The 230686-nt window shown below is 56.5% G+C and carries 222 protein-coding genes and 1 pseudogene (2 of these 223 only partly in view); 104 read left to right on the top strand and 119 right to left on the bottom strand.

The window, feature by feature from the left end; genetic code table 11:
- The 47 genes from N909_RS0111285 to N909_RS0111050 all read right to left on the bottom strand — a co-directional run.
- A protein-coding gene (locus tag N909_RS0111285; RefSeq protein ID WP_051689705.1) for a DarG family dialkylresorcinol biosynthesis protein crosses the window boundary here: on the bottom strand, positions 1–359 show its 5' portion. It extends 82 nt beyond the left edge of the window; 359 of the gene's 441 nt are visible here — the first part of the coding sequence; the start codon lies at positions 357–359; the stop codon falls past the left edge of the window.
- Positions 360–362: 3 nt separating this feature from the next.
- Positions 363–932, bottom strand: a complete 570-nt coding sequence (locus N909_RS0111280; RefSeq protein ID WP_155005922.1) for an acyloxyacyl hydrolase — start codon at positions 930–932, stop codon at positions 363–365.
- 7 nt (positions 933–939) lie between these two features.
- The gene (locus tag N909_RS0111275) at positions 940–2022 is read right to left on the bottom strand and encodes a beta-ketoacyl synthase N-terminal-like domain-containing protein (protein WP_051689703.1); all 1083 of its coding nucleotides are present in this window, start codon (positions 2020–2022) and stop codon (positions 940–942) included.
- A 1-nt stretch (position 2023) separates the two neighbouring features.
- Positions 2024–3211, bottom strand: coding sequence for a beta-ketoacyl-[acyl-carrier-protein] synthase family protein (locus N909_RS0111270; RefSeq protein WP_029915103.1), 1188 nt, complete (start codon positions 3209–3211; stop codon positions 2024–2026).
- A complete protein-coding gene (locus N909_RS0111265) occupies positions 3208–3462 on the bottom strand; it encodes a phosphopantetheine-binding protein (RefSeq protein WP_029915101.1) in 255 nt (84 codons plus the stop codon). The genes N909_RS0111270 and N909_RS0111265 overlap by 4 nt, the downstream gene beginning before the upstream one ends.
- Positions 3462–4412 (bottom strand): lysophospholipid acyltransferase family protein, encoded by a 951-nt coding sequence (locus N909_RS0111260; protein WP_029915099.1) that lies wholly within the window; start codon positions 4410–4412, stop codon positions 3462–3464. The genes N909_RS0111265 and N909_RS0111260 overlap by 1 nt, the downstream gene beginning before the upstream one ends.
- Positions 4413–4419: 7 nt before the next feature.
- Positions 4420–5622, bottom strand: a complete 1203-nt coding sequence (locus N909_RS0111255) for a DUF2062 domain-containing protein (RefSeq protein WP_029915097.1) — start codon at positions 5620–5622, stop codon at positions 4420–4422.
- Positions 5612–7060 (bottom strand): B12-binding domain-containing radical SAM protein, encoded by a 1449-nt coding sequence (locus N909_RS0111250; RefSeq protein WP_029915095.1) that lies wholly within the window; start codon positions 7058–7060, stop codon positions 5612–5614. Before N909_RS0111250 ends, N909_RS0111255 begins: the two co-directional genes overlap by 11 nt.
- A 15-nt stretch (positions 7061–7075) precedes the next feature.
- Positions 7076–8431: a lipid biosynthesis B12-binding/radical SAM protein gene (locus N909_RS0111245; RefSeq protein ID WP_029915093.1), complete on the bottom strand. Its 1356-nt coding sequence runs from the start codon at positions 8429–8431 to the stop codon at positions 7076–7078.
- Complete coding sequence (locus N909_RS0111240; protein WP_029915092.1) at positions 8428–9687, bottom strand: B12-binding domain-containing radical SAM protein; 1260 nt, start codon at positions 9685–9687, stop codon at positions 8428–8430. The genes N909_RS0111245 and N909_RS0111240 overlap by 4 nt, the downstream gene beginning before the upstream one ends.
- A gap of 50 nt (positions 9688–9737) precedes the next feature.
- On the bottom strand, positions 9738–10439 hold the full coding sequence (locus tag N909_RS0111235) for a beta-ketoacyl synthase N-terminal-like domain-containing protein (RefSeq protein WP_029915090.1): 702 nt from the start codon (positions 10437–10439) through the stop codon (positions 9738–9740).
- Positions 10436–11557, bottom strand: a complete 1122-nt coding sequence (locus tag N909_RS0111230) for a beta-ketoacyl synthase N-terminal-like domain-containing protein (protein ID WP_029915088.1) — start codon at positions 11555–11557, stop codon at positions 10436–10438. Before N909_RS0111230 ends, N909_RS0111235 begins: the two co-directional genes overlap by 4 nt.
- A complete protein-coding gene (locus tag N909_RS0111225) occupies positions 11554–12015 on the bottom strand; it encodes an acyl-CoA thioesterase (RefSeq protein ID WP_029915086.1) in 462 nt (153 codons plus the stop codon). Before N909_RS0111225 ends, N909_RS0111230 begins: the two co-directional genes overlap by 4 nt.
- Positions 12016–12018: 3 nt before the next feature.
- Positions 12019–12384 (bottom strand): ApeI family dehydratase, encoded by a 366-nt coding sequence (locus N909_RS0111220; RefSeq protein ID WP_155005921.1) that lies wholly within the window; start codon positions 12382–12384, stop codon positions 12019–12021.
- Positions 12385–12389: 5 nt separating this feature from the next.
- A complete protein-coding gene (locus N909_RS0111215) occupies positions 12390–13055 on the bottom strand; it encodes a DUF3261 domain-containing protein (protein ID WP_029915082.1) in 666 nt (221 codons plus the stop codon).
- A gap of 2 nt (positions 13056–13057) precedes the next feature.
- A complete protein-coding gene (locus N909_RS0111210; protein WP_029915080.1) occupies positions 13058–15427 on the bottom strand; it encodes an MMPL family transporter in 2370 nt (789 codons plus the stop codon).
- Positions 15427–16068 (bottom strand): LolA family protein, encoded by a 642-nt coding sequence (locus N909_RS0111205; protein WP_051689700.1) that lies wholly within the window; start codon positions 16066–16068, stop codon positions 15427–15429. The genes N909_RS0111210 and N909_RS0111205 overlap by 1 nt, the downstream gene beginning before the upstream one ends.
- A gap of 2 nt (positions 16069–16070) precedes the next feature.
- Positions 16071–16496 carry a hotdog family protein gene (locus tag N909_RS0111200; RefSeq protein WP_029915076.1) on the bottom strand — a complete coding sequence of 142 codons (426 nt, stop codon included), beginning with the start codon at positions 16494–16496 and terminating at the stop codon, positions 16071–16073.
- Positions 16496–18088: an HAL/PAL/TAL family ammonia-lyase gene (locus tag N909_RS0111195; RefSeq protein ID WP_029915075.1), complete on the bottom strand. Its 1593-nt coding sequence runs from the start codon at positions 18086–18088 to the stop codon at positions 16496–16498. Before N909_RS0111195 ends, N909_RS0111200 begins: the two co-directional genes overlap by 1 nt.
- The gene (locus N909_RS0111190) at positions 18085–19386 is read right to left on the bottom strand and encodes a phenylacetate--CoA ligase family protein (RefSeq protein WP_036683100.1); all 1302 of its coding nucleotides are present in this window, start codon (positions 19384–19386) and stop codon (positions 18085–18087) included. The genes N909_RS0111195 and N909_RS0111190 overlap by 4 nt, the downstream gene beginning before the upstream one ends.
- Positions 19387–19392: 6 nt before the next feature.
- Positions 19393–20181 (bottom strand): lysophospholipid acyltransferase family protein, encoded by a 789-nt coding sequence (locus N909_RS0111185; RefSeq protein WP_029915070.1) that lies wholly within the window; start codon positions 20179–20181, stop codon positions 19393–19395.
- 35 nt (positions 20182–20216) lie between these two features.
- Entirely contained in the window at positions 20217–20471 is a 255-nt protein-coding gene (locus N909_RS0111180) for a phosphopantetheine-binding protein (RefSeq protein ID WP_029915068.1), read from the bottom strand.
- Entirely contained in the window at positions 20464–21699 is a 1236-nt protein-coding gene (locus N909_RS0111175; protein ID WP_029915066.1) for a beta-ketoacyl-[acyl-carrier-protein] synthase family protein, read from the bottom strand. Before N909_RS0111175 ends, N909_RS0111180 begins: the two co-directional genes overlap by 8 nt.
- Positions 21690–23162, bottom strand: a complete 1473-nt coding sequence (locus N909_RS0111170) for a phytoene desaturase family protein (protein ID WP_029915064.1) — start codon at positions 23160–23162, stop codon at positions 21690–21692. The genes N909_RS0111175 and N909_RS0111170 overlap by 10 nt, the downstream gene beginning before the upstream one ends.
- Positions 23163–23167: 5 nt before the next feature.
- On the bottom strand, positions 23168–24382 hold the full coding sequence (locus N909_RS0111165) for a beta-ketoacyl-[acyl-carrier-protein] synthase family protein (RefSeq protein WP_029915062.1): 1215 nt from the start codon (positions 24380–24382) through the stop codon (positions 23168–23170).
- A 192-nt stretch (positions 24383–24574) separates the two neighbouring features.
- The gene (fabG, locus tag N909_RS0111160; RefSeq protein ID WP_029915060.1) at positions 24575–25303 is read right to left on the bottom strand and encodes a 3-oxoacyl-ACP reductase FabG; all 729 of its coding nucleotides are present in this window, start codon (positions 25301–25303) and stop codon (positions 24575–24577) included.
- Between the two features lie 39 nt (positions 25304–25342).
- Positions 25343–25879 carry a hypothetical protein gene (locus N909_RS24620; RefSeq protein ID WP_155005920.1) on the bottom strand — a complete coding sequence of 179 codons (537 nt, stop codon included), beginning with the start codon at positions 25877–25879 and terminating at the stop codon, positions 25343–25345.
- A gap of 260 nt (positions 25880–26139) precedes the next feature.
- A complete protein-coding gene (xthA, locus tag N909_RS0111150) occupies positions 26140–26955 on the bottom strand; it encodes an exodeoxyribonuclease III (RefSeq protein WP_029915056.1) in 816 nt (271 codons plus the stop codon).
- Between the two features lie 225 nt (positions 26956–27180).
- Entirely contained in the window at positions 27181–29007 is a 1827-nt protein-coding gene (gene recQ / locus N909_RS0111145) for a DNA helicase RecQ (protein WP_051689698.1), read from the bottom strand.
- 5 nt (positions 29008–29012) lie between these two features.
- Positions 29013–30350, bottom strand: coding sequence for a UbiD family decarboxylase (locus tag N909_RS0111140; RefSeq protein WP_029915053.1), 1338 nt, complete (start codon positions 30348–30350; stop codon positions 29013–29015).
- 195 nt (positions 30351–30545) lie between these two features.
- Positions 30546–32006 carry an NADH-quinone oxidoreductase subunit N gene (locus N909_RS0111135; protein ID WP_029915051.1) on the bottom strand — a complete coding sequence of 487 codons (1461 nt, stop codon included), beginning with the start codon at positions 32004–32006 and terminating at the stop codon, positions 30546–30548.
- Between the two features lie 40 nt (positions 32007–32046).
- Positions 32047–33606, bottom strand: coding sequence for an NADH-quinone oxidoreductase subunit M (locus N909_RS0111130; protein ID WP_029915049.1), 1560 nt, complete (start codon positions 33604–33606; stop codon positions 32047–32049).
- A 48-nt stretch (positions 33607–33654) separates the two neighbouring features.
- A complete protein-coding gene (gene nuoL / locus N909_RS0111125) occupies positions 33655–35619 on the bottom strand; it encodes an NADH-quinone oxidoreductase subunit L (protein ID WP_029915046.1) in 1965 nt (654 codons plus the stop codon).
- A gap of 43 nt (positions 35620–35662) precedes the next feature.
- Positions 35663–35965, bottom strand: coding sequence for an NADH-quinone oxidoreductase subunit NuoK (nuoK, locus tag N909_RS0111120; RefSeq protein WP_029915044.1), 303 nt, complete (start codon positions 35963–35965; stop codon positions 35663–35665).
- A 25-nt stretch (positions 35966–35990) separates the two neighbouring features.
- The gene (locus N909_RS0111115) at positions 35991–36494 is read right to left on the bottom strand and encodes an NADH-quinone oxidoreductase subunit J (protein ID WP_029915042.1); all 504 of its coding nucleotides are present in this window, start codon (positions 36492–36494) and stop codon (positions 35991–35993) included.
- Between the two features lie 17 nt (positions 36495–36511).
- Complete coding sequence (nuoI, locus tag N909_RS0111110) at positions 36512–36910, bottom strand: NADH-quinone oxidoreductase subunit NuoI (protein WP_029915034.1); 399 nt, start codon at positions 36908–36910, stop codon at positions 36512–36514.
- A 24-nt stretch (positions 36911–36934) separates the two neighbouring features.
- Positions 36935–37996: an NADH-quinone oxidoreductase subunit NuoH gene (nuoH, locus tag N909_RS0111105; protein WP_029915027.1), complete on the bottom strand. Its 1062-nt coding sequence runs from the start codon at positions 37994–37996 to the stop codon at positions 36935–36937.
- 82 nt (positions 37997–38078) lie between these two features.
- Positions 38079–40550 carry an NADH-quinone oxidoreductase subunit NuoG gene (gene nuoG, locus N909_RS0111100; protein WP_029915024.1) on the bottom strand — a complete coding sequence of 824 codons (2472 nt, stop codon included), beginning with the start codon at positions 40548–40550 and terminating at the stop codon, positions 38079–38081.
- Between the two features lie 33 nt (positions 40551–40583).
- Positions 40584–42365: an NADH-quinone oxidoreductase subunit NuoF gene (nuoF, locus tag N909_RS0111095; protein WP_029915022.1), complete on the bottom strand. Its 1782-nt coding sequence runs from the start codon at positions 42363–42365 to the stop codon at positions 40584–40586.
- Between the two features lie 39 nt (positions 42366–42404).
- Positions 42405–42914 (bottom strand): NADH-quinone oxidoreductase subunit NuoE, encoded by a 510-nt coding sequence (nuoE, locus tag N909_RS0111090; RefSeq protein ID WP_029915020.1) that lies wholly within the window; start codon positions 42912–42914, stop codon positions 42405–42407.
- 25 nt (positions 42915–42939) lie between these two features.
- Positions 42940–44124 carry an NADH dehydrogenase (quinone) subunit D gene (gene nuoD / locus N909_RS0111085; RefSeq protein WP_029915019.1) on the bottom strand — a complete coding sequence of 395 codons (1185 nt, stop codon included), beginning with the start codon at positions 44122–44124 and terminating at the stop codon, positions 42940–42942.
- A gap of 40 nt (positions 44125–44164) precedes the next feature.
- Positions 44165–44647: an NADH-quinone oxidoreductase subunit C gene (locus N909_RS0111080; protein ID WP_029915010.1), complete on the bottom strand. Its 483-nt coding sequence runs from the start codon at positions 44645–44647 to the stop codon at positions 44165–44167.
- A 29-nt stretch (positions 44648–44676) separates the two neighbouring features.
- Positions 44677–45192: an NADH-quinone oxidoreductase subunit B gene (locus tag N909_RS0111075; protein ID WP_029915008.1), complete on the bottom strand. Its 516-nt coding sequence runs from the start codon at positions 45190–45192 to the stop codon at positions 44677–44679.
- Complete coding sequence (locus tag N909_RS0111070) at positions 45183–45539, bottom strand: NADH-quinone oxidoreductase subunit A (RefSeq protein WP_029915006.1); 357 nt, start codon at positions 45537–45539, stop codon at positions 45183–45185. Before N909_RS0111070 ends, N909_RS0111075 begins: the two co-directional genes overlap by 10 nt.
- 552 nt (positions 45540–46091) lie before the next feature.
- Positions 46092–46967: an Hsp33 family molecular chaperone HslO gene (gene hslO / locus N909_RS0111060; RefSeq protein WP_029915004.1), complete on the bottom strand. Its 876-nt coding sequence runs from the start codon at positions 46965–46967 to the stop codon at positions 46092–46094.
- Between the two features lie 81 nt (positions 46968–47048).
- Positions 47049–47837 (bottom strand): ABC transporter permease, encoded by a 789-nt coding sequence (locus N909_RS0111055; RefSeq protein WP_029915002.1) that lies wholly within the window; start codon positions 47835–47837, stop codon positions 47049–47051.
- Complete coding sequence (locus N909_RS0111050; protein WP_029915000.1) at positions 47818–48753, bottom strand: ABC transporter ATP-binding protein; 936 nt, start codon at positions 48751–48753, stop codon at positions 47818–47820. Before N909_RS0111050 ends, N909_RS0111055 begins: the two co-directional genes overlap by 20 nt.
- 181 nt (positions 48754–48934) lie before the next feature.
- On the opposite strand from N909_RS0111050, the gene N909_RS0111045 reads away from it, so the two are divergent.
- Positions 48935–49576, top strand: a complete 642-nt coding sequence (locus N909_RS0111045) for a class I SAM-dependent methyltransferase (RefSeq protein ID WP_029914999.1) — start codon at positions 48935–48937, stop codon at positions 49574–49576.
- 24 nt (positions 49577–49600) lie between these two features.
- The gene (locus N909_RS0111040; protein WP_029914997.1) at positions 49601–50005 is read left to right on the top strand and encodes a DUF2721 domain-containing protein; all 405 of its coding nucleotides are present in this window, start codon (positions 49601–49603) and stop codon (positions 50003–50005) included.
- A gap of 114 nt (positions 50006–50119) precedes the next feature.
- On the opposite strand, the gene N909_RS0111035 is transcribed toward N909_RS0111040, so the two are convergent.
- From N909_RS0111035 to N909_RS25940, 6 genes are all read right to left on the bottom strand, one after another.
- Complete coding sequence (locus N909_RS0111035) at positions 50120–50635, bottom strand: hypothetical protein (RefSeq protein ID WP_029914995.1); 516 nt, start codon at positions 50633–50635, stop codon at positions 50120–50122.
- Entirely contained in the window at positions 50544–51455 is a 912-nt protein-coding gene (locus tag N909_RS23830) for a hypothetical protein (protein WP_051689697.1), read from the bottom strand. Before N909_RS23830 ends, N909_RS0111035 begins: the two co-directional genes overlap by 92 nt.
- 57 nt (positions 51456–51512) lie before the next feature.
- Positions 51513–52826, bottom strand: a complete 1314-nt coding sequence (locus N909_RS0111025) for a polysulfide reductase NrfD family protein (RefSeq protein ID WP_029914991.1) — start codon at positions 52824–52826, stop codon at positions 51513–51515.
- A gap of 2 nt (positions 52827–52828) precedes the next feature.
- Positions 52829–53770, bottom strand: a complete 942-nt coding sequence (locus tag N909_RS0111020; protein WP_029914989.1) for a 4Fe-4S dicluster domain-containing protein — start codon at positions 53768–53770, stop codon at positions 52829–52831.
- Positions 53771–53815: 45 nt separating this feature from the next.
- Complete coding sequence (locus N909_RS0111015; protein ID WP_029914987.1) at positions 53816–54343, bottom strand: cytochrome c3 family protein; 528 nt, start codon at positions 54341–54343, stop codon at positions 53816–53818.
- 84 nt (positions 54344–54427) lie between these two features.
- Positions 54428–54586, bottom strand: a complete 159-nt coding sequence (locus N909_RS25940; protein WP_169739561.1) for a hypothetical protein — start codon at positions 54584–54586, stop codon at positions 54428–54430.
- 1170 nt (positions 54587–55756) lie between these two features.
- Here N909_RS25940 and N909_RS0111005 point away from each other — a divergent pair.
- A complete protein-coding gene (locus tag N909_RS0111005) occupies positions 55757–57178 on the top strand; it encodes a sigma-54-dependent transcriptional regulator (protein ID WP_029914986.1) in 1422 nt (473 codons plus the stop codon).
- Here N909_RS0111005 and N909_RS0111000 read toward each other — a convergent pair.
- A complete protein-coding gene (locus N909_RS0111000) occupies positions 57166–58785 on the bottom strand; it encodes a sensor histidine kinase (RefSeq protein WP_051689696.1) in 1620 nt (539 codons plus the stop codon). The genes N909_RS0111005 and N909_RS0111000 overlap by 13 nt on opposite strands.
- Before the next feature lie 199 nt (positions 58786–58984).
- On the opposite strand from N909_RS0111000, the gene N909_RS0110995 reads away from it, so the two are divergent.
- The 3 genes from N909_RS0110995 to N909_RS0110985 all read left to right on the top strand — a co-directional run bounded on the left by N909_RS0110995 (position 58985) and on the right by N909_RS0110985 (position 62189).
- Positions 58985–60826: a UbiD family decarboxylase gene (locus N909_RS0110995; protein ID WP_029914984.1), complete on the top strand. Its 1842-nt coding sequence runs from the start codon at positions 58985–58987 to the stop codon at positions 60824–60826.
- 77 nt (positions 60827–60903) lie between these two features.
- Positions 60904–61848 carry a PLP-dependent cysteine synthase family protein gene (locus tag N909_RS0110990; protein WP_245613598.1) on the top strand — a complete coding sequence of 315 codons (945 nt, stop codon included), beginning with the start codon at positions 60904–60906 and terminating at the stop codon, positions 61846–61848.
- Positions 61845–62189 (top strand): DUF3024 domain-containing protein, encoded by a 345-nt coding sequence (locus N909_RS0110985; RefSeq protein WP_029914982.1) that lies wholly within the window; start codon positions 61845–61847, stop codon positions 62187–62189. Before N909_RS0110990 ends, N909_RS0110985 begins: the two co-directional genes overlap by 4 nt.
- Before the next feature lie 65 nt (positions 62190–62254).
- Here N909_RS0110985 and N909_RS0110980 read toward each other — a convergent pair whose 3' ends face one another.
- The 11 genes from N909_RS0110980 to hemL form a co-directional block, all read right to left on the bottom strand.
- The gene (locus N909_RS0110980) at positions 62255–62692 is read right to left on the bottom strand and encodes a DMT family transporter (RefSeq protein ID WP_029914981.1); all 438 of its coding nucleotides are present in this window, start codon (positions 62690–62692) and stop codon (positions 62255–62257) included.
- 182 nt (positions 62693–62874) lie between these two features.
- Positions 62875–63450 (bottom strand): isochorismatase family protein, encoded by a 576-nt coding sequence (locus tag N909_RS0110975; RefSeq protein ID WP_029914980.1) that lies wholly within the window; start codon positions 63448–63450, stop codon positions 62875–62877.
- Positions 63451–63655: 205 nt separating this feature from the next.
- Positions 63656–64132, bottom strand: coding sequence for a cache domain-containing protein (locus tag N909_RS0110970; protein ID WP_029914978.1), 477 nt, complete (start codon positions 64130–64132; stop codon positions 63656–63658).
- 361 nt (positions 64133–64493) lie between these two features.
- The gene (locus N909_RS0110965) at positions 64494–65945 is read right to left on the bottom strand and encodes a NapC/NirT family cytochrome c (protein WP_051689695.1); all 1452 of its coding nucleotides are present in this window, start codon (positions 65943–65945) and stop codon (positions 64494–64496) included.
- A gap of 173 nt (positions 65946–66118) precedes the next feature.
- The gene (locus N909_RS0110960; RefSeq protein ID WP_029914974.1) at positions 66119–66343 is read right to left on the bottom strand and encodes a hypothetical protein; all 225 of its coding nucleotides are present in this window, start codon (positions 66341–66343) and stop codon (positions 66119–66121) included.
- A gap of 74 nt (positions 66344–66417) precedes the next feature.
- A complete protein-coding gene (locus N909_RS0110955) occupies positions 66418–68268 on the bottom strand; it encodes a cytochrome c3 family protein (RefSeq protein WP_029914972.1) in 1851 nt (616 codons plus the stop codon).
- 348 nt (positions 68269–68616) lie between these two features.
- Positions 68617–68883 carry an ATP synthase F0 subunit C gene (gene atpE, locus N909_RS0110950; RefSeq protein ID WP_029914969.1) on the bottom strand — a complete coding sequence of 89 codons (267 nt, stop codon included), beginning with the start codon at positions 68881–68883 and terminating at the stop codon, positions 68617–68619.
- Between the two features lie 89 nt (positions 68884–68972).
- Complete coding sequence (gene atpB, locus N909_RS0110945) at positions 68973–69647, bottom strand: F0F1 ATP synthase subunit A (protein WP_029914967.1); 675 nt, start codon at positions 69645–69647, stop codon at positions 68973–68975.
- Positions 69648–69682: 35 nt separating this feature from the next.
- Positions 69683–70048: an ATP synthase subunit I gene (locus tag N909_RS0110940; RefSeq protein ID WP_051689694.1), complete on the bottom strand. Its 366-nt coding sequence runs from the start codon at positions 70046–70048 to the stop codon at positions 69683–69685.
- Positions 70032–70298, bottom strand: a complete 267-nt coding sequence (locus N909_RS0110935) for an AtpZ/AtpI family protein (protein ID WP_029914963.1) — start codon at positions 70296–70298, stop codon at positions 70032–70034. Before N909_RS0110935 ends, N909_RS0110940 begins: the two co-directional genes overlap by 17 nt.
- 123 nt (positions 70299–70421) lie before the next feature.
- Positions 70422–71705: a glutamate-1-semialdehyde 2,1-aminomutase gene (gene hemL / locus N909_RS0110930; RefSeq protein ID WP_029914961.1), complete on the bottom strand. Its 1284-nt coding sequence runs from the start codon at positions 71703–71705 to the stop codon at positions 70422–70424.
- Positions 71706–71980: 275 nt separating this feature from the next.
- On the opposite strand from hemL, the gene N909_RS0110925 reads away from it, so the two are divergent.
- The 4 genes from N909_RS0110925 (at position 71981) to N909_RS0110910 (ending at position 76735) form a co-directional block, all read left to right on the top strand.
- Positions 71981–73318 (top strand): OmpP1/FadL family transporter, encoded by a 1338-nt coding sequence (locus tag N909_RS0110925; RefSeq protein WP_036683094.1) that lies wholly within the window; start codon positions 71981–71983, stop codon positions 73316–73318.
- A 107-nt stretch (positions 73319–73425) separates the two neighbouring features.
- Positions 73426–74406 (top strand): MBL fold metallo-hydrolase, encoded by a 981-nt coding sequence (locus N909_RS0110920; RefSeq protein ID WP_051689693.1) that lies wholly within the window; start codon positions 73426–73428, stop codon positions 74404–74406.
- Positions 74407–74509: 103 nt separating this feature from the next.
- On the top strand, positions 74510–75733 hold the full coding sequence (locus tag N909_RS0110915; protein ID WP_051689692.1) for an MFS transporter: 1224 nt from the start codon (positions 74510–74512) through the stop codon (positions 75731–75733).
- Between the two features lie 36 nt (positions 75734–75769).
- The gene (locus tag N909_RS0110910; protein WP_029914945.1) at positions 75770–76735 is read left to right on the top strand and encodes an MBL fold metallo-hydrolase; all 966 of its coding nucleotides are present in this window, start codon (positions 75770–75772) and stop codon (positions 76733–76735) included.
- Positions 76736–76826: 91 nt separating this feature from the next.
- Here the strand turns inward: N909_RS0110910 and N909_RS0110905 are convergent, their stop codons facing one another.
- Positions 76827–78182 (bottom strand): multiheme c-type cytochrome, encoded by a 1356-nt coding sequence (locus tag N909_RS0110905; RefSeq protein WP_029914943.1) that lies wholly within the window; start codon positions 78180–78182, stop codon positions 76827–76829.
- A gap of 34 nt (positions 78183–78216) precedes the next feature.
- Positions 78217–78786, bottom strand: coding sequence for a cytochrome c3 family protein (locus N909_RS0110900; protein WP_036683091.1), 570 nt, complete (start codon positions 78784–78786; stop codon positions 78217–78219).
- A gap of 330 nt (positions 78787–79116) precedes the next feature.
- On the opposite strand from N909_RS0110900, the gene N909_RS0110895 reads away from it, so the two are divergent.
- From N909_RS0110895 to N909_RS0110880, 4 genes are read left to right on the top strand one after another with little or no spacing between them, the layout of a single operon-like run.
- Positions 79117–80667, top strand: a complete 1551-nt coding sequence (locus N909_RS0110895) for a sensor histidine kinase (RefSeq protein ID WP_029914939.1) — start codon at positions 79117–79119, stop codon at positions 80665–80667.
- On the top strand, positions 80668–82005 hold the full coding sequence (locus N909_RS0110890) for a sigma-54-dependent transcriptional regulator (RefSeq protein ID WP_029914937.1): 1338 nt from the start codon (positions 80668–80670) through the stop codon (positions 82003–82005).
- 40 nt (positions 82006–82045) lie between these two features.
- The gene (locus tag N909_RS0110885) at positions 82046–82957 is read left to right on the top strand and encodes an ABC transporter ATP-binding protein (RefSeq protein WP_029914936.1); all 912 of its coding nucleotides are present in this window, start codon (positions 82046–82048) and stop codon (positions 82955–82957) included.
- Positions 82954–83745: an ABC transporter permease gene (locus tag N909_RS0110880; RefSeq protein ID WP_029914934.1), complete on the top strand. Its 792-nt coding sequence runs from the start codon at positions 82954–82956 to the stop codon at positions 83743–83745. The genes N909_RS0110885 and N909_RS0110880 overlap by 4 nt, the downstream gene beginning before the upstream one ends.
- 33 nt (positions 83746–83778) lie before the next feature.
- On the opposite strand, the gene poxB is transcribed toward N909_RS0110880, so the two are convergent.
- From poxB to N909_RS0110825, 11 genes are all read right to left on the bottom strand, one after another.
- On the bottom strand, positions 83779–85503 hold the full coding sequence (gene poxB, locus N909_RS0110875; protein ID WP_029914932.1) for a ubiquinone-dependent pyruvate dehydrogenase: 1725 nt from the start codon (positions 85501–85503) through the stop codon (positions 83779–83781).
- 584 nt (positions 85504–86087) lie between these two features.
- Entirely contained in the window at positions 86088–87815 is a 1728-nt protein-coding gene (locus N909_RS0110870; RefSeq protein ID WP_029914930.1) for a BatD family protein, read from the bottom strand.
- Positions 87809–89644: a VWA domain-containing protein gene (locus tag N909_RS0110865; protein WP_029914929.1), complete on the bottom strand. Its 1836-nt coding sequence runs from the start codon at positions 89642–89644 to the stop codon at positions 87809–87811. Before N909_RS0110865 ends, N909_RS0110870 begins: the two co-directional genes overlap by 7 nt.
- Positions 89641–90639, bottom strand: coding sequence for a vWA domain-containing protein (locus N909_RS0110860; protein WP_029914926.1), 999 nt, complete (start codon positions 90637–90639; stop codon positions 89641–89643). The genes N909_RS0110865 and N909_RS0110860 overlap by 4 nt, the downstream gene beginning before the upstream one ends.
- Positions 90636–91142 carry a DUF4381 domain-containing protein gene (locus N909_RS0110855; RefSeq protein ID WP_051689691.1) on the bottom strand — a complete coding sequence of 169 codons (507 nt, stop codon included), beginning with the start codon at positions 91140–91142 and terminating at the stop codon, positions 90636–90638. The genes N909_RS0110860 and N909_RS0110855 overlap by 4 nt, the downstream gene beginning before the upstream one ends.
- The gene (locus N909_RS0110850; RefSeq protein WP_029914922.1) at positions 91129–92067 is read right to left on the bottom strand and encodes a DUF58 domain-containing protein; all 939 of its coding nucleotides are present in this window, start codon (positions 92065–92067) and stop codon (positions 91129–91131) included. The genes N909_RS0110855 and N909_RS0110850 overlap by 14 nt, the downstream gene beginning before the upstream one ends.
- Before the next feature lie 41 nt (positions 92068–92108).
- Positions 92109–93095 (bottom strand): AAA family ATPase, encoded by a 987-nt coding sequence (locus N909_RS0110845; protein WP_029914920.1) that lies wholly within the window; start codon positions 93093–93095, stop codon positions 92109–92111.
- Positions 93096–93491: 396 nt separating this feature from the next.
- On the bottom strand, positions 93492–94463 hold the full coding sequence (locus N909_RS24615) for a DUF4340 domain-containing protein (RefSeq protein ID WP_051689690.1): 972 nt from the start codon (positions 94461–94463) through the stop codon (positions 93492–93494).
- 3 nt (positions 94464–94466) lie between these two features.
- Positions 94467–97364 (bottom strand): Gldg family protein, encoded by a 2898-nt coding sequence (locus N909_RS0110835; RefSeq protein ID WP_029914916.1) that lies wholly within the window; start codon positions 97362–97364, stop codon positions 94467–94469.
- Positions 97354–98298: an ABC transporter ATP-binding protein gene (locus N909_RS0110830; RefSeq protein ID WP_029914913.1), complete on the bottom strand. Its 945-nt coding sequence runs from the start codon at positions 98296–98298 to the stop codon at positions 97354–97356. The genes N909_RS0110835 and N909_RS0110830 overlap by 11 nt, the downstream gene beginning before the upstream one ends.
- 182 nt (positions 98299–98480) lie before the next feature.
- Complete coding sequence (locus N909_RS0110825; RefSeq protein WP_155005919.1) at positions 98481–98828, bottom strand: hypothetical protein; 348 nt, start codon at positions 98826–98828, stop codon at positions 98481–98483.
- Positions 98829–99015: 187 nt separating this feature from the next.
- On the opposite strand from N909_RS0110825, the gene N909_RS0110820 reads away from it, so the two are divergent.
- From N909_RS0110820 to N909_RS0110810, 3 genes are all read left to right on the top strand, one after another.
- The gene (locus tag N909_RS0110820; protein ID WP_029914910.1) at positions 99016–99978 is read left to right on the top strand and encodes a lytic murein transglycosylase; all 963 of its coding nucleotides are present in this window, start codon (positions 99016–99018) and stop codon (positions 99976–99978) included.
- A 183-nt stretch (positions 99979–100161) separates the two neighbouring features.
- Positions 100162–101139 carry a phosphatase PAP2 family protein gene (locus N909_RS0110815; RefSeq protein WP_029914907.1) on the top strand — a complete coding sequence of 326 codons (978 nt, stop codon included), beginning with the start codon at positions 100162–100164 and terminating at the stop codon, positions 101137–101139.
- Between the two features lie 21 nt (positions 101140–101160).
- A complete protein-coding gene (locus N909_RS0110810) occupies positions 101161–102822 on the top strand; it encodes an ArnT family glycosyltransferase (protein WP_036683088.1) in 1662 nt (553 codons plus the stop codon).
- Between the two features lie 24 nt (positions 102823–102846).
- Here the strand turns inward: N909_RS0110810 and N909_RS0110805 are convergent, their stop codons facing one another.
- Positions 102847–103140, bottom strand: a complete 294-nt coding sequence (locus N909_RS0110805; RefSeq protein ID WP_029914903.1) for a lipid-A-disaccharide synthase N-terminal domain-containing protein — start codon at positions 103138–103140, stop codon at positions 102847–102849.
- A gap of 681 nt (positions 103141–103821) precedes the next feature.
- Here N909_RS0110805 and N909_RS0110800 point away from each other — a divergent pair.
- The 3 genes from N909_RS0110800 to N909_RS0110785 all read left to right on the top strand — a co-directional run bounded on the left by N909_RS0110800 (position 103822) and on the right by N909_RS0110785 (position 105845).
- Positions 103822–105030, top strand: a complete 1209-nt coding sequence (locus tag N909_RS0110800) for a phosphatase PAP2 family protein (RefSeq protein ID WP_029914900.1) — start codon at positions 103822–103824, stop codon at positions 105028–105030.
- Positions 105002–105196: a hypothetical protein gene (locus N909_RS0110795; RefSeq protein ID WP_029914898.1), complete on the top strand. Its 195-nt coding sequence runs from the start codon at positions 105002–105004 to the stop codon at positions 105194–105196. The genes N909_RS0110800 and N909_RS0110795 overlap by 29 nt, the downstream gene beginning before the upstream one ends.
- Positions 105197–105410: 214 nt before the next feature.
- On the top strand, positions 105411–105845 hold the full coding sequence (locus N909_RS0110785; RefSeq protein ID WP_029914895.1) for a hypothetical protein: 435 nt from the start codon (positions 105411–105413) through the stop codon (positions 105843–105845).
- On the opposite strand, the gene N909_RS0110780 is transcribed toward N909_RS0110785, so the two are convergent.
- The 4 genes from N909_RS0110780 to N909_RS0110765 are packed head-to-tail and all read right to left on the bottom strand — an operon-like array spanning position 105840 to position 111273.
- Positions 105840–106436, bottom strand: coding sequence for a molecular chaperone TorD family protein (locus N909_RS0110780; RefSeq protein ID WP_029914893.1), 597 nt, complete (start codon positions 106434–106436; stop codon positions 105840–105842). The two genes, N909_RS0110785 and N909_RS0110780, sit on opposite strands and share 6 nt — an antisense overlap.
- Positions 106436–109501: a molybdopterin dinucleotide binding domain-containing protein gene (locus tag N909_RS0110775; RefSeq protein WP_029914891.1), complete on the bottom strand. Its 3066-nt coding sequence runs from the start codon at positions 109499–109501 to the stop codon at positions 106436–106438. Before N909_RS0110775 ends, N909_RS0110780 begins: the two co-directional genes overlap by 1 nt.
- A 6-nt stretch (positions 109502–109507) precedes the next feature.
- On the bottom strand, positions 109508–110572 hold the full coding sequence (gene nrfD, locus N909_RS0110770; RefSeq protein ID WP_029914889.1) for an NrfD/PsrC family molybdoenzyme membrane anchor subunit: 1065 nt from the start codon (positions 110570–110572) through the stop codon (positions 109508–109510).
- A gap of 2 nt (positions 110573–110574) precedes the next feature.
- Positions 110575–111273: a 4Fe-4S dicluster domain-containing protein gene (locus N909_RS0110765; RefSeq protein ID WP_051689689.1), complete on the bottom strand. Its 699-nt coding sequence runs from the start codon at positions 111271–111273 to the stop codon at positions 110575–110577.
- Between the two features lie 318 nt (positions 111274–111591).
- Between N909_RS0110765 and N909_RS0110760 the strand changes: the two genes are divergently transcribed.
- From N909_RS0110760 to N909_RS0110720, 9 genes are all read left to right on the top strand, one after another.
- Positions 111592–113520 (top strand): sensor histidine kinase, encoded by a 1929-nt coding sequence (locus N909_RS0110760; RefSeq protein WP_051689688.1) that lies wholly within the window; start codon positions 111592–111594, stop codon positions 113518–113520.
- Positions 113517–114866: a sigma-54-dependent transcriptional regulator gene (locus tag N909_RS0110755; protein WP_029914884.1), complete on the top strand. Its 1350-nt coding sequence runs from the start codon at positions 113517–113519 to the stop codon at positions 114864–114866. Before N909_RS0110760 ends, N909_RS0110755 begins: the two co-directional genes overlap by 4 nt.
- A gap of 277 nt (positions 114867–115143) precedes the next feature.
- Positions 115144–115512 carry a hypothetical protein gene (locus N909_RS0110750; protein ID WP_029914882.1) on the top strand — a complete coding sequence of 123 codons (369 nt, stop codon included), beginning with the start codon at positions 115144–115146 and terminating at the stop codon, positions 115510–115512.
- 15 nt (positions 115513–115527) lie between these two features.
- The gene (locus N909_RS0110745; protein WP_029914880.1) at positions 115528–117915 is read left to right on the top strand and encodes a molybdopterin-dependent oxidoreductase; all 2388 of its coding nucleotides are present in this window, start codon (positions 115528–115530) and stop codon (positions 117913–117915) included.
- 76 nt (positions 117916–117991) lie between these two features.
- Entirely contained in the window at positions 117992–118303 is a 312-nt protein-coding gene (locus tag N909_RS0110740; protein WP_029914877.1) for a chaperone NapD, read from the top strand.
- Positions 118278–118886: a 4Fe-4S dicluster domain-containing protein gene (locus tag N909_RS0110735; protein ID WP_051689687.1), complete on the top strand. Its 609-nt coding sequence runs from the start codon at positions 118278–118280 to the stop codon at positions 118884–118886. Before N909_RS0110740 ends, N909_RS0110735 begins: the two co-directional genes overlap by 26 nt.
- The gene (locus N909_RS0110730) at positions 118883–119680 is read left to right on the top strand and encodes a 4Fe-4S binding protein (RefSeq protein ID WP_029914873.1); all 798 of its coding nucleotides are present in this window, start codon (positions 118883–118885) and stop codon (positions 119678–119680) included. Before N909_RS0110735 ends, N909_RS0110730 begins: the two co-directional genes overlap by 4 nt.
- A gap of 15 nt (positions 119681–119695) precedes the next feature.
- Positions 119696–120340: a molybdenum cofactor guanylyltransferase gene (mobA, locus tag N909_RS0110725; protein WP_051689686.1), complete on the top strand. Its 645-nt coding sequence runs from the start codon at positions 119696–119698 to the stop codon at positions 120338–120340.
- Positions 120341–120405: 65 nt separating this feature from the next.
- A complete protein-coding gene (locus N909_RS0110720) occupies positions 120406–121632 on the top strand; it encodes a molybdopterin molybdotransferase MoeA (RefSeq protein WP_051689685.1) in 1227 nt (408 codons plus the stop codon).
- A gap of 136 nt (positions 121633–121768) precedes the next feature.
- Here N909_RS0110720 and N909_RS0110715 read toward each other — a convergent pair whose 3' ends face one another.
- The 4 genes from N909_RS0110715 to N909_RS0110700 form a co-directional block, all read right to left on the bottom strand.
- The gene (locus tag N909_RS0110715) at positions 121769–122548 is read right to left on the bottom strand and encodes a 4Fe-4S binding protein (protein ID WP_029914860.1); all 780 of its coding nucleotides are present in this window, start codon (positions 122546–122548) and stop codon (positions 121769–121771) included.
- Positions 122549–122594: 46 nt separating this feature from the next.
- Positions 122595–123608 carry an alpha/beta hydrolase gene (locus N909_RS0110710; protein WP_051689684.1) on the bottom strand — a complete coding sequence of 338 codons (1014 nt, stop codon included), beginning with the start codon at positions 123606–123608 and terminating at the stop codon, positions 122595–122597.
- 100 nt (positions 123609–123708) lie between these two features.
- Positions 123709–124041, bottom strand: coding sequence for a DUF1904 family protein (locus tag N909_RS0110705; protein WP_029914850.1), 333 nt, complete (start codon positions 124039–124041; stop codon positions 123709–123711).
- A 78-nt stretch (positions 124042–124119) separates the two neighbouring features.
- A complete protein-coding gene (locus tag N909_RS0110700; protein WP_029914848.1) occupies positions 124120–124578 on the bottom strand; it encodes a MarR family winged helix-turn-helix transcriptional regulator in 459 nt (152 codons plus the stop codon).
- 579 nt (positions 124579–125157) lie between these two features.
- Between N909_RS0110700 and N909_RS23825 the strand changes: the two genes are divergently transcribed.
- Both N909_RS23825 and N909_RS0110690 read left to right on the top strand, forming a co-directional pair.
- A complete protein-coding gene (locus N909_RS23825) occupies positions 125158–126573 on the top strand; it encodes a radical SAM protein (protein ID WP_051689683.1) in 1416 nt (471 codons plus the stop codon).
- Between the two features lie 172 nt (positions 126574–126745).
- Positions 126746–127021, top strand: coding sequence for a YciI family protein (locus tag N909_RS0110690; protein WP_029914844.1), 276 nt, complete (start codon positions 126746–126748; stop codon positions 127019–127021).
- Between the two features lie 206 nt (positions 127022–127227).
- On the opposite strand, the gene N909_RS0110685 is transcribed toward N909_RS0110690, so the two are convergent.
- Together N909_RS0110685 and N909_RS0110680 are read right to left on the bottom strand one after the other, a co-directional pair.
- Positions 127228–130092 carry an alkaline phosphatase gene (locus N909_RS0110685; RefSeq protein WP_162179119.1) on the bottom strand — a complete coding sequence of 955 codons (2865 nt, stop codon included), beginning with the start codon at positions 130090–130092 and terminating at the stop codon, positions 127228–127230.
- A 577-nt stretch (positions 130093–130669) separates the two neighbouring features.
- Positions 130670–131068: a gamma-glutamylcyclotransferase family protein gene (locus tag N909_RS0110680; protein WP_051689682.1), complete on the bottom strand. Its 399-nt coding sequence runs from the start codon at positions 131066–131068 to the stop codon at positions 130670–130672.
- A 402-nt stretch (positions 131069–131470) separates the two neighbouring features.
- Between N909_RS0110680 and N909_RS25935 the strand changes: the two genes are divergently transcribed.
- From N909_RS25935 to N909_RS0110640, 7 genes are all read left to right on the top strand, one after another.
- On the top strand, positions 131471–135049 hold the full coding sequence (locus tag N909_RS25935) for an alkaline phosphatase PhoX (RefSeq protein ID WP_169739560.1): 3579 nt from the start codon (positions 131471–131473) through the stop codon (positions 135047–135049).
- An 89-nt stretch (positions 135050–135138) separates the two neighbouring features.
- The gene (locus N909_RS25055; RefSeq protein WP_063336393.1) at positions 135139–138192 is read left to right on the top strand and encodes a TolB-like translocation protein; all 3054 of its coding nucleotides are present in this window, start codon (positions 135139–135141) and stop codon (positions 138190–138192) included.
- A 165-nt stretch (positions 138193–138357) separates the two neighbouring features.
- Positions 138358–139236 carry a phosphate/phosphite/phosphonate ABC transporter substrate-binding protein gene (phnD, locus tag N909_RS0110660; protein WP_051689681.1) on the top strand — a complete coding sequence of 293 codons (879 nt, stop codon included), beginning with the start codon at positions 138358–138360 and terminating at the stop codon, positions 139234–139236.
- Positions 139229–141385: a hybrid sensor histidine kinase/response regulator gene (locus N909_RS24610; protein ID WP_051689680.1), complete on the top strand. Its 2157-nt coding sequence runs from the start codon at positions 139229–139231 to the stop codon at positions 141383–141385. Before phnD ends, N909_RS24610 begins: the two co-directional genes overlap by 8 nt.
- Positions 141386–141933: 548 nt before the next feature.
- Complete coding sequence (locus N909_RS0110650) at positions 141934–143706, top strand: N-acetylglutaminylglutamine amidotransferase (RefSeq protein WP_029914830.1); 1773 nt, start codon at positions 141934–141936, stop codon at positions 143704–143706.
- A gap of 15 nt (positions 143707–143721) precedes the next feature.
- Positions 143722–145479, top strand: a complete 1758-nt coding sequence (gene ngg / locus N909_RS0110645) for an N-acetylglutaminylglutamine synthetase (protein ID WP_029914829.1) — start codon at positions 143722–143724, stop codon at positions 145477–145479.
- 129 nt (positions 145480–145608) lie between these two features.
- Positions 145609–146763, top strand: a complete 1155-nt coding sequence (locus N909_RS0110640; RefSeq protein WP_029914827.1) for an osmoprotectant NAGGN system M42 family peptidase — start codon at positions 145609–145611, stop codon at positions 146761–146763.
- Between the two features lie 31 nt (positions 146764–146794).
- Here N909_RS0110640 and N909_RS0110635 read toward each other — a convergent pair whose 3' ends face one another.
- The gene (locus N909_RS0110635; RefSeq protein ID WP_029914826.1) at positions 146795–147298 is read right to left on the bottom strand and encodes a PaaI family thioesterase; all 504 of its coding nucleotides are present in this window, start codon (positions 147296–147298) and stop codon (positions 146795–146797) included.
- A gap of 31 nt (positions 147299–147329) precedes the next feature.
- On the bottom strand, positions 147330–147947 hold the full coding sequence (locus N909_RS0110630) for a LysE family transporter (protein ID WP_029914817.1): 618 nt from the start codon (positions 147945–147947) through the stop codon (positions 147330–147332).
- Between the two features lie 689 nt (positions 147948–148636).
- Between N909_RS0110630 and rsxA the strand changes: the two genes are divergently transcribed.
- The 6 genes from rsxA (at position 148637) to rsxE (ending at position 153673) form a co-directional block, all read left to right on the top strand.
- A complete protein-coding gene (gene rsxA / locus N909_RS0110620; RefSeq protein WP_029914815.1) occupies positions 148637–149218 on the top strand; it encodes an electron transport complex subunit RsxA in 582 nt (193 codons plus the stop codon).
- 78 nt (positions 149219–149296) lie between these two features.
- Positions 149297–150145, top strand: a complete 849-nt coding sequence (locus N909_RS0110615; RefSeq protein WP_029914813.1) for an RnfABCDGE type electron transport complex subunit B — start codon at positions 149297–149299, stop codon at positions 150143–150145.
- Between the two features lie 17 nt (positions 150146–150162).
- Positions 150163–151479: an electron transport complex subunit RsxC gene (gene rsxC / locus N909_RS0110610; protein WP_029914811.1), complete on the top strand. Its 1317-nt coding sequence runs from the start codon at positions 150163–150165 to the stop codon at positions 151477–151479.
- 1 nt (position 151480) lies between these two features.
- The gene (locus N909_RS0110605) at positions 151481–152470 is read left to right on the top strand and encodes an RnfABCDGE type electron transport complex subunit D (RefSeq protein WP_029914809.1); all 990 of its coding nucleotides are present in this window, start codon (positions 151481–151483) and stop codon (positions 152468–152470) included.
- Positions 152471–152486: 16 nt separating this feature from the next.
- Positions 152487–153089 (top strand): RnfABCDGE type electron transport complex subunit G, encoded by a 603-nt coding sequence (locus N909_RS0110600; protein ID WP_029914805.1) that lies wholly within the window; start codon positions 152487–152489, stop codon positions 153087–153089.
- Positions 153086–153673 carry an electron transport complex subunit RsxE gene (rsxE, locus tag N909_RS0110595; RefSeq protein WP_029914803.1) on the top strand — a complete coding sequence of 196 codons (588 nt, stop codon included), beginning with the start codon at positions 153086–153088 and terminating at the stop codon, positions 153671–153673. Before N909_RS0110600 ends, rsxE begins: the two co-directional genes overlap by 4 nt.
- 70 nt (positions 153674–153743) lie before the next feature.
- Here the strand turns inward: rsxE and N909_RS0110590 are convergent, their stop codons facing one another.
- From N909_RS0110590 to thiM, 4 genes are all read right to left on the bottom strand, one after another.
- Positions 153744–154484 carry a transporter substrate-binding domain-containing protein gene (locus N909_RS0110590; protein WP_029914801.1) on the bottom strand — a complete coding sequence of 247 codons (741 nt, stop codon included), beginning with the start codon at positions 154482–154484 and terminating at the stop codon, positions 153744–153746.
- 143 nt (positions 154485–154627) lie between these two features.
- The gene (locus N909_RS0110585; protein ID WP_029914798.1) at positions 154628–154945 is read right to left on the bottom strand and encodes a hypothetical protein; all 318 of its coding nucleotides are present in this window, start codon (positions 154943–154945) and stop codon (positions 154628–154630) included.
- A gap of 407 nt (positions 154946–155352) precedes the next feature.
- Positions 155353–155979 carry a thiamine phosphate synthase gene (gene thiE, locus N909_RS0110580; RefSeq protein ID WP_029914796.1) on the bottom strand — a complete coding sequence of 209 codons (627 nt, stop codon included), beginning with the start codon at positions 155977–155979 and terminating at the stop codon, positions 155353–155355.
- Complete coding sequence (gene thiM, locus N909_RS0110575) at positions 155979–156785, bottom strand: hydroxyethylthiazole kinase (protein WP_029914795.1); 807 nt, start codon at positions 156783–156785, stop codon at positions 155979–155981. Before thiM ends, thiE begins: the two co-directional genes overlap by 1 nt.
- Positions 156786–156974: 189 nt before the next feature.
- Here thiM and N909_RS0110570 point away from each other — a divergent pair, with 189 nt between their 5' ends.
- Positions 156975–157427, top strand: coding sequence for an SRPBCC family protein (locus N909_RS0110570; protein ID WP_029914793.1), 453 nt, complete (start codon positions 156975–156977; stop codon positions 157425–157427).
- Positions 157428–157440: 13 nt separating this feature from the next.
- Here the strand turns inward: N909_RS0110570 and N909_RS0110565 are convergent, their stop codons facing one another.
- From N909_RS0110565 to N909_RS0110555, 3 genes are read right to left on the bottom strand one after another with little or no spacing between them, the layout of a single operon-like run.
- The gene (locus N909_RS0110565) at positions 157441–157689 is read right to left on the bottom strand and encodes a hypothetical protein (protein WP_029914792.1); all 249 of its coding nucleotides are present in this window, start codon (positions 157687–157689) and stop codon (positions 157441–157443) included.
- A gap of 1 nt (position 157690) precedes the next feature.
- Complete coding sequence (locus tag N909_RS0110560) at positions 157691–159265, bottom strand: ABC1 kinase family protein (RefSeq protein ID WP_245613596.1); 1575 nt, start codon at positions 159263–159265, stop codon at positions 157691–157693.
- 2 nt (positions 159266–159267) lie between these two features.
- Positions 159268–159552, bottom strand: coding sequence for a hypothetical protein (locus tag N909_RS0110555; RefSeq protein ID WP_029914788.1), 285 nt, complete (start codon positions 159550–159552; stop codon positions 159268–159270).
- Positions 159553–159987: 435 nt separating this feature from the next.
- Here N909_RS0110555 and N909_RS0110550 point away from each other — a divergent pair, with 435 nt between their 5' ends.
- On the top strand, positions 159988–160974 hold the full coding sequence (locus N909_RS0110550; protein WP_029914786.1) for a 2-dehydropantoate 2-reductase: 987 nt from the start codon (positions 159988–159990) through the stop codon (positions 160972–160974).
- A 258-nt stretch (positions 160975–161232) separates the two neighbouring features.
- A complete protein-coding gene (locus tag N909_RS0110545; protein ID WP_084167670.1) occupies positions 161233–163824 on the top strand; it encodes a S8 family serine peptidase in 2592 nt (863 codons plus the stop codon).
- 26 nt (positions 163825–163850) lie between these two features.
- Here N909_RS0110545 and N909_RS0110540 read toward each other — a convergent pair whose 3' ends face one another.
- From N909_RS0110540 to N909_RS23815, 3 genes are all read right to left on the bottom strand, one after another.
- Positions 163851–164237, bottom strand: a complete 387-nt coding sequence (locus N909_RS0110540; RefSeq protein WP_245613595.1) for a nitroreductase — start codon at positions 164235–164237, stop codon at positions 163851–163853.
- A gap of 17 nt (positions 164238–164254) precedes the next feature.
- Positions 164255–164713: an EVE domain-containing protein gene (locus N909_RS0110535; RefSeq protein ID WP_029914780.1), complete on the bottom strand. Its 459-nt coding sequence runs from the start codon at positions 164711–164713 to the stop codon at positions 164255–164257.
- Positions 164714–165049: 336 nt separating this feature from the next.
- Positions 165050–165388 (bottom strand): phage integrase N-terminal SAM-like domain-containing protein, encoded by a 339-nt coding sequence (locus N909_RS23815; RefSeq protein ID WP_051689678.1) that lies wholly within the window; start codon positions 165386–165388, stop codon positions 165050–165052.
- A gap of 207 nt (positions 165389–165595) precedes the next feature.
- On the opposite strand from N909_RS23815, the gene N909_RS24605 reads away from it, so the two are divergent.
- From N909_RS24605 to N909_RS24600, 6 genes are all read left to right on the top strand, one after another.
- Positions 165596–165949, top strand: coding sequence for a hypothetical protein (locus tag N909_RS24605; RefSeq protein WP_051689677.1), 354 nt, complete (start codon positions 165596–165598; stop codon positions 165947–165949).
- Positions 165950–166045: 96 nt separating this feature from the next.
- Complete coding sequence (locus N909_RS0110520; protein WP_029914776.1) at positions 166046–166951, top strand: toll/interleukin-1 receptor domain-containing protein; 906 nt, start codon at positions 166046–166048, stop codon at positions 166949–166951.
- Between the two features lie 133 nt (positions 166952–167084).
- Entirely contained in the window at positions 167085–168041 is a 957-nt protein-coding gene (locus N909_RS0110515) for an STM4504/CBY_0614 family protein (RefSeq protein ID WP_029914775.1), read from the top strand.
- A 118-nt stretch (positions 168042–168159) separates the two neighbouring features.
- Positions 168160–168768: a hypothetical protein gene (locus N909_RS0110510; RefSeq protein WP_029914773.1), complete on the top strand. Its 609-nt coding sequence runs from the start codon at positions 168160–168162 to the stop codon at positions 168766–168768.
- 73 nt (positions 168769–168841) lie between these two features.
- On the top strand, positions 168842–169312 hold the full coding sequence (locus N909_RS25695) for a hypothetical protein (protein WP_155005917.1): 471 nt from the start codon (positions 168842–168844) through the stop codon (positions 169310–169312).
- A 63-nt stretch (positions 169313–169375) separates the two neighbouring features.
- Entirely contained in the window at positions 169376–169810 is a 435-nt protein-coding gene (locus N909_RS24600) for a DUF2846 domain-containing protein (RefSeq protein ID WP_051689676.1), read from the top strand.
- Between the two features lie 534 nt (positions 169811–170344).
- Here N909_RS24600 and N909_RS0110495 read toward each other — a convergent pair.
- Positions 170345–171388, bottom strand: a complete 1044-nt coding sequence (locus N909_RS0110495) for an IS110 family RNA-guided transposase (protein ID WP_029914767.1) — start codon at positions 171386–171388, stop codon at positions 170345–170347.
- Positions 171389–171601: 213 nt separating this feature from the next.
- Here N909_RS0110495 and N909_RS0110490 point away from each other — a divergent pair, with 213 nt between their 5' ends.
- From N909_RS0110490 to N909_RS0110445, 10 genes are all read left to right on the top strand, one after another.
- Entirely contained in the window at positions 171602–172228 is a 627-nt protein-coding gene (locus tag N909_RS0110490) for a lactate utilization protein (RefSeq protein WP_029914759.1), read from the top strand.
- Between the two features lie 323 nt (positions 172229–172551).
- Complete coding sequence (locus tag N909_RS0110485) at positions 172552–172842, top strand: hypothetical protein (RefSeq protein ID WP_029914757.1); 291 nt, start codon at positions 172552–172554, stop codon at positions 172840–172842.
- Between the two features lie 246 nt (positions 172843–173088).
- Positions 173089–173727: an alpha/beta hydrolase gene (locus N909_RS0110480; protein WP_036683082.1), complete on the top strand. Its 639-nt coding sequence runs from the start codon at positions 173089–173091 to the stop codon at positions 173725–173727.
- A 302-nt stretch (positions 173728–174029) separates the two neighbouring features.
- The gene (locus tag N909_RS0110475; RefSeq protein WP_051689675.1) at positions 174030–175247 is read left to right on the top strand and encodes an MFS transporter; all 1218 of its coding nucleotides are present in this window, start codon (positions 174030–174032) and stop codon (positions 175245–175247) included.
- 346 nt (positions 175248–175593) lie between these two features.
- Complete coding sequence (locus N909_RS0110470) at positions 175594–176034, top strand: VOC family protein (RefSeq protein ID WP_051689674.1); 441 nt, start codon at positions 175594–175596, stop codon at positions 176032–176034.
- Positions 176035–176136: 102 nt separating this feature from the next.
- The gene (locus tag N909_RS0110465; protein WP_029914749.1) at positions 176137–176643 is read left to right on the top strand and encodes a hypothetical protein; all 507 of its coding nucleotides are present in this window, start codon (positions 176137–176139) and stop codon (positions 176641–176643) included.
- A 279-nt stretch (positions 176644–176922) separates the two neighbouring features.
- The gene (locus N909_RS0110460) at positions 176923–177258 is read left to right on the top strand and encodes a TfoX/Sxy family protein (protein ID WP_029914747.1); all 336 of its coding nucleotides are present in this window, start codon (positions 176923–176925) and stop codon (positions 177256–177258) included.
- A gap of 28 nt (positions 177259–177286) precedes the next feature.
- On the top strand, positions 177287–177841 hold the full coding sequence (locus N909_RS0110455; RefSeq protein ID WP_155005916.1) for a hypothetical protein: 555 nt from the start codon (positions 177287–177289) through the stop codon (positions 177839–177841).
- 64 nt (positions 177842–177905) lie between these two features.
- Positions 177906–178190, top strand: a complete 285-nt coding sequence (locus N909_RS0110450) for a YrhK family protein (protein ID WP_029914743.1) — start codon at positions 177906–177908, stop codon at positions 178188–178190.
- A gap of 27 nt (positions 178191–178217) precedes the next feature.
- Complete coding sequence (locus tag N909_RS0110445; RefSeq protein ID WP_029914741.1) at positions 178218–178760, top strand: HD domain-containing protein; 543 nt, start codon at positions 178218–178220, stop codon at positions 178758–178760.
- 98 nt (positions 178761–178858) lie between these two features.
- Here the strand turns inward: N909_RS0110445 and N909_RS0110440 are convergent, their stop codons facing one another.
- The 3 genes from N909_RS0110440 to N909_RS0110430 all read right to left on the bottom strand — a co-directional run bounded on the left by N909_RS0110440 (position 178859) and on the right by N909_RS0110430 (position 180111).
- A complete protein-coding gene (locus N909_RS0110440; RefSeq protein ID WP_029914739.1) occupies positions 178859–179191 on the bottom strand; it encodes a hypothetical protein in 333 nt (110 codons plus the stop codon).
- 24 nt (positions 179192–179215) lie between these two features.
- Complete coding sequence (locus tag N909_RS24595; protein WP_051689673.1) at positions 179216–179848, bottom strand: TetR/AcrR family transcriptional regulator; 633 nt, start codon at positions 179846–179848, stop codon at positions 179216–179218.
- 62 nt (positions 179849–179910) lie between these two features.
- Positions 179911–180111, bottom strand: coding sequence for a hypothetical protein (locus N909_RS0110430; protein WP_029914736.1), 201 nt, complete (start codon positions 180109–180111; stop codon positions 179911–179913).
- A 101-nt stretch (positions 180112–180212) separates the two neighbouring features.
- Between N909_RS0110430 and N909_RS0110425 the strand changes: the two genes are divergently transcribed.
- From N909_RS0110425 to N909_RS0110410, 4 genes are all read left to right on the top strand, one after another.
- A complete protein-coding gene (locus tag N909_RS0110425) occupies positions 180213–180740 on the top strand; it encodes a DUF4019 domain-containing protein (RefSeq protein WP_063336392.1) in 528 nt (175 codons plus the stop codon).
- Positions 180741–180936: 196 nt separating this feature from the next.
- Positions 180937–182895: an ABC transporter ATP-binding protein/permease gene (locus N909_RS0110420; RefSeq protein ID WP_029914726.1), complete on the top strand. Its 1959-nt coding sequence runs from the start codon at positions 180937–180939 to the stop codon at positions 182893–182895.
- Positions 182896–183056: 161 nt separating this feature from the next.
- Positions 183057–183857, top strand: a complete 801-nt coding sequence (locus tag N909_RS0110415) for a PhzF family phenazine biosynthesis protein (RefSeq protein ID WP_029914723.1) — start codon at positions 183057–183059, stop codon at positions 183855–183857.
- Positions 183858–183912: 55 nt separating this feature from the next.
- Positions 183913–184692 (top strand): class I SAM-dependent methyltransferase, encoded by a 780-nt coding sequence (locus tag N909_RS0110410; RefSeq protein ID WP_029914722.1) that lies wholly within the window; start codon positions 183913–183915, stop codon positions 184690–184692.
- 36 nt (positions 184693–184728) lie between these two features.
- On the opposite strand, the gene N909_RS0110405 is transcribed toward N909_RS0110410, so the two are convergent.
- A complete protein-coding gene (locus N909_RS0110405) occupies positions 184729–185667 on the bottom strand; it encodes a ketopantoate reductase family protein (protein WP_029914719.1) in 939 nt (312 codons plus the stop codon).
- A gap of 164 nt (positions 185668–185831) precedes the next feature.
- Between N909_RS0110405 and N909_RS0110400 the strand changes: the two genes are divergently transcribed.
- The 8 genes from N909_RS0110400 (at position 185832) to N909_RS0110365 (ending at position 189816) form a co-directional block, all read left to right on the top strand.
- Positions 185832–186374, top strand: coding sequence for a DUF2975 domain-containing protein (locus N909_RS0110400; RefSeq protein ID WP_029914716.1), 543 nt, complete (start codon positions 185832–185834; stop codon positions 186372–186374).
- A 193-nt stretch (positions 186375–186567) separates the two neighbouring features.
- Entirely contained in the window at positions 186568–186777 is a 210-nt protein-coding gene (locus N909_RS0110395) for a helix-turn-helix domain-containing protein (protein ID WP_029914715.1), read from the top strand.
- Positions 186778–186836: 59 nt separating this feature from the next.
- Positions 186837–187712: a signal peptidase I gene (gene lepB, locus N909_RS0110390; RefSeq protein WP_211253943.1), complete on the top strand. Its 876-nt coding sequence runs from the start codon at positions 186837–186839 to the stop codon at positions 187710–187712.
- Positions 187713–187759: 47 nt separating this feature from the next.
- Entirely contained in the window at positions 187760–188167 is a 408-nt protein-coding gene (locus tag N909_RS0110385) for a GFA family protein (protein WP_029914711.1), read from the top strand.
- Positions 188168–188234: 67 nt separating this feature from the next.
- Positions 188235–188594 (top strand): MerR family transcriptional regulator, encoded by a 360-nt coding sequence (locus N909_RS0110380; protein WP_029914709.1) that lies wholly within the window; start codon positions 188235–188237, stop codon positions 188592–188594.
- Between the two features lie 56 nt (positions 188595–188650).
- Positions 188651–189070, top strand: a complete 420-nt coding sequence (locus N909_RS0110375) for a carboxymuconolactone decarboxylase family protein (RefSeq protein ID WP_051689672.1) — start codon at positions 188651–188653, stop codon at positions 189068–189070.
- Between the two features lie 43 nt (positions 189071–189113).
- Entirely contained in the window at positions 189114–189419 is a 306-nt protein-coding gene (locus tag N909_RS0110370) for a YkgJ family cysteine cluster protein (RefSeq protein ID WP_029914705.1), read from the top strand.
- A gap of 49 nt (positions 189420–189468) precedes the next feature.
- Positions 189469–189816, top strand: a complete 348-nt coding sequence (locus tag N909_RS0110365) for a DUF3024 domain-containing protein (protein ID WP_029914703.1) — start codon at positions 189469–189471, stop codon at positions 189814–189816.
- Between the two features lie 141 nt (positions 189817–189957).
- Here the strand turns inward: N909_RS0110365 and N909_RS0110360 are convergent, their stop codons facing one another.
- A complete protein-coding gene (locus N909_RS0110360; protein ID WP_036683078.1) occupies positions 189958–191697 on the bottom strand; it encodes an SLC13 family permease in 1740 nt (579 codons plus the stop codon).
- Between the two features lie 414 nt (positions 191698–192111).
- On the opposite strand from N909_RS0110360, the gene N909_RS26490 reads away from it, so the two are divergent.
- Entirely contained in the window at positions 192112–192225 is a 114-nt protein-coding gene (locus N909_RS26490; RefSeq protein ID WP_342672679.1) for a DUF6653 family protein, read from the top strand.
- Between the two features lie 72 nt (positions 192226–192297).
- On the opposite strand, the gene N909_RS0110350 is transcribed toward N909_RS26490, so the two are convergent.
- Positions 192298–193191 (bottom strand): 1,4-dihydroxy-2-naphthoate polyprenyltransferase, encoded by an 894-nt coding sequence (locus N909_RS0110350; RefSeq protein WP_029914699.1) that lies wholly within the window; start codon positions 193189–193191, stop codon positions 192298–192300.
- Between the two features lie 287 nt (positions 193192–193478).
- Between N909_RS0110350 and N909_RS0110345 the strand changes: the two genes are divergently transcribed.
- The 5 genes from N909_RS0110345 (at position 193479) to N909_RS0110325 (ending at position 196342) form a co-directional block, all read left to right on the top strand.
- Positions 193479–194078 (top strand): MarC family protein, encoded by a 600-nt coding sequence (locus N909_RS0110345; protein ID WP_029914697.1) that lies wholly within the window; start codon positions 193479–193481, stop codon positions 194076–194078.
- A gap of 108 nt (positions 194079–194186) precedes the next feature.
- Positions 194187–194693 carry a DUF2059 domain-containing protein gene (locus tag N909_RS0110340; RefSeq protein WP_029914695.1) on the top strand — a complete coding sequence of 169 codons (507 nt, stop codon included), beginning with the start codon at positions 194187–194189 and terminating at the stop codon, positions 194691–194693.
- A gap of 85 nt (positions 194694–194778) precedes the next feature.
- Entirely contained in the window at positions 194779–195345 is a 567-nt protein-coding gene (locus N909_RS0110335) for a hypothetical protein (protein ID WP_029914694.1), read from the top strand.
- 36 nt (positions 195346–195381) lie between these two features.
- Positions 195382–195723 carry a carboxymuconolactone decarboxylase family protein gene (locus tag N909_RS0110330; RefSeq protein WP_051689671.1) on the top strand — a complete coding sequence of 114 codons (342 nt, stop codon included), beginning with the start codon at positions 195382–195384 and terminating at the stop codon, positions 195721–195723.
- Positions 195724–195787: 64 nt separating this feature from the next.
- Positions 195788–196342 carry a VOC family protein gene (locus N909_RS0110325; protein ID WP_029914690.1) on the top strand — a complete coding sequence of 185 codons (555 nt, stop codon included), beginning with the start codon at positions 195788–195790 and terminating at the stop codon, positions 196340–196342.
- A 120-nt stretch (positions 196343–196462) separates the two neighbouring features.
- On the opposite strand, the gene N909_RS0110320 is transcribed toward N909_RS0110325, so the two are convergent.
- The 6 genes from N909_RS0110320 to rpsA form a co-directional block, all read right to left on the bottom strand.
- Positions 196463–197176 (bottom strand): hypothetical protein, encoded by a 714-nt coding sequence (locus tag N909_RS0110320; protein WP_029914688.1) that lies wholly within the window; start codon positions 197174–197176, stop codon positions 196463–196465.
- A 41-nt stretch (positions 197177–197217) separates the two neighbouring features.
- Positions 197218–198369 (bottom strand): hypothetical protein, encoded by a 1152-nt coding sequence (locus N909_RS0110315; protein ID WP_029914685.1) that lies wholly within the window; start codon positions 198367–198369, stop codon positions 197218–197220.
- A gap of 4 nt (positions 198370–198373) precedes the next feature.
- Positions 198374–199597 carry a hypothetical protein gene (locus tag N909_RS0110310; RefSeq protein WP_029914683.1) on the bottom strand — a complete coding sequence of 408 codons (1224 nt, stop codon included), beginning with the start codon at positions 199595–199597 and terminating at the stop codon, positions 198374–198376.
- A gap of 11 nt (positions 199598–199608) precedes the next feature.
- Positions 199609–200949 carry a hypothetical protein gene (locus N909_RS0110305; RefSeq protein WP_029914681.1) on the bottom strand — a complete coding sequence of 447 codons (1341 nt, stop codon included), beginning with the start codon at positions 200947–200949 and terminating at the stop codon, positions 199609–199611.
- Between the two features lie 283 nt (positions 200950–201232).
- The gene (locus N909_RS0110300) at positions 201233–202636 is read right to left on the bottom strand and encodes an MFS transporter (protein ID WP_029914679.1); all 1404 of its coding nucleotides are present in this window, start codon (positions 202634–202636) and stop codon (positions 201233–201235) included.
- Complete coding sequence (gene rpsA, locus N909_RS0110295; protein WP_029914677.1) at positions 202633–203832, bottom strand: 30S ribosomal protein S1; 1200 nt, start codon at positions 203830–203832, stop codon at positions 202633–202635. Before rpsA ends, N909_RS0110300 begins: the two co-directional genes overlap by 4 nt.
- A gap of 142 nt (positions 203833–203974) precedes the next feature.
- Here rpsA and N909_RS0110290 point away from each other — a divergent pair, with 142 nt between their 5' ends.
- Entirely contained in the window at positions 203975–204673 is a 699-nt protein-coding gene (locus tag N909_RS0110290) for a diacylglycerol kinase (protein WP_029914675.1), read from the top strand.
- 35 nt (positions 204674–204708) lie between these two features.
- Here N909_RS0110290 and N909_RS0110285 read toward each other — a convergent pair whose 3' ends face one another.
- Together N909_RS0110285 and N909_RS0110280 are read right to left on the bottom strand one after the other, a co-directional pair.
- Positions 204709–206055 carry a putative glycoside hydrolase gene (locus N909_RS0110285; protein WP_063336391.1) on the bottom strand — a complete coding sequence of 449 codons (1347 nt, stop codon included), beginning with the start codon at positions 206053–206055 and terminating at the stop codon, positions 204709–204711.
- A gap of 87 nt (positions 206056–206142) precedes the next feature.
- A complete protein-coding gene (locus tag N909_RS0110280; RefSeq protein ID WP_029914671.1) occupies positions 206143–207051 on the bottom strand; it encodes a LysR family transcriptional regulator ArgP in 909 nt (302 codons plus the stop codon).
- 109 nt (positions 207052–207160) lie between these two features.
- Between N909_RS0110280 and N909_RS0110275 the strand changes: the two genes are divergently transcribed.
- Complete coding sequence (locus tag N909_RS0110275; RefSeq protein ID WP_029914669.1) at positions 207161–207781, top strand: LysE/ArgO family amino acid transporter; 621 nt, start codon at positions 207161–207163, stop codon at positions 207779–207781.
- A 59-nt stretch (positions 207782–207840) separates the two neighbouring features.
- Positions 207841–208824 (top strand): serine/threonine protein kinase, encoded by a 984-nt coding sequence (locus tag N909_RS0110270; RefSeq protein WP_029914667.1) that lies wholly within the window; start codon positions 207841–207843, stop codon positions 208822–208824.
- A gap of 309 nt (positions 208825–209133) precedes the next feature.
- Here the strand turns inward: N909_RS0110270 and N909_RS0110265 are convergent, their stop codons facing one another.
- On the bottom strand, positions 209134–209478 hold the full coding sequence (locus N909_RS0110265) for a 4a-hydroxytetrahydrobiopterin dehydratase (protein ID WP_029914665.1): 345 nt from the start codon (positions 209476–209478) through the stop codon (positions 209134–209136).
- A 225-nt stretch (positions 209479–209703) separates the two neighbouring features.
- Between N909_RS0110265 and N909_RS0110260 the strand changes: the two genes are divergently transcribed.
- Genes N909_RS0110260 through N909_RS0110250 form a run of 3 tightly spaced genes read left to right on the top strand, consistent with a single transcriptional unit; the run spans position 209704 to position 210932 of the window.
- On the top strand, positions 209704–209925 hold the full coding sequence (locus N909_RS0110260) for a hypothetical protein (protein ID WP_029914663.1): 222 nt from the start codon (positions 209704–209706) through the stop codon (positions 209923–209925).
- A 3-nt stretch (positions 209926–209928) separates the two neighbouring features.
- A complete protein-coding gene (locus N909_RS0110255; RefSeq protein WP_051689670.1) occupies positions 209929–210387 on the top strand; it encodes a hypothetical protein in 459 nt (152 codons plus the stop codon).
- A gap of 2 nt (positions 210388–210389) precedes the next feature.
- Entirely contained in the window at positions 210390–210932 is a 543-nt protein-coding gene (locus tag N909_RS0110250; RefSeq protein ID WP_029914659.1) for a hemerythrin domain-containing protein, read from the top strand.
- Positions 210933–211014: 82 nt separating this feature from the next.
- On the opposite strand, the gene N909_RS0110240 is transcribed toward N909_RS0110250, so the two are convergent.
- On the bottom strand, positions 211015–211449 hold the full coding sequence (locus N909_RS0110240) for a CBS domain-containing protein (RefSeq protein WP_029914657.1): 435 nt from the start codon (positions 211447–211449) through the stop codon (positions 211015–211017).
- Positions 211450–211822: 373 nt separating this feature from the next.
- On the opposite strand from N909_RS0110240, the gene N909_RS0110235 reads away from it, so the two are divergent.
- The 11 genes from N909_RS0110235 (at position 211823) to N909_RS0110185 (ending at position 223703) form a co-directional block, all read left to right on the top strand.
- The gene (locus N909_RS0110235) at positions 211823–213160 is read left to right on the top strand and encodes a Na(+)-translocating NADH-quinone reductase subunit A (RefSeq protein ID WP_029914656.1); all 1338 of its coding nucleotides are present in this window, start codon (positions 211823–211825) and stop codon (positions 213158–213160) included.
- On the top strand, positions 213160–214368 hold the full coding sequence (locus N909_RS0110230) for an NADH:ubiquinone reductase (Na(+)-transporting) subunit B (protein WP_029914654.1): 1209 nt from the start codon (positions 213160–213162) through the stop codon (positions 214366–214368). The genes N909_RS0110235 and N909_RS0110230 overlap by 1 nt, the downstream gene beginning before the upstream one ends.
- Complete coding sequence (locus N909_RS0110225) at positions 214355–215131, top strand: Na(+)-translocating NADH-quinone reductase subunit C (protein ID WP_029914652.1); 777 nt, start codon at positions 214355–214357, stop codon at positions 215129–215131. Before N909_RS0110230 ends, N909_RS0110225 begins: the two co-directional genes overlap by 14 nt.
- Positions 215128–215751, top strand: coding sequence for an NADH:ubiquinone reductase (Na(+)-transporting) subunit D (locus N909_RS0110220; RefSeq protein WP_029914650.1), 624 nt, complete (start codon positions 215128–215130; stop codon positions 215749–215751). Before N909_RS0110225 ends, N909_RS0110220 begins: the two co-directional genes overlap by 4 nt.
- Before the next feature lie 3 nt (positions 215752–215754).
- On the top strand, positions 215755–216363 hold the full coding sequence (nqrE, locus tag N909_RS0110215; protein ID WP_029914648.1) for an NADH:ubiquinone reductase (Na(+)-transporting) subunit E: 609 nt from the start codon (positions 215755–215757) through the stop codon (positions 216361–216363).
- Positions 216364–216372: 9 nt separating this feature from the next.
- Positions 216373–217599 carry an NADH:ubiquinone reductase (Na(+)-transporting) subunit F gene (nqrF, locus tag N909_RS0110210; protein WP_029914646.1) on the top strand — a complete coding sequence of 409 codons (1227 nt, stop codon included), beginning with the start codon at positions 216373–216375 and terminating at the stop codon, positions 217597–217599.
- 162 nt (positions 217600–217761) lie between these two features.
- The gene (locus tag N909_RS0110205) at positions 217762–218220 is read left to right on the top strand and encodes a hypothetical protein (RefSeq protein ID WP_029914644.1); all 459 of its coding nucleotides are present in this window, start codon (positions 217762–217764) and stop codon (positions 218218–218220) included.
- Between the two features lie 10 nt (positions 218221–218230).
- Positions 218231–219268, top strand: coding sequence for an FAD:protein FMN transferase (locus N909_RS0110200; RefSeq protein ID WP_029914642.1), 1038 nt, complete (start codon positions 218231–218233; stop codon positions 219266–219268).
- Positions 219261–219443: a hypothetical protein gene (locus N909_RS0110195; protein ID WP_029914640.1), complete on the top strand. Its 183-nt coding sequence runs from the start codon at positions 219261–219263 to the stop codon at positions 219441–219443. Before N909_RS0110200 ends, N909_RS0110195 begins: the two co-directional genes overlap by 8 nt.
- A 210-nt stretch (positions 219444–219653) precedes the next feature.
- Positions 219654–220355, top strand: a complete 702-nt coding sequence (locus N909_RS0110190) for a GntR family transcriptional regulator (RefSeq protein WP_029914638.1) — start codon at positions 219654–219656, stop codon at positions 220353–220355.
- Positions 220356–220958: 603 nt separating this feature from the next.
- Positions 220959–223703, top strand: coding sequence for a hybrid sensor histidine kinase/response regulator (locus tag N909_RS0110185; RefSeq protein WP_162179118.1), 2745 nt, complete (start codon positions 220959–220961; stop codon positions 223701–223703).
- A 90-nt stretch (positions 223704–223793) separates the two neighbouring features.
- On the opposite strand, the gene bioB is transcribed toward N909_RS0110185, so the two are convergent.
- Positions 223794–224777 (bottom strand): biotin synthase BioB, encoded by a 984-nt coding sequence (bioB, locus tag N909_RS0110180; RefSeq protein ID WP_029914634.1) that lies wholly within the window; start codon positions 224775–224777, stop codon positions 223794–223796.
- 126 nt (positions 224778–224903) lie between these two features.
- Here bioB and bioA point away from each other — a divergent pair.
- The 6 genes and pseudogenes from bioA to N909_RS0110150 form a co-directional block, all read left to right on the top strand.
- Positions 224904–226229 (top strand): annotated as a pseudogene (bioA, locus tag N909_RS0110175) (adenosylmethionine--8-amino-7-oxononanoate transaminase); the annotation flags it as partial.
- Positions 226226–226870: a dethiobiotin synthase gene (bioD, locus tag N909_RS0110170; RefSeq protein ID WP_029914630.1), complete on the top strand. Its 645-nt coding sequence runs from the start codon at positions 226226–226228 to the stop codon at positions 226868–226870. The pseudogene bioA and the gene bioD, both read left to right, overlap by 4 nt.
- A complete protein-coding gene (bioF, locus tag N909_RS0110165; RefSeq protein WP_211253942.1) occupies positions 226867–228030 on the top strand; it encodes an 8-amino-7-oxononanoate synthase in 1164 nt (387 codons plus the stop codon). The genes bioD and bioF overlap by 4 nt, the downstream gene beginning before the upstream one ends.
- Positions 228021–228644 carry a hypothetical protein gene (locus N909_RS0110160; protein WP_029914627.1) on the top strand — a complete coding sequence of 208 codons (624 nt, stop codon included), beginning with the start codon at positions 228021–228023 and terminating at the stop codon, positions 228642–228644. Before bioF ends, N909_RS0110160 begins: the two co-directional genes overlap by 10 nt.
- Positions 228619–229386 carry a methyltransferase domain-containing protein gene (locus N909_RS0110155; protein WP_029914625.1) on the top strand — a complete coding sequence of 256 codons (768 nt, stop codon included), beginning with the start codon at positions 228619–228621 and terminating at the stop codon, positions 229384–229386. The genes N909_RS0110160 and N909_RS0110155 overlap by 26 nt, the downstream gene beginning before the upstream one ends.
- A 254-nt stretch (positions 229387–229640) precedes the next feature.
- Positions 229641–230686 carry the 5' portion of an efflux RND transporter periplasmic adaptor subunit gene (locus N909_RS0110150; RefSeq protein WP_036683074.1) on the top strand. Its footprint extends 148 nt past the window's final position, so 1046 of the gene's 1194 nt are visible here — the first part of the coding sequence; the start codon lies at positions 229641–229643; its stop codon lies off the right edge, out of view.

The raw sequence follows: 230686 nt of genomic DNA, 5'->3' as shown, positions 1-230686 counted from the left end.
CCGAACAGCTCCGCGTAGCTGGTCAGCACCGCCCGGTCGAGCTTGGCAAAGACCGCCGGCTTCAGGTGGCGCTTGACCCGCCAGCGGGGGATGCCGGAATACTTGGCGAGCAGGGCCGGGTCCATCTGGTTTTTGACCATGTGATAGCTTAAGGGACTTTTCCGCCCTGCCCTGATTGCGGCCAGCTCCTGTTCCAGCTGCTCGATAATCGCCTCCCAGGCATGGCGCAGGGCGACATTCTTCGCCTCCCAGCCGGAACTTGGGGCCAGGGTATAGCTGCCGTCATCGTCGACCGCGTAATTAACTTCGCGGCAGCCGGCCATCAGGCCGCTCTGCTGGGGGACATCCGCTTTTTTCATCGTCTAAAAAAGATATCCGATACTGACCAGGGCGGCATTGATACCGCGGTTATCATGATGGAGGTTGCCGTTGGAAATATGGCTCAGCCGCACCCCCAGGGTCATGGCGGCCCCGTCCGCCAGCGCGTATTCCAGACCCGCTCCGCACTGCGGGTTGAAATTGACCCGCAACCCCTGCCCGGCGACCTGGAAATCGGTATAGATCAGCCCGATGCCCGCTTCGACATAGGGACGCCAGGCTTGTCCATCCGGCTGCAGGTAATAGAGGGCCAGGGCATTGGCCGCGACCAGTCCGCGCGGTTTGGAATCGGTCCGCAAGCCGAGATTAGCTTCCAGCTTGAGGCGTAACGCCTTGGGTGCCGGATGCCAGAAGACCCGTTCGTAATCGAGAAGCATCTGCCCCTGGACAATGACCAAACCAAAATGCCCAGGATCATAAGCCTGACCCCCAAGAACAGCTATGCCATAACGGGCTGGAGCAAGCTCCTTTCCAGTCTCTGCGGCTCGGACCGGGGCTGTACTCAGCAGCAACCCGCAGCCAACCAGCAGCAACCAGCTCAGCACCTCCCGCATCGCCACCTCACCGCGCCAGCTGGATCAGGCCGTAATCACCGCCCGGACCGAATTTGAGACAACTGAGCCGTTCCCCGGCGGCCAACGGACTGACCGGGGTTGCCTTCGGTGCAGCCGTCCCCAGCAGTGCTTCCTGATAGAAATTGCCGTCCCGAAGCGACAGCGCCGCAACCGCCAGGTCGAACCCGGCTGCGGCCGGAAAGCTGCCGTAGAGCGGGGCATAAGCCGCCACCCGCCGCCCGCTCAGCGTCTGCCGATACCAGTCGGCACAGGTCTTGTGGCCGTCCGCGCCGATGATCAGCCGGTCATCCTCCGGCAAGGTCAGCGGCCAGGCCGCATGATTGCCAAGGGTGACCGTATCGATGCAGGCGTAGGCGGCAGCCTGCTCGGTGGCTTTGCTCAACACGAAAAAGGCCGCGCCCTCACCGACCACAGCGCTCTGCCGGTCGAAATCAAGGGGCGCTACGGGTCCGGCTTCGCCCTCACCGAAGAACTGTTTACGGCAGTAACGCAGCACCTCGCAATACTCGTCAACCGCACCGAACAGAACCTGGTCCACCCGTCCTTCCACCAGCCAGAGCTGGGCGGTCAGCAAGGCCGAGGGAACCGACATTTCAAACTGGGTCACGGTCAGGCTGGGGGCCGTGGCCTGCAGCTGCATGGAGACATGGGCGGCCGCGGCATTATGCACCGAGTTGGAAAAGTGGGTCGGCGAACTGCAGGAATAGCCGAAATCGAGATAAGAATCGAGAAAATCGAAGGTGGTTTTCATGGCTCCGTAACCGGAGGCGATAACCACCCCGGTACGGGAGCGGTCGCTTTCGAGCAGACCGGCATCCTGCAGAGCCAGGCAGGCACTGTGCAGGGTCATTTTGGAAAAATGATCGATCCGCCGCAACGCCCGTTTCGGGAAAAACTCGTAGAGGCCTTCGATATCGCTCCGATAGGCCGGAAAGCTGTCCACGCCGGAACTGCGCTCGACAATGGTCGGCTGCGGCGCGACCGTGCCCTGCTGCAGGGCTTTCTGCAGAGCCTTGACGCCCTGACCGAAGCCACCGCTGAGACCGATGCCCTGGATCGCCATACGCATATCAGTGGTCTCCTTTCGCAAAAATCAGCACCGCGTTGTTGCCGCCAAAAGCCAGGGATTCCGAAAGGGCGTAATCTGCCTCGATTCTGGTGTTGGCCGTCACCGGGGTGCTCGGCAGCGCCGGGTCCGGCTCGGCAAAGCCGATATTGGCGGGGATCTCCCCGCGCGCCATGCAGGCCAGGGTGAACACCGCCTCGATCCCGCCGGCCGCGCCCAGGGTATGACCGGTATACCCCTTGGTGGAAATAAAGGGCACACCGCGCAGCACCTCGTGCAGAACCCGGCTTTCGATGCGGTCGTTGTCCGGGGTGCCGGTGCCGTGGGCGTTGACAAAGGCGATCTGTTCCGGACCAAGTCCGGCCATGTCGAGGGCTTCGGCCAGGGCCCGTTTCAGCCCCAGTCCGTCCGGGTGGGGCGCGGTCAGGTGGTGGGCGTCGCAGGCCGAGCCGTAGCCGATGACCCGGCCGCGCACGGCTTTCCCCGCTACGCTCGCCTCATTTTCCAAAATGACCAGCCCGGCCCCTTCGCCCAGGTTCAGCCCCTTGCGATTGACGTCAAAGGGCTTGCAGGGTTCGGTGGCGGTAATCATCAGCGAACTGAATCCGGCATAGGTCACCCGCGACAGTTCGTCGGCACCGCCGGCGATGACGATATCACAGGCACCGGCACGCAGCCAGGACGCGCCGATGCCGATGGCGTCGGTGCCGGAGGAACAGGCATTGACCACCACCTGGGTCGGCCCGTTTAACTGCAGCTGACGGGCGATGACCGCCGCCGGGTTGCTGCGCAGAAAGCGTTCGATCACCTGCAACTTGGGGTTGGCGCCAGATTTATAGGTCCGGTAGAAGTCGTCGCAGTTCAGGGCGCAACCAACCGTGGTGCCGATACAGACCCCGACCCGCTTGCCACGCAGACTCTCCGCATCCCAGCCGGCATCGGCCAGGGCTTCGAGGGCCGCGACCAGGGCCAGCTGGCTGGTCCGGGTGTAGACAGTCTCCTGATCGTCCAGGGGCAGTTGGAATTCGTCACGCAATTCCAGCACCGGGTAGCTAACCGGGTGGTCGGTGGAAAAACGCACCGGCGGATGGGGATAGCGCTGGTTGCGAAACATGCTGTCCAGGCATTCGGCAAGATTCATCCCGGCCCCGGACAAGCAGCCCAGGCCGGTCACGGCGACTCCGCGGCTCATGCCTGCTGCTTTTCCTCGATGTAGGCGGTCAGGCTGTTGATGGACTGCAACGCCGGCCGGCCTTCTTCCATATCTTTGATCTCGACCCCGAAATGCTTCTGCACCACGACCACCAGCTCGACCGCGTCCAGTGAATCGAGGCCCAGCCCTTCACCGAACAGGGGGGCATCGTCGTCGATCTCATCCGGGGTCAGATCTTCGAGGTTTAATTCATCAATGAGAACCTGCTTCAGTTTGGCTTTGATCTCCATCATGACTCCTTATATCCATCTTTGGTGGCAGGCTGCTGACGCAACCACATATTAAAAAAGTTGAAAAACTGGTACGGGTGTTCCTGACAGTATTCTTCGAGAGCCGCACCGAATTCAACAGCAAAGGGCCTAAACAGTTCCGCCTTACGACCGGAAATTTCCGGCACCCGGATCACCCGGGCCAGTTTGAGCCGATAACTGGCGGCTCCGTTCTTCCAGCTGTAAAACACCACAATCGGCGCACCCGTGGTCGCCGCCAGCTTGTAGGCACTGAACGGCACCGCAATGGGAGCGCCGAGGAAATCGATCTCCACCAGACTGCGTTCGCTCCCCATCGGTCGGTCCCCCATCACACAGAGGATTTCCCCCTGTTTGAGGACCCCGAGCATCTCCAGGGTACCGCCGAGGTAACCTTGTGGATCGATGATCTTATAGGGGCAATCGATCCCGGCATGCTCGTAATAATGGCGGTCGATATCCCCGTCCTCCCGCCGCATCAGCATGTTGACCGGGCGATCAAGAAAATCGAGGGCCGACATGGCGACCTGCCAGCAGCCGACATGGGCGGTCATCATGATCAGACCACGCCCTTCGTCGCGCAGCTTGAGCAGTTCCTCCCGCCCGTCCAGAGTGACCGCCATAGCCTGCGGGCCGAGAATCCCGACCACAGCCCGATCGATAAGCACCTTGCCGAGGGCCAGAATCAACTGATAACAGTGCCAGAGCCGTTTGGGCCCAGTGGCGGCCGGGAAGCGCCGCTGCAGGTAATGGGCGGCCCGCTGCCGAGCCAGGCGACTGAACAGCACGTAATAGGCGACCACAAAATAAAGCAGCAGATAGGCGGCTCGCCGCCCACCCAGGCGGATAGCCAGATAAAAAGCCTGGTGCTGCCAGTTGCTGCCGACACTGCGGCTGCTCCAGTTCTGCTGTTCCTGTGGGCCTGTCTTCATCTCTGCATCATTGGGCGGCATCCGAAGATTCCGTCTGGCGGCTGACCAGTTCAGCCAGGAAATAAGTCACAATAGCGATGGCCACGGCAAACAGCGGGGCCAGCAGCAACGAGCCGAGCAGCCATTCATAAACCCGCTGCAAGGCCTGGTAACCCAGGGTCTGCAGGGAAAATTCGGTCAGCCACTCCCCATTGCGCATGAAATAGCCGGCCTCGATACAGAGCGCCGGGACCAGGGGCGGCATGCAGAGCTGGCTGCTGGTGACCGCCGCAACCTTGTTGAGACGGAAAAAACTGCACACAAACAGGATCGCAATGGTATGGCAGAACAGCAGCGGCAAAGTCCCCAGCAAAACCCCGACCCCGGCCGAACAAGCCAGCTGGCGCGGCGAACTATGCTCACGCAGCAGCTGCTTGAGCGAGCGCAACGGATGAATCAGCGACAGGGTCTTGATCCGCCCTCCGTCTTCCTGCCCGCTTTCTGCCCCGGCGATCTTGCGGTGCGGCCAGGGCACGATGGAGCGCAGGGTCAAATGGGTATTGAGCAGGGTCAGCCGCCAGTTGTCGAGAAAACCGTGAAAATGGGAGATCCGCTCGTCTTGCGGCGGATAGTAAACCGAGATGTCGATGTCGCGCAACTCCACCCCGGCCCAGGCCGAACGCACCAGCACTTCGACCTCGAAATTATAGCGCCGGGTCCAGAAGCGCAGCTGCTCGAAAATCATCAGCGGATACGCCCGGAAACCGCTCTGGCTGTCCTTGAGCTGCCGGCCGGTCTGCAAGCGTAGCCAGAAATTGGAAAACTTCCGGCCGAAGCGCGACGCACCGGGAATACTCTGCTGCTCGAAATCGCGATGACCGACGATGAGCGCCCGCGGATGGGCCCGGACTTCCGCCAGGAAGGCCGGCAGATCGGCTGGATCGTGCTGACCGTCGGCATCCAGGCAGACCATATGACTGAAGCCGCGCTCCTTTGCCCAGTGCGCTGCGGAGAGCAGGGCCGCCCCCTTGCCCAGGTTGGTCGGATGGCTGAGCAGGTCGACCGCCAGACCACTCAGCAGTTCGGCGACCGGCGGGCTGCTGCCGTCATCCACCACCAGAACCCGGGCGTGCCGCTGCAGCACCCCGCTCACCACCTGACGCAGGGTAGCGCCATGGTTATAGACCGGCACTACGACCAGAATCCGCGGCTGGCGCTGCTCATCCACCATAGCGTTTATTACTCACGGCAAAACGGATAAACTGCCCGGCACTGGCCAGGAACCGTCGCCAGCTGTCCGGCGACTTCCAGAGCATGGTCAGATACCCCCAGAGCACCCGGTGCCGGCGGAAGTGATTCTTGTAAAACTCGATGAACAGCTGTTCCAGACGCTCCTTGTCCATGCCGTGGGGCACGAACTGAAAATGCATGCAGTCCATCTTTGGCCAGTCTTCGTCAAAGCTGCCGAGTTCGCGGATATTTTCGTAGATCGGCGAGCCCGGAAACGGGGTGAACTTGGCCAGGTTGAAGTCGTCGATGGGCAGGGAGTAGACATACTCCATGCTGCGCCGGATCGAGGCCTCGTTTTCACCGGGCAGCCCCATCATCAACAGTCCCTTGGTGCGGATGCCGCAGGACTTGATGGTCCGGATGGTCTCGGCGAGCAGATCCAGGTTAGCATTCTGGCGGTGCTGGCTGAGCAGCTCTTCGTCGCCGCTTTCGATTCCCAGACTGACCATCCAGCAGCCGGCCGCCTTCATCAGTTGGAGCAGTTCACGGTCGACATGTTCGGCGCGCACTGCGCAGTTGAAGGTCATGCCCAGCGGCCGCTCGATCATCAGCCGACAGAACTCTTCGACCCGGCCGCGATGAAAGGTGAACTGGTCATCGTAAAAATTGATATGCCGGATGCCGAAGCGGTCCTTTAGATAGGCCAGGTGCCGATACAGGTAGTCGGCCGAGTTATAGCGAAAGGTGCGCCGGAACACGCTGCGGTCGCAATAGCTGCAACTGTAGGGGCAGCCACGGCTGGAGATGCAGCTGCTGTTGGGCGCTTTCGGATAATTGAAGATCGGCAGCTTGTAGGCGTCCGGGTAGCCGGCCAGCTTCTCGTAGGCCGGGAACGGCAGCTCGTCAAGGACCAGCGCCGTGGTCCGGTAGCCGTTATTGGCAATGCTGCCGTCGCCCCGCCGCCAGACCACCCCTTCGACCCGTTCCGGCACGGCCCCGCCAAGCTGGGCGAGTTCGAGCAGGGTCTGCTCCCCTTCACCGATCACTGCATAATCGAGCAGCGCCGAGAACTCCAGCACCTTCTCCTTGAGGGCTGAGACATGGGGGCCGCCCACCGCCACCTTCAGCTCTGGCAGTTCGGCTTTGGCCAGACCGGCCATGCGCACCCCGTCATGGATGCTGGCCGTGGTGACGCTGATCCCGAGCAGCGCCGGGCGCAGTTCGCGCAACAGTTGCACAAAGCAGGCGTCGGCATCCGGATGGGCATAACAATCGAGAATACTGCTATTGAACCCGGCCTGATCAAGGTAGGCCGCGATACTGGCCAGCCCGAGCGGGGGCATGATATTCGCTTTGCGGGAGATATCGCGCTTGGCCGCTTCGACCTGGTAGCCGAGGGGGTGCAGCAGTAAAATGTTCTTTTCGTTCAGCCCGTCCATCACTGTTTCCTCTGCTCAGTTGCCGGTCTTGGGGAAACGGACCAAGTGATCCCACATCAGCCCGCGGTAACCGAAATTCTTCATCACCGTCAACCGCTTCAGCCCTTCCGAGGGCGGGAAAATCCGGTTCTTCTGCCCCGCGAAACTCGCGGTGATCCGCTCTTCCATCTGCCTGCGGTCGATTTGCGGGGAAAAGTAGTAGACCGGCTTGAGCAGGGACGTATCGGCACTGATCACCCCTTCGTCGATGGCCTGCTGGTGGAGGGGCGAATCCGGGAAGATGCGAATCCCGGAAAAAGCGAACACCACCGACGCCCCAAGCTGCTGCATATTGGCCAATCCCTCCGCCAGGGTGGCGTCGTCCTCGCCCGGACCACCGAACATCACATAGTGGGCGGCGGGCAGGCGTTCGGCCAGGCAGGCCTCATTGACCTCCAGCACTTCGGCGAAACTGAGCTTCTTGTCGATCCCGGCCAGGGTCCGGTCTGCCGCCGCATCGGTGCCGAGTTCGAGAGCGTAGAGACCGGCCCGCTTCATCAGCGCCAGCTCGGCGCGCGCAAGACGCTGCGGCCGGAAGAAGGCCGACCAGCGCAAGCCGAGATCTGCGCGCAGCAGCTCTTCGACCAGTTCCAGGTAATACCCCTTGGGGTCGTTGAACACCGAGTCGGTGAAAAAGAGGCTGTTGACCTGGAAATCACGCTGCAGCCGACGCAGCTCCTCCACCACCAGCCGGGGCTCACGGACCCGGAAATGATGCCCTTCCAGATGGGGATAAGAGCAATAGGTACAGTGGTAGGGGCAACCCCGTTTGGTCTGCAGGTTAACGACATCGCTCTCCTGCTGATAGTAACGGATCAGCTCGGCCTCATACAAAGGGGTGGCAAAATCGTTGCCGTTCAGCGGCGCCTGCCGGTGAATAAGCTTGGGCATGGTCTGGCCCGCGGCAAGGGCGGCGACCAGTTCGGGGACGGCCCGCTCCCCTTCGCCGATCACCGCATGGTCGACGCCGAGATAGTCGGCAATGACTTCCGGCATGATGGTCAGGGCCGGTCCGCCGACCAGGATGGGCGCCCGGCTCATGGTCCGCAGACTGGACACTAAGTCTCTGGTCTGCTGCAGATACCAGCCCTTCTCCCCGCAGAAAGAATCGACATTGTCAATGTTGCGCAGGGAGATGGCAATCACCTCGGGCGCGAATTCGGCAATGGCCTGGCGTAGTGGCTCCTCGCCTGCTCCGTGGACCAGGCAGTCATACTGCCGGACCTGGTGCCCGGCCGCAGTCAGCGCTCCGGCCACCACTGCCATGCCAAGGGGGTAGACCGCGTAGGGATCGGTCGCCGTATTGCAGGAGATGAAAAAGACCCGCCTCACACATCCGCCTTTTTGAAGAGTCTGCGTTTGCGGGGGTTGTAGCGATGGTAGGTGCCATCATCCATCTCCCGACGGATGACGTTTTTGAACAGTTCCCCCATCTTGAGCTGGTGACCACCGTCGGCATAAAAGGTGTCCCAGGCATAGTAGTACATCTCCTGCAGCTTGTCCGGGGACATCTGCTTGGGCTGGAACACCACCTTGTCGGCGGTGTATTTGAGCCAGTCGTTGGAGAGGATCCGCCCCTCCTTCTCCATCTGCGCACGGATCGGCGAATGGGGAAACGGCGTCATGATGGTGAACTCGGCGACATCCAGTTCGACCTCCATGAGGAAATCGACCAGCCGTTTGATGTAATCTTCATCCTGATCGTCGGTGCCGAGGATGATGGTCCCCTCGATGCCGATACCATGGTCCTTGAGCCGCTTGATCCGCCGCCGGATCACGTCCGAGGTGTCGAAGACCGCTTGGTAGACGTACCAGGCCCCGGCCTTGGCCGCCAGTTCGAGAATCTCGTCATCGTCCAGAATCGGATGGGAGACCCATTTCTTTTTCAGCGGAATCATCGCGGTAAACAGCTCCCGCAGCCACTCCTTATCCTGGGCCAGGGAGTTGTCGACGATGAACAGCCGGTTGTTCTGAATCGCCTCCATCTCGGCAATGACTTGTTCCACCGGGCGCGGCCGGAACTCCTTGCCACCTAGGTAGCCGGTACAACAGGGGAAACAGTTGAACTTGCAGCCGCGCGAGGCATGGACCAGATCGAGCATCTGCACCCCGCGGTAATTGTACAGCTCGCGATCGAGGATCTCGCGCCGCGCGGTTCCGACCAGGTTGATGTCGGGATGATTGTGCATGTAATCGTAAACCGGTTTCAGCTCGCCGCGCTGAAAATCTTCGATAACCTGCCCGAAGCGCCCTTCCGCCTCGCCCAGGAACACCGCGTCGGCATGCCGGGCCACTTCTTCGGCATGGAGCATGGTGGAGATCCCGCCGAAAATAACGGTTTTTCCCCGCTCCCGGAATTCGCGGGCGATTTCGAAGGCCCGCGGCAATTGCGAGGTCAGCATAGTCGAGATGGCAACCAGGTCGCAGCTGGCGTCAAAATCGATGGGCTGGAGGTTTTCATCGGTAAAGTTGATCTCCACCTCTTCCGGCACGGCGGCGGCAAACACCACCGGGCCGTGTGGCGGCAGGTGAAATTCGGTCTGGCGGTCAAGCTTGGGCCAGCGCGGATAGATCAATTCCATCTTCATAAGCAGCTATCTCCTTCTCCCGGCAGGTTGTGCTCCTGCGCACGGGACGTTCATGACTGTTGGATCAGGCAGCGTTCCAGTAACTGCGCCAGACTGCTGACGCGCTCTCCCGCCAGGCTCAGCCCACTGGCGGTGTTTTCCAGGCAGCCGTAGCATCTGCTTGCTCCCGGTTCCTTGGCCAGGAGCAGAAAGACCGCCCCCGGCAGGTCAGCTTGGTCGGCCGGGTCAGGTCCGGGCAGGTCGCAGATTCCGGCCAGCATGCCGCTTTGGGTGCTGGTGGCAAGCTCTTCCAGGGCAAAATGAATCGCCGCCAGCCGGCTGTTGTCCTGCTGGTTGATGACCAGGGAATTGCCGCCCAGGCCGAAGCGCAGGGCCACTTCCCCGAGGAAACTGTTGGCCAGGGTGTAGGCGAACAGATTCGGACTGGCCAGCTTGCCGCCATCGACCAGCATGGTTTCCAAATAGGCGATGTCAGTAGCCAGGCAGCCGTAGCGGCTGGCCGCAACAATGCCGATGGGCCGGGTCTCCTGATAGTCTTCGGCCCCGGCGTCACGCAGACAGAAGGCCGCAGCGGCCAGGCCGACCCGGGAAAAGTCGTCGAGCCGGCCGAAGCGCTTGTCGGCCGCGGCAAAAATCTGTTTCCGGGTCGGAATCTCCAGAGGGCCGCCGATCAGCGGTTGCACAATAGCGGCACCCTGCGGGCCGGGGCCGGCCGGAGTCTGCCAGCCGATACCGTTGAGCCAGGCTTTCATAGCGCCCCCCTGCCGAGGATCACCACCCCGTTGATCCCGCCGAAACCGGAGTTGCTGCAGAGCAGATAGTCACCGCTGATGGCACGGACGGCAGTGCTGATCGCATCACCGGCCAGCTCTTCCGGGGTTGCGCAGCCGACCGTGCCGGGAATGCGCTGTTCCAGCAATGACCGCGCAGCAATGGCGATCTCCACCCCGCCGGCAGCGCCCAGGCAATGGCCGATGCTCCCCTTGATGCCGTGCAACGGTGGAATCCGGCCGTCAAAAACAGCCGCAAAGGCGGTCAACTCCATGGCATCGTTATAGACCGTGGCGGTGCCGTGGGCATTGACCGCGGCAACCTGTTCGGGGTTAATCTCCGCCTGCTGCAACGCCTGCTGACAGGCGCGGATCAGGCCGCGGCCGTCCCGCGCCGGGGCGGTCACGTGAAAGGCGTCATTGGCCACTCCCCAGCCACGAACGGTCGCCAGCGGCGCCAAGCCCTCGCGCCGGGCACGGTCGGCACTGAGCAGTAGCAGGGCCACCCCCGCCTCCCCCAGGTTGAGCCCGTTGCGCTGTCGGTCAAACGGCCGACAGGGCTGTGCGGAGAGGGCCTGCAAGGCGGAAAATCCGGAAAATACGAACTCGCTCAAGACATCTGCGGCAAACACCAGCACCGCCTCGGCCTGACCGGCAGCGATCAACGCGGCCGCACGGGCGACGGCCACGGTCGACGAGGCACAGGCGGCATTGATATTCATCCCCCGATCACTCAGCCCCAGGCGCGCGGCAATGGTTGCCAGCAGGTTTTCGAACAGCAGTTCCGGGCGCAGGTCGCCGCGCTGTTGCTGCAACAGATCGACCTCTCCCTTGGTGGACGCTACCAGCAGGCGACAATCTTGGGGCAGCGGGCCGAGTTGCTCCGCCACCCGTTCAAGCAGAGCCTGAAACAGCGACCCCGGCGCGGCGGCCAGACCATCGATACAGCCTCCCAGGGCGGAGATATAGTTGGCGCAGGAAAAACGGTCCAGCGCGGCGATCCCGCGGCGGCCGTCCAGCAACCCCTGCCAAAGGCCATCGAGATCGTTGCCGAGGGCGGTCACGGCAATGCTTCTGGCCAGCACGACCGGGTTGTTCATGTCAGCTCTCCGGCCCGCCAGCGCTCCCGCACCGCTTCGTAAAAGGGCGGCGGCAGCATCAGCACGTTGAAATCACTGTCCAGCAGCAGTTGCACCGAATAACCGGTGGTGGTCACCTCGCCCGCCGCGTTGCGCAAAATAAATTCATGATTCAGCCGCGCCGCGTCACTCCAGTGCAGGATCGCTTCGATGCTGAACTCATCGCCAAAACGCAGCGGCAGATGATAATCGGCATGCATCTGTTTAATGGGCGCAACAATCCCCTGCTCATAAAAATCCAGGTAGCCGAGTCCGAACTGCTTGCCGAGCAGCACCCGCCCGTCTTCGAAATAGCTCGGGTAACGGCCGTGCCAGACAATGCCGAGGGGATCGACTTCTTCAAAGCGCACAATCCGTTGTGCCATGCAGCGTAACGGCGGCGGGGCATCGGCGGAAGTGCGAAAATAGGGTTTTCTCATTGTTCATTCACCATCTTTCAATAGCAGGACAAAACGCGCAGCGACCGTCTCGGCGCTCCGTAATTCCGTACTGCAACGCAGTTGGCCATGCTGCTCCGTCAAGGTCAGGCTGACCGTGATTATGTCACCCGGGCGCAGCTGTTGCATGAATTTGGCGCGGTCCAGAGTCACCAGCTGCAGCCGTTTGCCGAGCAGGGTTTCGGCCAGCAGCTGTCCAAGCAACACCTGGAGCATGGCCGGCAGAATCGGGTAACCCGGGAAATGTCCGCCAAAGCCGACAAAATTTTCCGCAAAACAGAACTCCTGCCGGCAGCTGTTTTCAGCCAGCAGGGCGGGCCCGGTGGCCGCCTGCAACAGTGCTTCACGCATCTGATTCATGGTTCCTGCCTCGCTTCACGCAACCAGAGGGACAGCTTCACGGCATGCTGCTGATCGAAAAAAACGATCTCGCTCGGCAGCCGGGTCGCCTCATAAAGCTGGTAGCTGTCGTATTGAACGCGCCATTCCTGCCCAGCCGAGTTCAGTCGGGTTTGGCGCAGATCACCCTGACAATCAAAAATAAATTGCACCTGCTCCGCGGCGGTCTGGCGCAGCAGCCGCTCGACCGAGCCCTCTTTGACCAACCGGTCCGCGGCTTGCGGCCGGGGTTGGAGAAAAATACTCCGGATACTCAGGGCGATCCCCTTGGCCAGCCCTTTTTGCTGCTGCAACTGCGGGATGGCCCGTTGCAGCTGCTCAGCGTCACTGCTGACCGTCAGGTCGAACAGCACCAGCCCCATCTCGTTCAGCGCCACCAGCCGGGCCTGCTGATGAACCAGGTCCAGGCGCAGGAACCCTTCCAGGGCGATTTTCTTCGGCCCGATTTCGAGCAGGGCCGCCTGGCGCAAACGCCAGATGACCGGCTGCTGCAGCCACTGCTGTGCCACCAGCTGCTCCGCGGGTGCTTCGGCCCGGCAATCGGTCGGCAGCCGCTGGCGGGACAGGGTCGGCCCACAGCCCCCCAGCAGCAGCACAAAAATAATCAGCAGCCGCATTATCATCCCTACCACCTTTTCGGCCGGAAGGCCGGAATCACCAGCACCGCGGTCGGCACGGCCGCGCAGATTCCGAGCAACACGGTGATGCCGATGGAGTACAGGGCCGGGTGACGCGCCACCACCAGCGCCCCGAAGCCGACCAGCGTGGTCAACCCGGAGACCAGAATCGCCTGCCCGGAACCCAGGTCCTGGGGCTGGCGGCTGTGGCAGGTCATGAAAATTCCGTAATCCACTCCCAGCCCGATGATCAGGATCGAGGCGACCACATTGAACAGGTTCATCTCCACCCCGAGCCAGCCCATCCAGCCGAACATGAACAGCAGGCCACTCAGCACCGGCAGCACCGCCAGCAGCACATCGGCAAGTTTCCGAAACAGTACAATCAGCAGGATCAGCACCACAATTCCGGCCGTGGCGATAAAGCTGCTGAAATCGCCGGCGATGGCCCGGCTGAGCTGACGGCCGAAGTGGCTTTGCGACACCAGGGTGACGCCCGACAGGTCGGCGAATTCACCATCCAGGACGGCGATCAGTTCGGGCCGGTCCGGCAGCAGGGTCAACACCTGGAACTCCGAACCATCCTGAAAAATAAAGTTGCCCAGCAAATCACCCAGCCCCCAGCTTTGCAAAACCGCCAGGTCGAGTGGACCAGGATCCGTGTTCAGGAACTGGTCAAACGGGGCAAAGGCATTGGCGGTAAAGCCGTATTTGGCCCCGGCCTGCACCAGCAGCTCATCGGCAACCGGCTGTTTTTCGGCCCAGAAGTTATGCCAGTGCAGTTGCCGCTGCTGCTGGAGAGCCAGGGGTGGATAAAGCGGCGCCAGGCTCACCACCTGATCCTGCAGCTGGTGCCGGCCAAGGCGCTGCCAAACCTCTTCATTGCGCTGCAGCGCCCTTTGCAGGTCCGCCCCGGCGGCAAAAATCATCGCCCGGCCGCGCATGTTCCCCCAGTGCGCAGCCAACTGCTGTTCCGCCTGGGCCAGTGCCGGCGGCACGTAACTCAGGCGACGCAGTTCGCCGTTGATGCGCAGCTGCTGCGCCCCCACCGCGCAGAAAATCATGCTTGCCAGCCACACCCCCAGCACGGTCCAACGCAGCTTGGGGTGGCGTTCAAACAGGGGGCGTCGATAGCCCTTGCGCAGTTCGGGCCGCGTGACGGCCGCACCGACCAGTTGGGGCAAAACAAACAGGGCGAGCAGCAAGGCGACCAGAATCCCGGTCACAGCAAAAACCGCCAGCTGACGCTGCCCCGGCAGTTCGGAGCGCAGCAACACGGCAAAGGCCACCAGCGTGGTCAACCCGCCAAACAGCAGCGGCCGGGCCACGGCCTGGAGTCGGGCGCCCCGCCCGTCATTGCTGCGGCACAGGGCGAAATAGACATGCAGACCGTAATCGATGGTGATCCCGAGCAGCACCGCGCCGAACCCGACGGTAATGCCGGACAGCTGCGGATACCACCAGGAGGTCACCACCAGCGCCAGCAGCATACTCGCAAAGGGGAGCAGAAAAACGCTCAGCGCCTGGCGCCGCCGCAAAAAAATCAGGAACAACGCCAGCAGGCCGATCCCGGAGACCAACAACACCCGCCCCATATCCGCCTTGATGATCTCGGTGTTGGCCAAAGTATAGGGGTGACCGCTCAACAAACTGGCCGAAATACCCGCCGGCAACTGGGCCGCGGCCTGCTGAAAAGCGTCCACCAGCCGCCGGGCGCCGGCGGCATCGGTCATCAGCACCGGGGTGTCGGCCAGGATCAAACTGCTGCGTCGGTCCGCGCTGATAAAGTGCCCCTGTTCAATCCGCACCCCGGGCAAAGGGTTGAGGTAAAGCAACTTCTGCAGCGCCAGAGGGGTCAGGTTCAGCGGGTCGCGGCGGATCTGTTCTTTCAGGGCCACCCCCTGCGGCTGCAGCAATTTGCCCAGATTCTCCGCCATCTGCCGGTCGACCTGCTCAGGCGTCAGCCGTTCGGCGATGGTCTGAAGATCCTGCTTCGTCGCCAACACCGCCAGGTATTTGCCGAGGTCGTTGAGCAGCGCCAGCTTGCCCATATCCCCCGGGCCGCTCTGCAGATGAGTAAACAGCTCGGCGGGCAACCGTTGTCCAAGCTGATCTGTTGCCGCGACCAGGTCAGCGGTCGATACCGTCTTGGCCGCCTGCAGCTGGATGACCAGCTTGCGGGAGAACGGGGTCTTCTGCAATAGCCCGAAATCGCGCGCCACCTGGCTGTTGCCGTCCGGCAGCATGGCCACGATGCTGTCGCCGATGCGCAACTGCGGTAGCCAGGCCAGGGCCAGGCCCAGGAGCAACAGCACCGGCAGGAGCAGCCGACCCCGGCGGCGGGCCAGCTTTTCATAGCACGTCTGGAACAGCTTCATCAGAAACCCGGCGCCGCAAAAATATCATCCGGCAAACTGCCGTTGACCTTAACATCGGTGAAGCGCAAGCGGGTGCTGTCCCCGGACTTTTCCACAAGCACCACCTGCTCGACATAGCGTCGGTCAGCAGCGAAGAAAATCTCCAGGTGATCGATGAAGCCGGCCTCGCCCGCATCACGCGGGGTCAGTTTCAGCTGCAGCGGTTGTTCACTGACCAGCTCCATGACATAGCGCTGCTGCAACCAATCGAGATCGACCCGCGCCCAGGCCAACAGTTGCTGGGCGATCATCCCCATAAGCGGATCACGATCCACTGAAAAACGCTCCAGCTCCCTGCTCAAGCCGTTCCAGCGCTCCCCTTGCTGACCACGCAGGACAAAACCGGAAGCGATGGGAGTCAACAATTCCCAGCGCAAATGGTCCGGTTTGCGATAGGCGAACAGCCCCTGGGAGAGCAATGTTTCCGCCATGATATCAAGATGCTTTTCCTGGGTGAAATGACTGTACAGGGTATCGGTCTGGCCAGCCACCGCCTTTACTTCCGTCAGCACCGTCGCCAGATCGGCAGCCCGAGTCACCGTTGCTGAACAGGTCAGCAGGGTTATCAACAAAGTTATCCACAACCGTTGTGCGATCTTCATGTTCATTGTATCCAGACTTTCACTTCACCCCGGCCGAGCAGGTCTCCGCCACGCCGGATGTCACCCTCGGCAACGGCAAAATCCTCCAGTTCGGCCAGGGTCCGAATCTCAATTTGCAACCGGTCTCCGGCATAGACGGGAGCAAGGCTGGTGAATTTTTTGACGCCGACCAGAAATCCCTGTCGCACCGGCTGGCCAGCACAGCGATCAAGGTAGCCCTTTAAAGCCGCATAACCCTGGGCAATCAGTTCAACCAGGGCGACCTCTTCCAGTTGGCCCTGCGCGTCAACCAACAGCCCGTCCGCGCTGACCAGGGCTTCGACCACCCCGTTTTTGCCCTCCACCGCCAGTAGCCGTTCCACCAGGCGCATCGGCAGACGGTGCGGAACCAGGCTCTCCGCCGCCATCGGTAATTGCAGTTCCGCCATTATTCCCTCCAGTAAACCGCCAGGTCGTCGAACAGCTGGCTGGAAAACAGCTGCCGGCGCAGCCGCACCAGTTCGTCATGAAAGATCGCACTGTTGTCGTAGACCTTGAACTCGGCCTTGAGCAGTTCATAGATCCGCCCCGTGCCCCGTCCCAGCTGACTGGCGGCCTGACCGAAGGAAAGGGCCTGCAGATCAGCCAGAACCTCCAGGGTGATGACATGCTTGGCGTTGCTCACTGACTTGAAGGCTTTGCGAGCGGCGACCGTTCCCATGCTGACCACATCCTGGTTGGACGCATTGCAGCTGATGGAGTTGGTACTGACCGGGCCGGCCAGCTGGCGGTTCTCTGCCGTGGTCGAGGTCGCCAGGTATTGCGCGCCCATGAACCCCATGGTCAGACCGAGGGTGCCGGGAATCAGGAATTCCGGCAGCCCTTCATTGAGATTCTTATCGAGATATTTGTTGGTCCGCCGCTCCGACAGGTTACAGAGGGTGGCCATGGCCATACACAGCATATCCATGGCGAAACCGATGCTCTGACCATGGAAATTGCCGCCATGAATGATCTTTTTCTGCTCGGCGATGATAATCGGGTTGTCATTGGAGGAGTTGGCTTCGATCTCGACCACCCGCACGGCTTCGGCCACGGCCTCGGCCACCGGGGCGAGGACCTGGGGAGTACAGCGGACTGAATAGACATCCTGCACGTTGATGGTGGTTTCGAAGACCGGCCCGTCTGTTTTCTGCTGCCGGATCAGTTCATGCATCTGCGAACGCAGGGTGATGTTGGCAGAACCCTGATAGAGTTTGCGGATGGTGTCGGCAATCTGAATCTGCCCGCGATGGGGTTTGACCAGATGGAGGTCTTCATCGAAGGCATCGTCGATGCCGCCGAATATCTCAATGGCGAACGCCCCGGTCACACAGCTGATATTGAGCAGCTTGCGCGCCCCGAAGATGGCGAAAGCGGCCAGCGCGGTCATAGCGCTGGTGCCGTTCATCAGCGCGATCCCCTCCTTAAAGCGCAGGGTCAGCGGCGCTCTGCCGAGTTGCTCGTAAACTGCTGCGGCTGGACGCAGTTCCCCTTCATAGTAGAGCTGTCCCTCGCCGATGACAGCCAGGGCCAGGTGGGCCAGATGAATCAGGTCGCCGGACGCGCCGACACTGCCGCATTCGGGGATATAGGCCGCGACCCGTTGATTGATCAGCCACTGCATATGCTCGAGCAACTCAACCCGGACCCCGCTAAAGCCCTTGACCAGGGTGTTCAGGCGCACCGCCATGACGGCGATGGCGATATAATCCTTGAGCGGCTCGCCGAGCCCGGCGGCATGGCTGCGAATCAGGTTGACCTGCAGTTCCTGAATCTGTTCATCATCGATGATCTTGTTGCACATCGGCCCAAAGGAAGTATTAACCCCATAGATCACCCGCTTGGCGGCGACTTCGTCTTCCAAAAAGGCGCGGCTGGCCCGACAGCGTTGCAGGGCCTGCGGGTCAAGGGCGACCTGCTTGTCCCCAACCCCGATGGCGACGATATCATCGATGCTCAGATCATTTCCATTCAGGATTACGGGTGCGGCTTGACTCATTGACAGGTGTCCTTTACTGGCTGCTGACGATAATCGAAAAAAGTAACCGGCTTGCGACGGTCCGGCCGGATGGTCTGGTGCTGAATCTGTTCCGGAGTACACAGCACCACCTCGGGCTTGACCCGGGTTTTGGCGGCGATCACCTCGCCGACCAGTTCCGGGCTCAGTTCGCTGCTGCGGGTCCCGACCACCACCCGCAAACGGTCGGAGAGGTCGAATTCACGATAAACTTCCAGATAATGCCCCTGGACCTCCGGCAAGGTCAGCAGCGCGCTGCCGATGGCCGCCGGAAACAGGGTGGTCCCCCGACACTTGAGCATGTGGGCGCGACGCCCCAGCACCGGTCCGATGCGCGGCGTCTGCCGGCCACAGGCACAGGGTTTATGATGGAGGCTGGCGATATCGCCGGTGCGGTAGCGTAACAGTGGGGTCCCTTCGATTCCCAGGGGAGTGGCAACCACCTCGCCTGCCTCGCCCGGTGCCACCGGCCGGCCCTGTTCATCGACGATCTCCACCACCATCAGCTCAGGCAGCAGGTGGCCGCCACAGCCGCAGGGGCAGTCGCTGAATGAGGTGGCCATCTCGGTACTGGCATAGGTGCCAAGGACCTGCGCCCTCCAGGTTTCGGCCAGGGCCTGGCCCAGCGGCGCCAAGGACAGGTCCGGGTTACGGACCGGCTCACCGATACAAATCAGCTTTTCCACCCCCTGCCGGGTCGGGTCGTCCCCGCCCTCCTGCAGTTTGCGGCCCAGGGCCAGAAACAAGCTCGGCACCCCGACCAGAACATTGGGGCGATAACGGCGGATAAATTCGGCCACCAGCATCAACTGCCCGGAGCCGCTGCGGATCACGGTCGCACCGATCTGCCGCAAACCGAGAAAATAGGCCAGCCCGGCCATAAAGGCCCGATCCAGGGCGGCGCCGATCAGAACCCGATCGTGGCGGGTGATGCCGGCGGTGGTAAAGGCGAGCTGTTCATTGGTGGTCAAGCGCTGCAGATCGGCCTCGGTCTGCCAGAAAGCAACCGGCTCGCCAGTGGTACCGGAGGTTTGGCAGATATCGACCACCTGTTCTTCGCCCACGGCCAGGAAATCCCGATTGTGCAGGGTCAGGTCACTCTTGTCGGTCAGGGGCAGCTGCGCCAACTGATCCAGGGAGGTCAACCCGGCCGGGTCAAAACCGCTGGCGGCAAACCGGGCCCGGTAAAACGGTGAAGCCTGGTTGAGGTAACCCAGATGCCGTTGCAGCAGGGCCAGCTGTCCTTTTCTTATCTCTTCAATTGAGGCTGTCATGTCCATGATCAATTATTCCGTTTCCGCCGGTTGCTGACTGCGCATATCGGCAAGGGCTGTCGCCATCCGCTGTTTGACCAGTTTGCGCAGGCGGATATGCCCGTCGTGGTCGGCAAAGTCCTCGGTGCCGATCGGTTCCAGCACGCGCATGGTCACCCGGCACGGCCGCAGCAGCTTGCGCCCGGGCGGCAGCAATGCATCGGTGCCGTCGATACAGAGCGGGACCACCGGCACCCCGGCGGCAATGGCGACCTTGAACCCACCGGAATAAAATCGCTGCAACTGCCCGTTCCGGCTGCGATGCCCTTCCGGAAAAAAAAGCACGGTGCCGCCGCTGGCAAAGGCCCTTTTACTGTTGATCAGGGTCTCTTCCCAAGCGTTCCCTTCCACATCCAGATAACCCGCCAGGCGCATGAAACCGCTGTACCAGAACATCCGAAACGGCCAGGAGCGCACGGCAAAAGTGATATCGTAGACCGGCAGCAGGGCCATGCAGTAAGTGTCGAAAAAGGACAGGTGATTGACCACCAGCAGGCAGGGCTGCCCGGTATGCAGGCGTTCCGGAAATTCCCGCCGAAAACGCACAAACGGGCTCATCAGCACCAGCCAACCCCGTCCATACAGCCAGATGAACCAGCGCGCCAGACGGTCCGCCGGCCAGCGCAGGGAAATCAGCCCGAGGCTGAAAGCGACTGGAAACACCAGAATCCCGAGCAGGGTCCAAACCAGCAGCAGGCTATAGCACCACAGGTTCATCAGGGGAATTCCGACGACCCTTAGCAGGGGGTGAATTTTCTGCATTCCGGCATCCTTGAGGGCTTCCATCGCGGTTCAGTTCAGCCCTGCTCGGCGATTTTACTCAATACGAAGCGGTGAATATCACCCAGGGTCCGAATCGCCCGAACCGATTCCTCTTCGCGGATCTTGAAATCAAAGGCCCCTTCCAGCACGATCACCATATCGACCGTATCCAGACTGTCCAGCCCGAGATCTTCGTAGATATTGGCGTCCGGGGTCATATCGGCCCGGTCCAGTTCAAATTCTTCGGCCAGGCTTGAGTCGATCAGTTCAATTGCTTCCTGTTCAGTCATTATCACAGCTCCTCAAAATCAGGGTGCAGTTGATGCCCCCCATCGCAAAATTGTTTTTCAGAATAATCTTCGGCTGCGCTTTGCGGTTGCTCTGCAGATGCGCGATCCCTTGGCAATTTTCATCAATCCGCTGCAGGTTGCGGGTCGCGACCAGTTCCCCGGCCTGGATCATGCCGATGGCGGCGGCAACCTCGATAGCACCGCTGGCGGCCATGGTATGCCCCAGGTGCCCCTTGAGACTGCTGACCGGAGTAGCGGCGCCGACCAGCCTGCGGATCGCTTCGGCCTCGGCTGCGTCCCCCTGCACGGTTCCGGTGGCATGGGCGTTGATATAATCGATCTCCGCCGGGTCGATACCGGCATCGGCCAGGGCCTGGCTCATACAGAGGTACATGGCCTCGACATCGGGATTAGCAATGCTCGAGGTGTCCGACGTGGTCGCAAAACCGATGATTTCCGCCAGAATCCGCGCCCCGCGCTGCTCGGCCAGGACCCGGTTTTCGAGAAGCAGGATGCCGCTCCCCTCGCCGCAGACAATCCCGTCGCGGTCCGCGTCAAAGGGGCGGGAGGCCTGTTCCGGATGTTCGTTGTAGGAGGTCGAGGCGGCGTGCATGACATCGAAGGTCGCGGTGGTCAACGGGTGCAGCTCGTCAGCCCCACCGCAGATCACCGCATCCTGACGACCGAAAGCGATCTGCTCATAGGCAAAACCGAGGGCCTGGCAGCTGGTGGCACAGGCCGCCGACGGCGCCATGACCCGGCCGGTCACGCCGAGGGACTGGGCGATATTGGCAGCGCAGGAATGCCCCATGATCTGGAAAAACAGGCCGGACTTCATGCGCTCCAGGCTGTAATCGCGAAAATAATCGGCAAAAAAGTTTTCCGTGGTCTCGGTGCTGCCGAGGGTTGAACCGACGATCACCCCGACCCGCCCGGAAGCCAGCCGCTCAACCGGAAAAGCGGCCATTTCCAGGGCCTGGCAGCTGGCCAGATAGGCATAAACGGACATTTTTGACATGGAGCGTCTGATTTTACGCGGAATCTGTTTGGGATCAACATCCGTGACCGTCGCAGCCAGCCGTGAGCGCAGCCCGCCGATTTTTTCGAGTTCCGGGACATAGCGAACCCCGGACCGGCCGGCCAGCAATGCCGCGGTCAATGCTTCGAGACTATGGCCGAGGGGGGAAATGATCCCCGCACCGGTGACAACAACAGATTCTAGCGACATGTTTTTATCTCTTTCCGCAAGTTATCATGGCCAAGGATGGTCCCGCAGGTCAGGTAGGCGGCCACCACCGCGCCGAGCAACCCAGGTGCGGCAATCGCCTGCCCGGACAGGAACAACCCCGGCAACCGGGTGACCGGATGGGGATTATACTGCCCGACAAACCGGCCAACCCCGTAAATCGCCCCATCCGGAGCCAGGGAATAATCGCGCAGGGTCAACGGGGTCGCCAGCTCCAAAACATCCAGGTCAACCAGGTCCGGGCAGCCGGCAAGAAACATCCGCCGCAGGCGCTCACTGAGGGAGTCCTTCAACGCCGCATAAGCCGTGCCCTGCCGTTGCGCGGCACTGGCAAATTCAACCACCTCGCTGAACCCCGCCGGGACAATACCGACGATGGCGCGGCCCCTGTCCGTCGCCTCCCCAGCGGTCGCGCTCAGGTAGAAGCTCCGCTCCTCCAGCGGCCGATCCGTTGCCGTTGAGAACAGTCCGGCCCGTTGCTGCACAAACAAGTTGCTGCTCTGCAGTTCAGCCGCCCCGCAACCGCGGGCAAACAGGATGTAAGCCGAGGTGGTCTGGCGCAGGTTGCTCAGCCGCTTGACATAGGCCGGCCGCAACGTCCGTTCCGGCAGCAGCTGGGGGAGCAGCGTCGGGTTGATGGTCGACAGCACTTCCCTGGCCGTAAGCTCTTCGCCATCGGCCAGGCGCACTCCGCAGATCCCTGCGCCATCCGTCACCAACTGTGTCACCCGGGCCGCGCAGCGGACCTCGCCACCGGCGGCGGCCAGCAACGCGAGCAGAGCGTCGATCAGAGCCTTTCCCCCACCGACGATGCCGTGGGCCGAATGATAATAGGAGCCTGCGACCTGCGCGTTCAATGTGGTCGACGCTTCGGTCGGATCGACCCCGTAGAGCAGCGAATGCATGGACAACAGGCTTTGCAGCTCGGGAAAGTCAGCAAACACCTGCAGGCGCTCGGACAGAGTCTGCCCATGAACCGATTCCATGGGGAAGTCGGCGATATCGATATCCAAATCCAGATAGGGAAAACGCTGCCAGCTGTTCTCGATGCCGTTGCAATACTCGTTCAGGGCCGTTCGGGCCGCAGGAAAGCGTTCCTGCAGCGCCTGCTTGATGGCCGCAAAACCGACCGGCAGGGAAAAGGTTTCCCCGGTTGCAGCGATGCGCAGGCGATCGAAACCGTTCGCGGCGAACGGAAACAATTGCAGCCTGTCCAATACCCCAAGATGGCTCAGTAATGGCCGGAAAGCGCCGCCCGGTCCCAAGCCGCCGACATAATGCAGACCGCTGTCGAAGTAGAGCCGGTCGCGCTTGAAACCGCGCACCACCGGTGCCGGCAACGAATGCTGCTCCAGCACCACCACCTTGCGCCCATTCCGGGCCAGGAGCAGAGCACTGCTCAACCCGGACAGGCCGGCGCCGATGACGATGGAATCATATCGCATAACAGCTAGGAAAAGGCGAGCACAAGCGACGAGTTGGTGCCACCAAACCCGGCTGAGTTGCACAGGACTTTCTTCGGTCCGCTGGGGATGGTTTCGCGGATGATGTTCAACCCCGCCGTGGCCTCGCTCGGCTGCCGGTAGTTGATGTTGGGCGCAATGAACCCCTGCTCCGCCATGATGGTGGAATAGACTACCTGGGAGGCTCCGGACATCCACAATTCATGCCCGGTCATCGACTTCAATGAGGACACCAGCGGCGTTTGGGCACCGAACAGCTTGCGGATATTGGCTGCTTCCGCCGCATCCCCGGCCGGCGTCGAGGTGGCATGGGCACAGAGATAATCAATCTCGCCAGCGCTCAGACCGCTCTGCTCAAGGGCGCTCTTCATAGCCCGGTACAGCCCATCATCACTCGGTACCGACAGCTGCGAACCATCGGAGGAGAAACCGTAACCGAGCAGTTCGCCATAAATCTTTGCGCCCCGCTGTTCGGCCAGGTCATAGCGCTCCAAGACCACCGTCGCCGCCCCGCCGCTCGGCACCAGCCCGTCACGATCAGCATCGAAGGGCCGACAGGCGGCAGCCGGCTCTTCCAGCCGCATGGAAAAAGCGCCGAGCCCGTCAAAGCTGCACATCGACTGCCAATTCACTTCCTGCGCCCCGCCACAGATCATCCGTTCCTGCCGCCCCAGGCGGATCAGGTCGGCAGACTGACCGATGGCATGCCCGCCGCTGGAACAGGCTGAACTCAGGCTCCAGCAGGCGCCTTTGGTTTGCAGCAGGGTATTGAGATTCATGGTGATGGACGAGGTCATGGAGCGGAAAATCTGCCCGCTGCCGATGGCTTTGGTTTCGCCTTTTTCGCGCAGGGTGTCGACCTGCTCAATAGCCGCCAGGCAACTTGAGTCGCAGCCGTAGATCAGCCCGGTCTGGTCATTATCAATCGCTGCCGCGGACAGGCCGGCCATGGCCAAGGCGTCACGTGCCGTGGCATAACTCCAGACCGCGAATTCCGGCATGCTTTTGCGTTGTTTGCGGGACAAAATGCTCGGGTCAAAATTGGCAATCCGGCCGGTTAGCGAACTGCGAAAACCCAGCTCCAGACGCTGCGGATCGGCAACGATTCCTGATTGGCCTTCCCGCAAAGCCTTGCCCACGGTCTGCAGGTCATTGCCCAGGCAGGAGACGATTCCGACTCCGGTAATAGCGACTCGATACAAAGTTCAATCCTTCTGTTGCAAGATGCCAACTGATTCCGGTCCGGGAAATAGCGTAGGCTCCAGAATGTCGGAATATGCCCTGCGGCGGAATAACCGGCATACTGCCCGCCCGCGTTGATAATTTATAACCACCCTCTGGCAGGTTGTGGAACAGTCTATCCATGGGCTCGATAGACTGTTTTCAAGAGCATGCTAAATGTGTGCCCCGCCATTTACGGAAAAGACCTGTCCGGTAATGTACCCGGCCCGGTCCGAGCACAGAAAAGCGACCAGCCCGGAGACCTCCTCCGGTTCACCGATGCGGCCCAACGGAATCATCGGCAGAATCTGCTCCCGGGGCAGCTCGGTGGTCATATCGGTGGCGATGAAGCCCGGCGAGACCGCATTGACCAGAATATTGCGGCGACCGACTTCCACGGCCAGCGAGCGGGTCGCACCGATCAGGCCGGCCTTGGCGGCCGAATAATTGACCTGCCCCGGCATCCCGGTCTCACCCGAGGTCGAGACGATATTAATGATCCGACCCCGTCTTTTTTTCAGCATCCGCGCCACCACCAGTCGGGTGACATTGAAAAAACCGCCCAGATGGACCGCGAGGACATCATCCCAGTCCCCCTGGCTCATCAGGGCCATGATCCCGTCACGGGCAAAGCCGGCATTATTGACCAGAACGTAGGGGGTCTGTTCTTCCAGCAGCGGCTCCAGGGCCGCGGCCGTGGCTGCTGGATCCGCCACATCGAAGGGGAGCAGCGTGCAACTGCCACCCTGCTCTTCCAGTTCCGCGGCCAGGCTCTGGGCAGCCTGATGATCACTGCGATAGTTCAACCACAGATGGTATCCGCTCCCGGCCAGTTCCCGGGCAATGGCGGCACCAATCCCCTTACTTGCGCCCGTCACCAGGGCGATCTTCTGTTCCTGCATCTAAAACGCTACCTGTCTTTAATGAATTGCATTCCTGCTTCAATCAATGATGTTGGCAACCTTGCCATGATCATCAAACTCAACAACCACGGTGCCGAACCGGTTGGTCCAATAAGTCCAGCTGGGTGCATCCAAAGATGCCGTCCGATGGGCGGCGGGATAGCCAAAGGCGGCCAACACACCGTCCTTGCTCATCCCTTTGTAAACCTTGCCCTCTGCCATCCCCTTTTTATCCAGTTCGGAGAGTTGCTCGAAGGAAACCGGATCGGGCGAGGTAATCAGGTCGATGTATGCTTGGGTATCCATGCCCATGCGCTTGCTATGGTATTCAAAGACAATCTTTTTACTGCGATCTCCAAAGGTGAACTCGAAGCTTTTCCGACCGATGTCGGTTATGAAAATTTTACTCCCGGCCGGGATAATGACATGGCCGGAGCCGGGATCGGTATAATTGGCATAGCTCGCTTTCAGCAAGCGCCCGTCTTTGGTCTGGGTATGAATATTGTACTTGCTGTAGCGAACCTCTTCGGCACTGGCCAGGCCGACCAACAGGGCCAGTAATATACCGATTGACACCAAAGGAATCCAGGAAGATCGTCGTGAAAACATTCGCATTTAGCTATCCTTTCTGAGAAAAGTTCAATCGGCAGGCCATAATATTAACAGGAAGCAATATTTTCAAGGACAAATTCCCGAGTTCCTGATGCTATATCGGTTGCTGCGCCTCCTGAAAAGCTCCTGAACTGGCCTGTCAGTCTGTGAAACGCTTATTTTAGCAGAAGTTCCCCGGTGATGGTAATCGCTCCGGACAATCTTTTTATCGGGGCCGGCGTCTGTCAGAGGCTGAATTCAGCCCAGATTGGACAGTGGTCCGAAGGTTTCTCCATACTGCGCAGGTCGTAATCGATGCCGGTCGCCGTACACAGACTCTGCAACGGGTGTGAGGCAAGAATCAGGTCGATGCGCAAGCCCCTTTTGGGCTCGCGCTCAAAACCTTTGGAACGGTAGTCAAACCAGCTGAACCGATCGGCGGTGTCCGGATGGGCCGCGCGAAAGGTATCAACCAATCCCCAGGCTTTGACCTGGTTGAGCCATTCCCGCTCCTCGGGCAGAAAACTGCATTTGCCCGTTTTCAACCAGCGCTTGCGGTTATCTTCGCCGATACCGATATCTGCATCTTCCGGGGAGATATTCATATCACCTAGAACCACCAGCAGCTCCCCGGGATCCGCCTCCTGCTCCAACCAGCCCTGCAGATTGGCATAAAAATTTCGTTTATTGGGAAACTTTTCCGGATGATCACGGCTCTCGCCCTGTGGAAAATAGCCGTTGACCACCCGCAGCTGTTGTCCATTCTCCAACCGGTAGCTGGTAATCAGCAGCCGCCGCTGATGCTTGGGATCCTCCCCCGGGTAGCCCTTGGCGACCTCAACCGGCGCTAATTTTGAAAAGGTCGCCACCCCGTAATGGCCTTTCTGGCCGTGGTGGACGATCTGATAGCCGAGGTCGGTTAATTGGTCATGGGGAAACTCGCTGTCATGGACCTTGGTCTCCTGCAGACCGATGATATCCGGATCGTGTTTGTCCACCAGGGCCTGCAACTGATGAAACCGCGCTCTTAAGCCATTGACATTGAAGGATATGATTTTCACACTCTTCTCCTTATTCAGGGGATCGACTAGTTAACGAGTTTTCATCTGGCAACGGCCCTTTTCCGCTGTGGCGGTGTCAATCTGCGGAGTTGCTTGTGCGGCGTAAAGTACTACGCCTCCGTACAAACCCTTGATTTCCTTGCCTCAACGAAAAATTGCTCATTTCCGATCTGAAGACTTAGCTGTTGCCCTCCGAAGTATCCGGATGACAACTAACTCATCTGCTCATCGGCACAAAAAACCGATGATCTCTTCCATGAATTCCTTACCGTAGCGGCGCAATTTGGTTTGGCCGACCCCGTTGATGCCGAGCATCGCCTCCTGGTCGGTCGGCAGGGTCGCTGCCATTTCGGCCAGGCTGGCGTCGCCGAAGACCACATAGGGCGGCACTCCTTCCCGGTCGGCAATCTCCTTGCGCAGCACCCGCAGTTGGTTGAACAGTTCCTGATTGTACTCCAAACCGATGATTTTGCGTTCCGGCTTCTTTTTCCGGGCGGGTTTGACCCGCGGCGCGGTCAGGGTCAGTTGCGTTTCCCCGCGCAACAGCGGCCGCGCCCCTTCGGTCAGCTTAAGGACGGAAAAGTTGGCGATATCCTGCTCCAGATAGCCGTAGTGGATCAGCTGCCGCAGCAAATGGCTCCAGTAATCGGCGCCCTGCTCCCGACCAATGCCGTAGGTGGACAGCCGATCATGGCGCAAGTCGAGTACCCGTTGGGTCTTGGCGCCGCGCAGGACCTCGATGACATGGCCGATCCCAAAGCGTTGTCCAACCCGGTAGACGCAGGAGAGAGCCTTGCGGGCATCCTCGGTTGCGTCGTAACGCTGCGGCGGATTCAGGCAGATATCGCAGTTACCGCAATCCTCTTCCAGGGTCTCACCAAAATAGCCGAGCAGCGCCCGCCGTCGGCAACTGCCGGCTTCGGCATAGGCAACCATGGCATTGAGCTTATGGATCTCGATGCGATTCTGTTCTGAGTTAGTGCCTTTTTCGATGAGCCCGCGACTGACCGCAATGTCGCCGTAGCCGAACAGCAGTAACGCTTCGGCCGGCAGCCCATCGCGACCGGCCCGGCCGGTCTCCTGATAGTAGCTTTCGATATTCTTCGGCAGGTCATAATGCACCACGAAGCGCACGTTCGGTTTATCGATTCCCATGCCGAAGGCCACCGTGGCTACCACGATCTCAAGGTTGTCGCGCAAAAAATCTTCCTGCACCTGATTGCGGCGCTCCGCCGTCAATCCTGCATGATACGCTGCGGCGCGGTAACCGTCGGCACAGAGTTTGTCCGCCACCTCTTCAACCCGCTTGCGGCTCAGGCAGTAGACGATCCCGGCTTCCTGCTGATGCTGACCGAGGAAAGACTGCAATTGCAGATAGGGCTTGGCCTTGTCCATAACCGTATAACGGATGTTGGGACGGTCGAAACCGGCCACGACCTGGTGGGCGTCCTGCAGGCAGAGATGACGGATGATATCGTTGCGGGTCTGCTTTTCCGCCGTCGCGGTCAGGGCGATCATCGGCACGTCGGGGAACTCCTCCCGCAAGCGGCCCAGTTCCACATATTCGGGGCGGAAATCATGCCCCCACTGAGATACGCAGTGAGCTTCATCAATGGCAAACAAAGCGATGTCCATGTTCTCCAGGCGGCTGAGGAAATCCCGGCTGACCAGCCGCTCCGGGGCCACATACAAGAGATCCAGGCGACCGCCATGAAGTGCGGCCAGCACCTGGCGGGCTTCCTCTGCGTTCAGCGAGGAATTGTAGCAGGCGGCACTGACCCCGTTGGAGAGCAGGGCATCGACCTGATCCTTCATCAGCGAGATCAGCGGTGAAACGACAATGGCCACGCCGCGCCGGTGCAGGGCGGGAATCTGGTAGCAGAGCGACTTTCCCCCGCCGGTCGGCATCAACACAAAGGCATCGCGCCCCTCGATAAGGTCGCGAATAACCTCTTCCTGAAAGGGGCGGAAAGATTGGTAGCCGAACACATCCCGCAGGGTGGTATGGATAGCCTCGGTGGAAACGGTGGGTAAGTCTGCCTGAATATACATCGATATTATTTCTGAACCGGATCGTCGCATGGGGGTTGATTAAAAAAATTACCGGGAGCCTTATCTTCCATGACCAGCAGGGCCGGGTCAACCCCGGTTGCATCGAAAGCCATTCGCCCGTCACTCTGATAGAGCCGCTTCGGGCTGAGCATGTTGATGGCCCGCCACCAACTTTTCTCGACCGTAGCGGCCGGAATATCTTCGTCAACCAGCAGCATGAAACGGGAATTGCGCAGGGGACTGTCCAGCCAGAGGCGGTCGATCAGCTCTTTTCCGGTGAGAGTTGCCCGATGTTTAACCGACAGCACAACAGCGCCATGAAAAATGGTGGCCCGTGGCATATGCATGGCGACAACCTGCGGATAATCGATACGCAACAGCTCGCGTATAAAAACCTCATTTGCCGCGGCCAGCTGAATGTTTTCACTCGGCGGCGGGCCGACCACAGTCAGCGGAATAATCGGCTGTTCCCGCCTGCGGATAGCCGTCACCTGCATGAGGGGACAATCGGCACGCCGCACATACTGGCCACTGTGATTCCCAAAGGGTCCTTCCTCGGCCCTGCATCCGGGGCGAATCTCCCCTTCAATGATCAGCTCGCTTCCTGCCGGCACCTGCAACGGCTGGGTCTGGCAATCTTCCCGACCGAGTCCCGGATTGAACAGGGTCTGGCACAAGGCCAACTCCTCACAGCCGCTCGGCAATGGCGCTGCTGCTGCCCAATAGAGGGAAGTATCCGCGCCAAAGACCAGAGCCACAGGCAAAGGCTGGCGCAACTGTTCGGCACTGACCAGATGCTGGGCCGCACCGCTGCCGGTCCCGAAATTAATCGCCAGTTGATCGTCGGCAATGACCTGGGCGCGGTACAAACCGATATTGGTTGTATCATTGTGCAGATCCCTGGTGATGACCAGAGGCAGGGTTAGATAAGGTCGCTGCTCACCCGGCCAGGAACGGACCGCTGGCAACTGAAGAAGGCCACCGCCGCTGTCCATAGGCTGCAATACCGAGCCCTGGGCAGACTGCTTTGATTGGACAATCTGCAGCCGCTCGGTGCTTGAGCCGCTGCGCTGGCCCAGAAATGTCCTGAGCCTGTACCCAAAATCGTCGAGGGTGTCCCCATGCAGCATCCGGCTGATCCGCGAACCCGAGCCGAACAAGTTGGCGGCGGCCGAAAACCGCCCGCCCTCCAGGTGTTCGAACAGTAGCGCCCGGCCGCCATTGCGCCGGCTGAATTCCCGGCGGCAGCAGCGCGCCAATTCAAGATCCGGCGATACCTGTGCGGTTATTGTATATAAATCACCGTCAGCAGCCAGGGCGGTAAGATAAGCTCTGAAATCCATGCGCCTATCCTAGCGCTTTTCCCGTCATTCTGAACAGGTTTTTGTCAACTGGCGAGCATTTCCGAATCGACCAGGGAGCCGCCAAACGCAACAGGCCGAAACAGTTGTGGTACAGCTCCCCTCTTCGTTCTGCCACAAACGAAAAAAGCCCCCCAGCAAGCTGGAGGGCTTTTCAAGATCTGGCAATAAAGGCGCTTACAAACCGGCCAGTTTGGCCAGTTGCATCAGGGAACCGGGCATGATTCCGAGATAAAGAACCCCAACAATCGAGATAATGATGGAAACCATGGTCGGCAAATTCAGCGAGACCCAGGCAAAATCCTCAACCGGATCCTTGAAGTACATCTGCACCATGATCCGCAGGTAATAGTAAAGAGAGACCGCAGAGTTGAGCATCCCGAGCACGGCCAGCCAGACATAACCGCCCTTGATAGCCCCGGCGAAGATATAGAACTTCCCGGTAAAGCCAGCGGTCGGCGGCAGTCCCATCAACGAAAAGAGGAAGATACAGAGGGCGATACCCAGAAACGGCTTCTTGTAGCCAAGACCGGTGATGCCGTCCAGAGTCAGGTTATCTTCACCTTTTTTGCCAATCAGCACCAGCACGGCAAAGGCACCGATATTCATGAAGGTATAAACCAGCATGTAGTACATGATGGCCGACAGGCCGACGGTATTCCAGGCCACCAGACCGACCAGAGCGTAACCGGCATGGGCGATGGAGGAATAAGCCAGCATCCGCTTGATGTCTTTCTGACTCAAAGCGATGAAGTTCCCCATGGTCATGGTCAGAACCGCCAGCAACCAGAAGAGTGAGGTCAATTCGCTCTGCATCCCTTCCAGGCCGACGATCGTCACCCGGATAAAAGCGGCAAACGCGGCAGCTTTCGGCCCGGCGCTCATAAAAGCGGTAATGGGAGTCGGTGCGCCCTGGTAAACATCCGGTGTCCACATATGGAAGGGAGCCGCGGCCACCTTGAACAGGAAGCCAACCAGCAGCAGCAGACCGCCGGCGATAAACATGGTATTGGTGGCCGCATCAGGATTGGCCTGAACATAGGCGGCGATCCCCTGAATCTTGGTGGTTCCGGTGACTCCGTAAAGGAGTGCGACCCCGTAGAGCAGGAACCCGGTGGAAAACGCACCGAGGAAGAAGTATTTCAGCCCGGCTTCGTTGGAACTCAGCTTGTCGCGGAAAAAACCGGCCAGAACATACAAGGAAACAGAGAGAACCTCCAGACCGAGGAAAATGGTCATCAGGTCGGTTCCCGAAGCCATCCACATTGCCCCGGCAGTGGTAAACAAAATCAGCGGGTAGTATTCACCCACCGGGAAATCTTCCCGTTTCAGGTAGTCATCCGACATCAGAATGGTCAACGTGGCCGCCACAATACAGATCATGCTGAAGAAAGTGGCAAAATTATCGAGCAGCACGCTGCCGGCAAATCCGGATTGCGGATGATTCCAGCCAGCCAGAGTAATCATGCCGGTAATGACCAATGCGGCGACACTGAGCCAGGCCACATGAGTCGTTCTGCCACGTTTTGAGAACACCGAAATCATCAGCAGAATCATGCCAAAGGCACTGAGTACCAGTGATGGCATTATCGCCTGCAAATTGACATTCTGGATGGCTTCTTGAACCAGATTTTCCATCTAACAGCTCCTCGGAACCAGTGTTTATGCGATCAATAAATTACTTGAGATCCTGAATCGTAGCCACAGTCGGCTGCGCGACCTCAACAACAGCAACCTGGCGGCTTTTCATCTGCTCCAGGGCCTGCTCCATAGCCGGATTCATCTTGTCAAAGAAGGTGCTCGGATAGACGCCAATCCAGAACACAAACAGCAGCAGCGGCAGCATAATGGCGATTTCCCGCCCGGAAAGATCCTGCAGTTTTTCGTTGGCAGGATTGGTCACCTTACCGAACATGACCCGCTGGTACATCCACAGCATGTAGACAGCAGCAAGAATAACGCCGGTGGTGGCGAAGACCGCATACCAGCGCAAGCCTCCCTGGAAGGCCCCCATCAGCGCCAGGAACTCGCCGACAAAACCGTTGGTGCCGGGCAGACCGACCGACGAGAAGGTGATAATCATGAAGATCGTCGCAAAGATCGGCATTTTATGGGCCAGACCGCCGAATTCGGTGATCAGACGGGTATGCCGCCGCTCATAGATAAAGCCGACGATAAGGAACAATGCGCCGGTGGAGATACCGTGATTGATCATCTGGATCATACCGCCGGCCAGCCCCTGCAGGTTCATGGCAAACACACCGAGCATGACAAAGCCGAGGTGGGCCACCGATGAGTAGGCGACCAGCTTCTTGACGTCTTCCTGCATCATGGCGACCAGGGAACCGTAGATGATCCCGACCACACAGAGGAAAGCCAGGTACGGGATGAAGGTCGGCAGTGCTTCAGGGAACAGCGGCATAGCAAAGCGCACATAACCGTAGGTCCCCATTTTCAGCAGGACTGCGGCCAGGATAACGGAACCGGCGGTCGGTGCTTCGGTGTGGGCATCGGGCAACCAGGTGTGTAACGGAAACATCGGCACCTTGATGGCGAAGCTGAAACCGAAAGCCAGAAACAACCAGAACTGGGCATGGTAAGGAAGGTGCAGCTTGTAGAATTCCTCAATGCCGAAGCCGTTCATCGGCGCGCCGCTCTGCACTGCGTAGTAGTAGACAAAGATAATGGCGACCAACATCAGCAGGGAACCGACCGCGGTATAGATAAAGAACTTGACCGCTGCGTAAATGCGGTTTTTGCCACCCCAGATCCCGATCAGGAAGTACATGGGGATCAGCATCAGTTCCCAGAAGACATAGAACAGAAACAGGTCAAGGGAGACAAAGGCGCCGAGCATGCCGGTTTCCAGCAGCAACAGCATGGCCATGAAACCTTTGACATTCTTTTCCACCGCATGCCAGGTCGACAACACGGTAATCGGCATGATGAAGGTGGTCAGCATGACCAGCCAGAGACTGATTCCATCGACCCCCAGGTTGTAGTTCATCTGGAAGTAGTTGCCGATATTGATCCACTCGGAAAATTCGCGATAATGCATCCCACCGGAAGTGGTGAAGACGTTATCAAACGCCAGGGGCAGGCTGATCGCAAAAGTGATCAATGAGACAGCCAGGGTAAACCCTTTGAGTAGCCCGTCATTCTCCCGTGGAATGAAGAGGAGAACCAACATCCCCAACAATGGGAAGAAAGTCATAATACTGAGAAGGTTATCAGCCATGTGGAATCGCTCCTTAAAGCTTTATCGTATTCGCTGGCGAACTTAAAATTAACCGAAGATGTAATAGCCGACGATCACGACTACGCCGACCACCATGGCCATCGCGTAGTTATACAGATATCCGGACTGGGTGTAGCGCAGTCCAGCACCAATCCCCTTGATCACCCAGGCGCAGCCGTTAACAATACCGTCGACCAACCGGGCATCGAAGCCGCGCCACAAAAAGGTCCCGAGCTTTTTGCAGGGATTGACGAACACGAAATCATAGAGCTCGTCGATGTACCATTTGTTGAAAATGACCCGGTACGCGGCGGTGAATTTGGCGGTAAACTTGCCCGGCAGTTCCGGGTTTTTGATGTACATGGTCCAGGCGAGAAAAATCCCGAACACCGCCACGGCCACCGAAATCGCCATTAACATGTATTCCGTAGCATGGGCGCCGTGGGCTTCTATTTCATGCAGGTGCTGGGCATGTTCGAAAACCGGGGCCAGGAAATGCTCGAAACGGTTGCTGCCACCGAGGATGGCCGGAACGCCGACATAACCGCCGACCACAGCCAGGAAGCCGAGGACCATGAGCGGAATAGTAATGGTGAGCGGCGATTCCGGAATATGATCCTTGGCCCGAGGGTCGGTTTTCTGCTCGCCGAAGAAAGTCATAAAGACCAGCCGGAACATATAGAATGCAGTCATGCCGGCAGCGGCAGCGCCGATCACCCAGAGCAACCAGTGACCACGGGTCGAGCCGAAAGCCCACCAGAGGATCTCATCTTTGGAGAAGAACCCTGAGAACAACGGAATCCCGGAAATAGCGATCGTTGAAGCCAGGAAGGTGATGTAAGTAATCGGCATCTTTTTACGCAACCCGCCCATGTTCCGCATATCCTGCGGGTCATCGTGGAGATGGGCATGATGATAGGCATGGTGCATACCGTGAATGACCGAACCGGAACCAAGGAACAAGCAGGCCTTGAAGAATGCGTGGGTCATCAGGTGAAAGATACCGGCCGAGAAAGCCCCGACGCCCATGGCCAGGAACATATATCCGAGCTGGGAAACCGTCGAATAGGCCAGAACCCGTTTGATGTCGTTTTGAGCCAGGCCGATGGAAGCTGCGAAAATAGCGGTGGCCGCACCGATAATGGCGATGGTCATCATAGTGGTCGGGGCCATGGCAAAAAGGATATTCATCCGGCCGATCATGTAAACGCCGGCGGTAACCATGGTTGCGGCATGGATCAGTGCGGAGACCGGGGTCGGGCCTTCCATGGCGTCAGGCAGCCAGGTATAGAGCGGAATCTGGGCCGATTTACCGGTCGCGCCGAGGAAGAAGGCCAGGGTCACTATGGTGACGATAATGCCGCCGTTTTGCAGCAGGTGGGCATTCTCGGTGATCTGCATGAAGTTAAGGGTCCAGACCCCTTTGCTGCCCAGGGTCCAGAACAGAATAAAGAGACCGCAGAGAAAACCGAAATCGCCGATCCTGTTAACCACGAAGGCCTTTTTGGCGGCATCACCGGCACTCTTCTTCTCGAAGTAGTAGCCGATCAGCAGGTAGGAGCAGAGCCCGACCCCTTCCCAGCCGATGAACATGACCAGGGCGTTACCACCCAGCACCAGCATCAGCATGGAGAAAGCAAACAGGTTCAGGTAGGAGAAAAATCTGTAGAAACCGACCTCTCCGTGCATGTAACCGATAGAGTACAGGTGGATCAGGGTGCCGACACCGGTGACCACCATGATCATGACGGCGGACAACGGATCGAGCAGAAATTCCCAGTTGACCTGCAGATCCCCGATCGATATCCAGGTTCCGACCACCAGTTCATGAACTTTGACCGAATCACCCAGCAGGGTGAAAAAGTTCATAGCCGCGACCAGAAATGAAAAGAACATCAGCACGGTGGCAATACTGCCGATAACCGTTTCATTTTTGATCTTCTTACCCAGCAAGCCATTGATGATGGAACCTACCAGTGGGAAGAATGGGATGAGCCACAGATTACTGTACATCAAACTCTCCTATTAGCTGAAACACCCGTAACAGTGGATTGCGCTACCACTTGAGGATATTGAAATCGTCGACTTCGATCGAATCTTTATTGCGGAAGAATGCGATCATTAAAGCCAGACCTACAGCCGCTTCAGCAGCAGCAACCGTCATAACAAAGAAGACAAAGATCTGACCATCCATATTACCGACGTGCCGTGACAGGGCAATAAAGGTCAGGTTTACCGAGTTAAGCATCACCTCAATACACATGAAGATGACAATGGCGTTTTTCCGGGTCAGCACACCGAAAGTTCCGATGGCGAACAGAATGGCGCTTAACAACAGGTAGTGATTTACGCTAATCATGATCTATCTCCCGAGGCAATCTCGATTAAACTTTGCGTTTTGAGAGAATAACAGCGCCGACTATTGCAACCAGCAGCAGTATCGATGCAATCTCAAAAGGAAGCAGGAAATCCACAAACATGGCCCTGCCGATCAACTCGGTATGGCCGTAGCTGGCAATGACCGCGCTGGTGATTTCGCCGCCGGTTGCCGAGGCATCGCCGGCCCGCAGGAAATAATTGGTCAAAAACAGCAACAGCACCGAGAGAACCCCGCCGCCCACCAGGGCATGGGTGTAGCGGGTCTTGACCGCCAGACCGAGGTTCAGCAACATGATGACGAACACAATCAGCACCATGATCGCCCCGGCATAGACCATAATCTGAATCGCCGCCATGAATGGTGCGTCGAGCATGACATAAAACACCGCCAGGCAGATAAAGGTGGTCACCAGGTTCAACGCACTGTTGACTGGGTTGCGGCACTTGGTCACAAAAAAGGCCGAAACAATCGCAACAATAGCAGTAAGGTAAAAAAGAAAGGCTTCCATGATAACGCAGCTCCTTGTTACGACTTGAGAAGACGTTCTTTATCGAATTTAAAATCTTCCCGCTTGAAGTTCGCCAGTTCATAGGCACTGGTCATTTCAATTGCCTCGACCGGACAGGCTTCGACACAGTAGCCGCAGAAAATGCACCGCAGCATATCGATTTCGTAGACCTTGGGATATTTTTCGCCCTTGTCGTTCTCCGCCGATTCGACAGTGATGCATTTGGCCGGGCAGACAGTCGGGCAAAGGTAGCAGGCCACGCACTTTTCGCGGTCAGCGGTCGGAACCAGGCGGTGCAGACCACGGAAGCGAGGCGACATCTCCAGCTTCTGCTTGGGGTACTCAACGGTGGTCGTGTTCCCCGGCAGCAGGTGCTTCAGTGTAATACTCAAGCCTTTGGCAAACTCTTTAAACATATCTATCCTCTACGCAACTTGTGGTTACTGCCAGAGCAGGACTGCAAAACCCGTGAATACGATATTGGCCAGGGCCAGGGGCAGCATAACTTTCCAACCCAGGTACATCAGCTGATCGTAACGCAGACGGGGGAAGGTCGCCCGGATCCAGATGAAGAAGAACATGAAAGCGAAGACCTTGATCAGGAAGTTGATCCAGCCGTAGAAGGGTCCGCCCCAACCGCCCCAGAACAGGGTCGCACCGATTGCCGAAACGGTAATCATATTGGCATATTCAGCCATGAAGAACAGGGCGTACTTCATGGAAGAATATTCGGTACAGAACCCGGAAACCAGTTCCGTTTCTGCTTCCGGCAGGTCAAACGGGGTCCGGTTGATCTCGGCCATGGAGCCGACGACAAACAGCAGGAAAGCCAGCGGCTGGGAAAACACAAACCAGTTCGGCAGCCAGCTCAGAGCAGCGATACCCCACAGGGGGCCTTGCTGGGCCAAGACGATGCCGCGCATGCTCAGGGTTTCGGAGAGCATGAAAATGGCCACGATGGACAGCCCTGCCGCCAGTTCGTAAGAGATCATCTGTGCGGTGGAGCGAATCCCACCGAGCAGCGAATACTTGCTGTTGGAGGCCAGCCCGGCGAGTACGATGCCGTAAACACCCAGTCCGGCCATGGCCAGGATGAAGAGAACGCCGATGTTAAGATCAGAAATCTGCATCGGTACGGTATACAGGACACCGTGATAGGTAAACTCGAGATCACCACCGAAGGGCACCACGCAGATCGCCACAAAGGCCGGGGCCAGGATCATCATCGGCGCCAGGATAAAAGCAAACCAGTGGGCCTGTGCCGGGATGATGTCCTCTTTGAAAAACAGCTTCAGACCATCGGCAATCGGTTGCAACAACCCCCGTGGACCGGTCATTGTCGGTCCCAGGCGGGTCTGCATGCTGCCAATAATCTTACGCTCGGCATAGGTAGCCCAAGCCACGATACAGAGCATCACGACAAATGCCACCGCGATCTTCAACAACATGGCCACGGTAAACAGCAGGGGTGTTTTCGAGAGTGTCAGAACTTCTGGCGTCATGACCATCCTCTTCCTTCGTCAGTCTATGGCATTTCTGCCGATTTCAGCCGGTTGCGACCACCGGCAATCCAAAAAAACCGAATTAACCTTTTTTCACATCAACCGCGATCACAGCCTGACCGGTATAAATTCTGTTCAGTCCAAGCGCCGGGAAGTGATAAGGAGCAAACAACACTCCTTTCGGCAACCGCCGGTCAATCTTCACCTTGGCCTGGATTTCACCGCCCTCGGCTTTGAGTTTGAGCATATCGCCTTCGGCAACCTTCAGTTCCACCGCATCATCACGGCAAAGCTCCACATAGGGTTCGGGAACCACGGCCAATGGCCCTTTGGCATGAACCGAAACGGTTCCGCTGTGGTACAGGGCGCTGCCGACCAGCAACTGATAAGGTGCCTCAAGCGCTTGTCCAGCGGCGACCGGGATCAGTTTTCTGCTCACCAGCGTCAAGGTTTCACCGCCCCAGACATGCCCCTGGGGACCGATCTGCTCGACGCTGATTCCTGCATAGCCCGGGACCTCGGCGCTGAGTGCTGCGAAAGTGGCAGCAGGAGTCGCGGGAACCGCACTGCCCAGAGCTTTGAGCAGGCTCTGCAGAATGGCAAAGTCGGTTTTCGCCTCCCCGGGAGACTTGATCCCGACCCGCAGGCGTTGAATCCGCCGCTCGGCATTGGTAAAGGTACCGTCTTTTTCCGCAAAGGAGGTCGCCGGCAGAACAACATCGGCGGTCTTGGCGGTCGCGCTCAGGAACAGGTCCTGGACCACGGTAAAGGTCTTGTCAAGAGCTTGCTCAACCAGGGCGCGATCCGGATAGGACACCAGCGGATCTTCACCGAGCAGATAAAGCGCTTTCAGCTCACCCGCGGCAGCGGCACGCAACATCGGTTTAACCCCCAGGCCTGTTTCCCCCGGCAGAATCCCCAGATCGATGGCACCTTGGCTGTTAGCCTTTTCACCGCAGACATAGAGTCCGGAGCCGGGACGTCCGGCGATACCGGTAAGCAGAGCCAGATTGGCAGCAGCAATCCCAAGTTCTTTGCTGTACGCCGTGTAAGGCAAGCCATAGGCCAGCAGAATTGCCGCATTTTCCGCCGCGGCCAGTTCCCGGGCGGTCTGCTGGATCGCTTCGGCGGCAACTCCGGTAACGGCGGCAACCTGTTCAGGACTGTAGTCTTTCAGAGCGATCGTCAGTTCGGCCAGCCCCTCCAGACCATCAGCCTTGACCAGGTCTTCGGCAATCAGGACATGACACAGGGCGTTCAGAACATTCAGCTCCAGACCGGGTTTGTGCAGCAGGGTCCGGGCATGGGGCAAACGGCCTAATTTACCAACTTTGTCGGCAACCACCGACAGCTGGGCTTCATTCCGCCGAATCGCCTGATTGACCACCATCCCGAACACCGGATGAGTCTCGTAAAAGTCGGAGCGGATCGCCAGAATAGCCTGGCAGTTTTCCACCTGCGGGAAGGTCGCAGTCGAAGCCTGAACGCCAAGAGTCTCTTTGAGCCCCTCGGTCAACCCCCGGTAGCATTCACCGCCGGAATGGTCGAGGTTGGCGGTACCGAGCGCCTTGGCCAGGTTTTTCACCAGGAACAGCTCTTCGTTGCTGAGACGTGCGCCGGAAATAATCCCGACCTGATCACCAGCTTCTTTCAGCCCGGCCACCACTGCAGCCAAAGCTTCGTCCCAGCTGGCTTCCTTAAGCTGGCCATCACGCCGCACCAGTGGCTTGGTCAGGCGCTCCTTGCTGTTGACATAGGAGTAGCCGAAGCGGCCACGGATACAGAGATTTCCGTCATTGACACCGGTTTGGTCATTGAAGCGGATGGTCTGCACTTCGTTGTCCTTGACCCCGAAAGTAACGGTACAACCGTTACCGCAATAACCGCAGACCGAATCAACCTCTTTGAGCTGCCAGGGACGAGCTTTGAACTTAAACGGTCGCGGCAAAATGGCTCCGACGGGGCACATGGAAACGCACTGTCCGCAGAACTCACAGTTCAGGCCGCGATCAAAAGCCGTGGCAATCTTGGTTTCAAAACCCCGATTGATAAATGAGTAGGATCCATAGCCAACGATTTCGTCACAGACCCGCACACATTTGCCACACAGCACACAGCGGTTCATGTTGCGCTCGATCAAAGGATTGATTTCATCCTTGGGCAGATCGAACTTTTCACCGCTGAAGCGGTTGGAAACGACCTGATACTCATAGGTCAGATCCTGCAGATCACATTCCCCACCCTTATCGCAGACCGGACAGTCGACAACGTGATTGACCAACAGAAACTCAAGCACCGTCTTACGCACTTTGCGAATTTCGTCGGACATGGTGGTGACAACCATCCCCTCGGTGACCGGGGTGGTACAGGACGGAATCAGACGGCCTTTCATCTGCTCAACTTCCACCAAACAGATGCGGCAGGCACCGTAAGGGAGAAGTTTTTTGGCGTAGCAAAGCACGGGAATATAAATCCCGTTCTCTTTGGCGGCCTGGTAGATCGTGGACGTCTTACTTGTTGTTATCTGTTTTCCGTCAATCGTTAGATTAACCATCTTGACCTCGTATTGCCCAAGCAGGGTATGCGTTTACTCGATAGCCATGAATCGGCAGGCGTCATAGCAGGATGTACAGCGGGTACATTTGTTCAGGTCGATGAAAGCAACCTGGCCTTTTTCCCAGGTAATCGCCTCAACCGGACAAACCCTGGGGCACATGCCGCATTTTTTACACTTGTCTTCAACCACCCGGAAGTGCAGCAACGGCTTACATGAGTGCGACGGGCATTCCTGCTCTTTGATATGGGCCTCATACTCATGACGGAAATAACGAATCGTTGAAAGAACCGGGTTCGGAGCCGTCTGCCCAAGTCCGCACAGCGAACTCTTCTTGATATCGTAGGCCATGTCCTGGAGCAGTTCGATATCGCCCTCACGCCCTTTGCCTTCGGTGATCCGCTCAAGGATTTCCAGCATGATTTTCAGACCGATACGGCAGGGGATACATTTCCCGCATGATTCGACCCGGGTAAAATTGAGAAAGAAGCGGGCGATGTCGACCATACAGGTCGTTTCGTCCATAACTACCAGGCCGCCTGAACCCATCATGGCGCCGGCCTTGATCAGTGAATCGTAATCGACTTCGGCATCCAGGGCCTCGGCCGGCAGACAGCCGCCGGATGGTCCACCTGCCTGAACCGCTTTAAATTTGCGGTTGTTGAGGATGCCGCCGCAGACATCGTAAATAACCTCTTTCATCGTGGTTCCGGCAGGAACCTCGACCAGACCGGTGTGCTTGACTTTGCCGGTCAGGGCGAAAATTTTGGTCCCCTTGGTCCCTTCGGTGCCGATGCTGGAATACCAGTCGGCGCCGTTATAAAAGATATAAGAGACGTTGGCATAGGTCTCGACGTTATTGATGTTGGTCGGCTTGCCCCACAGTCCCCGCACCGCCGGGAACGGCGGCCGCGGCCGTGACATGCCGCGATGCCCTTCGATGGACGCCATCAGGGCCGTCTCTTCACCGCAGACAAAGGCACCGGCACCGGCCTTGATGCGCATGTCCAGGTCAAAACCGAGCCCCATGCAGTTTTTCCCCAGGAAACCCTTTTCATAACAGGTATCGATGGCCATCTGCAGCCGCTTGATAGCCAGGGGATATTCAGCGCGGACATAAACATAGGCAAAGTTACAGCCGATGGCATAAGCGCCGATCATCATCCCTTCGATGAGCCCGTAGGGGTCGCCTTCCAGGATGGAGCGGTCCATAAACGCGCCCGGATCGCCTTCGTCAGCATTACAGATCAGGTACTTTTCAGTGCCCGGCGAGGCTTTGGCAAAGGTCCATTTCATGCCGGTCGGGAAACCACCGCCCCCCCGTCCCCGCAGGCCCGATTTCTTGACTTCGCTGATGACCTCATCCGGAGACATGGTGACCGCTTTTTTGATCCCCTGGAAGCCCCGGTGGGCAAGAAAATCATCCAGACTCTCGGCATCAATGGTTCCACACCGGGAAAAGATGATCCGTTGTTGTTTCTCAAGGAACTTGTGGTAATAGGGGCCGGCCACCTTTTTGGCGACGGGGCCCTCGCCCAGGATATGCTCCTCGACAATCTGCGGGACCAGCTCCGGGGTGACAAAATCATAGGTCACCGGCTCCTGACCGGGCATGCAGACGTCCACCAGCACATCATTGGCGCACAGTCCACGGCAACCGGTACCGTTGACATCACAGGCTTTGCCGATTTTTCCGGCGACACCCTGCTTTTCAAATTCCGCTTCGAAAGCGGCGACCACATCTGCTGCGCCGGAGGCCAGACCCCCGGTCCCAGTACAGATCAGAACTTTCATGTTTTCAGCAGTTTCGGACATAAAGCCTTCCTCAATACCGAGTACGGTGTATAACTTGAATCAGTCCATAGCCTGATATTTAGCGATAACTTCATCCATCTTCTGCACTGTCATACTGCCGTAAGTCGCATCATTGACCATGATGACCGGGGCCATCCCGCAGGCACCGATACAGGCCACATATTCGGCAGTAAATTTCAGGTCAGGAGTGGTTTCCGCATGGGCGACTCCAAGCCGGTCCTTGAGGGTCTCGCCGATCCGGCCGGCCCCCTTGACGTGGCAGGCTGTTCCCATACAGACCCGGATGATATATTTACCCCGCGGTTTGAGATGGAACTGCGCGTAAAAAGTCAGCACTCCGTAAATCTGGCTGGCATAGACATTCAGACGCTCGGCAGCAAGGTGAACAGTCTCTTCCGGAACATAACCATAGGCTTCCTGAATGCCCTGCAAAACTGGCATCAGGTTGCCATGCATGTCCAGATACTTGTCGATAACCTCATTTGCTGCGGTCAGATCGACTTCCTGCTCTTCGACCTGTTCTTGAACCTGCTCGGTGTTTTCTGTCATAACGTCCTCTTGCACACCTATTTAATTAACGATCGATTTCACCGAGAACGACATCAAGCGTCCCGATCACGGCGATAACGTCGGCCAGCATTTTTCCTTCAACCATCTGCGGCAAGGCCTGGAGATTGACAAAGGAAGGCGGGCGGATGCGCATCCGGTACGGATGGGCCGAGCCATCCGAAACCAGGTAATAACCCAATTCGCCTTTGGGGGCCTCAATACTCTGGAAGACTTCGCCAGGTTCCGGTTTGAAGCCTTCGGAGATAATCTTGAAGTGGTGGATCAACCCTTCGATGGTATTGACCACATCCTGCTTCGGCGGCAGCACGATTTGTGGGCAATCGGCGAGCACCGGGCCGGGCTTAAGCTTGTCCAGCGCCTGGAGAATAATCCGGCTGGCCTGACGCATTTCGTCGAGACGGACCTTGTAACGGGCAAAAGTGTCACCTTCGTCCCGGACCGGTACTTCGAAATCATATTCTTCATAGCCGCAATAGGGATTGTCGCGCCGCAGATCCCAATCGACCCCGGAACCGCGCAGGGCCGGACCGGTCAGGCCAACATCAATGGCTGCTTCGGCACTGATGTGTCCAACGCCGATAGTCCGTTTCTGCCAGATTTTATTGCCGGTCAGCAGTCCCTCATACTCTTCGATATGGGCGGGCATTGATTCGGTGAAGGTGCGGATCTCCTGCTCCAGGCCATCGGGCAGATCAGCGGACAAGCCACCGACCCGGAAATAGCTGGAGGTCATCCGCGCACCGGAAACCTTTTCGTAGATATCCATGATGCATTCGCGTTCACGGAAGCAATACAGAAAGACCGTCATTGCCCCGATATCCAGGGCGTGGGTGGCCAGCCAGACCAGGTGGCTTTTGAGCCGGGTCAGTTCCGCCATAATGACACGGACCCGCTGAGCCCGTTCTGGAATCTTGTCCGTTATTCCAAGTAACTTTTCAACGGCCAGAACATAGCCGAGATTGTTGCTCATCGGGGCCAGGTAATCCAACCGGTCGGTCAACGGAATCACCTGATGATAGGTCCGGTGCTCCGAAAGCTTTTCCACCCCGCGATGGAGAAACCCGATATGGGGAGTCGCCTTCTTGACAATCTCGCCATCGAGCTCAAGGATCAGCTGCAACACGCCGTGGGTCGACGGGTGCTGGGGCCCCATGTTGATGGTCATTGTTTCGGTGGTATTTGCTGCCATGTTATGCCTCGTCCTGTTAAGGAATATCTAAAATCATCAATTAGGAGAGTCGGCCTTGATAAGGCTCGCGATCAGGCCCCTGAACCGGATAGTCCTTGCGTAACGGGTGACCTTCCCAGTCGGCCGGCATGAGAATCCGCCGCGGATCCGGGTGATTGTTGAAAACGATCCCCATCAGATCCCAGACTTCCCGCTCCAGCCAGTTCGCTGTCGACCAGACACCACTGACCGTATCGATGGAAGCAGCCCGCTCTTCAACCGGAGCTTTCAGGCGAATCCGCCGTTTGGTCGTAATGTTATAAAGGTTGTAAACCACCATGAAACGGGGGGCCTGCCCAAGATAATCGACAGAGCAGAGATCGCAAAGCAGGTTATAACCGCAATCGTTCCGCATAAAGCTGCAGATATCCACAATCTGTTCTTTTTTAACGGTGACGGTTGTTTCACCACGATATTCAACAACGTCCAGAATCTCCGCGGAGAATCTACTCTTCAACTTTTCAACAATCGCTTGATCGCTCATTGACTTATCCCTGTTATTGGCAGAGGCGCTCAGGCCTCACGGATGACTTCACCGACGCCGATAGCTGCACCGAAGGTATTGCGTTCCGATCTGATTTTCTCTTGCAGCTTCATCAGGCCATAGAGCAACCCTTCCGGGCGCGGCGGGCAGCCGGGGATATAGACATCGACCGGCAATGCTTCGTCGATCCCCTGAACCGTACTGTAGGTATCGAAAATTCCGCCGGAGGAGGCACAGGCTCCCATGGCGATGACATAGCGCGGCTCCGGCATCTGCTCATAGACGGTCTGGATAACCGGCAGCATCTTCTTGGTCACGGTCCCGGCGATAATGATGACATCGGCCTGCCGTGGTGAGGCGCGGAACAGAATCCCCATCCGGTCAAGGTCAAAACGGGCAGCACCCGTTGCCATCATCTCGATCGCACAACAGGCCAGCCCGAAAGTCATCGGCCACATGGAACTGGCACGCGACCAGTTGACCAGTTTGTCCAGACTCGTTGTAATAAAGCCGCTGCCAAGCGTTTTGGGCTGCTCTACTCCCATTCCAGAGCTCCTTTTTTCCATACATAGATAAAGCCGACGAGAAGGATAATGATAAACACTCCCATCTCCACAAAGCCGAAAATCCCCAGGCGCTTAAACATAATGGCCCACGGATAAAGAAAAACGGCTTCAATATCGAAGAGAATGAAAAGCATGGCAATAATATAGAATTTGATGGAGAAACGCTCTTGAGCCGTACCGATCAAGGGCATTCCACATTCGTACGGTGCCAGCTTGACCGCACTGGGCTTTTTCACCCCGATAAGGCGGGACAGAACCACCGAGCCGATTGAAAAAGCGAAGGCGATGCCGATCACGACCAGAATCGGCAAGTAAATATCCAGCATAGAAACCGCTCCTTCCATTGAAGAAATTGGACCCCTTGCCGTGTCCATTGAAATTGATAGAACATGTCACAGCGTGTCGAAAATTAGGACACTTCACGGCGACATGTCAAGCAAAAAATACAGTATACAGTATGCAATTAACCCGACCGTTTTGATCTTCTTTTCGGCCGATATTACTGAAGTTTTGAATATTTATGATTTCTTTAAAGAGGGGAAATTGCAACGGTTGCGGAACGCGACCGCACCGACCATTAAATAAAACCCTGTTTGTTTGCGACGATCCGAAGCTCCATTTCCTGCTTTTTCAAGCCCAGCAGTCACGCGGGTAATTAAAGCACAGATCGGGAAAGCTTTCCAACTATAAAATAATACTATTCAAAAGGATAATAAATCTACAGATAAGGATAGTATTTCTAAAAATCGAAACCCTGCCAACCTTCCCTTCACCGGTCAGCCGGTCGGCCGCATCGCCTTTAGGCACTGCCGCTCCCTGGCAAGCTCAACAGCTTAAACCCAGCCGGACCGGATGAGCAGCAGTGGCCGCAGTGGAGCCTAACCAGCCGCAACAATCAATGCGGCCAGCTCGTCCCCGGCAAAGCTGTACTGCTGCTTACAATATTCGCAGGTCACCGTCACCTCCGGCTGCTCGGCCGCCAGCGTCTCCAGCTCCTGCCGGCCGAAACCGATCAACATCTGCTCAATCCGGCTGCGATTACAGGGACAGTGGAAACTCAACTCGGTGGTTTCCTGGACTCGGAAGGCCAGACTGGCAAAAAGCCGGGACGCTATCTCCGCCGGCGTCATACCTTCCCGCAGCATGGTGGTGGTCGGCGGCAGTCGCTTGATTCTGGCGATCATCTGCTCAACCTGCCCCTCATCCCCCGGCGGCAGGGCCTGCACCAGAAAACCACCAGCCACGGCAACCCGCCCCTGCTGGTCCAGCTCAACCCCCAGTCCAAGACTGGAGGGGACCTGCTCCGAACTGCTCAAGTACCAGGCAAGGTCCTCGGCAATCTCACTGCTTTGCAGCTGCACCATACTCTGATAAGGATTCTTCAGGCCGAGATCCTTCCAGACATGAAGAAATCCGGCCTTGCCAATGGCGCCGGCCACATCGAAGCGGCCGTCTCTGGGCGGCAGATTGGTCACCGGGTTGGCAACCGAACCACGCACTCGGCCAGCGGCATCCGCCTCCACCCGCAGCTTCCCAAGCGGTCCATTCCCTTCCACCAGCAGGGCCAGCCGTTGCTGCCCCTTGAGCAGGCAACCCAACAACGCGCCACCGGTCAACAGGCGCCCCAACGCCACCGAAGCCGTGACATCGGCCTGCTGGGCCGTGCAGACCGTGCGTACCAGGTCGCTCGTTACCGCCACGACCCCACGCAGCAACCCATCTTCACTGACGACTCGAATAAGATGATCCTTCATTTCTGTTTCAACCTCATAGCCTCTTCTAAATTTGTTTTTCGCCAGCTCTCTGTCGGACTGCCACCCGCCTCACCCGGAAGCTCAGTTTCTCAGTCGATAGCCCCTGCCAATCATCCAGGCCGCCCAGACGAACAGCCCGCCGGCCATGGCCAGGCTGACCCCGAAAGAGACCAGGAAACTGGTATCACCGACCCCGATAACGGCATGACGGAAGCCATCGATCAGATAAAAAAGCGGGTTCAGGTAAGACAGTCTGGCCCAGTGGGCCGGCAGTATGGAGATCGGATAAAACACTCCGCCCAGGTAAATCAATGGCAGGATCAGGAAATTGCTGAACATCGACAGAGTATCAAAATTGTGCGCGTAAATCGCCGCGATCAGCCCGAACTGGGCAAACAGGAAGCTGGCAATCATGGCCATCAGCACCGCCAACAGTGGAGAGGTCCAGGGCAGCTGAGCAAAAAAGGTCGAGATAATCAGCACCACGCCACCCACCAGCAGCCCCCGCAACATGGCTGCCAGAGTGTAGGCCAAAATGAATTGTGGCGGCGTGACCGGGGTCACCAGCAGATCGACAATCCCCCCCAGATAGCGGGACATGAACAGAGATGACGAAGTATTGGCAAAGGAGTTATTGATCACCCCCATGATAATCAGTCCCGGGATGACAAACTGGGCATAGCTGAATCCTTCGAGCACACTCAATCTATTGCCGAGCGTGGCTCCGAACACAAACAGGTACAGCGACGCGGTCACGATCGGGGTGAGCAGGGTCTGTTTGGCAACCCGCAGAAAACGCAGAACCTCTTTACTGAACAGGGTATAAAAAGGCAACCAGGGGTAAAACCGGTTATTTGAGTCGGTCACCATGGACACCTCCATTGACTCCGGTCAGTTGGATAAAGACCTCTTCCAGGCCGCTCTGATCGGTCTCGATATCGCGGATTTTAAACCCAAGCCGACACACCTGGCCGAGCAGATCGCCGGCACTCTCCCCGGCAGGAAGATTCAGCAGCAGTTCTTTGCCGTCCCCTTTGAGGCGTGGCGAATAGGCATCCAGACCGGTGGGCATCTCCGGCAAGGGTTGCTCCAGCCAGAAGCGGAGCTGCCGATTGGAAAGTCGCCGCACCAGTTCATGGGTCGCTTCCATGGCGATCAGGTCACCATGATTCATAATAGCAATACGATCACACATCTGCTCCGCCTCTTCCAGATAATGGGTGGTCAGCAGAATGGTGGTGCCATGCTCATTGATCTCGCGAACGAACTCCCACAGGCCATGACGCAGCTCGACATCCACTCCGGCGGTCGGCTCGTCAAGGATCAACAGCCTGGGGCGATGAATCAACGCCTTGGCAATCATAAAGCGGCGCTTCATCCCTCCGGACAGTTTGATCATGATCTTGTCCAGATGCGGGCGCAGGTCAAGGCGATCAATCAGCAGGCTGCGCCAGTCCGGATCGTCCTTGACACCGTAATAGCCGGCGTGCATTTTCAAGGCCTGGCCAATGGTAAAGAAATTATCGGTCACGATCTCCTGATGGACCACCCCGAGCAGCCGTCGGGTGTGCCGGTAGTCGCGCCGGTTGTCATGACCGAACGCGGAAATCCGCCCACCGCCGATGCGCGATACCCCGGCGATCATGTTGATGATGGTACTCTTGCCGGCGCCGTTGGGACCGAGCAGACCGAAGATTTCACCATCTTCAATGGCAAAACTGACCCCGTTGACCGCGACTTTTCCATCAAACGATTTGTATAGGTTTTCTATCTCCAAAGCATTCATGGCGCGACTATACCTCTCCCCATGCCACCTGACAAGTCATCAGCACAGAGAAAGCAACACCCACCTCTGACTCAATGAATACCGTGATCAGGACAATGCCTTGACTTGCCCTGCGAACCATGCCGATGATAATGAGTAGCAAGCTTAACACGATTACACAGAACTCGCTGCCGGAGAAAAAATGGTCAAAACCTTTCGAACAATCCGCTCCTATCTGCTCGCCCGGTTTTATGACCGGGCCATGGCTGGCGTTGAAAAACGCTGCCTCGGCGTCTGGCGGCACGAACTGCTCCACCGGGCGCAAGGCGACCTGCTTGAAATCGGAGCCGGAACCGGCCTGAATCTCCAGTATTATCCGCTGGAGCGGTTGCGGGTCTGGTTGAGCGAACCGGACCGGCTGATGCGTCGACAATTGGCCCGAAAAACCGCCAATCTCCCGGACGGCCGGATTCAGCTCAAACCCTGGCCTGCCGAGACCATCGCCATGCCGGATGCCTCCTTTGACACCATTGTCTCAACCCTGGTACTGTGCTCGGTCGACGATCTCGCGGCCAGCCTGGAGGAAATATTTCGTCTACTGCGCCCCGGTGGCCGATTGCTGTTTCTGGAACATATCATTGCCGAGCAACCCGGACTCAGACGCTGGCAGCAACGGATTGAACCCTTCTGGAGCTGCTGCGCCGGGAATTGTCGGTTGACCCGTGATACCGCAGCAGCCATTTGCGCCGCCGGGCTGGAGATGGAACAGTTGACCGAAGCGCCGCTCTGCGGTGCCCCGGCTTTTGTGAACAGAACCATCCGCGGCAGCGCCCGCAAACCCTAACTCCTCATTTGGGTGGAATCATCTATGGACCTGACCACTCCGGCTCTCCTGTTCCCGGCTATTTCATTGCTGCTGTTGGCCTACACCAACCGTTTCCTGGTCCTTGCCCAGTTGATCCGCCAGCTCCACAGCCAGCGAGCGACTATGACCGAAATGGTCATTCGTCAGATCAGCAACCTGCGGCTGCGGCTGATTCTGATCAAAGCGATGCAGGGGCTCGGAGTCCTCAGCTTTCTGCTCTGCGTGCTGACCATGTTGTTGCTATTTCTGAAGTGGATGGTTCCGGCCGAATGGATATTTGCCATCAGCATCTGCCTGCTGGCGCTTTCTCTGCTCTGTTCATTACTGGAAATCGCCATTAGTACCAAAGCGATCGAAATCGAACTGGAAGATCTGGAGAACCTGGCTGACGAAGAGAAATCCCTGTAGCGGAACGCTTCCAGGGTGACAATAAGCTGTGTTGCTGAGAAAAGCCAGCGCCTGGCCCGGACGAGACAGGCCGGACCGCAGCACCACCCCTTCGCGAAGCCGTTGCCGAACCGGTCAATCCACTAACTTATCCAGTTCAGCCAGGATCTCTTTCTGCTCCTGAATCTGCTCGTGATAGTAGTTCCAGATGTGATAGCTCTGCAGGCCGAGGATAGTCAGGCCGACCACGAAAACCGCCCAGAAATTTTCATTCAGGGAATTGGTCAGGTGATAGAAGCCGTAAAAGCCTCCGAGATAGGCAAAATGCGGCAGACCACTGGCGGGTTTTTTATTCCCAGCCATTTGGGTCAAAACCATGATCAGGGCGGAAAAAGCATACACCACCAGAGCCCAGTTGATCATATAGGGGTTCGGTCCCTTGCCGAGAAAGGCATGTACCTCTTCGCTCAACGAAGGCAGAATCGCAAAATCCCGAAACGCCCCCATACTCAGCAAAGTGAACAGGGCAAGCAACCAAAGGCCGGAGCTGGAGCGTAATTCAAGCCTCTTGATCTTGGCCTGAACCTGTTTCCGCAACGGATTGATGTCCGGCAGGGGCTCCTCCGGTTCGTGATTCGTCGGGTCGATCATCTGACTCCCTACCTGCGGGTTCCAATGCTTTCAAATCCTGCCGGGCCTGATCCCTCTGTCTGACCAGGGTACGAAAATCACGGTTTAATTTGCCCAGTTTGTGATCCGATTTGGGCAGATCCGCCTCAGCCGTCCCTGCGGCGGCCTGTTCTACATTATAAGTCAAGCGCAAGATCGGGAGAAAGAGATTCACTCTGAGCAGTGCAGTGACCCCGCCGACGGTCAGGAACAGGACCATGACACTGAAAGCTATCATTCGACTTCTGAGCAGAGCAAGGGTTTTCTCCAAGTTGGCGCTGGACAGTCCGATACTTAGGAAACCAAGCACCGGCTTGCTATCGGCGTGAAAATGACACGCGGCGGTGGAGCACTGGGGCTCGTTGAGAATAGGCATGGTTACGGCGATAAAGCCGTTATCGTGATCGACCTTGTACTGGGTCGCCTCCCGCTCGGGATGGCCATCCTTCATCAGCGAAGTCGACCAGCGGTCCACTTCGGGGGCAAAGGTTTTACCGACCGGTTCCTGCTCGAAGTCGGAAAATTTAGGGGTTCCCTGCGGGTCATAAATCCGGACCCGCTCGACACCGTCAAGAGTATCGACATTGGCCAGAATATTCCGCAACGAATCCCGATCATCCTCCATCATTGCATAATGGGTCGATTTATAGACCGTAACGACCAGATCATCCACATGTCTGACTGCTTCGGCAGTCATGTCCGACTTGATAAAAGAATACAGGAGCAGACAGCCGAAGATGACAAAACCGGTGACAGCTATTGTGACCGGCACAATAGCCCTGGCAATCAGATTATCAAACATACTCCCTCTCTTTTCATGGTCCCGGGACGGACATTTGCCCGCCCGGGACCGCCGCCGTCAGGCGCTTGCAGATACTTCTTCTCTTGCTATCGCCACCGCCGGAACCTTGGCTTCAACTTCCACCGGACTGGCTTTGAGCTGGTAGAGAATCGGTAACCGGTTCAGGATAAAGCGATAAGTGGTCACGTAGATGGCAAAAATGGTAATCGAAATTATCACTTCCAGAACATGGGGAATCTCCTGATAGAGATTCCAGTTAAAAGCAATCAGGGCCGTGTTGAGCCGGTTCAGCAGAATTCCCAGGACCGTAATCAACGCCCCGAGCCGGCACACCCCGACCAGGCGATGATGAATACCAAAAGACAGCAGAATTAATGGGAGAATAACACCGAAACCGATCTCAAACAACCACCAAGCTCCCCAGCCGGTCGCCAGATAGGCCCATTCGTTGTCATGGGCGACAGCCAGGAATTTGATGAACAGGTAGGTGATCAAACCCATCACCGCGCCTTTGGCAAGGGAGATGGTGATGCGGTCAAGGCTCTCGATAAACCGCTGGTCACAGCGCCAGCGCATGGTATAGAAGACCACCGTACTCACTGTGATCACCATGCACAGCCCGGCCGGGATCGACGAGACGAAAAAATGAATCCACTGGAAAGATGCCGAGTACCAGAGCGGATGGACCTTGCCGGGCGCATACACAAACAACGCTCCCAATGCCCCCTGATGCAGGGTCGACAAGATGATCCCGGCCACGGTCAGCCCCACGGTCCCCTTGCGGATGAATTCATAGCCGCGGGGAAAACCGATCCACTCGAAAAAAGCCGTCGATACTTCGGCAACCTGAACTGATAGATAAGTGGCCACATGCCAGCCGACCAGGAACAGGACCGCGGCCGGCCCCCAGGAATAGACCATGGGATAGGCCAGGCGCCAGGGCTGCCCCAGATCGACCAGCAGGTAAACCACCGCAAAGAAATAACCGAGCAAACCGTTGAGCAGGGCCAGTCGCTCTATCGGCTCGAAATCATGGCGCCCGAAAATCTCCACCGTGGTACCAAGCATGAACCCGGACGCCGACAACGGCACCATGCAGAACAGGCCGAAGCCAAGGAACAGGCCCCAGGGGTAATCATAGGAGCTGTGGGTCACTGCTCCCAGCCCGAAAATATAGCGATAGATAATCGCCGGAATACCGATGGCAAAAATAATCGCCAGCAGCCAGTTGAATTTATTCCGCAGCACTTGGCCGAGATATTGATCCAGCGTCAGTCCGAGCAGCAGCTTTTCCATCAGGGTCCATTTCTGCCCGTTCGGCTTGACGGCCGAATCATGCGGTTTGACTCCGTAGGTTGCTAATTTTTTCATGATCAGTGATCCTCCCGCCCGTCATTGCTGTGATCGTCTGCATGCCCGTGAGACTTTTTCCCCTTGGTTGCCAGCAGGTGAAAACCGGTGAACAGGGCCGGCCAGATCGCCAGCACCATCGGCACGATGGCAAGAAAGTCTTTAACATTGTTGATAATCGGATGTTTCGGCAACGAGGTGCTGAAACCGGCTTCCTCAAAAGGTACACTGGAAATGTAGAACCAGCCGGTGCCCCCGACTTCTTTGTCCCCGTAGACCTGATCAACATATTTTTCGGGATTTTTCCGGATTCGCTCATAGGCGATCTTCATCAGCTTTTTGCGCTTGCCGAAGGTCATGACCTGTTGCGGGCAGCTCTCCACACAGGCTGGCGGCTGGCCTTTTTTCAAACGGGTGTCATAACAGAAGATGCACTTCTTGATGACCGGATTAAAGGCCGAGCTGTAGGTATAGGCCGGGATCCCGAAGGGGCAGGCGATCATGCAGTTGCGGCAGCCGACACAAACCTTGGAATTATAAATAACCGCGCCCTCGGGCGTCTTGGTATAGGCGTTGACGAAGCAAGAGGTCAGACAGGCCGGCTCGTTGCAGTGGTTACATTGGATTTTCCGGTACACCGGCTGAGCGGAACCAGTCGGCTCATAACGGTTGACCACGGTGTAGGCTTTTTCGGTGGTGCGCCTTTTCTGCCCGTGCTTGATCTCATCGAACACCGAATAATCGTCAAACGGCTTATCCGGGGCAGGCAGATTCTGCTCCTTGTTACAGGCTGCTTCACAGGTTCGGCAACCAATACAGCGGGTCAGATCGACCAGCACACCCATTCCGTCCGGGAAACCTTCAAACGAACCCGCAGCCAACGCTTTTTTGGCCGGAGTCATCATTACAGCGGCGCTCCCCGCCACGCTGCCGGCTAAAAATTTTCTCCGTGTAATTTTACTCATGACGAAATCTCCTTGATAGTGCCCCTGGGTTCAAAATTATCCTTGTTAATGATGTTCTGATCCGCCTGCGGCCGGCTCAGGGGCGAACTTTCCAGAACGATAAAACTTATTCCCGGCTTCCGTCTTGGCGTGACAATCTTCACACCCGGTCGGACCGTCCATGGCCCGGTGACAACCGAGACAATTCAAGTGATAAGCCGCTTTAAGGTTGGGTTTATCGTCATGAAAGAAATATTCAGTGGCTGTTTTTTGCAGGTTTTCCGCACTCCCGGAATCGGCACTGTGGCAGTCTTGACAGGCCACCACATCCATCTCCTGCTCGGCATTGTGGCACTTGCCGCAGTACTCGTTGACCACCGGGGCGCCGGTGGTATGGTGATGACACTGGGCACAGCTTTCCGTGACATCGACATGGAACGCATGATCAAATTCAACGGGTCCAAAAAGATTCTCCAGCGAGGAAATTTCCACCTCATCGGGAAAATCATCCATTGCATAACAGCTCAAAGCTACCGAAAGACACAATGCCGCGATCGCCAGTACTTTGATCAGCTGTTTTCCTGGGTTGACCATAACCTCTACTCCTTGCCTCGCAAATGAATTGCGCTCGGAACCTTCCGGCGCTCCGCTCCAATGCTCACATTTCATGCCACGGAATCAATCTTCGCCGCCGCCATGGATATACCGGTAAAAAATGGGGAAGATGCTGAACAGCAACAGGCAGATCAGATACTCAAGTCCTTTGATATAGGTGTAAAAATCAACGACCGTATAAATCTGCTCAACACTGCCGACATTCAGAAAAAAATCGATCATGATCATTTTCTCCTTAATTGGGTTGTAGTGTTCTGCTTCACGACAGCTGCCTGCCTGTGAGCTGTGCTATTTTGAGTCGCAGCGTCGGTCATTCCAAACAGCGCCAACGGTGCCTGGAGCAGTTGGGTAACAATAAAGAAACGTAACAACCGACCCACATGAGCAACAGCAGGCAAAAAGGATCCGCCCTCCTCTCACCGAAACCTTCGGCACCCGTTGTCTCGACATGACACTGTCAAATAGCACTTTGCACAAACTGGTACCCGCATCACCCAGTTTTGCACTCATCTGGTTTTGCAGAGGTTATGCCAGCTCGGCCATTAAAAAAATCATCGCCATAACTAGCTGTTTTGATAAATCTTTTTAAAAATATTTGAGACGGAAGGGTGGGCAGAGAAAAGCTTCCGGTGTATAGAATAAACATACAGTGACGGGAAATGCCTAGCCCAGCGCGCCACCATTAGATGGATAACAACTTGAATATATTGATGATTTTTCACGCATAAAGATTGTATACAGAGCCGCGTTACCACGGCACCACCCCTGCGCAGCCAAGCAAAGGAATCATCGGAGACCCAGTCGCGAAACCTGGTTATTTTCGTCCCCGCCCCACAAAGAGCGTTCTTTCTTTGCTGAAAAAAAGAAAAAACCGGTCACCTTGTCGGCAAATCCTTGCCACTACCAATATTCTTCAGGGATATTCTACTGACGTCAGCAGCGGCGCAGGAGGCTCTGGGAATATTTTTTCTATACACCCATAGGGACATCGGCAACCCGGTCAGCCGCTGGCGGCCTCAACCCCAAGGATTCGTAGCTGGAGCTCAGCCGGACCCTTCGCGCGGTCGGGGGGAAGATGGCGACCACCCAATCTGCGGCCACAGCCTTTATAAAATTATGCGATTATGTTAAGAATTCACCGGGTTAAACGACAGCGCCAGGAAACACGACCAGGCGTTACGACTATTTTCGGAACGGGGCCGGGAGATTCGGGGCATTTAGCGGCAATCCGCTTGACGGCACTATTCAACCCCGATTAGTATGAATCGGCGTGAATTTTGCTAATGATTTAACATGTCCATATCCGTTCACCCAGCTGAACATAGCGAGCTGGGCCAAAAACGGAAAATCAACATCTTCAATTTTCTCTGTCAAGTGCGGCATTTCAGATTTATGAGTGAGTATACTGACCATAAAATCCTCGTCATCGACGACGAAGCCGTTATTCGCGAAGGCCTGCGCCAGACGCTGGTTCTTGAGGGGTATCAGGTCGAGGTTGCCGCCAACGGCAAAGCCGGCATGGATAAACTTCAAAAGGAGGACTTCAGCGCGGTGATCAGTGACTTGAAGATGCCGATCATGAGCGGCATTGATGTGCTGAAAACCATTCAGGTCCTGCAACCAAATGTGCCGGTCATTATCATCACCGGCTTTGCCACCGTCGATTCGGCCGTGGACGCCATGAAAAACGGCGCATTTGAATATCTGACCAAACCTTTTTTACCCGATCAGATCGTCGACAAGGTGCGTGCCGCGATCAGGAAAAGAATCCTTTCCCTGGAATCGGAAGTGATCAACGCTCGCCTTCCAGAAGATTCGATAACCAGTTCTTTTATTGGTAAAAGCGCTCCCATGCAGAAGGTTTTCCAGCGAATCCTGCAGGTCGCGCCAACCAACAGCACGGTCCTGATTACCGGCGAGAGCGGCACCGGCAAAGAACTGGTCGCGCGGGCCGTACATAGCAACAGTCCACGCAAAGACGAACCCTTTGTGGCCGTCGACTGTAACTCCCTGCCGGAGAACCTGCTCGAAAGCGAACTTTTCGGTCATGTCAAAGGGTCTTTTACCGGGGCGACGCAGTCCAAGCCCGGCCTGTTTACCGTTGCCGGCGGCGGTACGCTGTTTCTTGATGAGATCGCCAATCTGAGCATGGCGACCCAGGCCAAACTGCTGCGGGTGCTGCAACAGCGGGAAGTCACTCCCATCGGCGGCACCAAAGCCAGCCCCATCGACATCCGTTTGATCGCCGCGACCAATCGCGGCCTCGACAAAATGGTTGAAGCCGGAACCTTTCGTGACGATCTCTATTTTCGCCTCAACATCATCCCTATCGAACTGCCGCCGCTCCGCGAACGCGCCGGTGATGTGCCGCTGCTGATCAACTTCTTTCTGAAAAAGTTTTCCGAAGAGGTTGGCAAAGGGATCAAGGGGTTATCCGCTGATGCTCATCTGGCCCTGCATGAATATTCTTTTCCGGGAAATGTCCGGGAGCTGGAAAACATTATCGAACGCGCCGTGGTCCTGACCCAGGGTGAGACGATCCAGCGCGAATGCCTGGAGCTTCCGACCAGCCGCAGCGACGGCGAAGCCAACACCGAGATCACCGCCCCTCTCAATACCGAAGAACTCAAAGAAGTGAAACGCAAGGTCCGCGAGCAGGCGGTTGAACCCGTCGAAAAGGCCTTCGTCTATGCAGCCCTGGAACGTAACAACTGGAACGTCACCAAAGCTGCTGAAGAAACCGGCATGCTCCGGCCCAACTTCCAGGCCCTGCTGAAAAAACTCGGCATCTCAGTCAAAGATCACATCTCCTGAGCCGCACCGCCCCCCTCGGGCTTTGGCTCTTCGCCGCCAACCTGCAGATCCCGGCTTTCCTGAAGGGGAAGAAAAATGGAAAACCGCGTCCCCTGCCCAGGATTACTGTCCACGTCGACTCGCCCCCCATGGTTGCGGATAATGCCGTAGGAAACCGACAGACCGAGACCGAAGCCGGTTTGGGCCTTGGTCGAGAAAAAGGGATCAAAGATCCGGTTCATATCGTTCTGGCTGATGCCGACCCCGCTGTCCTCGATAACGATCCGCACCGCATCTTCAACCAAGGCGGTTGAAATGGAGAGACTGCCGCCGTTGGGCATGGCCTGCCCCGCGTTAATAAGCATATTCAGGAAGACCTGCTGGAGCTGATCGGCATCCACGGCAAGCTGGGGGAGAGACTCCTCATAATGGCAGCGAATCTTGACGTCCTGAAAAATGGTCTGCTGGGCAACCAGCTCCAGGGTCTGGCGGATGATCCGGTTGATCGAATCGAGTTTTTTCTCGGGGATCGATTCGCGGGCGAATTCCAACAACCCGCGAACGATTTTGGCACAGCGCCCGGTTTCGGAAACAATCAGCTCCAGATTGTCCTTGACCTGTGTCGGTAAATCGGGATTTTTGGCCGACAAGGACGCAAACATCAGTATTCCGGTTAACGGGTTGTTGATTTCATGGGCAATCCCGGCGACCAGTTCCCCCATGGAGGCGAGCTTGGCTGAGCGGAGCAATTGATCCTGCATGGCATGGATCTCTTCCGTCCGCTTTTCCACTTTCTGTTCCAGGGTGTTTCCCCAATCCTTGAGCTCAAGCTGGGCCTGGGCCAAGTTTTCCGCCATTTCGTTGAAAGACCGGCCAAGTTCGCCGATCTCATCCTGTGCGGTCCGCTCAATTCTGGCGGTCAAGTCGCCTTTGGACAGGGCCTTGGTCTGTTCCAGCAAGCTCTGGATCGGATCGCAGATATAATTCCGGGTCAGCAGATAATGGCAGAGGGACAGAATCAGCAACATGATCAAGGTCTGGGTGATGACGTCAACATGGTGCGAATGGGCCACATCCACCATCTCGCGCAAAGAAACAGCCATGTCGATGACGCCGATCTTTTTCTCATCCGGCGAATGGAAATGGCAGTCGCCGGTATAGCAGTTCGGCTCGTTGTAAATGCCCCGGGTGACGCTCAGATACTGATTGCCGGCCTCATCACTGAAGACTCTGCTCCGGGAGTCGATGGGCGCATCGATCAGGACCTTTGATCCGGCCAGGTGGCAGAAAGCACAGCTGTCGTCCGTCTCACTTAAAGTCGTACCGATCTCATTGACATTGCTGGAAAAATTGATCACTCCTGCTTTGCCGAGGATGCGGATTCGCTGGATTCGGTCCGAGGCGCCGGTTTCCTCCATGGTCAGCTGCAGGCGCGCCCGATCGTTTTCCAGCATCATATGGTAGGTATCGCGCAGGATCATGTCGGAAATCATGTCGGTTTCCACCTTGGCCCGCTCAATGAAGGCATTCTGCACCTTATTGATATGCAGGAAAGCGGCAATCGACATGACCACCAGCAGGACCACACTTATAATCACCGTAAATCTGATCGCCAGACGGATACGCATTGACAACTTCTCCATAGCAGAAAAACGGAATATCTCGAATTCCCCAATCGATGGTTATGCTGATTTGAACTATTCATCGATCGTGCCAAAACAGCTTATTCGACCGAGAAGGACTGCCTCCCGGCAAGAGCCGCATTGCCTTTTCAGGCCGGCTGAAGTATAAAATCTCTTCACTTGTGCAATACAGAAAGATCTTGCCATGGGTTACAGGACTCTTCGTCAGGCCATCAACGACCTGGAAAAAACTGCTCAACTGGTTCGCATCGACCAGCCGATCAGCCCCGAACTGCTGGCCGGGGCCATTCAACGGCGGGTTTACCAGGCCCAGGGTCCGGCCCTGCTGTTCACCAATCTGTGCGGTTGTCGTTTCCCGGCGGTTGCCAACCTGTTCGGTACCCTGGAGCGAACCCGGTACCTGTTTCGCGATACCTTGCGCCATGTCGAAACCCTGGTCAAGCTTAAGCTTGATCCGAAGAGCCTCGTTAAGGCGCCACGCGGCCTGCTTACCGCTCCGACCGCTGCTTTCCATCTGCTGCCTAAACGAGTCGCTTCAGGGCCGATCCTCAGCTGTCAGGCGAACATCAGCGATTTACCACAGATCAAAAGCTGGCCCGCCGACGGCGGACCCTTCATAACTCTTCCCCAGGTCTATTCGGAAAGCACAGACAAACCGGGGCTGCGGGCATCGAACCTGGGCATGTACCGGGTTCAGCTGGCCGGCAACGACTATCAACAGGACCGGGAAATCGGCCTGCATTACCAGATCCATCGCGGCATCGGCGTGCATCACCGGGAAGCCCTGCGCCGCGGCCGACCGTTCCGCGTCAACATTTTCGTCGGCGGTCCCCCTGCCCTGACCGTTGCCGCGGTCATGCCGCTGCCGGAAGGCATGCCGGAGCTGGCCTTCGCCGGGCTGCTGGGTGGCCACCGCATCCCCCTGGTACAACCGGCCGGGCTGCTGCCGATGCCCGCCGAGGCCGATTTTGTCATCAGCGGCACCATTGACCCTGCGCAGCAGAAACCGGAAGGCCCCTTCGGGGATCATTTTGGTTATTACAGTCTGGCGCACGACTTTCCGTTTCTTAAGGTGGAACGGGTCTATCATCGCCCCGATGCCATCTGGCCCTTTACCACCGTCGGCCGCCCCCCGCAGGAAGACACCAGTTTCGGGGCCTTTATCCATGAATTGACCGGGGCGCTCATCCCCACTGTCCTGCCCGGAGTCAAAGCCGTTCATGCCGTCGATGCCGCCGGGGTTCATCCGTTGCTGCTGGCCATCGGCAGCGAACGCTATACCCCCTACCGGCAACCGGATCAACCGCAGGAGCTGCTGACCCAGGCCAATGCCATTCTCGGCCAGGGGCAGCTGTCCCTGGCTAAATACCTGTTGATCGTGGCTGAAGACGATCGCACCAGACTCGACCTGCACGATATTCCAACTTTCTTCCAATACCTGCTGGAACGAATCGACTGGCGTCGTGACCTCCACTTTCAGACCGCCACGACCATCGACACCCTCGACTACAGCGGACACGGTCTCAATCAGGGTTCCAAACTGGTGCTGGCCGCAGTCGGTCCGCGTCGCCGAACCCTGGCCACGGCCCTGCCCGATCAGCTGCAGTTGCCGGAACGCTTTCAAGAGCCCCGGCTGATCCTCCCTGGGGCCCTCGTGGTCAAGGGGCCACCTTGCAGCGACTATCTCCCCGGTGAAGATTCTGCTATCCTGGATTTTTGTGCCTTCTTTTCCGGATCATCGCAATTGACCGCAATCCCTCTGATTGTTGTTGTTGATGACAGCGACTTCTGTGCAACTGCGCTGAACAATTGGCTATGGGTGACTTTCACCCGCTCCAATCCGGCGGCAGACACTTATGGTATCGACAGCTTCATCACCGCCAAACACTGGGGCTGCAACGGCTCGCTGATCATTGATGCGCGCCGGAAACCCCACCATGCGCCGGAACTTCTGGATGATCCCGCAATAGAAAAACAGGTTGATCAGCTCGGCGCCCCGGGAGGACCGCTTCATGGTATTATTTAGCCACACCGGCACCGCAAAAGCGGCCACAGAAAACCCTTGGAAAATGGCCCGTTGCCTTTCCAACTGATGGAGATAAAATGATGTTGCAGCCGAATATTCAGCAGGTCTATGTTCCCCCGCTCATCGGTGCGGTGGGCAATACCCCGCTGGTTGACATCTCAGTCCTGCTCGGCAAATCGGGCGTCCGCCTCCTGGCCAAATTGGAGGGGAGCAATCCAGGTGGCTCGGTCAAAGACCGACCGGCCCTGTATATGATCGAAAAGGCCGAACAAAGCGGGGAACTGACCCGCGCAAAAATCATTCTTGAACCGACCTCCGGCAATACCGGCATCGCCATTGCCATGATCGGCGCCGCCAAAGGTTACCGGGTCAAACTGGTCATGCCAGCCTGTGTCAGCACCGAACGTCGGGGAATCCTCGAGGCTTATGGCGCGGAAACCGTACTCTCCCCGGGTTGTGAAATGACCGACGGCGCCATCAACCTCGCCCACAAGATCCTCGCCGAAGATCCAGATCGTTATTACATGCCCAATCAGTACAGCAATCCCAACAATCCTCTCGCTCATTACGAGACGACCGGCCCGGAAATTTTCAGCCAGACCGCCGGTGATATTGATTATCTGGTCGCTGGGATGGGAACCTCCGGGACGCTGATGGGGCTGAGTCGGTATTTTTCCGAAGTTGCCCCCGCCGTCAAGGTGATTGGTGTTGAACCCGGCCTCGGGCATAAGATTCAAGGACTGAAAAACATGTGTGAAGCCATTGTTCCGGCGATCTATGACGAGAGCAAATTGGCGGAAAAACTCTTGGTCGGTGACGAGGAAGCCTATGAAACCACGCGCCAACTTGCGTTGAAGATGGGCCTTTTCGCCGGCATGTCGAGCGGGGCCGCGGTGGCCGGGGCCCTGCGAATCGCCCAACGAATCGAGCATGGAACCATCGTCGCCCTGCTGCCGGACCGGGGCGATCGTTACCTGAGCACCAACCTGTTCCGCTCCCAGTGTGCGGAATGCCCGCCATGAGCACCCTTCCGGAACTGTTACGCAAAAGTGCCGTCCGCCAGCTCGATGAGTTCTGCATCCGGGCGGCCAACGACCCGTACCGGCCCCGCCATCTTCGCTACCGCTTTGAAGGTGCTCAGGTTTTCCTGGTCGAGGTCCGCCGCTATCGCAACGAGCCCGATCGGCACAAGGAACTGCCGATGGCCAAAATCCGTTTCAGCCCTGAACTGCAACAGTGGACCCTGCATCATCAGAACGGTGAACACTGGCAGCTCTACCTCAACATTCAACCCAGCCTCGATTTCGGACGATTGCTGACCGCCATCAGGCAGGATCCACTCGGCTATTTCTGGCAGGAATAATCCGCTGCCGCACAGGCTGGCGATAGTCTGGACAGAACCCCCGGCCGGGCCTCGCCTTCCGGTACTCAGCGCCGGCAGATCAGAACGACTCCGGCCAGGAGCAGCACAACCCCGGCGCCGCGACGAAAATCGATGGCAATCCCACGCATGCCGAACACCCCGAAATGGTCGAGCAGAATCCCGGCGATCAGCTGTGAGGCGATGGTCAAGGCCAACACCGCGGTGGTGCCGATCCGGGGCACCCCGAGCACTGTCATGGCCACAAAAAATGCCCCGAACAGCCCACCGCTCAATTGCCACCAGTCAGCCTCGCCCATCCGCCGGAAACTGCCCTGCCCGGAAGAGAGGGAGATCAGCAGCAAACAGAGGGTGCCAATGGCAAAGGAAATAGTCGCCGCCTGCAGGAAGCCGGTTTTTTCCGCCAGCCGGGCATTGATGGATGGTTGCAGGGCTACGGCGACACCGCCGGCTGACATCAGGAGAATCAGTAACAGATTGGACATGGTGTTATTTTTCCGGTTCTTTCTGGAACAGCAGAGTCCGCCAGGCCTGTCCTGAAGATCAGCAGGCGTGACGGACTCTGCAAAGCGTTATTAATGCCGGTGAATTCCCGGCTTAGCGGAGGGCGTACGGGGTAAAGCGCAGCGGTCTCCGGGTTCTACGTGGCACAAACCCTGCCTTTGCTTCAGGCAGTCCGCGTCCTTACCAGCTTGGAAATCGTTTTGAAACCGTCCCCTTCGGCCACCGGGACAAACTGGAACAGAGCGGTCTCGGTCGTGGTCACCACCGCCCCGGCCTCGCCGGCCAGCCGCAACGCATTTTCGAAGTCGCTCACAAAGCGCGACGCCACAGCATCCCGCACCAGATGAACGGCGTACCCCTTGTCCAGCAGATCCAGCACGGTCTGATAGACACAAACATGAGTTTCCATGCCGATCACCACCACCTGGTCAGCGCCGGTTTTCTCTAAAGCCGTCAAAAAATCCGTTTCCCCGCAACAACTGAATGCCCGCTTGGCAACAGTGGCAGTGATTCCGCTGTTCAATTCGCTAATGGTATGCCCCAGGCCCTGCGGATACTGCTCCGTGGCCAGGACCGGCCGCCCGAAAGCAGTAAACCCTTCGCGCAGCAACCTGGCGTTTTGCAACAGTTGCGTGTAAAGGGGCTGGTTCATCGCCGGCACCAGCTTCTCCTGCACATCGATAATCAATAAGGCAGCCCGATTGATATCGAGCCGAAATTTTGTATTCACAGCTGTCATTGTTGCTCCTCCGTGATGAATTTATCGCTGCAGTATAGAGGTTTACGGGACCCTTTGTCACAGGAAAAGACCAGCCGCACCCGAAAAGTTGCCAAGCGCGCCTCCAGCCAGCGGTTTCTTAAAAAAAAGATCCGCTTTAGCAGTGTTCCCTAACTCCGGGGAGGCTGCTATCGCGGATCTCCTTTGGCGATGACCGATGTCCTGGCTACCGGTAAATCCCTGCGCCGGTAAAGATCTTGGTGCCGGGAACCCGATAAATGTAGGTTTCTTTAATAGAGGGTTCCGTGGAGCCCGGTTTCGGCCACATATACTCAACCCAACCTTCCCCTTCGGTGGCGGCCAGAACGACAAATTCCACAAATAGCATCTTCGGCTTGGTCGGATTTTTATCCGGCACCGAAAGCAGACTGTCCATTTTCATCAAGCCCGGCTGCATGGGATGGGCAAGCATTTTCCCGGTCAGATCCATGGCAAAGACATAGGAATCTTTCCAGACAAAGCGACCGTCTTTTTTGGCGATTTCCGCCAGTGCGGCGTCCTTGTCCTTAAGAATCATATCTGCCGCCAGCTTACACATTTCGATACACTCTGCCACTGTAGCCTTATGCGAATCAGCCAAAGCAGCGCCGCTGGACATAGTCAGAGCAATAATAACCATACATGCCGTCAGTACCTTTTTCATACCATCTCCCTTGGCAAAAAATTTACGCTGAACCCCATCTCAGACCTTTATCAACATTGCAAAAAGGCACCCGAATTCGAGCCTCGGTTTCGGGTTTAAATGACCAATCCGGATTTATTATAACAATGTTTTAGTTTAAGTAAATCATTTTTATTCATTCGTCCTGAAAGATAGCCGAGGAACAGACTCAACAACTTGTCTTTCCCTTGCAAATGAAAACTGTTTCAAAGATCAGCCGGGAAGAACAAAGCAAAACAATGTTAGCAATCACGCTTTCTGAAGAGACAAAACAGGGGCTCTCGGTTACCCCGAAAGCCCCTGTGAAAGGCAGCGCTCTGGCAGGGTATGGCCCTGCAACTAGTTACTGACCGAGCAGAGTCTTGATAATTTCCGGATTTTCTTCGTCTTCTGCAAGAATGGTATGACAGGTATCACAATCCATGGAGATAACCTCGCCATCGGCAGTTTCATGCTCTTCATTGTGGCAGCGGAAACAGCCCAGATCATTGGCATGGCCGATGTTGGTCGAATAGGTATTCCACTGGATATTCATTTCCGGAAAGACATTCTCCACATAGGCCGCCTGGACACCTGCAATCGCCTGCTCGATCAGCTTGCGTTTGGCATCATAAAGCTGGGGATATTTCTGCCGGTAATAGTTGTTCAGCTGAACCGCGATAGCTGTTTTTGCTTCGCCCTGGGTTTTATATTTGACCTGCACCGCCGCCATGGCCTGCTGCTTAATAAAAGGCAACTCTACCGGTATGTCCTTAGCCAGAATCTTATTGTCGATGGCCCGGTCCGGGGTCAGGTAGATATGGCTCGGCCGGTTATGGCAGTCAATACAGTCGAGTACCCGTTTCTGCAGGTCAGTCGCCTTGGCGATCTGTTCATCGGCATCCGGCGAGCGAAAGATTTTTTTATTCCCGCCCTGGGTACTCAAATCGACCTCCGGAATGATATTGCGCTGCCAGTCTGCCGCGGTATAAACAATCTCATTTTCCGGGGCAACGTGCCAGTGGATACCATGGGACGAGCCGGTGCGATCCCCGGCGCTGCCGATTTTTACCAGCAATACGGTCTGGACGTGGGTATTCTGTTCGTCCTCTTGATATTTGTCATGGATCACCAGCTTGTCGCCATGGAATTTTTCCGGCCGGTGACATTGTTCACAAGTGTCCCGCGCCGGCCGCAAGCCATGAACGGGCGTCTGGATGGGGCGGGAAAAGGTATCGGCCAGCACGGCATACAGCTGCCGGGCACCGGAAATCTTCGATTTCACAAACCAAGACGCACCGGAGCCGATATGACACTCGACACAGGCGACCCGGGAGTGGGCCGAGTTTTGGTAGGCGGTATACTCAGGGGTCATCGGCACATGGCAGACCTCTCCGCAAAAGGCATTCGACTCCATGTAATGATAACCGCTGTAGGCGAGCACACCAACCACCACGATATTGACACAGGTCAGGAAAACCCCGACAAAAACCAGCTTGCGGACCCGATTGAAACTGGACTCATCGGTGAGTTTTTCACGCAGGTAATCAAGGGTAAAAAGGCGGACTTCCTCCTTGCCCCGGGCAAAGAACAGACCGACAAAAACCAGCACCAGCCCGCCGATAAAGGCCGGCCCGAGCATCATATAAATAAATCCGCTCAGGTAGGGGTTATCGATATGAAGAAAGATGTCGTAAAGGATTGCGCCAATCAAGAAGGGGAAAACAACCGTGACCACCATAGCGCCGACCAGGGATATCCAGCTGTGCGCTATTCCTTTGATAAACGCCTTGGGAATATCGGTTAACCTTGCCATGCCGAAACCTCTCCTTTGCTGAACTGCACATGAATCAAAAACTTTAGAACAGAGTTTGTTTTAACGACAGAAACCCTAGCATCCCACTAAAGAACTGTCAATGATAATATACTGTTACAATTTTACAGCAACCGGGACAAACGCGTGTTGTAAAACAGCCGGGTCAGGTTTGATTACAAGCGATTTCGCAGAATCCGCATGACTAGAACTCCGAGGATCGAGAGAATCAGACCGACACAAACCAGCAGGTAACCGAAGGTATGCCCTTCCCCCCATCCCCAAAGATCCTTGCCCTTCATGAACAGGATCAGGCCGATTCCGGCGAAGGTTGCGATACCGCCAATGATATAGACGCCGATGGCCAGCACCGACAGGATGAGATCTTTGTCTTTGAACATTGTGAATGCACTCAGTCAAAAAAAAGGGGCTGCCGAACGGCAACCCCTTTCGGATTGAGGGAAGCAGAACGACCCTACACGTGATGGCCGCCGGCAATGAATGCGTACAGCATCAACAACAGCAAGCCGATACCGATACACAGGGCAGTGAAGCCGAAACCCTTGATGAAGAAATCATAGGCGATTCCGCTCGGCTTTTCTTTGACATACTGGTCAAGAATGCCAGCCTCTTCATAACGCTTCCACTGATCAGCCCGCTCTTCCATGAACTCCTCTTTGGCCAGTTCGCCATTAAAGATAACAAAGTCCATGGGGAATTTCTCAGGCCGGCCATGGGTGTTGAAGAAGTGAACCGTAAAGATGAAGCCGGTTGCCAGCAAAGCCTCGTCAGAGTGAATGATCGTAGCGACGTTAAAGACCCAGCCCGGCAGGAATGACCCGAAGAATTCCGGGAACCAAAGCATCAGTCCGGACCCGCCGATGGCGAACATACCCCAGAAGACGGCGATAAAGTCGAATTTTTCCCAGTAGGTCCAACGGTCGAAGGACGGCTTGGGCCCAAGGAACAGGAACCAGCGCACCATGTTGGTGACATCCTGGATATCGCGCAGATTCGGGCAGAGGGATTCGGGGCCAAACAGGCGCCGGAAAAAGTCGGCCGGATACTGCAGTTTATAAAACAGGAACTTGGCGCTCATGAACAGGGCCGCACCGAAGTAGACAAAGGTGATGCAGGCCCCGAGGCGGTGCAGCAACGCCGCATTGGCGGCTCCGCCATAGAAATTCATCATCACGGCCGCCCACTGCTGTTCGGCGAACTTCAGCGGAATGCCGGTCAGCGAAAGAAGCAGGAAGCTGACAATGACCAACAGGTGGAGGAAGATATGCACCTTGCTGAAGCGCCGATAGATCTTATGTGCGTCGGGAATAACATGGTAGGTCCCGGCAATCATGGCCCGTTTTTTTTCACGGTTTTCAACAAAGCCGCGGAACAGCCAGAGCAAGGTATGGACCCAGAAAACGCCGAAGGTTCCGACTAATAATCCGGTCATACTGATATAGGTGTAGTAGAGAATGGGGAAATTAGCCTTATCGGTCATCTGTCCGTGGGGATAGAACTTGACAAACTGAGTAGACGAGTTTGCGTGGCACTTGCCGCAGGTCGAAACCAGGTTTTTCGGGTTCAGGCTCGATTGCGGGTTATCCGGAGGCAGAATCGAGTGGGAATTATGACAATCGGCACAGCCAGCCACTTTCTCGGGAAAACCGAGGCGGTAGTTTTTGCCATGATAGCTGGTCAGATAGGTTTCCACAGCAATATTGGTGATGCCGTTGCGTTCCATCAACTCTTCATTATCATGGCACTTCAGGCAGACATCGGTATGGAACGCCCGCACTGCATGATTATTAGGGTCACCAATTTCCTTGATTTCATGCAGATTATGACAATCGATACAGGAAGCCGAGTCCATGTTGCCGTCCTGCAGCGAAGTTCCGTGAATCGAGTTCTGATACTCACTATAGGCATCGTCATGACACTCGCCACACTTTTCAACGGCAATCCGCTTGTCACCATGCCAGGCCTTCTGTTGATGAATTTCCGAGTGGCAGGTTGCGCAATCAATGTCGTTCAGTTTGTGTACGCTGGCATAATGCTGCGCCGTCTCTTCTTTGTGGCAACGTACACATTTGACCGGCTCAGGCATCAGATCGCCTGACATATGCAGGTCAAGTGCGATGAGTTCGACGTGACAGGCAACGCAGCCGTTGGCGCCGTGGACAGAATTGGTGAAATCCTCCACCGAAACCACATCCTCGTGACACTCCAGGCAGGTTTCCGGTGAAGCAGCCACCTCCTGAGCCAGAGCCTGCGAACTCCACAACAGGGTCAGCAAAAGCAGAGAACTGTAAAGGATCTTACGCATCAAACCTCTCCTTGAAAAATATAAATGGACTTGTTCAAAAATGGTACGCAATGAAACAACATCAGCACCCAGCAGGCAGTGGCTGGAAGGTCGTGGCAGAAAAAACGGTGCTCATGCGTATTGAATACTCGCCGGGGCGATCCGGTGTATATTTTTACCATACAGGGCGGACAGTACCCTTATCGTCGACTTAATGCAACAAAAAATCCCCTCAAAAGGCCAAAGAAGTACAATAACTGACTGAAAAACACAGACATTTCCGGCCTTCAGGATTTTTTTAAAGTGTATACAATATACAAAAAAAAAGCAGCCCAAAAGGGCTGCTTTTAATTTTTTTTAGCGGACGGCTTATTTGGTCAGCAACTCGACCACCTGCTCGGTGAAGGGGTTGGCAAACAGAATAATCATCGCGACAACGAAAACATAAATGGCCAGGGATTCAATCATGGCCAGACCGATCATCATGGTGGTCAGAATCTTACCGGATGCGCCGGGATTCCGGGCAACACCTTCACAGGCGCTACGGATTGCAATCCCCTGACCGATACCGGTACCAACAGAACCAAGACCCATTCCCAGACCGGCTGCAAGCATACACCAAGCGAAAAATTCCATTCTTCATTCTCCTTTTGCTCAAGAAATATATTGTTCCTATATGCTATAGGACCTGCTCTTCACCCCTGTGAAAAGCCTATAAAACAAAATCAGTGCGCCTCTTCAAGTGCCCCGGCAATATAAATCATTGCCAACAGGGTAAACACGAAGGTCTGGATAAAAGCCACCAGAACCCCCATCAACATCATCGGAATCGGCAGAAACAACGGAACCAGGGCCAGGAAAATCATCAGCACGATTTCATGGCCGTACATATTGCCGAAAAGACGCAACGTCAATGACAGCGGCCGGGCCAGATGACCGATGATCTCAATCACGAACATCAGTGGGGCCAGCCAGATGATCGGCCCCATGAAATGCTTGACATAAGCCATTCCATGCTTTTTAAAGCCAACGATATGGGTCATGAAGAACACGATCAAAGCCAGCGCTGCGTTGGTATTGAGATTGGCGGTCGGGGGATAAAAACCGGGAATCAGCCCGATCAGGTTACTGACCAGAATAAACAGGGCAAAGGTTGCGATCAGCGGAAAAAACGCCTTTCCTTCTTCCCCCATGGTCTCTTCGATCAGCCCTTCGATCCCGGTAATCACCGACTCCATCAGATTCTGAACTCCGGAGGGAATCATGCTGATGGAACGGGAGGCCAAAAAGGCAACCAGAATCAGCACCAGCATGACAAACCAGGTGTAAGTAACATGGTCGCCGAAATGAAGATGCAACTGCTGTTCAAGCCATTGTAAAAATAAGAAGGGATGGGTCATCGCTTTCTCCTATCCGAAATTTAATGTCAAATATCTCAATACAGGCGTTTCATAGTGGTAACCAGCAGATTAATGACCACAACGGATAAACCGGCCGCCAGGGCCAGGGGATTGACGCCCCCGCGGACCAGCAGCAAATAGATGGCGCTGGCGATAAACAGCAGTCGAAACAGGTAATTCCTCTTGAAACCCTGCTGCGCCGCCCGTTGCGGGTTGTTCAAAAGCTTGGCCAGCGACCTGCCCAGCCAGCGGTAATTTATAATCACCAGGACCCCGCCTGACAACACCCCCAGGGACACTGACCAGGATCTCCAGAACAGGCTCAACAACAGCAACAACGCCAGGATGATCCAGTTTCTCACGGCCATTTCAGCCAGCAACCGGTCATCCTGCTCGGTCATTATCGCTTTCGGCCTTGCTGTCTTCCAGCTGTTGCCGCCGCAGTTCACGTGTGGTCAGAATGTAGACGTTACGAAAGCCCGAGATAATCCCGATGACCAGCATGACCAGGGTGAACAACGGCTTGGTCGCCAACCACTGATCCAGATAATAACCCATGGCCAGACCGATCAAGATCGATGCAACCAGGGAGATACCGACACTCGACAAAAAACCGAGGCTTTTGAATAATTGGTGTTTGTCTTCGCTCATCGGGACATTTCACCGGCTGCCAAACAGCCGTAAAAGCGACTTTTAGTACCACAGCGCCCAGGCGAAGTCAATCGCTTTCTCGGCACATTAAAACCGTATTTGATCGCCTCTGCGCCCTGCAAATCAAAGCGTGGCGAGGGCCTTTTCCACGGCGGTGATCGTCTTATCCAGGTCTTCCCGGCTGTGGGCAATACTCATAAAGCCAGCTTCGAACTGCGACGGCGCCAGGTTGATCCCCTGTTCGAGCATAGCCCTGAAGAACGCTCCGAAACTAACGGTATCGCTTTGTACCGCATCCGCAAATGAATTCACCGGGCCGGGGTGAAAAAAGGTGCAGAACATACCGCCGACCCGCTGGAAACAAGTGCTGACCGAGCTGTTTCCGGCGACCTGGCGCAGCCCCTTTTCCAGGTAGGCGCTTTTCTCCTCGATCTGCTCGTAGAAGCCCTCTTCCCGAATCAGCTGCAAGGTGGCAATCCCGGCGCTCATGGCCAGGGGATTTCCGGACAGCGTACCGGCCTGATAGACGCCCCCTTCCGGGGACAGGCATTCCATGATCTCACGTTTGCCGCCGAAGGCGCCGACCGGCAATCCGCCGCCGATAATTTTCCCCAGGCAGACCAGGTCTCCACGCACCCCGAAACGCTCCTGGGCACCACCAAAAGCGACCCGGAAGCCGGTCATGACCTCGTCGATGATCAGCACGATCCCTTCAGCGGTACAGAGTTCGCGCAAACCTTCCAGAAAACCGGCCACTGGCGGTACACAGCCCATGTTTCCGGCAATCGGCTCAAGAATGATGCAGGCGATTTCGCCCTGATTGGCAGCGACCAGCGTCTTGACTTCGGCCAGATCGTTATAGGTTGCGGTCAAGGTATATTTGGCGAAATCCGCGGGGACACCGGGGGATGTCGGCACCCCGAAGGTTGCCGCACCACTGCCGGCCTTAACCAATAACGAATCGGCATGGCCATGATAGCATCCGTCGAACTTGAGGATTTTGTCGCGTCCGGTAAAACCGCGGGCCAGCCGAATGGCGCTCATGGTGGCCTCGGTACCGGAGGAGACCATGCGTACTTTTTCAATGTTCGGATAGGCCGTGGCCACCAACTCGGCCAGGACCGTCTCCCGCGCCGTCGGAGCGCCGAAAGAGGCACCGCTGGCTGCGGTCTGCTGGATCGCCTCAACCACTTTGGGATGGCAATGGCCAAGAATCATCGGCCCCCAGGAACCGACATAGTCGATATATGCGTTGCCATCGGCGTCGTAAATTTTGCTGCCGGCAGCTCTCTCAATAAATACCGGGTTGCAACCAACCGACTTGAACGCGCGGACAGGGCTGTTGACCCCGCCGGGAATGACCTTTTTCGCCGCATTGAAAAGCGCTTCCGACCGCTCATGATTCATGATTTTGACACTCCCTGGAAAAGGAAAAAGTTTCTCAGCGTGTTTTTTAATGAATGACGACTTCTCTTCGTCAGACTTCGTTAACACAGGCATTTCCAGCTGTCAAGAAGCTACCGGGAGCCGCAGGGGGAAAGATCCCTCGCGGAGTAAAACGCTGATCGTAAAAAAAAGAATAGCGTTCTATTGCATCAAACAGGCAAATAAGCATATTATTGCCGCTATTTCCTATTGTTATTGTCATCAAAGCTGCGCTTTATTTGAAAGGAGTCCTTCTGATGTTGAAAACCATGCGTCCACTACTGATTTCTCTGGCCTTGTTCGCCAGCTGTAGCGGCAGTGCCTTTGCCTCAGGGTTTGCCATTGTCGAGCAATCGGTCACCGGATTGGGAAATTCATTTGCCGGAGGAGCTGCCGCGGCAGAGGATGCCAGCACGATTTTCTTCAATCCGGCGGGGATGACCCTGCTCGAAGGGCAGCAGATCATCGCCGGAGTCCATTATATTATGCCGTCAACCAAGTTTTCTTCAAGCCAGGCAACCAATGTCCTCGGTGGTTCCCTGGGCAGCAATGACGGCGGCCAGGGCGGGGTCAGCAAATTTGTCCCCAACTTTTATTACAGCAACCGCATCTCTGACCGCCTTGCCGTCGGCCTCGGCATTATGGCTCCGTTCGGGTTGGCCACCAAATACGACAAGGACTGGGTGGGTCGTTATCACGCCGTGGAATCGGATGTTTCAACCATGAACATCAATCCGGCCCTGGCCATCAAAGTGACCGACAAACTGAGCATTGGCATGGGCGTCAGTGCCCAATACATCGATGCAACCCTGTCGAGTATGGTCGACGGTGGTCTGGTTTACTACAAACAGACCAACGATCCATCTTATGTCAGCAATACCAATTTCGATATCCTCGCAGAAAACACCGGCGACGACTGGGGCTATGGTTTCAACCTGGGTATCCTCTACGAATTGAGCGACAGCACGCGCATCGGCGCCGCCTATCGTTCCGAGGTCAAGCATAAGCTCAAAGGCCAGCTGAAGGCCAAGGACTTCCCGACGGCCCTGGCTGCATTCTCTTCGGCTTTTGCAACCCAGGATATTACCGCCGATCTGACCCTGCCCGCTACAGCCTCGTTCAGCGTTTACCATCAGCTCACTGACAAGCTGGCCATCATGGGCGACATCACCTGGACCGGCTGGAGTTCCTTTGACAAGCTGACCATCGAATTCGACGACACCTTTGCCGGTGCTACTGAGTCGACCACCACCGAAAACTGGAACGACACCTGGCGCTATTCCCTTGGCGCTACGTACCAGGTCAACGAGATGTGGGTGCTGCGGAGCGGGGTCGCTTTTGACGAAACCCCGATCTCCGACAAATACCGGACCCCGCGCATTCCCGGCGAAGACCGGATCTGGCTCTCGTTAGGTACGGGCATCCACTTGACTGATCGTCTCTCCATGGACGCCGCTTACGCCCATCTATTCGTCGCTGATTCCAAACTGGAAAAATCCGCAACCGATCCAGAGGATACCGCCCGCGGCACCTTGGTCGGGGAATATGAAAACTCCGTTGACATTGTCAGCATTCAGTTGACCTATAACTTTTAATCCGGACCTGGACATCGCAATAAAAACGCCTTCCCGGGCCACCGTGGAAGGCGTTTTTTTATTCGGACAGATTCCCTTGGACAAGAAATCGGTATAAACTTGGTCGGATGATACCAGAACAACACACCCTCGATACTCCTTATCTGGTCGGTCCGGTTCACTGCTACAGCACCGAAATCGACGGCGAGCTGATCCTGTTCGATACCGGCCCGCCAACCCTGGCCGCCAGCCGTTATCTGGCCCAAACCCTCGATCTTTCCCGACTCCGGCATGTCATCATCAGCCATTGTCATCCGGATCACTACGGTCTGGCCCACTGGCTCGAACAGCATAGCAGCGCAACTATCTACCTGCCGTTTCGTGATTACCTCAAATTCAGCAGAGAACAGGAACGGAAAGTCCTGTTGCGCGAGCTGCTGCTGCAGGTCGGCTTTGACGATACATTCATCCAGCGCCTGGCAGGCAATGACCGCCAACCGGAAATTTACCCGAGCTGGCCGGAGCGCTGCAAAATTATCGAAGAAAGCCTGCCGCCCGAGCTCGGCATCGAAGTCCTGGCCTGCCCCGGACACTCGCAAAGCGATCTGGTGCTGAGCGGTGCGGACTGGGCTGTCACCGGGGACGTGCTGCTGCGCGGCATTTTCCAGACCCCGTTACTCGATATCGACCTGGTAACAGAGCAGCGCTTCAGAAACTACCACGCCTACTGCGCAACCCTGACCAAACTGTCGCGGCTGAAGGACAGAAAGGTCCTCCCCGGACACCGGGAATACATCACCAGCGTCGATGACTGCCTCTTGTTTTACCTGCGCAAGATGCTGGCCAGAGCGGCCCGAATCAGCAAACTGCCGCTGAACATGAATGCGGTTGAAACCATCAGCAAACTGTTGAATGATGATTTCAAAGCACCCATGATCAGTTTCCTGAAAGTGTCGGAAGTGATTTTTCTGCGTGATTTTCTCGCTGAACCGGAGCTATTATATCAGGCTATAACAGAGATCGGCCTGTATCCGCTTCTTACCAAAGAATTAGCCCTGTTCTGCGCACCGGACAAATCTTCCCTGTATCCACCCTTTGATTTCAGGTAGAGAAAATAACCAACGGTTTCCGGACAACCTTGCCAGCTCACGCTGACAACGCTGCATGGACATTTTTATAACAATCGTCATCACCAGGAAAAGTTGGCTCCTATTGAAAAGCAAGCATAACCACCATCTGCCCACTGACCGCAGCAACACATTGGGAACCGGCTTGGTGCTGTTCAGTGTCCTGACCATCGGCATCGGCCAATCCATGACCTTTGCCCTGCTCGCCCCTCTCGGTCGTGAAATCGGCTTCAAGGAAGTCCAGGTCGGCATAATCATCAGCTGTGCGGCCTTGACCTTCACCCTGATGAGCCCGGTATGGGGCCGGGCCTGCGATCGGCTGGGCCGCAAACCGATCATGTTGCTGGGGATGGCCGGCTATGTCATCGGCTGTACCACTTTTGCCTCCATGTTCCTGCTTGGCTTCAAGGGGATTCTTTCCGGCTGGGCCCTCTTTCTGCTGGTCATTCTGGCCCGGGTCATGATGGCCTTGCTGATGTCCGCCGGCCCCAGTGCCGCAGCCGGCTATATCGCCGACACCACCAACGCGGAACAGCGGGTCGCCGGCATGGGCCGCCTCGGCGCCGCCCGCACCCTGGGAGCTATCCTCGGGCCGGCCTTAAGCGGCGTGCTGGCGGTTTTCGGTCTGCTCGCCCCCCTGTATATTGCTGCGGGCATCACCCTGATCAGCACCGTCCTGCTGGGCACGACTCTTAAAGAGCCACGCCACACCTCCAAAAAGACCACTCCGGCTAAAAAACTGAAGTGGCTGGACCGCCGCTACCGCCCCTATGTTCTGACCGGTCTGCTGACCTTTATCTCTTTCTCGATGATGGGCCAAACCATCGGTTTTTACTTTCAGGACATCTTCTCTCTCAATGGCCAGGAAACCGCCCAGGCCCTCGGCACGGGGATGATGATTTCAGCGCTGATGTCGTTCTTTTCCCAGTCGTTTCTGGTCAACAGGCTGAAACTGACCCCGTTGCAACTGATGCGTGGCGGCTTGCCGCTACTGATTGTGGGCTATGCCCTGTTGCCCGTTATTAACAGTCTGCCCCTGGCCTTTGCCATTCTTGGCGGACTCGGGTTGGGGCTGGGATTGGTGGCACCGGGCTTTACGGCCGGGGCCTCCCTCGCGGTCGGCCAGCATGAACAAGGGGCCATCGGCGGCATCGTTTCCGCCTGCCCTGCCGGCGGCTTCATAATCGGGCCACTATTCGGCACCAGCCTTTATCAATTGGGGCACAGCCTCCCCTATATCTGTGCCAGCCTGCTGGTTATCCCGTTATTCATTTATATCTGGCGACTCGACAGCGGCAAATATCGATAACCACCAAGCGCAACGAACCAACACCAAGAGACCTTCATGATTCCACAACAGCATACCCTGAACACCCCCTATCTGGTCGGTCCGGTCCACTGTTATTCAGCCGAGTTGGCCGGTGAGCTGGTGCTTTTCGATTGTGGCCCGCCCAGCGTTGAAGCTCTGGCCCAACTGCAACGGACTATTCCCCTGGAGCGGCTTAAACATATTGTCATCAGCCACTGCCATGTCGATCATTACGGCCTGGCGGCGCAGTTGCAACAACAGACCGGTGCCAAACTCTACCTGCCCTACCGCGATCACCTCAGGCTCAGCAGAACGCAGGAGCATATCGCCGGAGTAGTGGAGCTGCTTCGCGAGGCCGGGTTTCCGGACAAATTTACGATCGCGTTCAGCGAACATATCAGCGTGCCGGACCTGATTTACCCGACCTCGCCGAGCGAGTACCTGATCACCGAACAGGAGCTGCCGGCCCGACTGGGAATCAGCGTTTTGCCCTGTCCCGGGCATTCCCAGAGCGACCTGGCCCTGTGCGGAGCGGGCTGGGCCGTGACCGGGGATATCATGCTGGCGGGTATTTTTCAGGCCCCGGTCCTGGAGATCGACCTGCTCACTGGGCAGCGCTTTTCCAACTACCAGGCTTACTGCACCAGCCTGGAACGGATCGCGACTCTGCGCGACAAAACCATTCTGCCGGGGCATCGCCAACAGGTAACCAGCGTTGACAACTGTCTGCTCTTTTATCTGCACAAGCTGTTGAGCCGGGCGGAGCGGGTATGTCGGTTCCCGGCGCAAACCAGCCCTTACGAAATTGTCAAACAGCTGCTCGGCATCAATTACCAGCTCCCCTATGCCACCTACGCCAAAGCCTCGGAGATCATCTTTATCCGCGACTTTCTTGCCGACCCGGAACGACTCAAGACCGCCACCATCAACGCTGGCCTGTATCCACTGTTGGTCGACCAGTTGGCCGCCTTCATTACGGACGAAGCGCGCCGGGCCAGCTGACAGCTCCCAAATCAATTCCCGAACGTCACAAAAAAACAGCCCCTTGCCACCATTGCGGCAAGGGGCTGTCCGGGATGCGCTCAGGATACGCTTAAATCGGACCGGTGCTCATGACCGTGCTGATTTCTTCGATCTTGCCGGTCTTGATCCGCATGTTGTAGATATCCTCGATATCCTTGTAAATCTGGAACAGCTGGAAGAAGCCGTGCCAGTGCGTATAGTCGGGACCGTTCATTGCCGTGCCGTGACGGGCGCGCCGCCCGGCATGGTGCCAGAAGTAGTACTCCAGCTCCTGGAAGCCATCCTTCCACGGATCATCCTTGAGCAGATTCTTCTCCTTGAGGTCCTTCTTCATGGCGACGATCTTGCCCCAGTAGGAATTGTACAGGTTCACGGTATTGTCGAGCATATCGCGCTGGCCTTCGACATGGGTGGAACCATGGCAGTTGGCGCAGACCTTCTTCATCAGCAGCTCGCCTTTCTCCCCGTCGCCCCGCTCGCCGGAACGCACCACGCTACGCTTGTGCACCAGGTCGTACTTGAGCCGCTCATTGATATTGTGCGTGGTGGCCAGTTCGCCGATGCCACTCATATGACAGGTTGCACAGGTCGGGGCGGTATAGTCACCCGGCTCCCAGGCATCCGGTGCGCTGTCCCATTCCCAGTCTTCCCCTTGCGCCTGGTAGATCTGACCGTGTTTGCTTTCCATATAGATTTCGATGTTCGGATGGTCCGGTCCCAGGTGACAGCTGGCACAGGCATCGGGCTTGCGGGCTTCGGCCACCGAGAACTGATGGCGGGTATGACAGACCGTACAGTTCCCGACCGAGCCGTCAGGGTAGCGGGTCCCGACGCCGGCCGGCCAGGTCCCGTTGATCGGCTTGTGATCGACACCGAGTTCGACTTTGCCGCCGTGACACATCTGACAACCGGCCTCCTTGCTGGCGCGGTTCTGCGGGTCGTTCCGGTCGATACCGATGAACTCGCCGCCCTCAAAATGATGGATCAGCTTATCCATCCCCTTGTTGTCAACCACGGCTTTGCTGGCCAGCATGGCGTGCCCGCTCTTGAGGAACTGATCGACCTCGGTCGGGTGACAGCGGGCGCAGACGCCACTGGAAACCATCGGTGAAATATAGGTGTTGGTCCCTTTGGTCCCTTCGCACTGGGATGCCATGGGTGAAGATTTATCAACCACGTGACAATCGTAGCAGGACACCGAAGCATGCCCCATTTTGCCCAGTTTCCAGGATTCCACCACGCCCGGCGTCTTCTTGGAGTGACATTCGACACAGGCTGCGGCTTCCTTGGTCAGGCCGCGGGATAATTCCAGTTTTTTCTGCCCCAGGTCCAGGTACTGGTCCGCTGCTTCTTTCGCCAGGACCGGCGACATGCAGAAAACCACCCCGATCACGGCCAGGCCGACCGCCCATAAACGACATTTCATATTAACCTCCTTGTGTGTGTGACAGGCTCTGTGTTCAGTTCTTTGCGTTCTGATAATGTGCGTTGACTGTTTGCCAGATATCTTTATGCCCGACATGGGCATGACACTCGGTACAGCGTTTATCGGTAAAGCCGTTCAGATAATCCCGGTGAGCCAGGAACCCGCCGCGTGGCAGTCCGGGCGGCAGCAGATTCTTATGACAGCGGTGGCAGGCGTTATCAAAGGTGAATTCCAGGCGGTGCCGTTCCGCGTTCCCCTTCCAGTCAAAGGCCGCCGCATCGATACGCACCGACTGGACGGCATCGTAGATCCCGGTTCTGGCCTTGGTGGTCAGGTAATCGACAAAACTGCCATGGGGCAGATGGCAATCGACACACTGGGCGGCAAACCCCTTCGGGTTCATGCCGCCATGCACAGACGCCTGCCATGACTGCTTGAACGGTTCCATCATGTGACAGGAGCCGCAGAATTTATCGGTATTGGTGGCATCGATCATGTAGCCCGAGGCCAACACCGCCACCAGCACACCGGCAACACCGACCAGTACCCCCCATAACCAGGCACTCGACCAACGTGATTTACGCGACCCGGGAGTCTCACTCATTCGCTCACCTCCTCTTGCATAGCTTTGAAAAAAATTTTCGCACGGAGCATTTTCACCCCTCAAACAGAACCGTTCTCGGTATCCTGGCTAGTCACTTTAGCAACCAACATGCCACAAACAGATAGTCTTATTTTTCAGCCTGTTATGCGGAAATTTCCGACCAAATGTTACCAATGAGTAGCTTTGCGGAGCGATTCTGTGTTACCGTTCGGTAGCATTCAAGACAAGGCAAGCCCGGGCACAGGATCTTCCGCCGGCAGGGTTTGCCGGGCCGGGAAAAGCCCTGGGATTGACGGTCACAATATATCTGTTGGTCAAAGGTGGGGTGCCATGCAGTTGAAAACCAAGTTCATTCTTTTGATCGGCCTGATCGTCTGTCTCTCCTATGGGGTGACCTTCTACCGCACTGCCAGCTTCCAGGAAGAGCTGGTGGTGGAACAGGCGACCCGGCAGGCCAAGATGCTTTTTCATCAGATTCGCCTGACCCGGCAGTGGATCGCGGACCACAACGGTCTGTTCCTGGTCAAGGAGCCCGGGGTCGAGGCCAACCCATTTCTGGATCAGGGGGAGATTCAGGACGCGCAGGGGAACTGGCTGGTTAAACGCAATCCCGCCATGGTCACCCGTGAACTGTCCCTGTATGCCGCCAAAGAAGGAATGGGGCAGTTCAATGTCACCAGCCTGCGCCCGGTCAATCCGGATAACGCCCCGGACGACTTTGAGCGGCGCACCCTCAAGGAATTCGAACAGGGCAAGACCGAGGCCGTTGAGATTGAAAAGGTTGCCGGCAACTACCGCCTGCGCTACATGGCGCCACTGCTGGTGGACCAACGCTGTTTGGCCTGCCATGGCCGCCAGGGCTATCAGCTTGGCGACATCCGTGGCGGCATGAACGTCACTGTCCCCATGGACTGGGCCTTCGCTGAAATCCACGCCAATAACCGACTGCTGCTCAATATTGCCCTGGCCACCATCGTGCTGGTCTCCTTAAGCATCTTTGTCCTCTTCAACAGCCTGGTCGGCAGACGCCTGCAGCGCCTGGCCGCGGCCATGGACAACTACCCGGCGCAACCCTTCCAGCCACCGGCCCAGGCCCTGGAAAAGAACGATGAAATCGGCATGCTGGACAAGCGCTTCCTACAGCTCTGTCGACGTCTGGAAGCCTCGCAACAGGAGCTCGACAAAACCCGGGAACAGGTCTTTCAAAATGAAAAGCTGGCGGCGCTGGGTCGACTGGTCGCGGGGATCTCCCACGAAATCAACAATCCGTTGGGCGGCATGCAAAACTGCCTGCAGATGATCCGCAAGAATCCGGATCAGGCCGAACTGCACCAGCGCTATCTGACCCTGCTCGGCCAAGGGGTCGACCGGATCAAAGGGACCGTCCAACAGCTCCTTAACATCGGTCGCAAAGAACCTCTGGAAATCCGCAGTGACGATATCGACCGGGTCATTCGCGACTGTGTCGAGTTGACCTGCATGGGGCACAAGAACATCGCGGTCCACCTGGATCTGAATATCGCCAGCCCGGTCACCACCGGCATCGAAGCTCTGCGCCAGGTGGTTCTTAATCTGGCCGGCAACGCGGTCCAGGCCATTGGTCGTCAACAGGGGGAAATTCGTGTTGTCAGCCGTCTGGAGAAGAACCTGCTGCGGCTGGAGATTGCCGATAGCGGACCGGGGATCCCGATTGAGCATCGGGCCAAGATCTTTGAACCATTCTTCACCACCAAGGAGGTCGGCGAAGGAACCGGATTGGGGCTGTCGGTTTCCCATTCCCTGGTCAAGCAGCTTGGCGGCGAGCTCAGCCTGGCGGAGGATTCTGCCAGCGGAGCCAGCTTCAGCATCGTCATTCCCCTTAAGCCTGTAAAGGAGCAATAAATGAGCGTGCGGATCATGATTGCCGAAGATGAAGAGATCATGCGGATCACTGTGGCAGATCACCTGCGCAGCGAAGGCTGGCAGGTTGACGAAGTCAGCGGCGGCAACGAGGCCTTGGCCCTGCTGCAGAAACAGAGCTACGACATCATCGTCTCGGATATCCGCATGCCGGGGATGGACGGGGAAAAATTACTGGCCGCAGTCAAACAGCAAAGTCCGGCCACCGAAGTCATCATGATGACCGCCCACGGCAGCACCGACCACGCGGTTGCCTGCCTCAAGCAGGGCGCCGCGGATTACATCCTCAAGCCTTTTGACCTCGATGATCTGAGCTGCCGGATTCAGCGCATCGTCCGGATCCAGGAGATCAAAGCCCGCTGCGTCTCCCTGGAAAGCAATGGCGGCCAGCGCCAGCCGCTGCTCGGTTCCAGCACTCCCATGCAGCAAATGCTCAACCTGATCAGCCAGGTGTCCCAGACCGACTCGACGGTCCTGATCCAGGGGGAAAGCGGCACCGGTAAAGAGCTGGTCGCCGCCGCCATCCACTATGAAAGCAGTCGTGCCAACAAACCCTATGTCCGCGTCAACTGCGCCGCGATCCCGGCCGGGCTGCTCGAATCGGAACTGTTCGGTCACGAAAAAGGCGCTTTCACTGGGGCCGATCAAGCCTCACCCGGCAAATTTGAACTCGCCGATCAGGGCACCATCCTCCTCGACGAAATCGGCGACATGCCCATCGAGCTTCAGGTCAAGCTGCTGCGCGTCCTGCAGGAGCAGGAGATTGAGCGGGTCGGCGGCAAGCAGCCGCGCCGGATCAACGTCCGGGTCCTCTGCGCCTCGGCCAAAAACCTGGCCGGGCTGGTCAAGGAGGGGCGTTTCCGCGAAGATCTCTATTACCGACTTCAGGTGATCCCGATCATGGTCCCGCCGCTACGCGAGCGCAAGGAGGATATCCCCGAGCTGAGCAGCTATTTTCTGCACAAATTCGGCAGGGAACGCGGCCTGGACTTTACCCTGACCGGGGAAGCTGCCGCGGCCCTGGACAGTTACGACTATCCAGGCAATGTCCGCGAGCTGCGCAACCTGCTGGAGCGGATCACGGTGCTGGCTCCGGCCCCCAGGATTCAACTCTGGGATTTACCCCTGGAACTCCGCGGGCTTAGTGCAGACCGGCACGAGGAAGTTGAAATCAATCTGGCTGCAGCGGTTGCAAGCGCCGAAAAAAGGTGTATCCTCAAAGCGCTGCAAACCTCCGGCGGCAACAAGACCGGAGCCGCCGAAATCCTCGGCATAAGCCGCAAAAACCTCTGGGAAAAAATGAAACAATATAACCTTTGAGAAGCTCCTTCTCAAAGTCGGACAAACCTGAAAGACATCCATGCCAGCTCTGCTTGAAATTTCCGATTTACGCAAAAGTTATGGTGATCTGAACGCCGTCGACGGGATCAGCCTCAGTGTCGAAAAAGGGGAATGTTTCGGCCTGCTCGGCCCCAACGGCGCCGGCAAGACCACCTCGATCCGGATGATTTACGGCTTCACCCCGCGCGACAGTGGCACCTTGAAGCTGTTCGGTCTCGATATGGACAGCCACCTCCGCGAGATCAAATCCCGCATCGGCATCTGCCAGCAGGAAGACTCCCTCGACCCGGATCTGAACCTGCGCAACAACCTGGTCGGATTTGCTCGGTTCTTCTCCATCCCCAGACGGGAAGCGGAACAGCGTGCCGACGAACTGCTACACTTTTTCTCCCTGGAAAACCGGGCCAACGACGATGTCCGGGTCCTCTCCGGCGGGCTTAAGCGCAGGCTGATGCTGGCCCGCGCGCTGATTAACAATCCGGAGCTGATCATCCTGGACGAGCCGACCACCGGGCTCGATCCGCAGAGCCGTCAGTTGCTCTGGGACAAGCTGGCCGCCCTCAAACAGCAGGGGCTGAGCATCCTGCTCACTACCCATTACATGGAAGAAGCCGAACGCCTCTGCGACCGGCTGGTGATTGTCGACCATGGCAAAATCCTCATCGAAGGCCCGCCACGCGAACTGATCCGCCGCGAAATCGGCCGCGAGGTGCTGGAGATTGCCGACCCCGACGACCGCATTCGCGAATTCCTGCAGCAACATCAGGTCCGGCTGGAAGACCTTGGCGAGCGCCTGCTGGTCTACCTGGACAACGGCGACGAGCTGTTTTTACAACTGACCCGGGACATCCGTGCCGAAGGCTGTACCCTGCGGCCGGCCTCGCTGGAAGATCTGTTCCTTAAATTGACCGGACGGGAGCTACGCGAATGACCTGCCCCAGACCTTCTCAATTCAGCCGCCGCACCCTGCGGGTCTGGCAGCGCAACTTCGACGTCTACAAAAAGAACTGGAAAGTCTCTTTTATCCCGCCACTGTTCGAGCCGGTTTTCTACATCCTCGCCTTCGGCGTCGGCCTGTCGGTCATGGTCGGCGACTTCGAGGTTCAGGGCCGGACCATCGGCTATACCAACTTTATCGCCCCGGCGTTGATGGCCGTGGCGATCATGTACAATGCCTTTTTCGAGACCACCTACAACAGCTTCGTGCGGATGTACTATCAGAAGACCTTCGATGCGTTACTGGCCACCCCCCTCAACCTGGAAGAGATCATCCTCGGTGAAATTCTCTGGGCGGCGACCAAAGCGCTGATCGCGGTCTTCCTGATGGGGCTCATGCTCTCCCTGTTCGGCCTGCTGAGCTATCCCGGAGCGCTGCTGCTGCTCCCCCTGGCCGCCCTCGGCGGACTGTTTTTTGCCGCCCTCGGCATGGTTTGCACCGCAGTGATCCCCACTATCGACATGTTCAACCTGCCGATCTTTCTGGGGATCACCCCGATGTTCCTGTTCAGCGGCACCTTTTTCCCGCTCCAGAACCTGCCCGGCTGGGCCCAGTTCATCGCCCAGTTCCTGCCCCTCACCCACCTGGTGGCCCTGGCGCGCGGTTGCGCCCTGCAACTCTGGTCAGTCGGCCTGTGGGGTAGCCTGCTCTACCTGACCGTGGCCACGACGATTCTGGTGCCACTGGCTATTGCATTGATGGTGCGGAGAATTATCAAGTAAATAGTCCAACCGGCGGGGTCTCGTCCCGCCGGCTCAGCGCAGAATATTTTCCTTGGCCAGTTCGACGATCTCGTCCCCTTTACCGTTGATGATTGCCCGCAGCATATACAACCCGAACCCTTTGGCGTGGGACATGCTGATTTTAGGTGGCATACTCAATTCCTGCTTGGCGGTGGAAACATCAAGTAGGGCGGGACCTTCCCAGGCAAGAAACTCCTCGATGGCCGCTTCCAGGTCTTTCGGGTCGTCAATCCGCATTGATTTGATTCCCATCGCTTGCGCAATAGCAGAAAAATCGGGATTTTCCAGTTCAGTGTTGTCGTTCAGGTAGCCGCCGGCCTTCATCTCCATGGCGACAAACCCCAGAGACCGGTTGTTGTAAACAACAATTTTGATCGGCAGACGATGCTGGCGAACCGCCAGGATATCCCCCATTAGCATCGAAAAACCGCCGTCACCGCACAGAGCGATCACCTGTCGCCCGGGATCGACCGCCTGCGCACCGATCGCCTGGGGCATGGCGTTCGCCATGGAACCATGGTTGAATGATCCCAGCAAACGCCGCTTTCCGGTCATTTCGACATAACGGGCCGCCCACACCGTCGGAGTCCCGACATCGCAAGTAAATATCGCATCATCAGCCGCTTTCTCGCTCAGCAAACGGGTCAGATATTGCGGATGGATAATGTCCTGTGATGACTTGCCGCTGGCCAGAGCATCAAGCCCTTTGCGTGATTCACGGTAATGCCCAAGAGCCTTATCCAGAAAACTGCGGTCGGATTGTTCTTTCAGCAGCGGCAACAATTGCTCAAGGGTGCTTTTGATGTCTCCAATCAAACCGGTGTCGATCTGGGCATGGACCCCAAGAGCCTCGGAGTTGACATCGATCTGGACGATTTTGGCATTATCGGGATAAAACTCTCGATAGGGAAAAGCCGATCCCAACACCAGCAACAGTTCGGTTTCCCGCATGGCATGGTATCCAGAAGCAAAACCGATCAGTCCGGTCATCCCGACATCATAAGGATTGTTTGGTTCGACCCACTCCTTGCCCCGCAAAGCGTGGACAATGGGAGCTTTGAGGCGTTCGGCCAGTTCCAGAACCTGGGGCATGGCATTCTGGCAGCCGGCGCCGCAAAGCAGAGTGACACGCCCGACAACATTGAGCTGAGCGGCCAACTGCTCCAGGGACTGTTGCGGCGGCATGACCACAGGCGCCTGAGGCGTCTGCCACTTGACCGGCACCCCTTCCGGCATCGGCCTGAGCATCGTATCGCCGGAAATCACGACCACCGCCACCCCTTTTTTCAGGATCGCCTGGCGCATGGCGGTATGCAGAACATAAGGCAGCTGTGCCGGGTTGGAGATCATCTCGCAATAGACGCTGCATTCTTTGAACAGTTCCTGAGGATGGGTTTCCTGAAAATAGTTGCTGCCGATTTCGTTGGAAGGAATATGGCTGGCAATGGCCAATACCGGGACATGACTCCGCTGACAATCGAACAACCCGTTGATCAGGTGCAGGTTTCCTGGCCCGCACGAACCTGCGCAAACCGCCAATTTACCGGTTATGGCCGCGTCAGCACCAGCGGCGAAGGCGGCGGTTTCTTCATGACGGGTCCCGATCCATTTGATCCGGTTAAGCCTGGTCAGGCTGTCGTTCAAACCGTTCAAAGAGTCTCCGGTAATTCCCCAGATCCGTTTGACCCCGGCTTCGACCAGTAACCGTGCCATATACATTGCAATTGTTTCGCTCATATCTTTAGCTCCAAATCCATGTGGTGTTGTTCTGATAAATAACTCTGAAGAGCCGATCTTTGGGACAGGACAAGAAAAACCTAGCAAGAGAATCGACTTCCGCGGACAGAGCCATGGCTTAAATTATAACTTGATTAGATACAATTTAAGCCATAACAGGAATTATTTACCATTAATGCTATATCACTTTAGCGAAAGAAAGGAGCGCGACCGTGGCTGTGATCTTGAGATTTTGCTGCGAAACCGGAACAGCCCGTTGACTAGCCAGAAAACCATATAAATCCCCCCAGCCCCCCTTTAGCAAAGGGGGATTTGGACTCACCGAACACCCCCATATGCCACCGCCGAAATGAACTGGCACTCAATTGAGCCAGAGCGGCAACTGTTTGAGGTGCCAGCCGAGTCGCTCACGACTCGGCTGACCAGCGTGAAACGGAGGGTATCAACCGCCGATATTCTGGCGGATCAAATGCTGGACGTGTTTTTTCTGCATATTCTTCGGTCACGCAACAAAAGAATATGACGGCGGGCGGGATCTCAATCCCGCGATTTTGACTGAAAATTCTTAACAGCTACCGGCTCCCTTACTTCCCGGACGGATAAAGCGGCGGCAATTCGACAGGCCTCCCTTTTTCCCTTTTTTGCCCCCGCCAGCGTTGCAGCTCGCGCACCAGATCTTCCCCCTGCCAAGCACCTGCTGTCTTGCTGTAGAGCTCCCTGCTCAAGTTTTCAATTAAGATCTGCAAGGGCTCGTCCAGCAGCAACGCAAGTTGCTCTAAATTGCTGCCCGCCTCCGGCCAAAGACTCCTCCCCCAGGTAACCAGGGCCTGGCGGGTGGCAGCCGGATCATTGCTTCGGGCGGCGGCCAGCAGTTGCTTAAAAGCATCCTTTTCCCGCACGTCAAGCGACTCTTCGATAATCGAGTCAACCCTGCCCTGCGGTTGCCTGCGGCGCTGCTGCCACCAGCACAGCAGGGTCAACAACCAGCCGATGGCCAGGCCGCAACTCACCCACAACCAGGGGGAGATCCCGTGAGTCGGTGAAGCCTGCGCTGCAGTTTTCGGCTGCGACACAGGAGCCGGGGCAGATTCCGGGGGCGCCGATTGGGCCGGTGCGGGGGCAGGTGGCGCCACGGACGGCGGCGGCTGGCTGATGCTGCCGGGAGCAGCCGGGGCAACAGTCACGCTGAGGGGAGCGACTTTGGCGACCCGCCATTGCCCGCTGTTGACGTCGTACCAATCGAGATCGAAGCCGGGCAGTTGCAGTGTCCCGGCAGCGGTCGGCACCACGGCGATCTTCTGCTCGAGGGTCCCGACCACGCCGCTGCTGGCGTCGCTATCGTTGCGAACGGGCTGATCCGGATAGCTCTTCCAGCCGGTCGGCAACGGTAACTTGAGATCAGGCAGGTGGGCGGCCGGCAGTCCGGTGACCTGGAGGGTCAGGGTGCGGGTCACTGGCTCACCGACCCGAAATTGCGGCGGCTGTTGCTGCCAGCTGTCGGTCAGGGTCACAGCCGTAGCCGGTAACCACAGGCGGCCATTGCCGGTCCCCGGTTGTGCCGCTACCTGCACGGTCAAGGCCGGGGAGAACCTGCGCAGGTCCCTGGTTGAGGTGCCGAATGCACCAAAGCCATTCGCGCTGGCCACTTGGGCCTGCAAGGTCAGGCGCGGCAAGAGCAGCTCTCCGGCCTGTTGCGGGAACAGGGCATAGCGGCGCTCGATCCCCTGGTAACGGTAACCGTCCCGTTTAGTTTCAAAGTTGCGGTCCTCGCCCAACGCCTGAATATCGGCCGGCACCCCTTGCGGTTGCACATTATTGAGGCTGGCTGCGGTCAGCGTGCCTCGGTGCAGAACCCGGATGGTCAACACGACCTGCTGACCGACCAACACCTGTTTGGGCTCAACGTCCGCTTCCAGCAGCAGTTCGTCCCCGGCGCTGGTCGCCAGCGGCTGGGTCGACACCTGGATCGGCAAGGGCAAGGAACAGTCGGACCCGAAGCAGACCGCTGGAATGGTCATTTCGCCGCTGCGTTTCGGCATCAGGGTCAGGCTGATCACCAGCGAACGGGTAAAATCCCCATTGACGATCTGGACCTGGCTGTTGCGGGAACGATTGAGAATGTCCCAATCCTGCTCAAGCACGCTCAGGTCCGGGTCGGCAGCGGGCTTGCCCTGCACCCGCAATTCCAGATGCAGACTGTCCCCTTCGCCGATCCGGTCACGGTCGGCAACCGCCGTGACCTGGGCGGCCCAGAGCGGTGTCGCTGCCAGCAACAGGCCAATCAGAATAAAACTAAGAATCCTTTTTACCATGGCCGCTCACTCTCCTGTTGCTCGCCACGTTGTCGATACTGGTAAAGAAATTTGCGCCGCAGCAAGCCACCGGGATCATCGGGAATCCGCTGCAATAACTGACGCCGCTGTTGTTCTTCCGGGGTCTGCGGCTGGTCGTCGGCCTGGGCCGCCGGACTGGCTGGCTGAGGAGGTTTATCCCCGACCTTGTCCGTTTCAGCCTGATCTTGCTTGGCCGGTGCGGAGTTCGCCTGGTCCGGCTGGGGTGCAGACTGCGGAGCTTTATCCGCCTGATTGCGCTCAGCGGACTCCGGTTGCCGGGAATGTTCGGCAGCACTTTGCTGCCGTTGTTGCTGAGCCTGATCTTGCCCGGATTTGTCGCTCGCAGACTGTCCTGACTGTTGCTGCTTCTGCTGCCCCTCTTTATCCTGTTGCTGCCGCTCCCCCTGGGGCTGCTGTTGCCCGCCAGCTTTGGGGTCTTGTTGTTGCTGCTGCTTCTTCAGGGCGTCTTCGACAATCTTGCGATTGGCCTGGGCATCGGCGGAATCGGGATCAAGCTGGAGTGCCTGATCATAAGCCTTGAGGGCGGCGGGCAGCTGCCCGCTCTGAGCCAGCATATTGCCGCGATTGTACCAGTCATCTGCGCTCTGCGGGTCCGGCAAGGCCTGCAGGGCCTTGGCATAATCGCCAGCCCGATAGTGGCTGCCGGCCTGCCAGCGCGGGTCGCTGAACTTTTGCGCAGCGGTGGCGTAATCCTTGTTTGCAAAAGCCTGATAAGCCTGCTGTTGCTGATTGAGCCAGAGCTCATTCCAGCTGAACGCTTCGGCCGGGGCCGGTTGCCACAGCAGCGACGCCAGCACCAGCAGCCAGCCGCGCCGGAAAGCAGCAGCGGCCAGTAAGGCCAGAGGCCAGAGCAGCCAAACGCCGGCATCCTGCCAGAGGTCGCCGGTGCGCTTTGGCCCCTGTTCGGCGCGGTCGAGACGATGGCTGTCCAGAGTGCTCAGCAAGGCCTTGAAATCACTGTCATCAATGCTGATCCGCCGATAGTCTCCGCCGCCGGCCTGAGCCAGTTCTCGCAGCCCGGATTCAGCCAGGCGCGGCAGGATCAAATTACCCTGGCTATCCTTGAAAAAGCCCCCGTCCGGCAGCGGAATCGGCGCACCCTCCGGGGTCCCGACCCCGAGCACGGCCAATTTGAGCCCGCTTGCTGCAAGCTCGCGGGCCGCGTCCAGACTCAGCTCGGGCCGATCTTCATCAGTCACCAGCAGGACGGTCCCCTTTTGCAATCCGGCCCGCTTGACCAGTTCCGTGGCCAGGCTGAAGGCCCGCGCCGGCCGACTCCCCTGCACCGGCATCAGCTGCGGATCAAGACTGCCGAGGAGGGCCTGGATGGTATGCACGTCATCGGTCAACGGGGTGACCGCAAAGGCATCACCGGCAAAAACCACCAGGCCGGTCTGCCCTTCGCGGCGCTGGCGGAGAATATCTTCGATCTTGAGCCGCGCCCGCACCAGTCGGCTCGGCTTCAGATCAGCGGCCAGCATGGAGCGCGACAGATCCAGGGCAATGACCAGGGCGGATTGCTGTTTGAGCAGCGGCTGCGGCTGTTTCCGCCAGGTCGGACCGGCCAGGGCGGTGATACTCAACAGCAACCCGACCAGCAACAGCCAGAGCGGCCAATGGGCGCGCCGCCGCGACCGTCCGATCAACAGATGGGGGAGTAATTGCGGATCACAGATCTCCTGCCAGCTGCGGCTCTGCAACCGCCGCCGCCAGAACAGCCAGAGCAGGACCAATAGCGGCGGCAGGAGAAGAAACCACCAGGGGCGGAGAAAATGAAACAGACTCATGCCCGCCTCCTCAACGCGGCCAGCGCATCGCGCAGCAGCAGGATTACCGCCCCGGCCAGGGCCAGGCCAAGGGGCCAGACAAACAGATCGGTCACCGGCCGGTACAGTTCCCGGGCGCGGACCGCGGGTTCCAGCTGATCGAGCAATTGATAGATCTGCTCCAGTTCCGCACTGTCGTGAGCCCGGAAATAGCGCCCGCCGGTCTGCTCGGCAATGCTGCGCAGGGTCTTTTCATCGAGATCGGCAGAGGGATTGACGGTCTGCGAGAAAAAGAAGCTGCGCACCTGCATTTCATCGGCACCGATGCCGATGGTATAGATCTTCAGCCCTTGCTGGGCAGCCAGCTCAGCAGCCTTGAGGGGGGCCAGCTGACCGGCGGTATTGGCGCCATCGGTGAGCAGGATCAGCACCCGCTTGTGCGCTTCCCCCTCCGCCGTCCGCTTCAGGGCCAGCCCGATGGCATCGCCGATGGCGGTCTGCTTGCCGGCCAGACCGATGGCCGCTTCATCGAGCAGTTGGGTGACCATGGTCCGATCAAAGGTCAACGGGGTCTGCACATAAGCCTGGTCACCGAACAGGATCAGGCCGATCCGGTCGCCGCTACGCCGGGCGATAAAAGGGTCGGCGATCTGCTTGAGGGCGGTCAGCCGATCGACCTGCTGACCGTGCAGTTCAAAATCTTCGGTCTGCATACTCCCGGAAATATCCACGGCCAGCAGCAAATCGCGGCCGGAAACCGGTAATTCCAGAGGGGCTCCGAGCCACTGCGGCCGGGCGCAGGCGAGGACCAGCAACAGCCAACAGAGAATTGCCAGCAGCATGGCAACCCGCGAACGGGCGCGCCTCGACTGCTGATGCCGAGCAACATCGAAACGGCTCAACCGCGGTACCCAGAGGGCCGCTTCTTCGGCTGCCAGGGCCGGCGGCGCCAAACATCTGACCAGGTAGGGAAGCGGCAGCAGCAGTAAGGCCCAGGGCCAGGCAAAATGGATCATGAGCGCCTCCCCGTCCGGCCCAACGGCGGCAGTTTTTTCAACCGCTGGCGGCAAAGCTCAAGCAGCGCGTCCCGTTCCAGCTGCACGGCGGGCTGATAAGGCCCATGTTCCAGGCAGCGGCCGATCCCACTGCTGAAGGGATTATTGGCAAAACCGCGATCAAGTACCTGCAGCCAGGCTTTGCCGCTGAGCCCGGCACAACCGTCCTGGGGATATGCGGTCACAATGGCCCGCCGCAGCAGTTGTGACAACCCGGCCAGCAATTCCCGGTCGGCCAGCCCGCCGGTCTGTTCCAGTGCGGTCAATTCCCGCAGCGCCGCGCGCCGGTAACGCAACCGCCGGTAGCGGCGCAGCAGCAGAACCGCGACCAGGATCAACAGCACCAATAGCAGCGCCACTCCCCACCAACCCGGTGCCGGTGGCCACCAGCCCGGTGCGGGCGGCAGGTGAATATCGCGCAGCGGCAAAGTTGCCGGGTGCGCCTGTGGATCAATTGCCGCCATGGCCGCTCCTGCCGTTCTGCAGCACCTGCAGCGGGTCACTGTCCGTCGCCACCGGCACAAACAACAGCCGCCGGTTGCGACAGAAGCCTTCCAGGCGGGCGCGATGAGCTTTGAAGGCCTGGTGGAATTCCCGCCGGGTCCGGGCCTGGTCCGTGGCAATGGTCAGATCCCGTTCCCCGTCGCTGAGGCGGTAATTGCCGTAACCCGGCAACTCCACTTCCAGGGCGTCGAACAGGAAATACAGGGCGACATCAGCCTGGCGGGACAAGAGGGCCAGGTGTTTCTCCACGTCGTCATCCCACTGGGTAAAATCGCTGAACAGGTGAATGCGGCTGCCGGGACGGACCACCCGGGCCAGGCGCTGGATCGTTTCCGCCAAACGCCGATGGGGATCAAAGGGAACGTGGGCTGGGCGGCTCCAGACCGGATCGCTGACCATCCCCTGCAACAGGCGCAGGACGCCGCGGCGCCCCCCGGCCGGACGCAGTTCGATATGCCCTTCTTCGGAAAACAGAAAGCCGCCGATCCGGTCCCCTTGGGCCAGGGCTCCCCAAGCCAGCACAGCAGCCAATTGCGAGGCCAGGACCGCTTTAAAGCAGCCGCGGGTGGCAAAAAACATCGGCCGCCGGTAATCAAGGGCAAACAACACCGGTCGTTCGCGCTCTTCATGAAACAACTTGGTATGAGCCGTGCCCCGCCGGGCGGTCACCCGCCAGTCGATATTGCGCACATCGTCGCCGGGCTGGTAGGCGCGGACCTCGGCAAACTCCATCCCCCGGCCGCGAAACCGGGAGCGGTGGCCGCCGCCGCGCGTGGCCGTGGCCGGGGATTTCGGCCCCTTGACCACTCCGGCCCCGGCCCTGAGGCCGACCAATTGCGGCAGGCTGATCTGTACCGGCGATGCTGTTTTAACTGTTTTCACCATGCAACTCTCTTCTTTGCGTTTCCCTTTGAGGAGACGATCGATTACGGGACCGGCACCCGGGCCAGCAGTTCACTGATCACCCGTTCGGCACTGACGCCTTCCGCCTCGGCCTCATAGCTGAGCAACAGCCGATGGCGCAGGACAGAAAAGGCCAGCTGCTGAATATCCTCCGGGATGACATAGTCACGCCCTTTCAGCCAGGCCCGCGCCCGCGCACAGCGATCCAGGGCGATACTGGCCCGCGGACTGGCTCCGTAGGTCAACCAGTTGGCAAGATCCTCCCCCCAGCGCTGTGCGTCGCGGGTGGCCAGAACCAGCTGAAGCAGATACTCTTCCAGGTTTTCCGCCAAATGGATGGTCAGCACCTCCCGCCGCGCCTGGCGCAATTCCGCCCCGCTCAGCGGTTGAAAAGCGGCCTGGCCGGTGGGCCCCGGCAACCCGTTCAGGGCAGCACCGGCTTCATGCCGGGCCAGGGTCAGGATCTGCCGCTCGACTTCGGCCTTCGGGTAATCGATGAACACATGGAGCAGAAACCGGTCCAGCTGCGCTTCGGGCAACGGATAGGTCCCCTCCTGTTCAATCGGGTTCTGCGTCGCCATGACCAGAAACGGCTCGGCCAGGGGATAGCTGGTCTGACCCACGGTGATCTGCCGCTCGGCCATGGCTTCCAGTAAAGCCGACTGGACCTTGGCCGGGGCGCGGTTGATCTCGTCGGCCAGAATCAGGTTGTGAAACAACGGCCCGCGCTGAAACACAAAACTGCCATCACGCGGACGGAAAACTTCAGTTCCGGTCAGGTCGGCCGGCAGCAGGTCGGGGGTAAACTGCACCCGGTGAAAGCTTCCTTCCAGCAATTCCCCAAGCTGGCGAATCGCCCGGGTTTTAGCCAGGCCGGGGGCACCTTCCACCAACAGATGGCCGTCGGCCAACAGCGCGATCAGCAGACATTCAATCAGCTGTGGCTGCCCGATGACCTGGTGTTCCAGGTTGGTGGAAAGTTCGCTGAAACGTTGTTGAATCGATTCCATAAATAACGTCCTTGGACATGGTTATCGTAGCGACCTGCCCTGATCGACTGCCGATCCGGCGGGCCTGTTAAGGTGGCTGAAAAAATCCGTCCCAATTGAGAATGGCGCTGGTTTAAGAGTCGATGGCAGCAAAACCGGGACTGTCCCCGCACGGGGGCTGTCCCAGGTCTTTGCGGTGCGAACCGCGACAGTTTCATGGCTCGCAAACTCTTGGGACAGCCCCCGATGACCCTGGGGACAGTCCCGAGTTTACTGCAACATTGCTTAAACAAGCGCTATTCCATCCAAACTGATGTAACATCTGCAAAAACTGTTGCCAAGTCTATCCTTTTAACCCCGTTTGCAGAAGAAAAACCCGGCTGCGCCTGTCCCTGACACAGCCGGGCACAGGCTGATTTATTTCATCGTGTCCTCGGCAGAAGGTGAGGCAGCCTGCTCATGCGCTGGGGCAGTGCTTTTCAGCATCAGATGCTGGCGATCAAAAGCCTTGAGTTTACCGATAAGGTCCTTATCGACCTGAAACTGCCGGTCGAATCCGTCGACCTGCAGCAGCGCGGCAGCGGCTTTGTCGTCCCCGGGAGTGAAAAAAGCGTAATGACGACTCTTTCCTCCGTCCAGTTGCAGACTGAGCTGCAGGGTGGCCTGATCAAGCCGGCTCGGGTCAGCCTTGCCGGCAACATCGGTGATCTTCAGGTTAGCCAGCAGGTTCACCAGCTGATCGACCTGCTGTGGATCGATCTTGCCCTTCTCCAATGGCGGGTCCAGCTGCCAGGCCCCGTCTTTGCGGGTTAGCTTCAGGCCGGGCAATTCCAGTCCGCTGATGTTTTCCTTGGGCAGTTGCAGGACGTCTCGATTCAACCACTCGCCTGCTTTCAAGCCCGCCTGATAGGCGCTGAACGGAATGTCATAGACCTGCTCTTCAGAAGCCAAGCGAGCATGCACCTTACGGAAGCCCGGTGACGAACCGATCAGCAGCTCCGCCAGCTGTTTGCCATCGGCGGAAAATACCAGCTTACGATCAAAATCCTCTGCCGATACCTTGAAGCGCTTGTCGCTGGCCGCGGTTTGGGCCACCGGCCAAGGGCGTTTCAAGCCACAGAGCTCCTGCAGTAACGCCTCAACTTTGGCGGAGTCGGCCGCCGCGGAAAAGTGCTCCGGCAGAACCCAGCCGGCGGTAGTTTTCTTGAGGGTGACCTGCTCCCCTTGCGGACCGACCACAGCCAGTTCATCGACCTGATCCGGGCTAAAGGTCAACAGGGTAGCCTCCCCTTTGACCGTTGTCGGCTGTTGCCCCGCTACGAAAAAGGCAACCCCGAGTCCCAGTTGGACAAGGAGCACAACTGTCAGAATAACCAGAGTACGTTTCATGACTTAAGCCCTCCCTTCCAACAACCGTTGAAAGTGCAGCCGCCTGCGCCGCTGCAGCCAACGATGAATAAGATAAACCAGTGCCAGCCCGGCCAGCGCCAGCCCGTAGTTGAGGTATTCCACGGTCAGCTGGGTGTCCAGATTCATAGGAATCAGGGTCCGGGCATAATGGCCGCGGCTGCTGATACTGAGCAGACCGGCGTCTTCCAGAGCCCAGTCCAGGCTGTTATTAACCAGCTGCAAAGCCCCCAGGTCCTGATTGCCGGCAACACTGGCCGCCAGTTGCATGGTCTGATCACTGAGGAAATCAGCCGAGGAGAACAGAATGATCCGTGCCGATTCCGGCGATTTGTCAATGACACTGGCCACCTGGTGCGTCTCTTTTTTATCCGCCTTTTTGGACGCATCCTGATTCTTCGCGGAATCCTTCAGCAACGGTGATTCCTTGCCGGCAAAATAGGAGGGGAAGACCCCTTCCACAGCCACGCCGAGCAACTTCTGGCCGCGGTCCGCACCCGGAACAAAGCCCTGCTGCCCCTGCTCGTTGATCCGCGGCAACAGGTTTTCCGAATCCGAAGTCCAGGAATCAGCCGAACTTTTCAGCAGCCAGGTGGTCTTGCGCTCCTTATTCTGCTCTTTATCAACCTTGATCGGCGCGGCCCAGTTCATCATCAGATGCTCCAGCCCGGAGGTTACCGGGACCTGCGGATTCAGTCCGGCCCCGCGCAGATCGACGAAATAGGGGTAAGGAATCAGCCGCATTTCCTGCAGGGTGATCCCGCCGACATGGCGACTGACCGGGATCGGGAACGGCTGGTTCTGCTCATCCAGCACCAGGCTTGGTTCCATGCTGATCCCGTCATGTTTGAGCCAGTCGAGAAGGTGGCTGGAATTTTTCGTGGCCGCCAGGCTCTTCGGGGTCAAGCTGACATCAAAGGGCGAGGTTGCCAGCACCACGGTGCCACCTTTCATCAGGAACTGGTCGATGGCGAACAAGCCTTTATCATTCAGGTTTTCAGGCGCAGCCACGACCAGGACATCCGTCGCATCAGGCAGGGTTCCCTGCTCCAGGTCGACCTGCTCGACCTGATAATTTTCCGCCAGCTGCCTATGCAGCAGGCTGAACTCCTTGCTGTCCTGGTTCATCCCATACTGGGCCAGGTAAGGATTGGGTGGCTTGGGCACGGCCAGGGCCACGGTTTTCAGGTAACCACTGGAAAACCGTTTCAGGGCAGCTTTGATATTGCGCTCCAGGCCGTCCCGCGAAAAGTCCTCCGGCAACTGGACCTGAACCGTCTGCTGACCGTTGTCCAGGGTCAAATAGAAATAGAAGCGATGGGTATCGAGCAAACCGGCCTGCATCGGCTGGAACCCGTAGTCAGCGGCCAGTTTTTTGGCCAGCTCACCGTTCCCGGCCTGCGGATCGAGGACTTCAAGGGACAGCTTGCCGCCGGATTTCTGTTCCAGCTGCTGGCCGAGGGACTGCAGATCCTGCTTGAATTTTTGCAGGAAATCGGGCAACGCCGCATCCGCGGAGATATAGCCGTGCAAGGTCACCGGCCGCTGCAGCCCGGCAACCAGGTCGCCGCCCCCCTGAAATTCGTTCATCACCCGCTTGATGCTGCGGGTCAGCTGGTACTCGGGATTATTCAGCTCGACCTCGATCCCCTGGCCGCCCTGCTGTTTGACCTCAATCAGATCCCGAAAATTAAGGACCTGAAACTGATCCCCGTATTGAATCAAGATCTGAAAGTAGGAATTCACCAGCGCCGACTGGTAACGATCGGCAACCTGAAACGGCACCGGCTTGATGCCGTATTTCTGGTTCGCTTCGGCTTCCAGGTCAGGATTCTGCAACGGGTCGATAAACTCGGCCCGCACGTTGCCGTGCCCGGCAATCTGGTATTCCCGGATCAAATCGCGCAGCCGCGGCACCAGCGGGGCCAGCAGCGGATGGGTTTTGGCGCTGAAATAGCCGCGAATCAGCAGCGGTTCCTGAAGATGAGCCAAATACTGCTTGGTGGCCGGAGAAATCGAATAGATCTTCCCCTGGGTCAGGTCGATGCGGGCGGAGCCGATCTGCTGCAGCCACAGGTGGCCGGCCAGCAGGTTGGCGATCAGCAGCAGAGTGAGCGCGCCATGGAAACGATGCTGGCGCCGGTTGGCGAGCGCCTTGGTATCCCAGCGCAAACGCTTGAGGCTGTACAGGGTCAGGGCGAAAAAGACCCCGACCAGGCTCAGATAATAATAGAGGTCGCGCAGATCGATGACGCCGCGGGTAATGGAATTAAAGCGCGAACCGCTGCCCAGCAGTTTGAGCAGTTCGCCAGCGCGATTGCCGAAAAAACCGGTCAGCAGATCGCTGCCCAGCAGATAGAACAGGCCGCAGACCAGAACCGTGCCGATCAGGCTGACGATCTGGTTGTCACTGCGGGCACTGAGGAACAGGCCGATGGAAATATAGGCGGCGCCCAGAAACAGGGCCGCCAGATAGCCGCCCCAGACCGGTCCCCAGTCGAGGGAGCCGAGGAAAGAGACGGAAATCGGCAGCGGCAACGTCAAGATCAGCGCCAGCGCGACCAGGCTGAGAGCGGCGAGGAACTTGCCGATCAGGTACTGGAGCGGACTGACCGGCAGGGTGAGCAGATATTCCAGGGTGCCCATGCGCCGCTCTTCACTCCACATCCGCATGGTCAATGCCGCGACCAGGAAGATCAGCAGGACCGGCATCCATTCGAAGAGCGGCCTGACATCGGCGATATTGCGGGCGAAAAAGGCTTCTCCCCAGAAAAAGGTAAAGAGGGTGACGACCAGGAATGCGCCGAGAAAAATGTAGGCAACCGGCGAGGCGAAAAACCCGGCCAGCTCCTTGCGGGTCACCCGGAACAGACTACGCAGCATGACCCACCTCCTCGGCAACTAAGGATATTTCGTTGAATACCTTTTCCAGGGTGCGCTCTTCCCGGTGCAGATCATACAGCTGCCAGTTCCGGCTGACCGCCAGCTCGGCCACTGCCGGAGCCAGTTCAATCAGGTCGGTGGCGCCCTCCAAGCGATAACCATGCCCATAGCCGCTCTCCTCGGGCAGAGCCGTTGCGGTTACCCCAGGCAGCCGGGAGAGTCGCTCCAGGGCCTCTTCCGGCGCGGCGCTGCACCGCAGGATCAACGCCCGGCCACGGGTCAGCTCGGCCAGTTGGGCATCGAGGGCCAGCTGACCTTTGCGCAGGATCAACGCCCGATCACAAACCGCTTCGACTTCCTGAAGAATATGGGTGGAGACAATGACCGTGGCTTGCTGGCCGAGTTCGCGGATCAGCTCCCGCATGTGCCCGATTTGTGACGGATCGAGGCCGTTGGTCGGCTCGTCCAGGATCAGTATTTCCGGCTGATGGAGCAGGGCCTGGGCCACCCCGACCCGCTGCCGATAGCCGCGCGACAAGGTTGCGATAGTAGCGCCGGCCTTCTCTCCCAGTTCGGTCTGCTGAATCGCCCGCAACACCGCGCGGTCCCGGTCGGTCTGCTCCAGCCCGCGCAGCGAAGCCGAATAATCGAGGAAATCGACCACGGTCATTTCCGGGTAAACCGGGCAGTTCTCCGGCAGGTATCCGATCCGAGCCTGGGCCCCGCGCAGATCGTTCCAGATATCGTCTCCGGCAATCCGAATGATCCCCTCACTCGGTTCCAGAAAGCCGGTAATCATTTTCATAATGGTCGATTTGCCGGCCCCGTTATGACCGAGCAGGCCCACTATTTCACCCCGGCCGATCTCAAAAGAGACTCCGTCCACGGCGACAAAATCACCGTAGCGGCGACTGACGTGTTGTAGTTGAATCATTGTCCACCTCTGCTAAAACAATAGATAAAGGGTCTTCATGTCCCGGCTGAAAAGCTGAAGAAACGCCAGCCAGGATCCCGCAACAGCGACCAAAGTAGGCCGATTTGGGGAAAACCGTTCAACGATATGCAGGCAGGAGAGGTGCTCCCCCTCAGGCCAGACTGTTTACCAAGAAGAGTTGTTCAGGACAATGAAACGGGTGGGGGACGGATAAATTGAGCGAAACGTGGATCGGTCATCCCGCAGACGGAACAGAGCAGGGGTTCGCACACAGCAACCCCGTCCGTGCCTTCCAGGCGGATATTCCGGTGGGTGTTCAGAGAAATATCTGAAAAACGGCCGTCCAGGTCGATGTTGGTGAACTCCGCCTGAAGCACGTCACCGACCGTGGATGCCCCTTCAATGACCACGAAGTGATCCGCAGCAAACGCCACGGTCTGAAACTGCACGGCGATCAGCAGGCTGATGATACAGAACCAGAACAACGGAGGCAGGGTCGGCTGGAGCACAACTTTTTTGACCATTTTCACTTTTTTATCCATATGGAAATGAACCGTCCAAGTTGACAGAGGTATAGTTATACAAGGAACAACTGCAGAGTCAAGCCCGGCGGCAGCCAAGCTGGCAAAACGGAGTATTCAGACAAGCCACAACCGCGCAAAAGCACAGTAACCGACCGTGCTTTTGCGCGGGGAGAACATCATCCAAGGGGGAAGAATGAAATTCAGGCAGTTGATCGTTCAGGCCGGACTGCTGTTACTCATTTTCGGGACGGCCAATGCCGCTGATTTCAACAGTTGGCTCAACGCTCTGCAAGACGAAGCACGACAGCGCGGAATTGCCCAGGCCACCCTGAGCGCAGCCTTTGCAGAACTGGACGAACCGGTCGCCCAAGTCATCGAGCTGGATCGCAATCAGCCGGAAACCGTCCAGACTCTCGCCCAATACCTGACGGCCCGGGTCACGCCCCGACGGATTGCAGACGGCCACCGTATGCTGCGACGCTACCCAACCTGGCTGGGCCGGGTGGAACAGAGCCAGCAGGTCCAAAGACGCTTTATCGTCGCTCTCTGGGGGATCGAAACCCATTACGGCCAATACAGTGGCCGCATGCCGGTTATTCCGGCCCTGGCCACCCTGGCCTTTGACGGCCGCCGCAGCACCTATTTTCGCACCGAACTGTTCGAACTGCTGGAACTGCTCGACAACGACCGGATCCGGCCGGACCAGCTTTACGGTTCCTGGGCCGGGGCCATGGGGCAGTGCCAGTTCATGCCCTCTTCTTTCCGCCGCTATGCGGTGAATGCCGACGGCGGCCGCATCGACATCTGGACCTCCCTGCCCGACGTTTTTGCTTCAACCGCCAATTATCTCAAACAGAACGGCTGGCAGGATGATCAGACCTGGGGGCGGCAGGTTCTGTTGCCGGTCGGTTTTGACCTGTCCCTCGCCGGATTGGATAAAACCCTGCCCCTGCCCCGCTGGCAGCAACTCGGGGTGCGCCGCAGCAATGGCAGCGCCTTACCAAAACGTCCCCTGGACGCCTCGCTGATCTTGCCCGAAGGCCCGGCCGGGCCAGCCTACCTGGTCTATGCCAACTTCCATGCGCTGCTCAAATGGAACCGTTCCCTGTCCTTCGCCATCGCCGTCGGCACCCTGGCCGACCGGCTGGCGGATTGAACCTGCAGCCACCCCGCACCTCCCAAGCGGCTTGTCTCGCCCGCCTATTTGGCAAAGCTGGCTCTTTTGACGGAAAAATAACCTTTCACCAATGGTATTCTCATATTAGAATGTAACGTATACGCAACATTTTGCTGTCACACCGGCAGCTAACGGATTTCCTTCTTCCCGCGGTATCTGCCTATGCTGCCTGTGAAAAAGTCCATGAATTGCTTGCGTCGTCATCCCCTGTTCAGCCTGCTGATCACGCTTTTCCTGCTGGTTGCCGTGATCATTCCACAGCGCGATTTTTTCCTCACCCTCTACGCCAACCACAATGCGCTCCCCCTGTTGAGCGATTTTTACAGCCGTACCCTGTTTGAAGGTGACTTGCCGGGATCCGGCGATTTCGTGGTCCTGGGACTGATGATTGCCCTGTTGGGCTATTTCCGTTGTTGTCTGGGCCCGCCAACCAGGCGCTCCGTTGCCTGGCGACCGGCCTTGGGGTTCGCCGTATTCGCCGGCCTGACCAGCGCTGTTACTTTTGTGCATACCAGCAAATGGGCGATCGGCCGCGCGCGCCCCAGTGAGGTGTTCCGCCACCATCTTGCCTACAGCGACTGGTTCAGCTTCGGTTCGCATTTCATATCCGAAGGGCGCTACCGGGGCAGCTTCCCCAGCGGCCATACCATCGAAGCGCTGCTCCCCATCCTGCTCGCCTATGCCCTGGCCGGCAACCCGGCCCATTCGTCTCGCACCCGCTTTCTCGGACTGTTATGCGGCATTTTCGCTGTTCTTAATGCGCTCACCATGGCCGTTGCCCGGTCCATGGCCCTCAGTCATTGGCTCAGCGACGGCCTGCTCGGCCTGCTCACCGCCTGGATTTTGATCCATATCAGCTATTTCTGGATTCTGCGTGTCCCGGAACAGGACAAACTGAGCAGGGAGACTTCGCTTCAACCGGCATTACCCGCCTGCTGGGAATTACTGCTGGGGCTGTGGACAATGGGCCTCGGCTGCGGCATCATGTTGATACTGCTCGGGATCCATGCACTGCTCCGGCACGAAAATTTCGCTTACAGCCTGTTGCTCCCGGCCGGAGTTTTTAGTGGTTACTTCTGCCTGCGCCAGAGCTGCCGGCTGTATGGAAAATTTCGCAGCCGCATCGCTTATCCGTTATAAATTCTGTCCTCCGGAGTTTTTATGCCTGACAACGCCTCCCGGCTGGAGACCGCCGTGTCGAGCAAATTCGGCCTGGTCCTTCTGGTTGCCCTCTGCCTGCTGATATTTACCCCTGGACAAGGCAGCCTGCCGACCACGGACCGCGATGAAGCGCGCTTTGCCCAAGCCAGTAAACAGATGCTGGAAACGGGGAATTATGTCGACATCCGCTTTCAGGAAGTCCCGCGCTATAAGAAACCGATTGGGATTTACTGGTTGCAGACCGCAGCGGTTCGCCTCAGCAACGCCCCTTTGAATCAGATCGGTCCGTACCGGCTGCCGTCCTTGCTCGGGGCGCTGCTGGCAGTCGTTTGCACCGCCCTGCTCGGAACGCGGCTGTTCGATCGCCGCACCGGCCTGTTGGCCGGTCTGCTGCTAGCGGGATGTCTGCTGCTGAATGTGGAAGCCCGGCTGGCCAAAACCGACGCCATGCTGCTGTTCTGTATTGTCATCATGCAAAGCGGCCTGGCCCGGCTCTATCTGGCTCGGCAGCGGGAAACGGCCAAGCATTGGCCGGGGTGGATCATGTTCTGGCTGGCCTGCGGACTGGGTATTCTTATCAAGGGACCGGTACCGCTGGTCATCGCAGCCGCAACCATCCTCACCTTGATGGCCAGCGACCGCAGCCTGGATTTGCTCAGGGTGCTCCGCCCGCTGCCGGGACTGTTGCTCCTGGCCGGGATTGTGCTGCCCTGGTTTGTTGCAATCCAGTCCGCGTCTCACGGAGCCTTTATCCAACAGGCCCTGTTCCAGGATTTTCTTCCCAAGTTGCTGTCCGGCCAGGAATCCCATGGTGCGCCGCCGGGCTATTACCTGCTGCTGTTCCCGGTGCTGTTCTGGCCGGGCTCGCTGCTGACCATCGCCGGCCTGCCCAGGCTGCGCTCGCTGCTGCGGGAGGAACGAGTCCGTTTCCTGCTGGCCTGGATCATTCCAGCCTGGATCATCTTTGAATTGGTGCCGACCAAACTCCCCCACTATGTCCTGCCGTTTTTTCCGGCCATAGCCTTGTTGACCGCCTGCGCCCTGCAACAAAGTCGGCCGGAACCTGGCCGGGAAGGACTGCTGAAAAAATTGCCCCGCTGGCTTGGCAGCGGGCTGTGGTTGCTGGCCACAGTCATTCTGGGCATCGGCCTGCCGGTACTGGCCGCCCGCTTCGGCCGGTTTCAGGCCCTTGATCTACTCCCCTTTGCCGGGCTGCTGCTGATGCTGGTGGCGGGCTGGCAATATCGTCATGACAGGGCCTGCGTTTCGCGCCTGGTGCCGACCTTTTTCCTTGTCGCACTGCTGACCTTCCCGCCGGCTTTTGCCGGCATCCTGCCACAACTGGAACTCGCCTGGCCCAGTCGCCATGTTGCCGAGGTGCTGAGCAAACAGTCGCCAGGGCAACTGATTTCCGTCGGCTACAGCGAACCAAGCCTGCCGTTTCTGGTCGGGACCGAGACGGTCATGACCACCCCCAGCCAGGCCGCGCTGCTGCTTCACCAGGAGCAATACCGTTACCTGCTGGTGGAAGCCAGGGAACAGCGCAAACATGCTGCGGCCGTCAAGGAGCTGCTCAGCGGAATGCGGCATCTCGACCGGTTCAGCGGTTTCAACTATTCCAAGGGCAAAAAAATCACCCTGGACCTCTATTTCAAACCTTGAGCAATGGCCTTACGCTGGTGCTGATTACTCGGCAGTGGCCCATTTTTTTTGTTGCTCCCGGCGAATCAGTACCAGGTTCCGGGTATAAATAATGAACCCGGTCGACTGGCCGACGATAAACACCGGGTCCTTTTTAATGATGGCATAGGTCAGCAACAGCACGCTGCCTGCCAGACTGAAGTACCAGAAGGCGGTTGGAATCATGCTCCGGCGGTGTTTTTCAGAGTAGAGCCACTGCACGAAAAAGCGCATGAAAAACATCGCTTGCCCGGAAAACCCGATGGCCAGAATAACAACATCAGATAGGGTCAAATTCATTATTTTTTATCCTTCAGAGTAATCGCCAACCGGCGGCACTGCCTTCGGCGCACGGCCAACAGGTCAGAAACAACAGCCATCCCCCATCAAAGGTGAGCCCGGCAAGCCACCGGCTGAATCTCCGACAGGGCGTTATCTCGACTGATAGTAACATCTCCGGCCGCTGACTGAGAACCCGAATAGCGCACCCCAAGAAGGAAGAGCATCTTGTGAATGGCGCTAGTTTAAGCAACTTTGCAGTAAACTCGGGACTGTCCCCAGGGTCATCGGGGGCTGTCCCAAGAGTTTGCGAGCCATGAAACTGTCGCGGTTAACACCGCAAAGACCTGGGACAGCCCCCGTGCGGGGACAGTCCCGGTTTTGCTGCCAGCGACTCTTAAACTAGCGCCATTCGTGCATCCTGTTCATTTCAGCATGCCAGTCTTGCCCCGGCGGGAAAAAGACCACCCCATCCAGAGGTCATCCACGCCAGTCAAATTTGTACAAGCTGACTCATATTCTCCTTACCGAACCCTAAACCCGAATTCATAAAACTCAGATAATAAACAGCCGTTGCAAAAACTTTGCATTGGCAAAGACGGGCTTGGGCAGGTGATTTTGTAATGGTCTGCCCGAGCAGGCAGGACACTTCAGTCGAAAACTGAATTCAGTGTGGATGACCGCAGGAAGGAAACCTTGCACATGGCCACAGAACCCCGGCAATCGACCCTGGACGCTCTTTCCCCGCTGACCGCTCCCGCCTTCCGGGCGGAACAGCGCTTCGACCATCGGTGGCAGAAGCTCGCCCTCGGCTTTGCGCTGTTGGTGTTGCTCAGTTTATTCCTGGAGTTTTTCGATTTGGATAAAACCCTGGCCGGCCATTTTTATTCCGCAGAATCCGGCTGGTTTCTGAAAAAAAGGCCGTTCTGGGACGCGCTGCACCACTACGGGACACTTCCGGGACTGCTGTTCAGCCTGGCCGGATTGGTCACCTGGCTGGCCAGTTTTTACCGTCCCGGCCTGCGGGCCTGGCGCAAACCCTGTATGGTGATCGTCCTGACCGCGGTGCTCGGCGCCGGGTTGCTGGTCAATGCGGTGCTGAAACAATATTGGGGGCGACCGCGCCCCAGTCAGACCATTGAATACGGGGGGCAATGGGAATATCGGCCGATTTTCCATCCGGGTCCGCCCGGCCAGGGGGCATCATTTCCCTGCGGACACGCGACCATGGGTTTTGTTTTTCTTGCCGCCGCCGGTTGTTACCGGCACAGTCGACGCCTGGCCGGCGCCGGCGTCATCTGCGGAATTGCCGCCGGCGTCCTGTTGTCGGCCGGACGGATTGTCCAGGGGGCTCATTTCCTTAGTGACGCGCTCTGGTCCTTCGGCCTGATCGGCATTATGGTTATGGCCCTGATCTATTACCTTCCGGAACCGGCTCCCGCCGGGGTCGCAACCGCAGCCAACCGGAATCGGCGCCACCTGATCACCGCCCTGGTTCTGCTCGCCATTGTGCTGATGAGTGCCGGTTTTTTGACCCGCAGACCGTTTTTCAAGAGCCGTCAATATCCCCTGCAGCTGGCTACTGTTGAAACCATTGCCATCAGGATGAAAGAGCGACCGGAGCAGGTGAAAGTTCAGTACAGCGATGCGCCTGAAGGGCTATTGCGGATCGATGCCCACGGTTTCGGCTGGATCAAGGCGAAATACCGGCATATCCTGCAACAGTCCCGAAGCGGTCACAGCCTGCAACTCGAGCTGCAGCTGGCCGAAAAAGGCTATTTTGCCGAACTCGACCATGACCTGATTCTGACCCTGCCGAGCGCCCGGAAAAATTTCACCAGGATTCTTGTCAACGGTCGCATCGTCAGCACCAGGAGTGCTCATGCCGAATCCAGCGCTGCCCTCCAATAAAAAAATGCTGCTCGCCGTGCTGACCGTTGATTCCCTCAGGGCGCTGGTCAGGCATCGCTCCTTTGTGCTGCTGATTTTCATCATCCTGCTGCTCGACAAAATCCTGCATAGCGTGGTCAATCCGGAGCGGCTGAAAGCGAGCCTGCAGTCTGCGCCGCTGGCATAATGACCAAACCAATGCCGGCCTGCTCCAATCCCTGACCGGCCTGAAGCTACGTCAATTCTGCTGGGATTGCTGCGCCCTGGGACTGATTATTCTGCTCAGCCTGGGCTGGGCGGGGTTCTGGTTCGGGATCTGCCGGTTCTGGTGGCAACAGAGCGGAACGGCCCTGGCGGGTTGGGCCTGGCTCCTGGCGCTGGCCGCAGCCTGGCCCTTGATCATGGCGGGGTTGTCTTATTCTTCCAAACTGGCGGTCCTTGGCAACGGTTCCTTCCGGCAAAAATTTGGCCTTTTCCTGGAACTGCTCCGCTCCCCGCGCGTCCTGCTCGGCTCCTGGCTGTTTTTTCTCGCCAGGATTATCCTGGAAACGCTCTTTGTTGCCGTTATTCCGCTGGGGGCCTTGCTGTATCTGGACCAGGCGGCGTTACGGATTCTGCTGAGCTGCGTCTCCATCACGCCGACCTATGCCTATCTGAAAATGGCATCTTTCAAATTTTTCCTCTTTATTTACAGTCCCTATCAATTGATTCAGCAGGAATTCGGCCAGCCCTGCTCCGGGCTGAGCAGCGCAGCCCCGACCGACCCGGGGCAATTGCTCGCCGCCAGGACGAACAGCGCAGCAGGGGCGGCCGGCACTCAGCAGCCGGAGTCATAGTTCGGCAAAGGATCTTTCAACCGCCAGCCCGAACTGCAGCTCACTCACTTCAATGGTCAACCTGCCGAGCAACCGGTACAGAGCGGTTCGCGCTTTGGCGATCAGCCCGCCGCCGTAAGCGTTGAACCAGGACGCCATGTGAGCCTGATGAAAACCCCAGGCCGTTGCCAACAAGTCATCCCGGGCCTCGACCTGGCCTTCGGCGTTGCGCAGCAGGGCCGCGAAAAACGCCAGCTCAAAACCGATCTGATCCGGCATCCGCTGACTCTGCCAATAGCTCTCGCTCTGCAACAGAGCCGGGTCGAAACCGCTCTGCCGATACAGCTTGCCGACGGCAACGGCTTGCTCACCCCAATAACGACCGCCACGCTGGAACGATTCGAAGGGGGCATGAAAGCGCTCCGCCGCCGGATTGAAAAACAACTCATGATACTCATCCACCAGCACCGGTAAAGGGTCGCCCCCGAGGTTCTCCGTGCCCGCAAACAGCTCGTTGAGGTCACTGACCAACTCGGCTGAGGGGGGCTTGAGGTAGAGCGCGGCCGCCAGCTCGCAAAGGGCGGCCGCGTTCGGGATGTTCAGGCCGGCCATCAGACTTTCTCCACCCGCACGGGCAGACCGTTGCGGGCATTGCCGCCCAGCACGAAATCCGCCAGGGTCGAGATGCCGGGCCGGGAAGGATCGCTCAGGCCGAGGGGGTTGATGGCCAGCCCGGCGGCCAGGTCCGGATCTGCGGCGATGGTTTTCCCACCGATCTGCATGGCCGTGCTGCCGTAGCGCCAGTGGCCGAAGCCATGCTCGATGGCAATCACCCCGGGCATGACCCCGTGGCGAACCGCCACCCGCCCCTCGGCCTGCCCGCCGGGGGTGGTCAGGCGGATCCGGTCGCCGTTGCGCAGGCCCAGGCGGCGGGCGTCATCAGCCTGCATGGCGACCTCGTTGACCGGGCGCAGTTTGCGCAATTTGCGGGCGGTGATGGTCCCGGAGTTCATGTACTGACTCTTGGTGGAAATCAACTGGAACGGCCACTGCCCCACCGGGTAGCTGTCGCTAAGCTTGCTGCCATCCAGGAACAGCGGGGGCAACCAGGTCGCGGAGCCGAACAGGCGCTGCCCGGTCATACTGTTACGCTGCCGTGCCAGGGGTTCGTTGTAGAGCTGGAGCGGCGCCTGGTAGCGACGTTTCAGCCACTCACCCTGGTAACTGTTCCCCTCATCTTCAAAACGCCCGCCGTGACTCATGACATAGCCGACCTTACGCTGTTCTTCCGGCTTGAGGACCGCCTTCAGCTGCGGTGCAAAGCGGTCCAGCCCGGTCAGCTGCAGATCCTCATCGCTGGCATCCGGAACCGGCTGACCGTCAAAGGCAATATTGGCAAACAGCCGCAGATACCAGTCCTGGGGGCGGTGGAGCGGCCACAGTTTGCCGTCGGCATCGGGAATCGCCTGTCCCCCGAAACCGGGCAGTTTCATCCGCTTGGCCACATCGATCAGAAAACTCTCCATGCAGATGGGGTCCCCGGCCGGAGTGGTCTGTTGCGGCGCCGCCACCGCCGGCCAGCTGATGGTGCTGACCTTGGTCAGGGTTCCGCTCCAGGGCGTCGTCGAAGCGAAATTTTCGTAGAGGGAGGTATCAGGAACAATATAATCGCACTCCGCCGCGGTCTCCGACAGGAAGGAATCGATACAGATCAACAGGGGAATCCGCTTGGGATCACGCAGTTTATCGAGCTGACCGGCCAGCCCGGACTGACCGTAGACCGGGTTGGTGTTCCAGAAGATCAGCGCCTTGAGGGGATAGGGATAGCCGTTGAGACCGCCGAGGAGGAATTCCGGCTGCAGCCCGGCGGAGAGCGGGAACCAGGGGCCATCCGCCGGGTAGGGCTTGCCGGCGGCCTGCTTGCGCTTGAACTCGCTGGTTTTCTCGTAGGGAAAATCGTGCCGGGAGAGGGTCACCCCTTGCGGTTTGACCTTGCCCGGAAACTTGACCATGTTGTAGCGCGGACCCGGTTTGACATCGGCAAAGCGACCGCCGCCAGCACTCATTCCCCCTTTCCAATTGAGATTGCCGACCAGGGCATTGAGCATGACGATAGCATAGGCGGTGTAGAACCCGTTGCTGTGCATGGTCCCGCCATGGGTATCGGCCACGGCCCGGCGCCCGTGGGAGGTAAATTCACCGGCCAAGCGGATGATGGTCTGTTCCGGCACGCCGCAGGCGGCGCTGTACTCGTCCAAGGTCAACTTGCAGGCTTCGTCGAACAGCACCTGCAGGGACGTTTTGACCCGCAGGTCCTGCCCATCGACATTGACCGTCCCGCTGAACAGCAGCTGCGCCGGACCGCTGGCCTGCTCCTGGGCCAGCGGCTGTCCGCTGCGGGCATCGATGACCACCATGCTCTCCGCACTGCCCAGCCCGAGGGCCGCAGCGCGCAGAAAGGTGCCGTCCAGGGGAGAGTCCGGATCGGTAACCACCAGGTGGGTGGCATTGGACCAGCTCGGTTCTCCGGCGGCGGTTGCGGCTTTTTCATTGGGCTGGGCCAGGAAGTCGGCATTGTAGCGCTGGGTTTCGAGAATCCAACGGATCATCCCCATGACCAGGGCCCCGTCGGTCCCCGGGGTGATGGGTAACCACTCGGAGCGCTCGCCGGCAGCCAGGCTGTCCGCGTTAGTCAGCACCGGATCGACCACCACATATTTCATCCGCCCGCTGGTGCGGGCATCGGCCAGCAGCATCGCCTGACGTTTAAACGGATTCCCGGCGTTCCCCGGTGCCGTGCCGATGGACAGATAGTACTCACAGTTGGCATAGTCGGGCTTAAGGTGGGGATAGTTCTTCCAGTCGCCGAGCAGGGCCGCGTAACCGCCGCGCATCGACAAGCCGCAGTTGCCACGATGGCCGGTGAAATTCTTCGACCCGAAACTCAGCACCCCGAAGCGCTTGGCAAAACTCAGCCGCCCGTTTTTGTAACCGTTGACCATGGCCAGCTGGTTGGAACGCGGCCCCAGTTCCGGCGCAGCGGGATCGATGGGGGTTTTGGTATCGCGGATGGCGCGCAAGCCATCGACCTGCCCCTCGCCGAACAGGTTGCCCCCTTCGACCACCTCTTCGATGAGCTGCTGATAACTGAGCGGTTGCCACTTGCCGCTGCCGCGCGGACCGACCCGCTTGAGGGGCGTCAGCACCCGTTTGGGGTCGGCAAGCATATCGAGAGCGGCGTTGCCTCGGCTGCAGGCAACGGAGCGCTGGGCCAGGCCGCTCTCCTCAAAGCGACTGAGGGCGCGAAAGCTGTCACTGATACTAGCCTGAAAGGGCAGCACCGGAGACGCGGAGAGGGGATGATAGGGGTTGCCGCTGACCCGCAGCACCCGGTTACTGGTGCGATCAACCCTGGCGCGAATCCCGCACAGACTGGTACAGCCGTTACAGAGCGCATTGGCGATAAACTGATCAGGATTGGCGACCACCTTGCCGGTGGCCGGATCAACGGAATATTCGGGGGGCAAGGCATTTCCGGCAATCCGGTCGAGGGGTTTTTCCCCGGCCCACCAGCCGTTGGCAACCGCCTTAAGGGTCGGTGCGCTACCGGCAGCAAAAACACTCAGGGCGCCAGCGGCACCCAGGCCTTTGACAAAATCACGACGTTTGATCTGCATGGTCTCCTACCCTTCCTGTTGTTGCCCGACCAGACGTTTCCAAGGACCGGTCCAGGTTGCAAGAATCATCAGCAATATCCACAGAGCCAACGGTGCCAGGGCCTGCAACAGTCCCCCCTGCCCCCACCACTCCGGCGCAAAGGGGAGCAGCGCGGTGCCGGTGCGCGGCAGCTGCTGGCCGGTAATAATGACATTCCAGCGCACCAGGTAGGCTCCGGCCAGACTCAGCAGCGCGGCCAGGGCAAACAGCAGGCGCGAAGAGCGGGCCCAGTAGAGCAGCACCAGTGGCAGCAGAATTGTGCCGCCCAGGCCGAGGACAATGAAATTTCCGAACCCGGCGGCCAGAATATAGTCAAAGGCAAAGCGGCCGAAACTGTCGCCGAAGACAAAGGCGATCAGGAACCAGAGCACCTGCGCAAACAGCTGCAAGGTCAGGAAAAAGCCCAGCCAGCCGCGCAGCAGGGTCAACCGTTCCTGGTTCAAACGCTTGACCAGCATGGCGAACAGACCGCTCAGCCCGGTTGCCGCTGCCAGCGCAGAGCAGATGAACACCACCGGGACAATGGAGGAATGCCAGAGCCCGCGGCCTTTGACCGCAGCCAGGTCCATGCTGCTGTAAAGAAAAATCAGCGTTGCGGCCAGCAGGGTGAGCAGCGCCAGCACCTTGACCCTGCCCCCGGACGCGCGACGATCCAGGTTGTCCGAGCAGGCCGTGGTCAGTTTTTCCCGCAGCACAACCAGCGCAAAGCAGGCGCTCACCAGCATAAAGCCAAGCAGGATAAACACCCCCCAGGAGAGGGGCGAAGTCAGGTGAGTCCGATAAAGCATGGACAGAAAGCGCAGGGGCTGGTGAAGTTCGAGAATCAGGTTGAGGGGCGCGGTCACGGCCAGCCCCAGACCGAGAAACAGGCCGACCCCGGCATAGGGTTCCAGGGCCTGGCGGGCAACCAGCCGCTGCGCCGCGGCCAGGCCGATACAGGCCGCAGCAACCTGGACCATGAAAAAAAACTGGATACTGGTCATCCCCCAGACCACCTGTTGGGACGTTCCCATCAGTTCGATAGCCGTCATGATCAACCCTCCTTGGCGCTGCTGTGGTCAGAGCTGAATGGCGCGGCCGTGCCCTTGACCCGGTTCTGTAATTGACTGTTGAGGGCCAGGTAAAACACCTGTGGCCCGGTGCCCATGGTCGACTTCAGGACCTGGACCGGGTTCTCACGGACCAGCCTGGCCACCGCGCTGTGCGGATCGTTCAGGTTGCCGAAAACCCGCGCCTTACCGACACAGGATTCGACACAGGCGGGCAACAAGCCACTCTGCAAGCGCTGGATGCAGAAGGTACACTTGTCCGCGGTGCGGGTCTGCTCATTCATGAAACGCCCGTCGTAGGGACAGTTCTGCACACAGTAACCACAGCCGACACAGACCTGACTGTCGACCACCACCAGGCCATCGCGCCGTTTGAAGGTGGCGCCGGTCGGACAGGCACTGACGCAGGCCGGCTGTTCGCAATGGTTGCAGAGGCGCGGCAGGGGGGAGCGACGCGGGCGGTTAGCCACGGTCAGTTCATAGTCGGAGACAATGGTCCGCCACTGACTGGCAGGGAGGCGATTTTCCATACTGCAGGCCATGGTGCAGGCCTGACAGCCAACGCAGCGGCGCAGGTCGATGACCATGGCATAGTGAACCGGCCCGGGATCAGTCCGCTCTGCTCCGGCCCAGGCCTTTCCCGGAACGAACAGTTCGAGAAATCCTCTTCGTGTCTGCTTCATAAATCACCCTTCCTTGTCTGTGCATCAGCAATTCCCGGCCGCTCCCTTACCCGGTGGCAGAACAGCGGGAGCCCGGTCGGTCCGAACGATCTTATAGTCATGAGCATATCAAGAGCCGTGCCAGTTGTCCTGAAGGTCGACAAACAAACCCTAAATTATTAGAATATTGACCTTTTTATTATTTCTTGACAGGAGAGGACGGCGCGGATACTGTCAACAGTGGTGCAAGTTGCAACCTTTTTACAGCATTGCAATTCTGCACCTTCGGTGCAATTTGCACCGTAAAGGATAATTGAAAAGAACACAGGAGACCGGATTATGCGCTTACGGATCAGCCAGAAAGTCCTCCTGGCCATGCTCGGGGTGACCATCGTTTCGCTGGGAATCTTCTCCTTTCTCATGATCACCTCAAGCGGACAGATTCTTCAGCAGAACATCACCCGGCGTATTCAGGGGCTGGCAGAGGTTTCGGTACAGAACCTGGTCGAACTGGTGGAGAAGTCGGAAGCCAGTCTGCACAGCATTGCCGCAACCAATGATCTCAACAGCTTCCTGAGTACGGCCGCGGCCGGTAACCCCGCTGCTACTAAAGCTGCGCTGCAGCGTCTGGAAACCACCTTCCTCGATTTTCAGCGGCTCGATCCGACCCTCCAGGCGATTCGCCTGGTCAACACCACCGGGCAGGAGATCACCAAGGTCCGCGAAGGCAAAGTCATGCCCCACAAAGGTGCTCCCCTGGCCGGGTTTGACTTCAATGCCGTCGGCTCCATTGAAGACCGTTCCTTTTTTCAACACACCATGGAACTGAGCCGGGGGCAGACCTGGATTTCCAATCTGGAACGCGGCTGGATCGAAGGCGAGGAGTACTGGTGCCCGGCTATGGTGCGCTTTTCAACCCCGCTGTTTTACCCGGACGGCCGGCGGGCCGGCGCGCTGATCATCAATGTCTGGGGCGCCGCCGTCGGCACCAAGATCAACAGCCTGATCACCCCGGACCAGGGGCAGGCTTTTCTCATCGAACGCAACCGCAGGGACCCAGCCCGCAACGGCATTTTCCTCTTTTCCCAGGACCCGACCTGCGAATTCGGCAACCAGACCGGCACCAACATCAATGTCTTCCAGCGCTACCCGCCGGCAGTCACCCAACGCTGGATGAGCAGTGACGAAGGGGTGACCGAGACCCCTGATTCGCGGGATCTGCTCGCCCACGCCTTCTACACCCCTTATCAGGACAACGACCGCGGCTGGGTGGTCGTGGTCGAGGCCCACAAGGATTACTTCATGACCCCCCTCAGTGCGATCAAGAAGCGGATTCTTTTTTCGACCCTGCTGGTGCTGGTCTTTGCCGTGCTGGTCGCCGGCTTCTTTTCCCGTTCCATTACCCGCCCGATCCAGACCGTGATTGACGGCACCCATGCCATTTCCCATGACCTGGACAGCCGGATTCCCTTGGCCGCCCACGATGAAATCGGCGTGCTGGCCGGAGAGATCAACCTGATGGCCGCCAACCTGCAGGAGAATCTGGAGGAGAAGAAACGCATCGAAGAGCAGATTCACCATTCGGAGAAACTCGCCTCCATCGGCGAGATGGCCTCGGGGCTGGCCCATGAGCTCAACACCCCCCTCGGCAACATCAAGGCCCTCTCCTCCCTGGCCCGCCAGGACCTGGCCCGGGGCAGCGCCGACCCGGAAGCGTTAAGCAGCGACCTGAGCGACATCATCGACCAGATCGATAAATCCAGTCGGATCATCTCCGGCCTGCTCAGCTTCGCCCGCCGCCAGGCCAGTGAAATGAGCCTCTGCAACATCAACCAGTTGCTCGAACATTCCCTTGAGCTGACCCGGATCAAAAGTGAAAACCAGGGCACCGCAGTCCGTTTCAACCCACACCCGCAGCTCCCCCTGATCAAGGTCGATCCCAATCAGCTGCAGCAGGTGTTCATCAACATCCTGCTCAATGCCCTCGATGCCGTCGGCCCCGCCGGACAAATCGAGGTGGCGTCTGAATTTCACCAGGGGCGGATTCAGATCAGCTTCTCCGATAACGGCCACGGCATCTCCGCAGAACACCAGAAACGGATTTTCGACCCCTTCTTCACCACCAAGGAGGTTGGCAAGGGGACCGGGCTCGGCCTTTCGGTCAGCTACGGCATTGTCAAGAACCACGGCGGGACCATTGTTGTGGACTCCACGGAAGGGCACGGCACCACCTTTACCATCAGCCTGGCAACGGGAGAACCCTCATGAGCAAGCCCAGAATCATTGTTGTCGACGACGACCCCATGACCCGCCGGATCCTGGTGCGGATGCTGACAGAAGATTATGACGTGCGGGATTTCGCCAACGGCGAAGAGGCTCTCCGGGAATTTCTGGCCAACAGCGCCGCAGTCGTCCTCACTGACCTGAAAATGCCGCAAATGGACGGCATGGAGCTGCTGGCCCGGATCAAACAGGCGCGCCCGGAGACCATCGTCTTTGTGATCACCGGGTTTTCCAGCATTGATTCGGCGGTGTCCGCCATCAAGCAGGGCGCCTACGACTATATCTCCAAACCCTTTGATCCGGCCGATGTCGGCCTGCGCCTGGAACGGGCGCTGCGGGAAAACCAGCTGCAGCAGCGCGTCGAGGTCCTCAGCCGGGAACGAGAGCTGGAAACAGCAAAGCAGAATTTTGTGACCGGCAACAGCCGCATGCTGGAGGTGCTGGAGCTGGCCAAACGGGTCGCCCGCACCGACAGCACGGTGCTGATTCAGGGGGAAACAGGGGTCGGCAAGGAACTGGTGGCGCGACTGATCCATCAATGGAGTCCGCGCAGCGAGCACGCCTTTATTCCCATCAACTGCAGCGCCCTGGCCGAGGGGGTCATGGAGAGCGAACTGTTCGGTCATGAAAAGGGGGCCTTCACCGGCGCCGCCAACAAACGCCTCGGCTTTTTCGAGATGGCCGACCAGGGCACCATCCTGCTGGATGAAATCGGCACCACCGACGGCAACTTCCAGGTCAAGCTGCTGCGCGTGCTGCAGGATCGCAAGCTCTACCGGGTTGGCAGCGCCGCGGCCATCGATATCGATGTGCGGGTGATCGCCTCGACCAACCAGGACCTCAAACGGGACGCCGAACAAGGCCTGTTCCGCAGCGACCTCTACTACCGGCTCAGCGTCATGACCCTGCAGATACCGCCGCTGCGCGAACGCCGGGACGATATTCCGCAGCTGGTCGATTATTTCATTGCCAAGTACCGCCATATCAACCCGCCGGTCAGCGGCATCAGCGCCGAAGGCCTCGCCGCCCTCGAAAGCTACCCGTTCCCCGGCAATGTCCGCGAACTGGAAAACATCATTGAACGCGCCATGATCCTGGAACGCGGCACCCTGCTCTCCGCCGCCAGCCTGTTTATCGACTGCCGCCCTGCCCTGCAACGCCAACCCCAGCCCATGGCCACCGACCTGCCGATTCGCGAGGCGGAAAAACAGCATATTCTCAACGTGCTGGAAAAATGTGCCGGCAAACGGGTTCAGGCCGCTGAAATGCTCGGTATCAACAAAACCACCCTCTGGCGCAAAATGAAAAAATACGGTCTGGACGACCTGTGATAAAAAACTCCCGCCTCCTTGTCACTACCGATCGGTAACAGTTTCAGCCAACCCGGTTACCGATCGGTAACAACCTCTTCCTTAACCAACTGCCAACTCCCTGTAATTACAGTCTTCTTCAGTGGCACACCGGTTGCAACCGGGAACAGATATTCCCGGTCCACCAGGGCAGAGCTGCCACCTGTCCCGGAGCCACCTTGCGCGCGGCAATTGCACCGCCGGCCAGGAAGTGCCGCCGTTCCCATGCCCATTTCTACTTTGACACAGGAGGTCTGCAGTGAAACAACAGCTTTTGACACTCTTACTCCTCGCCCTGCTGGTGGCTTTTGCCGCCTGCAGCCGGCCACCGGTGGAACCGCCCGCCGCAACCGGACATCCCGCCCTCAGCGCACAGGACATGTTGATCCCCTGCTCTAGCTGTCATCAGGAGGTCACCCCCGGGGTCTATTCCGAGTGGTACGCCAGCACCCACGGCCTTGACAACGTCAAGTGCTATCAGTGCCATGGCACCTACGAAAACCTCAGTGTCACTCCGGATATGGCCCGTTCCTGCGGTGCCTGCCACGCCAACAAGCTGGGTGATCACACCGGCAACCGCCTGTGCTGGGACTGTCATACCCCGCACAGCTTCACATATGCCGAATAGCGCAAGGAGGAGAAGATGAGCCTGTCCCGTCGTGATTTTATCAAAAGATCCGCCGCTTTGACCGCGGCATCCTATATCGGCATGACCCTGCCCGGCGCCGCCACCGCCCGGGCTGCCGAGGAACTGACCTGGCACCGCGGTTCCTGCCGGCTGTGTGGCGTCGGCTGCCGCGTCCAGCTCGGGGTGAACGCCAAGGGCGTGGCCGTCGCGCTGCGCGGTGAACCCAAGTCGCGCACCAACTTCGGTTACCTCTGTATGAAGGGGATGATGTTCTACCGGATCATGTCCCACCCCGACCGCCTCACCAAGCCCCTCTATCGGGAGAGCAAACAGCAGCCGTTCCGCGAGATCAGCTGGGACGAAGCCCTCGATATCGCGGCCCACAAGTTCGCTGCGGCCAAACGCGAGCACGGCCCCGACAGCACCGCCTATTACGGCTCCGGCCAATGCCTGACCGAGGAAACCTACCTGTTTCAGAAAATCATGCGCACCGCCCTGCAAACCAACAATGTCGAGGGGAACCCGCGCCTGTGCATGGCCAGCGCGGTCGGCGGCTACCTGAGCTCCTTCGGCGCTGACGAACCCATCGGCAGCTATGCCAATATCGAAAAATCCTCCTGTATCTTCCTGATCGGCTCGAACATGGCGGAAGCCCACCCGGTGTTGTTCCGCCGGGTCATGCGCCACAAGCTCGACAACCGGGACCAGGTCAAGATCATCAATGCAGATCCGCGCTTTTCGGCGACCAGCCGGATCGCGGACCTGCACCTGCAGTTCAAACCCGGCACCGACCTGGCCCTGCTCAATGCCATGGCCTACACCATTATCGATGAAAAGCTTTTTGACCAGCAGTTCCTGGCCGACTACGCCACCTTCCGCCAGGGCAAAGCTGAAGAGGTCGACATGACCGCCTACTGGCAGTCCCTGCAGGATTACAGCCCGGAAAAAACCGCGGCCATCTGCGGCGGCAACATCGACGCGGAAAAGATCCGCGCTGCGGCCCGCCTGTTCGCCACCAGCAAGGGTTCGGTCAGTTTCTGGTGCATGGGGATCAACCAGCGCAAGCGCGGGGTTTGGGCCAACAACCTGATCCACAACCTGCACATCCTGACCGGCCAGCTCTGCCGCGAAGGCGCCGACAGTTTTTCCCTGACCGGCCAGCCCAACGCCTGTGGCGGCGTCCGCGAAGGGGGCGGGCTCTGCCACATCCTGCCCGGCCACCGGCCGGTGGACAACGAAAAGCTGCGCAACCAGGTGGAGGACGCCTGGGGGATTCCGCGCGGGCGCATCGCCCCTAAACCCGGCGCTCATACCATGAAAATGTTCCAGCAGGTCAACGCCGGCGCGATCAAGGCGCTCTGGATCAACTGCACCAGTCCGGCCCAGTCCCTTCCCAATGTCGACCTCTATCGGCAGGGGATGGCGCGCGAGGATGTCTTCATCGTCACCAGTGATATCTTTCCGACCCGCACCACGGAACTCTCTAACCTGGTTCTGCCGACCGCCTTCCATTTCGAAAAGAGCGGCGTCTACGGCTGTTCGGAGCGCCGCAGCCAGCTGACCCTGAAAGCGGTCGAGCCGCCCGGAGATGCGCGCCCGGAAACCTGGATCGCCACCGAATGGTGTGCCCGCATGGCCGATCAACTGCAAGACCCGGTCGCGCTACAGGCGGTCAAACCGTTCCTCGGCAAGGAGATGGCCGTGGCCCAGCCGCAGGCGATCTGGGACGAATACACCCAGCAGTTGACCAAGCACCGCGACAACGACCTGCGCGGCGCCAGTTACCAGGTCCTTGGGCAGATGGCCGACGGCGTGCAGTGGCCAGCCCCCACCGAGGACTACGCCCTGACCGGCGGCACCGGTATCAAGTTCGTCAAGGGGATCGACCCCCTGGCCAGCAGTGAATCCAAGGATGACAAGCCGTTTCAGTTCTACGGCCCGGCCCACCCGGACCGCAAACTCTGGGTCTGGCTCCGCCCTCAGGCCGGGGCCGACGAGGAACCGGACAGCAGCTGGCCGCTGTTCCTCTCCACCGGGCGGGTCATCGATCACTGGCACACCACCAGCATGACCGGCCGTATTCCCGAGCTGATGCGCGCCAACCCCTATTCCTTTGTCGAGATCAACCCCCGCGATGCCCGCCAGTACGGCATCAGCCCCAACGACATGGTTGAAATCGAGACCCGGCGCGGCAAGGTGACCATGCCGGCCAAGGTGGTCGAAGGGCCCATTGTCGGCACGGTCTTCGCCTACTGGCACGATATGCACGAGGACCGGATGATCAACAAGGTGGTCAAGGACAGCTTTGATCCCGGTTCCAAGGAACCGGAATTCAAGATCTGCGCCTGCCGGATCAGGCGGGTCTCCAGTCCGCAGGCCCTCAAACCCTTCGTGGTCAGCTGATTGCGGACACATTCTCAGTCAACCCTTCCGGAGACCGCTGACCGGTCTCCGGAGTATCCCCAGAAAAGGAGCTGCCATGCCCATCGCCAGCTTTATCATGACCCTGGACCGACGCGACCCCGAACAGCTGATCCGCAACTGCCAGCGCGACCCCGAAGTGGAGGTCCACGGCCTGAATGATGCCGGCCTGGCGGTTGTGGTCATTGACGCAGCCAGCAGCAGACGCATGGAGGAGCTGGCTGCCCGCTTGCAACAGCTCGACGGCGTTCTGTCCCTGGCCCCGGTCTATCTCAATGCTGAAGATGAAATCGCCCGCATCGAAAGCGGCGAGTTTCGCCCCGAGTTCTCCTTCGGTCGCAAAAGTGAAAAACCGGCGACATTTTCTTAAACTGCTGGCCGGGGTTGGCCTGCTCCACCTGCCGGCCCCGGCCGCGGCCCGGACCCTGGCCGGATCGCCGTTGCGCGACAACCTGCTGCGGCCACCCGGAGCGGTCCTGGAAGAACGCTATCCGGGCACCTGTATCCGCTGTGGTCGCTGCGCCGAGGTCTGCCCCTATCACTGCATCAGCCAACTCGATATCCGCGCCGGCCTCCATGCCGGCACTCCGGTCATCGCGGTGGAAAAGAGTCCCTGCTATCTGTGCATGAAGTGTGTTCAGGTCTGTCCAACCGGGGCCTTAAACCGCATCAGCCAGGCCGAAACCCGCATGGGGCTGGCGGTCATCGACCACCATAGCTGCGTTTCCTGGCAGCAGGACAGTCTGCTCATGTGCAAAACCTGTTACAATGTCTGCCCGTTCCGGGACCAGGCCATCCGCCTGGAGGAATTCCGGCCGGTCGTGGATGAACGGTTCTGTACCGGCTGCGGCATCTGCACCCACGCCTGCCTGGTCCAGCGGGAGCAGGGGGGTAAAGCCATCAACATCAAACCGATCTATTCAGCCATTAGGTTACCGGAGGTCAGCCCGTGACCCGGCCGTCCTGGAACCGCCTGCGCTATGCCAGCCTGACCGCCTCCTGCAGCCTGCTGCTGGTCATTCCCCTGCTCAACGCCTCCCTGAACTGGAATTTTCTGCAGGGCTGGTACCAGTCCATCGGCATCGGCGATCTCTGGATCGTCTCCCCCCTGGAAGGACTGGAAAGTCTGCTCATCAGCCGGCGCGCCTACGGGCCGCTGCTGGTCGGCATGCTGCTGCCGTTGCTGGTGGCCGTGCTGCTGGGGCGGGTCTTCTGCAGTTGGATCTGCCCGCTCAGCTTTCTGTCCGAAAGCCTCGACCGGCTCCGGCAACTGCTCGGCCTGCAACCCAGCCGGGATCGCTGGCGGTTGTTCCGCCAACTACTCTGGCTAAGCCTGGGGCTGGAGCTGCTGTTGAGCCTGGTCCTGGGCGCGCCGCTGTTCGTGTTTCTCTCCCCGCCTGGACTGGTCGGCCGCGAACTGATGACCTTGATCTTTTTTCACAGCCTGCAGCTGGAAGGGATCATCATTGTCGTGGTCCTGCTGCTGCACCTGCTCAGCCGCCGCTTTTTCTGCCGTTACCTCTGCCCCCTGGGCGGCCTTCTGGCCCTGTGCGGAACCCGGCGACGGCTCAGGGTCAGCCTGCAAAACACCGCCTGCAGCAGTTGTGGCCGCTGCGATCGCAGCTGTCCGCTGGGGCTGCGACCGAGTCAGGGGGAGAGCCGCACGGTTTACTGCTGGAACTGCGGTGCCTGCATCGATCAGTGCCGGAACCAGGAGCTGGCGTTCAAGTTTGTCCGCTCCCCTTGAAAGAAACGCAATTTTTTGCTGCAAAAAGTCTCAATTCCGTTATCATACCTCGCCATGGACAAAGAACCCTCACCCAGCAACTTCCCGGATGTCACCGGCGTCATGCTGGCCGGCGGCCAAAGCCGGCGCATGGGGCGTGACAAGGCGGCGCTCAACGTTGCCGGGCAGACCATGGCCGACCGGGTCCTGGCATTTTTACAAAGCCTGTTCCCACGCACCTTGATCGCCGGCGACCGTCCCGACCTGATTCGCCCCGGGATCGAGTGTTTCCCCGACCGCTACCCGGGCAGTTCCCTCGGCGGTCTGTATAACGGTCTCAGCAACGCGGACAGCGAGTGGATTTTCGCCCTGCCCTGCGACATGCCCTTTCCCAACCCGACCCTGGCAACCGTTCTGCTCGCTCACCGCGCCGCTGTCGCTGCGGTTGTACCACGCAGCGCCGCCGGGTTCGAGCCGCTGTTCGCCCTTTATCACAAAGACTGCCTGGTGCACCTGGAAGCCATGCTGCAGCAGGGCAACTTCCGCATTTACGACTTTTACCAGCGCATTCCCGTTCACTACCTGGATCCCGCTCAATACATCGACGACTGGCAGCGCTCTTTGAGCAATATCAATACCCAGGCGGACCTGGAGCGCATCACCCGGAACGCGGATTTTTAATTAACCAAAAGGAATCGCCGTAATTAAGCTGCGACGGTTAATGAATTTGATGATGGAGCAGAATTTTGATCAGTTATGATGAAGCTGTCGATTTGGTCACCAGCCATTTAACCAGTCTGCCGCCGGTCAATGTTCCGTTGGCGGAAGCCGGGGGGAAAATCCTCGCCGAGAATATCCCGGCCGAATTCGATCTGCCGCCGGCCGACTGTTCCGCCATGGATGGCTATGCCTTTGCCAGAAGCGGACTGGAAAGCAGCCAAGACCTGCGCGAAGTCGGCTTTGTCCCGGCCGGAAGCTGTTTTTCAGGACCCGTGGCGACGGGAGAGGCGGTCCGGATCATGACCGGCGCGCCGCTACCGCCCGGCTGCGATACGGTCGTGCCCATGGAAGAGGTGGTGGTCAAAGACGGGCTGATTCAGGTTCCGACCCCGCCACCACGCGGCAGCAACGTCCGCTACCGGGGGGAAGAGATCAAAACCGGAGCCACGGTGCTGGCCGCGGGCAGTCAGCTGTATTCGGGCTCCATCGGCCTGCTGGCCGCTGCCGGCCGGGATCATGTCAGCGTCTACCCGGCCCCGCGGGTGGCCATTTTGTCCACCGGAGATGAACTGGTTGAACTCGGCGAAAAACCCGATTCCGGAAAAATCGTCAACTCCAACGCCCACATGTTGGCGGCGCGGCTGCGCGAAGAAGGGTTCCTGCCGGAACTGCTCGGGATCGCCCGCGACAACCGGCAGGATCTGGAGTCGCGCCTGCGCAGGGGGCTGGCCTGTGACCTGCTGATCACCAGTGGCGGAATTTCCGTGGGCGATCACGATTACGTCCAGGAGATCCTCACCCAACTCGGCTTTGAAAAAATCTTCTGGAAGGTTGCCATCAAACCCGGCAAACCGATTCTGTTCGGTCGCATCGGCACGCTTCCGGTGTTCGGCCTGCCCGGCAATCCGGCAGCGTCGGCGGCCACTTACGAACTTCTGGTCCGGCCGGCGTTGCGCATCCTGGCGGGCTATCAGGATCCATTGGCACCGCGGCTCCGAGTCCGCCTGCTGGAAGCGGTCAAGGGGGGCGGCCAGCGCCAGCAATTCATCTGGGGCCAACTGGTCATCGATAACGGCGAGCTGTGCCTGCTGCCGTCGCAGATCCGCTCTTCGGGACAGAACCGCAGCCTGCATGGAGCCCAGGCTCTGCTTCCGGTCGCTATCGGCAGTCCGGACCTGGCCGCGGGCAGCCACGCCGAAGTTATCCTGCTGCGCCTGCCACCCGGCCCATTGCTGCAATCGGCACCCTGTTAAATTCAACACCCGGGCAGACAGAATTCCGACCCGGGGCTGCTGGGGATAAGCTTAGCAGGTTGTTGAAAAAGTCCATCCTTGGCCTTTTTCAAGCCCGTCCGTCCATGGGCTCACCAGGCTGTTATTCAACAGCCTGTTAGAGAAAGGTCTGTGGAAGCTTTGGCCGGCTGCAATGTTCCACCAGCTGCTGGCGTTTTTCGCGGATAAAATCGTGATTGAAGATGCGTGCCTTTGGTTGACAGTTTTTGATGCAGGCACAGCACATGATGCAATTATCAGCGTCGGTGATCACCCGATCGGTCAGAGTGATCACCCCGGGCGGACAACTTGCCGCGCACTGCCCGCAGAGGGTGCATTTTTCCACCAGGGTCTCCGGCGCGATCCCGCCAAAGCGCACCCGGTCCCGGTAGGGGGTATTGCCGGGAATCACGGGGGGAATGATTTTTCCCTGTTCCAGCTTGCCGGCAACCTGCCGCCCAAAGGTCACCGCTTTTTCCAAATCCCCACTGTCCGGCCGCCCCAGCGCTACCGGCTGGTCCTTGGTCGCGTAAGAATGTTCGCCGATGAAAGCGGCCGCAGCCACCACTTTAAACCCCTGCCGGGTCACCAGATCACGCAATTCGACCAAAGTATCCTCGAAAGCTCGGTTGCCGTAGAGCGCGACCAGGACCGCCGGAACCCCTGCACTGCGGAAATCCTGCAAGCGCTGCAGGCAAAGCTCCGGCACCCTGCCGGCATAGACCGGAATACCGAACACCGCCACCCCGCCGCCAAGCACCGCCGCACAGCTGGCCTGCGGGAGGGTGACATCATAATGGACGGTCTGTTCCGCACCCAGACCACGGGCAATTGCGGTTACAATCTTATGGGTGGACCCGGTCGGCGAAAAATACACCAAGTGAGCAATTGGTAGCATAGCGACCTCCTTGCCGTCATCGACGGCGCTGCAGCCCTAAGGTTCCTCAGGCCATCCGGTTGAATGCGTCGACATACAATTCGTCAGTCTCGATCTCCTGTTCCAGGTCAAGCAGGAAACGATCCAGAAAATTCCTGGTCCGGCTATCCACCTGAGCGGGAAATTCGCCGTGCCCGGCCCCTTTGACCGGAATCAGATAGCTGGGTCGGCCGGCTTCGATCAGTGCCTTATCCAGGCAAACCGCCTGGGCGTATGGCACCACCGGGTCTTCGGTGCCATGTACTGTCAGCACCGGCGGTGACTGCGCAGAGACATGGGTCACCGGCGAAGCGATGCTGAGCTGGGTTTCATTCTCAGTCAACTCTCTGCCGAGCATTTTGGCTTCCAAGCTGATCCGCTCATCCGCTCCGGACTGCCCGAGGAGCGCGGCCAGATCAGTGACTCCGGCATAGTTGACCACGGCGGCAACTTTGCTGCTGACGTGGCGGTGAGCACCAAGGCCCCCTTCCAGCCCGTGCCGATCTCCGGTCAGCCCGAGCATCAACGCCAGGTAAGCGCCGGTTTCCTGCCCCCAGACCGCGATCCGCTGCGGGTCCATGCCGAGGTCCTCGGCATGCTCGCGAATCCAGCGGATAGCAGCTTTACAGTCATAGAGCTGTGCCGGCCAGACCGCTTCCTTGACGGTCCGATATTCAACCGAAACCCCGATATAGCGGCCACTGCGAACCAACGGCAGCAGATGGGGCAGACCGTCCTTTTTATCCCCCTCGGTCCAGCCCCCGCCATGAAAGAAGACCACCACCGGCAACTTGTCGGCATGCGGTTTAATGGGGCGGAAAATATCGAGCCGCTGCCGTGAATTATCCGAAGAGGCGTAAGCGACATCAAGCCGGAAGCGGATCCGCTCTTCCGCCAATTCCGCCTGGACAGGATCCTTTTGAGGAGCGTCGCCGTCCCCCTGGCCCGCCTGGTTATTGGCCTTGCGCGGTCCGAAGAAATGCACATAACCGGCGATCAGGCCGCCGAAAAGAATCAGGATAAGGATAATGTAGACAACCATAAGAAAGCCTCGAACCGATTGCTAAGCAAAAATTCCCTGCGGGTTCGGCCGGCCTGCAGCGCTGCCCCGCGTAATGAACAAGCAGGGCGGAACGACAGATTCAGGACAGCCAGAACAGATCCTGCACCGGTCTTCCTTCTTTATAATAAAGAGCCGGATTCAGTAATACGAAAAAGATATGAACTCCACCGAACCCCTCTGCACTGAGCAACTCGTTCATGGTCGCGGCAATCAAATCATGCTTTTTCTGCTCGCGGGGAAACATATAAATTTCCAATGATTGCGGCGTTTCAGACAGCTGGATTATTTTCAGAAGTTCAATTTTGACAATCTCCCGAGGAACGGCCGCCGCCCAGGAAAACTTTTCCACCAATGCCGGCAGTAACCGGCGCAGGCAGTTCTCCTCGAACCCTTTGAATCTTAAAAACGGCATAATCTCCCCTGGTATTTTGGTAATTTACAACGGGTGCCAACCTGGACAAACCTTGCGCCAAAGTGGCTTATTGTTGTTTTAAGCTTGCTCGGTCCAGTTCTCCAAACCACTTTCTAAAGCCTGGATCATGGCCGGGAGCTGCGTCATCTGTTCCTCATTCAGCACAGCCAGCAACTGTTCCTCAAGAGCCTGTACCCGCTGCTGAACCCGTCGGGCGCAAATTTTCCCGGCGCTGCTCAAAGAAAGCCGCTTAGCCCGCCGATCCAGGGCGTCGGCACTGCTTTCGATCAGTCCTTTGTCCTGCAGGGTTTCCAACAGCCGGACCAGCGACGGCCCTTTGACCCCGAGAGCTTCAGCCAGGTCCTTCTGCCGGGTCCCGTCGCCGAGGATATTGAGATAAAACAGCGGCCGCCAGGTCGCATCGGTCAGGCCCGAGGTGCGCAGTTCCTGATCCACTATTTGCCGCCAGCGCCGAGTCAGCAGAGCAAAACGAAACAGCGGCCCGCCATCAACAATTTTGCTTAAAGATGAACTCATTCTAAATTGATAGCACCCTATCTATCTCGGCGCAATGATTATTTCCTTGCGCGGTTGCCCCTCCCCGAGCAGGAGATTTCGCCTGGAAAAGCCCGCTATTTGCAGACTGGGAAAATGAGTCCGGCCATGGCTCGACATGGCGCTGGATGGCCAAGGCAATGCCGGGTCTGCAGTGCAGAGTGAGAAAAAAGAGGCCGAACGTCAACCCTGACGTTCGGCAAGAGGATGGGTATCCTGAACAGAATCTGATGGACGGAGCAACGTCTGGCAGAAATCCTTCCGCAGGAGGGCTCGCCGATTGAACCATCCTGCGGAAGAAGGGAGGAAAAATATGTCGATATTCTTATCGTTATATAGATAAATAATATTGAAGTCAAGGGGATTTTTCCACTCCCTTGCACCCGACTTTCCACGGGTCCGGGCCACCACCGAAAAAAACACCTATTCCCCTGCAATGCGGTCTTTTTTTGATTGCTTTTGCGCCACCGATTCAGGTAGATAAGCGCAACCTGAAATGCGCCTGGCAGCGTCCTGCTGACGGCGCTGCTCAGCCCCAAAACATTTCTTTGTGGAGGTCATATGACCATCACCCCGGAACGCTCCCCGCGCCAGCTCATCATCGAACAAAACCGCCGGGACTTCAGCGCGATTTATTCTCAACTGGCCTTTCCGGCCCCGGCCGTTGCCTCTGCGGCAACGGAGCGGCGCGAGCAACTGTTAGCCCTGATCAACAGTCGAGGCGAGGCGGTCTGCGGCGGCACCAAACCCTTCTCCGGGCAGCTCTCGCCCGGGTGTCGGATCTGCACCGAGGGGGCCTGGTCGTGTCTGTTCATCAATGGCCGCTGCAACCGCAGCTGCTTTTACTGCCCGACCAGCCAGGATGCCATCGGCTTGCCAACCACCAACAATATTACCTTCCGCTCCCCGGCGGATTATGTCGCCTACCTGCAGCAATTCAGCTTTCGCGGCATGAGCCTTTCCGGCGGTGAGCCGCTGCTCACCCCGGGCCGTTCCCTGGCCTTTCTGACTGCGGCCAAAAGACGCTTCGGCTGTGAGCTGCACAGTTGGCTTTATACCAACGGCAGCTTGGTGGATGAAAATATCCTGCTGCGCTTGCGCGATGCCGGGCTGGATGAAATTCGTTTCGACATCGGGGCCCTTGACTATGCTCTGGATAAAGCGGCCCTGGCCGTCAAAATCATTCCGACGGTGACGGTGGAGATTCCGGCCGTCCCGGAACAGCTCGAGAGGCTCAAACAACGCCTCTGCGAGATGGCGGAATGCGGCATCAAACATTTCAATCTTCATCAGTTACGGCTGACCAATTATAATTATCAGCGCCTCGCCAAACGCCCCTACACCTATCTTCACGGCCCCAAGATCACGGTTCTCGAATCAGAGCTGACCGCCCTGGAATTAGTCGCCTACAGCCTTGAACAACAACTGCCGGTCGGGGTCAATTACTGCTCTTTTGCTTATAAAAACCGTTATCAGCAGGCTGCGGCCCGCGGCCGCGGAACTGAGCTGTTCAAACAACGCTGGGAAACAGCAACGGCGGCGGGTTTTCTCCGCAGCCTTGAACTGAGCGGCGAGGAGAAGAACCTGACCCAGGTCGCCGCCAAGCTGCGGGAATCGGACGTGGACGCTGCCAGCTGGACCTTGGCAACAGCCCACCAAAGCCTGGCGTTTGCTGCCGAGCTGGCACCGCTGCTCGCGGCCGCTGCCCTCTCTTTGCGAGTCAGCTATGCGGCCACCCCGGTTCACGAAGCCCTTTCCTACCGCAATCCCTTTCGCGAGGTCCGTCTGCCGAGCTCGGCCAAGATATTCGCAGAACGGGTCAAAACGCAGACCTTCACTCTGGAGGGTGCCCGGGTCGATGCCTTTCTAGCCCTGCTCAACCGCCCGGGCGATGAAAAAATGGTCGGCTTGCGCCAGTTTTTCCCGGAAATCGCCCCCTATGAGGAGCCGGAACAAGGCCTGCAGGATTATTTCTAACAGGATGAACAGCCTGCCGAGTTCAGGAATGGGCGAGCAAAAGCAATGCCGCCTTGCTAAGGCATTGATTTTGTGAGGTGGAGGAAAACTTGCGACGAACCATAAATCTGTGGCATAACGCCCAAAAGACTTGCTGCATTAACCGCTCATTCAAAAGAGGAGTTCGAAGCCCATGTTATACGTCATCCGCTGTGTCGATAAAGCCGATTCCCTGCAGGTCCGGCAGGATAACCGTCCGGCCCATATCGAATATCTGAAAAGCTTCACCGCTCAGCTCCATGCCGCCGGTCCGGTTCTCGACGACCAGGACAACATGTGCGGTTCGGTGATCATTCTCGATGTTGCCGACCGCAGCGCCGCTGAAGCCTTCGCCGCCGGCGATCCCTATGCCAAAGCCGGACTTTTTCAGCAGGTTTCCATCGACCGCTGGAACAAAGTTCTGCCTTGATCTGAAAAACGGCGCTGCTCCTGCGCAAGGAAAGTCAGGTTTCATCACCTGCCCACCGCCTGAGCGGGCCGTTTCCATGGCCAGCGTTTGCGCTGGTCAGCTCAGCACCCCCCCAAAAAAACCGGTCCAATACAACGGACCGGTTTTTTTGTAAAAACTCTGAGAAACCCGCTCCACCCCTTTTTCGGACAGAGCGGGATGGTCTGTTACTGATCCAGAGTGATCCCGAAAAATTCAGCCATCACTTTGAAAATATCCGTGTTGTCGATGACCCGGGTTTCCACATCGGGATACATGCGGCCTTGATACTTTTCAAACAGGTCCGCGGCGGCATAGCCTTTGGCGTACAGCGAAACCAGTTCGTTGGTATGCCCGCCGGTTGCGTAAAAAACATCCCCGTCGGGATAAATGTATGAACCGCAATAGGCATCACTGCATTCCGTTGGAGCCTCCTGCTGGGTCGGCAGATCACCCAGGCCTGGTTTGAGGGCACGATTAACCCGCATGAAGCTGTTGCCATGGTCGGACGTCACAATCAGCAGAGTATTTGACCAGTCAATCTGATCACCCGGTTGCTCGACGTAATCGATGGCGGTTTTGACCGCCTGCTCCAGGTCTTCCACCCCGCCAATCATCCCGCTGAAGTTATTGGCATGGTTGCTCCAATCGATATCCCCCTGCTCAACCATCAGGAAGAAACCGGCCGGATCCTGGCTGAGAACCTTCAGCGCCGCGGTCGTGGATTCGGCCAAACAAGGATCTTCGCTGTCCGCCTTGCTGAATGACGGGCTACCTGGGGTATCGGTCACCAACGGGGTGGCGATTTGAGCGGCACCGAACAATCCAAACAGTTTTTTTCCTGCGGCAGCAGCCTGATCAGCCGCCGCGAGGAGATTTGTTCCACCGTTGCCACCCGGGTTTTTTTCCACAAAAACATACTCGTTATCCGCGGCTATCGCCTGATAGGCCGCTTTGGTGATATAGCGATAATCGGGTTCGGCCGCAGTGCCGTTGTAAGCCGGGTGGCCGGCGCCGATCACCACATCAGGGCGCACGTTGAAGATCACATCTTCCGAGATCTCGCCATAGTTGTTACGGTTGATGTTATGAGACGAAAAGGTTGCCGGGGTGGCGTGGGAAAATTCCACCGTGGACACAACTCCGGTTGCTCCGGCGCGCTGTCCCCAGACTTTGTCGATGACATTCTGCAACATACCGTCCGCTGCGTCTCCCGAAGCCCAGGAAATATTACCATCATCGGTCTTGATCCCGGTCGACATCGCCGTCCCGGCGGAAGCGGAATCGGTCGCATGAGCCAGCAGATACGAATCAATCAGCGGATACGGCAGCCCCCCGGCGACCGCTGGATCATAACCGGCTCGGCAGTCGAGCTGGTCAATCAGCGTCGCAGCGGCGTAACCCAGTTCATGACGAGCTGCAGCATAGCTGTTGTAGGTATCCACATCCCAGGTGGTGACATAGCCGGTGAAATCGAAATTGTGGAAGGACAGCCCGGCATCGGTCCCGTACATATAGCGGGAACCGGCAATTTCGTGGGCTTTCTGCATGCCGTCACCAATAAACAGAATCACATTGTAACCCTGGTCGGCAGCATTTTTTGCCGCCCGGTAAACATCGGTATTGTCCAACAGCTCGGTGCCGCGGTTAAGAACTCCCTGGCGACCTTTCAGGTAATCAACCCCGGCGCCCTTGGCATAGAGGGAGACCAGTTCATTGGTATGGCCGCCGGTGCCGTAGAACACTTCACCATCCGGGTAGCTGGAACCGTCCTGACTGGGCAGATCTCCTGCGCCAAGGGCCAGAGCGGTGTTGAAACGCAGGTAACTGTTGCCGTGGTCGGACGTCACCATCACCAGGGTATTGTCCCAGGACAGGCCATTGTCACCGTTGTCGACCATCGCCGCGGCTTTGGCTACGGCGCGGTCCAGGTCGATGACCCCGCCGACCATCCCGCTGAAATTATTGGCATGGTTGCTCCAGTCGATATCCCCCTGCTCAACCATCAGGAAGAAACTGTTGCCATTCTGACTGAGAACCTTAATGGCAGCCTCGGTCGATTCCGCCAGCAGCGGGTCAGTCTCATCGGCATTACTGAAGGTCGGCGCTGCAGGAGTATCGGTGACCAACGGTGTTGCTATCTGGGTGGACCCGAACAGGCCAAACAGCTTCTTGCCTTGGGCCACGGCGCTATCCGCTGCAGCCAGGAGCGCGTCGCCGCCATCGACAGACGTGGTCTTTTCGACAAAGACATACTCCGCGTCGGCCTTGATCGCGGTATAGTCGGCCTGCGCGACATAGTGATCGGAACCGACGAAATCAGGATGTCCGGCACCGATCACCACATCCGGCCGGGTTTCCGCCACGATCTCATGCGCGATCTGCTGGTAATTGTTGCGATTGACATTATGGGAGGCAAAGGAAGCGGGCGTGGCATGCGAGAATTCCACCGTCGATACAACACCATAGCTTCCCCCCCGGGTGCGATAGTATTCACCGATTGTGGTTAGCTCCCCTCCAACCGGGTCTCCGGTCGTCCAGGCAATATTCCCAGCGTCGGTTTTCACACCGGTCGCCATAGCCGTTCCCGCAGACGCTGAATCGGTTGCCGCACCGGCGAGAAAATATTCATCCTTGGCGGCTGTGGACAAACCCGCTTTGAGCAGATCATAACCGTACTTGGCCGTAATATTTTCCGGATCGTAACTGGCGGCGGAAGCCTCTCCGGCATAATTGTTATAGGTGGTTACATCCCAGGTCGTGACATAATTCTGATAAGGAAACTCGCTCTGATCCTGCCAGACCAGACCGCTCTCGTTGCCATAAAAGTAGCGGCTGGCAGCCAGTTCGTGCTCTTTTTGCATCCCATCACCGATGAACAGGATGACGTTTTTAGGTGCCGCATAACCATTCGCGCCAGCGGCCCCGTCGCGCCCGTCATCACCATCCGATCCACACCCCGCCAACAACATCAGCAAGGCAAACAGGCTGATTAACTCCTTGGTCCATGGAGGACACTTGACCCACAATCGTAATCGTCGTTGCACAATCATACCCCTTTTCCTGGAAAGAAAAGTCATCGGACAATCACCTGACCGCCGGATGACATGAATGAGGCAGACTGTCCGCTGAAGTAACAGATTGTTAGAAAAGTCCATCACTGGCTGTTTCCAACAGCCTGAAAACAGATTCAGCTTGTCGTCTGCAGTTCGCATGAATCCCACCCCCAAGCACCACACTGCATCGGCAGGAAAATGTCTGAACCACGGTGATAAATGCAGGAAAAAGATTATTGTTTCGTTAGATTTGCAACAATTCCGGATGAGATTTAACACTCACAAAGCGTAGTTTTTAAAATAGAGGATTTTTATTCATCTGAAATTGCAGGAAGGATTCAGAAGATGTGCAGTTTTTCAGAACAGCCTTGGTGAGCGGGTCGGAACAGCCAAGACAAGACCGCCGCAGACTGCCCCCGATATGAAAAAGAACGTTCCATTCTTGCAATAAACAAGGAACTTCCCTATGCTTTTAACTGCCAAGAAATCCTCCCAAAAGGTTGTTTTGGCACGGGCAGGGGGGATAGGCAGTCCCCCTTGCCCAACTTTATTCCCCAGAATCGGCCGATTGGCATCATTTTTTCAATTCTTGCAGCAGCAGTTGCTTCCCACGACCAAGAAACTCCGCCAATGACCAGGACTCGTTACTGAGCGCGCTTTGCCCGCCCGGCGCCAGAACATAAGTCTCCGCCAGCAACTGCTCGCCACTGGTACTTTCCACCAAGACAGTGGTCCGTTCATATTCGCCACCTTCAAACCGGTCAAGTCGCGCCAGCAACTCCGCTGAAACATTGAGATACAATCGCCCTGCAACTGTCTCCCCGGCCCTGATGACAATACCCGGATAAACCTGTCCGCAAATTTTCCTGCGCCGATAACCGTGGAGCCGCACCGCAATGGACGGCGGTACCGTACCAGCGACCAGTTGCATGATGTCTTCATCCAGGAGGGTGCCATAGACAAAAAGATTCATCGTGGTTGTCCCGTCACAAAAGCTAATTTTCCTAACATTCAAGAGGTTAAACCTGTCTAACAGCAACTTTCACCCAGCCATTCCGCTAACCACCAGCTAACAATCCGCCCCGTACGGACAGCCTTTCCGGCCCTCCTTGGACCGACGCCCGTCGAAACAATCCGGCAACTTAGGATAATTTTTGGCACCAAATCACAAACAACCGAAGAACAACCGGAAAAGTATTTTTTATTTCCCTACATTAATGATGACCTAACCGCCGGACAACATCTGTCTAACCAGAATAGTCGAAAGTAGCTGTCGCACAACGATTTTTATACTTCATCAGTCCCGGACAACCAGAACGAACAGCAAGCTGTTACTAAAATTCGATCATTCAAATTCAAACTGAAGGAGATGCAGATGGAGACACAAAGGTTGCACAGACGTATCAGAATGTCGTTTTTCCTGGCCCCATTGCTGGCGGCACTGCTACTGAGCGGCTGCAGCGATAACGACAACAACAGCCAAGAACCCCCTGCGGACATGGCCTTTTCCCAAATTTCAGTCCCCCTCAGCGATACCCAGAAACGATCCGTACTGGCCACGGACTCGGTCAAAATTGATGGGACCAGCTATGCCATCGGTTACAACACCCTGCTTAGAAGCGGCCAGGTTATCGGCACCGAAACCTTCGGTCTGATTCGCGACTATCAGGGGGCGCCAGTCATTCAGGAGGACAACTCCGAGTTCATCTCGAATTCCGCCGATTTCACCTCCTTGCTCCACCTCGGCGACAAACTCTACAGCGTGACCCATTTTGAAAGTCAGCCGGGCGGCATGTACCTGACTGAACTGAACCAGGCCAGCGACGGCACCCTGACCGCGGTCAGCACTCGCAGCATCGACTTTTCCCAATGGGGCGGGCTGTGGACACCCTGCGCCGGCAGCGTCACTCCCTGGAATACCCACCTCGGTTCTGAAGAATACGAACCCGATGCCCGTGCCTATGAGGCCGCCACCAGCAAGGACGACATCGGTTCCTATTTCGGCAGCATGTCCAATTATTTTGCTGTCCCCTTTTATGCGCCGACGACCACGGTTGCCGACATCAAAGAGGTGGTCAATCCCTATGCCTACGGCTACCCGACGGAAGTCATCGTACAGGAAAACGGCAGCTACAGCGTCCTCAAGCATTATGCCATGGGGCGGATGGCCGTCGAACTGCCCTATGTCATGCCCGATCGGAAAACTGTTTATATTTCGGATGACGGCACCAATGTCGGACTGTTCATGTTCATCGCCGACAGCGCCGGAGACCTGAGCGCCGGAACCCTGTACGCTGCCCAACTTGAACAGTTGGCGGCTACCGACGGAGGTTCTTTTAATCTTAGCTGGATCGACCTTGGTCACGCCACCTTTGCGCAGATCAAAACCGCCATCGACAACCATGTCGTATTCAGCGACATCTTCGACAGTGTCGAGCCGACCACTGACGGGACCTGTGCCAGCGGCTACACCTCCATTAACACCACCTGGGGGCATGAATGCCTGGCCGTTAAAACCGGCATGGAGACCGTCGCCTCACGCCTGGAGTCCCGCCGCTATGCGGCCATGCTCGGCGCAACCACGGAACTGCGCAAAGAAGAAGGGATCTCCTTCGACCCCGACGGTATGACCCTGTTTGTCGCCATGAGTGAAGTGGCCAAAGGGATGGAAGACGGTTCCAGCAACGATAACGGCGGCCCCAACCAGGTCCGCCTGGCCAAGAATGCCTGCGGGACCGTCTATCAATTGGCGGTTGGTACCGATCCGCTGATCGGCAGTGATTATGTGGCCAAGGACATGGCCGGCTTGATCAGTGGCATTCCAACCACCTACCCCGATGGCAGCGATTATGCCGGCAACACCTGCAATGTCAACGGGATCGCAAACCCTGACAACATTACCTTCATCCCCGGGAAAGATACCCTGATCATTGGCGAGGACACCGGCAGCGGCCATCAAAACGATGCCATCTGGGCCTATGATCTGTCCAAAGACCAATTGACCCGAATCCAGACCACCCCTTACGGTTCGGAAACCACCTCCCCCTACATTTATCCGAGCCTGAACGGCCACGGTTACCTGATAAGCGTTATCCAGCACCCTTACGGGGAATCGGATCAGGACAAGCTGACTGACCCGGCTGATGCCGCCGCTTATGTCGGTTATATCGGCCCTTTCCCGGCCCTCGGTGCTGAAGGACCGAACCTGGTCGACAACACCCGCGGCCGGCAGGGCATGACCAGCCTCAACTTCCTTGACGTCCCGGCACCGACCCTTGACAGTGAAAAACGCAAAATCTGGGGCACCCCTTCCGCTTCGGTCAACGGAACCGGCCATGCCATCGGCTTCAACACCATCCTGCGTAGCGGCGACAGTCTCGGCAGCGCCACTTTCGGGCTATTGCTCGATCAGCACGGTACCCCGCTGACCGCTGCCGACAACTCCCAGACCGTCTCCAACTCCAATGACTTTGCCTCGCTGCTGGATCTGGGCAGCAGCCTTTACAGCGTCTCTCATTTCGAAAGTCGCCCCGGCGCCATGTACCTGACCCGGCTGGAACAGGGTACCGATGGCAGCCTGACCCCGCTCAGCACTCAAAACATCGACTTTTCCGCCTGGGGCGGCCTCTGGGTTCCCTGCGCCGGCAGCGTCACGCCGTGGAACTCACACCTCGGTTCGGAAGAGTATGAACCGGATGCGCGGTCGTTTGAAAACGCCACCAGCATCCAGGAGATCAAAGACAACGGCAGTTTCGATCAGATGGCCAAATATTTCGATGTCGATCCGGATGCCGCGGCAACCACGGCGACTGACCTCAAAGCGGTTCTCAATCCTTACAAATACGGTTTCCCCACTGAAGTCAGCGTGGCCGCCGACGGCAGCTATACCATCGCTAAACACTATGCCATGGGGCGGATGGCGGTCGAATTATCCTATGTCATGCCGGATGAAAAGACCGTCTACATTTCCGACGACGGCACCAATGTCGGCTTCTTCATGTTTGTCGCCGACACCGCCGGCGATCTGAGTAACGGGACCCTCTACGCCGCGCAGTTGAATCAAACCGACGCCGCAGACGGTGGCGCTTTCGATATCAACTGGATCGACCTCGGCCATGCGACTTTCGCGGAACTCAACACCGCCATCAACGCAGGAACCAGCTTCAGCGATATTTTCGACGCGGTCGAACCGGCCACGAACGGAAGCTGTGCCAGCGGCTACACCTCCATCAACACCAGCTGGGGGCATGAATGTCTGGCTGTCAAAACCGGCATGGAGACCCTGGCTTCGCGCCTGGAATCCCGCCGCTATGCCGCCATGTTGGGGGCAACTACCGAGTTGCGCAAAGAAGAGGGGATCACCTTCGACCCTGACGGCATGACCCTGTACGTGGCCATGAGTGAAGTGGCCAAAGGCATGGAAGACGGCTCCAGCAACGATAACGGCGGACCGAACCAGGTCCGCCTGCCCAAAAATGCCTGCGGAACCGTCTATCAACTGGCGGTCGGCACCGATAGCAGCATCGGCAGCAACTATGTCGCCATGACCATGGTCGGCCTGGTCAACGGCACCCCGGTCAGCTACGACCCGGCCAGCGTCTATGCCGGCAACACCTGTGATATCAATGGTATTGCCAACCCGGACAACCTCACCTTCATCCCCGGCTACCACACTCTGATTATCGGCGAAGATACCGGTAGCGGCCATCAGAACGATGTCATCTGGGCCTATCATCTCGACACGGAGGAGCTGACCCGAATCCAGACCACCCCCTACGGTTCGGAAACCACCTCCCCCTATTTCTATCCGAACATCGGCGGTAACGCATACCTGATGAGCGTGGTTCAGCATCCCTATGGCGAGTCCGATCAGGACCAGCTGGAAGATTCGGCGGATGCTGCAGCCTACACCGGCTTTGTCGGTCCGTTCCCTGCCATGGATAGTGCGGACTGATCTGAGCCCGTGATTCTGCATTCCGTTTCATCAATCGGGGGGAGCTGTTGCGCTCCCCCCTTTTCCCGTTTTGGGAAGGAGGTTTGACCATGAGCAGATTCGCCTTCTGCACTATCATCCTATTGTTCCTGGCGGCCTGTGGCGGTTCCGGCAGTTCCGATTCCGGACCGGACCCGGCTGACACCCCTGACAACAGCTACAGCACCACCGACCTGCGCAGCAAGGAGCTGGTCAATCCGGCCGCTTATATCCCGGCCCAGTGCTTCACCGTCACTCAACCTGAGGAGGGGGGGCCGACCTACAATCCTTGTTACAGTTGCCATACGGCATCCATCCCACCCAACTACGTGAATGATCAGGATCTTCAGTTGGAGTACAGCTTCCCGGCAGCATTGCTGGAGAATCCCTGGAGCAACCTGTTTATCGACCGCAGTGCAGCGGTCGCGGCTATCTCCGACGCGGAGATTCTCAACTACATCCGCACCGATAACTACCAGGATGACCAGGGGCAGATCCTCCTTGCTGAAAAACTTAACAATCTGGCTCCGGATTGGGACTTTGACGAGGACGGCCAGTGGGACGGTTACATCCCGGATTGCCGCTTCAACTTCGACGAACAGGGGTTTGATCAGAATGGCAGCGCCTATACCGGCTGGCGGGCGTTTGCCTACGCATCGTTCCCGAGCACCTTCTGGCCGACCAACGGTTCGGTCAATGATGTGCTGATCCGGCTTGGCGACAGTTTCCAGCAAAATGCGGACGGCGACTTCGATCTGACCATCTACAAAATCAATCTGGCGATTGTCGAAGCCCTGGTCACTCGCCGCGATGTCCTTCTGGCCAGTCCGATCAACGAAGCAGATTACGGCATCGACCTGGACCGCGACGGCAGTTTGGGAACCGCCCTCCAGGTCACCTTCGCCTGGTCGCCGACCGAAGGGCGGGAGATGAATTATGTGGGCAGGGCGGAAAGCGAACGGGAGAACGGCACGCTTCACCTGGCCGCCGGCCTGTTTCCGGAAGGCACCCAGTTCCTCCATACCGTTCGTTATGTGGATATCGACGATGAAACCGGCGCCGTCAAACTGGCGCCACGGATCAAAGAATTACGCTATGCCATAAAGCGAACCTGGCAGACCTACTCGGAGCTGCTCCAGGCAGCATTGGAAGAAGCCAAAGAGAACCACGACTTTCCCGATCGGACCCGACAGCTGATCGGTAACGTCGAACAGGGCATAAACAATGATCAGGGCTGGCTCTATCAGGGCTTCATCGAAGATGCAAACGGCGAACTCAGGCCGCAGACTTATGAAGAGACCGCTTTCTGCATCGGTTGCCACAGCGGCATCGGTGCCACGGTGGACGGAATCTTCTCCTTTCCGCGCAAACTGACGGCTGATCGCACGGAACGTCAGGGCTGGTACCATTGGAGCCAGCTCAACCGTCAGGGCACAAAGGAACCGCTGCTTGCCATCAATAATGCCGGCGTTCAGTTTGAGTACAGTTTCTACCTGCGTTACAACCAGGCCGGCGACGAGTTCCGTAACAACACAGAGGTCATTACCAAGTTCTTCCCGGCCGGCAGTATTGACAGCGACCAACTGCAAAAGCTGCATGACGACGTTTCGCTATTGCTCTATCCGTCCCGGGAACGTGCCCTGACCATGGCCAAGGCCTACAAGTCCATTGTCGCCGAACAAAGCTATATTTACGGCCGCGACGCCACGGTCACCGCGCCGGCCAATGTCCACAAAACGCTCCGCGAAGACCAAGCGACCGGTATCACAGCTGCCACCAACAAGGGGGCGTTCCACACCGCGCTCGGCCCGGTCCGGACCCTCAGCTATGCCGATGCTATTGTTGCCGGCAGCCCAACCATGGAGACCCTGACCGGCGGGCACGGTTCAACGCCGGACTCGACCCGGTATCAGATCGACGCAAACGGACTGATCCACCCGGCCACCTACAGCCTGGCCGGGGTCGATTTCGGCTTCAGTTTTCCTGAACGCCTGACCTTGCCGACCCGGCAACTGATTCCCAATGGCGACAACCCGTCCTGTTACCGCTGCCACCGGCTACCGGCACCCATGCCCACGGGGCATCCGGCTACCGATCCTGCGGTGGTCCTTCCGGACAGTTCCGGCAATGAGATCTATCCTCTCACCCAGTTGACCTCGGACAACGCCATAGACAATATGCCGGTGGCCAGCCCGGACGGCCACCTCCTTTCCTGGATCAGTACCCGCAGCGGCAACGACCAGCTCTGGCTGATGGCAACAGACGGCTCCAACCAGCGCCGTCTGGCCCCGACAACGGGAATCCAGGGTTGGCAACAATTCAGCCCTGACGGTCAGCAGATTGCCTTCTGGGAATATGACCCGGCAACCACGACGCATAAACTGCAAATGACCGACCTCACCGGCCACCTCACCACCCTGGACAGCAGCAGCGGCGCCATCGAGCGACCGGTCTTTACCCCCGATGGCAGCCATATCGCTTATGCCAAACAGAGCGCTGGCAATTGGGACATCTGGCTCATCGCTGTAGACGGCAGCGCCAGCTACCGGCTGACCAGCGCCGAGGACATGGAGACCAGCCCCTGGTTCAATGCTGACGGGGTGATGGCTTACAAAGTCGCGCCAAGCGGGGACTATGGTCTCACTGTCGAACGCTTCATGACCTTTGAAAACGGCTATAACGCCCCCCATAGCTATGCCTGGGACGGTCCCCATTCGGTCCAGCTCAGCGATATGAACAGTGATAATGGCTTGATCGCCTTGACCGCAGAAGCGCTCAGCGACACCAGCGGCAAGGAACGAATCAGCTATCTGGCGGTGATCGCGGACCTGCGTTTGGAGGACGGAACGGCAACCGCCGCAAACCCGCGGCTGATTTCCAAATCGGCCACTCTTGGCGACCGTGGTATCCGGTTCTCTCCAACTGGCGACCGGGCTCTGTTCTGGTCGTTCAACCAGGATGGCCGAGCCGGGCTCTGGCTCTACGACCTCGCCACGGCTAGCAGCCGGCAGCTCACCCGCACAGGGTTTGACTTCGAACCGGCCTGGGCCGCTGACGGCAATAGCCTGTTCTTCACCTCGACCCGGGGCGGTGGCCAATACAATATCTGGCGACTCGATTTATAATCAATCCTTTGTCCACGGCGCCATTCCCCCGGCACCGTGGACAACAAATCCGCCCAAAAGACAGAATGTTGTTGCAACCTTCAGGACAACTGCGGCTTGAACTCTCGGTTAATTCAGTGTACCTTGCTTTCGCTACCATTTATGTATTTCAAGCTGAGAGGGGTCATGGAAGGTTTCAATCTTTCAACCGCGGGGAAAAAACTTTTCGGGGCCCTCTTTACCCTTTTTCTTGTTCTGCATACCACTGCGGCGGCGGGAAAAGGTCCTCTGACCCTTGGAATCCACCCATTTCAATCCGCTAGAATCCTCCAGCGACAGTTTTCACCCCTGGTTGAATATTTAAGTCTTCGCCTTGACCACCCTGTCGAGTTGCGCATTGGCAGCAGCTACCGGGAACATGTCGAATCCGTTGGCCGGGATCTGGTTGATATCGCCTATCTCGGCCCCCTCGGCTATATCGAAATGGTTGATAGATACGGCCCCAAGCCGCTGATTGCCGGCCAGGAAACTAATGGAAGTCCTATTTCCAACAGCGTTATTTTTACCCGGATCAATAGTGGCATTGCGTCCCTGACCGCTCTTGAAGGCCAACCTTTCGCTTTTGTTAATCGCCATTCCACGATGGGCTATCTGTTGCCGGCGTTTGTTTTAAGTCAACACAACCCGACGCTGCTGACCCAACACCGCTACCAATTTTTAAACACCCATGAGAATGTCGTCCTCGGCGTTCTCAGCGGGGATTTTATTGCTGGCGCTGTGAAAGAAACCGTTTTCAACAACTACAAACAGCACGGGCTGAAAGAACTGGCCCGCTCACCGGCATCGGCCGAGCATCTGTTTGTCGCCCGCAACGGGCTGTCCAGAGCCGAACTGGGTGCATTACGACGTGCCTTCTTCGACCTGCGATCCCTGCCGGAAGGAACGGTCATCATGCAGGCCATCACACCGACCATCTCGGCGTTTGTGCCGATTAAGGACTCTGCTTACAATCCTCTGCGCCAAGTTCTCCACAACCTTGCCGAAAAAGGCCTCCTTGATGAATGAGTCTGGACAAAAAAATCTAGCCATCCGTTACTGGTCTATCTGCGGTCTGATCTGCCTGCTGCAGATTATTATCATCTGGTACAGTATTTCTTTGGTTCATAACGCACAAATCAAAGACGTTTCAACCAAGACGGAAACCTATATTTCTTTTTTACAGGATCTGATCCAGGAAAAACTTCAGGAAAAGAACTACTCTTCTGCTGCGGCACTGGTGCAATCATGGGGTCGTCAGCAGTCCGACTATGTCAGCTCAATCAGCCTGACCATGGCCAACGGCTTCCTGCTGGGCGACTACCGTTCCAAAGAGCCATCTCCCTTCCAAAAGCGCTTTACCAGAACAATTCCATACTCTTATGACGGTGCAGCCAAATTGGTTATCGTTGTTGACCTGGGTCGGGTCCGCAACCATACCCGGAACCTGGAATATCTTTTCGGTAGCAGCGCGGCCCTGTTCTGCCTGTTGCTGGTTTTTCTGACCCAACTGCTGATTCGCAAAAACAGGCTCGCCCTTGAATTGGCCAGACACTCGCAAGAGCTGACCGAATCGGTCACCGAGCTGAAAAAAGAGGTGGCTGCCCGCCAGAAAGCGGAAGCGGCCCTGACCGAAAGTGAAGAAAAATACCGCTCTCTGATGAATCATCAGAGTGACGCCATCATCCTCCATCAATTTGAAGATGAAGGGTTCGCCACATTCAGCGAGGTCAATCATCGGGCCACCGAGCTGTACGGTTACGATTACGAGCAGATGCTGGAGATGAGACTTTCGGATATTGTCTGCGAAGAGGACCTCAAACGCCATCTGGCGGAAGGGCGCAAGGAAGAACTGCGCAAGGTTGGCCGAATCTTTGTCGAAACCCGGCACGTCAAGAAATCGGGGGAGATCTTCCCCGCCGAAGTCCATTCCGCGGTCATCCCCTGGAACAGCAGGGACTACATTCTGTCCACAGTGCGGGACATTACCGAACGCAAAAGAATGCAGGAACGCCAGGTGCAGCTTGAACAACAGATGCTGCATGCACAGAAACTCGAAAGCCTTGGCGTTCTGGCCGGCGGAATCGCCCATGATTTCAACAACATTCTGATGGTCATTCTCGGCCATGGCGATCTGGCGCAGATGAAACTGACCCATGAATCGCCGGCGTTTGAACATCTGGTACAGATCAAACAGGCCGCGCGCAAAGCTGCCGACCTTGCCAACCAGATGCTCGCCTACTCGGGTAAGGGAAAATTTCTGGCGGAACCGCTGGACCTGGGGCATCTGATCCGGGAAATGGAGTATATGCTCTCGGTTTCCATTTCCAAAAAAGCCGTGCTGCGCTATGAACTGAACAATAATCTCCCCACCATCGAAGCCGATCCGACCCAGATTCAGCAGATCATCATGAATCTGGTCATCAACGCTTCCGACGCCATCGGAGACAGGAGCGGAATCATTGCCATATCCACCGGTTATATGGAATGCGACCGGAATTATCTGAGTGAAACCTGGCTCGACGAAAACCTGACTGAGGGATATTACGTTTACATCGAAGTCGCCGATACCGGCTGCGGCATGAGCAAGGAAACCATTTCGCGGATCTTCGATCCCTTCTTTACCACCAAATTTACCGGCCGCGGCCTCGGCATGTCTTCGGTGATCGGTATCGTCCGCGGCCATCGGGGAGCAATTAAAATCTACAGCGAACCGGGCCAGGGGACCACTATCAAGGTGCTGTTCCCGGCTTCGGAAAAACTCAGCCTGAGCGTCAGTGAGCTGGACCTGGGCGACCAGCTGACCTTAAATGGAAAAGTACTGCTGGTGGATGACGAAGAAACCATGCGCAGCCTGGGCAAGAGCATGCTGGAGCTGTTCGGCCTGGAGGTCATCACCGCGGAGAATGGCCGGGAAGCGGTCAGTATCTACGAACAGCTCCAGGATGAGATCCTCTTTGTACTGATGGATTTGACCATGCCGCATATGGACGGCGGCGAAGCATTCCGCGAGATGCGCCGCAGCAACCCCGCCGTCAAGGTCATTATGAGCAGTGGCTATAACGAACAGGAAATCTCGCAAAAATTCATCGGCAAAGGCCTGGCCGCCTTTTTACAAAAACCTTTCCAGATTGCCACGCTGCAGGCCACCATTCAGAAGGTGCTGAAATCAGGGTGACCCACAAGGCTCGGCTTGGCAAAAGCATGCCTGTTTCCGGCTGGGGAACGAACAATTCTGAAAAGTGTTATAATTCAAAGCGTCTTTAAGTTAAGTGGGCGCACCATTGACAAGCCCTTGTCCTCTTGTTACCGTTTTACTCTCTTGCCAGGCGCCACCCAGCCAGGGTGTGTCGACCTGACCCGCACCTGCTGCCGTTGCTTAAAAAATCGGCCCGACAGCGGTATTGACAAATCTATCGGAATAACGCCGGCTGATTGGGATTACCGCCAGGAGCCGGTCGCGGGTTGTTCCGTCTGTTCACAAACAATTCCCCCGCTACGGTCCCTGCAGTGAAGCTGCCTTGAAAACGGGCAGGTCTTTTCTCCGTTGTTGTTGCCCCTCTGAAGATATGGTGAGTTTTTTCTGCCCCTGCCGTAGTCCGGGAATGTTTGGATAACAGTCTCCCCGGTTTGGGAAACTTTGCGGCAAAGGAGTCAAAGTTACCGCGCAGAAAGACGATCCTGGCAGTCCTTTCTGCTTATCAGAATCAGGAAAGGCAAATTCATATGTGTGGAATCTGTGGTGAAATCCGCTACGACAACAGCAGCGTCGACCCCATGGCTCTGGCCGCCATGGCAGGGGAGATGGTGGCGCGTGGACCCGATGCGAGCGGCTACTCCATGCAGGACCGGGTCGGCTTCGGGCATCGCCGACTGAAAATCATCGATCTCTCTGCCAAAGCCCAGCAACCCATGGTCGATGCCGAACTCGGCCTGACCATTGTCTACAACGGCGCGATCTACAATTACCCCGAATTACGGCAGATCCTGCAGCAGCAAGGGTACCGCTTTTTCTCCACCGGCGACACCGAGGTTATTCTCAAAGCCTATCATGCCTGGGGACCACGCTGCGTCGAGCGGTTCAACGGGATGTTCGCCTTTGCCATCTGGGAACGGGACAGCGGCAAGCTGGTCCTGGCTCGCGACCGCCTCGGTATCAAACCCCTTTACCTGGCGCGCCGGGCCAACGGGCTGCGCTTCTCTTCCAGCCTGCCCGCGCTGCTCAAAGCCGGCGATATCGATACCGACATCAACCCGGCCGCCCTGCACCATTATCTCAGCTTTCACTCGGTGGTTCCGCCCGGGCACACGATCCTCAAGGGGGTCGACAAACTGCCACCGGCCACGATTCTTGAAATTGAGCCGGACGGTACCACCCGTCAGGAATGCTACTGGCAACCCCGTTTTGAAAGAACCGCTGAAGACGAGCAGCGCTCCTTCGAAGAGTGGCAGGAACGGGTCCTTGACCAGCTGCGCCTGGCCGTGCAACGCCGCCTGGTCGCCGATGTCCCGGTCGGCGCACTGCTTTCTGGTGGCCTTGATTCAAGCCTGATTGTCGGGTTGCTTGCAGAAGCCGGCCAACAGAATTTGAAAACCTATTCGGTCGGCTTTGAAAAGGTCGGTGCCGAAGAAGGGGACGAGTTCAAATATTCCGATATCGTCGCCGCCGAGTACGGCACCGATCATCATCAGATCTTCGTCGACAGCGAACGCCTGCTGCCGGCCCTCGACAACGCGGTCAAAGCCATGAACGAACCGATGGTCAGCCATGATGCGGTGGGTTTTTTTCTACTCTCGCAAGAGGTTGCCAAAGACGTCAAGGTGGTCCAGAGCGGCCAGGGCGCGGACGAGGTCTTTGCCGGCTACCACTGGTATCCGCCGCTGATGGAGACCGAAGATTCTCTCGGCGAATATCGTCGGGCGTTCTTCGACCGCGACCACGCCGAGGTACTGGAGACCATCCACCCCCGGCTGCACGGCCCGGATGTCAGTTCGGCCTTTGTTGCCAACCACTTTGCCCGGGCCGGGGCAAGCGATCCCATCGATCAGGCCCTGCGCCTCGACACCACGGTGATGCTGGTCGATGATCCGGTCAAGCGGGTTGACAACATGACCATGGCCTGGAGCCTGGAGGCCCGGGTTCCGTTTCTCGATCACGAACTGGTGGAACTGGCGGCGCGCATCCCCGGTCGTTTCAAAACCGGCGGGGGCGGGAAATATGTCCTCAAGGAAGCGGCCCGCAAGGTCATCCCGGCTGCGGTCATCGACCGTCCCAAAGGCTATTTCCCGGTGCCGGCTCTCAAATACCTGCGCGGCGCCTATCTGGAGCGGGTTCGCGATATCCTGAACCAGCCGGCAGCCCGCCAGCGGGGACTGTTCCAGCCGGCCTATCTGGAAAAGCTGTTCGCAGACCCGGAAGCCCATATCACTCCACTGCGCGGTTCCAAACTGTGGCAGCTGGCCTTGCTGGAATACTGGTTACAGACGCACAATATCTGAGTGAGGAGTCCGCCCATGACTGACAAGCATCAGAAGAACCATCGCCTGCAACGCATGAAGTCACCGACTGCGGGGAACTGGGGCGAACCGAATGCCACCGAACAGGACAAACTACCGGTCAACGCGGAAATCGACTGTGGCTGGGGGCGATTGATTTTCGCCCATACCTTTAAAACTCCCGAGCCCCTGGCCGAGACCTTACGCCGGGAGCGGTCCGGCCGCCGGGATATCGCCCTCTATGTGCATAATCCGCATGTGATTCTGGCCCTGGCCCCACAGGAGCTGTTCCTTGATCCGTCAGATACCTATCGCCTGTGGCTGAGTTATTACCGACCAGCGCAGAAGCAGCATAAAGGCTTCAGCGTGCGGCGGCTGCGGACCCAAGAAGATGCCGCGGCCATCAACCAGATTTACGCCTCCCGGCAGATGGTCCCGGTGCCGGACCAATTCGTCTGGAAACACCGCAGCAGCCGTATCCTCAGCTATCTGGTTGCAGAAGATAACAAAAGCGGTGAGATTATCGGTACTGCCACCGGAATCGACCACAGCAACGCCTTCAGCGATCCGGAAAACGGGTCCAGCCTCTGGTGCTTGGCCGTAGCCCCGCAGTGTCCTCACCCTGGCGTCGGCCTGGCGCTGACGGACTATCTGGCCGGCCATTTCCAGGCCAGGGGCCGTAATTTCATGGACTTATCGGTCCTCAATGAAAACGAACAAGCGGTCGCCCTGTACAAAAAAATGGGCTTCCAGAGAATTCCCACCTTCTGCCTGAAGCGCAAGAACGAGATCAATGAACCGCTCTTTACCGGTCCGGACCCGGCCGCCCGGGTCAATCCTTATGCCCGTATCATTATCAATGAAGCTCGCCGGCGCGGCATCATCGCCACGGTTGAGGATGCCGAAAACGGTTTTTTCACCCTCTCCCACGGCGGCCGGATCATTCACTGCCGGGAATCCTTGAGCGACCTGACCTCAGCAGTGGCCATGAGTCGCTGCGACGACAAGCAGGTCACCACCCGACTACTGCGAAATGCAGGACTTGCAACGCCCCGTCAGCAGACCGCCGACAGCCCGGCCGCAAACGCCACTTTTCTCAACCAATGTTCCCGCCTGGTGGTCAAACCGGCGCGTGGTGAACAGGGCAAAGGGGTATTCGTCAACCTGGACAGCCCAGCAGCGGTCGAAACCGCGGTGGCGGCAGACCGGGAGCTGTGCGATAAAGTTCTGCTGGAAGAATTTCATCAGGGTGAAGACCTGCGGGTGATCGTCATCGACGGGCAGGTGGTGGCAGCTGCGGTCAGAAGGCCGCCGTTCGTGATCGGAACCGGCCAGCACAGCATCCGCACCCTGATCGAAAAACAAAGCCGGCGGCGCAAAGCCGCCACCCAGGGGGAAAGCAGCATCCCCTTGGACGAGGAAACCGAACGCTGCCTGGCCGATGCCGGTTTCGGGCTCGACGATATCCTGCCGGCGGAAATCCGACTGAAAGTCCGCGGCGCGGCCAATCTGCACACCGGTGGGACCATTCATGACGTCACTGCGGAACTTCATCCGAAGTTGAAAACAGCCGCGGAAACAGCGGCAGCCGCCCTGCAGATCCCGGTCGTCGGCCTCGACTTTATTGTTCCCGACGTGAGCGGGCCTGAATATGTCATCATCGAAGCCAATGAACGGCCCGGCCTGGCGAATCACGAACCGCAACCAACCGCCGAACGGTTTGTCGATCTGCTTTTTCCTCAGACCAGTATTAGGCCGGGCAGTGGAGATCCCTGACAGGGTTTTACCAAACCGCCTGTCAGGCCTGCCACGGCTAGATATGCAAGGTCAGAGGGGAAGATGGGATACCGGTCTGAAAAAGGACCTTTTGAGGCAACCTGCAAAACACAAAGGAGTTTCATGGCCATGCAACGCTTGAAAATAGATCTTGACTACCTTTCCGCAGTCCTTGGAAAAATGCTGGCGATTCCCAGTCCGACCGGCTTTACCGACGAAATAGTCCAAGTTACCGGTCACGAACTGGAAAAACTCGATATCCCTTTCGAACTCACCAGACGCGGTGCTATCCGCGCCCACCTGCCCGGCCATCTGCATCATCCGGACCGGGCGATGGTTGTCCACCTGGACACCATCGGGGCCATGGTCAAACAGCTCAAACCAAACGGGCGACTGGAATTAATGCCCATTGGCCACTGGTCCAGCCGCTTTGCCGAAGGCGCGCGGGTCACTCTGTATACTGACCATCACCGTTACCGGGGCACCATTCTGCCCCTGAAAGCTTCAGGCCATACGTTTAACGAAGAGGTCGATGAACAGCCGGTCAACTGGCAGCAGGTGGAACTACGGGTGGATGAGATCCTTCATACCGAGCGGGATCTGGCCCGCCTGGGGATCAATGTCGGGGATTATGTCGCCGTCGACCCGCAGCCGGAATTTCTCGACAACGGATTCGTCGTTTCGCGACACCTCGATAACAAGGCCGGCGTGGCTGCCTTGCTCACCGCCGCCAAGGCGATCCGCGAAACCGGTATGCAATTGCCGGTGAACACCCATTTGCTCTTTACCATCTCCGAAGAAACCGGTTCCGGCGCATCCTCCATCCTGCACCGCGGCGCCAGCGAACTGGTCACCATAGATAACGGCACAGTGGCTCCCGGCCAGAATTCCCGCGAATCAGGAGTCACCGTGGCGATGATGGATTCCAGCGGCCCTTTCGACTTCCATCTGACCCGGAAACTGATCGATCTCTGTCAAACCTTTGAAATTCAACATCAGCGCGATGTCTTCAGGCATTATCGCTGCGACAGCGCTTCGGCCGTGGAGGCCGGCAACGATACCCGCACCGCGCTGATCTGCTTCGGTCTCGACGCGTCCCATGGTTATGAACGCACCCATCTTAACGCGTTGCGCTCCATTGCCGAGCTGACCGCCCTTTACCTGCAGACCGCGCCGACCTTCATGAAAGACCAGGCCGATCTTTCCCAGTTCAGCGATTTCAGTCAACAGGTCGATCATTTCATGGAACATAAGAGCGGCAGCGACAGTCCGTCAGAGTCCTGATCACAAGTTTCCGCTGCAGTGCAAAACCGCATCAGATTTGGATGGTCTCCGGCAGCTCCCCGACGGGCGCAAACCATTCATTGGCATAGAAATCACTGTCGGTGATCTGTTTCAGGTTGCGGCGCAGATACTTTCCCGTCGCACTGACCGCTACCTGCCCGTCCGGCAGATAGAGTTCACCGGTTCCGGAAAACATGCGCCCGTGATCCTCGGTAATCCGCGCCACCGCTTTCAGTTCGACCCCAAGGGGGACCGGTTTGCGGTATTTGACCTGCAGATCGACAGTAACCCCGAAGGTATCCTGGTCATGATGCACCATAATCGCCCGACCAATGACTTCATCGAGCAGGGCGGCAGAGACTCCGCCATGGGCGATACCGGGATAACTTTGATGTTCCTCCCGCGGGGAAAAGACAGCGATCACCTCATTTTCGGTGGTTTCGAAAAACTGTGTTTTGAGTCCGAAGCGATTTTCGATCCCGCAAACCAGGCAATATCTTGATATATGCTGACCTCTGACGATGGTATGGGTCATTGTTTCCCCCTTAAAGATGGTTAGTTGCTAATCAGCTGGTTAGTCCCAATAATTTAAAGGCTTCAAAAAACAGGCCCGCGGCCAGCCCCAGGATCAACAGGCCGAGAATTCGCAGCAGCAAAAGATAAAAAGTTCCCGAGATAAAAGCCTTACTCTGTCCGGTCAGCAGCACCAGAAACATTTTGGCGCCGATCAGACAGCCGTAGAAACCGACGATGAACAGAACCCCGGCAAGCCGGCTTTCCGCCAGGGCCGCTGTCATGGTCGGGACGCCGACCCCGATCCAGAACAGATAGGGATGCGGGCTCAGGAAATTGGTCAGCACCCCCTTCAGCAGCGACTTGGGAACTCCTGCGACCGATTGCTGCGGCAGCTTGACAAGGAGCAGATTCTGCCCGCCGAGTAACAGCAGAAAACCACCGCCGCCCAGGGCAATCAACCCGAGCAGCAGATCGGAATCGCTGATACCTCGGATGAGCAGCAGCGCAGCAATGACGATCGGCACATCGGTCAATAGCGGGGAGAGGGCCACCTTCAGCCCGGCCCGCATATTATGCTGCAAGGTTTCCGCGATCACCAGCGCCTGGAGTGGCCCGGGAGAGAACCCGGCGGTCAGGCCGAGTACTGCACCGATCAAGAGATAATGCATAGTTTTTCCCGAAGAATCTGCATCTGGACATTACAGGCCACGTTGGCTGGCAAAAAGGATCCGCCACCGATTGGAGAACTGTCAGCTCAGTCCAAGGCCGGGCGAGCAAATGATTCCTGCAGATTGATTTTGTACAAACAGGACGATCTCTTTTCACCGGACGTGGGCACGATAACAGATTTCAGAACCTCATCCAAGTCCTCGCCGGCGCCGCCAATCCCCCAGCGACAAGATCAGGAAAGGATTTTCTTTTCTCACAAATCCAATGGGTTATCCTGATCGGCAGAACCGCCCCGGCTATTTCGAGCAGGCTGCGGTGTTTATCCGAGCAGAAAATAAATTAATATTCTATACCCATATTTGGGAATAAAACCGGCCGGAGATACGGGATTCTACCCTCTCGGCCAACATTTTCTCCGTAGCCCCGTGCGTAGCCGAAAATCCATTCACCTTTCTCTGTAATTACAAGTCCTTAAACAGACCTCATCAAGGCAAAACCAGCCCGATCAGATGCGTGCAGAGAGCTCCCCGGGCAAATCGCAATGGATAGGACAGCAGCCGTCTGGAAACAGCTTTATAACGTGATTTCAAAGCTCTTCAAAGAGAAAATAGTTTGACAAAAAAATGGCCCTCCGTTAAAAATTCCTGGTCTTACCATTTTATATCTAATCGACTGGAGCATTTTGAACATGGTTTCTTTGCTACTCATTCTGATTAGCGCCGTTTTTGTCAACAACTTCGTTCTGGCGCGCTTCCTGGGAATCTGCCCGTTTCTGGGCGTTTCGAAAAAAGTCGAAACAGCTATCGGCATGGGCATGGCCGTTATCTTTGTCATGACGGTGGCCTCTGTCGTAACCTGGCTTATTCAATACTTTATCCTGATCCCGTTCGGCATTGAGTACCTGCAGACCATCGCTTTCATTCTGGTCATCGCCTCACTGGTCCAGCTGGTGGAAATGGTGATTCAGAAAACCAGCCCGGTCCTCTACCAATCCCTCGGCATTTTCCTGCCCCTGATTACCACCAACTGTGCTGTTCTCGGGGTTGCCGTACTAAATATTCAAAAATCTTACAATTTCATCGAATCACTGGTCTTTGCAATCGGAGCCGGAGTCGGTTTCACCCTGGCCATGGTCTTGTTCGCCGGGCTGCGTGAACGGATTGACCTGTGTCCGGTTCCCAAGAGCTTCCGCGGTACCGCCATCGCTCTGGTCACTGCGGGGCTGCTGTCCCTGGCGTTTATGGGTTTCGCCGGCCTCGTCAAGGGGTGATTCAGCAATCGGTTAATCTCCGTTCAGCCCTTGCGCTAACAACTTCGCAACGGGTTGATGTCTGTTTGAGAGGATTTCATGCTCACAGCAATATTATGTTTAGGTGGAATCGGCCTGGTTGCCTCGGCAACCCTCGGCCTGGCATCCAAAAAGTTCGCTGTTGAAGTTGACCCGCGCGAAGCGGCCATTCTGGATTCTCTGCCTGGCGCCAACTGCGGCGCCTGCGGTGAACCAGGCTGCTCCGGCTATGCCAAAGGGGTGGCCGAAGGACGCTTGGCCCCCAACCTCTGCACCCCGGGGGGCGCCGGCACGGTTTCGGCCATTGCCGAGATTCTCGGTATTGAAGCGATCGCCACCACGCCCCAGGTCGCGGTGGTCAAATGCCAGGGCGACAACTCCAAAGCTACCAGCAAATATAAATATCTGGGCATGGAAGACTGCAATGCCGCGCAAAAGCTGGCCGATGGACCGAAAACCTGCCCCTCCGGCTGCCTCGGTCTCGGCAGTTGCGCCAGAGCCTGCCCTTTTGATGCGATCGAAATGACCGCCGAAGGGCTCGCCGTGATCAATCGCGACAAGTGTACCGGTTGCGAAAAGTGTGTCGCGACCTGTCCGCGCGGCGTTATTTCGATGACCCCGAAAACCTCGACGACCCATGTTTTGTGCAACAGCCATGACAAGGGCGCGGCTATTCGCAAATACTGCCAGGTCGGCTGTATCGGCTGCAGCATCTGCAAAAAAACCGTCCCGGATGCCTATAGCATTGACAACTTCCTGGCCGCCGTCGATTACGAGCATGATGAAGGTGCCGAGGCTGCGGTCGAGAAGTGTCCGACCAAATGTATCCGTGACTTCAGTACCGGCTACCCTGAAGGCAGCACCTTCAAAGCCCCCAATCCCCCGGCAGAACAGGAAACGGCAGCATAAAAAGGATTAAAACAGCTATGGAACTCAGAACGTTTGCCGGCGGGCTCCATCCGCCGGACAGTAAACAATATTCAGCCCATAAAGCGATCGAAAACTGTCCTCTGCCCGAAGAGCTGATTATTCCCGCGGCTCAGCATATCGGTGCTCCCGCCGAAATCTGTGTGGCTGTTGGTGATCAGGTCAAAAAGGGTACGGTCATCGCCAATCCGAAGGGCTTCGTATCGGTCCCCGTGCATGCCTCCACCTCCGGCGAAGTCATTGCTGTTGAGCCGCGCCTGCACCCGAGCGGACGGCTGCTTCCCGCCGTGGTCATCAAAGCCGATGGCAAAGATGAATGGGACGAATCCCTAAGCGGAAGCGATCCCGACCAGCTTGACGCGGACAGCCTCAAGAAAATGCTCTGCGCCGCCGGCATTGTCGGTTTGGGCGGGGCGACCTTTCCGACCCACGTCAAACTGTCGCCGCCGGCGGACAAGCCTATTGACACACTAATCCTCAACGGGGTTGAGTGCGAACCATTCCTGACCGCCGATCACCGGCTCATGCTCGAAGAGAGCGAGCGGATCATCGACGGGGTTAAAATTCTTCTTAAAATCCTCGGTATCAGCAAGGCAGTGATCGGGATCGAGGCCAATAAGCCCGATGCCATCGCCAAGCTAACCCAGGATTGCGCCCCTCACGGCATTGCGGTGCAGGCCCTTGAGGTTAAGTATCCCCAGGGGGCTGAGAAGCAGCTGATCGATGCCATTACCGGCCGCCAGGTTCCCTCCGGCGGTTTGCCCATGGATTGTGGCGTGGTGGTCCAGAATGTCGGCACCGCCGCAGCCATCAGCGACGCTATCCGGCTCGGTCATCCCTTGGTGGAGCGCATCGCTACCGTCACCGGACCGGGGATCAAAGAACCGAAAAACCTCAAGATCGCCATCGGTACCCCGCTCTCCCATCTGGTCGAGTATTGCGGCGGACTGAACGGTGAACCCGGTAAAATCATCATGGGTGGACCGATGATGGGGCAGACCCAGTTGTCCCTTGAGGCTCCGGCGATCAGGGGAACCTCCGGGCTGCTGATTTTCGGCAAGGAGCAGATCTCCACCAAGCCGGCCGGTCCCTGTCTGCGTTGCGGACGCTGCATCACGGTGTGCCCGATCCACCTGCAGCCCACCACCATCGCAACCTATGCCCGCCTCGAGCTGGTCGACGAGGCTGAAAACTATAACGCTCTGGACTGCATTGAATGCGGCTGCTGTACGTACATCTGTCCGGCATCATTACCGCTGGTCCAGTCGATTCGCCACATCAAGGGTGGCATCATGGCCAAGAGAAGGAAATCCTGACGTGGAAAATCAGCTCTATCTCTCATCTTCACCGCACATTCACAGTCCGCAGACGTCAGACAAGATCATGCGTCTGGTGATTTACGCACTGCTGCCGGCAACCGCTGTGTCGATCTATTTTTTTGGTCTGCCGGCGCTGAGCGTGCTGCTGATCTGTACCCTCGGCTGTGTCGCTTTCGAAGCGCTCGGTTGCAAGTTCATGAAGCAGCCGCTCAGCATCGCCGACGGTTCCGCAGCGCTAACCGGCATTCTGCTGGCCCTCAACCTGCCCCCATCGAGTCCCTGGTGGATGGCCCTGCTCGGTTCGGCTATCGCTATTCTCATCGGCAAGCAGATCTATGGCGGCCTCGGCTACAACCCGTTTAATCCGGCGTTGGTCGCCCGGGTCGTGCTGTTGATCTCGTTCCCGGTGCAGATGACCACCTGGACCGCTCCGGCACCGATCGGCTCAGGCATTGATGCCGTCACCACGGCCACCCCCTTGGGAGAAATGAAGACCGCGGTCATGCTGACCGGTCACCTGCCCGACCTCGCCACCAGCGGTTTCGGCCATTACTTCCTCGGCAACATGGGGGGCTGCCTTGGCGAAGTCTCGGCCCTGGCCCTGCTCCTTGGCGGGCTGTTCCTGATCTTCAAAAAAGTCATCAGCTGGCATACCCCGGTCAGTTTCCTGGGCACGGTTATCGTCCTCAGTGGCATCTTCTGGCTGGTCGATCCGAGCAAATACCCGAATCCGCTGTTCCACCTGGTCACCGGCGGCCTGATTCTCGGGGCCTTTTTCATGGCCACGGACATGGTCACCTCGCCGGTCACCCAACGCGGAATGCTGATCTTCGGCTTCGGTTGCGGCCTGCTCACCGTCCTCATCCGTCTGTTCGGCGGTTATCCTGAGGGGGTCTCCTTCGCCATCCTGCTGATGAACGCCGCAACCCCACTCATTGACCGCTATACCCGCCCGAAGATCTACGGGCAGGTCGCAGCGAAAGCCTAGGCGGAGGAGAATTATCATGAAAGAAATCAGCCGCCTGCTCATCGCCCTGACCCTGATTGCCGCCTGCTCAGGGCTTATTCTGTCGTTGGTGGAAGGGGTCACCCGGGAACCGATCAAAGAACAACGGCGGATTCAGATGCTCAAAGCATTGAGTGCCGTGCTCCCTGAATTTGACAACAGCCCCGATACCGATACCGTCACCCTGAAAAACGGGGTCGATAAAAAAGGTAATCCGATCAATGTGATCTTTTACCGGGCCCGCGAAGCCGGCAACCTGGTCGGAACCGCCTTCAAAGTGATTGCTCCGGATGGCTACAGCGGTAACATCGAAGTCATGGTCGGGGTCAAACCGGACGAATCCCTCAATGCCATTGAGATTCTGGCCCATGCCGAAACTCCGGGCCTCGGGGCCCGGATTACCGAACCTGCCTTCAAGGACCATTTTAAAAACAAAAGTCTGACCAATGCCGACTGGCGCGTGAAGAAGGATGGCGGAGACTTTGATCAGATCACCGGCGCAACCATCTCGCCACGGGCGATCGTCAAAGCAGTCAAAGAAGGACTCGAATTTTATCACCAGCATAAGCAGGAAATCGTCGCACAGGGAGTCTCCCAATGAGCCTGATGAAAGACTTCACCACAGGGATCTGGAAAGAAAACGCCGTCTTTAAGCTGCTGCTGGGGATGTGTCCGACTCTCGCTGTCACGACCAGCGCGGAAAACGCCCTGGGGATGGGCCTGGCAACCACCTTTGTCCTGGTCTGCTCCAACGTTGCGGTCGCTTCGTTGCGCAAACTGATCCCCTCGAAAGTGCGGATTCCGGCTTTCATTATCCTGATTGCATCTTTTGTGACCGTGGTTCAGCTGTCCATGGAAGCCTGGGTCTATGATCTCTACCAGGCCCTTGGTATCTTTATCCCCCTGATTGTCGTCAACTGCTTGATCCTCGGCCGGGCCGAAGCCTTTGCCTCCAAAAACCCGGTTGGCCGGTCTATTTTTGACGGTCTGGGAATGGGGCTCGGCTTTACCCTCGGCCTCTTTATCCTCGGCTCTGTCCGGGAGCTGTTCGGTTCCGGAGCCATCCTCGGCTTCACGGTGTTCGGGGGCGGTTACCAACCGATGCTGTTGATGATTCTGCCGCCGGGCGCTTTTATCACCCTGGGTCTGTTGCTGGCGGGAATGAATAAGCTGGAAGCTAAATAAGTCGCAAAGATCAAATTAACATATCAAAAAAGGGAGGCAACTTAGAGTGCCTCCTTTTTTTTGGGGGATGTCATTGACGGGATCTCTCAATGGCCTGATCAATCCGTTCCAGCAGTTCATCACTGACGCTCTGACTGCACATCAGATAACGGTTATTCCCCACCGGGATATCTGCAAGAGGGACCAAGGCAAAATCCTCTTGTTGATAGCCAGCTCTCTTGATCAGGCTCGTCGCTTCTTCTGGCGACACCAGGATGTATTTTCTGTCATCGGCAGCGATCACCTGGATAAGGTTTGCTTGCCCCTTCACGGTAAGATAAGATTCCGGCTCTTTTTCGCGCAGCAGACCATCGATATACTCCCCGTAAGAATAGTGAATATTTCTTGCGAAAATAAGCCTGTGGTTTGCAAAAATCGCGGCCAGGGTATGCTCCTTACCGATCCGGTCCTGGCCGGATTTCCTGATCAGTAACAAAACCGGTTTATCCTGATAGATCGGTCTGGAAAATTTGGCAAATTCTTCTCGTTGTGAATTTTTAAACCACCCAATGGAACAATGCGGGCTCACCGCATGACGGACCACATACAAAATCTGATTAGGAGTCAGGCTCAAAAAACGGGCCTCGATCCCCGTCTGCTCCATGATTTCCACGACTTTGTTCAACAAAAATCCTTCAGGCTGGCCGTTCTTGGCTGTGTAATAATAAGGAGGACGTTCAAAATAGGAAATGGTCATGGTCTCCGCGCCAGCGCTGGCAGCGAAAACGAACAGAAAGGATAGCAGTAAGAGAATGACCCGAAGCTGAGACATATCTCCTTTCTAAAGGACAACTGTTTGTATTTCAATCCAAGAATCTTACTTCCAAAAAAATTTAGAGGGGTTGCCAATCAATCGACAACCCCTCTTCCACCCTCTTAATCATTATCTGAGGCGATTCTTAGCCAAGCGAACCGTCACCAGTTAAAGCGAACAACCACGGAAGGAACCCCGATCAGCACAGTTGCCGGGCGGACGTAATGGCGATCATAGTGATGCTGCCTGACAATCTGACGCTTGACTCTGTGTAATTTCCCGTATCCGTGATGGCGCTGCGGATTATGTCCCCGGTACCAGTCCCGCTGGTCACGATGCCCATTACGATAAGTGTGGTCCTGCCAGCTTTGCTGGTGTCCCGGCCCGTTGCGATGGCCCTGCTCATGTGCCGATGCCAACAGCGGAGTTGCCAGTGCCAATACCAAAACCATACCGATCATGATCAATGTCCGTTTCATCTGTATCCTCCTCTTGCTGGGTGAGTTAATTTCAGCGGTTTGCCTCTGTTGTCTCAACTCTAGCAATTTCAAACGGACGTTTCATTCGACATCGCCCTATATTCCTCCGGATGTCGGGTTCTGATCCTGTATTTTCAATAGGTTACTACTCGCCAACAAGCCTCGGCCAGGACCTTGAAAAGGCTCGAAAAAAAACCTGTAGTTGCCAGCTGGATGGGCGCGAGTGTCCCGTCCGGTAAGTTATTTGCTGTCAAGGCGTGTCATCGCAAGTCTGGCTTGGTCTAAGCCGAGAAGGCAGACTGCAGACGGCGGTAAAAAGGATCAGAATTAGGATAGAGCACTAACCGTACGGGACACGAGGGCCGAGGGTTAGGTGAAAACAATGAAAAAACGGCGGGCCGGATCTTTTACAATTGCAGCTGGGTGGCCAATTCGTGGCTGGCCGCAGCCGGATCAGCGGCCGAACAGATCGCCGAGACCACGGCCACCCCATCGGCACCGGCGGCACGGACGCGCCGGACATTGCTCTGCTTGATCCCGCCGATGGCGATCAAACGATGGCGGGATATCCGCCGGATGGCACTGACCCCATCCAGGCCAAGCTGGTTCTGCAGCTCACGTTTGGTCGGCGTGACAAAGACTGGGCTGAGCCCCAGGTAATCGACATCGAGGGCTTCGGCGGCCAGGGCCTGCGCGGTCGATTCGACGGACAGGCCGATAATGGCCGTTGGCCCGAGCAAGCGTCGTGCATCGGCGTAAGGCATATCGCTCTGCCCGATATGCACACCGCTGGCCCCGATGGCCAGGGCAATATCGACCCGATCGTTGATCAACAGCGGCACGCCGTTCGGTTGAAGCAATTTCACCATAGCCCGCCCGAGTTCTAGAAACTCCCGGGTTGAACAATCTTTTTCCCGCAATTGCACCAGATCAACCCCGCCGCTAACTGCTGCGCCGACGATATCGAGAATGTCGCGCCCCAATGCCAGCGGACGATCGGTGACCAGATGCAGTTCAGGTGCCCCCTGGCTCATCAGCTGTTCACCCCCGTGCGCCAGTGAATGGCAAGCTGTTCGTCATTCAAGCGATACAGAGCGTCAATAAAATTGACCTGGAAAGACCCTGGCCCGCCGGCGGCTTCCGCCGCGATTTCGCCGGCGATCCCCATCACCGTCATGGCATGAGCTGCCGCCGCCGGTGGATCAGGATTCACCGCACAAAAAGCACCGACCAAAGCGGTCGCGGTGCAACCAAGGCCGGTGACCTTGGGCATCAGCGGATGGCCATTGGGCACGTAATCTCTCACTTTGCCCGCAGTGATCAGATCAACAGCACCGCTGACCACCACGGTACAGGCGTATTTTTCCGCCAGCAGTGCAGCGGCGGCTTCCGCATCGGTTGCCGCGGCCGAGCTGTCCACCCCTTTGGTTTGCACGGTGCTGCCAGCCAGAGCCATAATCTCCGAAGCGTTGCCACGGATAACCGCGGCGCCGTATTCTACCAACAGCTCATGGCAGGTACGGGTGCGATACGCGGTCGCCCCTGCACCGACTGGATCGAAGATAACCGGGATCCCTTTCTCCCGGGCAGCGGACATGGCCAGCCCCATCGCCGTGACCCAGTCGCGACTGAGGGTGCCGATATTGATGACCAAGGCCGAGGCCAGGGCCGCCATCTCTGCAACCTCTTCAACGGCATGGGCCATGACCGGAGAGGCTCCCACCGCCAATAAGGCATTGGCAGTATTATTCATCACCACAAAATTGGTAATATTGTGAACCAGGGGCGCTTGCTTGCGCACCGCCTGTAAATCGTCCCAAACAGCTTGCTTCTCCATCATATGGCTCCATTCTTTTTATCCGGGATGAACCCGGTCGATGTTTTCCAGGCTATTGGTCTGCTACAGCAGAGGACATTTTAACGCCGCTGGAGCCCTCCGGGGAAAATTTTTACCGATCAGCAACCAAAGGCTGATTTGCTTTACTGTTACGACAAAGAGATCATCAAGGTCGGCGACGAAAGGATAACCATGTATTGTTTGAATCGGGAGATCGGCCTGCGAGTCAACAGCGCTGAACTGTGGAATTTTATTGCTACTCCCCGCAACCTCAATCGGTTGACGCCACCCTATCTGAATTTCCGGATTCTTTCCGACCCGCCCCAGGAGATGTTTGACGGACTGCTGATTCTCTATGAGATCACCATTCCACGGTTCGGCAAACAGCGCTGGCTGACGGAAATCAAACACATCCGCGCCGGGCTCTCTTTTGTCGATGAGCAACGCCTTGGCCCCTATAAATTCTGGTACCACATGCACCAGATCAGCGCCAGCAGTGCAACCAGCTGCCGGATGTTCGACCAGGTGAGCTATGCTCTCCCTGGCGGTCCGCTGGGGCGTTTGCTCCATCAGCTTGCGGTCAAAAAAATGCTGGCCGATATCTTCACTTACCGCAGCCAGCGCTTACTCGAGCTGTTCGGCTGAAAGAAATCATGAGTCAGGCGTTCTCTTCGAGCAGCTGCAGGCACTCGGCACGCACTCCTTCCAGGGCCGCGATGGTAGCTTCCTGTACCGCGTCCGCAACCACCCCGCGCCCGGTCCAGTCGTTCCCGTAATTGACATACAGGGCGGCCAGTTCACCATCCACCTGGGCGAGAACGGCTTGCGGGTTGTTGAGAATCCGTTCCCTGAAATAATCCCTTATGTTACCAACAATTTCAGCTTCACGCGCTGCCAGATAATCCAAACTACTTTCCTTTCCTGAGCAATAACAATGCGGCAAGCCCCAGGCAGCCGCCCGAAAGCCAGCCTGACCAGGCGGTTTTCAGCTGCAGCAGGTAAAAAGCCGTGGCTAGCCAAAAGATCAGCCAGACCAGCAGCCGGAAATACCCCTGCAGGCGGCTGAGCAGAAAATCCCGGTCGGCCGCGGCCATGCGCACGGTCAACTCCCCCTGTTCGGCAAGTTCGATCACACGCCGGGTTTTCAGCAGGGTGAAGGGTAACTGGACCGCCTCATGACGAAGATGGTCCCAGAGGTGCTCTCCTTCGCCCAGCGCCCGCGGCAGGTTTTCCTTGAGAATCGGCAGGATATCCTTGATGCCGTTAAAATTTTTATTGTACTGCGTCCCCAACCCTTCGACCAGGGAACTGACCCGCATGACATAAATCACGTCCTGGGGCAATTTGAACGGCTGGTCATGAAGGACCTGCAGGACTCCGAAGGCCAGCTCCTGCATACTGCGGGCGGCCAGCTGTTCACTGTCAAAGATGGCAAACAGGTTTTCCGCGATCTCACTCAATTCCCCCTGGGAAGCCTGCTCGGTGAGAATACCCATGCGCCGGGTCGCGCTCACCAGCAGATCGAAATTCCGCTCGTAAGCGGCCTTGACCGCATAGATCATGGCTTCGCGCATGCCGCGCGGAATTCGGCTGACCATTCCAAAATCGAGGAGTATCAAATCCCCGGCCGGGCTGACCAGCAGATTACCAGGATGCGGATCGGCATGGAAGAACCCTTTGACCAGCATCTGTTCGGTATAGAACAGGACCAACGTCTGCATCAGGTCGGGAAATGAGACTCCTTGCGCGGCAATCGACTCCAGGTCGTCAATGCGCACCCCCTCCTCAAAACTCATCACCAGCGCCGCGTCACTACTCAGCTCCCGACAGGGTTGCGGAAAACGGACGGCGGTATGGGCGTAGACCTGGCTGAAGTGCTCCAGGTTGGCCAGTTCCTGATGCATACTGACTTCCTGCAGGATCATCCGGGTAAAAGCCTTCAGGACAGACTCGATGGAATGCCGGGTCTGATCGCTGAACAGTGGTTGAAACAGGCGCAGAAACAGATTGAGCAGAAAAATGTCGACTCGCACCACAAACTGGATATCGGCACGCAGCAGCTTGACCGCGACAATCTGTCCGGAATCCCTCAGACGGGCTTTATGCACCTGGCCGATGGAGGCACTGGCCAGCGGTTCCTCGGTAAAATCGGCAAACACCTCCGGATCGGGGAAGGCCTGCCGAAAGACTCGCTGCCGATCTTTGTCGGGCATGGCCGGCATCTGATCGTGGAGTCGGCGCAAGGCCGCAATATACTCCTGATCAAAAAAATCGGCTCGGGTCGCCAGCACCTGGGCGAGCTTCAGAAAGCTGGCGCCGAGTCGCCGGACGGCAGCAACCAGCTGTTCCGCTGAGAGCGGTCGCCACAACAGCCAGCGGGGTCGCCGTCGGAACAGCAGAAACACCGTGACCAGGAAACGGAACACAGCATAGCAGCGCCCCGGACTGCACAGCTTCAGACAGAGAAAAAACCGCCGCAGCACCTTTAATGCCCCAGGTCCTTACGCAATTGCTCCAGATCGTCCCGGGTCGCCAGATTCAGCTCGGCAACCACTTCTTTGAGAACATCCTTCAACATCCCGCGCAGGACATCCTTTTCCTGTTCGCCGCGCTCGGCCATTTTATTGAACAGGGCGCGGGCATGTTCTTCCGCCTTATCTGCTGCCTCCTTCATCTCTTCGCTGTTTTTTTCAATCTTCTCCTTGACGGCTAAAGCGCTGCCAAGGGCAACATAGAAAAGCTGTTCCAAGCGGTTCTCGGTCGTCGCCATGTTGCTTTCTCCTTCCTGAAGGTCAGCACCGGAGTCGGGGAAGCCGAGGCTCAGGGCTGACAATTTGCTATTCAGCCGGAAATAAAATAGTCCGCTGCGAGGGGTGAGATCTATACCAGGATATTTTTCAGATCCTGCCAATAGCAGAGCAGAAGTTGAAGGAAAGTCAAACCGGGAACAATCGAGGGCATAGCGATTTGCTAAGTGCGGAATAAAAAAGCAGCCAGTCTCAAATTGAGACAGTCAGCGACGCCTTCCCGCTCGGAAATCTTGTTCGGTTCCTTTAAAACCAGATGGTTAGGACTGTGACTTAAACATAAATCCTGGCGGAATGACTTTTGCTGCAAGCATGGTATGATTCCACCGCTCGTTGTTCCAATCAAACCATGAAGAGCGGATGAAGCGAAAAAATCAAGCCTGCAGGAGGTTTTCACCATGAAAAAAATCTGTATTTACGGAGCCGGGGCCGTTGGCGGCTTCATCGGCGCATTGCTGGCCCAAAACGGCTGTGAGGTGAGCGCGGTAGCCCGTGGTGCCACGCTGGACGCATTGCAAACCCAAGGCCTGCGCCTGCAACTCGACAACAGGACCATCTCGGTTCCGGTCACCGCCACGGCCAACCCCGTCGAGCTGGGCGAGCAGGATCTGATCATTGTTGCCGTCAAAGCTCAGTCCATGCCTGCAGTGGCCGGGGCCATTCCGCCCCTGATCGGAGCGGAAACCACGGTACTGACAGCCATGAACGGGGTGCCCTGGTGGTTCTTCCAGGGTTTTGGCGGCGATTATGCCGGCCTGCAGTTGGCGGCGGTCGATCCAGGCGGCGCCATCGCCCAAGCGATTCCGGCCCGATCGATTATCGGCGGGGTGGTCCATGGCAGTTTCGCCCTCAACGAACCCGGCTTTGTCCGTCATGTCTTCGGCAGAAAACTGATCCTCGGTGAGCCGAACGGCGAAAAAAGCGCCCGCCTGCAAAAGCTCGCCGATCTGCTCAGCGCGGCCGGGATCGAGATTGAAACCTCCTCAGCCATCCAACGTGATATCTGGTTCAAGCTGTGGGGCAACATGACCATGAATCCGGTTTCCGCCATCACCGGGGCAACCTGCGACCGGATTCTCGATGACCCGCTGGTACTCAATTTCTGCAACCGGGTCATGACTGAAGCAGCGACCATTGGCGAGCGGATTGGCTGCCCGGTAGAGCAGACCCCGCTTGAACGCAATGCCGTCACCCGCAAACTGGGTGCCTTCAAAACATCGATGCTGCAGGATGTCGAAGCCGGCCGTTCCGTAGAACTGGACGCCCTGGTCAGCGCGGTTTACGAAATCGGTCAGAAAGTCGGGGTAACGACTCCCGATATGGAAACCCTGCTGGGGCTGGCGAGGTTGCATGGCCGGATGCGGGGTTTGTACCCGGATCAATAAGTCCTCCCCACGCGATCAGGCAAACGGGCCAGCAAGTACTTTGTACAGTTCGCCGCAGAGGGCTGCGTATTTGCAATCATATCGCAACAGGAAATGTGATGGGTATCGTTGTCCCAAAAGATCCGTTGACTTTTCTCCGATGGTCATGACTAGATACCCATACCAGGACGATCACCTTCTTTGGCGACCCTCAATTGTGAACAATGACAGCACAGGTCTGGCCTATCGCTGCCACTGAGCTGCCATAAGCGGACAGTGATGAATATGCAACGAATTCGCTCTTTCAAGCGGCTAAGCCTGCACCTTTGCGGTTATCCGATTCTCTTGCTGATAGCCCTCAGCCTTTCTTCCTGCGGCGGCGGGGGCGGCAGTCAAAGCAGCAGCTCAACGGATACGGCAGCAGCGACATATACCGTGCAGGGGACTATTAGCGCAGCATTGTTCATGGAGTTTGACAGCGACACCAATGACCCTGATGCGGATTTCAGGTCCAATGATAGCTTCGATGAAGCTCAAACGATCTCTTCCCCGACAACGGTCAGCGGCTATGTCAACCTTCCTGGCTCCGGTAGCAGCGGGCGGTCTTACCAGAGCGGGGACAGCAGCGATTTCTTTCGGGTCCCCCTGACTGCCGGCCAGACCATCGTACTGAGTTTTCCGGATTCCGTTGCCGCCGACCTCGACCTGTATCTTTTTGACAGCAGTGAGCTTCAGGTCGATGCTTCGATGGGAACAGGAGCCACGGAAACCCTTCGGGTTGAGACAGCGGGAACCTACTATATCGAAGTACGGGCCTATAACGCCGGTCCCAACATTCCGAACGCCTCCAGCTATACCCTGACCATTGATAAGAACAACTCCAGTTCGGGAGCAGAGGAAATGCATCTGAGCGACGATTTCGTCGCCAGAGATATTATCGTGCGCTTAAAAGATGACGTCTCATCGTCCGCAGCCGCCGTCACAACTGCAGCCTCACTGGCAGAAAAAGCCCAAAAATTAGGGCTGCAGAGCTTGGCCGGGAAACCGGGCCGGGCCATGCTGATGGGCTTTAACACTGATGCCGCCCGGGACCAGGCATTCTCCACATTGGGGATCAGCAAATCGCCGCCGACAACAGGCGTATCGGCCCTGTCGGCCACACAAATCAGCAAACTGGACACCATCAGGATTATCAAGGCCTTGCGGCGGCGTTCCGATGTCGCCTCAGCCGACCTGAATTATTACCGCTATGCCGCGGCAACCCCTAATGATTCCGATTACAACAAGCAAATTATAAACTATCAGCTGATCAACCTGCCTGAAGCCTGGGATCTCACCACTGGCAGCGACAATGTTATCGTTGCCGTTATCGATACGGGTGTCTTGTTAAACCATCCCGATCTGAACGGCCGCCTGATCACCGGTTATGACTTTGTCTCGGACAGCTCCAGATCCAATGATGGCGACGGTATTGACGATAATCCGAACGATCCCGGTGATCAGTCAAGAAACGATGGCAGCAGCTCTTTTCATGGCACCCATGTTACCGGCATCATTGCCGCGACAACCAATAATTCAACCGGCGTTGCCGGTGTTACCTGGAGCGGAAAAATCATGCCGCTTCGGGCGTTAGGACTCGGGGCGGTGGGGACAAGCTATGACATTCTCCAGGCGGTCCGTTATGCGGCCGGGCTGGACAACGATTCAACCTTACTCCCGGCCCGCCCGGCAGATATCATCAACATGAGCTTAGGATCAGCCGGCGACGCCTACTCCCAGGCCGAACAGGATTTGTACAATCAGGTTCACGCGGCCGGCATTATCGTCGTTGCCGCAGCCGGCAACGATGGCCTGGCAGATATCGATTACCCCGCTGCGTATGATGGTGTCGTTGCGGTCAGTGCCGTCGATAACAACGGAGATTTGACCTATTATTCAAACTATGGGCCGACAGTTGATGTCGCCGCTCCTGGCGGCGCCGGGGCTCATGTCGAAGCCTACGATATTTACAGCACCTGCGGGGATGACAGCGGGACAACCCTTCAATACACCTACTGCTATAAACATGGGACCTCCATGGCGACCCCCCATGTCGCCGGAGTTGCCGCGTTGCTTAAAAGTGCATATCCGGACCTGACGGCCAGTGACTTTGATGCCCTATTGCGTAGCGGGCTGCTCACCGATGCAGACACTGCAAGCCGTAACGACTATTACGGTTACGGCCTGATCAATGCCTATAAGGCTGTCGCCTGGGCTCAGACCAATCAAACTGTACCGACAGCGCTGGCAACCAATCCGGAGTCACTTAATTTCGGTACCTTCAGCGATTCTTTAACCGTAGAGCTTTATCTCAGCGGAAGCGGCTCCAGCGGCACTGTCAGCATTGCCGTCGATGCCACCTGGCTCAGCGTTGCAGCCAGCGCTGTCGACAGCTCGGGCATCGGAACCTATACCCTCAGTGTGGACCGCAGCACCCTGTCGCCAGGGACCTCTTTGGCAACGGTGACCTTCAGTTCAGATGCACCCGATGTTTCACCCGTAGCCGTCCCGGTTACCGTACAGAAGAGTCTCAGTACGACATTGGTCAACGGCGGTTATTTCCACATCGGACTGCTCGATCCTCAAACAGAAGAGATTAAATATGAGACCAGTGGCACCCTGACCAACGGCGAACTGCGGTATCTATTTTCAGACGTGGCAGCGGGCTCTTATATTCTCTATACCGCAACCGATATTGACAACGATGGTCATTATAATGAAATGGCCGAAGTCGTTGGAGCCTATCCGTCCTTGCAGCAACTGTCACCCATCAGCGTCTCAAGCGACCGGAACAGTCTGGATTTTCTGGTACAGCCTTATCCAATCCCCTGACCACTGCGCAAGGCATATCGCCCCGCTCACTCCGCTTTACTTTCAGAATGAGCGGGGTTCATCCGTTCTTCAGCCTCTTGCTTGGCTTGCTGATGATCTCCTTCAGTCAACATGGAGTCACGCAATTCTTTGAAACGCAGGCCGATCAGTTTGTTCAGCCCGCGAAACAGGGGTGATTTTTCATCCAGCTCGGTTTTCATGAAGCGAATACAGCCCTGACAAGTTGGACTGGGAACAACATAACGGTGGGCGTCGATCCTATGCCACCAGGCCAGCATCCGCATCCCCCAGACCAGCGGTTCCCGCACCAGGCAAAACCACCAGTGCCGGCCATAACAGCGCTGAATTAACAGGAGCGTACAACTACGACACTGTCCGACAGGTCGTTCACTTTCCACAACGTTACTTTCCAAAACAATTCATCCGCTTGCTATTCAAGGCCCAGGATATAATCCCATTCCTGTTGACTGACCGGCATGATCGACAACCGGTTCCCCTTGCGCACCAGCGCCATGTTTTCCAAGGCGTCATGCTCTTTGAGTTCCGCAAGGGGGATCACCCGCCGGGTATGGCGGAGATACTTGATATCGACCATGAACCAGCGCGGCTTGGCCGGATCGCTCTTTTCGTCAAAATACTTGCTGTTCGGGTCAAAGGCGGTGAAATCCGGATACCCTTCTTTGACCACTTCCATCAGCCCGACAATCCCCGGGACCTCGCAATTGGAATGGTAAAAAAACACCTGATCACCCACCTTCATCTCATCCCGCATCATATTGCGCGCCTGGTAATTGCGTACCCCGTCCCAATGTTCGGTCTGCTCCGGCATGTTCTGCAGATCGTCAATGCCAAAAGCGTTCGGTTCCGATTTCATCAGCCAGTAGTTCATCAACTGCTCCCTTTCTTGTTTTTGCAGACAACTCTTTACCTAATCTACTTGCCATTCGGAAACTCCGAGGGGCAACGGCTAAGTTTTCAGATTGGAAACAAACAATTTTTCGTTGTGGCAAGGAAATCAAGGGGTTGCGCGGAGGCGTAGCACTTTACGCCGCACAAGAAAACCCGCAGATTGACACCGCCACAGCGGAAAAGGGCCGTTTCCGGATGAAAACTAATCTACTTGCATCACAGGTTCTCTGGCAAATGAAGAGAATAAAATCTTCAGCGCCCAACAATCTTACAGGAAGAAAAGGCTGTTGAAAAACAGCCTGCGAAGAGATGCTGATCACCTGTCAAGAGAGCTGAGCACCACCGGCAATTTCTTTGGTTTCTTCGCCCGCACCATCGTGTCGAGCTCATCAAACTCGCTTTTCAAGACATTTCTATAAAGAAAAACCAGGGCATTAAGCGCCTGATTCTGGGTTGAGGCAGCAACATTCTGCCGTGTTGCCAGGTAGGTTAAAAAAGAGCTGACGTGATCAGCCCCTAATTCTTGTGGATGCCTTTTGTTATGGAACAGGATAAAACGGGTTATCCAGTCAACATAGGATTTTTCAGTGCGAATGCTATAATGCCGTAACCGAATTTCATTACGCACCAGATCAAGTAAACGCGGTTGACTCATGGCCCCTCCTCCATTGTCAATTGAGTAATTTATTCTACAGCGATCTATGCTACATTAAACCATCTATCACGCAAGCAGATTTTTCAGAAAATTGTCAGAACCTACTGATATAAATAGTGAAAAGAAAATTTGGCTGCTGAGCGTCCGTGTTATAACACGGCTAATATCACGTATATTACATGTTATGGCTACAAAATGGAGAGATAAGTGGCAGACCTAATATCATCAGTATCTACAGCAATCTCACTTGCCACTAGGCTAAGGGAAATAAGTAAGAATATTGAAGACGCTGAATTCAAGAACTTACTTGCGGACCTGAGTCTTGAACTAGCTGATGCAAAATTAAAGATCGCTTATCTTGTGTCAGAAAACGCAGAGCTTAAGGAGAAGATGCACTCACTTACTAGCGCAACAGGTGAGAGATGCCCTAAATGTAAAAACCCCACGTTCGAAATAATTTCAACTAAACCGCACGGAATCTTTGGGGATATGGGTGCAAAAGAACGTGAATATAAGTGCTCTGCATGTGGCTTTGCTGAGTCAAAGTTCATTGAGCCATAACAAATCACTCCAGCCGACCCAGTGCCGCGTCGCTCCTGTCGTCGCTATGCGGCACAGGTCGGCTGAGTTCAAACGTTGGGCGGATAAGGAGAATAGATGACGGCTCCCATTGGAAAAGTATTCATCTCTCACTCAAGCATAAACAAGCCATTTGTAGATCGTCTCGTAGCCGATTTGGCATCGAGAGAGATCCCTGCGTGGTATGACAAGTTTGACCTACGCATCGGTGACAGCGTGCCAGGGGGGATCAATGCAGGCTTGGCTGAGGCCAAATACTTCCTCATAGTCCTATCGCAGGCAGCGTTGACCTCTCGGTGGGTTACTGAAGAACTTAATGCAGCCCTCATGTCGCAAGTCGCGATGAGCGGCACGTTCATCTTGCCTGTTCTTGTTGAGGATTGTGACATACCGCCCCTCCTCAAGCACCGTCGGTACGCCGATTTTCGCACCAATTACGACCAGGGGTTCCGAGAGTTGCTCGGCGTTTGGGGAAAAGACCGAGAGGCGTCTATCGTTGCTGGCGGCAAACCACTCTACCCATGGCCAAACGCACGAGACAAGTTGAGTGAGGCGATATATCTGCACTCAACCCGTTTTGACAAATTTTTCCGGATGGACTGGGACCTCTCAGAAACCGCAGATAAAACAATCAACCACATCATCGACGTTCTAAAACTTCCTTGGCACAAAGAAGTTCCAGAACTCGGAATGAAGTGGTCGTTTAGTTACAGTCTGATATTCGACGGGAAGGCCATAAGTTTATCGCGCAGTCTCAGCGAGGCGGGAGTGTCACCTGGAAATGTATTGATGATCGGGATCAATGGCACGTACGAGGACGTTTGGGAGTGCGAGTTAAAGAATATGTGGGATGGCTCGAAAATGTACGAGATGGGATCAGCGCTCAGGCACGAAGCAGAACTAAAAGAACAAATCAGGAAACGAGGCCGACTGAATAGAGACCGACTGCGCGAGTTTGCAAATGATTGCTTTTCCCACGTATAACGGACGTCGCCCAACCCATATTTCAAGCGGACAGTTCAACAGCGGTGCGTTTCGAAAAAGGCCAGTGCTATGCAAAAGTTTCTACGCTGCCGCTTAAATCAATCCGTTATGCAATCAATAGGAAGGAGCATTGATGGCAATTTTTGACCTATTCTCCAAAAGGCAAAAAGCCTTAAGGGGGGACGTACCGGATGTTTACACCTACGATGACCTGCCAAATGCTTTGAGGGTGCAAATCGTTCATATTTGGTCAGATGCACTTGGAAGTAATGAAGACTATTACGACAATTATGGGTGTGGCCACAATGTCCAATCTGCTTATAAATTTATCGTGGATACTCTTTGCAGAGAGTATGGAATGTTTCGGCTTCCAACAGCAGATAAATATGGTAAGAGAATGTATTTAACTGAGCTTGCTAATTATCTATTGCAAGTTGACGAGGTTGAAAAGCAGCTAGATATTGTTGAATTAAGCTTTAGGTATATTGATCGACTCACCCGCAAATATGACTATCTGCATAAGCGAAATGCTTCAGAAAGCGTGGACGATGCCATTGAGGAGCTAAACGCCAGATTCAAAGAGCATGGAATAGGCTTTCAGTTCATAGAAGGTGAAATTGTTCGAGTGGATTCTGAGTTACTCCACTCTGAAGCAGTAAAACCAGCATTGCGGTTACTGAACGAAAAAAGCTATCAAGGTGCCCAACAAGAATTTCTGAGTGCTTATGAGCATTACAGACATGGAAAGCACAAAGAGGCACTTAATGACTGCCTGAAAGCATTTGAAAGCACTATGAAAGCCATATGCGATAAACGCAAGTGGGCATACCAAGCCAATGCTACTTCGAAGGCATTAATTCAAGTCTGTCTTGATAATGACCTTGTTCCTTCATTTTGGCAGCAGCAGCTAAGTTCATTACGCAGCATGTTGGAAAGCAGTATTCCAACTGGCCGAAACAAGCTAAGTGGCCATGGACAAGGTTCTACCCCAACAACAGTGCCAGGTTATTTGGTTGCATACATGCTGCATATGACAGCATCTACATTGGTATTCTTAACTACAGCCGAGAAAAACCTTGCAACCATATAATTAAGCGGATGGAAAAATAGCGGGGTGCTTCCCGAAATACAAAACCAAATTGCGGTAGGTCACGCTGGTTCTCGTCGCCACCGCTTATCACTACCGATACGTTTCAGGAGGCGCACCGATGAGTCGCGTTGGAATTCTCGCCTACGGCTCTTTAATCGAAGACCCGGGCAAGGAAATTGTGCCGCTCATTTGCGAGCGGAAAGAAGGGATCGAAACTCCATTCTCTATAGAGTTTGCCCGGTCGAGTTCTACGCGTGATGGCGCACCCACGGTCGTTCCTGTCGAAATCGGTGGGGGCCGCGTCCATGCCACGATTCTTGTCTTGGATGCTGGTGTAGACCTGAAAACGGCGCAAGACTTGTTGTGGCGGAGAGAGACAAGGAACGAAAGCACCAACAAGCATTACGCGCTACCATCCAAGCCAAATCCAAACAGAATGGTGGTGGAGAAACTGAATAACTTCGCGGGGCTCGACGTTGTGCTGTATACGAAGCTTGGAGCCAATATCACAGATCCAAATGCCGCAAAGTTGGCCGATCTCGCTATCAAAAGCGCAAAGGCCGAAGCCGGGCGGTCCGGGAAGGATGGTATCAGCTATCTTCTTTCGGTAAAAAGGCAAGGCATCTCAACGCCACTGATGCAGGGCTATGAAAACGAAATACTGCAGAAGACTGGTACTTCAAGTCTTGTAGATGCGTTATCGCGGTGTCGTGAAGGATACGTATAACCAGTGCGTCAACTCGGATCGTCAGCCTCCGGCTGACGCCCGGTTACGCTGAACCGTTAGCGAAAGCATACCCATGCTAGACGATCCCCTAGATTATGAATTGAGCCTTTCAGGCGGATGGTACTGTCTCTCAAGGGGATCGAAAGAATGTAAGTTTTCAGCTCCAGCGACGACGCGAGGCGTAGCGAAGCTCTATACTATTTCGTGTGACGACTCATTGCTTTACGTTGGTATTGCAAAACAGCCTATGGCTTCTCGGTTAAGTTTTGGGTTCAAGGCTAATGGTTCTGGTGGGTATCACGGTTATAAATGGAAATTTTTAGAAACAAATTTAAAATTATCCATTTGGACCGGGAAAATTAATGGCGTATATGCTCCCCTGCATGTCATGGAAACAATTGAAGCAGAGGTTGCGTTCGCTTGCCGCCATCTCTCAGGGCAATGGCCTACACACCAGCATGAAATTCATTTTTCACCATCAGAGCAATGGCACAGGGACGCAGCTGTTCGTATTTATAATCATGCAATTGCATGCAATCGCTAACCAATAATTCCAGCGGATCGCCTACGGCGCCCGCTGAATTTTACCGTTAGAATAGCGAAATTTATGACTTATAGAAAAACATTTATATTTTTATTGATAGCACTTGTATTTATCTTATCAGGATGTGCTGCCAAAGGACCCATTTTTACTGACGTCAAAAGTAATCGTCCCGATAAGGCCCTACTTTACATTTATAGACCTTGGGCAATGACGGGTGCAGCTGTTAGTTACCAAGTGGTTCTAAATAACGTAAGAATATCCCCAAAACTAAGTAATCAAAGTTACCTGGTAAAAGAGATTGATCCTGGGGAGATATTTCTTTTTACCGACACTCAAAACATCGACAGGGTTTTAAAGTTTACCGTTGAAGCCGGAAAAACATATTTTGTAAGCATTTCTTCAAAAAATTATGCTGCCATGGTTTTCGAGCATACTGCTTACTTGGTTGATAAAGGCTTGGCCATTGAAGAGTTAAAAAAATGCAAGTTGGCACTTTAAATTCTAACCCTTATCAGGCCCCCGGCCGTCAAGAGTAAAGAATAGCGTTAACGTAAAAGATTCATCTTTTCGTTCTTTGACAAGCGACTGATCTACTAGCAACCATCCGGGTTCTGACTTGGGCTTTGCAACGGGCTGCAGTCACGATTCTGCTCCCAAACACTTATCGAGGCTCTTATCCACAGAAGCCGGACCTTTGGTTGCATCCTGATCTTCTGCCACCTGGAAACACGTGCGGACCCTGGTGCCGTTCCAGTCAATAAGGGCGGGCTTCATCTGGCGTTCCGATGATCCCAGTTAGCTACGGAATCGGGTCAGGGGCAGAACCGGCGCGGGCCGCATTCGACCATCGCGCAAAATATGAGGGAGCGAGACGGACCTCCAATCAACGCAAACCGGCTGAAGAGATTCATGATCACCGGGCCTTTGCTGTGGGATGGCTCTCCCAGAAGTTTCTCTTCTATCGGCCCGTGAGCGATCTTGATAGCTGGTTCTCACCAGTTAGGCTTTCCGGCTGATCCGCCTCCTCCCGAATCAGGACCTTAAGAACAATTCCTGGTCAAAAGGCACCTGATTCTTCAGCATGTCATAGACCGCTCGCCCCAGCCGAGCGGAAAGATTCGCCAAAGCCTTGCCTTTGCCATGGCGATTCGCCATCTTCTGCACTTGCTGCTGCATGGGTTTATTTCCTTTGAGCATGAGAATGATGGCTTCTCCAAAGGCCCAGCGCAAGTGAGCATTGCCAATCCGCTTGCCGGAATGGCCGTAAGACTTCCCGTTTGATTCCTTGGCCGGCTTGACCAGCCGGCAGTAGGAGATAAAGTCCTGGACACGGGGGAAACGGGCGATATCCTCAATTTCGTAAAGGATAACCAGGGAAAGAATCCTGCCCACTCCGGGAATGGATTTAAGCAGTGCCAGGCTGACGGGGTCATGGCTCATGGCCACCTTTTCGAGTTGGCGCTCCAAGACACCAAGCAGCTGATCGTAGTGTTCAATTGTGGCCAGATCGATTTCTATCATTCCTCGGGCAATGGGGTCTTTGAACTTCTGCGGCAATCCTTCGCGCTGACTCGGTTTTGCGACACAGCCTAAAGGATCAGGCAGATTATATTGCGATGCGGTATTCTGAATATGGGCAATCAGTTCAGCCCGCTTCCGAGCCAGATGATTACGCCGCCGCAGCAGATCACGGGTCGCCCGCATCTTTGCAGGATAGGCATAAGCCAACGGGAAAGTGCCGCCGCGCAGCAGCACGGCGATTTTATGCGAATCGATCTTGTCATTCTTGGCCTTGCCTCCATGAATGGCCCGCATGTAAAGAGCATGTCCGAGGACAAAATTAATACCTTCATCGGCACAGAAGTCGGCCAGCCAGTACCAGGTGAACATACATTCACAACCGACGATAAGACCTTCACGGTACGGCTTGATCAGGCGCAGAAATGCTTTCGGTTTGGTCGGAATGTTCTTGTGAACAACGATCTCACCGACTGCGTTGAGAATGCAGACATACATGGCGTCGGCATGGAGATCGACACCGCAATAAAACTGATGCTGTTTCGTGTAAAATCTCATGGTGCAGGCTCCTTTCTTTGAGGGTTATGGTTACTCAAAGGATAGCGGATGGTCCGCTACCTGGAGGGGGCCTGCACTAAGTATCAAACTAACCGGACGGAAAATACGTCTGTGCAAAATTGAAAAGCAAAACCAAATTGTGGTGGTGAACAAAACTTCGCGTCGCCGCCGGCCTTCATGAACCGTTAAAATCTAACCTCCCCGGAAAGATCAATGAAAGAGATTGATGAAAAAATTAACAAAACAATATCTTCGTTATCGAGAAATAGAATTGAAGCACTGTATTTTCCTTCAAAAGAAGCGCTAGTTTCCTGCATAAAAGAGCGATTAACTTCAGAAATGACTATTGGTGTCGGAGATTCTATAACATTAGAAGAACTTGGGATTTACTCTTTACTGAGAAATTCTAATGTTAATTTTTTAGATAAATACAAAGAAAATATTTCTAGTGAAGAAAAAAGGGATTTATATATAAAAAACTTTGGTGCAGATCTTTTTTTATCTGGAATAAACGCACTATCGACTGAGGGAAAGATTTACAACCTTGATGGCAATGGAAGTCGAGTCGCACCAATTATATATGGACCATCAAAGGTTATTTTGATTTGCGGAACCAATAAAATTGTTATATCAGAAGTCGAAGCATTTAGTAGAGTTAGAAATGTCGCTGCCCCAATTGATGCTAAAAGATTAGGGAAAAGCACACCTTGTGTACGTAGCGGAAAATGCATGAACTGTAAAGCAGAAGACAAAATTTGCAATTACTTCACAATAATCCAGGGTCAGTTTGATACTGAGCGAATAAAAGTTTTTATTGTTGAAGGTGATTATGGATTTTAACGAATAATGATAGATAGCGCGAGGGACGAGCCACGATCTTATCCTGTGGCTGGACAAGCCCGGTCGTTATAGCGATAAAGCAAATATATCGGATGGGTTTTGAGGGGTGTGAACGCCTTGATTTTCTTTCTCTTTATTCAAGTCGAGCGGAAACCTTTCACCTGTTGACGCGGCTAAAAAATCAGCTCACGATTGACGTCATAAATTTGCGGTCCCTCCTCTCCTGAAGTGATAATAAGGCACTTCCAGGGGATTCTAGTTAGCCGATCAGATAGACCGGAATTGGACCATGCCAAGAAGTTTACCCTGAAGCTGGAGTTACCATGTCACAGAAAGAGATCATCAACAGGCTTCATAATCTCGGAATAGAGGAACTGAGAACCATTCAGACCCTGAATGTCCTCAGCGGCGATTATGTCAACAATATGTGTAAGTGCCCCAATGGCACTAAAAACAAGCTATTGGATGACAACAGCACGTATCTCTGTGCTCAGGTGGAGATTGAGGGGAGTGAAAGGTGCTATGGAGTTGCTGCAGATGAGCATCAAATAGCAGTATTCTCGTATGGCTGTAACGGGACTGAATGTGAATTGGAGATCTGGCTCAAGAGGTGATCAATCAATTCTGGTCGCTATAGTTGCATAACTAGCCGGCAGCATTAATTATCCAAACAACTAACTGAACAGGGCACTAGGCGTATCTCTATAATCAACATAGTCCACAGCGAGTCTTGGAGCATAAAACTCCCGTGGAGAGAGTAACTATCCCCTTGTAAAACCAGGTGGTTTCCTTTTGTACTAAGCTGCCCCGGCACGACCGAACCTGTTAGCAAAAAGTCAGGCAGCAAAAGGACTCAGCAAATGAAATTAATCAACAAAAAATCTGTCCGTATTCCAATTTCACAATCATTTCAGGATAGCAGGTTTACCAATGGCAACCTTTATGGATCAGGCCATTTGGCAATTATCCTTTCCAACATGGATACCAATGATCAAAGTGAATGGGATTCAATTATTGGAGACTTGATCTCTGCCGGGTATATGGTCCTTACCTATGACTATTTTCAGCATATGGATGATCAATCAAGAACTCTTGAAGATGCAATTTCATTTATTTGTGATGCAGGTGCGAAGAAGATTATTCTTATTGGAGCAAGCAGGGGTGGGGTCGCATCCATAAAAATCGCAACTCGCCAGATAAAGAACAGTTCTATTGTTGGTGTCGTGGCTTTTTCAGCTCCTATCGAATATGAAGGAACTGTCTTTTACAGTAAGGATGAATTGAGCAGGATTAAAATTCCCAAGCTCTTGATAAATTCGGAAAATGACGATGGCGCAAGCGATACTCGCAGGATGTTCGAACTTTTTGAAAATCCAAAAGAATTGCTATTTTACCCGGGGGATGCCCACGGGACAGAGCTATTTGACAAAGAACGGGAATCGATTGTCAGAAAGCTGCAGAATTTTACACGGGCGGCATTTGGAGCAGCATCCGCTTAAATCAGAACAATCCGCAGGTTGTTAGAAAAATCCCTCCATGGGTTTGCAAAAGCGTTGGGTGTGCCAATCATCGGGGTCAGATCAGCCCTTAGATTTCAAGGGGTTAATGACATCTCTCCCATATGCCAAACCGATATTGAATTATCCTGGGGAGAAGTGCTCTTTGCTGAAGTCATGAGAATAATGAATAATTGTAGATCAACCGAACTGAGCGGAGTTAAGCAAATTCGCCAGAAGCCCACGGAACCGAATTATCTTCTCGTCACCTGCTACCCGCACATGATGCGGTGGGGAGTGTTAACTTGACGATTCAACAGCATAACAGTGACGACCAAACATCGCTGAAGATCCTCCCCTTAAAGCCAAATGATTCGCTGGTCTATGTGATGGCTGTCGCATCCGGTGTGGCCGTGGCGAATCTTTATTATGCGCAGCCGCTGCTGCACACGCTGGCACGAAGCTTCGGGGCCTCTGAAGGCACAACCGGTCTTATTATTACGATGACACAACTAGGCTATGTCATCGGTCTCGGACTGATTGTACCGCTCGGTGATTTGTTTGAACGACGCAGACTCATCACGGTAGTTTCCTCAGGGACTGCGGTGGCACTGGCCGGCGCCGCGGTCTCGCCAGGCATTGGTTCTTTCCTTATTGCATGCCTGGCCATCGGCCTTACTTCGGTCGTAGCGCAAGTGCTGGTGCCATTTGCTGCGACCCTGGCCGCTAACGAGCAGCGTGGCAGCGTGATAGGTCGGGTGATGACAGGCCTGCTGCTTGGTATTCTACTGGCTCGTACGGTTTCCGGATTCATTGCTGACGCTTTTGGCTGGCGCGTTGTTTTCGGGCTGGCAACCATTTGCATGTTCGTTCAAACCGCCGTGCTGTGGCGGATGCTGCCACAGAGCCAAGGCGAAACGCGTATGTCATATTCGGCCCTGATTGGCTCGGTGATTCAGCTGTTTCGTGATGAACCATTACTGAGACGGCGTATCGTCTATGGCTCCTTAGGATTTGCAGCGTTTAGCGTATTCTGGACCGCCCTGGCATTCCTTCTCGCACGGCCACCTTACGGCTACAACGACTCGACCATCGGTTTGTTTGGCCTGATTGGCGCTGCGGGAGCCCTGAGCGCCAGTTTCGCAGGGCACATTCATGACCGTGGCGGCACCCGGATAGGCACCGGGGTTTTGATCGGGCTGGTCGTTCTCGCGTTTGTGATCATGGGTGTCTTCAGTACGCACCTTTCCGCTATCATCGTCGGTATCGTACTGCTTGATATTGGTCAGCAAGGTACGCAGATCCTGAACCAGAGCGTCATTTACACGCTGAACCCCAAGGCGAGAAGCCGAATAACGACAGCGTACATGACCTGTTTTTTCTTTGGCGGGGTGGTCGGGTCCGCATCATCGGGTTATATGTTTGAGCTGAGTGGATGGCCAGGCGTCGCGTTGCTGGGTGGCACGTTTGGCGGAATCTCGTTTCTCTACTGGCTCACGGAACTCGGCACTCGCCGGGTGTGATGCTGTGCTTGCATAAGTTCAGGCCACTATTGAAATCTGTGCGGGAAAAACCAAAAGCAGACTGGACCCTTGATTCCCCCAGGAATATAAAGGAATAAAAATTGTCTTTCCCCCGCCTAAATGCTGGTCTACAGAAAGAATTATTGCAACGAATGGAAAACACAGCTGTAGAGATTTCTATGATTGAAACTTTTCTATAGGTTTTAGGTGTTGAGTGCCAGGACATCGTGGACTCAACGAATGAATAATCGGATTTTGTAGTCAAATTCATCGACCTTGGCTTTGCCCAGATAGATCTTACTTGCTCAACCATCAAATCAGCTCATAAGCTATCGGGAGGTAAAAAATGAAAATACCAAGAATGACCGTGATCTCTCTCGGGGTGGACGATCTGCCCAGGGCCACGGAATTTTACCGGCAGGTGCTGAACACTCCTCCGAACACCGCCTCTACGGCCATCACATTTATTGAACTCCCCGGAGCATGGCTGGCCCTTTATCCGCTCGACAAACTTGCTGAAGACATTTCGCCGCAGGTGCCGACAACACGTAACGCTTTCAGCGGCATCACCTTGGCCCATAATGCCCGCAGCAAAGACGAAGTGGTCGCCATGATGAAATGTGCCGAAAACGCCGGGGCCAAAATCGTCAAAGAACCGCAGGAGACTTTCTGGGGTGGTTTCAGTGGCTATTTTGCTGACCTTGACGGTTACTATTGGGAAGTCGCATGGGGGCCGATGTTCACATTTGATGACAATGGCAACATGAGACTAGCAGCAGATTCATAACCAATCATCCCAACCGATTGCGTAGCGCAACCGGTTAAAGTCGTCCATCATATGGACGAAAAGTGATTTTATTCGTAACACCCAACTCAACGAGGATCTTCCATGAAAAAATTACTGACCATAGCGATTTTTATCCTGATTTGCTTTTCTTTGGCCGCCTGCGCCCCACAAAAAATTGTGCCGCCGAAAAGCGGGCCAACAGCTCAACTGCACGTCAATGCTATCAACCTGGCGAAACGAGGTATTTTTAAAGCTGAGGCGGTCTGGGTTTCCCTTTACAATCAGGATGAAAGCTGGGGCGCTCAGCCCATTCTGGTGGATGATCACCCGGCCGATAGCTATATCATTCCCGCCGGAGAAAAACTTAAATTCTCATTGCGGTTACAACAGGGCGGACCCGGGTATGATGGTGGTTGTTTTGTTGGCCTTGAACTCACGGCTGAGGAAAACAGTAACCTGAGCGCAGAGTTCTCAATCAACCGAATTCCAGGGGCGGAAGCTGCATCAGGCTGCAAACTGAAGCTTTCCAATAATGGTAAACTTGTCGGCGAATACGATGGTAAGCCGCAATTGACTTTTTACAAGGTCAAGGTTATTTCCGTTCCTTAGCAAATGGTCAAAAAGAGCCTGTTAAGCACTTGAGGCGGGGGGGACTATCTCTCGTGCTGGGTTTACCATGAAATCGCTTACCACTGATCAGCCCCAGGCTCACCATAAGAATCTTTGCCGGGACTGTTTTTTATTTGCGCAGCGGTTTATTTACATCATCCGCAACGAAACCACAGGTGAATGACCAATATCGGCATTGTTGCTGCGGCCCGCCATGCCTTGACAGTGCCGCTTTTTTAAGGCAAACAGGTAACAAACTCAAAACAATGAGTAGAATTTATGGCATCAGATAAAAATTTTGTGCAGTTTGTCAGCGAACAAATAGCTGCGGCCGGCAACATCCGTACCCGGAAAATGTTTGGGGAATATGCCGTTTACTGCAACGAAAAGGTCGTCGCTTTAATCTGTGACAATCAGCTGTTTGTCAAACCAACCAGTGCCGGCCGGGCATTCATAGACGATGTTGTGGAAGCCCCGGCATACGAGGGGGCGAAGCCGTCATTTTTGATCGAAGATCGGCTTGAAGACAAGGACTGGCTCAGTGAATTGGTCCGTTTGACCGAACAAGAACTGCCTCCGCCTAAAATCAAAAAAACCAAGAAGGCCTCGAAATAAATCACCTATCGGATCATCCAGGGAGATCATGATGAAAAAACTGCTGGTGCTGGCAATTCTCCTCATCCTGCTGTCAGGCTGCGCAAAACCCATTTATTCGGTCGATCGGTCAGGCGGCCTGGCATCGGTCACCTATATCCGAAATGACGTCAATCATTACATTTCCGAACAGACCGGAGAGATTGTTCCCGCAGCGGAAAAAGAGACCTTTGCCGGGAAAATGATCAGCACGGAATACCGTCGCACCTTTCCGACTGTCATTTATCTTTATCAGTCTGTTGAATGTTCCAAGAGCCCGGCAATTATGGGGCGTCTGGACCTGAGAAAACCCAGCACAACTTCGGCGACCTTCCAGGTCAAGGCGGGAGTCCCACTGGTCAACAGCTTTCGGACCAAATTCCAATCCTGCCAGCGAGACTGCTATAAGCATTTTTATACCTCGTCGGTCTTCACTCCTGAAGAGAATGCTCATTATGAGGTTGTTGTCGAACCGATCGACGGAGTCACTGTTTACAAGCTTGAAAATGGCGCAAAACATCTTCTGGAGGTCACTTCAAATTTGCCCAAGGCTTGCCAGTTTTAACAGGTGGCCTAACAACAGTCTGTCGAGCCGATGGACTTTTTCAACAACCTGTAAAAGGTAGGGAATGAGAAAATACCGCAGCCGCAATCTGGAACTGGATTTAGGCCGGGAACATATTGTTATTCAGCGCAGGTATGAAGCGATAGGCGCAATCAATGATCTGCTGATCGCGGTCTGGTTTTTAATAGGAAGCTTTTTCTTCCTGTCAAATTCCCTGGTCGAACGTGGCACCTGGTTATTTATCGCGGGCAGTGCGCAATTGTTGATCAAACCAGCTCTCAAGCTGGCCAGCCTGATCCACGTTAGCCGGGTTTATCAGGCAAAAGTAAAAAAACATCGTCACGGCTGATTCAGCCGAAGAAAGAATAACTTCAGTATGTGGAACCAAGATACTTACCTGAAAGCCTGGAACTTTGCCTCGACAATCCATCTTGGGCAAACCCTCCCGGGCAGCGATATTGCGTATATCAACCATCTGGGGCTGGTAGCCATGGAAGCAGCCGCCGCCATTGCTGACAATCACCGCATAGAAAACCCCAACCTGCTGATCCAATGCGCATTGCTGCATGACGCCATCGAGGATACTCCGACGACCTACCAAGACATTGCTGAGGAGTTTGGTCACGAGGTGGCTGCCGGGGTTTCAGCGCTCAGCAAAAACCTGCAACTGCCAACCAAACAGGAGCAGATGCTCGACAGTCTGCGCAGAATCAAGCAGCAGCCCAGGGCGGTCTGGATGGTCAAATTGTGTGATCGAATCACCAACCTCCAGCCCCCGCCGGCCCACTGGAACAATGAGAAGATCTTGCAATACAGAGACGAAGCCTGCACTATCTTGGAGCAGCTTGGCACCGCCAATCAGTTTTTAGCGGACAGATTACAAACCAAAATCGAACGTTACCCTCAATATCTGCGATGACTTGCAAAAGCTTGAACCTGCTCTGGCAGACCGTTTAAGGCCTGAGTCTAGGCAACCTGTAGCTAAACCAATGCTTCTTGAGAGTCAGTTTCCGCCGGTCAGGAAAGTGGCGATTCGGGCCTGAACTTTTTCCTATGATCTTGAATGGTTTTTGCGGTCATTTGTGACATCAAATTGTAACCATCTTTTTCTAAGGTCGTCAGCAATTGAAGTTCCATCTGCCTTGATTTTTGTATCATCAGCTCCCGTCTTTCTGGATCGACCTTGCTGGCCTTTTCTATCAGCGCCAAAATATCCTCCAGCAAATAGGTTTCAGCAGATTTAACAGTATCAATTGGGTCAATGATTGCGGGCTGTTCAATTTCGCCGGCACTTTTTCTTCGAAACCAATCCTGGATTTTTGCTTCGGCAATGACACTGAATATGCTCATAACTCAACCCTTTAAACTCAATTTTTATTCGTCATTCGGCAGGCTGCACCAGCTGATGACAGCGTTGATCCCTGCATAGTGATAAGCCCAGCTTGTCGCAAATGCAGCGACTATCTGTTCCTCGTTCTCAAAGGTTTGCAGAATTGAAACAATCCCCCTTACGGTATCTGCCAACCGGGTATTAAAGGTAAATCGGAAAACTTCGTTATCATTGAGATTCGGGTGTGCGGAAGGGAGGTTGTCCAGCGCTTGTTTTGCCATTGCCTGGATATATTCCTCGGTAAATGATTCATATTTTGATCCTTCCGCTCTCGCCAGAAGGATGATGACTTTCAGGCGATTATCAATCCAGAAGCGCAATAATTTTCCCGCGTCTCCAGTTTCTATTGATCGAGCTTCCTCTGCCTTGGCCGGATTAATCAGAATTGCCACGCGGTTTCGAGTCAGTCTCTTGAACTCTTCAACAAACTCTGGCGTGATGATTGAATTGAACAACTTTTCTTTATTAGCGTAATATTTATAGATATTTCCCGTTGCAACACCCGCTTCGCAGGCAATCATCCCCACTGTAGCTTTCTTGTATCCTACTTTTGCAAACATGCGTTCAGCCGCATCTGCAATCTGCTTTTTCACACTATCTTTTAAAACCTGCACCATCTTCCTGACTCCATGAGGCATGCCCAAATTAAAAGTGAACATATCATTCATTTTTAAAAAAATCAATAGCCCGCCATCTCAGCCAGATCGCGGGGCAAGCGCTGTTTATAGTCACGATGGCATGGCAAAAAGGGATTCAGCCGAAACTGTAGCAGGCGGTTTTTCAACAGCTTGTCGTGTCCAGGGATGGATTTTTTCAACCCCTGATGGCGCTTGGACATCCAGCAATAAAGGGGCTGGACCGTTCCGGGCTTCTCAGTCATCGCCCCTCGAAGATCCTTGCAAGGATAATGATTTATGATAATCTGGCGGTGCACGTCACTCAAATCGTGCCATATACGCATAACAAAATCCGGAGGGGATTGTGAAAAGTTTTACCGTCAGCAGAGTCGTTCTGGTTTTCCTTGCCGTTTTTGCCTTGGCTCCCGCCTGTTTCGCCGATCAGACGCAGGATATTGCAGCCGTTGCCGCAGCAGAAAATTTCCTGCACCTTGTCGATGCCGGTCACTACGCTGACAGCTGGGAGACATCGGCAAACTATTTCCAGCAACAGGTTCCCCGGCCGCAGTGGGTCGAACAGCTTGAAAATATCCGTCCCGCCCTGGGCCCGGTCCTCAGCAGAACCGTCACCAGCAAGCATGATGCAACCTCATTGCCCAGAGCGCCGGTCGGGAACTATGTTGTCATTCTGCTTGCGACATCATTCCAAAACAAGAAAAACTCCATAGAGACCGTCACCGCCATGCTTGATCAGGATGGCAAATGGCGGGTTGCCGGCTACTACATTCAATGGCTGATCCAGCCCAATCGGAACCCGACGGCCAAAAGTCACCGGAAAATTTCACTCCAAAGGGGCCACTTTGGCTTCTTTGTCAAAGGATTGCTGTCCTAACGGCCATCCAACCGTGCAAAACAACAGCTGGCAACGGCATATCTTCGCCAAATTGCGCCCTGTCTTATCGATCATATTCAATATTCAGAATCTTTCCGCTACTATTGTCAGTAGTAGGGATGACCGGGAATTTTGAATATGACCCCGCCTATACGAACTGGAGCACTTCTCACCAACCCGAGGAAGGCCCGAAGTTATGAAAAACGATACCCGCCATGCAAAGCTCTCCCTTTGGAAAAGTTTTCTCACCATTGCCCAACCCTATTTTTTCCCCCGCTCCCACGGCGGAGCCTGGCTGCTCATGTTGCTGTTGGTCATGCTGCTGATTTTACTGTTTGGCCTACTGTTTCTGACCGTCGGTGGGCTGACTTTGATCGCGCATCATTTTGCACCCAAAATAACCACTACGGTCGCACCAGGCCTGTTGACCCTGGTTCTGCACATCTACCACAATGAGGGCTGGCTGGTGCTCAGCATGCTGGCCCTGCCCCTGCTGGTCTTTGCTTTTTTCCGTCAGCAGCTGCGGCTGCGCCGGAGCGCCTGGAGCCTGCTGGCCATCGTCCTGTTGCTGTCATTGTCAGTCACGGGGATTAACGTCGCCTTCAGTTACATCGGCAACTACTTTACCAACGCCCTGGTGAAAAAGAATCAGGATCTGGCCTACCTGTTTATAGCCGTCTATTTCAGTGGCTTTTTGGTCGGTATTCCCATTGTCGCCCTCTACGGTTACGTGCAGAATTACCTGGGAATGCGCTGGCGGGAGTGGATGACCGGCGAGTTTCTCGGCAACTATTTCCGCAACCGCAGTTATTACGAGATCGAAACGGGTGGAGAAATCGACAACCCTGATCAGCGGATCATGGAGGACATCCGTTCTTTTACCAGAACCTCACTGCTCTTCCTGCTGATTCTGCTCGGCTCGCTGATGGATCTGATCTCCTTCTCCGGCATCCTCTGGTCCAAATCGGCCCTGCTGGTGATCGTGGTTCTCAGCTACTCCGTGATCGGCACCGGGCTGACCGCCCTGATCGGTAAGCGCCTGGTGCGCCTCAACTTCAACCAATTGCGTTACGAGGCTGATTTCCGTTATTCCCTGGTTCATGTTCGCGATAACGCCGAGTCCATCGCCTTCTACCAGGGCGAAAAACCGGAAATCGATCAGATTAGCGGACGCTTTCGAAATGTCCTGAAAAACTTCAGCTTGCTGATCGGCTGGCAGCGGAATCTTTCTTTCTTCACCACGGCCTACAGCTATTTGCCGATGGTGCTGCCGTTTTTGATTCTGTTTCCCCAATATTTCAGTGGCAAAATCGAATATGGCGATATGGTTCAGGCCAACATGGCCTTTACCCAGGTCTATGCTGCCCTGTCCCTTATCGTCGCCCAGATTGAGCCCATCACCAACTTCGCCGCCGGGGTGCAGCGGCTCTCGGCTTTTGCCGAGACCGTCTCTCCGGAGCGGGCAGTGCCGGCCGGCATCCATTCTGAACAGGCGGACGGCTTCTCCCTCGATCAGGTCACCCTGCTCACGCCCGACCGTCAACACGCCCTGATTCAGGACTTGACTATTGCCCGGAAAGATTGGAAAAACCTGCTGGTGGTCGGTGAAAGCGGGGTCGGTAAAAGTTCCCTGCTCAGGGCGATTGCCGGGCTCTGGACGCAGGGGCAGGGAGTTATCAAACGACCGCCACTGGAAGACATCTTCTTTCTCCCTCAACGCCCCTATATGTTGCTGGGCTCGCTGCGGGAACAGTTGATCTACCCCAAACTGGAAAATGAGATTCCGGAAGCCGAACTGAGCCGGGTGCTGCAGGCAGTGCGGCTGGAAGACCTGGCCGAACGCGTTGGCGGTTTCGACGTCGAACTGGACTGGGCCGATGTGCTGTCGCTGGGCGAGCAGCAGCGGCTGGCGTTTGCCCGCCTGCTCATCAACCGCCCCGAATATGCTGTGCTGGATGAGGCGACCAGCGCCCTGGATGTGGGGAATGAAGCCAACCTCTATCAGCGCCTGCAGGAGTTGGGAATCAACTACATCAGCGTCGGCCACCGCCCCACCATCATTCCTTTCCACGACAGCGTGCTGGAATTACAGGGGCACAGTCAATGGCGCCTGCTGCCGACGCCTGAATACCTGGCCGCGACCCAACCGGCATAGCAGCTTGTTGATCCCTGGCCTTTTTCAAGCCCGGTGGAGGAAGGTGCGAAGTCCTTCACCTCACAAAATCAATGGCTTAAGAAGTCCTCACTGTTTTTGATCGCCCATCCATGGGCCCGACAGGCTGTTTTTTCAACAGCCTGATAGCTAAGGAGCATGACGTGGACCTGACCATCTACCAAGTTGATGCATTTACCGCCGAACCGTTTAAAGGGAACCCGGCTGGGGTGTGCATCACCGAAACAGGCCTGGATGAAAGCCTGATGCACTCAATCGCCGCCGAAATGGCTATTTCCGAAACGGCTTTTCTGGCCCTTGCAGATATGCGCCTGCGCTGGTTCACCCCGCAGGTCGAGATCAGCCTGTGCGGCCATGCGACCCTGGCGACCACTCATATTTTAAAAGAGAGTGGCAGAGCAGCCTGCGGCGAGACCCTGGTTTTTCAAACCCAGTCCGGGCCATTGGCTGCGACTCCGCATCAGGACTGTATTGAAATGGACTTCCCTGCCCCAACCCTTGATTTTACGGTCCCACCGCACCCTCAAGTGTTGCCCTTGTTGGGCCTCCGGCCGGAACAGGTCGTCGCTACGGCTGGCTTTGACAGCAAAATCCTTCTCGAACTTGACAGTGAGCAGACCCTGCTGGAGTTGACTCCCAACTTTGACAGCTTAAAACAGCTGCCGGGGCGCAGCATCGTGGTCACAGTGCAGACCGCCACCCCGCAGGTCGATTTTATCTCCCGCAACTTCGCTCCCTGGGTCGGTGTTAACGAAGATCCGGTGACCGGCTCGGCCCACTGCGCCCTGGCTGTCTATTGGGGAGAAAAGTTAAACCAATCACGTCTCAGCGGCTACCAGGCCTCAACCCGGGGCGGCTTTGTTGACGTTGAATTGTCCGCCAACCAGCGGGTGAAGCTGAGCGGCAAGGCGGTGACAACATTAAGGGGAACACTGTCCGCCTGAGTCGCCAGCCTGTCAGAGCCTCTAGCTTTTCTTCAGACCAGAAAGGGAACGACCGATGACCTTTGAATTTGATGGCGAAAAGTATCGCAAAGCGTCAACCCATCAAAAAGAATGGGGGGCAAAATTAATTGCGGAGTTCAGCTTCAAAGGGACTGAGCAGATTCTCGACCTGGGCTGCGGTGATGGGGCGATCACTGCCAAGCTCGCCGAGCAGGTGCCAAACGGGCATGTCCTCGGCATTGACGCTTCAGAAGGGATGATTGCAAGCGCTACCCATAATCACCGCTTACCCAATCTGGAGTTTCAGCGCGTCGATATCAATGCGATTCGTTATACGGAAAAATTTGACATTATCATTTCCAATGCGACCCTGCATTGGATCAAGGATCACCGGAACCTGCTGACCAATGTTCATGCCGCCCTCAAAGATCACGGGGTGGCCCGGTTCAATTTTGCCGCCGACGGGAACTGCTCTCATTTCTTCGCCGTCATTAAGAAGGTCATCGCCCTACCCGCTTTTGCAAAATACTTCAGCTCTTTTGTCTGGCCCTGGTATATGCCGGATATCGAGGATTATCGGACCCTGGCGGCGCGGGTCCCCTTCGCGCAGCTTGAGGTCTGGGGAGAGAATGCGGACCGCTATTTCCCGGATGCCGAGGCGCTGATCCGCTGGATCGATCAGCCGAGCCTGGTTCCTTTTATAAAATGCGTCGCCGAACCGGACCGAGCGGAATTCAGAAGCACGGTGGTCAATGCCATGCTGCAGGAAACCGTGCAGCCAAACGGGACCTATTTTGAGACCTTTCGCCGGATCAACTTGCGGGCCGGCAGGTAACTTTCAACCGGCCACCTGCGGCCATCGACGCCAATCCTACCCGGCCCTGCGGCCGATTCTGGATTTTGCAAGAATCATCTCCCCCAGCAGACGGGTGATCGGCGTGTCGACCGGCGGATTCAGCTCGGCTCCAACGCGGGCGATCTCCAGGTTCAGGAAATCGATCTCGGTCTCCCGCCCCTGGTTCAGATCCTGCAGGGTTGAGATCAGCTGACCGTCGGCGCGGCGACTGATCAGTAACAACTGCTCCAACAACTCCCCTGCGGCGAAACAAATCCCGCGCCGGGCGGCGACGGAACTTCCTTCGTCGATCACGGCTGCGGCAATGGCGGCAACCCCTTCATCCCGGTGAAAGATTCCGTTATCAACATCGAGCAAAGGACAGATCGAATTGAAGGCCGCATTGATGATCGCCTTTTTCCACGCCTGCCCGGCAATGTTCTCTTCATAGCAAAAACGAAAACCCGGGGAGGACAAAAGCTCGACGATGGCCTGCGCCTGGGCCGGGTGACCATTGACGACCCCGAGGGGCGATGCGGCAACCTCCCGGAACCGGTAACAATGCTTTCCCTCGGCCTGCCCGGTGGCGTACAGGACACAACGATAGACAACGGCAAAACCGGCCTCGCTAAAGGGCTGCTCCACACCGATGCCATTCTGCAGCACCACCAACGGCAACCCGGCGAATTTCTCCCGCAGCTTTGCAGCCAGCACTTTATTTGCCGTAGCTTTTGCGGTCAGCACAACAATGCCACTATTAACCGGACCAATGGCAGAGAGGGATGCTGTTTCGACCACGGCCCGCAGCGACTGCCCGGCGGACAGTTCAACAGTGACTTCAACCGGGGCGGAGACCAGCCCCTCAATACTGGTGCGCACTGCGGTGACCGGCAAGCCCCGGTCCGTTAACAACGCTGCCAGCGGCATCCCGATGGATCCCGCGCCAACCACATATAGTCTTTCTGAACCGATCATGGCGACTCCTCTTGGTAAGGCTCTGCAGGTTGGGCAAAAGGGACGAATACAATGAAAGGTGAAATGCATTCACCAAAAACTTATCGAAAAACAATAATAAATGATTGACCAAGAATAATTTTATTCATATATTCCCTTCATCACATACTCTTGAGGAGGGCATCATGAACAACTTATTCAGAATCAAAAAAGTCAGTCACGGTTTTCAACTCTTGTTTTCCGTTCTGTTGGTGGCAATTCCTTTGCTGGATATCTGTTTTTGGGTCTTCATCAATCAGCTGCCTGAAACCCTTATTAGCGTCAATATCCCATCCACTCCGTTCGCCCCCCATGAGCTATCAGTGACCATCCGGCTGATCGGCTTTGCCGCCAGCCTGCTGCCATTATCCGCTCTCACTTATGGACTGATCAACCTGCGGAAACTCTTTTCCTATTATAAAGCGGGGGTGATTTTTTCGTTCAGTCATGTCCTGCTGTTTAAAAAGATCGCCAAGGCACTGTTGTTTTGGGTGATTTTGTCCATTGCCTACGATTCGACCCAAAGCGTTCTTTTCTCATTGGGCAATCCTCCCGGCAGCCGCGTTATCAGTGTCGGGTTCGGTTCGGCCGAGCTCACCACCCTTATTGTGGGGGGAATCGTCCTGTTCATTGCCTGGGTCATGGATGAAGGTCGTCTCCTGGCCGAAGAAAACGAACTGACCGTTTAATGTCCCGGGCGGTAAATGACCTTCGTTCCTTCCGCTTCTGCTGCCGGCGGGCTACCAGGACGGTATCAACGCTCCTGTCGGACTAGAGTCCCGCAAAACGACTTACCGGAACAAGCCACACGGGACACTGGCCCCCTGGGCTGGCTTAAAATGAAAAAGAAACTAAGCGAACAGGACTTAGCAGGAGTATACTATGCCCATTGTCATTAATCTGGATGTTCTTCTCGCCAAGCGTAAAATGAAATCCATGGAGCTCGCCAAACTGGTCGGCATCACGGAACAAAATCTGTCCATTTTGAAGACCGGCAAAGCCAAAGCAATTCGCTTTGCGACCCTGGAAGCCATCTGCAAGCATCTTGACTGTCAGCCCGGTGATATTCTTGAATACCAACAGGACAGCTAACGACAATCCGGACCAGACTGCCAAGCGGCGCCGGCTTTGCCAATCGCTATGGCCCTGCTATGGCCTTGATTGGATGGTCATCACATGCACAGATATTTCAATCAGGCGGTTTTTCGACAGCCTGCCAGGACGGAGGAAAGGGTTATATGTTATGCTTTCAGCTTCGTCCGTTTCGCGATCAAGCATTCACTCTTCACGGAAAACCGAAGTATGCAGCCCTTGAAATAGGGGAAGTCCTCATGAAAAATCAATTGAAAACACGAATTGCTCTCTTTTTAAAAGGCTGGGGCCTGAGCCTGATCATCGCGTTAGTGATTGCAACATCCGTCAAATCATCTCTAGCCGATTGGAACGATATCCCTTCCGGTTCGATGCAACCGACCATTCTGGTCGGTGACCGGGTTGTTGTCAACAAACTCGCCTATGACCTGAAGATCCCTTACACCACGCGCCATCTTGCCACCTGGGCCGACCCGCAACGAGGTGATATCGTGGTCTTTTACTCTCCCAAAGATGGAACCCGCCTCATCAAACGGGTGGTCGGGATCCCCGGCGATATTCTCTCCATGCGCGACAACCGGCTGCTCATTAATGGCGAAGGTGTTCCGTATGCCCCACTGCAGCAGGGCACCGTGGAGCATTTGGGCCTTGCTCATCAGGAACGTTATCAGTTCTTTGCTGAGAATCTTGCCGGCACCCCGCATTCGGTCATGTTTTCGCCGACACGCCCGTCCCTCACCTCCTTTGGCCCGGTGACCGTTCCGGCCGGACAATATTTCATGATGGGCGACAATCGTGACAACAGCTTCGATTCCCGTTTTTTGGGCTTTGTGAAGCGGGATGAAATCGTCGGCCGGGCTACCATGGTGGCTTTATCCAGAGACGGCTCGTTTCTCCACCCAAGATGGTGGCGTTTTTTCAAGGAACTCATTTAACCGTCCGGGACCGTTGAAAACCAAAGAAACTTGCGGGAGGAATCGAGATGACGAAGGTACACCGCGGATCCTGTCTCTGCGGCGCGGTCCGCTTTGAAATCAGGGGCGACTTTGAGCGTTTTTACCTGTGCCATTGCCAGCACTGTCAGAAGGATACCGGGTCCGCCCACGCAGCCAACCTGTTTTCGAGCAGCGCCATCCTGCACTGGCTGAGCGGGAAAGACCTGGTCAAATCGTTCACTCTGCCTGGCACCCGGCACATGAAAAGCTTTTGCTCAACCTGCGGCTCGGCCCTGCCCAGCTGCCAACCGGAGGGGCAGCTGCTGGTTGTCCCGGCGGGCAGCCTGGACAGCGAACTGAGCATCCGCCCCCATGCGCAGCTGTTTGTTGCCAGCAAAGCCCAGTGGGAGCAGGAGTTGACGGACATCCCCCAATTTGAAAAACTGCCCGAATAAAAAACAGCGCACCCCTGCAGCAGAATTCACAGATCAGCTCTGCTACGGCCCGAGCCAGGATCAGCCCATGAATATCAGCAAGTTCTCCGCATTGACCGGCCTGTCGCCGCACACCCTGCGGTACTATGAGAAATTAGGCTTGCTCTCGCATATTTCCCGCAATGACAGCGGCCATCGCAGCTACAGTTCGGCCGATGCCGAGTGGGTCAGGTTCATCAATCGTCTCAAGGTGACCGGCATGCCGTTAAAACAGATTCTTACCTATGCCCAGCTGCGTGAAGCCGGTGCCAACACGTTTCAACAACGCCGCCTGCTGCTGGAACAGCATCGGAATGCCCTGCAGACACGGATCGATAATGACCTGGAACACTTACGCGCATTGGATGCTAAAATTGCCTTTTATGATGCGGATAAACCCTTGACTTAGAGTAAGCTCGAACCTGTAGCCTGATTGTATTCACCCTAACCGGAGGTACAATCCTTATGGCAACAACAAGATACTCAGCAGGTTTAAGCAAACTGAATGAAATCGACGGCGAAGCCGGGCAAAAGGTCATTGACAGCCTGCAATCCATTTGCCCCGACCTGGCCAGATACACCATCGAATTTCCTTTTGGTGATATCTATCAACGACCGCAGCTCGACTTGAAGTCCCGCGAAATTGCCACGGTGGCGGCACTGACCGCCCTCGGCCATTGTGCCCCCCAACTCAATGTGCACATTAACGGAGCCCTGAACGTGGGCTGTTCAGCGGAAGAAATTGTCGAAGTCATTCTGCAGATGGCTGTTTACGCAGGTTTTCCGGCGGCGCTGAACGGGATGTTTGTCGCCAAAGAAGTTTTTGCCAGCCGAGGTTTGCTGGAAACCGCTGCAACATGCAGCACGGCAGAACTGGCACCATGACCCTTTAACTGTTAACGATTGCCATCCAGAAAGACCTGAAGCAATGAACAGCAAACCTGAAACCACGCCAGATCCAGAAGTCACCTGTAGCGATTGTGCTGCCGCCTGCTGCCGCCAGCAAGCCATGCTGTTTGATGACCGAGGCGTGCCCGATCATTTTGTGGTCACCGACTCGCGGGGCGTAGCAAGCATGGCTCGTCTGGCAGATGGCTGGTGTGTGGCCCTGGATCGCGCTACCATGGCCTGCACAATTTATGAAAAACGCCCCTGGATCTGCCGGGAATTCGAGTTGGGCGAAGAGGAGTGTCTGGCGGCGCGGGCCGCCAACTATGGATGCCCGGATCGCTGATCCGCAGAGCCTGGGCAGAGGTCTCATCAAGGTTAAGGAAAAATGCCAAATGTCTTTAAGTGAATTTGAAATCAAGCGGATTGAAAAGAAAGTGGCCGAATTCATGGACCGAAAACGGCCCCCTGCCCATGTCCGTTCACAACTCGATTTCGGTTATTGCTTGCAGGAACAAAGCCTGGAACTGTTTGAAATCCGGCCGCGCTGGGATGTCCCGGAAGAGATCCTCGAATCTGGCTTTGCCAAAGCCACCTACGTCAAAAGTACTCGGCTCTGGAAGGTCTATTGGCAAAGGGCGGATTTAAAATGGCATCGCTACGACCCCGCACCGGAGGTTGCTTCGGTAGAGGACTTTTTGCAACTGGTCGAAGAAGATGCTTATTCCTGTTTCTTCGGCTGAACGGTTCGCTTATCGAACTCCTTCCATTCGCCAAGGCTCGGTGTTCATTGCTGTCAGTATAAAAAATGCCCCGCCTCGGGTCACCGGGACGGGGCAATGCTGCGCTGACTTCAGCGCCGCAGCAACGGATGTCAGGCTCGGTTATTTGACCGCGGCCACCCAGGCCGGAATCTGCCCGATCACCACATCGAAAACCGGAAGAACCAGCAGATAGGTGATGGCGACCACCAGCACGATACCGATGATATTGAGACCAAAACCGCTTTTGGCCATCTGCGGGATGGTCACGTAACCGGAACCGAACACAATGGCGTTGGGCGGGGTGGCGACTGGCAGCATGAACGCACAGGAAGCGGCTATTGCCGCCGGCACAATCAGCAACAATGGGCTTTGCCCCAGACCGATGGCGACAGCGGAAAGGATCGGCATGACCATGGCCGAGGTCGCCGTATTGGAGGTTAGCTCGGTCAGGAAAATGATCAGGGTGGTCACCGCCACCACCAGAACCAGAATCGGCGCATTTTCCAGCAGCCCAACCTGATTTCCCAGCCATTCCGCCAACCCGGAAACCTTGAATCCATCAGCCAGGGACAGTCCGCCGCCAAACAGAATCAGTACCCCCCAGGGCATTTTGGCAGCCCAATGCCAGTCCATGACAAACTGGTTCTTTTTCAGACTGATCGGAATCAAAAACAGCACCAGCGCCCCGGTCATGGCTATGGCCGCATCGGTGACCATTTTTGGATCCGGGAAGAGAAAGCCGAGTTGTTTGCGGAAGATCCAGCCCAGGGCGGTGAGGGCAAAGACCAGGGCGGTCCAGCGTTCGCCGGTGTTCATGCTGCCCATCTCGCGCAGTTCTTCCCTGATCAGGTCACGTCCGCCCGGAACTTTCTTCAGTTTCATCGGGTTGGCAACCTTGGTCAGCCACAACCAGCACAGCGGCAGCATCACCACAACCAGGGGGATCCCGACCTTGAGCCAGTCGACAAAGGTGATTTCATAACCATAGGTCTTCTGCAGGTAACCGGCCAGCACGGTATTGGGCGGAGTCCCGATCAGCGTGGCAATCCCGCCGATGGAGGCAGCGTAAGCGATTCCCAGCATCAGGTTGAGTCCGAAGGCGAACTGCTCCGGAGAAAAATTGATGTGCTGATGAAGTCCTTCCTTAGTCCCCTCGTCAACCACATGAGTAATGATCGCCAGCCCGATGGGCATCATCATGACCGTAGTCGCGGTATTGGAGACAAAAGCCGACAGGGTGGCGGTAGCGATCATAAAGCCAAAAATCAGCCGGCCCGGAGAAAAACCAACCGCGTTGATGATATTCATAGCGATCCGCCGGTGCAGGTTCCAGCGCTGCATGGACAGGGCGATAATGAAGCCGCCCATGAACAGATAGATCAGATGGCTGGCATAGGGCGCGGTCGCTTTCTGGGTACTCATGACCCCGAGCAGGGGAAACAGGGCAATCGGCAGCAGACTGGTCGCAGGAATCGGAATCGATTCACACATCCACCAGGTCGCCATGAGCAGAGCGATGGCCGCCATCTTCTGGGCTACCGGGGTCATACCCGCTGGAGCGGGAAGGAACAACATCAGAAAAAACAGCAGCGGGCCGAGAATCAGCCCAACCATTTGCCGCCGGGTGTATCCCCTGGGTTCCCCCTCATCCACCCCGCCGGGAGTGGTTTTCAGACGCTGGGCGTGTTCTGCCGGAGCATCCTCCATCTCATCGGCAAGATCGACATCCTGCTCCGAATCTCTGGCTGAAAACAGCAGATTCTTGCGCAGCAGCCGCTGCATGGCCGTTGGGGTCACGGCGAACACCGACTTGGTGTCGTCGTGCATGATCCATAGTCGTTTCCATACGTTTGCAATCATGATCTCTCTCCTGTTGACGCTATACCCTGCCTCACTCAGCATGGTCTGAACAAATGACAGGGAGCAGTTGCAGTACATAACCGGCGACATCAGGAGCAATCTCGATGCCAATTAGAACGGATTTTTATTCAAAAAAACCTGTTTAAAAAAGATCGATTACATTTCAAGCCCTTATCTTCCATATATGGAACTATGATTTTTTATAAAGGCGTCTTTTTACGGCAAGGCCCCTTTGAGCCCCGCCCGGAATGGCCAAATTTCACCACCACATGGTGATTATTCGTCACCACACCGCCAGGCTTTGGGCTTTGCAGCCTCCAATCACCGGGCGGTGCTCTACAAAATCCTTCACGCCATCTCCTCCGCAGGCCTGCGGCTGACCATCTGGTCGATTGTTTATTATTCCGGGGAGCCGTGGCCGGGGTCATCCTGACTGACCTGGAGAAAAGCTGGTTTCTGGATCGGAAGGTCTGGCTGTACGAAGACATAAAAGAAGCCAATGCCCGCTATAAGGGCTGGGACTACTGAAGACAGGGGTCAACCGAACCCCGTTGAGCGCGCTCCATTGCGCGAGGGCGGCTTAGAAGCTGTCGCACTTGGTCACCCCGCCAACAGCAGCCCACCGGAGAAAAGCAAGCCGAGGAACAACAGGTTCCGGGCGGTCTCGCCGATCAGCACATTCAGCCCCCGCCCCGCCTCCAGGGCACACATCTTCCGCCAGGAACGAACATGCAACCACAGATAGCCCAGTGGTAACCCGGCGGCCCAGACCGACTCGCGAACAAACAGCAGACACAGCAGCACGGCGACAATCCCGTTGCCCAGATAGAACCACTTACCAAAGGTCCTTCCGAACAGCACAATGCTGGTATGTTTCTGACAGGCCCGATCGTTTTCATAATCTCGATAATTATTGACCACCAGAATATTGACTGCCGGCAAACCGACGATCAGGCCGGCAATAATGATCAGGGGCTCGACTGTTCCGGCCTGGACATAAAAGGAACCGGCCACCGCCACCAGGCCGAAAAAAATCAGCACAAACAAATCACCCAGGCCATGATAGGCCAGCGGCCAGGGGCCGGCGGTATAGGCCAGCAGCGCGAGGACACAAACCAGGCCAAGGGGGATCATCGGCCAGCCGCCATAATAGACCAGGCCAAGCCCGAACAGACAAGCCAGGGCAATCGCCAGCGCCGTGCCGATCAGCATGCTGCGGGGTGCAATCCAGCCGGAGGCAACCGCCCGGGCCGGGCCGAGCCGCTGGTCGTTATCGGTTTTTTTGACAAAATCGAAATAATCGTTACTGAAATTGGAGGCGATCTGCGCCAGTAGGGCAAACAGCAGGCACAGGACCGCAGGCAGCGGCTGAAAGTGGCCGAAGTGGCCAGCCAGGGCGGAAGCGACCAGCACCGGGACCGACCCGGCCGCGAGGGTTTTGGGACGGGCGGCCAGCAGCCAGGCGTGGAGGGAATCGGGCTTGACATCTTTCATAAGCGATCTTCTGCTGCCGGTCAACTGACGCTCTCCACGGCAGCGGCGAAGAACGCGGAGGCAACCTGCCGAGGGGATCTGCAGCAGGCTTCACTCCACCAAAAATGAGATTGTTCCCAACCCTTCATACCATAATGCACAAAAATTACCAGCTCCAGACAAAAGAAATCAGTGCCGTCCCCTTCCCTCTGCAAACGCTCATTGCTGCTGATTCGCTATGAGTAATTTGCCCCCATTCATGCTACAATCCCCGCTCCAAAACTTCAGCAAAAGGATAACTGTTCGCCATGCCACTGTTCCTGTCCCTCTGGATCAAACTTTTTTTTGTGCTGACCCCGTTTTTCGGTCTGACCATGTTTCTCAGCATGACGGAAGGTTATGAAGAGAGCCGCCGTAAAAAGCTGGCCGCTTCCGTGTCCGCGGCCGTTGCCGTCAGTTGCCTGGTGCTGTTTTTTGTCGGTCAACAGATTTTCACCATTTTCGGTATCACCCTGGACGCGTTCCGCATCGGTGCCGGCGTCCTGCTCATGCTCTCCGGAATCAGCCTGGTTAACGGCAAAGCCGCCAGTACAGTGTCCGTCGGCAGTGATGATGTGGCCGTTGTTCCGCTGGCCATCCCTATTTTTGTCGGTCCCGCTACGGTCGGAACCTTGCTGGTGCTCGGCGCTGACCTGAACACCCTCACCACCAAAGCCATCGGCTCCCTGGCCCTGCTCAGCGCTGTCGGCTGTATCGGTGGAGTTCTGCTGGCCAGCTCTTTCATCAAGCGCTGCCTCGGCGGGCGCGGCATTATTATTCTCAGCAAACTGACCGGGTTGATCCTGGCAGCCCTTTCCGCCCAGATGATCATGATGGGAGTCCAGGGCTTTCTCGGTATCACCCCCTGAGGGCGTGACGCTTCCGCCGCTCCGCCCCAGGCGCGCGATAACGTCGCCTTGACGAGGCGCCATTCGGAGTTTCCGGATGAAAACTATCTATCAACACAGGAGAACACCATGAGATTCCTCTGCACGGCACTCCTTCTGGCCTTGCTATCCATCACTGCCATGCCTGCCGCGAGTATGGCTGCCAGTGATATTCCCCCCGCCAAAAAGGCCGCAATCATTCAACTGATGGAAACCACGGGCTCAAAGAATATCGGTCTGCAAATGGGCAGCGCCATGACCCAGAACCTGGTTACAGCCATGAAAACAGGGAATCCTGACCTGCCTGATCGGGCCGTCGCCATCATCGCAGAAGAGACCAGGAAGCTGGTCGAGCAGAGAATTGACAGCCTATTGAAAACCATTGTCCCGATCTACGATCAATATTTCACGGCCGATGAGATCAATGAATTGCTGGCCTTTTACCAGACCCCCATTGGCCAAAAAACCATCTCGGTCTTGCCGCGCTTGACTCAGGCCAGTATGCTGGCCGGGCAGAATTGGGGACAGGAACTGTTTCCCGAGCTGGTTAAAACCCTTCAGGAACGCTTTCAGGCCGAAGGAATCGAGGTCAAATAACCAGCCGCTCGCAATTGCCCGTGGCCCTGCCGGGCCGGGAATGCGGTGGATGCAATTTGGAAACTCAACAGCTTAAAGGGTCAAGATGTCTTCACCACTGTTCAGAATTATTGTCATTTTGTGCTCCCTCGGCGGAGCCGGGTATCAATTTTACCTGGGCAGCCAGAGCTGGATGTTCTATCTGGCCGCGGCCACCCTTCTGTCCTATTACCATTTCCGCTTCGGTTCCGTGCTGATCGCCTACAATGCCTTTCGCCGGCAGGATTTTGCCACCATGCGCAAATTGATTGGGGCCACCTCAAAACCGCAGTGGCTGAGTCCTGCCAACCGCGCGTGCTATTATTTCCTGAAAGGGATTTTGGCCACCATCGATGAAAATTTCCAGGAGGCGAAACAATTTTATCTGCAGGCTGTCGATGGCGGGCTCAAAGCGGATCATATGAAATGCCTGACCTATTGCATTCTGGCCGATACCTCCCTGCGCTTAGCGGAGAGCCAGGAGGCCAAAAAATTTCTGGCCAAGGCCAAGGAATTTCCCGAGCAGGATGATATCAAACCGATGATTGCAGAGCTGGAAAGTCAACTAGCGGAAGACAACGCCTCCGCAAAGCCCGGTGGAACCTGCCCTTCCACCATAAAATCAGCCCTTTAAGAGAGGACTTCACAACCCACATTCAGGAGCGATGCAATGAGTATATCCGAATCATTTCACGTTTTTCTATCTGAAGCTCCCGAGCATTCGGCTGCTTGGCTGAACGCGGTGAAAGAATTCGACCAAGCCAGCGCCCTGGACCGCAAAACCCAGGAACTGGCTTATCTGGCCGTCCTGGCTTCGGCCCGGCTGACCTCGGGGATTCCCTTTCATACCAAAGCTGCCAAACGTTATGGCGCGTCCCGCGATGAAATCATCGCAACTATCCTGGTCGGCCTGCCTGCGGTCGGCAACTGCGTGATTCAGTCGCTTCCCATTGCCCTGGAAGCCTATGACGAAATCGAACCGGAAGAAAGAAAGCCCTCAACCAGTTTTTGAACAAAGGTCCACAGCTCACCACAGGACGCGGTAGCCCCTTAACCCTTTACTCACAGGTGCAACCATGAGATTCAAAGGGCTCCATCACGTTGAGTTTTCGGTCTTGAGTTATGAAGAGTCGGTGAAATTTTTCGACAAAATGTTCGGCTGGCTTGGCTACAAGAGCTTCTGGACCTTGGATATCGGTTACCGATCAACCTATTACATGGCCCGATACCCGTTCTTTCACAGCTATATCGGCATCCAGCCCGCCACAGCAGGCCCGCGCTTGAATCATACGGAGCACAGCGCCGGAATCCACCATGTTGCCCTCTGGGCCAGGAGCCGGAAAGAGATCGACGCCTTTTATGCCGATTTTCTGCTCCGTAACCGGATCGAGGTCACTGATCCCCCGGCCGAATACCCAACCTATTCGCCGGGCTATTATGCCGTCTTTTTCAATGATCCGCTGACCGGTATTCATTTTGAGTTAAGCCACACCCCGCTGCTCCCTTCCGTGACCAGTTTCCTCGGCTGGATCAGGGAATTGAAAAAAATCTGGAGAGAGCATCCGGAATGGCCAAAGGCCCCCTGGCGGGAATCGATGCGCCAGCTGCCATCCCGCAAAGATCAACTGTGAGGGAAAGGAAGCGCTCCGGATTGAACACCTGTAGCAGGTGCAACTCCACTCCCCAGGCCTCTAACGGCCCGACCAAAAACGGCTGAGGACCTTGCTTATAAAAAAGCCCTCCGCCCCGGCTCAGTGAAAATAAAGATCTCCGGTCCCAAGCAGGTATGCCACCAGCAATGGCTTGCCCCACGACACCGTGAAATGATCGGTTATCTCAGCCCCCTGCTTGGGGTAGGCGTCCGGGTCGGCGGCGAGGACCCGGCGGATATTGTCCTTCAGCACCCTGATCAGCCGGGTGCTGTGAATGGTCTGGTAAGAAGCATCTGAAGCGACGTTGACATAAAAAGAAATGTTGTGGGTCGAGGTGCTGTAGACCAAGGAAATGGCAAAGTTTTCGGTGCCGACAGCGCTGACAAACTCACGCAGGCAGTCCGTCAGCATGGCATCCTGATGATCCCACCAGAAAGCGATCTCGATATCGCCATTCTCATCTTTTTCCTGTTGCAGATCGGCGATGAGCTGCTCCAGGCTGATGTGCTCAGCTTCCAGGCTGGTGGTCATCTCATGGTTGTATGATTTTTCCGGATACCAGAAGTTCATGCGGTTCCAATGGCGACCACCGCTGGCGTGTTTACCGAACACATAATAGCCGTCACCATCCTGGGACACGTTCAGATTGGCCATGCGCTGGCTGTCTTCAAATACCGAATCCACTCCGGCAGCCATGGAAAAAACCTTCTCGGCAAAACCGGAAAGCGTATCACTAAATAATCCGGCACCGGCGGAAACGGACATCAACACGACAAAACTCATCCCCAAAACAATGCTCAGCCATTTTTTCATAGCGGGTTCTCCCTTTTCAGTAAATGCCGGTTGTCAACTGCTCAGGACAGCGCCTGCAGCAGCATTTGTTCTTGTCCCAAGCGCTGCAGGGTCTGCGCTGCGGTCACTTTTGCTGCTCCCTCAGCGCCATGCAGATGAGCTTGCAAGAGTGGCAGGGACGCCGGGGCTAAAGCAGCCAGCGCCTCGCCGACTCGCGACCTGATTTTCCAATTGCCCGCTCCCAGCAGCGGATCCAGAAACGGCAGACTCGAAAGAAAACGCTGCCGGGCGATCCGCTGCAGGACAGCTCCGCGCAGCCGGTCGTCGACATCCGGAGCAAGCCAATGTTCCCAGGGCAGTTCAGCCTGCCCGATCAGCAGCGCGGCCGCCCCGACCAGGGGATCGCGATGCGGATAGAGGGCCGCAATAACCTTCTCGTCCGCCGGAGTCAGGGCGAAAAAAGCCAGGCCACTGAGAGCTTTTCGCAATAACGGCCCATCATTGCTGCGGGAGAGGATATCCAGCAGGATATTTTTTTCCGGCAATGCATTGCCGCGCAGCAGTCGATCGAGCACCCAGAGGGCGTCAGCAGCGGTAAGTTCGGCCCAGTTTTCCAGGAACAGCCGAAGTACGGCCTCCCCCTGACGACCAAGAATGCGCCGGACATTGAGCCGATAGGGGCCGGCCAGCTCTTTGCTCCATAATTTAAGGTTGGCCACGCTTGGCAGCGGCAGCGGCACGTGGTGATCGGACAGGATAGCGACCCGCAACAGAACATCCGCAGCCAGCATGGACTGACAATCGCTGAGCAGATTGGCCGCCAGGCGTTGCCGAACCAAACGATCCTGCCCCATCAGGACCGGCGTCAGCAATGCCACCCGCTGCGCTACGGGCAACCCGGCCAGGACCTCGGCACAGAGGACCAGGATGGCTTGCTCCTCGCAACTGAGAAACTGTTCCTCGGCGACCTTCAGTTTTATGGGCTCATGGCTTTGCAGGATCATGGAGGTACACAGCTTCAGCTCCGCCGTCGTCGGCGCCTTTCGGTAATGCTCATGGAGCAGAGCAATCAGCTGCGGATGAAGCTTTTTTCCCATGCGGCAGAGTTCCGCGGTCTGCTGGCAGAGCGCCTGCAACACAGCCACCCTTAACTTTGCCTGTTTGCTCTCCAGATGGTCCGCCAGCTCCGTCAGGGAAGACAGGTTCACAGCCATGGCCTCAACCCTCCTGAATCAGCCAGCCACCATCGCCGACCATGGTGACCTCGATATCGGCGACCGAGGTACTCCCCAGGGTATTGCTGAGTTCATGGGTATAGGCCAGGCCGATGGGGGTGGTAAACCCGGACCAGATATCGCCGGCACCGATGCGTTCATGCTTGCTGAGAGAGAAAATTTTCAGCCAGCTGACTTTGGCGTACCAGCCGAGATCGAATTCGATGGCCGGGCGGTGATCAAACTCGACGCCCAAGCGGTTCGGCGCGGTGGTTTTCGATTGTGCCGCTGCGGGCAGGTGGGCCGAGATACCGCTGCCCTCCTGGCTGACATCGGTCAATTCATACTTCTCCGAACCCCAATAGGCATTGATCCCGGATATCCGCAAAAAAGTAATGAATTTAACTCCCATGAGCGGACCGGTCTCCACGCTCGGCTTGATAAAGCCTTTCAACACCTTGTTTAATTTCAACGTCAATTCAATAAAGGGAGTCGTCTCCGGCTGGGCGACTTCAACCGCTGTCCCACCGACGGCTTCCGCGATCTGAACCAAGTCCCAGGACCCTTCAATCAGGGTGGGAAACTCCAGACCGCCCGGAAATAACGCGCTGCTACTGATATGATCAGCTATCCCCTGGTTATAGGCGCGGGGAATGGGAAGATCGATATCCGGCAACACCTTCAGCACTTTGGATAAACCGGGCACAAACTTGCCCAGGCTGACGACTTTTTTGGCCAGATTATAGAGCATGGTCAGCATATCAACCTGGGTCACCGAGTTTTCGTTGAAGATTTCGTGCCACTCCATCTGCCAGTGCGCCGACAATGGATGCCGCCATTCGAACTCGAAGGTTTCCCTTTTCAGCTGAATACCCAGGTTAAAGGTGAAGTCGACCCCGGCACCGACGAGCATTCCGGAAACGAAATTATCGGTCGTAACATCCAACTGCATGGTGTCACCATCGACATCCCCCTCCATTTCCATAGTTCCGGCCCAGCTTGGTCCGGCCAGCCCCAATGCAACGCTGAGTTGGGCATCGGTCACAATCTTGCCATGCAGAATGGAAACGGAAACATTCTTTTCGCTGTTGAAAAAATCGAAATCAAAGGCCTTTGACCAGTCCTTGGGAAAATGAAAATCCTGGTAAATCGGAATGGCATTATCATCGGCAATATTGGCGGTTTCACCGGTCGCGATTTTGGTCTTTGCTATTGCATACTGAGCCATGGCGATCCCCCTTAGACTGGCATTCCGACAACAACTGCCGAAGATTTGTCTGCGAATTCACAGACAAATACCAGCCTGCCGTCGGCATCGATATGGTTGGTCGTGGTCGAAAACAGGATATGTTTCACGGGCGAACCACCATCGGAAAGAGTATCTCCGGTGGACAGGATAAGGCGGTGATTCTCACCGTCATAGGCATACAGATCCGTATACAACCCGTCGCGCGTATCAGAATATTCACTGTAATAGAAGACCCCGTCCGGACTGACACAGCCAGGGGTGAAGGAATCAATCTTGTCCCCCCGGAATGTCACCTCATCGGTGGTTTTGATGACCACGTCGTCGGCGATCAGCGATTCCCGGTCGGGATCGGCGATTTTGCTGTAAACCGTTCCGTCCGGAGCAACCCTGGGGCCATAGTGAACACTTGCGGTATGGATCGAATTGAGCATATTTTCCCCGGCTGAAAGGAGCAGATGATCGTCAGGGTTGGCCAGATGCCCGCTCAGCAGGCTATTGACGGAACCGTCGCCGCCTGCTTGATTGGCGCTGAGATAATCACTCAGCCGATGCGACGCGGTCACCGAGAAATAGCCGTCAGCCAGGTGATCGAGAATGCCGAAGCCGGTGAATTGCTCATCGCTGCTATTGACATAATCACCGGTACTCATCACCAGGTTCGAATTGGCGAGCAAACCTCCCGGCAGGTGAAAGATACTCGACTGAGGAGCGCTCCCGGTCAAATGGCTGGCGGCGAATAACAGGCTGTTGCCGTCGCGTAGACTGACGTCGCCGATGATGCCAGTCGATTCATACCGATCATTGTGAAACACATCACCGACCCCGAGAATCCGCTCAAACCCGCTACGGGCGGTATTGAGATAAAGGCCGCTGCCATAATGCTGTTCACTGTTGTTGGACGGTTGAATCACTGCGGCAATGTTGCCGTCGGCATTGACGTCGTGGGCGACAAACTTTTTGACCACCCGACCATCGGCTAGAATATCGCCACTCAACAACGCGGTCAGTTCCTGGGAAATCCGTGGCTTGCTGCCACTGAAGTCGACATCAAACTGAAACAGCGCCTGGTTGCCGTCCACGTCCAGGGCGTCGAAGGTGACGATGCCATCCTTGCTGAAATGCACGGATGAACCGAATTCGTAGACCGCAAGGGCGCGAGAACCGGTCCCGGCCTGTTCGCCTGCGGTCTTCAAACGGTAAAAGTAATATCCGTTGGGGGTGCTGACACCGCCCCCTGATCCGCTATTGCTAGACCCGCATCCAGCCAGGATGACTCCCCCCAGGGCACAGCTGGACAAGCGGATGAAATCCCTCCGACTATAATCGGCCATCGCTTCTTTCCTTTCGAATCCCGGTTAAATTGAAAATGGCAGCGGTCTGCACCGCCTCTGCATACCGGCAACTATCGCGATCGTTACAGCTGTCTTAAATTTACCGATATCAATGTGTGATAATTAATTTTAAAGGAAGGTAACACGGCACCGTTAATTGATCGTTAATCGGCGCAAGAACATAAACCAAGCCTGGGTTGCAGCAGGCGTTTCTGGCAAGAAGGGGATAAAAAAGAATTATTTATCAAGAAGATAGAGATCGAGAAAAAACCTTGCCCGCCGCCTAGTGGTTCCGGCCGGTTGGCGTTTTTTTGCGCTGCAGCCGGCCCAGTGAACAGCCGATCCCGATGATGCACAGGCCACTGAATACCAGCAAGGCAACATGCATACTTTTCAGAAAATCGGGCTGGGTTTGTGCCGTTACCGGTTGACCGTGCATCAGGAAGGAGAAAATCAGGGTAATGACCGTCATGCTCGAAACCATGCCCAGGGTGCGCATACTGGCATTAAGGCCTGAAGCAATCCCCAGGTAGCGCGGCGCGACACTGCTCATGATCATGTTGACATTGGGCGAAGAGAACAGAGCAAAACCAAGTCCCATGAACACCAGCAGGGTCAGGACCATGGTCAGGGACGAGGAACTCGACAGGTTGGCGGCGACCGCCAGGCCCAGGGCACAGAAAGACATGCCCACGGTGGCCAGCAACGACGCCGGCAACTTGTCGGAAAGACGCCCGCACAAAGGGGAAAACAGCGTCTGCACGATGGGCTGGATGATCAGGATGGTGCCGGCATGCTCCGGCCCCATCCCTTTGACATACTGCAGATAGAGGCTGAGAAAAAAGGTCACCCCGAAGGTTGCGGCATAATTGAACAGGGCGGCCAGATTACTCAGGGCAAAGATGTAATTTTCGGTAAACAGTTTGACATTCAGCAGCGGGTAGCGGCTGCGCGTCTCGATGGTCAGAAACAGGGCGAACCCCACATTGGCGAGAATCACCAGCAGCCAGGCCCACCAGCCCCGACTCAGGTTGGCGACCCCGACCACCAGCAGGATAACGGCCAGGCCGTAGGCCCCGGCGCCCCACCAGTCGAAGGGTTCCCCCTGGGCCGGCGCCCATTCCTCCTTGATTTTAAGACGCGTCAGCAACCAGGTCAGCAAGCCAAGAGGGATGACCAGATAAAACAGGGAGCGCCAACCGAACCAGGCCACCAGATGGCCGCCGATAAAAGGTCCGCAGGAAATCCCGGCATAAACGCTGGCAACGGCGATTCCCAAGGCTTTGCCACGCTCCTGCTCCGGGAACACCGCGACGATGATCGCCATGGTCGTCGCCATGACCATGGCCCCGCCGATCCCCTGCAGAAAGCGCATGACAATGACCGCCTCCACCGACCAGGCCTGGGAAATGGCCCCGCCGGTAATGGCGAAAATCACCAGGCCGACCTGGAACACCCTGCGCCGCCCGTGGATATCGCCGAACCGGCCCATGGCCAACAGAAAAATAGCCGACGACAGGACATAGGTGGTTTCGACCATCCCCAGTTGCATGGCGGTTGCGGAGAATTCCCGGCCCATGACCGGCAGGGCAACCCCCACCGACGACATCATGAACGGCATCAGAAACTGGGCCACGCAGACCGCAAACAGGATCGCTGTCCGCGAAGACTCCTCTTCCTGATTCATTTCCGCTTCTTACCCGTTTTTTTCTGCTGACTCGCTTTCAGCAGGTCGGCAAAGGTTCCCATCCCACTGCTTGCAGGCTGATCCTGATAGCTGGTTTCTTCAAGCTCGTCCTGTTTCCCGCCCAGAGCCAGTGAAATCCGCCGTTCCTCCTGATCGATCTTTTCAACGGTGACGGTCAGCGCCTGACCGACCTTGAGCACATCCTGGGGATGCCGAATGCGCTGCCCTTCCCCGAGCTTGGAAATATGCAGCAACCCGTCGATGCCGTCTTCCAAAGTCACAAACGCCCCGAACTGGGCGAGCCGGCTGACCTTACCCGGGTACTGGCCACCAACCCGATACAGGGATCCGACCTTGTTCCACGGATCGGCCTGGGTATCGCGCAGACTGAAGGAAAATTTGTTTTTGTCCCAGTCGATTTTCTTGACCGCGACCTCCAGTTCCTGACCGATGCGCAAAATTTCGTTAACATCCTCTACCCGGCCATAGCTGATTTCGGAAATCGGCAGCAGACCTTCGATCCCACCGATATCGACAAAAGCGCCAAAATCAAGGATATTGGTGACTTCCCCGCGCACCACCATCCCCTCTTTGAGGGTCTCCCGCAAGCTGGCACGCTGCTGCTGCCGCTCCTCGTCCTGCAGAACCCGATGGGAAACGACGATATTCCGGCCACGTTCGCTGAACTGGGTGATCTTGAAGGAGAGGGTTGCTCCGATCAGGTCGGCCGGCTCCCCCTTGCGCATTCCGGATTGGGAAAACGGGCAGAAAGCCCGGATATTGCCGGCCAGCTTGACCTCAAAACCGCCCTTGATCTCTTTTTCGATCTTCCCTTCCACCGGGATCCCGCCCTGAAAGGCATTTTCCAGCTGCTCCGTTCCCGAGCCGCTACCACCGACCTTGGTGGTAAAGCGCAATTCGCCGCCGCTTCTTGACAGGAAGAAGACCGCAATCCGGTCGCCGACTGCATACTGCGGCTCACCATCAGCGTTCAACAGCTCCGCCGTGGCCAGCACCCCTTCCCCCTTCTGGCCGACATCGAGAAAGCTCCAGTCCTTACCAAGCTGCAGCAGGGTCGCTTCGATCTTCTGCCCCGGCTCGAGCTGCTGACCAACACCGCTCAGGCTGGCCTCGAACATAGCGGCAAAATCTTCGTTATCTTCATTCATGTCATCATTTTGATAATCGTCGCTCATGGCACCATCCTTTGTTTGCTCACGAAAGAAGAAAGATTAGCCCTTTTTGCAGCCGGAGTAAATGCAGGAATTGAATTTTGTTTTTCGGTAAAGAGGTGCTATCTTTGGGGAAATGCGTAAGATTTCCGATAAGGATCGGCCGATGAAACCGACCAGCTGGCTGGAAAGCCTGAATTGCGCGATTGAGGGAATTCTCTGGGCGGCCCGCAGTGAGCGGCATATCCGCTATCACTTCTGTGCCGCCCTGGCCGTACTCTTTCTGGCCCTGTTTTTCAAGATTTCCGCCCTGGAATTCTTCCTGCTGGTGCTGGCCGCCGTGCTGGTGATCTTTGCCGAACTGATGAACACCGCCATCGAAGCGGTGGTTGACCTGGTCACTACCGAATACCACGAGCTGGCCAAACTGGCCAAGGATGTCGCTGCCGGGGCGGTCCTGGTCACCAGCGTCGGCGCGATGGTCCTCGGCTATCTGGTCCTGTCCGGACACATTTTCCCACTCTTCGACAGCGAGCCGACCCTTGGCAAGGAGCCCCAAGGGACCATCCCGGTGGCTGCCCTGCTGATGGTCATTATCCTGGTGGTCCTGCTCAAAGCGCGCTTCGGCCACGGCCGCCCACTCCATGGCGGGATGCCGAGCGGTCATGCTGCGGTGGCCTTTTCCATTGCCACCTCGGCCCTGCTGTTCGGCGGCAATTTCCTGATCGGCCTGCTGGTCCTGCTGCTGGCGGTTCTGGTCAGCCAGAGTCGACTGCTGATGAGAATCCATTCCCCGCGCGAAGTCTTCCTCGGTGCCTTGCTCGGCACCGTCGTCACCCTGCTCAGCTATCTGCTCTTCGCCTGAAGAAGGGTCCGGCTCCCCGGCGTAATAAACCTCTTTTACATGGTTGGCAGCGCCTGAGGTTTGCTTTCCGAGCGGCTCAACACGGTGCTGTCCCCGGCTTTGGGGCTGGCATCGACCAGATTCAGCTCGCCGTAGGGGATCACCTGCTGCAGCCCGGCCTGGGTGTAACGGCTGGCCGCGTTCCAGAGCATCCAGCCGTGGCTACCGCCGGCGTTACTGGCGTTGATCTGGGCATTGATTTCTGCAGCCGTGAAGGAACGGTGATCAAAAGCGTAATCACGAAACGCCTGCAGCCAGGGGCGAAAGCGCTGGGGCGCCAGACCGGTCAACAACGCAGCCTTGCGAAGGGAATCGGCAATCACGGCATAGGAATTGGCCACAGGATTCCGATAACCGGGGATCCCGTGGGGAAACCCGGAGGGGTAGAGCATGGGCGACAGGTAATCGACATATTCGGCCAGATCGGCCAGGCGCTGGCCGATTTTCTGATCCTTGGGCTTCCAGCAGATATAACCGAAAATATTCGCCGAGGTCATCACCGGATAAGCAGCCAGGCGCTGCTGAGCCCGGGCCAGAAAACCGTTGATGGCGGCAACCCGGTTGTCACCGGTGTTTTCACGGGAAAAGAGCAGATCGGATTTGGCCGGGAAGCGGATATAATCGAACTGGATCTCATCAAATCCGAGGCGCGCCGCCTCTTCGGCCAGGGCGATATTGTAATCCCAGACCTCTTCCCGGAACGGATCGCACCAGGACATTTTTTCCCGGTCCTCCCAGACGCTGCCGGCTTCCGTTCGCACCGCCAGCTCCGGCCGACCTTTGGCCAGCCGGTTGTCCTTGAACACCACAATCCGGGCGATGGTATAGATGCCACGCTCCTTGAGCTCGGCCAGCAAGTCCGGCAGGTCTTTGAGGGTCCGCGAGCGCTGCGCACCGACCTCGACGGTCAAGGGCATGTCGGTGCGGAAAGCAATATCCCCGCGAGAGGATTTCAGGTCGATCACCAGCGCGTTCATTCCGGTATCGGCAAGCAACTGCAACAGGTGGTTACGCAGATCCTGACTGGCCGCTGCCCAGTAGGACAGATACAGGGCTTTGGGGGTGATCGGCTGCAAAGTCAGGTGCAATGGAAAGGAGACAGGAACTTTTTGCGGCAGGTAGCCGGGTTTGCGGACAATCAGGTGGGTGGCCATGGTGGCAAGACTGAAGCCACCATCCGCCGCGCTGAGCTGACTGTCATCATCAGCCCAGATGCGCACATCGGCCAGGGGTTCACCGCTCACCGCATCCGCAACGGTTCCGAAAACATGTTCAACCTCGGCGCTTGCCGGACCGCTCCAGCAAAGCACAGCAACAACAATCAACCAGCTGATCCACTTCACATTTGAGTCCTTCATCATCGCTTGCAAAATCGTCTTGATGATGAAGACCAGCTTAAATTATTCCTTTTAAATAATAAATAGCTAATTTTAAAACAGGGGCTCTTTCTCTTGTTCCAGCAGGCGCCGCGCCCCGCTGACCAGCTGGGTGCTCAGTTGCTGCAGGGGTTCGGTGGTCAGATTCCAGCAATGCCAGTAGAGTTCGATGGTCAGGGTCGCAGCGGGGATGACCTCCTGTAAGGTCCCTTCCTGCAACAGTTTTCCAGCCTGCCAGTCGGGGACCATGCCGTAACAGTAGCCGGCGGCAATGACCTGGAGAAACTGTTCCGGAGCAGGAATATAGTGGGCGGCGAAATTGATCGGCTCACTGGAAAAATAGCGCTCAACAAAGCTCTGCTGCAGGTGATCGTTACGGTTAAAAATGACCGCTGGCGCCTGTTCCAGGGCGGCCTTACTCAATCCGGCAGGGAACCAGCGTCGGCAGAATTCCGGTGTCGCGAGCAAGCGGTAACGCATGCCGCCCAAAGCATCCACCCGGCAACCTTGCATGGGGCGCGGCTCATTGCTGACGCAGCCGACCACCTCCCCATCACGCAGATAGCGATGGGTCTGCTCCTGATCGGCAACCCGCAGGTCGAGTAACAGATTCATCGTCTGCAGTACCGGCGCAGCCGCAGCGACAAACCAGAATGCCAAACTGTCGGCGTTAATCCCAATACTGAGGGATTGGGGCCGCTCCAGGGAGGTCGCGGTCAGCTCCAGGGCCAGGCCGTCCTCCAGCATCCTGACCTGCTGATAGTGCTTGAGCAGAGTGCGACCGGCCGCAGTCGGTTGCGGCGGATTGGTCCGGGTCAGCAACACCTGACCGCAACTGTCCTCGAGTTGGCGAACCCGCTGGGAGATCGCCGACTGGGTCAGATAAAGGACGCGAGCGGCCCGTTCAAAACCGCCTTCTTCAACCACTTTGGCCAGAGCCTGCAAAAGTTTGTAATCGATCATCTGTAAACATTAGCAAATCTGATGATATCAGAAAATAATTAATTTTACTTTTACCCCAAGCCGGCTTAGCCTCTTCAAGCAACCGTTTTCATCACCACGGAGGACCAGTATGTGGCCATATTTACAGGGCATTGCCATCGGCGGCGGGCTGATTATTGCCATCGGCGCCCAAAACGCCTTTGTTCTGTCCCAAGGCATCAGGCGCAACTATGCACTGCAGACCGCTGTGATCTGCAGCCTCTGTGATGCCGTGCTGATTCTGGCCGGGGTCAGCGGCATCGGCCGGCTGATTGCCGCCAGCGGCCTTTTGACCCGCCTGGCCAGTTGGCTCGGCGCCCTGTTCCTGCTCTGGTACGGTAGCCGCTCGTTCTGCTCCGCGCTTCGCGGGGGCCGGTTGGAGGACAGCGCCCTGGTCATTACCTCAAGGCGGAAAATGCTCCTCATGACCCTGGCCCTGACCCTGCTCAATCCGCATGTCTATATCGATACCATCATCCTCATCGGCGGAATCAGCGGACAATTGGCCGCAGCAGAACGCCTGCAGTTTGCCGGCGGCGCCATGACCGCCTCCGTGCTCTGGTTCTTCAGCCTCAGCCTGGGGGCCGGACTGCTCGCACCGCTGTTTCGCAGCCGTCTGGCCTGGCGTTGCCTGGACGGGCTGGTCTGCCTGATGATGTGGAGTATTGCCCTGTCGTTGCTCTGGCCGCAGCTGCGGCAACTTTCCGGCTGAAAAGCTTTACTTGGGGGGATTGGCCGAGTAGACTTGCAGATTAACCTTGCGAGGATACCATGAGTAATACAGCCACTCACCCGTTTGACAAATTGACCCCGGACTTCATCATGGATGCGGTCGAATCGCTGGGTTATCGTTGTGATTATCGCATTCTGACTCTTAACAGTTACGAAAACCGGGTCTACCAGGTCGGCATCGAGACAGGGTCTCCGCTGATCGTCAAGTTTTACCGCCCCGGGCGTTGGAACAAGGCCCAACTGACCGAGGAGCAGCAGTTCACCTTTGAACTCGCCGCTCATGAACTTCCGGTGGTCGCGCCGCTGAAGGACGCAGCCGGTGCGGCATTGCATCGGTTTCGCGGTTTTTACTTCAGCGTCTCGCCGCGCAAGGGCGGTCATTCCCCGGAACTTGACAATCTCGAACATCTGCAGGTGATCGGCCGTTTGCTCGGCCGCATCCATGCCCTGGGCGCCAGCAAACCATTCAAATACCGGCCGGTCCTGACCCCGCAGAGCTTCGGTCATGACTCGGCCGACTTTATTGCCGACCAGTTCATCCCCCGGGAATACAGCGAAGCCTACCGCTCCCTGACCCACGACCTGTTGCGGATCATCGAACAACGCTTTGCCAGCGTCTCTCCCCGGTCGATTCGGGTCCACGGCGACTGCCACAGCGGCAACATGCTGTGGCGTGACGACGCGCCCCACTTTGTCGATTTTGACGATGCTCGGATGGCCCCGGCCATTCAGGATATATGGATGCTGCTGTCCGGAACGATCGATCGGCAGCGCCAGCAACTGGACAAGATTCTTAACGGCTACTGCCAGTTTTTTGATTTCAATCCGGCCGAGCTGCAGCTGATCGAGTCCCTGCGCACCCTGCGTATGCTCAACTACAGTGCCTGGCTGGCGCGGCGCTGGGACGATCCGGCTTTTCCCCGCACCTTCCCCTGGTTCAACAGTATTCAATACTGGGGCGAGCATATTCTCGAACTTCGGGAACAGCTGGCATCGCTGCAGGAAGAACCGCTGCATCTTTAGCAAACGCTCCAAAACCGCCTGCTAAAGGTGCAGACGACACCGCACAGTCCACATATCAACCTTGCAGAATGCAGATCTTTTCCGCGACCAGCTCCTTAACGGCGCTCTCAGCCGTCTTGACACAGGGCAGGACAACCGATTCGTCAAGCACCGAAGTTCACTGGCGACGGAAGATGTCCTCTTCCCAAAGGATAGAAGACCGGTTAAGACGGCGGCAAACGGAGATTAGCTACGTTTCCGAGAAGAAGCCTGCCAGGGAAAGGAAAGACTGGCTGAGCAACGGCAAGGGAATATATTCCGCCCGCGAGATCACCGCTCGGCGAACAGGGCAGAGGTTTTTGCGGCCATGACGAAGTCGTTTTCATGCAGGCCGCGAATCTTGTGAGTCCACCACTTCACCGTCACCTTCCCCCATTCGGTGATCAGTTGTGGGTGATGCTGCTCAGTTTCCGCCAATTCACCGACTTGATGACTGAAGGCCAGCGCCTGACGAAAATCATTGAAATGGAAAACCCGGCTTAAACAAACCACCCCTTTATCGTCAACCACCCGCCACTCGGGAATCTCCATCAGTAAGGAATAAATCTTTTCTTCGCTTAACGGCGCGGTGCCTTCCCGGCAAGGGGCACATTGTTGTTTAGCCAGATTTGCCATTCCGCCTCCTTTCCCGGGCCGCTGCTGAACGCCCCGCAACAGGTTAAGTCACTACCGCTCCGGTTATTTGCTGCAAGTCCAGTATAAAGCAGGCCTGCTGGGAGGGGAAGATGCCTATCTCGAGAATAAATTACTTTTTTTGTCTTAATTTGACCCAGGTCAAGTTTTTCCTCCTCAGTCTCGGTTATGGTTGGCCCATCAACACCAAGCAAAAGGAGAGCCAGCATGAATCTGCCAGCAGCAATCGGCGCTCAGCCGATTAACAAGGTTATTGCCGACCACCCACAGATCGGCGCCATCCTCAATCAACACGATATCGGTTGCGTGACGTGCGGCGTCGGAATTTGCCTGGTCAATGACGTGGTCAGCATCCACGCCCTGGGGGCTGAGGTGGAACAAAAAATAGAACGGGAAATCAACACCTATTTAACCAATAAAGGAGTTTGAACAATGGCTGATCTTGCCTGTGGATGTCCCGGAACTCAGGTCCGGACCCTAAAGAATATTGAGCAGAATGACAACACTTCGTCAGAGCGGCTGGTTTCGGAGCTGCGCCAATGGCCGACCCAATTGCAACTGGTTCCGCCGACCGCACCCTACCTGGATCATGCGCACCTGCTGATCGCGGCCGACTGCGTTCCCTTCGCCTATGCCGAATTTCACCGCGACTTCATCAAGGGGCGGGTGCTGGTCAATGCCTGCCCCAAGCTGGATGACAGCAGCAGCTATATTGATAAGCTGACCGACATCATTGCCCGCAACGCCATTCAATCGGTTACGGTGACGATCATGGAAGTCCCCTGCTGCCGCGGGCTGGCCATGTTCGCCGAGCAGGCGATTGCCAAATCGGGCCGGGATGTCCCCCTTAACGTCGTCATCATCGGTGTCGACGGCCAGAGAAGGAATTGACGATGAAGACTGATGTAACCAAAGTCATGGTCGACGAGCATTGCCTGATTTTGCGGATGATCACCCTGCTCGAAAAGAACACTGCCTTGATGGAGCAGGGGCGGTTCAGGAACTGGACCTTTTTCATCGATGCCATCGACTTCATCCGCAACTATGCCGATCGCTTTCACCATGCCAAAGAAGAAGCTGTGCTCTTTGTCGAACTGGTCAAAAACGGCATGCCGGAAAAACAGTCGCCCATTGAAGCCATGCTCATGGAACACGATCAGGGACGCGCCTACCTGCGCGCCATGGAAGCAGCGGTTTTAAAAGCACAGAACGGCGAGACCGGGATGATCCCCGTAATTGCCGCCAATGCCCGCGGCTACGCCGAACTCCTGCGTAACCATATCGACAAGGAGGACCGCATCCTCTATCCCCTCGCCGAACGGGTCCTGCCGGAGGCCGTCCGTGCTGATATGTTGCGGGCCTATGCCGCAGCCCGCGCACCCGAAGCGGAGGCGAAATATCTGCGCCTTGTGCTGGATTATGAACAACAGGGTTGAGCTGATAAAAAAGGAGAATGTCGAAGCAGATGAAGTGGCTGCCCGAAACTCACAGGGTTCGTCCGGGCAGCCGCTGTTTTTTTCAGCCTGACTTGATGTAATTGGTCAGTTGATTGATCAAAAATTCTTTTTCCTCGATAGTTGCCTTGACCAGGTCGCCAATGGAAACCAGCCCGAGCAACTCGCCATCCTTGAGTACGGGCAAGTGCCGATGACGGATTTCGGTGACCAGGGCCATGCATTCCTCAACCGTATTTTCCGGCTGGATAAAATACATGGTCTTTTCCATAATGGCGTTGACCGGTGTGTCGAGGGAGGACATCCCCTTGAGAATGATTTTCCGGGCATAGTCCCGTTCCGACATGAGGCCGACCACCGTCCCATGTTCGTCCGTGACCACCAACGCACCGATATTCTTTTCGGCCAACTTTTTCAAAGCCGTATAGACGCTTTCATGCTGCTCGACGGTGTGAACTTCCGTGCCCTTCTCCTGAAGAATGTCCTTCACAATTTTCATAACACACCTCCCGCCTTTGGAAAAATGGTCTTCGTCAAAGTTTACCCGGTCAATCAACTATGTCAAACCTGGCGCCAGTTCAGTAACTTTTGTTAAATAGCGCCTTTTGTGGTTTCTCCGGGAGACCCGGCCCGGGGTTCTCTGCTATAATTTTTTCTGCTGTTCGCTCATCAATAGTTGTGAGCTGTAAAAGTACAATTTTCTCTACCGGGCGTGAACAATGCCCAGGATGGTCTTTTCACCAACCGGCCATTTTGGGCCGTGCCGATAAAAAACATTGTCATGACGACTTAACAGCAACCTTATTTTTATGGCAAAGTGGTTGGAAATATTATTTTCAAGCCGCTTAATGCGTTGATAACACAGGAGGGTTATGTTCAAAATCAGCAAAGGACTCTCTCTGCCTCTTTGCGGCGAACCCGTCAAGCAGATTGAGACCGCCCCACAGCCCAGGCAGGTTGCCTTACTCGGTTGCGATTACCAGGACATGAAACCGACCCTTCAGGTGGCTGAAGGGGACCAGGTCATGCTGGGTCAGCCGCTGTTCACCGACAAGAAAAATACCCGCGTGGTCTTTACCGCGCCGGCGGCCGGTCAAGTTATCGCCATCAACCGAGGCGAACGACGAGCCTTCCAGTCGCTGGTCATTGCGACAGGCGGAAGTGGCGAAAAAACCTTTTCCACAACCCCGGCCAACCGCCTTTCCCGGCTCACGGCTCCGGATATCGAACAGCAGCTCCTTGATTCAGGACTATGGACCGCTTTTCGCACTCGCCCGTTCAGCAAAATCCCGGCACCGGAGACGCGACCCACCGCCCTGTTTGTAACCGCCCTCGATACCAACCCGCTGGCCCTGGATCCGCAACTGGCCATTGCCGAAAAAACTGCTGAATTCCGGGCCGGGCTGACCGTACTCAGACGTCTGATTGAAGGACGGATTCATTTGTGCCAGGCCCCTGGAGCCCAGCTCCCCTGTCCGGAAGGGATCAGCGTCAGTGAGTTCTCCGGCCGCCATCCGGCGGGACTGGTCGGCACTCATATTCATCTGCTCGAACGGGTCGATCAGCAACATACGGTCTGGCATCTTGGCTATCAGGATGTCATTGCCATCGGTCACCTGTTTTTGACCGGCCGCATCCTCACCGAACGGCTGGTTGCCCTGGGTGGACCAGCGGTCCGCAAGCCGCGCCTGCTCCGGGTGCAGACGGGGGCCTGTCTGAGCGAACTGCTCAAAAACGAACTGAACGAGGGGGAAAACCGAATTATTTCCGGTTCGGTTCTGGCCGGGCATCGGGCCGTCGCGGAAACTGATTTTCTCGGCCGCTATCACACCCAGATTTCCGTGCTTGGCGAAGACCGACAACGCCATTTCCTGGGCTGGCTGATGCCGGGCTTCAAGCGCTTTTCCAATAACCGCCTGTTCGCCTCAAGCTTATTGCCCCGCCGGCCGCTCGCCCTGGGCACCAACACCCACGGCAGCATCCGGGCGATGGTCCCCATCGGGGCTTTCGAAAAGGTCATGCCCCTCAATACCAAGATCACCTGGTTGCTGCGGGCATTGCTCACCCTGGATACCGACCTGGCGCAAAACCTCGGCTGTCTTGAACTGGATGAAGAGGACCTGGCCCTGTGCAGCTTTGTCTGTTCCGGGAAAATCGATTACGGCTTCCATCTGCGGCAGACCTTGCAGAAGATAGAAAAAGAGGGATGATGAAAGCACTACGCGATATGCTTGACAAACTGCACCCCCACTTTACCAAGGGGGGGAAATTCGAACGCTTCTACGGGCTTTACGAAGCTGCAGACAGCTTCCTCTATACCCCCGGCGAAGTCACCGGTTCCGCACCCCATGTGCGGGATGCCATGGACCTGAAAAGGGTGATGATCACGGTGGTGATCGCCCTGCTCCCCTGTTTCTTTATGGCCATGTGGAATACCGGCTATCAGGTCAACAGCGCCATGCAGGCCACCGGCGGCACCATCTCCGGTTGGCGCGGCGCCCTGCTCGGGATGCTCGGCTACAGCGCCAACCCGGAGCTGTTCTGGGATAACCTGCTCCTCGGCGCGAGCTGGTTTATCCCCATCTACCTGGTCACCAATATTGTCGGCGGCATGTGGGAGGCCCTCTTCTCGCTTATTCGCGGCCATGACCTCAACGAGGGATTTCTGGTCACCGGGTCGCTGTTCCCCCTGATCTGCCCGCCGACCATGCCCCTCTGGCAAGTGGCGCTGGGAATCTCTTTCGGGGTGGTCATCGGCAAAGAAATTTTCGGCGGCACCGGCAAGAACTTTCTCAACCCGGCCCTGGCTGGTCGCGCATTCCTGTTTTTTGCCTACCCGGCGCAGATTTCCGGGGACAAGGTCTGGGTTGCTGCAGACGGCTTCAGCGGCGCCACGGCCCTGGCCCGAGCAGCAGAGGGGGGCGTCGCCGCCGTCACCCATACGATCTCCTGGCTGGACGCCTTTCTCGGCACCATGCCGGGCTCCATGGGCGAAACTTCGACCCTGGCCTGCCTATTTGGGGCCGCGGTGCTGATCATCACCGGGGTCGGTTCCTGGCGCATCATGTTGTCGACCCTGCTCGGCGCCGGTGTTCTGGTCTTGCTTTTGAATAGCGTCGGCAGCACCACCAACCCGATGTTCGACCTCGGACCGCAGTGGCACCTGGTGCTCGGCGGGTTTGCCTTCGGCCTGGTGTTCATGACCACCGACCCGGTTTCCGGGGCCATGACCGAAGAAGGGAAATGGATTTACGGTTTCCTGATCGGGGCCATGTGCATACTGATCCGGGTCGTCAATCCGGCCTTTCCGGAAGGGATGATGCTGGCCATTCTGTTCGGCAATGTGTTTGCCCCGCTGATTGATCAGCTGGTGCTCAAAGTTCATATCAAGCGGAGGTTGCGGCATGTCCAAGGATAGTCCCGGCCGGGTCCTGATCGTCGCGTTTCTGCTCTGCATTGTCTGTTCGATCCTGGTGTCGGCCGCTGCGGTCGGTTTGAGCACTCGGCAGGAAAAGAATAAAAGCGAAGAGAAACGGAAGAACATTCTCCAGGCTGCCAATCTTTACGAGGCCGGGGTGCCCATCGATGAGCAGTTCAAAAAAATTGAACCGCGTGTCGTCGATCTGCAAACCGGCGAATTTACCGACCGCTTTGACCCGGCCACGTTCGACTCCAGGGTCGCGGCCCGGGATCCGAAGCTCAACTACCAGATCCCCGGCAATGAAGATCTGGCCGGAATCAAGACCCGTTCGCGCTACAAGGATGTCTATCTGGTCATGGACGATCAGCAGCTGCAACAGCTGATTTTGCCGGTTCATGGCAAAGGGCTGTGGTCGACCATGTACGGCTTTATCGCCCTGGCCGGGGACCTGAACACGGTCAATGGATTCGGCTTTTACGAACATGGCGAGACCCCCGGCTTGGGCGGTGAAATCGATAATCCCAACTGGAAAAAACAGTGGCGCGGTAAAAAGATTTACGGCCCGGATGAGCAGGTGGAGATCCAGGTCATCAATGGGACCGTGGATAAAAGCGATCCGCAGGCGGCATTTAAAGCGGACGGTCTGGCTGGCGCAACCCTGACCGGGCGCGGCGTCGACCATCTGCTCAAATACTGGATGGGGGCCAATGGCTACCTGCCGTTTCTGGAAAGGTTGAAGAAAGAAGGAGTCAAGCCATGAGCAAAGCCAAGGACGTTTTACTCGATCCCCTGTTCAATAAAAATCCGATCGGACTGCAGATCCTCGGTATCTGCTCGGCCCTGGCCGTGACCTCCAAACTGGAAACCGTCATCGTCATGTGTCTGGCCGTTACCTTTGTGGTTGCCGGCTCCAACTTTTCGGTCAGCCTGATTCGCAAACAGATCCCCGGTAATATCCGGATCATTGTCGAGATCACCATCATCGCTACCCTGGTCATTATCGTCGATCAGTTTCTCAAGGCCTATGCCTTCAGCGTCAGCAAACAATTATCGGTGTTTGTCGGGCTGATCATTACCAACTGCATCGTGCTGGGCCGGGCCGAGGCCTTTGCCATTAAAAACCCGCCGGGCTTGAGTCTGCTCGACGGTATCGGCAACGGTATCGGCTACAGCCTGGTCTTGCTGCTGGTGGGTTTTCTCCGCGAGTTGTTTGGGGCCGGCAAACTGCTCGGCTTTACCATTCTGCCCAGCACCAATGACGGCGGCTGGTATCTGCCCAACGGCCTGATGCTGCTGCCGCCGAGCGCCTTTTTCATCATCGGCCTGCTGATTTGGGTGCTGCGGACCTGGAAAACCGATCAGATCGAAGAGGAAAACTAAGGTATGGAACATTATCTGAACATCCTGATCCGCTCGATCTTCATCGAGAACATGGCCCTGGCCTTTTTCCTCGGCATGTGTACCTTTCTGGCAGTTTCGCGTAAGGTCGATACCTCCATCGGCCTGGGGGTTGCCGTGGTCGTGGTCCAGACTATTACCGTGCCGGCCAACAACCTGATTTATCAGCATCTGCTCAAAAACGGCGCCCTGGCCTGGGCCGGGTTCAGCAACCTGGATCTGACCTTTATTGGCCTGATTTGTTATATCGGCGTGATTGCCGCCATTGTCCAGATCCTGGAAATGGTGCTGGACCGCTTTGTCCCCGCCCTGTATACGGCGCTGGGGATTTTTCTGCCGCTGATTACCGTGAACTGTGCCATTCTCGGCGGTTCGCTGTTCATGGTCGAACGTGACTACAATTTTCCGGAAAGCGTGGTCTTCGGGTTCGGTACCGGCGCCGGGTGGGCGCTGGCCATTGTGGCCCTGGCCGGGATTCGGGAAAAAATGAAATATTCCGATGTTCCACCGGGGCTGCGCGGGCTGGGAATCACCTTTATGATCGCCGGCCTTATGGCTATGGCATTCATGGCTTTTTCGGGAATTCAACTTTAAGGTGGTGCAATGACTGAAATCGGCTTAGGTGTCCTTATTTTCACTGCTATTGTTATGCTCCTGGTCGGGTTTATCCTGCTTACCAGAGCTTGGCTGATTCCATCCGGTGATGTCACTCTGGATATCAATAATGATCCCGATAAAAGACTGACCGTCAAACCCGGCGGCAAACTGTTGGGGACCCTGGCGGACAATGAAATCTACATTCCATCCGCCTGTGGTGGTGGCGGAACCTGCGCCCAGTGCCGGGTCAAGGTCAAGGAAGGCGGCGGTGATATCCTGCCCACAGAGACCGCCCATATCAACAAACGGGAAGCCCGTGAAGGCTATCGGCTGTCTTGCCAGGTCAGCGTCAAACAAAATATGAAACTGGAAGTGCCGGCGGAAATATTTTCCATCAGCAGGTGGGAGTGCACGGTGCGCTCCAACGAAAGCCGAGCCACCTTCATCAAGGAACTGGTGCTGGAACTGCCACCAGGCGAGGATCTCGATTTCCGGGCCGGCGGCTATATCCAAATTGAGGCCCCGCCCCATACCTGCGAATACCAGTCCATGGAGATTGCCGAGCGTTTCCAGGGCGATTGGGACAAATACAATCTCTGGCAGTATACCTCGGCGGTTGAGGAACCGGTCATGCGCGCCTATTCCATGGCCAACTATCCCGAAGAAAAAGGGATCATCATGCTCAACGTCAGGGTCTGCCCGCCACCCCCCTCGGTTCCCGACGCACCACCCGGACAGATGTCATCCTTTATCTTCAATTTAAAGCCGGGCGATAAAGTCTTTGTCTCTGGCCCTTATGGTGAATTTTTCGCCCGCGAAACCGACGCCGAGATGATCTTTATCGGGGGGGGAGCCGGCATGGCGCCGATGCGTTCGCATATTTTCGATCAGCTCAAGCGATTGAACTCCGACCGCAAAATCTCCTTCTGGTACGGCGCCCGCAGTCGGCGTGAAGCGTTCTATGTCGAAGAGTTCGACCGTCTTGCCGCGGAACACGACAATTTTGAGTGGCACCTGGTCCTTTCCGAGCCGCTGCCCGAAGATAACTGGCAGGGCGCCACCGGATTTGTCCACGAGTACCTTTATGAAGAATACCTCTCCGGGCACCCGGCCCCCGAAGATTGCGAATATTACCTGTGCGGGCCGCCGATGATGAACAAGGCCGCCACAGACATGCTTTACAACCTGGGCGTGGAATACGAAAACATCATGTTTGACGATTTCGGAATTTGAACCGTGTGAAAAGACCTTCCCGGAACTATCCTGCAAAGTTGCCCAGGATGCGCTTTTTCCGGCCGTCCGAAGTCAATAGCTGCTAATCTGGTTACCGATTTTGCCTGCCCAGTCATGGGCTCTACAGGTTGTTTTGTTTAAGCCTGCCAAAGGAGTGATGTCATGCGTTACGAACAAACGCGGGAAATCCTGCAAAAGCTCGCCCCGGACTACCATCGCAAAGTGAGCCTCTTTTATGAGCAGCTGGCTGAATGCAAGGTTGCACCGCGGGTCCGGCTGATGCTCGACTACCTGATCGACCATGAACAGCAGCGCGCCCTGGCCCTGGATGAGTTCTGCCAGGAGGCCCCCAAGCAGGTTCTTGATTACTGGTTCAAAGGCGTTGAAATCAATTTTCCGCGCCCTAAAGCCGACCTGTTACCGGAGACGGCCGGGAGTGATCTGGATCAACTGATCAGTGCCGCCATCGGCTATAAAAAGGAACTGATCAGCTATTTCGATCACCTGTTGGAGCATACAACCAGCCCGGAACCCTTGAACCTGATCATTACTCTGAAAACCCAGGAAGAAAAGGCCATGAAGCGGATGATCCGGCATTCTCAGGGCTTGGCCGACCTTTAATAAGAGACCTATGAGACAATTTCTACTGCTTTTTCTGTTTCTTGGCCTGGTTTTTTCCCTTTCCTCCTGCCAGCGGCAGGCTCCCCCTGAAGCGCTCCACCTGGGAGGGGAAACCATGGGCACAACCTGGTCGGTGACGGTTCATCCCGATAATTCGAAAGCCAACGCTCCAGCCTTGCAAAGCCTTCTGCAAGGAAGGCTCAATGCCATCAACCATTTGATGTCCACCTATGATCCCGAGTCCGAAGTCGCGCGCTTCAATAAATTGCAATCCGACGCCTGGTTTCCAATTTCTGTCGATACCTACCTGGTGATCAGCAGAGCCCAAAAGATCAGCGCCCTGACCGGTGGCGCCTTTGACATCAGCGTAGGTCCGCTGGTCGAACTCTGGGGGTTCGGGCCACCCGAACGCCAGCAGCACATTCCGACGGAAGAGCAGATCAAACAGCTGCTGAGCCGAATCGGTTATCACAATCTGGAAATAAAGGCTCACCCCGCGGCAATCCGCAAACTGATCCCGGATCTGCACATCGATCTGTCCGCTATTGCCAAGGGTTATGCCGTTGATGCCCTGGCCAAGCTGCTCAGGGAGCAGGGCTACAACAATTTCCTGGTTGAGGTCGGCGGCGAACTGCAGATTTCCGGTCGGCGCGATGATGGTGGTCCCTGGCGTATCGCCATCGAAAAGCCGGTGGAGGATGTGCGTGAAGTGCAGACCATTTTCCCTCTGACTGACACGGCGGTGGCTACCTCCGGCAACTATCGCAATTTTTATGTCGAGAACGGCCAGCACTACGCCCATACCATCGACCCGGTCAGCGGCCGACCGGCCCGCCATAAACTGGCTTCCGCGACCATTCTCGATGCGGACTGCGCCCGCGCCGATGCCTTGGCCACCGCCATGATGGTCATGGGGGAAGACAGGGGCCGGAAATTCTGCGAAGATAATGATATCCCGGCCTACTTCCTGATTCATGAGGGGACCGGGTTAACCAGTTACGCCAGTCCTGCTTTTCAGCGTTTCACGGAGAAGATCAAGCATGATTGAATATATTGCCGCCCTGATCATTTTTTTACTCGCCTTTGCCGGGCTCGCCGCCGGGCTGCTGATGCGCCGCAAAGGTTTGCGCGGCGGTTGTCACAGTTCCGGCGAGGCCTGCCATTGCGACACCAGTGCCAAAGATCATGAGTGTCGTTGCGAATCGGACCACGCCCATTCCTGAATTGACCAGCAGAGCAGTGGGCCTTCTGCTCTGCTGGCTGCTCTGTTAAACCGCCTCTTTTCTCCCTGCAAGCCGGCATTCAGCTGGTCTTTTTGCGCTAAGCACATCATCAGTGGTGCTTTATTTTAAAATGCAACATGTTACATATTGCATTTCGATATTGCTAACTGTATGATTTTTGGTCAATCACCTTTATTGTAAGGAGCAGAGATGGTGCAAATTGGCTCTCATGCAGAGCGGATCGATATTCCCAGCCTGGGGGACGAATGCTATCGCCGGCTGAAAGACGACATTGTCAACGGTCAACTGGACTGGGGGACAAAGCTGAATGTTGTGGAACTGGCAAACCGCTTTGGCATCAGCCGCTCCCCGGTGGTCAAAGCCATTGATCGGCTGGCCATGGACGGGCTGGTCAGGGTCTTCCCGAACAAGGGGAGCTTTGTGCTGATCCCGACCGCAGATGAGATCAGCGAAACCCTGGAAGCCTCTGAAATCCTGGCGACCTCACTCTACCGCCTGGCTTTCGCAAAAAATCGCGCTGATATGGTCATCGACCTGGGTCAACTGACTCTGCCGGTAAAGCAGAAATTGGAACAGCGAACAGACTTAACCGTCCGGGAATATTTTGAATATGAGCGGGATTTTCAGCAGATCCTCTGTTATTACGCCCGAAATGACCGTTTAAGCCAACTGTATCAGGTCCTTTGCGCCCAGGTCGAATTGCTCAGCATTCATTCCCTGACCGGCGAGCAGCTGGAACACGCGGTTTACAATCATGCAGCGGTTATTGAATGGCTGGCGGCGGATCAACCCAATCAGGCCCTCAAAGGGGTCAGCAAACAGATCCAAACAACCCGACAGCGAATCCTCGCCTATCTCGCAAGCCATGAAGGAGACTTTATTTATCGCTGACCGGTCGCGCTACCAGTCCCGCCGCGACCATTTATTGGCTGGATCGCAAAAAAATAGGATTTCTTTGCCGATCAACATTGATTATCCTCATAAGAAGCAAATATTTTTCAGTATATTTTTAAAAATTATGGACTAGAGTGCACTCTGGAAGGCTGATTCAGCCATCAAAAAGATAACCGGACAGGCGTATTTTAAAATTCATCACCCGATCGCTATCCTCCAGCGGAAAATCAGGTTGAATGTTCAATAGGTGATTGATAGCAACATGCAGAATTAAGAAGATCAGGCCTTCATTCTTGATTTACCCCGGTCAGGGCAGAACTCTTCGAAAAGAGATGTTATTGAAAATTATTCAATGTTATTAGATAGCTAGTTGGCATCCGGAAACTCCGGATGCCAACGCATAAGTTTTCAGATTGGAAACGAGCAATTTTTCGTTGTGGCAAGGAAATCAAAGGCTTATGCGGAGGCGTAGTTCTTTACGCCGCACAAATAAGCCCGCAGATTGACACTGCTACAACGGAAAAGAGCCGTTTCCGGATGAAAACTAGCTAACTCTGGAAAACTGCCGTTATTATGCTGCTCGCAAGGAAAGGAAAAACTGTGAAGAATCCAATGGAAGATCCTTGCCATCGGACCAATGCTGTGCCGGCACCGGAAGAACCGACCTACCAACAACTGCTCGATCGGGTCCAGGAGCTTGAAGAGAAAGAAAGAATGTACCGCTCTCTGGCCGACAATACCTCCGATCTTTTTTACCGGGCCGATCTCAACGGCAACCTCATTTACCTGTCCCGCTCGGTTTACGAATTAACCGGTTATACTCAGGACGAATGCCTTGGTCTGAATATTGCTGAGGATCTTTACCTGATTCCTGAGGAGCGCGAAAAGTTCCTTGCCATGCTCCATAAAAAGGGGCGGGTACAAAACTTTGCAGCAAGCCTGAAGCGTAAAGATGGCTCTATCTGGTGGGCGATGACGAATTCACACTTTTTTTATGACGCAGACGGCAACATTGCCGGCGTAGAAGGGGTTACCCGGGACATTACCAAACAGCAGCAGGCCATGCAGGCGATTGTCCGGGAAAAGGAAAAAGCCCAGCTTTATCTGGATATTGCCGGGGTGATGTTTGCGGCACTGAACAGACAGGGCGAGATCATCCTGATGAACAAGAAAGGGCACGAGATTCTCGGTTACCCAGAAGGTACGCTGCTCGGCCACAATTGGTTTGAACTCTGCCTGCCTGCCGCGGTGCAGCCTGAAATCAAGGACGTCTTCCAGCGGCAGATGACAGGAGAATTCAAACCCCTTGAATTTTACGAAAATCCTGTTTTGGACAGTTCCGGAGCAGAACGGATCATCGCCTTCCATAACAGTTTGCTTCACGATGACAACGGGATTAGCGGCATCCTTTTTTCCGGCGAAGACATCACCGAGCGCAAAAAGGCGGAACGACAACTGCAGGACAGTGAACATAAATTCAAAACAACCTTTATGACCAGCCCGGACTCGATCTGTCTCAATCGCTTGTCGGATGGAGCCTATATCGAAATCAATGATGGTTTCACAAGGATATTGGGATACACCTCCGCTGACATTATCGGCAGGTCATCTGTCGACCTGAACATCTGGAAAAATTTGGACGCTCGAAAGAGTTTGGTTCGACAACTTATGGAACAAGGCCATGTCGATAATCTTGAGGCTGAATTTGTGGCCAAAGACGGTTCCATTAAAAGTGGTTTTATGTCGGCACGAATTATTGACTTGGCAGGGGAACAGGTCATTCTCTCCGTTACCCGGGATATGACCGAACGCAGGAAAACGGAAGAGGAGATGGCTTTTTTAACCTTTGCCATCGATCATATCGGGGAGGCGATCTATCTCACTGACGAACAGGGGCAGATGCAGTATGTCAACAACGAAGCCAGTCGCGAATTAGGCTACAGTAAAGAGGAACTGTTGCAAATGACGGTGTGGGATATTGATCGTCATTTTTCTCAGCAGGACTGGTTTTCGCTCTGGGAAAACTTTCAGGGACAGGGAGGGACCAATTTCGAATCGGCTCATATGCGCAAAGATGGCAGCGTCTTTCCCGTAGCGATCAATGCGAATTACATCCAGTACCGTGGCAAGGGTTACAATCTGGGACTGGTCTCCAATATTACCGAGCGCAAACGCAACGAAACAGAACGGCGGCAATTGGAAAAGAAAATAGTACAGACCCAAAAGCTTGAAAGTCTCGGCATTCTCGCCGGAGGAATCGCCCATGATTTCAACAACCTGCTGGCCGCAATCATGGGACATTCGGAATTGACCAAAAGACGCCTGCCACCGGGAGCCGCAGCCATCAACAACCTCAAGCAGATTGAGAACGCAGCTGAGCGGGCCGCTGACCTGGCCAAACAGATGCTGGCCTACTCCGGACGGGGAAAATTCGTCCTGGAGACCATCGATCTCAACTTTCTGTTGCAGGAGATGCTGCACATGCTGCAGGTCTCCATTTCCAAAAAAGCGGTATTACGACTGCGCCCCTACGCTTCTTTGCCGGCCGTCAATGTCGATGCCACCCAGATCCGCCAGATCATCATGAATCTGGTCATCAATGCCTCCGAAGCCATTGGCGAAAAAAGCGGGGTTATTTCCATTTCGACCGGCTGCATGGATTGCGATGAAAGCTATCTGCGCAATGTCTGGCTGGACGAGAATCTCTCTGACGGCCTGTATGTTTATCTGGAAATTGCCGATACCGGCTGCGGCATGAGCAAGGAGACCCTGGCAAAAATCTTCGACCCCTTCTTCTCCACCAAGTTTACCGGCCGCGGACTGGGGATGTCAGCAGTGCTGGGAATCGTTCGCGGTCATAAAGGCGCGATCAAAGTCTATAGCGAGCCCGGCAAAGGAACCACCTTCAAGATCCTCCTGCCGGCCTCTGAAAAGCCGGCGCAGCTCTTTAACGGGACCGTCCAGGAAGAGGACTGGGAAGGAAGCGGAACGGTGCTGCTGGTCGATGACGAAGAGAGCGCCCGGGGCATCGGCATAGAAATGTTAAAGGAATCCGGCTTCACCCCGTTAACCGCTGTCGACGGCAGAGAAGCGCTGGAGGTTTATCGGGCCCACCCGGAGATCGCCTTTGTCATCCTCGATCTGACCATGCCGAAAATGGACGGTGAGCAATGTTTCCGGGAATTGAAGAAAATCAATCCCGCGGTCAAAGTGATCATTTCCAGTGGTTACAATGAATTTGAGGTTACCCAGCGCTTTGCCGGCAAACAGGTCGCCGCTTTCGTCCAGAAACCATACCGACTCAGCACACTCCGCAATGCTATCAGGAGCTTAATAAATTCCTAACGAGTTGCCATCCGGAAACTCCGAAGGGCAACGGCTAAGTTTTCAGATTGGAAAAGAGTTGTTTCCGGATGGCAATTAACTGGAAACAACTCAGCAATGGCTGACCGTAACTTCGGCGTCTTTTAACAGCTGCCGATCCATCGCCAGGTCACGCCCGGCTGAAGTCAGGTAATTGCCAACCATCATCCCGCTGGCGCCGGCCATGAAAATGGCGGACTGGAACTCGCGCAGGTTGATGTCTCGGCCGCCGCAGATGGTGATCTTTTTATCCGGCAGCAGGTAGCGAAACAGGCAGATGATGCGCAGGCAGTCCATGGGCGTCAGCAGCTGCTGGCCGGCCAGCGGAGTGCCATCAATCGGATTAAGAAAATTGAGGGGCACCGAATCGACAGCCAGTTCGCGCAGGGTCAGCCCCAGCTCAAAGCGCTGTTGAAACGACTCGCCCAGCCCGAAAATCCCGCCGCAGCAAACCTTCATTCCCGCCTGCTTGGCAACCCGCACGGTGGTCACATCCTCTTCGTAATCATGGGTTGAGCAGATCTGCGGGAAAAATGATCGTGCCGTTTCCAGGTTGTGGTGGTAAGTACCGCAGCCCGCTTCGGCTAAGGCCCGCGCCGCTTCGGCATCGAGCAGGCCGATGGAGGCCGAGGGGATCACCCTGGTCTGCTCGCGAATGGCGCGGATCGCCTCCAACAGTTCGGCAAACTCAGCCCCCGGCTCAACCCTGGTTCCACTGGTGACAATCCCGTAACAACTGCTCCCCTGGGCCTCGGCGGCCTGTGCTCCGGCCAACATCTCTGCTGCGGATTTCAGCGGATAGCTGTCAACTCGGGCCTGATGGTGTGCGGATTGAGCGCAAAAGCTGCAGTTCTCGGCACAGTGCCCTGATTTGGCATTGATGATAGAGCAGAGTTCCACCCCTTCACCCAGGTATTTTTCCTTAAGTCCCTGAGCCCCGGCCATAAATGCGCTCAGCATGGCACCCTTGGCGGTCAGGATCTGCAGCGCCTCATCTGCGGAGAGGACCTGTCCGGAGCGACTTTTTTCCACAAACAATTGAGCAACCTTGAGCATCGGGACAACCTCCTTGGCCGGTAACTGTCCGAAGACTAGGCAATGCTGCTTTTCTTGTCAACCATATTTTTTTATAGGTTGACAATGCTGGCGGAGCGTGAGATTTTTTAGCGAAAAGTCTCGTCAACCCAACAGACAAAAGAAGTTTACCAGACCATGTTACAGACCACCGACCTGAACTTTGACCGCGACCATCTCTGGCATCCCTATACTTCGATGACCTCCCCTCTTCCAGTTTACGGAGTCGAAAAAGCACACGGCTGCCTGCTGGAGCTCAGCGACGGTCGGACCCTCATCGACGGGATGTCCTCATGGTGGGCCGCCATTCACGGTTACAATCACCCGCTCCTAAACCAGGCCCTGACCGCTCAGCTCGAGCGCATGGCCCATGTCATGTTCGGCGGTTTGACCCATCAGCCGGCCATTGAGCTGGGCCGCCGCCTTTGCGAGCTGACCCCGGCCGGGCTGGACTGCTGCTTCCTCTGCGATTCCGGCTCCATCGCCGTTGAAGTCGCCATGAAGATGGCCATCCAGTATCAACTGGGTCGTAAGCGCCCGGGCAAAGCCCGGTTTCTCACTGTGCGCAACGGTTACCACGGCGACACCTTCGGGGCCATGTCGGTATGCGATCCACAAGGGGGCATGCACCAGCATTTTTCCGCCATCCTGGCCAGACAATTTTTTGTCTCCCCACCCCGCAGCCGGTTTGGTAAAGATTTCGAGCCGGATGACACCCGGGAACTGGAACAGTGCCTGGCCGGCCATGGCAATGAGATCGCCGCGGTCATCCTCGAACCCATCGTCCAGGGCGCAGGGGGCATGCGCTTTTATCATCCCAATTATCTGAAGCAGTTGCGCCAGCTGTGCGACGAGTATGATGTGCTGCTCATTTTCGACGAGATCGCCACCGGCTTCGGCCGCACCGGCAAACTGTTTGCCGCCGAACATGCCGGAGTCAGTCCGGATATCTGCTGTGTCGGCAAAGCCTTGACCGGCGGGTATCTGACTCTGGCCGCTACCCTGGCCAGTCGCAGCGTTGCCGAGACCGTTTCCAACCCTGAACAGGGCCCCGGAGTCTTCATGCATGGGCCGACCTTTATGGGCAACCCTTTGGCCTGCGCCGTTGCCTGCGCCAGTATCGACCTGTTGCAACGCGGGGCCTGGCAACAACAGGTGCAAGGGATCGAAGCTGGCCTTAGCCAAGGGCTCGCCCCGGCCCGGGATATTCCCGGGGTTGCCGATGTCCGCTGCCTGGGCGCCATCGGGGTCATTGAGCTTGAAAAGCCGGTCAACATGGCCTCCATCCAACAAAGGTTTGTCGAGCACGGGGTCTGGATCAGGCCTTTTGGCCGGCTGGTCTACTGCATGCCGCCGTTTATTATCAATCCCGCACAGCTCTCCCAACTGACCACAGCCATGGTCGCAACCGTTGCCGAGGAGTGTGGCCAATGACCCCTGCGGACTTTCCCGAACGCATCTTTGTCACCGGTACCGACACCGGAATCGGCAAAACCCTGGTCAGCAGTCTGTTGTTGCGGACCCTCGGTTACCGCTACCTGAAACCGATTCAGAGCGGCATCGAAGAGGAGACCGACACCACCCTGGTCCAACGGTTGAGCGGGCTTGGGGCGGAGCATTTTTGGGCCGAATCCTACTGTACCCGCACCCCCTGCTCCCCACACCTTTCCGCCCGCATCGATGGAATTGAGATCAGTCTTGAGCAAATTCTCGCCGACATTGAGCAGATCAGCGGGCCGCTCATCGTTGAAGGAGCCGGTGGACTGCTGGTCCCTCTCAACAACCAGGAATTCATGCTCGATCTGATCCGCGCCCTGAACTACCCGGTTATTCTGATCGCGCGAAGCGAGCTGGGAACGATCAATCATACCCTGCTCAGCCTGCAGGCCCTGCGCCATGCCGGTTTGGAGGTTTTCGGGGTGGTTCTGAACGGCCCTCCAACCCCGGAAAATGCCGAAGCCATTGAGCTTTTCGGAGCCACGCGCGTTCTCGCCCAGATTCCCCTGCTGCCCGACCTGACGGCTGCAAGCCTGCAGCAATGCGCCCTGGACTACTTTGGCGGAGGCTGCCGATGAATCCCATTCTGCAACGCATTACGGAACGCATGGACGGCTTCGCGAAAGAGGGGCGACTGCGCCAACTGCCCGCCATCAGCAACGCCCGCAACAAATACCTGCAACTCGGCGGAAAAACCCTGCTGAACCTGGCCTCCAACGACTATCTCGGTCTCAGCAGCAGCCCGATCCTGGCTCGGGCCGCCCGGGCAGCGCTTGAGGAATACGGAACCTCAAGCGGCGCTTCGCGGCTGGTCACCGGCAACAACAGTCTGTATAGCGCACTGGAAAAGGAGCTCGCGGCCTGCAAAGGCCAGGAAGCCGCCCTGGTCTTTAGCAGCGGCTTTACGGCCAACCTCGCCCTGATGGCATCCCTGGCCGATCGTCATACCCTGGTTTTTTCCGACCGCCTCAATCATGCCAGTATCCTCGACGGCATCACTTTGTCCGGAGCCAGACAGATCCGCTATCGACATAACGATCTGGACCACCTTGCCGAACTGTTGAACAGACACCACGCCTGCCCTTATAAGCTGATCGTTACCGACAGCGTATTCAGCATGGACGGCGATCTGGCCGATCTGCAGCGTCTGGTCGAACTCAAACATCAGCATGACTGTCTGCTGGTCATCGATGAAGCCCATGCCACCGGCATCTTCGGTCAAGGGCGGGGTCTGGCCCATGAACTTGGCGTGGCTCAGGAGATCGATCTGCAGATGGGAACCTTCAGCAAAGCCCTCGGTTCCTTCGGCGGCTATGTTGCGGGCTCCCGCTCTTTGATCGATTATCTCATCAACACCGGCCGGTCCCTGATCTATACCACCGGTCTGCCGCCGGCCACCCTGGCTGCCAACCTCGCCGCGCTCCGGCTGATCCAGGAAGATCCGGCCCCGGGCCTGCACCTGCGCGACCTGGCCCGGCAACTCTGCGAACACCTGCAGGAACAGGGCTTTGCCACCGCCGGATCCTGTTCGCAGATCGTGCCGGTGGTCATCGGCACCAATACCCGGGTCCTGCAGCTGCAACAGCGCCTGATCACGGCCGGAATCTATGTCGGCGCCATTCGACCGCCCACGGTCCCACAGGGAACCGCGCGGCTGCGCATTGCCCTGCGCGCTGATCTGAGCGAGGAAGAATTCAACCGCCTGACCACGACTCTGCTGGAGGTCTTATGCGCGTGACCTTCGTTTCCGGCTGGGCCGGCCTGCCCTGCCTGTATCCGCATATTGCCGAGCGAGTCGACTTCCTGGTCCCCTTTTTCAGCCACTCCCCCGCGCAAATCGAGCAGGCCCTGGCCACAGAATGCGAGCTGTTGATCGGCTGGTCGACCGGCGCTCACTTGATCCTCAAACAGCTGGAACTGGCCGGCCGCACTGCCGGACAGATTATCCTGATCGCCCCTTTTCTGGATTTTCCGAACTGCGTGGCCCCGCGTATTGTCAACCGAATGCGCCAGCGCCTGCTGCGGGAAGCAGAGGCCACGGTGGAGGATTTCTGGGCCCGCTGCGGTAATCGCCACCAGGCTTGCCCGCCGTTGAAAAAAGAACAGATCGAAAGCCTGGCCACGGGGCTGGACTTTCTCAACAGCTCCACAGCCAAACCCGAAGCTGGTCGCGCCTCCCGGCTAACCCTGGTTCGTTGCCAGGACGATCAACTGGTTCCGGAGGCGGCTTTTCAGGCCACCCTGGGCGCCCTCGGCCATGCTTCCGTCACCAGTATTGCTGCAGCGCATCTGCCAACAGAACCCCAACTGACAAGGATCATCGCGGATGTTAGCGGTTCAGCGCTCTTTTGACCGGGCCGCGGCCAGTTATCGCCAGGCCGCCACGGTGCAGGCGGAGGCGGCTGCCAAGTTGGCCGCGCTGCTGGATATGAAACATTGTCGGACCGTGCTGGAAATCGGCAGCGGCGATGGCCTGTTCACTGAAAAACTGGTTGATCGAGTTAAGATCGAAACCCTGCTCACCTTGGATATCGCCCGCGCGCCCCTGCTCAGGCTGCCGGCGCACCTGGCCCCTCACAGGATTCAGGCTGATGCGGAAGCCTTGCCGATCCGCCCCGGCAGCATCGATCTGCTGGTCAGCTCCTCCAGCCTGCAGTGGCTCAGCCAGCCGGAGCAATCCATCCCTCGCCTGCTCAGTTGTCTGCGGCCGGGCGGAACCTTCCTCTTTGCCCTGTTCTGCCGCGGCACCTTTGCCGAAATGGCACAGCTCAACCAGAGTAGCGGTTTCGGTCGGGTCTATCCCCTCCCCGGCGAACAGCAGTTCCTGCAACTGCTGCAGCGAACCACCCGGCAGACCGTGACCATGCAGGCAGAGACCGTCATCCGCTCTTACCCTGATGTGATGACCCTGTTGCACACCCAGCAAGCCACCGGCGCCGGTTACTCCGGGCACGGCCGAGCAGGTGGCCGGGCCGCGTTGCAGGCCTTTATTCGCAGCTATGAACAGGAGTTCGCCAACCAGGACGGGACCATCCCGGCCAGTTATCGCCTCGCCTATTTCAAGGGCAGCATGTCGTCCGTTATCACCTCCTGAGCCCGGCTTTGCGCTACTCCGGGAACCCCATCGGACAGCCTCTCTCCTCTTGATTCAGACGCTTGTCTGGCTTCGCCCCAGGGGTATATGCACGCCTGAAAACTCCTAATCCAGACCTTCGGCATGGTATTTATCCGCATAAACTTGTTATGATTTGTGTAGCTGACGGGTAAGAATTCTGTCATAACCGAGGCAACACCCTGATTCATAAGGCGTTGCCACTTCATATCCCAATGACATCCGGATCAACAACGATGAAGATAACCACCGCCAAGATGGTCTTGCTGATTATTCTGGGGGCCGCTGCAGCAGGCCTGGTCTGGCAGGTCGCGCTACGCAATCCCGCAGGCAGGACGGGGGGAGCCAAGGCTGGGGCGAAGCGGCCGGCGCCGGTTGAAGTAACCGCGATCGAACACGGCCCCATCGAACTGCAGCGCTCCTTCAGCGGAGCTCTAGCCCCTCGCGCCGAGTTCGTGGTCGCGCCCAAAGTGGCAGGCCGCGTGGTGCACTTGAGCGCTAATATTGCCGATGCGGTCCAGCGCAATCAAACGGTCGGGGAGCTGGATAACGGGGAATATATCCAGGCGGTTTCCCAGGCCAAAGCCGACCTGGCCGTGGCCAGGGCCAATCTGGCAGAAGCCCGCAGCGCGCTGGCCATCGGCGCGCGCGAATTCGAACGAATGAAGACCTTGCGCCAGCGCGGGGTGGCCTCGGAATCCCAGTTCGATGCGGCGCAGGCCAACCAGCTCGCCAAACAGGTCGGTTTGAATGCCGCTGAAGCACAGGTCGCCCATGCTGAAGCAGCCCTGGAGACAGCCAATATCCGTCTCGGTTATACCCGCATCACCGCCAACTGGAGCGGCGGCGAGGAGCGCCGGGTGGTTGCCGAACGGTTTGTCGATGAAGGCGAAATGGTGGCGGCCAATGCACCGCTGCTGCGCATCGTCGAGCTTGATCCGATCATCGGTGTCATCTATGTCGCCGAACGCGATTACGCCCTGCTCCAGCCCGGCCTCCCGGTCCGGCTCACCACTGACGCTTTCCCGGGCGAGGTTTTTCCAGGCCAAATTGAGCGGATCGCCCCGGTTTTCAAGGAAGCCACTCGTCAGGCCCGCGTCGAACTGCTTATTGACAATCCCGGCCAACGCCTTAAGCCCGGTATGTTCATCCGCGCCACGGCGGTGCTGGCCCGGCAGAGCGAAGCCGTTATCGTTCCGGAACAGGCGCTGACCACCAGAGACGGGCAAACCGGGGTCTTCCTGGTTGCGGCCGATGGGCACTCGGTGTCCTGGCAGGAGGT

The sequence above is a fragment of the Pelobacter seleniigenes DSM 18267 genome, from assembly GCF_000711225.1.
GTDB lineage: Bacteria > Desulfobacterota > Desulfuromonadia > Desulfuromonadales > Geopsychrobacteraceae > Seleniibacterium > Seleniibacterium seleniigenes.
The sequence above is the reverse complement of the archived record's forward strand: the minus strand, read 5'-3'. Positions and strand labels throughout refer to the sequence as shown.

What these genes read in the sequence shown, in the direction of transcription:
- N909_RS0111280 (WP_155005922.1), bottom strand. Translation starts at nt 932, where the DNA reads ATGCGGGAGGTGCTGAGCTGGTTGCTGCTGGTTGGCTGCGGGTTGCTG.
- N909_RS0111275 (WP_051689703.1), bottom strand. Translation starts at nt 2,022, where the DNA reads ATGCGTATGGCGATCCAGGGCATCGGTCTCAGCGGTGGCTTCGGTCAG.
- N909_RS0111270 (WP_029915103.1), bottom strand. Translation starts at nt 3,211, where the DNA reads ATGAGCCGCGGAGTCGCCGTGACCGGCCTGGGCTGCTTGTCCGGGGCC.
- N909_RS0111265 (WP_029915101.1), bottom strand. Translation starts at nt 3,462, where the DNA reads ATGGAGATCAAAGCCAAACTGAAGCAGGTTCTCATTGATGAATTAAAC.
- N909_RS0111260 (WP_029915099.1), bottom strand. Translation starts at nt 4,412, where the DNA reads ATGAAGACAGGCCCACAGGAACAGCAGAACTGGAGCAGCCGCAGTGTC.
- N909_RS0111255 (WP_029915097.1), bottom strand. Translation starts at nt 5,622, where the DNA reads ATGGTGGATGAGCAGCGCCAGCCGCGGATTCTGGTCGTAGTGCCGGTC.
- N909_RS0111250 (WP_029915095.1), bottom strand. Translation starts at nt 7,060, where the DNA reads ATGGACGGGCTGAACGAAAAGAACATTTTACTGCTGCACCCCCTCGGC.
- N909_RS0111240 (WP_029915092.1), bottom strand. Translation starts at nt 9,687, where the DNA reads ATGAAGATGGAATTGATCTATCCGCGCTGGCCCAAGCTTGACCGCCAG.
- N909_RS0111235 (WP_029915090.1), bottom strand. Translation starts at nt 10,439, where the DNA reads ATGAAAGCCTGGCTCAACGGTATCGGCTGGCAGACTCCGGCCGGCCCC.
- N909_RS0111230 (WP_029915088.1), bottom strand. Translation starts at nt 11,557, where the DNA reads ATGAACAACCCGGTCGTGCTGGCCAGAAGCATTGCCGTGACCGCCCTC.
- N909_RS0111225 (WP_029915086.1), bottom strand. Translation starts at nt 12,015, where the DNA reads ATGAGAAAACCCTATTTTCGCACTTCCGCCGATGCCCCGCCGCCGTTA.
- N909_RS0111220 (WP_155005921.1), bottom strand. Translation starts at nt 12,384, where the DNA reads ATGCGTGAAGCACTGTTGCAGGCGGCCACCGGGCCCGCCCTGCTGGCT.
- N909_RS0111215 (WP_029915082.1), bottom strand. Translation starts at nt 13,055, where the DNA reads ATGATAATGCGGCTGCTGATTATTTTTGTGCTGCTGCTGGGGGGCTGT.
- N909_RS0111210 (WP_029915080.1), bottom strand. Translation starts at nt 15,427, where the DNA reads ATGAAGCTGTTCCAGACGTGCTATGAAAAGCTGGCCCGCCGCCGGGGT.
- N909_RS0111205 (WP_051689700.1), bottom strand. Translation starts at nt 16,068, where the DNA reads ATGAAGATCGCACAACGGTTGTGGATAACTTTGTTGATAACCCTGCTG.
- N909_RS0111200 (WP_029915076.1), bottom strand. Translation starts at nt 16,496, where the DNA reads ATGGCGGAACTGCAATTACCGATGGCGGCGGAGAGCCTGGTTCCGCAC.
- N909_RS0111195 (WP_029915075.1), bottom strand. Translation starts at nt 18,088, where the DNA reads ATGAGTCAAGCCGCACCCGTAATCCTGAATGGAAATGATCTGAGCATC.
- N909_RS0111190 (WP_036683100.1), bottom strand. Translation starts at nt 19,386, where the DNA reads ATGGACATGACAGCCTCAATTGAAGAGATAAGAAAAGGACAGCTGGCC.
- N909_RS0111185 (WP_029915070.1), bottom strand. Translation starts at nt 20,181, where the DNA reads ATGCAGAAAATTCACCCCCTGCTAAGGGTCGTCGGAATTCCCCTGATG.
- N909_RS0111180 (WP_029915068.1), bottom strand. Translation starts at nt 20,471, where the DNA reads ATGACTGAACAGGAAGCAATTGAACTGATCGACTCAAGCCTGGCCGAA.
- N909_RS0111175 (WP_029915066.1), bottom strand. Translation starts at nt 21,699, where the DNA reads ATGTCGCTAGAATCTGTTGTTGTCACCGGTGCGGGGATCATTTCCCCC.
- N909_RS0111170 (WP_029915064.1), bottom strand. Translation starts at nt 23,162, where the DNA reads ATGCGATATGATTCCATCGTCATCGGCGCCGGCCTGTCCGGGTTGAGC.
- fabG (WP_029915060.1), bottom strand. Translation starts at nt 25,303, where the DNA reads ATGCAGGAACAGAAGATCGCCCTGGTGACGGGCGCAAGTAAGGGGATT.
- recQ (WP_051689698.1), bottom strand. Translation starts at nt 29,007, where the DNA reads ATGTATATTCAGGCAGACTTACCCACCGTTTCCACCGAGGCTATCCAT.
- N909_RS0111140 (WP_029915053.1), bottom strand. Translation starts at nt 30,350, where the DNA reads ATGGATTTCAGAGCTTATCTTACCGCCCTGGCTGCTGACGGTGATTTA.
- N909_RS0111135 (WP_029915051.1), bottom strand. Translation starts at nt 32,006, where the DNA reads ATGGAAAATCTGGTTCAAGAAGCCATCCAGAATGTCAATTTGCAGGCG.
- N909_RS0111130 (WP_029915049.1), bottom strand. Translation starts at nt 33,606, where the DNA reads ATGGCTGATAACCTTCTCAGTATTATGACTTTCTTCCCATTGTTGGGG.
- nuoL (WP_029915046.1), bottom strand. Translation starts at nt 35,619, where the DNA reads ATGTACAGTAATCTGTGGCTCATCCCATTCTTCCCACTGGTAGGTTCC.
- nuoK (WP_029915044.1), bottom strand. Translation starts at nt 35,965, where the DNA reads ATGATTAGCGTAAATCACTACCTGTTGTTAAGCGCCATTCTGTTCGCC.
- N909_RS0111115 (WP_029915042.1), bottom strand. Translation starts at nt 36,494, where the DNA reads ATGGAAGCCTTTCTTTTTTACCTTACTGCTATTGTTGCGATTGTTTCG.
- nuoI (WP_029915034.1), bottom strand. Translation starts at nt 36,910, where the DNA reads ATGTTTAAAGAGTTTGCCAAAGGCTTGAGTATTACACTGAAGCACCTG.
- nuoH (WP_029915027.1), bottom strand. Translation starts at nt 37,996, where the DNA reads ATGACGCCAGAAGTTCTGACACTCTCGAAAACACCCCTGCTGTTTACC.
- nuoG (WP_029915024.1), bottom strand. Translation starts at nt 40,550, where the DNA reads ATGGTTAATCTAACGATTGACGGAAAACAGATAACAACAAGTAAGACG.
- nuoF (WP_029915022.1), bottom strand. Translation starts at nt 42,365, where the DNA reads ATGTCCGAAACTGCTGAAAACATGAAAGTTCTGATCTGTACTGGGACC.
- nuoE (WP_029915020.1), bottom strand. Translation starts at nt 42,914, where the DNA reads ATGACAGAAAACACCGAGCAGGTTCAAGAACAGGTCGAAGAGCAGGAA.
- nuoD (WP_029915019.1), bottom strand. Translation starts at nt 44,124, where the DNA reads ATGGCAGCAAATACCACCGAAACAATGACCATCAACATGGGGCCCCAG.
- N909_RS0111080 (WP_029915010.1), bottom strand. Translation starts at nt 44,647, where the DNA reads ATGAGCGATCAAGCGATTGTTGAAAAGTTGAAGAGTAGATTCTCCGCG.
- N909_RS0111075 (WP_029915008.1), bottom strand. Translation starts at nt 45,192, where the DNA reads ATGGGAGTAGAGCAGCCCAAAACGCTTGGCAGCGGCTTTATTACAACG.
- N909_RS0111070 (WP_029915006.1), bottom strand. Translation starts at nt 45,539, where the DNA reads ATGCTGGATATTTACTTGCCGATTCTGGTCGTGATCGGCATCGCCTTC.
- hslO (WP_029915004.1), bottom strand. Translation starts at nt 46,967, where the DNA reads ATGAAGGATCATCTTATTCGAGTCGTCAGTGAAGATGGGTTGCTGCGT.
- N909_RS0111055 (WP_029915002.1), bottom strand. Translation starts at nt 47,837, where the DNA reads ATGGTGACCGACTCAAATAACCGGTTTTACCCCTGGTTGCCTTTTTAT.
- N909_RS0111050 (WP_029915000.1), bottom strand. Translation starts at nt 48,753, where the DNA reads ATGAATGCTTTGGAGATAGAAAACCTATACAAATCGTTTGATGGAAAA.
- N909_RS0111045 (WP_029914999.1), top strand. Translation starts at nt 48,935, where the DNA reads ATGGTCAAAACCTTTCGAACAATCCGCTCCTATCTGCTCGCCCGGTTT.
- N909_RS0111040 (WP_029914997.1), top strand. Translation starts at nt 49,601, where the DNA reads ATGGACCTGACCACTCCGGCTCTCCTGTTCCCGGCTATTTCATTGCTG.
- N909_RS0111035 (WP_029914995.1), bottom strand. Translation starts at nt 50,635, where the DNA reads ATGATCGACCCGACGAATCACGAACCGGAGGAGCCCCTGCCGGACATC.
- N909_RS23830 (WP_051689697.1), bottom strand. Translation starts at nt 51,455, where the DNA reads ATGTTTGATAATCTGATTGCCAGGGCTATTGTGCCGGTCACAATAGCT.
- N909_RS0111025 (WP_029914991.1), bottom strand. Translation starts at nt 52,826, where the DNA reads ATGAAAAAATTAGCAACCTACGGAGTCAAACCGCATGATTCGGCCGTC.
- N909_RS0111020 (WP_029914989.1), bottom strand. Translation starts at nt 53,770, where the DNA reads ATGAGTAAAATTACACGGAGAAAATTTTTAGCCGGCAGCGTGGCGGGG.
- N909_RS0111015 (WP_029914987.1), bottom strand. Translation starts at nt 54,343, where the DNA reads ATGGTCAACCCAGGAAAACAGCTGATCAAAGTACTGGCGATCGCGGCA.
- N909_RS25940 (WP_169739561.1), bottom strand. Translation starts at nt 54,586, where the DNA reads ATGATCGATTTTTTTCTGAATGTCGGCAGTGTTGAGCAGATTTATACG.
- N909_RS0111005 (WP_029914986.1), top strand. Translation starts at nt 55,757, where the DNA reads ATGAGTGAGTATACTGACCATAAAATCCTCGTCATCGACGACGAAGCC.
- N909_RS0111000 (WP_051689696.1), bottom strand. Translation starts at nt 58,785, where the DNA reads ATGCGTATCCGTCTGGCGATCAGATTTACGGTGATTATAAGTGTGGTC.
- N909_RS0110995 (WP_029914984.1), top strand. Translation starts at nt 58,985, where the DNA reads ATGGGTTACAGGACTCTTCGTCAGGCCATCAACGACCTGGAAAAAACT.
- N909_RS0110990 (WP_245613598.1), top strand. Translation starts at nt 60,904, where the DNA reads ATGATGTTGCAGCCGAATATTCAGCAGGTCTATGTTCCCCCGCTCATC.
- N909_RS0110985 (WP_029914982.1), top strand. Translation starts at nt 61,845, where the DNA reads ATGAGCACCCTTCCGGAACTGTTACGCAAAAGTGCCGTCCGCCAGCTC.
- N909_RS0110980 (WP_029914981.1), bottom strand. Translation starts at nt 62,692, where the DNA reads ATGTCCAATCTGTTACTGATTCTCCTGATGTCAGCCGGCGGTGTCGCC.
- N909_RS0110975 (WP_029914980.1), bottom strand. Translation starts at nt 63,450, where the DNA reads ATGACAGCTGTGAATACAAAATTTCGGCTCGATATCAATCGGGCTGCC.
- N909_RS0110970 (WP_029914978.1), bottom strand. Translation starts at nt 64,132, where the DNA reads ATGAAAAAGGTACTGACGGCATGTATGGTTATTATTGCTCTGACTATG.
- N909_RS0110965 (WP_051689695.1), bottom strand. Translation starts at nt 65,945, where the DNA reads ATGGCAAGGTTAACCGATATTCCCAAGGCGTTTATCAAAGGAATAGCG.
- N909_RS0110960 (WP_029914974.1), bottom strand. Translation starts at nt 66,343, where the DNA reads ATGTTCAAAGACAAAGATCTCATCCTGTCGGTGCTGGCCATCGGCGTC.
- N909_RS0110955 (WP_029914972.1), bottom strand. Translation starts at nt 68,268, where the DNA reads ATGCGTAAGATCCTTTACAGTTCTCTGCTTTTGCTGACCCTGTTGTGG.
- atpE (WP_029914969.1), bottom strand. Translation starts at nt 68,883, where the DNA reads ATGGAATTTTTCGCTTGGTGTATGCTTGCAGCCGGTCTGGGAATGGGT.
- atpB (WP_029914967.1), bottom strand. Translation starts at nt 69,647, where the DNA reads ATGACCCATCCCTTCTTATTTTTACAATGGCTTGAACAGCAGTTGCAT.
- N909_RS0110940 (WP_051689694.1), bottom strand. Translation starts at nt 70,048, where the DNA reads ATGACCGAGCAGGATGACCGGTTGCTGGCTGAAATGGCCGTGAGAAAC.
- N909_RS0110935 (WP_029914963.1), bottom strand. Translation starts at nt 70,298, where the DNA reads ATGAGCGAAGACAAACACCAATTATTCAAAAGCCTCGGTTTTTTGTCG.
- hemL (WP_029914961.1), bottom strand. Translation starts at nt 71,705, where the DNA reads ATGAATCATGAGCGGTCGGAAGCGCTTTTCAATGCGGCGAAAAAGGTC.
- N909_RS0110925 (WP_036683094.1), top strand. Translation starts at nt 71,981, where the DNA reads ATGTTGAAAACCATGCGTCCACTACTGATTTCTCTGGCCTTGTTCGCC.
- N909_RS0110920 (WP_051689693.1), top strand. Translation starts at nt 73,426, where the DNA reads ATGATACCAGAACAACACACCCTCGATACTCCTTATCTGGTCGGTCCG.
- N909_RS0110910 (WP_029914945.1), top strand. Translation starts at nt 75,770, where the DNA reads ATGATTCCACAACAGCATACCCTGAACACCCCCTATCTGGTCGGTCCG.
- N909_RS0110905 (WP_029914943.1), bottom strand. Translation starts at nt 78,182, where the DNA reads ATGAAATGTCGTTTATGGGCGGTCGGCCTGGCCGTGATCGGGGTGGTT.
- N909_RS0110900 (WP_036683091.1), bottom strand. Translation starts at nt 78,786, where the DNA reads ATGAGTGAGACTCCCGGGTCGCGTAAATCACGTTGGTCGAGTGCCTGG.
- N909_RS0110895 (WP_029914939.1), top strand. Translation starts at nt 79,117, where the DNA reads ATGCAGTTGAAAACCAAGTTCATTCTTTTGATCGGCCTGATCGTCTGT.
- N909_RS0110890 (WP_029914937.1), top strand. Translation starts at nt 80,668, where the DNA reads ATGAGCGTGCGGATCATGATTGCCGAAGATGAAGAGATCATGCGGATC.
- N909_RS0110885 (WP_029914936.1), top strand. Translation starts at nt 82,046, where the DNA reads ATGCCAGCTCTGCTTGAAATTTCCGATTTACGCAAAAGTTATGGTGAT.
- N909_RS0110880 (WP_029914934.1), top strand. Translation starts at nt 82,954, where the DNA reads ATGACCTGCCCCAGACCTTCTCAATTCAGCCGCCGCACCCTGCGGGTC.
- poxB (WP_029914932.1), bottom strand. Translation starts at nt 85,503, where the DNA reads ATGAGCGAAACAATTGCAATGTATATGGCACGGTTACTGGTCGAAGCC.
- N909_RS0110870 (WP_029914930.1), bottom strand. Translation starts at nt 87,815, where the DNA reads ATGGTAAAAAGGATTCTTAGTTTTATTCTGATTGGCCTGTTGCTGGCA.
- N909_RS0110865 (WP_029914929.1), bottom strand. Translation starts at nt 89,644, where the DNA reads ATGAGTCTGTTTCATTTTCTCCGCCCCTGGTGGTTTCTTCTCCTGCCG.
- N909_RS0110860 (WP_029914926.1), bottom strand. Translation starts at nt 90,639, where the DNA reads ATGATCCATTTTGCCTGGCCCTGGGCCTTACTGCTGCTGCCGCTTCCC.
- N909_RS0110855 (WP_051689691.1), bottom strand. Translation starts at nt 91,142, where the DNA reads ATGGCGGCAATTGATCCACAGGCGCACCCGGCAACTTTGCCGCTGCGC.
- N909_RS0110850 (WP_029914922.1), bottom strand. Translation starts at nt 92,067, where the DNA reads ATGGTGAAAACAGTTAAAACAGCATCGCCGGTACAGATCAGCCTGCCG.
- N909_RS0110845 (WP_029914920.1), bottom strand. Translation starts at nt 93,095, where the DNA reads ATGGAATCGATTCAACAACGTTTCAGCGAACTTTCCACCAACCTGGAA.
- N909_RS24615 (WP_051689690.1), bottom strand. Translation starts at nt 94,463, where the DNA reads ATGAAACGTACTCTGGTTATTCTGACAGTTGTGCTCCTTGTCCAACTG.
- N909_RS0110835 (WP_029914916.1), bottom strand. Translation starts at nt 97,364, where the DNA reads ATGCTGCGTAGTCTGTTCCGGGTGACCCGCAAGGAGCTGGCCGGGTTT.
- N909_RS0110830 (WP_029914913.1), bottom strand. Translation starts at nt 98,298, where the DNA reads ATGATTCAACTACAACACGTCAGTCGCCGCTACGGTGATTTTGTCGCC.
- N909_RS0110820 (WP_029914910.1), top strand. Translation starts at nt 99,016, where the DNA reads ATGAAATTCAGGCAGTTGATCGTTCAGGCCGGACTGCTGTTACTCATT.
- N909_RS0110815 (WP_029914907.1), top strand. Translation starts at nt 100,162, where the DNA reads ATGCTGCCTGTGAAAAAGTCCATGAATTGCTTGCGTCGTCATCCCCTG.
- N909_RS0110810 (WP_036683088.1), top strand. Translation starts at nt 101,161, where the DNA reads ATGCCTGACAACGCCTCCCGGCTGGAGACCGCCGTGTCGAGCAAATTC.
- N909_RS0110805 (WP_029914903.1), bottom strand. Translation starts at nt 103,140, where the DNA reads ATGAATTTGACCCTATCTGATGTTGTTATTCTGGCCATCGGGTTTTCC.
- N909_RS0110800 (WP_029914900.1), top strand. Translation starts at nt 103,822, where the DNA reads ATGGCCACAGAACCCCGGCAATCGACCCTGGACGCTCTTTCCCCGCTG.
- N909_RS0110795 (WP_029914898.1), top strand. Translation starts at nt 105,002, where the DNA reads ATGCCGAATCCAGCGCTGCCCTCCAATAAAAAAATGCTGCTCGCCGTG.
- N909_RS0110785 (WP_029914895.1), top strand. Translation starts at nt 105,411, where the DNA reads ATGGCGGGGTTGTCTTATTCTTCCAAACTGGCGGTCCTTGGCAACGGT.
- N909_RS0110780 (WP_029914893.1), bottom strand. Translation starts at nt 106,436, where the DNA reads ATGGCCGGCCTGAACATCCCGAACGCGGCCGCCCTTTGCGAGCTGGCG.
- N909_RS0110775 (WP_029914891.1), bottom strand. Translation starts at nt 109,501, where the DNA reads ATGCAGATCAAACGTCGTGATTTTGTCAAAGGCCTGGGTGCCGCTGGC.
- nrfD (WP_029914889.1), bottom strand. Translation starts at nt 110,572, where the DNA reads ATGACGGCTATCGAACTGATGGGAACGTCCCAACAGGTGGTCTGGGGG.
- N909_RS0110765 (WP_051689689.1), bottom strand. Translation starts at nt 111,273, where the DNA reads ATGAAGCAGACACGAAGAGGATTTCTCGAACTGTTCGTTCCGGGAAAG.
- N909_RS0110760 (WP_051689688.1), top strand. Translation starts at nt 111,592, where the DNA reads ATGCGCTTACGGATCAGCCAGAAAGTCCTCCTGGCCATGCTCGGGGTG.
- N909_RS0110755 (WP_029914884.1), top strand. Translation starts at nt 113,517, where the DNA reads ATGAGCAAGCCCAGAATCATTGTTGTCGACGACGACCCCATGACCCGC.
- N909_RS0110745 (WP_029914880.1), top strand. Translation starts at nt 115,528, where the DNA reads ATGAGCCTGTCCCGTCGTGATTTTATCAAAAGATCCGCCGCTTTGACC.
- N909_RS0110740 (WP_029914877.1), top strand. Translation starts at nt 117,992, where the DNA reads ATGCCCATCGCCAGCTTTATCATGACCCTGGACCGACGCGACCCCGAA.
- N909_RS0110715 (WP_029914860.1), bottom strand. Translation starts at nt 122,548, where the DNA reads ATGCTACCAATTGCTCACTTGGTGTATTTTTCGCCGACCGGGTCCACC.
- N909_RS0110710 (WP_051689684.1), bottom strand. Translation starts at nt 123,608, where the DNA reads ATGGTTGTCTACATTATCCTTATCCTGATTCTTTTCGGCGGCCTGATC.
- N909_RS0110705 (WP_029914850.1), bottom strand. Translation starts at nt 124,041, where the DNA reads ATGCCGTTTTTAAGATTCAAAGGGTTCGAGGAGAACTGCCTGCGCCGG.
- N909_RS0110700 (WP_029914848.1), bottom strand. Translation starts at nt 124,578, where the DNA reads ATGAGTTCATCTTTAAGCAAAATTGTTGATGGCGGGCCGCTGTTTCGT.
- N909_RS23825 (WP_051689683.1), top strand. Translation starts at nt 125,158, where the DNA reads ATGACCATCACCCCGGAACGCTCCCCGCGCCAGCTCATCATCGAACAA.
- N909_RS0110690 (WP_029914844.1), top strand. Translation starts at nt 126,746, where the DNA reads ATGTTATACGTCATCCGCTGTGTCGATAAAGCCGATTCCCTGCAGGTC.
- N909_RS0110685 (WP_162179119.1), bottom strand. Translation starts at nt 130,092, where the DNA reads ATGATTGTGCAACGACGATTACGATTGTGGGTCAAGTGTCCTCCATGG.
- N909_RS0110680 (WP_051689682.1), bottom strand. Translation starts at nt 131,068, where the DNA reads ATGAATCTTTTTGTCTATGGCACCCTCCTGGATGAAGACATCATGCAA.
- N909_RS25935 (WP_169739560.1), top strand. Translation starts at nt 131,471, where the DNA reads ATGGAGACACAAAGGTTGCACAGACGTATCAGAATGTCGTTTTTCCTG.
- N909_RS25055 (WP_063336393.1), top strand. Translation starts at nt 135,139, where the DNA reads ATGAGCAGATTCGCCTTCTGCACTATCATCCTATTGTTCCTGGCGGCC.
- phnD (WP_051689681.1), top strand. Translation starts at nt 138,358, where the DNA reads ATGGAAGGTTTCAATCTTTCAACCGCGGGGAAAAAACTTTTCGGGGCC.
- N909_RS24610 (WP_051689680.1), top strand. Translation starts at nt 139,229, where the DNA reads ATGAATGAGTCTGGACAAAAAAATCTAGCCATCCGTTACTGGTCTATC.
- N909_RS0110650 (WP_029914830.1), top strand. Translation starts at nt 141,934, where the DNA reads ATGTGTGGAATCTGTGGTGAAATCCGCTACGACAACAGCAGCGTCGAC.
- ngg (WP_029914829.1), top strand. Translation starts at nt 143,722, where the DNA reads ATGACTGACAAGCATCAGAAGAACCATCGCCTGCAACGCATGAAGTCA.
- N909_RS0110640 (WP_029914827.1), top strand. Translation starts at nt 145,609, where the DNA reads ATGCAACGCTTGAAAATAGATCTTGACTACCTTTCCGCAGTCCTTGGA.
- N909_RS0110635 (WP_029914826.1), bottom strand. Translation starts at nt 147,298, where the DNA reads ATGACCCATACCATCGTCAGAGGTCAGCATATATCAAGATATTGCCTG.
- N909_RS0110630 (WP_029914817.1), bottom strand. Translation starts at nt 147,947, where the DNA reads ATGCATTATCTCTTGATCGGTGCAGTACTCGGCCTGACCGCCGGGTTC.
- rsxA (WP_029914815.1), top strand. Translation starts at nt 148,637, where the DNA reads ATGGTTTCTTTGCTACTCATTCTGATTAGCGCCGTTTTTGTCAACAAC.
- N909_RS0110615 (WP_029914813.1), top strand. Translation starts at nt 149,297, where the DNA reads ATGCTCACAGCAATATTATGTTTAGGTGGAATCGGCCTGGTTGCCTCG.
- rsxC (WP_029914811.1), top strand. Translation starts at nt 150,163, where the DNA reads ATGGAACTCAGAACGTTTGCCGGCGGGCTCCATCCGCCGGACAGTAAA.
- N909_RS0110600 (WP_029914805.1), top strand. Translation starts at nt 152,487, where the DNA reads ATGAAAGAAATCAGCCGCCTGCTCATCGCCCTGACCCTGATTGCCGCC.
- rsxE (WP_029914803.1), top strand. Translation starts at nt 153,086, where the DNA reads ATGAGCCTGATGAAAGACTTCACCACAGGGATCTGGAAAGAAAACGCC.
- N909_RS0110590 (WP_029914801.1), bottom strand. Translation starts at nt 154,484, where the DNA reads ATGTCTCAGCTTCGGGTCATTCTCTTACTGCTATCCTTTCTGTTCGTT.
- N909_RS0110585 (WP_029914798.1), bottom strand. Translation starts at nt 154,945, where the DNA reads ATGAAACGGACATTGATCATGATCGGTATGGTTTTGGTATTGGCACTG.
- thiE (WP_029914796.1), bottom strand. Translation starts at nt 155,979, where the DNA reads ATGAGCCAGGGGGCACCTGAACTGCATCTGGTCACCGATCGTCCGCTG.
- thiM (WP_029914795.1), bottom strand. Translation starts at nt 156,785, where the DNA reads ATGATGGAGAAGCAAGCTGTTTGGGACGATTTACAGGCGGTGCGCAAG.
- N909_RS0110570 (WP_029914793.1), top strand. Translation starts at nt 156,975, where the DNA reads ATGTATTGTTTGAATCGGGAGATCGGCCTGCGAGTCAACAGCGCTGAA.
- N909_RS0110555 (WP_029914788.1), bottom strand. Translation starts at nt 159,552, where the DNA reads ATGGCGACGACCGAGAACCGCTTGGAACAGCTTTTCTATGTTGCCCTT.
- N909_RS0110550 (WP_029914786.1), top strand. Translation starts at nt 159,988, where the DNA reads ATGAAAAAAATCTGTATTTACGGAGCCGGGGCCGTTGGCGGCTTCATC.
- N909_RS0110545 (WP_084167670.1), top strand. Translation starts at nt 161,233, where the DNA reads ATGAATATGCAACGAATTCGCTCTTTCAAGCGGCTAAGCCTGCACCTT.
- N909_RS0110535 (WP_029914780.1), bottom strand. Translation starts at nt 164,713, where the DNA reads ATGAACTACTGGCTGATGAAATCGGAACCGAACGCTTTTGGCATTGAC.
- N909_RS23815 (WP_051689678.1), bottom strand. Translation starts at nt 165,388, where the DNA reads ATGAGTCAACCGCGTTTACTTGATCTGGTGCGTAATGAAATTCGGTTA.
- N909_RS0110520 (WP_029914776.1), top strand. Translation starts at nt 166,046, where the DNA reads ATGACGGCTCCCATTGGAAAAGTATTCATCTCTCACTCAAGCATAAAC.
- N909_RS0110515 (WP_029914775.1), top strand. Translation starts at nt 167,085, where the DNA reads ATGGCAATTTTTGACCTATTCTCCAAAAGGCAAAAAGCCTTAAGGGGG.
- N909_RS0110510 (WP_029914773.1), top strand. Translation starts at nt 168,160, where the DNA reads ATGAGTCGCGTTGGAATTCTCGCCTACGGCTCTTTAATCGAAGACCCG.
- N909_RS25695 (WP_155005917.1), top strand. Translation starts at nt 168,842, where the DNA reads ATGCTAGACGATCCCCTAGATTATGAATTGAGCCTTTCAGGCGGATGG.
- N909_RS24600 (WP_051689676.1), top strand. Translation starts at nt 169,376, where the DNA reads ATGACTTATAGAAAAACATTTATATTTTTATTGATAGCACTTGTATTT.
- N909_RS0110495 (WP_029914767.1), bottom strand. Translation starts at nt 171,388, where the DNA reads ATGAGATTTTACACGAAACAGCATCAGTTTTATTGCGGTGTCGATCTC.
- N909_RS0110490 (WP_029914759.1), top strand. Translation starts at nt 171,602, where the DNA reads ATGAAAGAGATTGATGAAAAAATTAACAAAACAATATCTTCGTTATCG.
- N909_RS0110485 (WP_029914757.1), top strand. Translation starts at nt 172,552, where the DNA reads ATGTCACAGAAAGAGATCATCAACAGGCTTCATAATCTCGGAATAGAG.
- N909_RS0110480 (WP_036683082.1), top strand. Translation starts at nt 173,089, where the DNA reads ATGAAATTAATCAACAAAAAATCTGTCCGTATTCCAATTTCACAATCA.
- N909_RS0110470 (WP_051689674.1), top strand. Translation starts at nt 175,594, where the DNA reads ATGAAAATACCAAGAATGACCGTGATCTCTCTCGGGGTGGACGATCTG.
- N909_RS0110465 (WP_029914749.1), top strand. Translation starts at nt 176,137, where the DNA reads ATGAAAAAATTACTGACCATAGCGATTTTTATCCTGATTTGCTTTTCT.
- N909_RS0110460 (WP_029914747.1), top strand. Translation starts at nt 176,923, where the DNA reads ATGGCATCAGATAAAAATTTTGTGCAGTTTGTCAGCGAACAAATAGCT.
- N909_RS0110455 (WP_155005916.1), top strand. Translation starts at nt 177,287, where the DNA reads ATGATGAAAAAACTGCTGGTGCTGGCAATTCTCCTCATCCTGCTGTCA.
- N909_RS0110450 (WP_029914743.1), top strand. Translation starts at nt 177,906, where the DNA reads ATGAGAAAATACCGCAGCCGCAATCTGGAACTGGATTTAGGCCGGGAA.
- N909_RS0110445 (WP_029914741.1), top strand. Translation starts at nt 178,218, where the DNA reads ATGTGGAACCAAGATACTTACCTGAAAGCCTGGAACTTTGCCTCGACA.
- N909_RS0110440 (WP_029914739.1), bottom strand. Translation starts at nt 179,191, where the DNA reads ATGAGCATATTCAGTGTCATTGCCGAAGCAAAAATCCAGGATTGGTTT.
- N909_RS24595 (WP_051689673.1), bottom strand. Translation starts at nt 179,848, where the DNA reads ATGGTGCAGGTTTTAAAAGATAGTGTGAAAAAGCAGATTGCAGATGCG.
- N909_RS0110430 (WP_029914736.1), bottom strand. Translation starts at nt 180,111, where the DNA reads ATGACTGAGAAGCCCGGAACGGTCCAGCCCCTTTATTGCTGGATGTCC.
- N909_RS0110420 (WP_029914726.1), top strand. Translation starts at nt 180,937, where the DNA reads ATGAAAAACGATACCCGCCATGCAAAGCTCTCCCTTTGGAAAAGTTTT.
- N909_RS0110410 (WP_029914722.1), top strand. Translation starts at nt 183,913, where the DNA reads ATGACCTTTGAATTTGATGGCGAAAAGTATCGCAAAGCGTCAACCCAT.
- N909_RS0110405 (WP_029914719.1), bottom strand. Translation starts at nt 185,667, where the DNA reads ATGATCGGTTCAGAAAGACTATATGTGGTTGGCGCGGGATCCATCGGG.
- N909_RS0110400 (WP_029914716.1), top strand. Translation starts at nt 185,832, where the DNA reads ATGAACAACTTATTCAGAATCAAAAAAGTCAGTCACGGTTTTCAACTC.
- N909_RS0110395 (WP_029914715.1), top strand. Translation starts at nt 186,568, where the DNA reads ATGCCCATTGTCATTAATCTGGATGTTCTTCTCGCCAAGCGTAAAATG.
- lepB (WP_211253943.1), top strand. Translation starts at nt 186,837, where the DNA reads ATGGCCTTGATTGGATGGTCATCACATGCACAGATATTTCAATCAGGC.
- N909_RS0110385 (WP_029914711.1), top strand. Translation starts at nt 187,760, where the DNA reads ATGACGAAGGTACACCGCGGATCCTGTCTCTGCGGCGCGGTCCGCTTT.
- N909_RS0110380 (WP_029914709.1), top strand. Translation starts at nt 188,235, where the DNA reads ATGAATATCAGCAAGTTCTCCGCATTGACCGGCCTGTCGCCGCACACC.
- N909_RS0110375 (WP_051689672.1), top strand. Translation starts at nt 188,651, where the DNA reads ATGGCAACAACAAGATACTCAGCAGGTTTAAGCAAACTGAATGAAATC.
- N909_RS0110370 (WP_029914705.1), top strand. Translation starts at nt 189,114, where the DNA reads ATGAACAGCAAACCTGAAACCACGCCAGATCCAGAAGTCACCTGTAGC.
- N909_RS0110365 (WP_029914703.1), top strand. Translation starts at nt 189,469, where the DNA reads ATGTCTTTAAGTGAATTTGAAATCAAGCGGATTGAAAAGAAAGTGGCC.
- N909_RS0110360 (WP_036683078.1), bottom strand. Translation starts at nt 191,697, where the DNA reads ATGATTGCAAACGTATGGAAACGACTATGGATCATGCACGACGACACC.
- N909_RS0110350 (WP_029914699.1), bottom strand. Translation starts at nt 193,191, where the DNA reads ATGAAAGATGTCAAGCCCGATTCCCTCCACGCCTGGCTGCTGGCCGCC.
- N909_RS0110345 (WP_029914697.1), top strand. Translation starts at nt 193,479, where the DNA reads ATGCCACTGTTCCTGTCCCTCTGGATCAAACTTTTTTTTGTGCTGACC.
- N909_RS0110340 (WP_029914695.1), top strand. Translation starts at nt 194,187, where the DNA reads ATGAGATTCCTCTGCACGGCACTCCTTCTGGCCTTGCTATCCATCACT.
- N909_RS0110335 (WP_029914694.1), top strand. Translation starts at nt 194,779, where the DNA reads ATGTCTTCACCACTGTTCAGAATTATTGTCATTTTGTGCTCCCTCGGC.
- N909_RS0110330 (WP_051689671.1), top strand. Translation starts at nt 195,382, where the DNA reads ATGAGTATATCCGAATCATTTCACGTTTTTCTATCTGAAGCTCCCGAG.
- N909_RS0110325 (WP_029914690.1), top strand. Translation starts at nt 195,788, where the DNA reads ATGAGATTCAAAGGGCTCCATCACGTTGAGTTTTCGGTCTTGAGTTAT.
- N909_RS0110320 (WP_029914688.1), bottom strand. Translation starts at nt 197,176, where the DNA reads ATGAAAAAATGGCTGAGCATTGTTTTGGGGATGAGTTTTGTCGTGTTG.
- N909_RS0110315 (WP_029914685.1), bottom strand. Translation starts at nt 198,369, where the DNA reads ATGGCTGTGAACCTGTCTTCCCTGACGGAGCTGGCGGACCATCTGGAG.
- N909_RS0110310 (WP_029914683.1), bottom strand. Translation starts at nt 199,597, where the DNA reads ATGGCTCAGTATGCAATAGCAAAGACCAAAATCGCGACCGGTGAAACC.
- N909_RS0110305 (WP_029914681.1), bottom strand. Translation starts at nt 200,949, where the DNA reads ATGGCCGATTATAGTCGGAGGGATTTCATCCGCTTGTCCAGCTGTGCC.
- N909_RS0110300 (WP_029914679.1), bottom strand. Translation starts at nt 202,636, where the DNA reads ATGAATCAGGAAGAGGAGTCTTCGCGGACAGCGATCCTGTTTGCGGTC.
- rpsA (WP_029914677.1), bottom strand. Translation starts at nt 203,832, where the DNA reads ATGAGCGACGATTATCAAAATGATGACATGAATGAAGATAACGAAGAT.
- N909_RS0110290 (WP_029914675.1), top strand. Translation starts at nt 203,975, where the DNA reads ATGAAACCGACCAGCTGGCTGGAAAGCCTGAATTGCGCGATTGAGGGA.
- N909_RS0110280 (WP_029914671.1), bottom strand. Translation starts at nt 207,051, where the DNA reads ATGATCGATTACAAACTTTTGCAGGCTCTGGCCAAAGTGGTTGAAGAA.
- N909_RS0110275 (WP_029914669.1), top strand. Translation starts at nt 207,161, where the DNA reads ATGTGGCCATATTTACAGGGCATTGCCATCGGCGGCGGGCTGATTATT.
- N909_RS0110270 (WP_029914667.1), top strand. Translation starts at nt 207,841, where the DNA reads ATGAGTAATACAGCCACTCACCCGTTTGACAAATTGACCCCGGACTTC.
- N909_RS0110265 (WP_029914665.1), bottom strand. Translation starts at nt 209,478, where the DNA reads ATGGCAAATCTGGCTAAACAACAATGTGCCCCTTGCCGGGAAGGCACC.
- N909_RS0110260 (WP_029914663.1), top strand. Translation starts at nt 209,704, where the DNA reads ATGAATCTGCCAGCAGCAATCGGCGCTCAGCCGATTAACAAGGTTATT.
- N909_RS0110255 (WP_051689670.1), top strand. Translation starts at nt 209,929, where the DNA reads ATGGCTGATCTTGCCTGTGGATGTCCCGGAACTCAGGTCCGGACCCTA.
- N909_RS0110250 (WP_029914659.1), top strand. Translation starts at nt 210,390, where the DNA reads ATGAAGACTGATGTAACCAAAGTCATGGTCGACGAGCATTGCCTGATT.
- N909_RS0110240 (WP_029914657.1), bottom strand. Translation starts at nt 211,449, where the DNA reads ATGAAAATTGTGAAGGACATTCTTCAGGAGAAGGGCACGGAAGTTCAC.
- N909_RS0110235 (WP_029914656.1), top strand. Translation starts at nt 211,823, where the DNA reads ATGTTCAAAATCAGCAAAGGACTCTCTCTGCCTCTTTGCGGCGAACCC.
- N909_RS0110230 (WP_029914654.1), top strand. Translation starts at nt 213,160, where the DNA reads ATGAAAGCACTACGCGATATGCTTGACAAACTGCACCCCCACTTTACC.
- N909_RS0110225 (WP_029914652.1), top strand. Translation starts at nt 214,355, where the DNA reads ATGTCCAAGGATAGTCCCGGCCGGGTCCTGATCGTCGCGTTTCTGCTC.
- N909_RS0110220 (WP_029914650.1), top strand. Translation starts at nt 215,128, where the DNA reads ATGAGCAAAGCCAAGGACGTTTTACTCGATCCCCTGTTCAATAAAAAT.
- nqrE (WP_029914648.1), top strand. Translation starts at nt 215,755, where the DNA reads ATGGAACATTATCTGAACATCCTGATCCGCTCGATCTTCATCGAGAAC.
- nqrF (WP_029914646.1), top strand. Translation starts at nt 216,373, where the DNA reads ATGACTGAAATCGGCTTAGGTGTCCTTATTTTCACTGCTATTGTTATG.
- N909_RS0110205 (WP_029914644.1), top strand. Translation starts at nt 217,762, where the DNA reads ATGCGTTACGAACAAACGCGGGAAATCCTGCAAAAGCTCGCCCCGGAC.
- N909_RS0110200 (WP_029914642.1), top strand. Translation starts at nt 218,231, where the DNA reads ATGAGACAATTTCTACTGCTTTTTCTGTTTCTTGGCCTGGTTTTTTCC.
- N909_RS0110195 (WP_029914640.1), top strand. Translation starts at nt 219,261, where the DNA reads ATGATTGAATATATTGCCGCCCTGATCATTTTTTTACTCGCCTTTGCC.
- N909_RS0110190 (WP_029914638.1), top strand. Translation starts at nt 219,654, where the DNA reads ATGGTGCAAATTGGCTCTCATGCAGAGCGGATCGATATTCCCAGCCTG.
- bioB (WP_029914634.1), bottom strand. Translation starts at nt 224,777, where the DNA reads ATGCTCAAGGTTGCTCAATTGTTTGTGGAAAAAAGTCGCTCCGGACAG.
- bioD (WP_029914630.1), top strand. Translation starts at nt 226,226, where the DNA reads ATGACCCCTGCGGACTTTCCCGAACGCATCTTTGTCACCGGTACCGAC.
- bioF (WP_211253942.1), top strand. Translation starts at nt 226,867, where the DNA reads ATGAATCCCATTCTGCAACGCATTACGGAACGCATGGACGGCTTCGCG.
- N909_RS0110160 (WP_029914627.1), top strand. Translation starts at nt 228,021, where the DNA reads ATGCGCGTGACCTTCGTTTCCGGCTGGGCCGGCCTGCCCTGCCTGTAT.
- N909_RS0110155 (WP_029914625.1), top strand. Translation starts at nt 228,619, where the DNA reads ATGTTAGCGGTTCAGCGCTCTTTTGACCGGGCCGCGGCCAGTTATCGC.